158 protein-coding genes, 5 pseudogenes and 1 riboswitch are annotated in these 182,092 nt (G+C 71.1%); of the genes and pseudogenes, 89 read left to right on the top strand and 74 right to left on the bottom strand.

Annotation, left to right across the window (positions count from 1 at the left end):
- Positions 1-310: 310 nt before the first annotated feature.
- Entirely contained in the window at positions 311-877 is a 567-nt protein-coding gene (locus ACWC09_RS07755; RefSeq protein ID WP_450849576.1) for a DUF6055 domain-containing protein, read from the top strand.
- Positions 878-953: 76 nt separating this feature from the next.
- Here ACWC09_RS07755 and ACWC09_RS07760 read toward each other — a convergent pair whose 3' ends face one another.
- Positions 954-1,745 carry a maleylpyruvate isomerase family mycothiol-dependent enzyme gene (locus ACWC09_RS07760; protein WP_450849578.1) on the bottom strand — a complete coding sequence of 264 codons (792 nt, stop codon included), beginning with the start codon at positions 1,743-1,745 and terminating at the stop codon, positions 954-956.
- A 133-nt stretch (positions 1,746-1,878) separates the two neighbouring features.
- On the opposite strand from ACWC09_RS07760, the gene ACWC09_RS07765 reads away from it, so the two are divergent.
- Together ACWC09_RS07765 and ACWC09_RS07770 are read left to right on the top strand one after the other, a co-directional pair.
- Positions 1,879-2,226, top strand: coding sequence for a lipoprotein (locus tag ACWC09_RS07765; protein ID WP_450849580.1), 348 nt, complete (start codon positions 1,879-1,881; stop codon positions 2,224-2,226).
- Between the two features lie 139 nt (positions 2,227-2,365).
- Positions 2,366-4,096, top strand: a complete 1,731-nt coding sequence (locus ACWC09_RS07770) for a dolichyl-phosphate-mannose--protein mannosyltransferase (protein ID WP_450849582.1) — start codon at positions 2,366-2,368, stop codon at positions 4,094-4,096.
- A 12-nt stretch (positions 4,097-4,108) separates the two neighbouring features.
- Here the strand turns inward: ACWC09_RS07770 and ACWC09_RS07775 are convergent, their stop codons facing one another.
- The 3 genes and pseudogenes from ACWC09_RS07775 to ACWC09_RS07785 form a co-directional block, all read right to left on the bottom strand.
- A complete protein-coding gene (locus ACWC09_RS07775) occupies positions 4,109-4,741 on the bottom strand; it encodes a GNAT family N-acetyltransferase (RefSeq protein ID WP_450849583.1) in 633 nt (210 codons plus the stop codon).
- A 149-nt stretch (positions 4,742-4,890) separates the two neighbouring features.
- Complete coding sequence (locus ACWC09_RS07780; RefSeq protein WP_450849585.1) at positions 4,891-5,013, bottom strand: hypothetical protein; 123 nt, start codon at positions 5,011-5,013, stop codon at positions 4,891-4,893.
- Positions 4,992-5,331 (bottom strand): annotated as a pseudogene (locus tag ACWC09_RS07785) (alkaline phosphatase family protein); the annotation flags it as partial. The pseudogene ACWC09_RS07785 and the gene ACWC09_RS07780, both read right to left, overlap by 22 nt.
- A 317-nt stretch (positions 5,332-5,648) precedes the next feature.
- Between ACWC09_RS07785 and ACWC09_RS07790 the strand changes: the two are divergent.
- The 11 genes from ACWC09_RS07790 (at position 5,649) to tgmB (ending at position 20,218) form a co-directional block, all read left to right on the top strand.
- Entirely contained in the window at positions 5,649-8,192 is a 2,544-nt protein-coding gene (locus ACWC09_RS07790) for a SpoIIE family protein phosphatase (RefSeq protein ID WP_450849587.1), read from the top strand.
- Positions 8,193-8,359: 167 nt separating this feature from the next.
- A complete protein-coding gene (locus ACWC09_RS07795; RefSeq protein WP_450849589.1) occupies positions 8,360-11,149 on the top strand; it encodes a SpoIIE family protein phosphatase in 2,790 nt (929 codons plus the stop codon).
- Positions 11,150-11,283: 134 nt separating this feature from the next.
- The gene (locus ACWC09_RS07800; protein WP_450849591.1) at positions 11,284-12,126 is read left to right on the top strand and encodes a chitosanase; all 843 of its coding nucleotides are present in this window, start codon (positions 11,284-11,286) and stop codon (positions 12,124-12,126) included.
- Between the two features lie 158 nt (positions 12,127-12,284).
- Positions 12,285-13,649, top strand: a complete 1,365-nt coding sequence (locus ACWC09_RS07805; protein WP_450849593.1) for an FAD-dependent oxidoreductase — start codon at positions 12,285-12,287, stop codon at positions 13,647-13,649.
- Between the two features lie 182 nt (positions 13,650-13,831).
- A complete protein-coding gene (locus ACWC09_RS07810; protein ID WP_450849595.1) occupies positions 13,832-15,031 on the top strand; it encodes an FAD-dependent oxidoreductase in 1,200 nt (399 codons plus the stop codon).
- Positions 15,032-15,059: 28 nt separating this feature from the next.
- Positions 15,060-16,025: a DUF1152 domain-containing protein gene (locus ACWC09_RS07815; RefSeq protein ID WP_450849597.1), complete on the top strand. Its 966-nt coding sequence runs from the start codon at positions 15,060-15,062 to the stop codon at positions 16,023-16,025.
- A gap of 113 nt (positions 16,026-16,138) precedes the next feature.
- Positions 16,139-16,633 (top strand): lamin tail domain-containing protein, encoded by a 495-nt coding sequence (locus tag ACWC09_RS07820; protein ID WP_450849599.1) that lies wholly within the window; start codon positions 16,139-16,141, stop codon positions 16,631-16,633.
- Positions 16,634-17,065: 432 nt separating this feature from the next.
- Positions 17,066-18,238 carry a hypothetical protein gene (locus ACWC09_RS07825; RefSeq protein WP_450849601.1) on the top strand — a complete coding sequence of 391 codons (1,173 nt, stop codon included), beginning with the start codon at positions 17,066-17,068 and terminating at the stop codon, positions 18,236-18,238.
- Between the two features lie 366 nt (positions 18,239-18,604).
- Entirely contained in the window at positions 18,605-18,940 is a 336-nt protein-coding gene (locus ACWC09_RS07830) for a YkvA family protein (protein ID WP_450849603.1), read from the top strand.
- A gap of 85 nt (positions 18,941-19,025) precedes the next feature.
- Positions 19,026-19,217 carry a putative ATP-grasp-modified RiPP gene (gene tgmA / locus ACWC09_RS07835; RefSeq protein ID WP_450849605.1) on the top strand — a complete coding sequence of 64 codons (192 nt, stop codon included), beginning with the start codon at positions 19,026-19,028 and terminating at the stop codon, positions 19,215-19,217.
- A gap of 17 nt (positions 19,218-19,234) precedes the next feature.
- A complete protein-coding gene (tgmB, locus tag ACWC09_RS07840) occupies positions 19,235-20,218 on the top strand; it encodes an ATP-grasp ribosomal peptide maturase (protein ID WP_450849607.1) in 984 nt (327 codons plus the stop codon).
- A gap of 6 nt (positions 20,219-20,224) precedes the next feature.
- Here the strand turns inward: tgmB and ACWC09_RS07845 are convergent, their stop codons facing one another.
- Together ACWC09_RS07845 and ACWC09_RS07850 are read right to left on the bottom strand one after the other, a co-directional pair.
- Entirely contained in the window at positions 20,225-20,440 is a 216-nt protein-coding gene (locus ACWC09_RS07845) for a hypothetical protein (protein WP_450849609.1), read from the bottom strand.
- Between the two features lie 127 nt (positions 20,441-20,567).
- On the bottom strand, positions 20,568-21,023 hold the full coding sequence (locus ACWC09_RS07850; protein WP_450849611.1) for a hypothetical protein: 456 nt from the start codon (positions 21,021-21,023) through the stop codon (positions 20,568-20,570).
- A gap of 175 nt (positions 21,024-21,198) precedes the next feature.
- Here ACWC09_RS07850 and ACWC09_RS07855 point away from each other — a divergent pair, with 175 nt between their 5' ends.
- Positions 21,199-22,194: a GlxA family transcriptional regulator gene (locus tag ACWC09_RS07855; RefSeq protein WP_450849613.1), complete on the top strand. Its 996-nt coding sequence runs from the start codon at positions 21,199-21,201 to the stop codon at positions 22,192-22,194.
- Here the strand turns inward: ACWC09_RS07855 and ACWC09_RS07860 are convergent.
- Positions 22,180-22,431: a DUF5133 domain-containing protein gene (locus ACWC09_RS07860; RefSeq protein ID WP_450849615.1), complete on the bottom strand. Its 252-nt coding sequence runs from the start codon at positions 22,429-22,431 to the stop codon at positions 22,180-22,182. The genes ACWC09_RS07855 and ACWC09_RS07860 overlap by 15 nt on opposite strands.
- A 171-nt stretch (positions 22,432-22,602) precedes the next feature.
- Between ACWC09_RS07860 and ACWC09_RS07865 the strand changes: the two genes are divergently transcribed.
- The gene (locus ACWC09_RS07865; protein WP_450849617.1) at positions 22,603-22,938 is read left to right on the top strand and encodes a hypothetical protein; all 336 of its coding nucleotides are present in this window, start codon (positions 22,603-22,605) and stop codon (positions 22,936-22,938) included.
- A 1-nt stretch (position 22,939) separates the two neighbouring features.
- Here the strand turns inward: ACWC09_RS07865 and ACWC09_RS07870 are convergent, their stop codons facing one another.
- Positions 22,940-24,706 carry an ABC transporter ATP-binding protein gene (locus ACWC09_RS07870; protein WP_450849619.1) on the bottom strand — a complete coding sequence of 589 codons (1,767 nt, stop codon included), beginning with the start codon at positions 24,704-24,706 and terminating at the stop codon, positions 22,940-22,942.
- A gap of 31 nt (positions 24,707-24,737) precedes the next feature.
- A complete protein-coding gene (locus tag ACWC09_RS07875) occupies positions 24,738-25,595 on the bottom strand; it encodes an aldo/keto reductase (RefSeq protein ID WP_450849621.1) in 858 nt (285 codons plus the stop codon).
- Positions 25,596-25,853: 258 nt separating this feature from the next.
- Between ACWC09_RS07875 and ACWC09_RS07880 the strand changes: the two genes are divergently transcribed.
- Positions 25,854-26,747 (top strand): Gfo/Idh/MocA family protein, encoded by an 894-nt coding sequence (locus ACWC09_RS07880; protein ID WP_450849623.1) that lies wholly within the window; start codon positions 25,854-25,856, stop codon positions 26,745-26,747.
- A 7-nt stretch (positions 26,748-26,754) separates the two neighbouring features.
- Here ACWC09_RS07880 and ACWC09_RS07885 read toward each other — a convergent pair whose 3' ends face one another.
- Together ACWC09_RS07885 and ACWC09_RS07890 are read right to left on the bottom strand one after the other, a co-directional pair.
- A complete protein-coding gene (locus tag ACWC09_RS07885) occupies positions 26,755-27,108 on the bottom strand; it encodes a hypothetical protein (RefSeq protein ID WP_450849625.1) in 354 nt (117 codons plus the stop codon).
- A 100-nt stretch (positions 27,109-27,208) separates the two neighbouring features.
- Positions 27,209-29,473 (bottom strand): MMPL family transporter, encoded by a 2,265-nt coding sequence (locus ACWC09_RS07890; RefSeq protein ID WP_450849627.1) that lies wholly within the window; start codon positions 29,471-29,473, stop codon positions 27,209-27,211.
- 179 nt (positions 29,474-29,652) lie between these two features.
- Here ACWC09_RS07890 and ACWC09_RS07895 point away from each other — a divergent pair, with 179 nt between their 5' ends.
- Positions 29,653-29,859, top strand: coding sequence for a hypothetical protein (locus tag ACWC09_RS07895; RefSeq protein ID WP_450849629.1), 207 nt, complete (start codon positions 29,653-29,655; stop codon positions 29,857-29,859).
- 119 nt (positions 29,860-29,978) lie between these two features.
- On the opposite strand, the gene ACWC09_RS07900 is transcribed toward ACWC09_RS07895, so the two are convergent.
- Complete coding sequence (locus ACWC09_RS07900) at positions 29,979-31,127, bottom strand: sulfite oxidase (RefSeq protein WP_450849631.1); 1,149 nt, start codon at positions 31,125-31,127, stop codon at positions 29,979-29,981.
- 163 nt (positions 31,128-31,290) lie between these two features.
- Here ACWC09_RS07900 and sthA point away from each other — a divergent pair, with 163 nt between their 5' ends.
- The 3 genes from sthA (at position 31,291) to ACWC09_RS07915 (ending at position 35,460) form a co-directional block, all read left to right on the top strand.
- The gene (sthA, locus tag ACWC09_RS07905; RefSeq protein ID WP_450849633.1) at positions 31,291-32,694 is read left to right on the top strand and encodes a Si-specific NAD(P)(+) transhydrogenase; all 1,404 of its coding nucleotides are present in this window, start codon (positions 31,291-31,293) and stop codon (positions 32,692-32,694) included.
- 322 nt (positions 32,695-33,016) lie between these two features.
- Positions 33,017-34,489, top strand: a complete 1,473-nt coding sequence (locus ACWC09_RS07910; protein ID WP_450849635.1) for an APC family permease — start codon at positions 33,017-33,019, stop codon at positions 34,487-34,489.
- 11 nt (positions 34,490-34,500) lie between these two features.
- Positions 34,501-35,460, top strand: a complete 960-nt coding sequence (locus ACWC09_RS07915; protein ID WP_450849637.1) for a hypothetical protein — start codon at positions 34,501-34,503, stop codon at positions 35,458-35,460.
- A 12-nt stretch (positions 35,461-35,472) separates the two neighbouring features.
- On the opposite strand, the gene ACWC09_RS07920 is transcribed toward ACWC09_RS07915, so the two are convergent.
- The 5 genes from ACWC09_RS07920 to ACWC09_RS07940 form a co-directional block, all read right to left on the bottom strand.
- Complete coding sequence (locus ACWC09_RS07920) at positions 35,473-36,549, bottom strand: HoxN/HupN/NixA family nickel/cobalt transporter (protein WP_450849815.1); 1,077 nt, start codon at positions 36,547-36,549, stop codon at positions 35,473-35,475.
- A gap of 167 nt (positions 36,550-36,716) precedes the next feature.
- Positions 36,717-37,571, bottom strand: coding sequence for a proteasome subunit beta (gene prcB, locus ACWC09_RS07925; protein WP_450849639.1), 855 nt, complete (start codon positions 37,569-37,571; stop codon positions 36,717-36,719).
- Between the two features lie 73 nt (positions 37,572-37,644).
- Complete coding sequence (locus tag ACWC09_RS07930) at positions 37,645-38,577, bottom strand: lysylphosphatidylglycerol synthase domain-containing protein (RefSeq protein WP_450849641.1); 933 nt, start codon at positions 38,575-38,577, stop codon at positions 37,645-37,647.
- A gap of 108 nt (positions 38,578-38,685) precedes the next feature.
- Positions 38,686-41,043 (bottom strand): glycoside hydrolase family 65 protein, encoded by a 2,358-nt coding sequence (locus ACWC09_RS07935; protein WP_450849643.1) that lies wholly within the window; start codon positions 41,041-41,043, stop codon positions 38,686-38,688.
- On the bottom strand, positions 41,040-41,780 hold the full coding sequence (locus ACWC09_RS07940; protein WP_450849645.1) for an HAD family hydrolase: 741 nt from the start codon (positions 41,778-41,780) through the stop codon (positions 41,040-41,042). The genes ACWC09_RS07935 and ACWC09_RS07940 overlap by 4 nt, the downstream gene beginning before the upstream one ends.
- Positions 41,781-41,944: 164 nt before the next feature.
- Here ACWC09_RS07940 and ACWC09_RS07945 point away from each other — a divergent pair, with 164 nt between their 5' ends.
- Entirely contained in the window at positions 41,945-42,616 is a 672-nt protein-coding gene (locus ACWC09_RS07945) for a nucleoside/nucleotide kinase family protein (RefSeq protein ID WP_450849647.1), read from the top strand.
- Here the strand turns inward: ACWC09_RS07945 and ACWC09_RS07950 are convergent.
- The 5 genes from ACWC09_RS07950 to ACWC09_RS07970 form a co-directional block, all read right to left on the bottom strand.
- Positions 42,606-44,438 (bottom strand): hypothetical protein, encoded by a 1,833-nt coding sequence (locus ACWC09_RS07950; RefSeq protein ID WP_450849649.1) that lies wholly within the window; start codon positions 44,436-44,438, stop codon positions 42,606-42,608. The genes ACWC09_RS07945 and ACWC09_RS07950 overlap by 11 nt on opposite strands.
- A 15-nt stretch (positions 44,439-44,453) precedes the next feature.
- Entirely contained in the window at positions 44,454-46,169 is a 1,716-nt protein-coding gene (locus ACWC09_RS07955; RefSeq protein ID WP_450849651.1) for a hypothetical protein, read from the bottom strand.
- A 2-nt stretch (positions 46,170-46,171) separates the two neighbouring features.
- The gene (locus ACWC09_RS07960) at positions 46,172-47,074 is read right to left on the bottom strand and encodes a carbohydrate ABC transporter permease (protein WP_450849653.1); all 903 of its coding nucleotides are present in this window, start codon (positions 47,072-47,074) and stop codon (positions 46,172-46,174) included.
- The gene (locus ACWC09_RS07965; RefSeq protein WP_450849655.1) at positions 47,071-47,982 is read right to left on the bottom strand and encodes a carbohydrate ABC transporter permease; all 912 of its coding nucleotides are present in this window, start codon (positions 47,980-47,982) and stop codon (positions 47,071-47,073) included. Before ACWC09_RS07965 ends, ACWC09_RS07960 begins: the two co-directional genes overlap by 4 nt.
- Before the next feature lie 118 nt (positions 47,983-48,100).
- A complete protein-coding gene (locus ACWC09_RS07970) occupies positions 48,101-49,429 on the bottom strand; it encodes an ABC transporter substrate-binding protein (RefSeq protein WP_450849657.1) in 1,329 nt (442 codons plus the stop codon).
- A gap of 235 nt (positions 49,430-49,664) precedes the next feature.
- On the opposite strand from ACWC09_RS07970, the gene ACWC09_RS07975 reads away from it, so the two are divergent.
- The 8 genes from ACWC09_RS07975 to ACWC09_RS08010 all read left to right on the top strand — a co-directional run bounded on the left by ACWC09_RS07975 (position 49,665) and on the right by ACWC09_RS08010 (position 60,789).
- Positions 49,665-50,843, top strand: a complete 1,179-nt coding sequence (locus ACWC09_RS07975) for an ROK family protein (RefSeq protein ID WP_450849659.1) — start codon at positions 49,665-49,667, stop codon at positions 50,841-50,843.
- A gap of 59 nt (positions 50,844-50,902) precedes the next feature.
- Entirely contained in the window at positions 50,903-52,009 is a 1,107-nt protein-coding gene (locus tag ACWC09_RS07980; protein ID WP_450849661.1) for a Gfo/Idh/MocA family protein, read from the top strand.
- A 190-nt stretch (positions 52,010-52,199) separates the two neighbouring features.
- The gene (locus tag ACWC09_RS07985; RefSeq protein WP_450849663.1) at positions 52,200-54,128 is read left to right on the top strand and encodes a phosphatase PAP2 family protein; all 1,929 of its coding nucleotides are present in this window, start codon (positions 52,200-52,202) and stop codon (positions 54,126-54,128) included.
- Positions 54,129-54,169: 41 nt separating this feature from the next.
- Positions 54,170-55,915, top strand: a complete 1,746-nt coding sequence (locus ACWC09_RS07990; RefSeq protein ID WP_450849665.1) for an ArnT family glycosyltransferase — start codon at positions 54,170-54,172, stop codon at positions 55,913-55,915.
- A 123-nt stretch (positions 55,916-56,038) separates the two neighbouring features.
- Positions 56,039-56,962: a MurR/RpiR family transcriptional regulator gene (locus tag ACWC09_RS07995; protein WP_450849667.1), complete on the top strand. Its 924-nt coding sequence runs from the start codon at positions 56,039-56,041 to the stop codon at positions 56,960-56,962.
- A gap of 298 nt (positions 56,963-57,260) precedes the next feature.
- A complete protein-coding gene (locus ACWC09_RS08000) occupies positions 57,261-57,629 on the top strand; it encodes a hypothetical protein (RefSeq protein ID WP_450849816.1) in 369 nt (122 codons plus the stop codon).
- A gap of 56 nt (positions 57,630-57,685) precedes the next feature.
- Positions 57,686-58,252 (top strand): antibiotic biosynthesis monooxygenase, encoded by a 567-nt coding sequence (locus ACWC09_RS08005; RefSeq protein WP_450849669.1) that lies wholly within the window; start codon positions 57,686-57,688, stop codon positions 58,250-58,252.
- A gap of 203 nt (positions 58,253-58,455) precedes the next feature.
- Positions 58,456-60,789: a SpoIIE family protein phosphatase gene (locus tag ACWC09_RS08010; protein ID WP_450849817.1), complete on the top strand. Its 2,334-nt coding sequence runs from the start codon at positions 58,456-58,458 to the stop codon at positions 60,787-60,789.
- Between the two features lie 76 nt (positions 60,790-60,865).
- Here ACWC09_RS08010 and ACWC09_RS08015 read toward each other — a convergent pair whose 3' ends face one another.
- Positions 60,866-61,531, bottom strand: coding sequence for a peptidoglycan-binding domain-containing protein (locus ACWC09_RS08015; RefSeq protein ID WP_450849671.1), 666 nt, complete (start codon positions 61,529-61,531; stop codon positions 60,866-60,868).
- A 236-nt stretch (positions 61,532-61,767) separates the two neighbouring features.
- On the opposite strand from ACWC09_RS08015, the gene ACWC09_RS08020 reads away from it, so the two are divergent.
- Both ACWC09_RS08020 and ACWC09_RS08025 read left to right on the top strand, forming a co-directional pair.
- Complete coding sequence (locus ACWC09_RS08020) at positions 61,768-62,433, top strand: TetR family transcriptional regulator (RefSeq protein WP_450849818.1); 666 nt, start codon at positions 61,768-61,770, stop codon at positions 62,431-62,433.
- 133 nt (positions 62,434-62,566) lie between these two features.
- Positions 62,567-62,980, top strand: a complete 414-nt coding sequence (locus ACWC09_RS08025) for a Zn-ribbon domain-containing OB-fold protein (protein ID WP_450849819.1) — start codon at positions 62,567-62,569, stop codon at positions 62,978-62,980.
- A gap of 7 nt (positions 62,981-62,987) precedes the next feature.
- Here ACWC09_RS08025 and ACWC09_RS08030 read toward each other — a convergent pair whose 3' ends face one another.
- On the bottom strand, positions 62,988-63,362 hold the full coding sequence (locus tag ACWC09_RS08030) for a hotdog fold thioesterase (RefSeq protein WP_450849673.1): 375 nt from the start codon (positions 63,360-63,362) through the stop codon (positions 62,988-62,990).
- Complete coding sequence (locus tag ACWC09_RS08035; protein WP_450849675.1) at positions 63,359-64,705, bottom strand: Gfo/Idh/MocA family protein; 1,347 nt, start codon at positions 64,703-64,705, stop codon at positions 63,359-63,361. The genes ACWC09_RS08030 and ACWC09_RS08035 overlap by 4 nt, the downstream gene beginning before the upstream one ends.
- 188 nt (positions 64,706-64,893) lie before the next feature.
- Here ACWC09_RS08035 and ACWC09_RS08040 point away from each other — a divergent pair, with 188 nt between their 5' ends.
- A complete protein-coding gene (locus ACWC09_RS08040) occupies positions 64,894-67,674 on the top strand; it encodes an alpha/beta hydrolase family protein (RefSeq protein ID WP_450849677.1) in 2,781 nt (926 codons plus the stop codon).
- A gap of 72 nt (positions 67,675-67,746) precedes the next feature.
- On the opposite strand, the gene ACWC09_RS08045 is transcribed toward ACWC09_RS08040, so the two are convergent.
- From ACWC09_RS08045 to ACWC09_RS08055, 3 genes are read right to left on the bottom strand one after another with little or no spacing between them, the layout of a single operon-like run.
- Positions 67,747-68,133, bottom strand: a complete 387-nt coding sequence (locus ACWC09_RS08045; protein ID WP_450849679.1) for a PPOX class F420-dependent oxidoreductase — start codon at positions 68,131-68,133, stop codon at positions 67,747-67,749.
- Between the two features lie 9 nt (positions 68,134-68,142).
- Entirely contained in the window at positions 68,143-68,901 is a 759-nt protein-coding gene (locus ACWC09_RS08050; protein WP_450849681.1) for a type 1 glutamine amidotransferase domain-containing protein, read from the bottom strand.
- A 43-nt stretch (positions 68,902-68,944) separates the two neighbouring features.
- A complete protein-coding gene (locus tag ACWC09_RS08055) occupies positions 68,945-70,123 on the bottom strand; it encodes a MalY/PatB family protein (RefSeq protein ID WP_450849683.1) in 1,179 nt (392 codons plus the stop codon).
- Between the two features lie 210 nt (positions 70,124-70,333).
- Between ACWC09_RS08055 and ACWC09_RS08060 the strand changes: the two genes are divergently transcribed.
- Positions 70,334-71,167 (top strand): SAM-dependent methyltransferase, encoded by an 834-nt coding sequence (locus ACWC09_RS08060; RefSeq protein ID WP_450849684.1) that lies wholly within the window; start codon positions 70,334-70,336, stop codon positions 71,165-71,167.
- A gap of 115 nt (positions 71,168-71,282) precedes the next feature.
- Positions 71,283-72,665, top strand: a complete 1,383-nt coding sequence (locus ACWC09_RS08065) for a S1 family peptidase (RefSeq protein ID WP_450849686.1) — start codon at positions 71,283-71,285, stop codon at positions 72,663-72,665.
- A gap of 65 nt (positions 72,666-72,730) precedes the next feature.
- Here the strand turns inward: ACWC09_RS08065 and ACWC09_RS08070 are convergent, their stop codons facing one another.
- The 4 genes from ACWC09_RS08070 to ACWC09_RS08085 all read right to left on the bottom strand — a co-directional run bounded on the left by ACWC09_RS08070 (position 72,731) and on the right by ACWC09_RS08085 (position 75,004).
- Complete coding sequence (locus ACWC09_RS08070; RefSeq protein ID WP_450849688.1) at positions 72,731-72,880, bottom strand: hypothetical protein; 150 nt, start codon at positions 72,878-72,880, stop codon at positions 72,731-72,733.
- A gap of 45 nt (positions 72,881-72,925) precedes the next feature.
- Positions 72,926-73,498: an EamA family transporter gene (locus ACWC09_RS08075; RefSeq protein WP_450849690.1), complete on the bottom strand. Its 573-nt coding sequence runs from the start codon at positions 73,496-73,498 to the stop codon at positions 72,926-72,928.
- A gap of 59 nt (positions 73,499-73,557) precedes the next feature.
- Positions 73,558-73,743, bottom strand: coding sequence for a hypothetical protein (locus tag ACWC09_RS08080; protein ID WP_450849692.1), 186 nt, complete (start codon positions 73,741-73,743; stop codon positions 73,558-73,560).
- Positions 73,744-73,843: 100 nt separating this feature from the next.
- The gene (locus tag ACWC09_RS08085; protein ID WP_450849694.1) at positions 73,844-75,004 is read right to left on the bottom strand and encodes an ROK family transcriptional regulator; all 1,161 of its coding nucleotides are present in this window, start codon (positions 75,002-75,004) and stop codon (positions 73,844-73,846) included.
- A 167-nt stretch (positions 75,005-75,171) separates the two neighbouring features.
- Here ACWC09_RS08085 and ACWC09_RS08090 point away from each other — a divergent pair, with 167 nt between their 5' ends.
- From ACWC09_RS08090 to ACWC09_RS08105, 4 genes are read left to right on the top strand one after another with little or no spacing between them, the layout of a single operon-like run.
- Positions 75,172-76,137 carry a carbohydrate ABC transporter permease gene (locus ACWC09_RS08090; protein ID WP_450849696.1) on the top strand — a complete coding sequence of 322 codons (966 nt, stop codon included), beginning with the start codon at positions 75,172-75,174 and terminating at the stop codon, positions 76,135-76,137.
- A gap of 18 nt (positions 76,138-76,155) precedes the next feature.
- Positions 76,156-77,073, top strand: coding sequence for a carbohydrate ABC transporter permease (locus ACWC09_RS08095; protein ID WP_450849698.1), 918 nt, complete (start codon positions 76,156-76,158; stop codon positions 77,071-77,073).
- A 10-nt stretch (positions 77,074-77,083) separates the two neighbouring features.
- Complete coding sequence (locus ACWC09_RS08100; RefSeq protein WP_450849700.1) at positions 77,084-78,433, top strand: ABC transporter substrate-binding protein; 1,350 nt, start codon at positions 77,084-77,086, stop codon at positions 78,431-78,433.
- Between the two features lie 14 nt (positions 78,434-78,447).
- Entirely contained in the window at positions 78,448-79,650 is a 1,203-nt protein-coding gene (locus tag ACWC09_RS08105) for a Gfo/Idh/MocA family protein (protein WP_450849820.1), read from the top strand.
- Between the two features lie 29 nt (positions 79,651-79,679).
- Here ACWC09_RS08105 and ACWC09_RS08110 read toward each other — a convergent pair whose 3' ends face one another.
- Positions 79,680-80,378, bottom strand: coding sequence for a L,D-transpeptidase family protein (locus ACWC09_RS08110; RefSeq protein WP_450849702.1), 699 nt, complete (start codon positions 80,376-80,378; stop codon positions 79,680-79,682).
- Positions 80,379-80,569: 191 nt separating this feature from the next.
- Positions 80,570-81,367, bottom strand: a complete 798-nt coding sequence (locus ACWC09_RS08115) for an SDR family NAD(P)-dependent oxidoreductase (protein ID WP_450849704.1) — start codon at positions 81,365-81,367, stop codon at positions 80,570-80,572.
- A 49-nt stretch (positions 81,368-81,416) separates the two neighbouring features.
- Here ACWC09_RS08115 and ACWC09_RS08120 point away from each other — a divergent pair, with 49 nt between their 5' ends.
- The gene (locus ACWC09_RS08120; RefSeq protein WP_450849705.1) at positions 81,417-81,950 is read left to right on the top strand and encodes a hypothetical protein; all 534 of its coding nucleotides are present in this window, start codon (positions 81,417-81,419) and stop codon (positions 81,948-81,950) included.
- A gap of 2 nt (positions 81,951-81,952) precedes the next feature.
- Here ACWC09_RS08120 and ACWC09_RS08125 read toward each other — a convergent pair whose 3' ends face one another.
- From ACWC09_RS08125 to ACWC09_RS08140, 4 genes are all read right to left on the bottom strand, one after another.
- Positions 81,953-82,867, bottom strand: coding sequence for an SDR family oxidoreductase (locus tag ACWC09_RS08125; protein WP_450849706.1), 915 nt, complete (start codon positions 82,865-82,867; stop codon positions 81,953-81,955).
- A 79-nt stretch (positions 82,868-82,946) separates the two neighbouring features.
- On the bottom strand, positions 82,947-83,321 hold the full coding sequence (locus ACWC09_RS08130) for a DUF4180 domain-containing protein (RefSeq protein ID WP_450849707.1): 375 nt from the start codon (positions 83,319-83,321) through the stop codon (positions 82,947-82,949).
- On the bottom strand, positions 83,311-83,940 hold the full coding sequence (locus ACWC09_RS08135; RefSeq protein WP_450849708.1) for an MBL fold metallo-hydrolase: 630 nt from the start codon (positions 83,938-83,940) through the stop codon (positions 83,311-83,313). Before ACWC09_RS08135 ends, ACWC09_RS08130 begins: the two co-directional genes overlap by 11 nt.
- The gene (locus ACWC09_RS08140; RefSeq protein ID WP_450849709.1) at positions 83,940-85,025 is read right to left on the bottom strand and encodes an S-(hydroxymethyl)mycothiol dehydrogenase; all 1,086 of its coding nucleotides are present in this window, start codon (positions 85,023-85,025) and stop codon (positions 83,940-83,942) included. The genes ACWC09_RS08135 and ACWC09_RS08140 overlap by 1 nt, the downstream gene beginning before the upstream one ends.
- A gap of 144 nt (positions 85,026-85,169) precedes the next feature.
- Here ACWC09_RS08140 and ACWC09_RS08145 point away from each other — a divergent pair, with 144 nt between their 5' ends.
- The 3 genes from ACWC09_RS08145 to ACWC09_RS08155 all read left to right on the top strand — a co-directional run bounded on the left by ACWC09_RS08145 (position 85,170) and on the right by ACWC09_RS08155 (position 88,041).
- On the top strand, positions 85,170-85,379 hold the full coding sequence (locus ACWC09_RS08145) for a hypothetical protein (protein WP_450849710.1): 210 nt from the start codon (positions 85,170-85,172) through the stop codon (positions 85,377-85,379).
- 28 nt (positions 85,380-85,407) lie between these two features.
- Complete coding sequence (locus ACWC09_RS08150; RefSeq protein WP_450849711.1) at positions 85,408-87,162, top strand: ABC transporter ATP-binding protein; 1,755 nt, start codon at positions 85,408-85,410, stop codon at positions 87,160-87,162.
- Positions 87,163-87,675: 513 nt separating this feature from the next.
- Positions 87,676-88,041 (top strand): nuclear transport factor 2 family protein, encoded by a 366-nt coding sequence (locus tag ACWC09_RS08155; RefSeq protein ID WP_450849712.1) that lies wholly within the window; start codon positions 87,676-87,678, stop codon positions 88,039-88,041.
- Positions 88,042-88,065: 24 nt separating this feature from the next.
- Here ACWC09_RS08155 and ACWC09_RS08160 read toward each other — a convergent pair whose 3' ends face one another.
- Positions 88,066-88,593, bottom strand: a complete 528-nt coding sequence (locus ACWC09_RS08160) for a MarR family winged helix-turn-helix transcriptional regulator (protein WP_450849713.1) — start codon at positions 88,591-88,593, stop codon at positions 88,066-88,068.
- A gap of 61 nt (positions 88,594-88,654) precedes the next feature.
- On the opposite strand from ACWC09_RS08160, the gene ACWC09_RS08165 reads away from it, so the two are divergent.
- Complete coding sequence (locus ACWC09_RS08165; RefSeq protein ID WP_450849714.1) at positions 88,655-89,479, top strand: hypothetical protein; 825 nt, start codon at positions 88,655-88,657, stop codon at positions 89,477-89,479.
- A 25-nt stretch (positions 89,480-89,504) separates the two neighbouring features.
- A riboswitch (ZMP/ZTP riboswitch) is annotated at positions 89,505-89,588 on the top strand.
- A 23-nt stretch (positions 89,589-89,611) separates the two neighbouring features.
- Entirely contained in the window at positions 89,612-90,460 is an 849-nt protein-coding gene (locus ACWC09_RS08170) for a bifunctional 5,10-methylenetetrahydrofolate dehydrogenase/5,10-methenyltetrahydrofolate cyclohydrolase (RefSeq protein WP_450849715.1), read from the top strand.
- Positions 90,461-90,531: 71 nt separating this feature from the next.
- On the opposite strand, the gene ACWC09_RS08175 is transcribed toward ACWC09_RS08170, so the two are convergent.
- Entirely contained in the window at positions 90,532-92,490 is a 1,959-nt protein-coding gene (locus ACWC09_RS08175; RefSeq protein ID WP_450849716.1) for a ricin-type beta-trefoil lectin domain protein, read from the bottom strand.
- A 185-nt stretch (positions 92,491-92,675) separates the two neighbouring features.
- Here ACWC09_RS08175 and ACWC09_RS08180 point away from each other — a divergent pair.
- Positions 92,676-92,883 (top strand): annotated as a pseudogene (locus tag ACWC09_RS08180) (glycosyltransferase); the annotation flags it as partial.
- 139 nt (positions 92,884-93,022) lie between these two features.
- Here ACWC09_RS08180 and ACWC09_RS08185 read toward each other — a convergent pair.
- Positions 93,023-93,685 (bottom strand): TetR/AcrR family transcriptional regulator, encoded by a 663-nt coding sequence (locus ACWC09_RS08185; protein WP_450849717.1) that lies wholly within the window; start codon positions 93,683-93,685, stop codon positions 93,023-93,025.
- 196 nt (positions 93,686-93,881) lie between these two features.
- Between ACWC09_RS08185 and ACWC09_RS08190 the strand changes: the two genes are divergently transcribed.
- A complete protein-coding gene (locus ACWC09_RS08190; RefSeq protein ID WP_450849718.1) occupies positions 93,882-95,129 on the top strand; it encodes a YncE family protein in 1,248 nt (415 codons plus the stop codon).
- 163 nt (positions 95,130-95,292) lie between these two features.
- Here ACWC09_RS08190 and ACWC09_RS08195 read toward each other — a convergent pair whose 3' ends face one another.
- Together ACWC09_RS08195 and ACWC09_RS08200 are read right to left on the bottom strand one after the other, a co-directional pair.
- Positions 95,293-97,149 (bottom strand): cellulase family glycosylhydrolase, encoded by a 1,857-nt coding sequence (locus tag ACWC09_RS08195; protein ID WP_450849719.1) that lies wholly within the window; start codon positions 97,147-97,149, stop codon positions 95,293-95,295.
- Between the two features lie 93 nt (positions 97,150-97,242).
- Positions 97,243-98,345 (bottom strand): annotated as a pseudogene (locus ACWC09_RS08200) (GTP-binding protein).
- 267 nt (positions 98,346-98,612) lie between these two features.
- Here ACWC09_RS08200 and ACWC09_RS08205 point away from each other — a divergent pair.
- The 7 genes from ACWC09_RS08205 to ACWC09_RS08235 are packed head-to-tail and all read left to right on the top strand — an operon-like array spanning position 98,613 to position 106,189.
- On the top strand, positions 98,613-99,083 hold the full coding sequence (locus ACWC09_RS08205) for a (2Fe-2S)-binding protein (protein ID WP_450849720.1): 471 nt from the start codon (positions 98,613-98,615) through the stop codon (positions 99,081-99,083).
- Positions 99,080-101,449: a xanthine dehydrogenase family protein molybdopterin-binding subunit gene (locus ACWC09_RS08210; RefSeq protein ID WP_450849721.1), complete on the top strand. Its 2,370-nt coding sequence runs from the start codon at positions 99,080-99,082 to the stop codon at positions 101,447-101,449. The genes ACWC09_RS08205 and ACWC09_RS08210 overlap by 4 nt, the downstream gene beginning before the upstream one ends.
- Positions 101,446-102,300, top strand: a complete 855-nt coding sequence (locus tag ACWC09_RS08215) for an FAD binding domain-containing protein (RefSeq protein ID WP_450849722.1) — start codon at positions 101,446-101,448, stop codon at positions 102,298-102,300. Before ACWC09_RS08210 ends, ACWC09_RS08215 begins: the two co-directional genes overlap by 4 nt.
- A gap of 6 nt (positions 102,301-102,306) precedes the next feature.
- The gene (locus tag ACWC09_RS08220) at positions 102,307-103,200 is read left to right on the top strand and encodes an AAA family ATPase (protein WP_450849821.1); all 894 of its coding nucleotides are present in this window, start codon (positions 102,307-102,309) and stop codon (positions 103,198-103,200) included.
- 5 nt (positions 103,201-103,205) lie between these two features.
- Positions 103,206-104,471, top strand: a complete 1,266-nt coding sequence (locus ACWC09_RS08225) for a vWA domain-containing protein (RefSeq protein WP_450849723.1) — start codon at positions 103,206-103,208, stop codon at positions 104,469-104,471.
- Entirely contained in the window at positions 104,464-105,564 is a 1,101-nt protein-coding gene (locus ACWC09_RS08230; protein WP_450849724.1) for an XdhC family protein, read from the top strand. The genes ACWC09_RS08225 and ACWC09_RS08230 overlap by 8 nt, the downstream gene beginning before the upstream one ends.
- Positions 105,565-105,580: 16 nt before the next feature.
- Positions 105,581-106,189 (top strand): SRPBCC family protein, encoded by a 609-nt coding sequence (locus ACWC09_RS08235; protein WP_450849725.1) that lies wholly within the window; start codon positions 105,581-105,583, stop codon positions 106,187-106,189.
- Positions 106,190-106,666: 477 nt separating this feature from the next.
- Here ACWC09_RS08235 and ACWC09_RS08240 read toward each other — a convergent pair whose 3' ends face one another.
- A complete protein-coding gene (locus ACWC09_RS08240) occupies positions 106,667-107,167 on the bottom strand; it encodes a metallophosphoesterase family protein (protein WP_450849726.1) in 501 nt (166 codons plus the stop codon).
- 138 nt (positions 107,168-107,305) lie between these two features.
- Here ACWC09_RS08240 and ACWC09_RS08245 point away from each other — a divergent pair, with 138 nt between their 5' ends.
- The 6 genes from ACWC09_RS08245 (at position 107,306) to rfbC (ending at position 111,607) form a co-directional block, all read left to right on the top strand.
- Positions 107,306-107,767, top strand: a complete 462-nt coding sequence (locus tag ACWC09_RS08245; RefSeq protein ID WP_450849727.1) for a MarR family winged helix-turn-helix transcriptional regulator — start codon at positions 107,306-107,308, stop codon at positions 107,765-107,767.
- A gap of 102 nt (positions 107,768-107,869) precedes the next feature.
- A complete protein-coding gene (locus ACWC09_RS08250; RefSeq protein ID WP_450849728.1) occupies positions 107,870-108,061 on the top strand; it encodes a hypothetical protein in 192 nt (63 codons plus the stop codon).
- Positions 108,058-108,336: a hypothetical protein gene (locus tag ACWC09_RS08255; RefSeq protein WP_450849729.1), complete on the top strand. Its 279-nt coding sequence runs from the start codon at positions 108,058-108,060 to the stop codon at positions 108,334-108,336. The genes ACWC09_RS08250 and ACWC09_RS08255 overlap by 4 nt, the downstream gene beginning before the upstream one ends.
- A 3-nt stretch (positions 108,337-108,339) precedes the next feature.
- Positions 108,340-108,924: a hydrolase gene (locus ACWC09_RS08260; RefSeq protein ID WP_450849730.1), complete on the top strand. Its 585-nt coding sequence runs from the start codon at positions 108,340-108,342 to the stop codon at positions 108,922-108,924.
- A gap of 120 nt (positions 108,925-109,044) precedes the next feature.
- Positions 109,045-111,000, top strand: a complete 1,956-nt coding sequence (locus ACWC09_RS08265; RefSeq protein WP_450849731.1) for a glycosyltransferase family 2 protein — start codon at positions 109,045-109,047, stop codon at positions 110,998-111,000.
- A 4-nt stretch (positions 111,001-111,004) separates the two neighbouring features.
- Positions 111,005-111,607: a dTDP-4-dehydrorhamnose 3,5-epimerase gene (gene rfbC / locus ACWC09_RS08270; protein ID WP_450849732.1), complete on the top strand. Its 603-nt coding sequence runs from the start codon at positions 111,005-111,007 to the stop codon at positions 111,605-111,607.
- Here rfbC and ACWC09_RS08275 read toward each other — a convergent pair.
- The 7 genes and pseudogenes from ACWC09_RS08275 to ACWC09_RS08305 all read right to left on the bottom strand — a co-directional run bounded on the left by ACWC09_RS08275 (position 111,597) and on the right by ACWC09_RS08305 (position 118,499).
- Positions 111,597-112,400, bottom strand: coding sequence for a class I SAM-dependent methyltransferase (locus tag ACWC09_RS08275; protein ID WP_450849733.1), 804 nt, complete (start codon positions 112,398-112,400; stop codon positions 111,597-111,599). The genes rfbC and ACWC09_RS08275 overlap by 11 nt on opposite strands.
- Positions 112,397-113,269, bottom strand: coding sequence for a dTDP-4-dehydrorhamnose reductase (gene rfbD, locus ACWC09_RS08280; protein ID WP_450849734.1), 873 nt, complete (start codon positions 113,267-113,269; stop codon positions 112,397-112,399). The genes ACWC09_RS08275 and rfbD overlap by 4 nt, the downstream gene beginning before the upstream one ends.
- Positions 113,266-114,234, bottom strand: coding sequence for a dTDP-glucose 4,6-dehydratase (gene rfbB / locus ACWC09_RS08285; protein ID WP_450849735.1), 969 nt, complete (start codon positions 114,232-114,234; stop codon positions 113,266-113,268). The genes rfbD and rfbB overlap by 4 nt, the downstream gene beginning before the upstream one ends.
- Positions 114,231-115,298: a glucose-1-phosphate thymidylyltransferase gene (locus ACWC09_RS08290; protein ID WP_450849736.1), complete on the bottom strand. Its 1,068-nt coding sequence runs from the start codon at positions 115,296-115,298 to the stop codon at positions 114,231-114,233. Before ACWC09_RS08290 ends, rfbB begins: the two co-directional genes overlap by 4 nt.
- A gap of 107 nt (positions 115,299-115,405) precedes the next feature.
- Positions 115,406-115,585 (bottom strand): hypothetical protein, encoded by a 180-nt coding sequence (locus tag ACWC09_RS08295; RefSeq protein WP_450849737.1) that lies wholly within the window; start codon positions 115,583-115,585, stop codon positions 115,406-115,408.
- 139 nt (positions 115,586-115,724) lie between these two features.
- Positions 115,725-115,974: pseudogene (locus ACWC09_RS08300) on the bottom strand (CBS domain-containing protein); the annotation flags it as partial.
- A gap of 74 nt (positions 115,975-116,048) precedes the next feature.
- Positions 116,049-118,499: a SpoIIE family protein phosphatase gene (locus ACWC09_RS08305; protein ID WP_450849738.1), complete on the bottom strand. Its 2,451-nt coding sequence runs from the start codon at positions 118,497-118,499 to the stop codon at positions 116,049-116,051.
- Positions 118,500-118,695: 196 nt separating this feature from the next.
- On the opposite strand from ACWC09_RS08305, the gene lanKC reads away from it, so the two are divergent.
- The 4 genes from lanKC to ACWC09_RS08325 all read left to right on the top strand — a co-directional run bounded on the left by lanKC (position 118,696) and on the right by ACWC09_RS08325 (position 125,207).
- Positions 118,696-121,299 (top strand): class III lanthionine synthetase LanKC, encoded by a 2,604-nt coding sequence (gene lanKC, locus ACWC09_RS08310; RefSeq protein ID WP_450849739.1) that lies wholly within the window; start codon positions 118,696-118,698, stop codon positions 121,297-121,299.
- Positions 121,300-121,345: 46 nt separating this feature from the next.
- Positions 121,346-121,465, top strand: coding sequence for a SapB/AmfS family lanthipeptide (locus ACWC09_RS08315; RefSeq protein ID WP_450849740.1), 120 nt, complete (start codon positions 121,346-121,348; stop codon positions 121,463-121,465).
- Between the two features lie 132 nt (positions 121,466-121,597).
- Complete coding sequence (locus tag ACWC09_RS08320) at positions 121,598-123,292, top strand: ABC transporter ATP-binding protein (RefSeq protein ID WP_450849741.1); 1,695 nt, start codon at positions 121,598-121,600, stop codon at positions 123,290-123,292.
- Complete coding sequence (locus ACWC09_RS08325; RefSeq protein ID WP_450849742.1) at positions 123,285-125,207, top strand: ATP-binding cassette domain-containing protein; 1,923 nt, start codon at positions 123,285-123,287, stop codon at positions 125,205-125,207. Before ACWC09_RS08320 ends, ACWC09_RS08325 begins: the two co-directional genes overlap by 8 nt.
- On the opposite strand, the pseudogene ACWC09_RS08330 reads toward ACWC09_RS08325, so the two are convergent.
- Positions 125,121-125,645: pseudogene (locus ACWC09_RS08330) on the bottom strand (LuxR C-terminal-related transcriptional regulator); the annotation flags it as partial. The gene ACWC09_RS08325 and the pseudogene ACWC09_RS08330 overlap by 87 nt on opposite strands.
- A 325-nt stretch (positions 125,646-125,970) precedes the next feature.
- Between ACWC09_RS08330 and ACWC09_RS08335 the strand changes: the two are divergent.
- The gene (locus ACWC09_RS08335; protein WP_450849822.1) at positions 125,971-128,124 is read left to right on the top strand and encodes a SpoIIE family protein phosphatase; all 2,154 of its coding nucleotides are present in this window, start codon (positions 125,971-125,973) and stop codon (positions 128,122-128,124) included.
- A 677-nt stretch (positions 128,125-128,801) separates the two neighbouring features.
- On the opposite strand, the gene ACWC09_RS08340 is transcribed toward ACWC09_RS08335, so the two are convergent.
- Positions 128,802-130,205, bottom strand: coding sequence for a S1 family peptidase (locus ACWC09_RS08340; protein WP_450849743.1), 1,404 nt, complete (start codon positions 130,203-130,205; stop codon positions 128,802-128,804).
- Positions 130,206-130,398: 193 nt separating this feature from the next.
- Here ACWC09_RS08340 and ACWC09_RS08345 point away from each other — a divergent pair, with 193 nt between their 5' ends.
- The 5 genes from ACWC09_RS08345 to ACWC09_RS08365 all read left to right on the top strand — a co-directional run bounded on the left by ACWC09_RS08345 (position 130,399) and on the right by ACWC09_RS08365 (position 137,456).
- The gene (locus ACWC09_RS08345) at positions 130,399-130,812 is read left to right on the top strand and encodes a PaaI family thioesterase (RefSeq protein ID WP_450849744.1); all 414 of its coding nucleotides are present in this window, start codon (positions 130,399-130,401) and stop codon (positions 130,810-130,812) included.
- A gap of 443 nt (positions 130,813-131,255) precedes the next feature.
- A complete protein-coding gene (locus tag ACWC09_RS08350; protein ID WP_058921350.1) occupies positions 131,256-131,471 on the top strand; it encodes a hypothetical protein in 216 nt (71 codons plus the stop codon).
- A 141-nt stretch (positions 131,472-131,612) separates the two neighbouring features.
- Positions 131,613-132,419 carry an HlyD family efflux transporter periplasmic adaptor subunit gene (locus ACWC09_RS08355; RefSeq protein WP_450849745.1) on the top strand — a complete coding sequence of 269 codons (807 nt, stop codon included), beginning with the start codon at positions 131,613-131,615 and terminating at the stop codon, positions 132,417-132,419.
- Positions 132,416-134,638, top strand: coding sequence for an NHLP family bacteriocin export ABC transporter peptidase/permease/ATPase subunit (locus ACWC09_RS08360; protein ID WP_450849746.1), 2,223 nt, complete (start codon positions 132,416-132,418; stop codon positions 134,636-134,638). Before ACWC09_RS08355 ends, ACWC09_RS08360 begins: the two co-directional genes overlap by 4 nt.
- 1 nt (position 134,639) lies before the next feature.
- Positions 134,640-137,456, top strand: coding sequence for an NHLP bacteriocin export ABC transporter permease/ATPase subunit (locus ACWC09_RS08365; RefSeq protein WP_450849747.1), 2,817 nt, complete (start codon positions 134,640-134,642; stop codon positions 137,454-137,456).
- Positions 137,457-137,460: 4 nt separating this feature from the next.
- On the opposite strand, the gene ACWC09_RS08370 is transcribed toward ACWC09_RS08365, so the two are convergent.
- Both ACWC09_RS08370 and ACWC09_RS08375 read right to left on the bottom strand, forming a co-directional pair.
- Positions 137,461-137,988, bottom strand: a complete 528-nt coding sequence (locus ACWC09_RS08370; protein ID WP_450849748.1) for an SRPBCC family protein — start codon at positions 137,986-137,988, stop codon at positions 137,461-137,463.
- A gap of 6 nt (positions 137,989-137,994) precedes the next feature.
- The gene (locus ACWC09_RS08375; protein ID WP_450849749.1) at positions 137,995-138,339 is read right to left on the bottom strand and encodes an ArsR/SmtB family transcription factor; all 345 of its coding nucleotides are present in this window, start codon (positions 138,337-138,339) and stop codon (positions 137,995-137,997) included.
- Between the two features lie 176 nt (positions 138,340-138,515).
- Here ACWC09_RS08375 and ACWC09_RS08380 point away from each other — a divergent pair, with 176 nt between their 5' ends.
- The 4 genes from ACWC09_RS08380 (at position 138,516) to ACWC09_RS08395 (ending at position 142,259) form a co-directional block, all read left to right on the top strand.
- A complete protein-coding gene (locus ACWC09_RS08380; protein ID WP_450849750.1) occupies positions 138,516-140,018 on the top strand; it encodes an MFS transporter in 1,503 nt (500 codons plus the stop codon).
- Positions 140,019-140,115: 97 nt separating this feature from the next.
- Positions 140,116-140,610, top strand: coding sequence for a methyltransferase family protein (locus ACWC09_RS08385; protein WP_450849751.1), 495 nt, complete (start codon positions 140,116-140,118; stop codon positions 140,608-140,610).
- Positions 140,611-140,649: 39 nt separating this feature from the next.
- On the top strand, positions 140,650-141,663 hold the full coding sequence (locus tag ACWC09_RS08390) for a Ppx/GppA phosphatase family protein (protein WP_450849752.1): 1,014 nt from the start codon (positions 140,650-140,652) through the stop codon (positions 141,661-141,663).
- Positions 141,664-141,881: 218 nt separating this feature from the next.
- Complete coding sequence (locus ACWC09_RS08395) at positions 141,882-142,259, top strand: STAS domain-containing protein (RefSeq protein WP_450849753.1); 378 nt, start codon at positions 141,882-141,884, stop codon at positions 142,257-142,259.
- Between the two features lie 137 nt (positions 142,260-142,396).
- On the opposite strand, the gene ACWC09_RS08400 is transcribed toward ACWC09_RS08395, so the two are convergent.
- Entirely contained in the window at positions 142,397-142,816 is a 420-nt protein-coding gene (locus ACWC09_RS08400) for a subtilase-type protease inhibitor (RefSeq protein WP_450849754.1), read from the bottom strand.
- A 324-nt stretch (positions 142,817-143,140) separates the two neighbouring features.
- Here ACWC09_RS08400 and ACWC09_RS08405 point away from each other — a divergent pair, with 324 nt between their 5' ends.
- The 3 genes from ACWC09_RS08405 to ACWC09_RS08415 all read left to right on the top strand — a co-directional run bounded on the left by ACWC09_RS08405 (position 143,141) and on the right by ACWC09_RS08415 (position 146,107).
- Positions 143,141-143,692, top strand: coding sequence for a hypothetical protein (locus ACWC09_RS08405; RefSeq protein WP_450849755.1), 552 nt, complete (start codon positions 143,141-143,143; stop codon positions 143,690-143,692).
- A 271-nt stretch (positions 143,693-143,963) separates the two neighbouring features.
- On the top strand, positions 143,964-145,133 hold the full coding sequence (locus ACWC09_RS08410) for a lactate 2-monooxygenase (protein WP_450849756.1): 1,170 nt from the start codon (positions 143,964-143,966) through the stop codon (positions 145,131-145,133).
- A complete protein-coding gene (locus ACWC09_RS08415; protein ID WP_450849757.1) occupies positions 145,130-146,107 on the top strand; it encodes a 2-hydroxyacid dehydrogenase in 978 nt (325 codons plus the stop codon). The genes ACWC09_RS08410 and ACWC09_RS08415 overlap by 4 nt, the downstream gene beginning before the upstream one ends.
- Before the next feature lie 60 nt (positions 146,108-146,167).
- Here ACWC09_RS08415 and ACWC09_RS08420 read toward each other — a convergent pair whose 3' ends face one another.
- From ACWC09_RS08420 to ACWC09_RS08430, 3 genes are all read right to left on the bottom strand, one after another.
- Positions 146,168-147,757, bottom strand: coding sequence for an RICIN domain-containing protein (locus ACWC09_RS08420; protein ID WP_450849758.1), 1,590 nt, complete (start codon positions 147,755-147,757; stop codon positions 146,168-146,170).
- A gap of 505 nt (positions 147,758-148,262) precedes the next feature.
- On the bottom strand, positions 148,263-148,640 hold the full coding sequence (locus tag ACWC09_RS08425; RefSeq protein WP_030937712.1) for a hypothetical protein: 378 nt from the start codon (positions 148,638-148,640) through the stop codon (positions 148,263-148,265).
- 3 nt (positions 148,641-148,643) lie between these two features.
- Complete coding sequence (locus ACWC09_RS08430) at positions 148,644-148,889, bottom strand: hypothetical protein (protein ID WP_450849759.1); 246 nt, start codon at positions 148,887-148,889, stop codon at positions 148,644-148,646.
- 146 nt (positions 148,890-149,035) lie between these two features.
- Here ACWC09_RS08430 and ACWC09_RS08435 point away from each other — a divergent pair, with 146 nt between their 5' ends.
- Positions 149,036-149,527, top strand: a complete 492-nt coding sequence (locus ACWC09_RS08435; protein WP_450849760.1) for a methylated-DNA--[protein]-cysteine S-methyltransferase — start codon at positions 149,036-149,038, stop codon at positions 149,525-149,527.
- 14 nt (positions 149,528-149,541) lie between these two features.
- On the top strand, positions 149,542-150,264 hold the full coding sequence (locus ACWC09_RS08440; protein ID WP_450849761.1) for a 2OG-Fe(II) oxygenase: 723 nt from the start codon (positions 149,542-149,544) through the stop codon (positions 150,262-150,264).
- On the opposite strand, the gene ACWC09_RS08445 is transcribed toward ACWC09_RS08440, so the two are convergent.
- Positions 150,261-150,893: a hemerythrin domain-containing protein gene (locus ACWC09_RS08445; protein WP_450849762.1), complete on the bottom strand. Its 633-nt coding sequence runs from the start codon at positions 150,891-150,893 to the stop codon at positions 150,261-150,263. The two genes, ACWC09_RS08440 and ACWC09_RS08445, sit on opposite strands and share 4 nt — an antisense overlap.
- Complete coding sequence (locus ACWC09_RS08450; RefSeq protein WP_450849763.1) at positions 150,890-152,506, bottom strand: DHA2 family efflux MFS transporter permease subunit; 1,617 nt, start codon at positions 152,504-152,506, stop codon at positions 150,890-150,892. The genes ACWC09_RS08445 and ACWC09_RS08450 overlap by 4 nt, the downstream gene beginning before the upstream one ends.
- Before the next feature lie 168 nt (positions 152,507-152,674).
- Between ACWC09_RS08450 and sigJ the strand changes: the two genes are divergently transcribed.
- From sigJ to ACWC09_RS08465, 3 genes are read left to right on the top strand one after another with little or no spacing between them, the layout of a single operon-like run.
- The gene (sigJ, locus tag ACWC09_RS08455; RefSeq protein WP_450849764.1) at positions 152,675-153,592 is read left to right on the top strand and encodes an RNA polymerase sigma factor SigJ; all 918 of its coding nucleotides are present in this window, start codon (positions 152,675-152,677) and stop codon (positions 153,590-153,592) included.
- Entirely contained in the window at positions 153,589-155,058 is a 1,470-nt protein-coding gene (gene qcrB / locus ACWC09_RS08460; RefSeq protein WP_450849765.1) for a cytochrome bc1 complex cytochrome b subunit, read from the top strand. Before sigJ ends, qcrB begins: the two co-directional genes overlap by 4 nt.
- A gap of 58 nt (positions 155,059-155,116) precedes the next feature.
- Positions 155,117-155,632: a hypothetical protein gene (locus tag ACWC09_RS08465; RefSeq protein WP_450849766.1), complete on the top strand. Its 516-nt coding sequence runs from the start codon at positions 155,117-155,119 to the stop codon at positions 155,630-155,632.
- A gap of 7 nt (positions 155,633-155,639) precedes the next feature.
- On the opposite strand, the gene ACWC09_RS08470 is transcribed toward ACWC09_RS08465, so the two are convergent.
- The 5 genes from ACWC09_RS08470 to ACWC09_RS08490 form a co-directional block, all read right to left on the bottom strand.
- Positions 155,640-157,883 carry a glycoside hydrolase family 9 protein gene (locus tag ACWC09_RS08470; protein ID WP_450849767.1) on the bottom strand — a complete coding sequence of 748 codons (2,244 nt, stop codon included), beginning with the start codon at positions 157,881-157,883 and terminating at the stop codon, positions 155,640-155,642.
- Between the two features lie 178 nt (positions 157,884-158,061).
- Complete coding sequence (locus ACWC09_RS08475; protein ID WP_450849768.1) at positions 158,062-160,818, bottom strand: bifunctional YncE family protein/alkaline phosphatase family protein; 2,757 nt, start codon at positions 160,816-160,818, stop codon at positions 158,062-158,064.
- A gap of 4 nt (positions 160,819-160,822) precedes the next feature.
- Entirely contained in the window at positions 160,823-162,193 is a 1,371-nt protein-coding gene (locus tag ACWC09_RS08480; protein WP_450849769.1) for an ABC transporter permease, read from the bottom strand.
- The gene (locus ACWC09_RS08485; RefSeq protein WP_450849770.1) at positions 162,190-163,131 is read right to left on the bottom strand and encodes an ABC transporter ATP-binding protein; all 942 of its coding nucleotides are present in this window, start codon (positions 163,129-163,131) and stop codon (positions 162,190-162,192) included. The genes ACWC09_RS08480 and ACWC09_RS08485 overlap by 4 nt, the downstream gene beginning before the upstream one ends.
- 150 nt (positions 163,132-163,281) lie before the next feature.
- Positions 163,282-166,380, bottom strand: a complete 3,099-nt coding sequence (locus ACWC09_RS08490) for a glycoside hydrolase family 2 TIM barrel-domain containing protein (RefSeq protein WP_450849771.1) — start codon at positions 166,378-166,380, stop codon at positions 163,282-163,284.
- Positions 166,381-166,634: 254 nt separating this feature from the next.
- Here ACWC09_RS08490 and ACWC09_RS08495 point away from each other — a divergent pair, with 254 nt between their 5' ends.
- Positions 166,635-169,010, top strand: coding sequence for a SpoIIE family protein phosphatase (locus ACWC09_RS08495; protein ID WP_450849772.1), 2,376 nt, complete (start codon positions 166,635-166,637; stop codon positions 169,008-169,010).
- Positions 169,011-169,033: 23 nt separating this feature from the next.
- On the opposite strand, the gene ACWC09_RS08500 is transcribed toward ACWC09_RS08495, so the two are convergent.
- Positions 169,034-169,603, bottom strand: a complete 570-nt coding sequence (locus ACWC09_RS08500) for an RNA polymerase sigma factor (RefSeq protein WP_450849773.1) — start codon at positions 169,601-169,603, stop codon at positions 169,034-169,036.
- Positions 169,604-169,622: 19 nt separating this feature from the next.
- Between ACWC09_RS08500 and ACWC09_RS08505 the strand changes: the two genes are divergently transcribed.
- The 3 genes from ACWC09_RS08505 to ACWC09_RS08515 all read left to right on the top strand — a co-directional run bounded on the left by ACWC09_RS08505 (position 169,623) and on the right by ACWC09_RS08515 (position 173,122).
- Entirely contained in the window at positions 169,623-170,978 is a 1,356-nt protein-coding gene (locus tag ACWC09_RS08505) for a serine/threonine-protein kinase (RefSeq protein WP_450849774.1), read from the top strand.
- A gap of 118 nt (positions 170,979-171,096) precedes the next feature.
- Entirely contained in the window at positions 171,097-171,786 is a 690-nt protein-coding gene (locus tag ACWC09_RS08510) for a DUF4232 domain-containing protein (protein ID WP_450849775.1), read from the top strand.
- Positions 171,787-171,868: 82 nt separating this feature from the next.
- Positions 171,869-173,122, top strand: a complete 1,254-nt coding sequence (locus ACWC09_RS08515) for an arsenic transporter (RefSeq protein WP_450849823.1) — start codon at positions 171,869-171,871, stop codon at positions 173,120-173,122.
- A gap of 9 nt (positions 173,123-173,131) precedes the next feature.
- On the opposite strand, the gene ACWC09_RS08520 is transcribed toward ACWC09_RS08515, so the two are convergent.
- Both ACWC09_RS08520 and ACWC09_RS08525 read right to left on the bottom strand, forming a co-directional pair.
- A complete protein-coding gene (locus tag ACWC09_RS08520) occupies positions 173,132-174,982 on the bottom strand; it encodes a ricin-type beta-trefoil lectin domain protein (protein WP_450849776.1) in 1,851 nt (616 codons plus the stop codon).
- A gap of 393 nt (positions 174,983-175,375) precedes the next feature.
- Positions 175,376-176,281, bottom strand: coding sequence for a helix-turn-helix domain-containing protein (locus ACWC09_RS08525; protein WP_450849777.1), 906 nt, complete (start codon positions 176,279-176,281; stop codon positions 175,376-175,378).
- Between the two features lie 64 nt (positions 176,282-176,345).
- Between ACWC09_RS08525 and ACWC09_RS08530 the strand changes: the two genes are divergently transcribed.
- Positions 176,346-177,164 (top strand): phytanoyl-CoA dioxygenase family protein, encoded by an 819-nt coding sequence (locus tag ACWC09_RS08530; protein WP_450849778.1) that lies wholly within the window; start codon positions 176,346-176,348, stop codon positions 177,162-177,164.
- Here ACWC09_RS08530 and ACWC09_RS08535 read toward each other — a convergent pair whose 3' ends face one another.
- Genes ACWC09_RS08535 through ACWC09_RS08545 form a run of 3 tightly spaced genes read right to left on the bottom strand, consistent with a single transcriptional unit; the run spans position 177,165 to position 179,204 of the window.
- The gene (locus tag ACWC09_RS08535; protein WP_450849779.1) at positions 177,165-178,136 is read right to left on the bottom strand and encodes an aldo/keto reductase; all 972 of its coding nucleotides are present in this window, start codon (positions 178,134-178,136) and stop codon (positions 177,165-177,167) included.
- A 42-nt stretch (positions 178,137-178,178) separates the two neighbouring features.
- Positions 178,179-178,736 (bottom strand): flavoprotein, encoded by a 558-nt coding sequence (locus ACWC09_RS08540; RefSeq protein ID WP_450849780.1) that lies wholly within the window; start codon positions 178,734-178,736, stop codon positions 178,179-178,181.
- 9 nt (positions 178,737-178,745) lie between these two features.
- Positions 178,746-179,204, bottom strand: coding sequence for a nuclear transport factor 2 family protein (locus ACWC09_RS08545; protein WP_450849781.1), 459 nt, complete (start codon positions 179,202-179,204; stop codon positions 178,746-178,748).
- A 118-nt stretch (positions 179,205-179,322) separates the two neighbouring features.
- Between ACWC09_RS08545 and ACWC09_RS08550 the strand changes: the two genes are divergently transcribed.
- On the top strand, positions 179,323-179,874 hold the full coding sequence (locus ACWC09_RS08550) for a TetR/AcrR family transcriptional regulator (protein WP_450849824.1): 552 nt from the start codon (positions 179,323-179,325) through the stop codon (positions 179,872-179,874).
- Positions 179,875-179,877: 3 nt separating this feature from the next.
- On the opposite strand, the gene ACWC09_RS08555 is transcribed toward ACWC09_RS08550, so the two are convergent.
- Entirely contained in the window at positions 179,878-180,072 is a 195-nt protein-coding gene (locus ACWC09_RS08555; protein ID WP_450849782.1) for a ferredoxin, read from the bottom strand.
- A gap of 13 nt (positions 180,073-180,085) precedes the next feature.
- A complete protein-coding gene (locus ACWC09_RS08560; RefSeq protein WP_450849783.1) occupies positions 180,086-181,285 on the bottom strand; it encodes a cytochrome P450 in 1,200 nt (399 codons plus the stop codon).
- 217 nt (positions 181,286-181,502) lie between these two features.
- Between ACWC09_RS08560 and ACWC09_RS08565 the strand changes: the two genes are divergently transcribed.
- On the top strand, positions 181,503-181,955 hold the full coding sequence (locus tag ACWC09_RS08565) for a nitroreductase family deazaflavin-dependent oxidoreductase (protein WP_450849784.1): 453 nt from the start codon (positions 181,503-181,505) through the stop codon (positions 181,953-181,955).
- Positions 181,956-182,092 lie beyond the last annotated feature (137 nt).

Genomic DNA, 182,092 nt, shown 5'->3' on the forward strand with positions numbered 1-182,092 from the left:
TTCCGTCCGGCGCACCAACTCGACACGCTCAGCCTCGGACAACGTGATCGCCACAGCAGACGGTCCCGAATGCGACATGACAACAGGGTACTTACTAACCCTCAGGATTTCTGGCGCAGCACACTAGAGAACTGACCCGTGGTGTCAACAGTGCCGAACGGGACGGTTGTTGTCTGGAAATGGGAGCGCTCCCATGCCACCATGGCGCAGCTCCGTCAGGGACCCGGAGTCGAATCCTTCGTCGAACGGAGGCCCCCACCTGCAGGTCACCGCATCCTTACTGCTGAGATGCGCACGTCGGACAGCCGTCGTGCTCGCCCTCTGGGCGCTGGCCGCGGCACTCGGCGTCGCCCCCGCACACCCGGCGGCACCCTCTGTCGCGCCGACCGCGGCAGCGGCCAAGAGCGTCTACATTCCGCCCAGTTGGGCCGCGACCGGCGAGGTTCCCTGGGCCCAGAACCGCACCAGGGAATCCGCGAACTTCATCCTTCTGTGGGGCGAGAAGTCGGGCACGGACCCGAAGTCCGCGCCGGCGGACTACCGGTTCGACCCCGACGACATCCTCGCCCAGCTGGAGAGCCTGTACGCCTACTACGTGAACACGATGAAGTTCACCCCGGAGGCCGGGCTGCTGGCCCAGTACAAGATCGACGTGATCATCACGCGGACCTGGAACCGCACCGAGCTGGACGCCTGGGCGACGGGCGGCTCGGCCGACGACAAGGTCGGCGTCATCAACATCGCGCCCGGCGCCGCGTTGCCCGGTTCCTGGGGTCTGGCCCATGAACTCGGGTCGAGCCGTCAGAAAAAGTGCATTCTCACGATAATTCGGACTCTACAGGTAATCCACATAACAGGCTTTCCCCCCATCCAGTAAAGCAACGGCATCGCGTCCAGAGGCTCGTCCAGGGGCGGGGCCGCCTGTCCCGGTCACGAGGGCGAAGCCCGCGCCGCTAGGCCTCCAGCCAGAAGCCGGTGCGGGTCAGCCACAGGTCGAGCAGGGCCGTGTCGCCCCGGGTCACCACGGCGGTTGTCGGGCGGCGGTAGAGGAAGAGGAGGAGGTCCGTCACCGGTCCGCACACGGTCACGGCGGCCTCCTCCTCACCTCCGGTGCGCCAGACGGGCCGTTCGCCGCGGAGATCGACGAACCACCGCCCGGCCCCGGCCGAGTCGAACCGGAGTGTGCGACCGGGGCCGAGCAGGCCGGATGCGTCCGGCCCGGGCTCGTACGCCTCGGGGACCGTCGCGAATTCCAGCCACTCCTCGACCGCGTCGACCGCGAGGGTGTCGTCGAGCGTGAACCGCCCGCCGGTCGCCAGTACCGCGTCGGCGCGGTGGACGACCGTCTCGTGCGTCATCCTCCGGGCCCAGAACAGCGTGGTCTGTTCGATCGACTCGGCGTCGCTGGGCGTCCACACCCGCAGATCGGGCCCGGCCTCGCGCAGGGCGGCGGCGAGGGCCGTGGCGCCCTCACCGAGCCAGGGGCCGAGCGCGTCGCCGTCCAACTGGGCGTAGAAGTCCGGGTCGTCGACCGAGTCGTCGGAAGTGGGTTCGGTGGCTCGTGTCCGTACGATCTCCTCCGCCCACCGGTGGTCCCCGCCCACGTGCCGCAGCAGTCGGCCGAGGTCCCAGCCCGGGCAGGTGGGCACCGGCGTGGACGTGTCCGCGCCCTTGGTCCGGCGGATGAGCAGGTCGGCCTGGGTGACGATTGCGCGACAGTAGTGGTCGAAGGCCGCCGAAGTCATCCGCTCATCATGCGCCACCGGCGCGGCCGTCGCACTCGGATACCGTGTCCGGCCTGATCGACGGGAGACCCGGAGATGCCGGTCCGAGCGAGGAACACACGACGGGGCTGGTAGCACGCGGCTTTGCTGGGGGGTGCTGACGGGCTGCGCGGAGGCGTCGGAGGAGACGACGCCGGCGAGCGCCGCGGCGGCGGCAGACCCGTCCGGGGGCGGCACCCAGGTCGCCGAGAGGGGCGGGACGATCGGGGCTGCGGGCTCGGCCTGTGAACTCCCTGTCACGTTCGCCATCGCCGAGGTCTGGACGGCGGAAGCCGTCGAGAAGAGCTCGGGCGGGGCGACGTACCGCACTTCACCACGAACGGGCCAAGGGCGTCGAGATCACCACGGCCCTCGCCGTGAACGGTGGGCAGGGTGCGCAGACTCAGCTCGTCCTGAGGGCCCGGCACGCATTCCGGGGTCGCGTGGACCATGCCCTCCTTGATCTCGTCCCGTTCCGGGCCGGCCGCTGACGACGATCAGGGTGGGGCGTGAGATCACGCGCCCGCTGAACCAGAAGGTGCTCGACAGGTCCGTCTCGAAAGATCGCCGCGGCTCGTACGGGCGTTCCCTACGATGAGCCGGTGACGAGTAACACCTCCACCCGGCACGGCGTCGACGAGGACGCGCGGTCGACCGCGGTGCCCGACCCCTCCTCCTGGGCCGGCCGGCTGCAGCGCTTCGGTCATGTCGCGCGTCCGCGTACCGACACCCGCGAGCGTCTGGTCCCGCCCTTCCCGCAACCGGCGCCCCGCCTGCTGGCGTTGATGGGCAGAGGGCCTTGGCCGGCGGACCGGGTGGCCGGGGCGATGGGCTGGCTGGGGCCGATCCTCGTCGCCGTGTTCGCCGGGGCGCTGCGGTTCTGGCGGCTGGGCAGTCCGCGGGCGGTCGTCTTCGACGAGACGTACTACGCCAAGGACGCCTGGTCGATGCTGCGGCTCGGCTACGAGGGCACCTGGCCGGACCGCAAGATCGCCGACCCGCAGATCCTCGCCCACCCCCAGGTGATCTCGCTCTCCGACCCCGGCGCCTTCGTCGCGCATCCGCCGATGGGCAAGTGGGTGATCGCCGTCGGGGAGGCGATGTTCGGCCTCGACCCGTTCGGCTGGCGGTTCATGACGGCGACGCTCGGCACGCTGTCGGTTCTGATGCTGTGCCGAATAGGGCGCCGGCTCTTCCGCTCGACGGCGCTCGGCTGTCTGGCCGGGACGCTGCTGGCCGTCGACGGTCTGCACTATGTGATGAGCCGCACCGCCCTGCTCGACCTGGTCGTCATGTTCTTCACCCTGGCGGCGTTCGGCTGTCTCCTCGTCGACCGCGACCGGGCACGGGCCCGCCTCGCGGCCGCCCTCCCCGTCGACGCAGACGGCTTCGCCCGGCCCGACCACGACGCCGGCACCCGTACGGGCATGGGTCCGCGCCCCTGGCGGATCGCGGCCGGCGTCTGCCTGGGCCTGGCCGCGGCGAGCAAGTGGAACGGCCTGTACTTCCTGGTCTTCTTCACCGCCCTGACCGTCCTGTGGGACGTGGGCTCTCGTCGGGTGGCCGGGGCGTGGTTCCCGTACCGGGCGGTGCTGCGCAGGGACCTGGGCTGGTCGGTGCTGTCCCTGGTGCCGGTCGCCCTGCTGACGTATCTGGCGACGTGGACGGGATGGTTCCTGTCCGACAAGGGGTACGCCCGTCACTGGGCGGACGGCCGCGGCGGCACCTGGGCGTGGATTCCGGCCCCGCTGCGCGGCCTGTGGCACTACGAGCACGCCGTCTACCAGTTCAACGTGGGTCTGCACACCCCGCACCGCTACCAGTCCAATCCATGGAGCTGGCTGGTCCTCGGCCGACCCGTGTCGTTCTACTACCAGTCCCCCAAACCAGGCCGGCAGGGCTGTCACAGCGCCACCCCGTGCTCGCAGGAGATCCTCGCGCTGGGCACTCCGCTGCTGTGGTGGACGGCGTGCGCCGCCCTCGTCTATCTGCTCTTCCGGTGGGCGCTGCGCCGCGACTGGCGGGCGGGGGCGGTGCTGTGCGCGGTGGCGGCCGGCTATCTCCCGTGGTTCAACTACCAGGACCGGACGATCTTCTCCTTCTACGCCGTCGCGTTCGTCCCCTACCTGTGCCTGGCCGTCGCGATGCTGCTCGGCGCTCTGCTCGGACCGCCGGGGGCGAGCGAGGCGCGCCGGGTGCGGGGCGCGGTGGCCGCGGGGGCGCTGGTGCTGCTCATCGCCTGGAACTTCATCTACTTCTTCCCCCTGTACACGGGCCAGGTGATCCCGTACTCGGACTGGCACGCCCGGATGTGGCTGGACACCTGGATCTGAGGCCGGGGCAGCTCACAACGCCTCCGAGTCCCCTGTCGTACGCCCGAGATAGGTGACCGGTCCCGGGTCCGGCACCTCGATCTCATGGAAGCCGAGACGGTCGTAGAAGGCCCTGGCCGGCGTGTTGGCGGTGACCATGGAGAGGTGGACCGCCGGAACGCCCCGGTCGTGGAGGGCTTGCAGGAAGGCGCGCATCAGAGCACGGCCGTGGCCGTGGCCCTGCCAGTCGGGGAGCAGGTCGATGTGCAGGTGGGCGGGGTAGGCGGCGACCTCGGGGACGAGCATCCGCTCGGGATGGTGCAGCAGGGGGATCATCGCCTCGTCCGGAGTCCGTGGCGGCCCGGCGGGCTCCGGGTGGCGGTCGGCGACCAGGGGCAGCCACTTGGTGCGGAACTCCGCGACGAAACGCGGGGTGTCGGCAGTGCCGAGGATGTACCCGACCGCATGACCGAGGCCGTCGTCGAGGACGAACGCCAGCTCCGGTTCCAGATGGACGTAGGGGGCCGCGAAGGTCGCCGGGAAGATCGAGGGGTCCGCGTAGACCGGTCGGCTGTCCTCGCCGTTGTGCGCGGTGCGGACGCAGATGTCGTCGAGGGCCTCGCGGTCCTCGGGGCGGTAGGGGCGGATGGCGGGAGTCGAGGTCACCGCAGCATCCTGCCGACTTGGGAGCGCTCCCACAAGCCGGCGGGGTGGGCTGGGGCTTGGGCAACGTTGCCACCTCTTCCTTCGCCTTCTCCGGCTGCTCCGCCGTGTTCAAAAGCCTCGGAGGCGACCCAGACGCCCACCGTCCAGGGCTAGACGATGATGGCGGACACCCGGATGTCACCGCCGTTGGGGAGTCCCTGGACGTACTCGTCGGGCGTGCTTGGCAGGGTGGACGCGCTCGCCTCGATCTTGGGCTGTTCTGGCGCGTGCAATAGCCCCTCACGTACGGGCCGTTGACGCCGGTCGGCCTTGCGGTCGGCGGGCAGCCACTGGTCCGTCTTGCCGCCGTTCCAGGTCCGGTGCCGCACGGACCAGGCGTGGCTGGTGGACGGGTTCACGGCGTCCGGCTGGTGGAAGACGGACCGCCCGTCGTCGAGCCGCAGCGCGTGCGGGTCACCGAAGCCTCGGACACCCGAGAGGGCGCCGAAGCAGTGGTCGAACGACTGGTTCTCCTGCATCAGCATGACGACGTGTTCGATGTGCCGACAGCGCACGGGCCACGGATCACTCTCCGCTCGAGGCGATGGGGGGCGTCAGGGGTGGGCGACGATCAAGTGACCAACGTGCGGCAAGGGGTTGGTCAAGTCGTCGCCGGGGGCGAGGGGTTGGAACGGCGAGGGCGCCGACGGCGCCGACTCGCGGAGCCGGGATCACCGCCGTACTCGATCACCCGTGGCCGGTCGGCACGCCCGACCCGAGAGCGCGGCGGCTCACCCGCAGGGCGCCGGCCGAGCCGTCCTTCCCGCGGTTCCCGAGATCCGCACCGTCCTCCCGGGTGCGCCGGAGGCCCCTGGTGGCGCATTCTTGCTGTGTCACCCGCTGGGCGGGCACGGACGAGGTAAGGCCGATGACTGGGAGCGTGGAGGACACACACCGGACGCCCGGGCAGCTGGCCACGCTGCTGATCGACGCCTCGACAGAGGCGATCGGCGCGGCGAGGGGCCACGCGGGAGGGGTCTATCTGCGCTCCGGCACGCCCGGACTGCTGCGGCTCGCGGTGCTCGCAGGGCTGCCCGGCCCGCTGTTCAAGGCCTGGTGGCGGATGCATGTGGACCGGCCGTTCCCGGTGGCCGACGCCTATCGGCTGGGCGTCCAGGTGGTGCTGCCGAACGCCACCGAGACGATGCGCCGCTATCCCCAGTTCGCGGCCGGGCTGCCGTTCCAGTTCGGATCGCTGTACGTGCCGGTGGTGGGCGGCACGACGACCTTCGGGGTGCTGACCGTGCTGCGTCCCTCCGCCGCGGACGCCGCCGAGCTGATGCAGTGCCGCGATCGCATGGTGCGGTTGGCCGAGGACCTGGGCGCGGCCCTGCTGCGGCTGGAGGACGGCCGCGCCGGGCCGTCGGTCGCGTGGGACGGCGAGCCCGTGTGCGTACGGCCGCCCGGTACGCGCCCGCCGGCCGGGCGGGCCGGTGGCTTCGCCTGGGATCCGGTGACGGACGTGGTGACCGCGGACGAGCGGCTGCCCGTCCTGCTCGGCATGCCGGCCGCGGGGCTGGGCTCCGGGGTGCGGGAGCTCGCCGAGGCCGTGTCCCCGGCCGACCCGCAGCGGGTGCTGGCCGCGCTGCGGGAGACGGCCGCGGGCAGACCGCCGCCCCTGCCGCTGTATGTGCGGGCCGAGGACGACGCGCTGCGGCTGGTGGAGCTGTGGAGCCCGTACGCCTCCCCCGCCCCACCCGGCACTCCCTCGGGCACACATCCCGTCAGGGGATTCGTCGTCGATCCGGGGCCCGGCGCGGCGGCCGACGCGGCGGCCGATCTACTGCCCGAGGGCGTGCTCTGCCTGGACCGGCTGGGCATGATCCTCTACGCGAACCCGCGCGCCAGACAGCTGCTGCACCGCTCCCGGGCCGAGCTGCTCGGCCGCGCGCTGTGGGAGGGCGTGCCCTGGCTGAACCAGCCGACCTGCGAGGACCATCTGCGCAGCGCCCTGCTCTCACCCGACCCGGTGCGCTTCCACGTGGGGTTGCCGGCCGGGGAGGCGGACGAGCCGCCGTACGAGAGCGCCTGGCTGGATGTGTGTGTCTATCCGGGGCCTGATGTGCTGACCTGTACCTTCCGGCCGGCGAACCGGGTCGCGGCCGCCGCCGACCTCGCCCCGCCGCTCGAGGCCGACGAGCAGGTCGCCGCGGTCCCGGCCGGGGCCGCGTCCATGGCGCCGCTGTACCGGCCCATCGTCCTCGCCATCGCCCTGACGGAGGCGGTCACGGCACGCCAGGTCGCGGCCGTGGTGATGCGGGAGCTGCTGCCCGCCTTCGGCGGCGGGCGTCTCGCCATCTACCTGCTGCAGGACCGGCATCTGTACCTCTCCTGGGAATCCGGCTTCCCCAAGGGGTTCCTGGCCCCCTTCGAGGGGGTCGGCCTGGACGCCCATCTCCCGGGCGTGGAGACGCTCACCAGCGGACGGCCGCTGTTCTTCGACTCGATGCAGCAGCTGACGGCCGCCTATCCGGGCATCGCGCTGGACGCCGCGCAGGGCGCCCGCGCCTTCCTGCCGCTGATCGCCTCGGGGCGCCCGGTCGGCTCCTGCATCCTGGGCTTCGACCGGCCCCGCACCTTCAGCAGCGAGGAACGGGCCGTGCTCACCGCGCTCGCCGGACTCATCGCCCACGCCATAGAGAAGGCACAGCGCTACGAGAACGAGGCCGCCCTCGCCCGGGGCCTGCAGCAGGCCCTTCTCCCCCGGCGGCTGTCCGTCCATCCGCAGGTGGAGACGGCCGGACGCTATCTGCCCGGCACCCAGGGCATGGAGGTCGGCGGCGACTGGTACGACGTCGTGGAGGCCGGGGACGGTCTGGCGCTGGTGATCGGCGACGTGCAGGGACACGGAGTGCAGGCGGCGGCCACGATGGGGCAACTGCGGAGCGCGGTAAGGGCGTTCGCGCTCGGCGACCGCTCGCCCGACGAGGTGCTGAGCGGCACCAACCATCTGCTCATCGACCTCGATCCCGGCCAGTTCGCGAGCTGCTGCTACATCCGGCTGGATCCGGCCTCGGGTCTGGCGCGGGCCGCCAACGCGGGACATCCGCCGCCGCTGCTGCGCCGCCCGGACGGTCACACGGAGCTCGTGGACCTGCCCGGCGGAGTGGTCCTCGGGGTCGATCCGCAGGCGCGCTACCCGGTCACGGAGCTGCTGATCGAGCCGGGCGCCGTGCTGGCTCTGTACACGGACGGACTCGTGGAGCGGCCCGGCGTGGACATCGACGAGGGCATCACGGCCCTGCGGGTGGCCCTCGCGAAGGCGGGCTCCCCGGCCGCCCGTCCCGGCCGCCGGCCGCTCGCGGGCATCGCCGACCGACTCACCGCGACGGCCCGGCACACGGCCGACCGGCCGGACGACATCGCCCTGCTGCTGGCGACACGGCGTGTCGCACAGAACAACGGGCGGTGAGGCGACACCCCCCTTGGGCCGTCGACCAGTTGACGGAGCATGAGGTGACGGCCGCGCTGCCGTGAACCCCCGGGTGACGCGTCACCTCGTACCGCGGCCACGGCACGTCCCGTCACCCTCTGTGACGCCTCTCGCCTCCTGCGGCTCGGCAGTGTAGACATGGGCACATGGTCCGACTTCCGGACCGTTCCGGGACCCGGTCCACCCGCCGTCCCGGCGGTCTCCGTGCCCGGCGCGCGCCCGACGGTGCCCGTCACGTGCACAGACGGCGCACGGCGTGGCCGCAGGCACGCGACGCGGACACGGGCCCTCCGGAGCAGGGGCGGACCTCGGGACTGCGCTCCGCACTCGCCGGACGCAGCATCGCCAGGCAGGTGTTCGTCCTGCAGGTGGTGATCGTGCTCCTGCTGGTGGTCGCCGCCGTGGTGGCGCTGTACCTCCAGGTACGGCACGACAGCACCCACGAGGCCCGCAACCGGTCGGTCGCGGTCGCCGAGTCCTTCGCCAACGCGCCGGGCACCCGCGAGGCACTGAGCAGCCAGAACCCCACGGCGATCCTGCAGCCGCGGGCGGAGGCGGCCCGCAAGGCGACCGGCGTGGACTTCATCGTCGTCATGAACACCGACGGCATCCGCTACACCCACCCCAAGCCGGACCGGATCGGCAAGAAGTTCGTCGGCACCATCGCGCCCGCGCTGGCCGGGCAGACCGTGATCGAGGAGGTCAACGGCACGATCGGGCGGCTGGTGCAGGCGGTCGTGCCGATCAGGGCGCCGGACGGCAAGGTCGTCGGCCTGGTCTCGGCGGGCATCACCACCAAGAACCTCACCGGCGCGGCCAACCGGCAGCTACCGCTCGTCCTGATGGCCGCGGCCGTCGGACTCGCCCTGGCCACCGGCGGCACCGCGCTGGTCGGCAGGCGTCTGCTGCGCCAGACGCACGGCCTCGGCCCGCACGAGATGACCCGTATGTACGAGCACCACGACGCCGTCCTGCACGCCGTGCGCGAAGGCGTGCTCATCGCCTCGGGCGAGGGCCGGCTGCTGCTCGCCAACGACGAGGCACACCGTCTGCTCGACCTGCCCGAGGACGCGGAGGGCCGGCACGTCCTCGACCTGGGTCTGCCCGCCGACACCGGCGAGCTGCTGGCCTCCGGCCGCGAGGCCACCGACGAGGTGCACCTGGTCAAGGACCGGCTGCTGGCGGTCAACCAGCGCCCCACCGACGTCCAGGGCGGCCCGCCGGGCAGCGTCGCCACCCTCCGTGACTCGACCGAGCTGCGCGCCCTCTCCGGCCGAGCCGAGGAAGCACGCGAACGGCTCAACATGCTCTACGACGCCGGAGTGGGCATCGGCACCAGCCTGGACGTCACCCGCACCGCCGAGGAGCTGGCGGAGCTCGCCGTGCCCCGGTTCGCCGACTTCGCGACCGTGGACCTGTTCGACGCGGTGCTCGGCGGCGGCCAGCCGGGGACGGTGTCCCCGTTGCGCCGTACCGCGTGGAGCGGGATCCGCACGGACGCCCCGCTCTACACAGTGGGCCGGCAGATCAAGTTCGTCGACTCCTCGCCGCAGGCCCGCAGTCTGCGCTCCGGACAGGCCGTGCTCGAACCGGACCTGGACCTGGCGCCCGGCTGGCACGCGCAGGACCTGGAGCGGACCGCGCAGGTGGTGGCGTACGGCATCCACTCGCTCATCACCGTGCCGCTGCGGGCCGGCTCGCTGGTGCTGGGCGTGGTCAGCTTCTGGCGGTCCGAGAAGCCCGACCCCTTCGACGCGGACGAACTGGCCCTCGCCGAGGAGCTGGTGGCCCGGGCCGCGGTCTCCATCGACAATGCCCGCCGCTACACGCGCGAGCACAGCATGGCCGTCACCCTGCAGCGCAGTCTGCTGCCGCGCACGCTGCCCGAGCAGTCCGCGCTGGACATCGCGTACCGGTATCTGCCCGCGCAGGCCGGGGTCGGCGGGGACTGGTTCGACGTGCTGCCGCTGTCCGGGGCCCGGGTCGCGCTCGTGGTGGGCGATGTCGTCGGGCACGGGCTGTACGCCGCGGCCACCATGGGCCGGCTGCGTACGGCGGTGCACAACTTCTCCTCCCTCGACCTGCCGCCCGACGAACTCGTGGCCCTCCTGGACGAGTTGGTCGGCCGTATCGACCAGGACGAGGCCGGCGAGGACGGCAGCGTCCCGGTCACCGGCGCCACCTGTCTCTACGCGATCTACGACCCGGTCGCCCGGACCTGTACCGTCGCCCGCGCGGGCCATCCGCCGCCGGCCCTCATCAAGCCCGACGGCAGCGTCACCTTCCCCGACGTGCCCGCAGGTCCCCCGCTCGGCCTCGGCGGCCTGCCGTTCGAGACGGCCGAGCTCCACCTGGAGGAGGGCAGCCGGCTCGTCCTGTACACCGACGGTCTGGTCGAGGACCGGGACCGGGACATCGACGAAGGGCTTGAGCTGCTGCGCGGGGCGCTGGAGCGGGCCGGCGAGTCGCCGGAGGACACCTGCCGGGCCGTGCTCGACTCGCAGCTCCCGGCGAAACCCAGCGACGACGTCGCCCTGCTGGTCGCTCGCACCCGGGCGCTGCACGCCGACCGCGTGGCCGAGTGGCAGGTGCCGTCCGACCCGGCGGCCGTCGCCCGGGCGCGCGCCTCCGTCAGCCGGCAGCTGGCTGAATGGGGCCTGGACGAGCTGACGTTCACCACGGAACTGATCCTGAGCGAGCTCGTCACCAACGCGATCCGCTACGGCGCCGATCCCATCCGCATGCGTGTGCTGTTCGACCGCACCCTGATCTGCGAGGTCTTCGACAGCAGCAGCACCTCGCCGCATCTGCGGTACGCGACGATGACGGACGAGGGCGGCCGGGGTCTGTTCCTGGTGGCGCAGGTCGCCGAGCGCTGGGGCACCCGCTACACGCCCGAGGGCAAGGTCATCTGGGCCGAGCAGCCGCTGCCCTGAGCGACCGTCTTTCGTCGTTCCCTACGAACTTCTGCCGCACCGGGTGTTCGACACGTCGAACTTCTGATAGGAAACCTTCCTATCAGAGTGACGCACGGCCAACTCCCCACCCCCCACTCCCTCTTGGAGCATCCGTGAGGAACCTTTCCAGTCCTCCCGCACACCCCGTCCTGACCTCCCGCCGCACTCTCCTGGCCCTGATCGGGGCATCACTCGCAACAGCACCGCTCCTCCGCCCCGCGCACGCCTCCGCCGCGGCCTCGAGCTGCACGGGCCTCGACACGGCGGCGAAGAAGGAGATCGCCATGAAGCTGGTGTCGAGCGCGGAGAACTCCTCGCTCGACTGGAAGGCGCAGTACAAGTACATCGAGGACATCGGCGACGGGCGCGGCTACACCGCCGGCATCATCGGCTTCTGCTCGGGCACCGGTGACATGCTCGACCTGGTCCAGCTCTACACGGACCGCAAGCCGGGCAACGTTCTGGCCAAGTACCTCCCGGCCCTGCGCGCGGTGAACGGCACCGACTCGCACGACGGCCTCGACCCGAACTTCCCCAAGGACTGGCGCAAGGCCGCCCAGGACACCGCCTTCCAGCAGGCGCAGAACGACGAGCGCGACCGCGTGTACTTCAACCCGGCCGTGAAGCAGGGCAAGGCGGACGGGCTCGGCACACTCGGCCAGTTCACGTATTACGACGCCATCGTGATGCACGGCGACGGCGACGACCCGACCAGCTTCCGCAACATACGCAAGCGGGCCCTCAACAAGGCGAAGCCGCCGGCGCAGGGCGGCAACGAGACGACGTACCTCAACGCCTTCCTGGACGCGCGCGTGTGGGCGATGAAGCAGGAGGAGGCCCACAGCGACACCACCCGGGTCGACACCGAGCAGCGGGTCTTCCTGCGCAACGGCAACCTCTGCCTCGACACGCCGCTCAACTGGAAGGTGTACGGCGACAGTTACCACATCAGCTGACCCTGACGCGGGTCCGCGTCCGTGAGGTCGTAGCCTTGAACCCAGGTCATAGAGTCGATCTATGAGCTCATAGACCGGACCCGCGTACCGACTTAGGCTTGCCTTAGTTTAGGCTTCCCGTTCGAGTCGATCCATCGCCGCTCGAAGGGAACCTGATCATGCCCCGCCCCCTGCGGGTAGCCATCGTCGGAGCCGGCCCCGCCGGGATCTACGCCGCCGACGCGTTGCTCAAGTCCGACGTGGCCGCCGAACCCGGTGTGTCCATCGACCTCTTCGAGCGCATGCCCGCGCCGTTCGGACTGATCCGCTACGGCGTCGCCCCCGACCACCCCCGCATCAAGGGCATCATCACGGCCCTGCACCAGGTGCTCGACAAGCCCCAGATCCGTCTCTTCGGCAACGTCGACTACCCGAACGACCTCAGCCTGGACGACCTGCGCGCCTTCTACGACGCGGTGATCTTCTCGACGGGCGCGACGGCCGACCGCGAGCTGCGCATACCCGGCATCGAGCTGGACGGCTCGTACGGCGCCGCCGACTTCGTGTCCTGGTACGACGGCCACCCGGACGTGCCGCGCACCTGGCCGCTGGAGGCGGAGAAGGTCGCCGTGCTGGGCGTCGGCAACGTCGCGCTCGACGTGGCCCGTGTCCTCGCCAAGACGGCGGACGAGCTGCTGCCGACGGAGATCCCGCCGAACGTCTACGACGGCCTGAAGGCCAACAAGGCGCTGGAGATCCACGTCTTCGGCCGACGCGGCCCGGCGCAGGCGAAGTTCTCCCCGATGGAGCTGCGCGAGCTGGACCACTCCCCCAACATCGAGGTCATCGTCGACCCCGAGGACATCGACTACGACGCGGGCTCGATCGAGACCAGGCGCGGCAACAAGCAGGCCGACATGGTCGCCAAGACGCTGGAGAACTGGGCGATCCGCGACGTCGGAGACCGCCCGCACAAGCTGTTCCTGCACTTCTTCGAGTCGCCCACCGAGATCCTCGGCGAGGACGGCAAGGTCGTCGGCCTGCGCACCGAGCGCACCGCCCTCGACGGCACCGGCAACGTCAAGGGCACCGGCGAGTTCAAGGACTGGGACGTCACCGCGATCTACCGCGCGGTCGGCTACCTGTCGGACAAGCTCCCCAAGCTGCCCTGGGACATCGACTCGGGCACCGTCCCGGACAAGGGCGGCCGGGTCGTCCAGGAGTCCGGCGAGCACCTCCGGTCGACGTACGTCACCGGCTGGATCCGGCGCGGCCCCGTCGGCCTCATCGGCCACACCAAGGGCGACGCGAACGAGACGGTCGCGAACCTCCTGGACGACTACGCGAACGACCGCCTCCAGAGCCCCGCCTCGCCCGAGCCGGAGGCCGTGGACACGTTCCTCGCCGAGCGGAACGTCCGCTTCACCACCTGGGAGGGCTGGTACAAGCTGGACGCCGCCGAGAAGGCGCTGGGCGAGCCACAGGGCCGCGAGCGCGTGAAGCTCGTCGAGCGCGAGGACATGCTCCGGGCGAGCGGCGCCTGACGAGACCGACAACCGAACGCCGGCCGTGCCACAGGGGCACGGCCGGCGTTTTCATGCGGACGCTCACCGGCAGCTACGAACGAGCGCCGAGCTCGTCCCATGGGAACCCCGGCCGCCGGTCGGGCGTTCTCACAGGTACGCGTACGTCCACGGGGGCCGTACCGACACAGGCGAGGTGGGGCGTGGTGCGGGTCCTGGTGATCGGCGGGGGGATCGCCGGGGCGGCTACGGCGCTGGCCCTGCACAAGGCGGGGCTGGACGTCGACGTGTACGAGGCGCACCCCGACGCGGCCGAGGACCTGGGCGCGTTCCTCACCCTGGCGAGCAACGGCATGCGTGCCGTGGCTGAGCTCGACGCCTCCGCCGCCGTCACCGCGCTCGGCTTTCCACTGACCTCGATGCAGGTCCTGGACGGTGCGGGCACCGAGCTGGCGCTGGTGCCACTCGGCGAGGCCGGCGACCCGCTCCTCCGGTACCGGTGCCTGCGCCGCGGCGACCTGGGCTCCGGACTGCAGTCGGAGGCCGTGCGCCGCGGCATCGCCGTCCACCACGGCGCCCGGCTCACCACCGTCCAGGAGGACCCCGTCGGCGTCACGGCACACTTCGCCGACGGCAGCACGGCGAGGGGCGACCTGCTGATCGGCGCCGACGGCCTGAACTCCAGCGTCCGCGGGGCGATCGGCCCGGCCGCAGGGCCGCTCTACGCCGGCCAGCGCGTCTTCTACGGCTACACGGACGCCGCGTCCCCGCCTGCCGGCGAGGCGCGCATCACGATGATCCGCGGCAGCGCCGCCGCCTTCGGCTACGCCGTGTCACCCGGCGGCGAGACGTACTGGTTCGCGCGCGTGTCGGGCGAGCCGCTCCCCGCCGAGGAGATCGCCCACGGCACGCCCGCCGAATGGCGCGAGCTGCTCCTTCCGTCGCTGCGCGAGGACGCCACCCCTGCCGCGGACATCGTCGCGGCCACCGCCGACGACGTCCTCGTCACCAACGCCACCGAGATTCCCATCGGCACACCATGGCGCTCCGGCCGCATCCTGCTCATCGGCGACGCGGCCCACGCGGCCTCCCCGGCGACCGGCCAGGGCGCCTCGATGGCCCTGGAGGACGCCGTGATCCTCGCGAAGTGCCTGCGCGACGCGCCGGACACGGCCTCGGCCCTCGCCCTCCACGAGGAACTGCGCCGCCCGCGCGTGGAACACAACATCACCGTCAGCGGCACCATCTCGCGAGGCGCACCCACCCCGTCCCCCGCCCGCCGGGGTGCACCGCCCTCGCGGCCGGGAGACGACGAGCTGGTCCGTCTGCTGGCGTGGGAGTCCGACGTGTGGGCGGCGGCGCGAGGGGTGGAGCAGGAGCAGCAGGAAAAGGCCCACCCCTGACACCCCCTCAGCCTGTTAGCGTCCCCCGGTGTTCTCCCTCATAGAGCCCCCTTTCTTCACCCGCCTGCACGACGCACGGCGCGTCCTCGTCGCCGGCGCGGGCGGTGGATTCGACGTGTACGCGGGTCTTCCGCTGGCGCTCGCGCTGCGGTCGGCGGGGAAGGAGGTGCATCTGGCCAACCTCTCCTTCGCCGATCTGTACGGGCTGGACCTGGATGTGTGGCTGGAGGCGGATGTCGCCGCGATCCGGCCGGACACCTCGGCGCGTGGGGACTACTTCCCGGAGCGGACGCTCGCCCGGTGGCTGGAATCGCAGGGGCTGCCGGCCACGGTGTACGCGTTTCCGCAGACGGGGGTCCGGCCGTTGCGTGCGGCGTACCGCGCGCTCGTCGAGCATCTGGGCGGGGTGGACGCCGTGGTGCTGGTGGACGGTGGCACCGACATCCTCATGCGGGGCGACGAGCACGGGCTGGGCACACCCGAGGAGGACATGGCCAGCCTCGCCGCAGTGACCGGGCTCGACGAGGTACCCCAACGGCTCGTGGCCTGCCTGGGGTTCGGGGTCGACGCCCACCACGGGGTCAGCCACTCGCTGGTGCTGGAGAACCTGGCCGCGCTCGACCGCGCGGGTGCCTACCTGGGCACGTTCTCGCTGCCGCGCGAGAGCCGGGAAGGCGCCCTCTACCTCGACGCGGTGGCTCACGCGCACCGCGGCACACCCGACCACCCGAGCATCGTCAACGGCTCCGTCGCGGCGGCCGTACGCGGCGACTTCGGCGACGTCAGGTTCACGGAACGGACCAAGGACAGCGAACTGTTCATCAACCCGCTGATGTCCCTGTACTTCTGCGTGGACGCCGTCGGCCTCGCCCGCCGCAACCTCTACCTCGAACGGATCGAGAACACCGCGCTCATGCGCCAGATCAGTTCCGCGATCCAGGACTTCCGTGACGGACTGGCCCACCAGCGGCCGCCGCGCGCGTATCCGCACTGACTACGGCCGGGCAACCGGACGGCACCATTTCGGTGAACTCGCCTCCCGAATCCGCCCAGTTGTATACGCTCCAGATTCTTCACGAAACATCCATACAGGGGGGGCAGATCTCCATGCGTATACGCCTTGTCGCCGCGACCGCCACCGCCGCGGGCGCGCTCGCCGTTCTGGCGGCCGTCCCGGCCCACGCCACCGAGTACTCGTCGGCGCTGAAGATCAAGGGCATCCAGTACGACGCCCCCGGCAGAGACTCCAACAACTGCACCACCGGGAACACGAAGGACGAGTACCTGACGATCAAGAACTACTCGTCCGGCACGACGGTGAACCTCAAGGGGTACGTGGTCAAGGACAAGGCCGGCAACAAGTTCACCTTCACCAAGAACCACTACCTGCAGCCCGGCGACTACGTGAAGCTCCGCGGGGGCCACGGCACCGACTCGGACAGCAAGAACGTCGTCTACCGCAACAACTGCAACTTCATGTGGAACAACGACAAGGACACGATCTACGTGTACAAGCCGTCCGGCAGCGGCGCCGACTCGCACTCCTACACCAAGAGCGGCAGCGACCCCGACGGCAACGGGTACATCACGTTCCACGGCTGACGGCCGAGGAGCGGGCGAGCAGCAGACCGAGCGCGGCCGGAGCCACGGCGCCGCAGTCCGCGCTTCGGTCCGGGCGGCGGGGGCCCGGGCCGAGTCGGCCATGGCGGGGAGCAGGACAAGGGACGCGCCCCTCACCACGCAGCAGAGCGCACAGGCCATGTGCCGAGGGGCAGGGCGGCGTGTCAGGGCGATGACCCGGAGGGGATGGAACAGGACCCGCCCCAAAGCGGATGGTGGGCGGGCCCTGTTCGCGGGCGCCATTGTGGCGGGGCCGGGTACCCGAAGGGGATGTGTGAACCGTCCCGGTCTGAAGTGGATCGCTCGCGCCCCGAGTGCGCCGCGCACATCCCGTGTGCCGCACCCCGCCCGATCTCCGAGAAAGGGCAACGACGATACTGGTACACGCACGTTCCCCCGCTCCCAGATGGACCCATGCGCATCTCCCCCAGCGTCCGCCCGACCCCTTCGACCACCCTGTGGCTGGCCCGCGGCCGGCACACCGGGTCCGACGCGGCTGCCGCCGTACGGCGCACCCTGCACCGCCTCACAGTCGGCGAGGTCCTCGACGACCATCTCGAGATCCCGGATGCCGAGAGCGGCTCGCGGAAGATCTTCGAGGCGCGCTGGAGGGTCGCCGGGACGGTGACCGTGCGCGCCCGGCTGACACTCGAACCCGTCTCCGAGGACGGGCAGGAGTGGGTGCTGGCGGCGGAGGCGGAACGCGCGTGGGACCAGGAGTGGCCGTCCCCCGCCACCATGTTCTGGCCCGACGAGCCGGACACCGCCTGGGACCACGAGCCCGCCACGGGGCTGCGCCTGCGCGCCGCCAACCACCTCCCGACGGAGGACAAGGAGATTCGGCGGCTCCTCAGGAGCTCGGTGCGCGACGGCTGGAGCATCGACCTGGTCGTGCACGAGGCGATGACACCCGACGCGCGCGGACAGCGGCCGCTGGGAGAGCTGCTGCCGCCCGGGCTGCGCCACCGGATGCTGGAGCACCGCGCCGCTCCGGAGCAACTGCGCATCGTGAACCGCGCGTTGCGCGAGTTCGGCGTGCAGGTCCCGCGCGGCGGCGCCGTCCTCGTACCCCCGGACCCGGCTCCGGCCGGCTTCGCCCCGGACGACTTCGCCGTACGTACCGTCTTCCTCGACGGCTCGCACCCCACTGAGCTCGTCGACGCCCTCACCCGCTACGCCGCTCTCGCCCTGCCGCTGCCGGACGGCGCCGAAGAGGCCGTCACCGCGCTGCGGGACGAGTGGCAGCTGATGACCCTGGAGGAGCAACTCGTCCGCGAGCGTGGGCTGGTCGCCATGTACGCCGAGGCGCTCGAGGCGATGACCAAGTCCCGGGACCTGTACCGCGAGGCCGCCGAGCGGGCCCACGAGGCACTGGCCGCCTTTCGCGAGTCCGGTACGGCAGCCGCGGCGCCGACACCGCAGCCGCCCGCCGCGCCCGCCGGGTCGCCGTTCCAGCAGCTGACGCGGACCCTGGAACGCCTCAAGGACACGGCCAAGGCACTGCGGCCCACGCCCACCGCCGACGGCGCGACCAAGGAGCCCGACAGGGACGGGACGGCCGAACGGCCCCAGTCCACCGGCGACTGAGCCCCTGGGACGGAAGCGTCGGCGGCCAGTCCGTGCGGCGCCGTGCTGCTGCCGGCGGTCGTGCGGGGGTGTACCCGACGCGGGTGCCTGTGCGGCCTGCGGGAGGGCGGCGGCCGTGAGCAGGGCTGGCCTCGGGGCAGGGCGCCGAAGCCGCTGTCGACGGTCGCCCCGCTTCGTCCGGGGACTGCGGTCAGGTGACGTCCTCCACGGACCCAGCCATGACCAGCGGCCACCACCGCGCCGCGCCGCTCGGGTGAGCCGGGGCATGAGCCACGCCTCTCTTCTGAGGTGAGGTACGTACGAACGTCCGATGCGGGAATCCGAGAAGAGGGGCGCGCGTCCGGCACGCCGTACGGAGGGAGATCCGTGGATACGACCACAACGGTGATCGTCGTCGCAGCGATCATCGCGGCACTCCTGCTCGCGGCCGCCGTCGCCGTACTCGTCCGGCTGGTGCGGGCCCGGCGCGATCTGCGCAGGGCCGGGCTGCCGACCGGACCGCGCTGGGTCTTCTGGGGTGCCGTCCTCTACTTCGTGTTGCCCGTCGACCTGCTTCCCGACCCCGTCTACCTGGACGACATCGGCGTCCTTCTGCTCGCGCTGCACACTCTGCGCGCTCCACTTCGTGGGGCTTATGGTCACAAATCCCCCTTGACTACGCAGAGTAAGGAAACCAATCACTCGTTCGATTCGTATAAGTGACTGGAAGGGCAAGGCAGTCGGCGCACCGGGCGGCTCCCCAGGGCGGGGACCGCGTGGACGGCGCAGCACTGACGAGGGAGAGACCATGCAACCGTTCGCGCTCAACTACGCACGTCCGGCGGTGGAGTTGGAGGCCACGACTCCGTACGTCTACGACTGTGGGCAGCAGTTGAACGTACTCATGGACGGCCGGATCGCCGCCGGTGACCTCGCACTGCTGAGAGAGCTGGGGACCACGACGTCCACCGCCGGCTCGAAGACTCACTTCGACGACTGAACGCGGAACCGCCGACCATGACCGTGCTGATCCTGACCTGTGAAGAGGATGTGACCGCAGACATGGTGGTCGTGCACCTCAACGCGTCCGGGGTCCCGGTGGTGCGCCTCGACCCCGCCGACCTCCCGGGCGGTGTCGCCCTGTCCGGCGAGTACGTGCACGGCGCCTTCCGCGGCCACCTCCAGTCCGCGGGCCGTCTGGTGAGCATCACCGGCCTGCGCTCGATATGGGTGCGCAGGCCGGGCGCCCCGGGCACGCGGGCGCCCAATGCCTCCGACTGGCTGGCCGAGGAGTCCGCCCAGGCGTTCTACGGCATGCTCCGGGGCAGCGGCGCCCGCTGGATGAACCACCCCGACGCGGCCCGCCGGGCCCGCCACAAGCCCTGGCAACTGCGGCTCGCCCAGGACTGCGGGCTGCCCGTGCCGGCCACGCTGATCACGACGTTCCCGCAGGCCGCCCGCGAGTTCGCGGAGCGTTACCCGGACCTGGTGGTCAAGCCGGTCTCGGGAGCGCATCCGCAGGATCCGCCGCGTGCGGTGCCGACCAGCAGGGTCGCGCCGGACGCGGACTTCTCCGCCGTGGCGTTCGGGCCGACGCTGCTGCAGCGGCGGGTCGCCAAACGGGCCGATATCCGGCTGACCGCGGTGGGCGAGCGGATGCTGGCCGCCCGCAAGGCGACCGCCGAGGGCGCCGATCCGGACGACGTGGACGTGCGCTTCGCCCCGGGGGACGTGCCGTGGCGGGCCGTCGACGTACCGCCACGGATGGCCGACGCCGTCCGCTCGTATCTGCGCCGGGCCGAACTGGCCTACGGCGCCTTCGACTTCGCCGAGGACGCCGACGGGACCTGGTGGTTCCTCGAGTGCAACCAGTCCGGGCAGTTCGGGTTCGTCGAGGTGGAGACGGGTCAGCCGATCGCCCGGGCCGTCGCGGAGTGGCTCGCTCTTCCGCGTGCCGAGCCGCAGCGGCACGTCAACGGCTCCAACGCCACAGTGTGTTGAGAACGGTCAGAGGGGCAGCGGGCCGGACGGCAGCGCCGTCCGCTGCCATCCGGCACCCGGGGAGGCGGGGCGCTCGGGAGCGGAGAAGGCGCTGAAGGACTGCAGTGGACGCATGGCGTACTCCAGTTCGCGCCGCACGCGCTCGGCCTCCCTACGAGCCTGAAGGGGGATGTCGCCGCGCTCGGCGACAAGTCGGTCGTAGATGGGGGAATCCTGGAACACCCGTCAACGCGCCTTTCGTATGGCGGCCCATAGGTATGGGCACAGTTGTCGAGTGTAAGCGGCACGGCACACCGTGGCGTGAATTCCCCCGCAGCACTTGACGTCCGCACGACGGGCCGTTGGTCGTTCAGGCACCCGTGGTGGAGCCCGGGCGCACGATCATCAGGACCGTGACGGTGGCCCACAGCAGGTTGAAGACGCCGGTGAACATGGCGAGTTGCACGGTGCCGGACCGCTCGACGGACCGCCGCGCGTCCAGTTGGCCGAGGAGTTCGTCCTGGCGGGGCAGGACGAAGGCGATCAGGATGGCCGCGGCGATCGCGGTCAGTGTGATGGACGCGACCAACCAGCCGCTGGCCAGGACGCCCATCGCGCCCGCCGTGGCGAGTCCGAGCGCGGGTACGGCGATCCCGATGCCCGAGTAGACACGGCAGATGCGGTGCAGCACCCGGACCGTGCTCAGCGCCGACGCCTCGGTACCGGCCTGGCGCACCGCCGGCGGGAACATGCTCGCCGCGACGGTCACCGGGCCGACGGCCACGATCGCGGCCAGGACGTGGAGGGTCAGCAGAACCTTGGTCATCAGGCGCCTTCCGGGGTTCGATCACTGGTGCCCGGCTCACGCTAGGGATCTTCGAGGCGACCGCACAGAGGCTGAAATGACAGCTTCCAACGAGTTCTCGCCAAGCTGCTCTGAAGCGCCTCCGGGGGCTTTGCCAGGTCATCATGTTGGCGGGAATCCGCCTATCGTGACGTTCATGCACTCCGTGGCGATCCTCGCGCTGGAACATGTCGTGCCGTTCGATCTGGCGGCACCGCTCCAGGTGTTCGACTGGGCACGGCTGCCGGACGGTCGCAGGCCGTACCGCGTGCGGGTGTGCGCCGAGAAGCCGGAGGTACGCGGGGACGGTCTCGCGCTGCGCGTCGACCGGGGCCTCGAGGCCCTGGCGGACGCCGACACCGTCATCGTGCCGGGCTGCGCCCCGGAGGCGGGCCCGACGCCGGAGCCCGTGCTGGCGGCCCTGCGGGAGGCGGCCGCGGGCGGCACCCGGATCGCATCCGTGTGCGTGGGCGCGTTCGTCCTGGCGGAGGCGGGTCTGCTGGACGGTCTGCGCGCCACCACGCACTGGGTCGCGGCCGGCGATCTGGCACGCCGCTTTCCGCACGTCGAGGTGGAGCCGGACGTGCTGTACGTCGACAACGGCCAGATCCTGACCTCGGCCGGTGCGGCGGCCGCGCTGGACATGTGCCTGCACATGATCCGCCGGGACCTGGGCTCGGCGGTGGCCGCCGACGCGGCCCGGATGTGCGTCATGCCCCTCGAACGGGAGGGCGGGCAGGCCCAGTTCATCGTGCACGAGCAGCCGCCCGTACCGCGCGGGTCGACTCTCGAACCGGTCCTGGAGTGGATCGAGGACAACCTGGCCGACGAGATCACCCTGGGCGCGATGGCGGCGCGGTCGGGGCTGAGCGAGCGGACCTTCAGCCGACGGTTCCGCGAGCAGACGGGGTCGACGCCGCTGCAGTGGCTGCTGCGGGCGCGGGTACGGCGGGCCCAGTATCTGCTGGAGAACAGCGACCGTCCGATCGAGCGGATCGCCCGGCAGGCGGGGTTCGGCTCTCCGACGGCGTTCCGCGAGCGGTTCCGCCGGGTGGTCGGGACCACTCCGCGGGCGTACCGGACCGCGTTCCACGGGCGTACGGCCGCCCCGGCGGGCGGCTCCCGAGGCGCCTCGGCGTCAGGCGGCCGGTGACAGGCAGTCGTCCCCGCACCGGTGCCCGGCCGTCATCCGCCGGGAGGCACGCAACAACGCATCCGCTCGCACGATCGCGTCCTGCACGTCCGTGGCCCCCATCGTGGCGCACAGCCTGCGGCTGACCTCCGTCAACTCCCGTGCCGTCCGGGGCGTGTCGCCCTCCGCCTGGGCGATGCGCAGTGACGCGTATCTGGTGAGCAGGGTTCTGACGGCCTTCGGGTCCGCAACGAGCACGAAAACGCCCCTCTCTCGGTTTTCGCCTCGTGTTCCCGGGGCACCCCCGGGTCAACCCCATCTTCCGCACCCCGTACCACAATTGACGCAATACCACCGCTCGACCCGATTCCCCGGGCTCCGCGAGACGTTGAGCAGAGAGTAACGACCCCCGCACGAACGGTTACCGTCATGACCCGCTCCGGCCGTCTCCTCTGCGCCCTCTACCTCGCCACCAGCGGCGGGCTCGCCTGGACCACGGTCCTCGAGTTCCGCGGCGGCCCGCTGTGGGCCGCGTTCCTGTGCGCCGCCGCGAGTCTGGTGCCCGTCATCGCCGTCGTACGGGAGACGCTCATCCGCGACCTGCGCGCCGCGGCGCCCCGGTCGCGCCGTCCCGTCCGTTCGGCCGCCGAGGAGATCGTCCGCGAGGAACTGGACGCGGCGTGCTGCGAGCGCTGGTGGACGAGCCTGGGCACCGACCACGACGTGACCTGCCCGCACCGGGTGCCGCGCAGCAGCGCAGCCTGAATCAGGCGACCTGGCCGGCGTGCAGTCGCGTGTACGCCCCGCCCCGGTGCAGGAGTTCCTCGTGCGTCCCGGTCTCCAGGATGCGGCCGGCGCCCATGACCACGATCCGGTCGGCGCCCCGCACGGTGGACAGCCGGTGTGCCACGACGAACGTGGTCCGGCCGCGCAGCAGCCGGGCCAGCGCCTGCTGGACGAGCGCCTCCGAGCGGGTGTCCAGGGCGGACGTCGCCTCGTCCAGGATCAGCACCCTGGGGTCGCGGATCAGAGCGCGGGCGATGGCGAGGCGCTGGCGCTGTCCGCCGGAGAGCCGGGCGCCGCGCTCGCCGACGACCGTGTCGAGACCCTGCGGCAGCCGGTCGACGAACTCCAGCGCGTTGGCGTCGCGCAGCGCCGCCCGTACGGTCTCCTCCTCGGCCTCGTCCATGCCGTAGGCGACGTTCTCCCGGATCGTGCCGTCGAAGAGGATCGACTCCTGCGGCACGACCGACACGAAACGCCGGTACGTGCGCAGGTCGAGGGCGTTCATGTCGGTGCCGTCGAGCAACAGCCGGCCGGAGGTCGGCCGGATGAAGCCGATGACGAGGTTGAGCACGGTGGACTTGCCCGCCCCGGACGCGCCGACCAGGGCGATGGTCTCGCCGGGGGTCACGGCGAGGGTGAAGTCCCGTACGGCGGGTCGGCCGCTGTCGTACGCGTGGCCGACCTGCTCGAACGTCACGGCGCCTCGCACCGAGGTGACCTCCGCCTTCCCCTCGTTGTCCTCGAGTTCGGGCGCCTGGAGCACCTCGCCGACCGAACGGACCGATTCGAGGCCCTTGGTGATGACGGGGGCCAGGCTCGCCAGTGTGGTCGTGGAGTTGGTGAGCGTGGTCAGGAAGGCGCTGAGCATGACGACATCGCCCGGGGTGACGCCCCAGACGCGGTAGTACGAGACCAGGGCGGCGCCGGCCAGGACGAGCACGCCGACCACGTTGAGGACGACCCAGGCCAGCGAGCCGAAGCGGCCGTTGACCAGGTCGAGGCGCATGCCGGAAGTGAGGAGGCGACGCAGGGTGCCGTCCATGCGGCGCAGCGCCTTGCCCTCCAGGCCGTGCGCGCGGGTGACCGGGATGAGACGGGTCATCTCGGAGACGCGGGAGGAGAGGGTCTCGACCTCGTGGCGGAAGTGCTCGTTGTGGCTGCGCAGTCGGGCCCTCAGGCGGGCCACGACCAGCGCGGCGGCGGGGACGACGACCAGGAAGACGGGCACGAACTCCGGTGTGCGGACGGCGATGATGACGAGCCCGCCGACGAGCACGGTGATCGCCCCGAGCCCGCTCTCGGCGGTCTGCTGCACCATCTGCTCGACCGTCTCGACGTCCCGGACCACCTTGGCCTGCAGGACTCCGGCGCTGACGCGGGAGTGGTAGCCGATGGACAGCTGCTGCATACGGGTGCACAGCCCGGAGCGCAGGGCGGTCCCCATACGGCGGACGCTGCCGTACAGGAGGCGGACGTACAGCACGTGCAGCGGGTAGTTGACCAGCAGGATGAACAGGATGATCCCGGTGCTGAGCCAGAGCCTGCCGATCGGCCCGTGCTGGACCACGGTGTCGATGATGGACGCGGTGATGAGCGGGAGCAGCCAGACCGGGCTGTGTTTGACGGTGAACACGCCGACCGCCGCGATCAGGTGGCGGCGGTCGGCGCGGAACAGGTATCCGAGCGTGCGGATCGGGTGTTCGTCGCGGTAGCGGTGGTCGAGGGGTCTTTCCGACGACGACGCCATCGGCGGGGTCCTCCGTGGTGACCTCGGGGTGTCAGATGCCGTCGAGCTCGGCGAGTTCCTCGGCGCTGAGGTCGAGCTCGGTGGCGGCGAGGGAGTCGAGGATGGTCTCGGGGCGGCTGGCGCCCGGGATGGGCACGACCACCGGCGACTTGGCGAGCATCCAGGACAGGCACACGCGCTGCGGGCTCACACCGTGGGCCCCGGCGATCCGGGCGAACGGCGCGTAGCCGGCGCCCAGTTCACGGGCGCGAGAGATACCGCCGAGCGGGCTCCAGGGCAGGAAGGCGATGCCGAGCTCGTCGCACAGCTCCAACTCCGGCTCGCTGGAGCGGAAAGCCGGGGAGAACTGGTTCTGTACGGAGACCAGGCGCCCGCCGAGGATCTCGTTGGCCTCCATGATCTGGTCCGGGTCGGCGTTGGAGATGCCGGCCAGCCGGATCTTGCCCTCGTCGAGCAGGTCCCGCACCGCGCCGACGGACTCGGCGTACGGCACCCTCGGGTCGGGACGGTGGAACTGGTACAGCCCGATGGCTTCCACGCCGAGCCGGCGCAGGGACGCCTCGCAGGCCTCCCTGAGGTGGCGGGGGCTGCCGTCGAGGGTCCAACTGCCGTCCCCGGGGCGCAGATGGCCGCCCTTGGTGGCGACCAGGACGTCCTTGCCCCGGTCGTGGGAGGCGAGAGCCTTGGCGATCAACGTCTCGTTGTGGCCGACGTCGTGGGCGTCCCGGTGGTAGGCGTCCGCGGTGTCGATCAGGGTCACACCGGCGTCGAGGGCGGCGTGGATGGTGGCCAGGGAGCGGGCCTCGTCGGGCCGGCCCTCGATCGACATGGGCATACCGCCCAGCCCGATCGCGCTGACGTCGACGTCCCCGATGCGGCGGGTCTGCATGTGCTCGTGACCTCTTTCGGCTGTCGCGCGGAACCGAACGGCGTCCGCCCGCCGGACAGGGAGCGAGGCGGCACCGGAACACCGTCCAGCCTGACCCGCCCGTGGGCCGGAGGTCCAATAGAGGAAAGAGAACGCATTCAGCAGCCGGACCACTGAATCGCGAGGCCCCCCACTCGGTTTGCACGCCCGGCCGGTCGGTGTGCGACGCTCACTGCCGAGCAGCCGCCACGACGGGCGGCGTGACGGAGAGGCGGCGGCATGCGCATAGGACTGCTCGGTACCGGCCCCTGGGCCGGGATGGCTCACGCTCCCGCCCTGAGCGAGCATGCCGGACTGGACTTCGCCGGGGTGTGGGGCCGCCGTCCGGAGGCCGCGAAGGAACTCGCCGACCGGTTCGGCACGCGCGCCTACGACGACGCCGACGCGCTGTTCGCCGACGTGGACGCGGTCGCCGTGGCACTGCCGCCGTCCGTGCAGGCGGATCTCGCGGTGCGCGCGGCGCGGGCCGGATGCCATCTGCTGCTGGACAAGCCCGTCGCGACGACGGTGGAGCAGGGGCGGGCCGTGGTGGCCGCCGTGCGGGAGGCCGGGGTCGCCTCGGTGGTCTTCTTCACCACCCGCTTCCAGACCGAACCCGCGGCGTGGATCGCCGAACGGGCGGGGGTGGACGACTGGTTCACGGCGCACGCGCAGTGGCTCGGAGCACTGTTCGGCCAGGAGAGCGGCAGCCCGTTCGCCGACTCGCCGTGGCGGCAGGAGAAGGGCGCGCTGTGGGACGTGGGGCCCCACGCGCTGTCGGTGCTGCTGCCGGTCCTCGGCGACGCCCGGCGGGTGACGGCCGCGGCGCCCGGGCCCCGCGACACGGTCCATCTGGTCCTCGACCACGTCGGCGGCGCGTCCAGCACGCTCACCCTCAGCCTGTCGGCCCCGCCGGCGGCGGCGGGCGCCTGCGTCGAACTGCGCGGCGCGGCAGGGGTGGCGCTGCTCCCCGAGAGCTCCGAGGGGGCGGTCACGGCCCTCGTCCACGCCGCCGACGCACTGCTCGCCGCCGTGGAGACCGGTGAACCGCACCCGTGCGACGCGGCCTTCGGGCTGCGGGTCACGGAGATCCTGGCGGAGGCCGAGGCCCGCCTGGAGGATGCCACAAGCTGACGTACCGTCACAGTCCGGCCGTCTCCGCCTCGTCACCGGGACGCTCCTCGAACGGCTCGTCGCTCCAACGGAACCAGGCCCGGTCGCCCTCGATGTGCAGCAGGAACTCGGGGACCGGGCCCTGCGGCGAGGAGAGGGCGACACGCCGTCTGACCTCGTCGTAGGCCTTCTCCCACGCCTCCTCGTCCTCGTCCCGCTCCGCCAGGGCGAGTTCGCGAGCGAACAGCTCCCGAACGGCCTCGAAGCCCGGACCGGCGGCGAATCTCCCCGACAGCCACGGAAAGTCGGCTTCGTCGATCAGGATCTCCCCGACCGCCTCCGCGTCGCCGTGCACCCGCCAGACCTCGCCATCGAACCCCACTGCGCCTCCCACGCCCGCCGCCGACGATCACGCCACCGACCAGCTTGCCACCCGGCACGGACAGTGGGTCCGCCTGCCGCGAGCGAGCGGCACCCCGATCTCACGTCCGCGTCACGGGGCGCTCGCCGGCGTCCTGCGGGGCCGCGGCCTGCTCCTGGTCCCCCTCGGCGTCGATGTGCGGCAGGATCCGGTCCAGCCAACGCGGAATCCACCAGGCGTGGCTGCCGAGCAGGGTCATCACGGCCGGCACCATCAGCAGCCGTACGACGGTCGCGTCGATCAACACGCTCACGGCCAGGCCCAGTCCGAGCATCTTGACCACGATGTTGTCGCTGACGATGAAGGCGGCGAAGACGCTCACCATGATCAGCGCCGCGCAGGTGATCACGCGCGCGGTGATCTCGAGCGCATGGGCGACGGAGGCCTTGGCGTCTCCCGTGCGCAGCCAGGACTCGTGGACGCGGGAGAGCAGGAAGATCTCGTAGTCCATGCTCAGTCCGAAGATGATCGCGAACATCATCATCGGCACATAGCTCTCGATGGGCACCTTGCCGTTGACGCCCAGCGCGGGTCCGCCCCACCCCCACTGGAAGACGGCCACGACGACGCCGTACGAGGCCCCGATGGACAGGACGTTGAGGACGGCCGCCTTGACCGCGACGAGCAGGCCGCGGAAGACGGCCAGGATGATCAGGAACGCCAGCGCGACCACGACGCCGATGATCAGGGCCAGTCGGCTCGCGACGATGTCGCGGAAATCGACCTGTGCCGCCGTCGTGCCGGTGACATAGCCCTTGGCCTTCGTGCCGGAGACCGCGTCCGGGAGGGTGTGGTCGACCAGACGGTTCGTCAGGTCCGTGGTGGAGGCGCTCTGCGGGGACTGCTTCGAGTAGACGGTGCCGATCAGCACGTCCCCGTCCTTGGTCGGCGTCAGCTGGGTGACCGTGGAGGCCCCGGCGACGGCGTTCAGGGTCTTCTGGGCCTGCGAGGAGAGGGCGGAGCGCTGCGACGACGGCACGGTCGTCTGGTCGATGACGACCGTGAGCGGGCCGTTGGAGCCGGGGCCGAACGCGTCGGTCATCAGGTCGTAGGCCCTGCGGTCGGTGAAGGACGTGGGATCGGCGCCGTCGCCGATGTGCCCGAGCTGGATGGAGAAGACCGGGATGGCGAGGACCACGACGGTCACGACGCCGGCGGCCAGGAACTGCCAGGGCCTGCGTTCCACGCGCTGGGCATAGCGGTGCCAGGTGCCCTGGGGCTCGGCGCCCGCGGCCGCGTCGGTCTCGGCGACGGGACGGCGGACGTGGTAGCGGTCGATGCGTCTGCCGATCAGACCCAACAGCGCCGGAACGAGGGTCAGTGCGCCGATGACCGCCGAGACGACCGTCGTCGCGGCGGCGAGACCCAGTTTGCCGATGAAGCTCACGCCGGACGCGTACAGTCCGGCGAGGGCGATGATCACCGTGCAGCCGGAGACGAGCACGGCTCGTCCGCTGGTGGCGGTGGCATGGCCCGCCGAGTGCACCGGGTCGGCGCCGTCCATGAGGTTCTGCCGGTGACGGGTGACCAGGAACAGGGCGTAGTCGATGCCGACGCCGAGGCCGATCATCGTGGCCAGGGTCGGCGAGACGGTGGCGAAGGTGAAGGCCGCCGCCAGCAGCCCGAGGCAGGCGAGTCCGCCGACGGCACTGACCAGCGCGGTCAGCAGGGGCATGCCGGCGGCGATCACACTGCCGAAGCCGACCAGCAGGACGACGATCGCGACGCCGAAGCCGATCAGTTCGCTCACGCGGTCGTCCGGCTGGGGCCGGGCCAGTTCGCCGAGCGGGCCGCCGTACTCGACCTGTGCGCCGGCCGAGCGCAGCGGCTGCACGGCCTTGTCGACGCCGGACAGATAGCCGTCGCCCAGCGTGGAGGGCTGCACGTCGAAGCGGACCGTGACGTACGCCGTCTTCCCGTCGGAGGAGAGGGGACCGACCTTCGACGTGGGGGTGGAGAGGGGGTTCTGGGCCGACAGGACGTGCGGCAGCTTCTGCAGGTCGGCGACCGTCGTGGACATCTGCGAGCCGAGCGCGGTGAGCGACTTCTGTCCGTCGTGCAGGACGATCTGGCTGCTGTATCCGCCGGCCGCGGGGTCGTGCTGTTTCAGGACGTCGAGGCCCTGCTGGGACTGGACTCCGGGCAGCGAGAAGTTGTCGGAGTACTCACCGCCGAACGACCGGTTGAGGATCTGCAGCGCCACGATGGCCACCAGCCACGCCACGATGACGATCACGAAGTGCCGGGCGCACCACTCGCCCAGCCGTCGCAGTACCCCTCCGGTGGCAGTCCCCGTTCCCCCGGCGCTGGTGTGGCTCGGTGACATGGCCCTCGTCTTCCCTGTCGTCGGCCAGACGCTCGTATCCTCATGAGACACCCGCCCGATCACTCTGGCATCTCGGGACCCTTCCGGATGCACGCGGGGCCCGGGCGTTGAATGGTGATATCGGGACCGGGTACAGCACCGGGACCGACCACACGATCCGGACCCGAGGAGCAGAGATCATGCCGATGTCACAGCCCGACGCGTCCGGGTCGTCCGAGGACCGCGTCACCCCGGACGACCTGCTCCACACCCGTACCGGCACCGAGGTCTCGCCCGAGGACCTGGTCCTCGCCTCGGGCAAGGACGTCACGCCGCGCAGTCTGGAATGGGCCCGCCACAAGCTGGAGACCGAGGGCCCCGCCGCCGTGGAGAAGCTGCTGCCGTAGGCAGGTTCCGCGGAGAAGCTGCTGCCGTAGGCAGGTTCCGCGGAGAAGCCGCTGCCGTAGGCAGGTTCCGCGGAGAAGCCGCTGCCGTGCGCACGCTCCGCATACGCCTCGGCGCCGCGTCAGTCCGCGGCGCCGGGGCCGCCCGGGCCGTCGGGCTCCAGGCACAGCACCGGGACCCGCTGGACGAGGTTGTTGGCGAAGCCGCCGCGGTTCCAGGGCTGCCGCAGCGGCTGGGTGTGCCCTTCCGCGTCGGTGGCCCGTGCGCTGAGCTCGTGCTCGCCCGGGGTCGCCGTCCAGTCGTAGTGCCACCGGCGCCATGCCCACCGCAGGCCGCCGTCCGGCTCCAGGTCGGCCTCGTGCCAGGTGTGCCCCGCGTCCGTGCTGACCTCGACCCGGGTCACCGGTGCCCGCCCGGACCAGGCGCGTCCCTCCAACTCGACCGGGCCCGGCCGCACCACCCTGGCCCGGGACATGAAGTCCGGGAAGCCGGGCGGGACGAGCAGGGCGCGCGGCACGATCCGGGTGACCGGCTCGCCCTCCTCGCCGGACTCCTGCCGCAGCCGGTAGGCCACGGTCTGCTGGAAACCCGTGAACGGGGCGTCGGCGACGGTGACTTCGCGCAACCACTTCACATGCGCCATCCCGTACCAGCCCGGCACGACCAGCCGCAGCGGCCACCCGTGCTGCGGGGGCAGCGGGGCGCCGTTCATCGCGTACGCGACCAGCACCTCGGGCTCGGTGCCGGTGGCCACGTCGACCGGCAGGGCCCGCTGGTAGTCCTGCTCGACCCCGCGCTCGACCCCGTGGTCGGCACCGGTGAAGACCACGTCGACGGCATCGGCCTCCACGCCCGCCTCGGCGAGCAGCAGCCGTAGCGGTACGCCCGTCCACTCGGCGGTGCCGACCGCCTCCACGAGCCAGGGCTGGCTGACCGGACGGGGGGTCAGCAGGGCCCGACCGTTGCCCGCGCACTCCAGCGTCACGCGTGTCGTGACCTGCGGGAACGCCCGCAGGTCGGCCAGGTCCAACTGCAGCGGACGGCGCACCCGGCCTGCCAAGGTCAGCCGCCAGGGCGTGTCCTCGGGGACGTACGGAATGTCGTAGTGGGTCAGCACATAGTGCAGGCCCGGCGGGGTCACGTCGTAGCGGAGCGCCTCCAGGGGGAGGCCGTGGTTGCGGGTGGCCAGCGCCAGTTCGTCCCGGCCGATGCCCTCGTCGGGGGCGGCCAGCCGGGCGGGTGTGCTCGTGTCGGCGAGTCGATGGCCCATGGCGGCATTATCGCGCTTTGTGGCGGAATGCGGGCGGGCTGTGGAAAACCCGACGCATTCCGGGTCGGCGGGAGTCAACCAGCCGATGATCACGGAGGGTTCGGGCCTACCGTTGTCCGTTCACCCTTTCGAAGAGGGGCTTCGGGCTGACAGACTCCGGAGGGTGCCCGACTTCGACATGCTTGTCATCGGATCCGGCCCGGGCGGCCAGAAGGCCGCCATCGCCGCGGCCAAGCTCGGCCGCCGGGTCGCCGTCGTCGACCGCCCCGACATGGTCGGCGGGGTCTCCATCCACACCGGGACCATCCCGTCCAAGACGCTGCGCGAGGCGGTGCTGTACCTGACCGGTCTCACCCAGCGCGATCTGTACGGGCAGAGCTACCGGCTCAAGGAGGACATCACCGTCGCCGATCTGACCGCGCGCACCCAGCACGTGGTCAGCCGCGAGGTCGACGTCATCCGCAGCCAGCTCTCCCGCAACCACGTCTCCCTCTTCGCCGGCACCGGCCGGTTCGTCGACCCGCACACCATCGCGCTGCGTGAGGTGACCGGTCACGAACGGATGCTGAGCGCCGAGAACATCATCATCGCGACCGGCACCCGCCCGGCCCGGCCGGACAGCGTCGAGTTCGACGGCCGTACGATCATGGACTCCGACAACGTCCTCGAACTCGAACGCGTCCCGCGCTCCATGGTCATCGTCGGCGCCGGGGTGATCGGCATGGAGTACGCCTCCATGTTCGCCGCGCTCGGCAGCAAGGTGACGGTGGTCGAGAAGCGGGCCGGGATGCTCGACATGTGCGACGTCGAGGTCATCGAGTCGCTCAAGTACCACCTGCGGGACCTCGCCGTGACCTTCCGGTTCGGGGAGACCGTCGCCGCGGTCGAGCGGCATCCGCGGGGCACGCTCACCATCCTGGAGAGCGGCAAGAAGATCCCCGCCGAGTCCGTCATGTACTCGGCGGGCCGACAGGGTCTGACCGATGAACTCGACCTCGACAAGGCGGGGCTGACCGCGGACCGGCGCGGGCGGATCACGGTGGACGAGCACTATCGCACCGAGGTCCCGCACATCTACGCGGTCGGCGACGTCATCGGCTTCCCCGCACTCGCGGCGACGTCGATGGAGCAGGGGCGGGCTGCCGCGTACCACGCCTGCGGCGAACCGGTCGGGCACATGGACGACCTCCAGCCCATCGGCATCTACACCATCCCGGAGATCAGCTTCGTCGGCCGGACCGAGGACCAGCTCACCGAGGACTGCGTGCCGTTCGAGGTCGGCATCTCCCGCTATCGCGAACTGGCCCGCGGCCAGATCATCGGCGACTCGCACGGCATGCTGAAGCTGCTGGTCTCCCCCGACGACCGCAAACTGCTGGGCGTGCACTGCTTCGGCACCGGTGCCACCGAGCTGATCCACATCGGGCAGTCCGTGATGGGCTGCGGCGGCACCGTCGACTATCTGGTCGACGCGGTGTTCAACTACCCGACGCTCGCGGAGTCCTACAAGGTCGCCGCCCTGGACGCCACCAACAAGCTCCGGCAGATCGACCACATCGGCGACTGACGTCCCCGTCCGGCGTCGCCGATCATCGGTTCACAGCGCGTGCGTTCGCCGCCCGTGGACGTCTCCCCAGGCGTCCCGGGCGGCGCGTGAGGTTACCCCCTGGTCAATCTTGAAAGGTCAAAGAGTGGGGCTATCATCACTCGCACACACGCTGTGACTGCCCGGCGACGCACCGGGCGAGCGCGATCCACCACGCCTTCCCCCACCCCTGACGCGAGGCCAACCCCCGCCGGTCCGGGGCGGGTTCACCACCCCCCACTCCCCCAACGCCGTCGGGGCCGGGTCGGCCTGACGTCGTGCACGAACGGAAAGCAGCGCAACCATGAGCATCAACAGGGGAAGAGGGCTACAGGCCAACGCCCTCGGAACGTTCGACACGGTGGTGATGGCCATCGCGGGCAGCGCCCCCGCGTACTCCATCGGCGCCACCACGGCGGTCCTCGTCGGCGCGGTCGGGCTCGCCAGCCCGGCCGCTCTTCTGTACTGCGCGATACCCATGCTGGGCATCGCCCTCGCCTTCAGCTACCTCGGCCGCATCGACGTGAACGCGGGCGCCAGTTACTCCTGGGTGGGCCGCACGCTCCATCCGTTCCTCGGGTTCATCAGCGGCTGGGCGCTGGTGATCTCGGCGACCATCTTCATGGTCGCGGGCTCGCTGCCGGCCGGTTCGATGACGCTCGCCCTGTTCGACTCGCATCTCGCCGACAACACGGCGCTGTCGACGGTGGTCGGCGCGGCCTGGTTCGTGGTCATGCTGCTCGTGGTGCTGGGGGGCGCCCGGCTCACCGTCCGCGCCCAGCTCGTCATGTCCGGCATCGAACTCGCCGTCCTCGCGCTGTTCGCGGTACTCGCCTTCTTCCACAGCGACAACGCCCGGGCCTTCGACTGGTCCTGGCTCGGCTTCTCGCACTTCGACGGGGTCGCGGGCTTCGCCTCGGGCGCGCTGGTCGCCGCCTTCTACTACTGGGGCTGGGACGTCACCAGCAACCTGAGCGAGGAGACCCGCAACAGCCGTCGTACGACCGGACTCGCGGGCCTGATCGGGGTGGGCATCGTCTTCCTGCTCTTCGAGGTGTTCACCATCGCCGTGAACGTCATCCTGACCTCCCGGCAGATCGACGACAACGACGCGAACGTGCTGGGTGTGCTCGGCGAGGAGATCTGGCCGGGCCTGGGCGGCAAGCTGCTGATCGTGGCGGTGATGCTGTCGACCATCGCCACGCTGGAGACGACCCTCATCCAGGTCACGCGCTCCCTGTTCGCGATGGGCCGCGACCGCACGATGCCCTCCGCCCTGGGCCGGGCGCACCGCACCTGGAACACGCCGCATGTGGCGATCGCCGTGGTCGGCGGGGTGGCGCTGGCGATGTTCATCGCCTCCAACGCGCTGGGTTCGGTGGGCGACATCCTCGCCGACGCGATCGCGGCGATCGGTCTGCAGATCGCCGTCTACTACGGCCTCGCGGGCCTCGCGGCGGTCGTCGCGTACCGCAAGATGCTGCTGAAGTCGCCGGCCAACTTCCTCTTCGGCGGCTTGTGGCCGCTGTTCGGCTCCCTGTTCATGTTCTGGATCTTCGTCGAGTCGCTGAGCGAGCTCTCCACCGCCGCGATCGCGATCGGGATCGGCGGGCTGGCCGTCGGGCTCGTGCCGATGTTCTGGTACTGGAGGCAGGGCAGCGACTACTACCGGCCGGCCCGACTGGACGCCAGCCGCACGGTGGAGGCAGAGTACGTCCCCGACGATCTGACGGCCACGAACTCCCGTGCCTATGAGGGTCTCCCCACCGACTTCTGAGGAAGGCCCCGATGGCGCGAGACCGTTTCGCTCCGGACTTCGACCCCGACTGCGGGGACGCCGGCCTCACCGACGCCTCGCAGGACATCGTCATCGGCCGCTGGCAGGGTCTCAGGGACCTGCTGCGGACCACCGGCCCCGACTGGCTCGCACGCGGCCACCGGGTCCGCCTGCTCGCGCAGGCGTGCGCGAGCAGTTCGACCGCGGAGACCTGGCTGGCCGCCGAACCCCACAGCGCCGACGCGATGGTGCTGCGGGCGGCGACCGAGACGGCCCGCGCGTTCAACGTGGCCATCGCGGCGGGCCGGGGCATACCGATCGACCAGCACCGCATCGACACCGCGGTGACGGCTTGCCTGCAGGCGGCCCAGTCGTACCTGGACGACCCGACGCCGTGGATCTCGCTGATCTCCGTGGCACGGCTGTATCCGCAGGGGGTGCGGCGGCAGGAACTGGCGCGCTGGTGGGACGAGTTGCACCAGCGCGACCCGTACAGCGTGGAGGGCCATCTGCAGGTCCTGCACTACTACTCGGCGCGCTGGCACGGCAGTCACGGCCTGATGTACGACTTCGCCCGCGACGCCGCCGGTGTGGCACCCCCGGGATGTGCGCTGCCGGTGCTGGTGCAGTACGCGCGCGTGGAGGAGTACCGCCACGCCGTCGACTCCGGCCAGGGCAGCCGGACCTCTGTGGGTCTCGGGCAGCACTGGAACAACGACGGCGCCGTCAGTGACCTGCGCCGCACCTGGCAGCGCTGGATCATGGGCCGGACGGACGGCACCATCGCGCCCGGGGAGCTGCGCGACGTCAACTACCTGACGCACGCCGCCTGTCTGGCGGGCGACAGGGAGGTCGCCGCCGCCCTGCTGCGGATGCTGGGCCGCCGGGCCACCCGGACTCCGTGGTCGTACACGGGAGATCCGGAACATCAGCTCGCCAAGTGGCGCAAGGAGCTGAAGCTGCGCGGCTGAGCAGGGCCGGGCCTACTCGGCGGGCTGCTCGGCCGGCCGGGCCAGGCCCGCCGTCCACTTCTCCTCGATGCGGCCGAACTTCCACACCAGCAGGGCCACGATCCAGGTGGCGAAGAACAGGCCGACGATGACGAAGCCGACGATGTTCAGGTCGAGGCCGGCCACCCAGTCCCAGAAGGGACCGTTCAGGTCGAGCTTCTGGGCGAGCAGGCCGAGAAGTTCGACCGTGCCGATGAGGAGGGCGACGGCGACCGAGAGGCCGGTGATGGTGAGGTTGTAGTAGACCTTGCGGACCGGCTTGGAGAAGGCCCAGCCGTAGGCGAAGTTCATGAACGAGCCGTCGATGGTGTCGAGCAGCGACATTCCGGCGGCGAAGAGGACGGGCAGGCACAGGATCGCGTACCAGGGCAGCCCCGAGGCGGCGCCCGAGCCGGCCAGCACGAGCAGCGCGATCTCGGTGGCGGTGTCGAAGCCGAGGCCGAAGAGGAGGCCGAGCGGGTACATCTGCCAGGACTTGGTGATCGACTTCATGACGCGGCCCAGAAGCCGGTTCATGAAGCCGCGGTTGTTGAGCTGTTCGTCCAGGGCCGCCTCGTCGAAGTGGCCGTGCCGCATCCGGCGGAAGACCTTCCAGATACCGGCCAGGATGACGAGGTTGATCGCGGCGATGACGTACAGGAAGGTCCCGGAGACGGTCGTGCCGATCAGACCGGTGACGTCGTGGAGTCGGGAGTTGTCGTCGCGGACGGGCCCGGCGACCGCCTTCACCCCGAACGACAGCAGCAGCGCCAGCACGAAGACGACGCTGGAGTGCCCGAGCGAGAACCAGAACCCGACCGACAGGGGCCGCTTGCCCTCGCCCATCAGCTTGCGGGTGGTGTTGTCGATCGCGGCGATGTGGTCGGCGTCGAAGGCGTGCCGCATGCCCAGCGTGTAGGCGGTCACGCCGATGCCGATGCCGAAGGACTTCTCACCGATGCTGTAGTGCTCTGGTGCGACGATCCCGACGAGCGTGAACCACCCGATGACGTGCAGGGCGATGACGAACGCCGCCATCCCGCCGACTCTGGTCCACTCCTCCCGCGTCATGGAGGTGCGGACGCGGTGCCAGGTGGAGCCGGCGGCGGGAGCGGGCGGAGCGATGTCTTGGGTGGCCGTCACACACGCCATGTTCTCGTACTTGCAAATCATGTGCAGTAAAGGCCGCGATCGCTCTCCGTCATGAAAAGGTAAAGGCGCGGTCGGCAGCCCGCCGGTCAGGGGGCTGCGTTCGGCCCGTCCGGACGGCTGCGGCGCTGCTCCACCATCTCCCGGCTGAGCTGCTCGGTCTCCTGCTCGGGCAGCCGCTCGAAGCCCTCCTCGGTGATGACCGACACGATGGGGAAGATCCGCCGGTTGATGTCCGGCCCGCCGGTCGCGGAGTCGTCGTCGGCCGCGTCCCACAGCGCCTGAAGGGCGGCCAGGGCCGCCTCGCGCCGGTCCATGCCGGGGCGGAAGAGCTTCTTCAGGGCGCCTCGGGCGTACGGCGATCCGGAGCCGTCGGCGTGGAAGTCGGACTTCTCGTAGAGGCCGCCTGCGACGTCGAAGCTGAAGATGCGGCCCTTGCGGCCCTCGGCGGCCGCGGGGTCGTAGCCCGCGAGGAGCGGGACCACGGCGAGGCCCTGCATGGCCTGGCCGAGGTTCTGCCGGATCATGCCGGCGAGGCGGTTCGCCTTCGCGCCGAGGGTCATGGGGATGCCCTCGATCTTCTCGAAGTGGGTCAGCTCGACCTGGTACAGCTTCACCATGTCCAGGGCGAGTCCGACGGAGCCGGCGAAGGCGACGGCGGTGTGGTCGTCCGCCGGGTGCACCTTCTCCAGGTCGCGCTGGGCGATCAGGTTGCCCATCGTGGCCCGCCGGTCGCCGGCGATCATCACGCCGTCGCGATAGGTGAGGGCCAGCACGGTGGTGCCGTGCGGGAACCGGTCGGGCGCGGCCCGGACACCGTCGGGGAACGGGCGGCGGGTGGGCAGCAGTTCGGGGCGGTGCTCGGCCAGGAACGCGGTGAAGGACGCGGTCCCGGGAGTGAAGAACTCCTCCCTCAGCCGCCCTCCGGTGTCACTCGCCGCCATGCCACTCCCCCTCCTCGTCGTGCCGACAAACGACTCCTACCTGAAGCAGGGCACCGGGAAACGCCGTCGTCGCTCACAACGCCTTGCGCCGGACGAGTGCGCCGAGCACCGCCAGGCCCGGCAGCAGCGGCAGCCACACCGTCAGGAGCCGGTACCCGAGCACGACGGAGGCGGCCGCGACACCGGGCGCCCCGGCGGTCGTGAGCGCGAAGGCGAGGGCCGCGTCGAGGGAGCCGAGGCCGCCCGGCGTGGGCAGCAGGGCGGCCGCGCTGCTCGCGGCGAGGTAGAGGAGGGCCACCCGCGCCGGGGCGAGCGACAGGGCGACGGCGCGGGTGACGGCGATGAGGACGAGGGAGTGGAGCGCGACGAACGCGAACGAGCCGCCCCACAGTGCCGTCGCCCGCGCCGGGCGGGCATGGAGAACTCTGATGTCCGCCGCTACGGCCGTCAGGGCCGGGCGGCAGCGGCGCCACAGCGGGATGCCCAGCAGGAGCAGCGCGGCGGCGACCGCGGCGGCCACGACTCCCCCAGAGACCCGCGGCACCCGCAGGACACCTGGGCAGACCGCGGCGAGTACGGCGATCAGGGCGCCGCGGACGACGGCGCCGGCCGCGGCCTTGACCGCGAGGGCAGCGGCCGCGCGGCCGACGGGCAGCCCGCGGCGCATGAGGAAGCGCAGGTTGACCGCGCCCGCGCCGACGCCCGCGGGCAGCAGTTGGTTGGCGGCGGTGGCGGCGAACTGCGCGGCGAGCAGCCGACCCGGAGGCAACCGCCGTAGCACCGCGCCCTGCTGGGCGAGCGCCGCGCACACCCAGGTCCCTCCCGCGGCCACCGCACCCAGCAACAGCCAGCCCTGGTCGGCGACGGCCAGCCGGACGGCACCCGTGTGCAGCACGGGCCAGTGCCGGTGGGCGAAATAGCCGGAACCCAGCAGGACGGCGAGGGTGAGGGCCGTCTGCCAGTAGGCCTGGCGGCGGGGGGCGAGGGCGACCTGCTCGGACGTCATCCGGGGACACCCTTTCCGCGCCGCCTGAAAAAACGTTGCGAACAGGCACAAAATAACCCGCGGACGGCATCGGTGCCCTGCGGGGTACGGCCGGCTGCCTGACGTCCCTCACCCGAGGCCGGTCGGTCGGGAGTGAGGGCTGCGGTGCGGTGGCTGTTCCGGGGCGGGGCGTACCGACGGCTGCGGGACGGCGCCGACGGCGGGGGCGTCCGCGTGCACCGTCAGCGGCGTTCCATGGTGGCGGATGGTCAGGGGCGGGCCGGACAGCAGGGTGTACGTGGCCTTGTCGGGACCGATCTCCACGCGCAGGCGGCGGCCGAGGAGTTGCAGGTGGAAGGCCAGCCGGCTGAGCCGCTCCGGCAGACTCGGTGCGAAGCGCAGGGAGTCGCCGTCCCGGCGCAGACCGCCGAATCCGGCGACCAGGGCCGTCCAGGTACCGGCGAGCGACGCTATGTGCAGCCCGTCGCGCGTGTTGTGCTCCAGGTCCTCCAGGTCCATGAGCGCGGCCTCGGCCGTGTAGTCGTAGGCGAGCCGCAGATGGCCCGCCTGGGCGGCGATGACGGCCTGGACGCACGCCGACAGCGAGGAGTCCCGGACGGTCAGGGGTTCGTAGTAGGCGAAGTTGCGGGCGATGTGCTCCTCGTCGAACCAGCTGCCGCACGTGTACATGGCCAGCACCAGGTCGGCCTGTTTGACGACCTGTTTGCGGTAGAGGTCGAAGTACGGGAAGTGCAGCATCAGCGGGTACCGGTCCGGGCCGGTGGCGGCGAAGTCCCAGCGCTGGTAGCGGGTGAACCCGGCGTGCTGTTCGTGCACGCCGAGTTCGCTGTTGTACGGGATGTGCATCGCCTCGGCCGCGTCCCGCCAGGCCGCGCTCTCCTCGTCGTCGACGGCGAGGCGCTCCGCCGAGTCCGGATGGCGTTCGCAGGCGTCGGCGGCGGCCAACAGGTTCACGCGTGCCATGAGGTTGGTGTACGTGTTGTCGTCCGCGATCGCGCTGTACTCGTCCGGGCCGGTGACGCCGTCGATGTGGAAGGCACCCTGGTGGTCGTGGTGGCCGAGTGAGCGCCACAGGCGGGCCGTCTCCACCAGGAGTTCGACGCCGGCCTCACGCTCGAAGCGTTCGTCCCCGGTGGCCGCCGTGTAGCGCACGACGGCGTCGGCGACGGCGGCGTTCACATGGAAGGCCGCGGTGCCGGCCGGCCAGTACGCCGAGCCTTCCGAGCCCTCGATGGTGCGCCAGGGGAACGCGGCGCCGTCCAGGCCGAGTTGGACCGCGCGTTCCCGGGCGGCGTCCAGGGTGCTGTGCCGCCAGCGCAGCGCCTCGGCCACGGCCTCGGGCGCGGTGTAGGTGAGCAGCGGCAGAACGAAGGTCTCGGTGTCCCAGAAGGCGTGGCCGTCGTATCCGGAGCCGGTCAGGCCCTTCGCGGGGATGGCGCGCTGCTCGGCGCGTGCCCCGGCCTGCAGTACATGGAAGAGGGCGAAGCGGACGGCCTGCTGGATCTCCTCGTCGCCCTCGACCTCGACGTCCGCGCGCGCCCAGAAGTCGTCGAGGTAGGTCCGCTGGTCCTCCAGCAGGCCCTGCCAGCCGCTGTGTCCGGCCGCCGCCAGCGCCGCCTCGACCTGGTCGCTCATCGCGGGCCGCGAGCGGGCTGCGGACCAGCCGTGGGCGACCAGCTTCTCCACCCGCAGGCGTTCGCCGGGCTCCAGCACCGAGGTGATCGTCAGCCGGGCCACATCCACGTTGCTCTCGCTCGCGGCCGTGGTCCGCTCCGGGCCGGTGACCTCGTGGTCGGCGGCCACCGCCACCCGCAGCCCGCTGCGCCTGGTGCGGTGCACCAGGCGCAGTCGGTGGCCGACTGCGACGTCCTCCTCGGCCTCCAACGGCGATTTCAGCGCCTGGGAGGCCCGCGGGTCGCCGTTCGGGCCGGGCAGGCTCTCGTTGGCGACCAGCTCCGACTGGATCACCACACGGCAACGGCTGTCGACGGCCTCCACCTCGTAGGCGACCGCGGCGACGGCCCGCTGGGTGAGCGAGACCATGCGGGTGGAGCGCACCCGGACGGTGGACCCGGCGGGCGAGGTCCACTCGCAGGTCCGCTCCAGCACGCCCCGCCGCAGGTCGAGCACCCTCTCGTGGGAGACGAGACGGCCGTAGCGCAGGTCGAAGGGCTCGTCGTCGACGAGGAGCCTGAGGACCTTGCCGTTGGTGACGTTGATGACGGTCTGGCCGGACTCCGGGTAGCCGTATCCGGCCTCCGCGTACGGCAGCGGGTGCAGTTCGTGCACCCCGCCGAGGTAGGAGCCGGGCAGGCCGTGCGGTTCGCCCTCGTCGAGGTTGCCGCGCCAGCCGACATGACCGTTGGACAGCGCGAAGACCGACTCGCTCTGCGCGAGGACGTCCAGGTCGAGGCGCGTCTCGCGCACATTCCACGGTTCGACGGTGTACGCCCTGTTGGTGATCACGCCCTGCCTCCCAGTTCGGCGAGATCCTTGACGACCCGGTCCGCTCCGTGCGTGTACAGGGCGTCGGTCTGTCCCACGCGGTCGACGCCGACGACGTATCCGAAGTGGCCGGAGCGGCCGGCGTCCATACCGGCGAGGGCGTCCTCGAAGACGGCGGCCTGCGACGGCTCGACCCCCAGGTCGCGAGCGGCCGCGAGGAAGGTGTCGGGGTGCGGTTTGCCCGGCAGCCCGCGCTCGGCGGCCACGACGCCGTCGATCCTCACGTCGAAGAGGTGCTCCGCCTTGATCGAGCGCAGCACGTCGCGGGTGTTGGCGCTGGAGGAGACGATCGCGGTGCGCAGGCCCTGCGCGCGCACGGCGTCGATGTAGCGCAGGGTGCCGTCGTACGCCTCGACGCCCTCGGTGCGGATCTTCTCCAGGACCAGGGCGTTCTTGCGGTTGCCGATGCCGTTCACGGTCGGCGCGTCAGGAGGATCGTCCGGCCGGCCTTCGGGCAGTTCGATGTCCCGGGAGGCGAGGAAGGTTCGGACGCCGTCGGCGCGTGGGCGTCCGTCGACGTACTCGTCGTAGTCGGCCCCCGCGTCGAAGGGCCGGAAGTCGTCGCCCTCGCGTTCGCGCAGGAACGCGTCGAACGTCTCCTTCCAGGCGGCCGCGTGCACCACGGCTGTCCGGGTCACGACCCCGTCGAGGTCGAAGAGGCAGGCCTGGATGTTTTCGGGGAGACCGAGCTGTGTCATACCCGTTCGGTTCCCCGTGCGGGGGCATCCACATCGTGGCGCACACCACATGAGTCAGCCGTGCGGCAACGAGTGGCGTTCGTGGGCCACCACACGACTGCCCGCCTTCTCGCGCAGTCCGAGCGTCAACCGCAGACGCGGCGCCGGGTGACACACTCTGCGGTGTGCCGCTGACCTTCGAAGACCTCCTCACCCGTGCCCGAGCCCTCGGCCGCCCCGGCAGGCGCGCGATCCTCGGTATCGCCGGCAGCCCCGGCTCGGGCAAGACGACCCTCGCCGAGCACCTGGTGCGGGAGCTGAACGGGACCGGCGAGCCCTGGGTCGGGCACGTCCCCATGGACGGCTTCCACCTCGCCGACGTCGAGCTGGAGCGGCTCGGCCTGCGGGACCGCAAGGGTGCGCCTCCCACGTTCGACGCGGCCGGGTACGCGGCCCTGCTGCGGCGGCTGCGCGAGGAGGAGTACGGCGAGGTGGTGTACGCGCCCGGGTTCGAACGCGTACTGGAGCAGCCGATCGCGGGCGCGGTGCCGGTGCTGCCGACGGCCCGGCTGGTGGTGACGGAGGGCAACTACCTGCTGTTGGACAGCGGCGCGTGGCCCCGGGTGCGGCGGCAGCTGGACGAGGTGTGGTTCTGCGAGCTCGACGAGGAGGAGCGCCTGCGGCGGCTCGTCGCCCGGCACGAGGAGTTCGGCAAGGGGCATGAGGAGGCGGTGGCATGGGTGCTGCGCAGCGACCAGCCCAACGCCGAGCTGGTCGCGGCCACTCGGGACCGGGCGGACCTGGTGGTGCCGGTGGCCGCACTGGAACGCCCGTCCCGCACGGGTCTCAGCGGCTGACCGCGCGCAACGTCAGCTCCGGCTCGCCCTGCTCGTCGTCCGGCCCGATCACCGCGGTGAAGGCGTCCGTCCGGATGGTCAGCCCTTCCTCGGTCCAGGCGGCCGACACGGTGATCGGCTGCTCGGAGCCGTACCGGACGGCGAACACGTGCAGGTCCTCCGGCGCGTCGGGGATCGGGTCCGCCTCCAGCGCCGTCGAGCTCACCAGGTGCCGCCAGCCCTCGTCCGGGTTGCCGTAGCCGCGCGGGTCGGCGGCGAGGGCGAACGCGGCCTGCTCCTGGGTGAGTTCGGTACGGGCGTCGAAGTGCTCCGCGCCCCGTTCCTGCGGGTGGGTCAGGCGCAGGGGGCCCGCCGAGGAGGCCGTCGCCGCGGCGGTGCGGCGCACCCGGTCACCGTCGTCCTCGGCATACGGCAGTCCGGCCAGCAGGTAAGGCGTCCCGTCGAAGCGCTCGACGGCCACCGTCGTCCACAGGGTCGTGCCGTCGGTGACGTACAGGGACCGCACGTGCCGCAGGACGTGGTCGCGGCCGACGACCGGCTTGGTGACCAGCTTGGCGGTGAGGTCGCCGGCGCGCAGGTCCCGTACCCGGACCTCGCCCATGGGGCGGCAGAACACGAAGCCGTCGAGCACCGGACCGAAGCCGTGCTGGCGGCCCACGGCGGCGGGCAGGTAGTAGGTGCCCGCCGCCTCGACGACCGCAGGGGTCATACGGTCGTCGAAGGCCACCGAGACCGTGCCCGCGCGGAGTTGATGCCGGGCGGGCTCTGTCGACGGCTCGCGGTGCCAGCGCGTGGCGTCCTGGATCTGCCAGACGAGCATCCAGGCGAAGTGCCCGTCGACCCCGCCGTCCGGCTTGCACGCGTGCCGCGCCCAGCGGCTGTCGCCCCGGTAACGGCCCAGGTCGGAGCCGATACGGGCGCCGAAGTACCGCAGCCCCAGGACCGATTCGAAGGCGGAGTGCTGCTCGCTGTAGCGCGGACCGCCGTTGTCGAACCCGCCGTTGGTCAGGCGGGCGTCGATGTACCGGGCCAGCGCCTCGCCGTCCTCGGCGAAGACCTGCTCGCCGCTGATCCGGTGGGCCTGGGCGAGGAAGGAGAGGGAGATCGGCCCGTAGTTGTTGTCGTAGGCGCCGCCGTGCTCGGGGGGCAGGAGGGCGCCCCGGTCGCTCACACGGTGGGCGCGGATCTCGTCGTGGTACAGGCTCAGGGCGCGCTCACGGACGGCCTTCCCCTCGTCGCCGTGGAGTTGGCGGGCCAGCATCAGGCCGCCGACCACACAGCCGATGGCCTGGTTGCCGGCCTCCTGCGGGTTGAAGAAGGTCGCCTCGGTGAGCCAGCGCCAATAGCCGTGCGCCAACTCGACCATTTCGTGTCGGAGTTCGTCATGGATGATCCGGTCGCCCACCTCGACGACGTTGACCAGTTGCAGCAGCGCCCACACCGTGCTCGGCCAGTCGCCGATGGGATGCGCCCCGGCCTCCAGCACGTAACGGGCGTACGGGAGACCGGAGTTGCGCACCTTCAGGTTCGGGTAGCCAGGGTTGTCCTCTGTGAACACCCGCTCGCGGAGGTGGAAGTGCAGGCTGCGCAGGACCGCCTCCGGAAGACGCGGGTCCTGGGTGCGCTGGTTGGCCAGGGCCAGCAGCGAGGTGATGCCGAGGGAGGTGTCGCCGATGTCGTCGACGCAGTCCGGGTGTTCGAGGTTGCCCTCCGGTGTGAGCCGGGCCAGGGCCTGCTCGACGACGTCGGCGAGGACGGTGTCGTACGCCTCCGAAGTGTCCGGGAGGTCGTGCAGCGGGCCGCGCTGGTGGAGGAGGTGCACGGGTGGATCAGCCCTTCATGCCGGAGGTGCGGGCCGGTGGGCGCGCAGTGTGAGGGTCAGTGTCTGCGGTCCGTGCCCACCGAGGTAGACGTGGTTTCCGGTCGTCGCGTCGGTGCCGCCGGCCACGGTGTAGTCCTGTCCGGGGTCGTAGCGCAGTATGTCGCTCCGGTCCGGTCCGACGAGCGGTTCGCCCGTCTCGACGGCGGCCTCGACCCGGATCGCGTCGTCGCCGACGCGGTAGGTCAACGGCTCGGTCGTCAGACACCAGCGTCCGTCACCGAGCGGTACGGCGCCCTGCGGCTCGCCGCCCGGCCGGAAGGTCAGTTCGAGGGACCAGGGCACCGGCGGGCCGCTGATGTCGATCCGCAGGTCGGCCCCGTCCTCCCGCAGGTCGACCTCGACTCGGGTGGTGTGGGAGATCTCGTCCTGGGGGCGGTCGGGGAAGGCCATCGCCGCGGAGAAGCGGCCCTCATCCACCAGACGGTAGGCGCCGTCGTCGCGCCTGCGGTCCTTCGGGAGCGGCTGGTAGTAGGCGGTGGTGAGGGTTCCGGTGAGCCGGTACCGGTGGTCGGCGAGCTGTTCCATGTCGGCGGCGCGGAACGGGCCCAGGTCGAAGAACCCTCGCGAGAGGCGGACCGCGTCGAGGACGGCCTCGCCGGCGAACAGGCGCAGGAAGGTGGGGTTGCAGGCGAGGCCCGAGCGGATGCGCCGGTGCTCGGGCAGGTCGGAGCCGCCGTACACCACGGTGTGCGCGGTGGCCGAGGCGTGTGCGGCGAGGCGTGCGGTGGGGAGGTACCGGTGGCGCGGGAGCTTCTCCGCGTCCGGAGCCGGCAGGACGCGGCACAGATCCGGGGTGAGGAGGGTCTGGGCGAGCAGGTCGGGGTCGTCGATGCCGTCGATGGCCGCCAGGCGGGCCGCGCGGGCGAAGTCGCCCCGGCCGGTGCGGATCGCGAGCAGCCGGTAGTGCGGCAGGTAGGGCCACAGCGGGAACGACAGCCTCTGGTCCTGGCGGCGCGAGTGGACGGTCTCCACCGTGCCGTCCGGCCGGATGAGGTCCAGGGTCGTTGCGAGGTTGTGTTCGACGGCGTCCCGCAGGTCGGGGCGGTCGAGGACGTCGGCGAGCAGGAGCAGCGACGGGTTGGTCACGAGGGACGCGTAGACGGCACTGCGTTCCGAGTACAGGCCCTCCGTGTCGATGTCGACGCCCTCGGCGAGCCACTGCTCGACGCGGTCGAGGAGGCGGTCGTCGGGGAACGACCGGTGCAGACGGGCGAGCGCCGCGCTCAGCTCCCAGCGGTGGTTCGGGGTGTGCACCCCACCGGTCAGGAGAGGGCCGGTGGCGGCGCCCGCGATGTCGGCGAGCGCCGCCGTGACGTCAGCCAGTTCCGGCCCCGCGCCCTCGGCGAGGACGTGCGCGTCGCACACGTCGTTGACGGTGAACGCGGAGTCCGGCGGGGACTGCACGTTGTCGCCGCCCGCGAAGAGGCCGGAGGCCGTCTGCAGGGACCGCAGGGCACGGAGGTCGGTCAGCGCGGCGGCGACGGCCCGCTCGCTGCCGTGCAGGACCGACTCCGGCGAGCGGTACGCCGCGACCAGGGTCTTCACCCGCCGGGCCAGGGCGCGGTGCGGCCCGATGAATTCCGCCGCCGGGTCGGTCCCGAGCGAGGCGGCCGACCCGTCGGCGGCGAGCGCCGCCGCGCGGACGAACTCGTGGTCGAACGCAGCGGGCAAGGTCAGTCCTTCAGACCGGCGTTGATGTCGGCGCCCATGACATAGCGCTGGAAGACCAGGAAGATCACGATCAGCGGGATCATGGAGATGACCGACGCGCCGAGCAGGACCGACCAGTTGATGTTCTGCGCGCCGACGATGCTCTGGATGCCGATCTGCACCGTGAACTTGTTGGGGTCGTTGAGCATCAGCAGCGGCCAGATGTAGTCGTTCCACCGCCACTGGAAGGACAGGATGGCGAGCGTCAGCATGATGGGCCGGGACAGCGGCACCATGATCCGCAGGAAGATCGACAGTTCGCGGGCGCCGTCGATGCGCGCCGCTTCCACGAGCTCGTCGGGAACCGTCAGGAAGAACTGGCGGAACATGAAGCATCCGGTCGCGGTGAGCACGGCCGGGAGGATGATGCCGGCGAACGAGTTGTAGAGGCCGAGGTTGCGGACCACCAGGAACTCGGGGGCGAGCATGACCTCGCCGGGCAGCATCGTGGTGGCCAGGATGCAGAGGAAGAACGCCTTGAGCCACTTGTTGTCGTACTTGGCCAGCGCGTAGCCGGTGCAGCAGCTGACGCCCACCGTGAGGATCGTGGTGATCACGCACACGAGGGCGGTGTTGATGAAGTACTGGGAGAAGTTGGCGCTGTCCCAGGCCGCCTTGAAACCCGTCAGCGTGGGATTGCGCGGAACCAGTGTCAGCGGATAGGAGAACAGGTCGCTGGCCGGCTTGAAGGAGCTGAGGATGAACCACAGCACCGGAAACCCGTAGAGGCAGGCCATGATCCACAGCAGTGTCGTCGCGGACACCGCCTGCCGCAGACCGCCGGTGGCCGGGCCGCGGGACTTCTTCTTGGAGACGGCCCGTCCGGGGCCCTTGTCGACCGGGCGTGGGATGTCTGTGGTTGTCATCGGTTCTCCACCCGCCGGTTGACGATCAGCTGGATGATCGCGACGGCCATCAGGATGAGCATGAGCACGAACGACGCGGCGCTCGCGTAGCCGATCTGGCCCCGCTTGAAGCCGGTGTCATAGATGTACTGGACCAGGAGGTTGTTCGACGTTCCGGGGCCGCCGTTGTTGAGGGCGACGAACACCGGGTACTCCTTCATCGCGTTGATCGTGTTCAGCAGGATGACGATGAACGAGGTGGGCGCGATGCTCGGCAGGGTGATGCTGAAGAACTGGCGCCAGGGGCCGGCGCCGTCGAGCGAGGCCGCCTCGTAGTACGACACCGGCACGTTCTTGATCGCCGCGATGAACAGCAGCATCGTGAAGCCCGTCCAGGACCAGGCTGCCGCCATCACCACCACGAGCAGCGAGAGGTCCGCGTTCGACTGCCACGGAACGGCGCTTCCGCCGAACTTCTCGATGACGTAGTTGACCAGTCCGAAGTTCTCACCGAACATCCAGCGCCACAGGACACCCACGACGATGGGCGACAGAAGCCATGGGATGAAGAAGATGACGCGGGCGACCGACGAGCCCTTGGCGTGCTTGCTGACCACCAGGTTGGCGGCGAGCAGCGAGACCGCGAAGTTCAGCGGTACGAAGAGCACGGTGTACAGCAGCGTCCGGCTCAGGGCGTCGTAGAACGTGGAGTCCCCGAACAGGTTGTGGTAGTTCTCCAGTCCGATGAACTGGAACGCCCCCACACCCGTGTAGTTCGTGAACGAGTAGATGAGCCCGATCACCGCCGGCCACACGAAGAACAGCCCGAAGAGCACGACATTGGCCGCGATGAGGACGAGCGGCGCAAGGGTGTACTTACTGCGTCTCCTGGGCGGGCTCACGGCCACGGCCGAGGCGCGTTTTGTCATCTTCCTGACTCCGTGCTGATGGAATGGATTCCTGTGGGCTCACGCCCTGAGCCCGACATCACGTGGGCGCGCGTGAGGCCGGGCGGCGGAGTCCCTTCCCGCCGCCCGGCCCACTGGCCTACGAGCCCCCGCCGACCTGCTGGTTGTAGCCGGCCACGATGTTCTCCAAGGCCTTGTCGGACGACTGCTGGCCGTTGACCGCCTTGCCGAGCTCCGTCTTGGTCGGGTCCTCGGTCAGGCTCTTGCCCTTCAGCACCCACGCCGTCTGCGCGCCGTTGAAGTAGCCCGAGATCGGGGCGTAGAGCGGGATCTCCTGGTTGTACAGCTTGAACGCCGCCTGCGCCGCCGGGGAGGTGAAGGGGTACTTCGGGTTCAGACCGCTCTCGACCGGAAGGAACCCGGAGGACTCCACGAGCTCGGTGTACTGCTTCGGCTCGTACACCCAGGACATGAACTTCTTCGCGGCGGTGGCCGCGGCGGCGTTGTTGTTGAAGCCGACCATCATGCCGCCGCTGTTGACGTCACTGGCCTGCACGGGCTGGGCGGGAGTCGGGACGCTCGCCCAGTCGAACTTCTTGATGCTGTCCGCGAAGGAGGCAACCTGCCAGACTCCGGACCAGTAGGCGACCACGTCACCGCTCTGGAACATGGCGGACGGGTCGGCGCCGCTGGTCCACACCGACTTCGGCATGACCTTGTCGTCGTTCCATCCGACGAAGGTCTTCACGGCCTTCTTCGTCGCGTCGTCCACCGAGAACTTGCCGGAGGAGTCGGCGTGGACGTACTGGCCGCCCATCTCGTACACCATGGCGCGCAGCCGGGAGGGCGACTGGTCGAACGCCAGGGAGTACTTGGCGCCGGTCTTCTCGCGGACCTTGTTGGCCGCCGCGATGAAGTCGGTCCACGTCCAGGTCTTGTCCGGCGAGGTCGGGAAGGAGACGTTCGCCTTCTTGAACAGCGACTCGTTGATGAACAGGCCGGACGCGGTGACGTCCGAGGGGATGGACAGCACCTTCCCGGACGAGTCCTTGGCGAGGAAGTTGGCGTTGATGTTGTTGCTCTTGTTGTTGGCGATGGAGCTGAGGTCGAGCAGCTTGTTCGACCAGATCGGGTCCAGCGCGGGCACGTCCGCCACGTCGGGCAGGGAGTTCGCCTGCGCGGCGTTGTGCAGCTTCGTCGGGTAGCCGTCGTAGGGGATGTTGACGAGCTTGACCTTGACGCCGGTTTCCTTCTTGTACTGCGCGACCAGCTTCTTCCAGCCCGCATCCTGCCCCGGGACCGTGGAAATCCAGAAAGTCAGCGACTTGGCGTTCCCGCCCGAGCCGGACCCCGACCCACAGGCGGAGAGCAGCAGGGCTCCTGCCGTGGCCACGGCAGCGAGGGGAACCAGGCGGCGTATACCGCCGCGGCCGAGTCGGCGGGAGCGCCGCACACCCACACGGGTCATCTTTGATCCCTTTTCGTCGGAGCGGACGGAGCACGGCGCCGGCCGCTGGTAGTAGCAGGTCCCCGTTTCCTATCACTGCGATTGAATACCCACAAGGGTTAACGCACCTCGTTGCAGATCTGGGATTCTCCGGCAACCTTGGCAACCGGCTGGAGACTGGTAATCTCCGAGACAGTCAGGGAAGACGCATGCGGACGAGACTTATCCTCAGTCCGATGGATTATGGGGGAGGGTTGTGAACCGACCGGCGCCACGTACGGCGACAACTCGGCATGTCACCGAGATCAACCGGACCGCGATACTAGACGTTCTCCGGGAGCACGGACCACTGTCCCGACGTGACATCCAGCAGCGCACCGGGCTCGGCTCGGCCACCATCGAGCGGCTGTGCTCGGCCCTCCTGGAGGAGGGCGCGGTCGAACCCGCGGGCCAGGTGCGCCAGTCGGTCGGCAGGCCCACGACGCTGCTGCGATTCGCGTCGTCGGCCCGCGCCATCATGGCCGTCGACGTCACCGAATACACGGCCAGAGGACGCCTGGTCGACCTGGGCGGAACCACCCTCTACGAGGAGAGCCACACCTTCGCTCTCGAGGGCCAGGACGCGGGTGCCGCGCGCATCGACGGACTGCTGCAGCTCGTCGACCGGCTGACCTCGGCCCGGACGGGCGTGACCGCGCCGATCGTCGCCGTCGGCATCACCGTTCCCGGCATCGTGCACGACGGGGTGGTGTCCAAGGCCGTCGAGCTCGACTGGCAGGAGGTGCCGCTGGCCGACATCGTCTCGGCCCGGAGCGGGCTGCCGATCCTGGTGGAGAACGACGCCAACGCGACGGCCTACGGCGAGTGGACCAGCGGCGCCCTCGCGGGCGCGCACAGCGCCGTCGCGCTCGTCCTCGGCGCCAGGCTCGGCGCGGGCATCATCAACGAGGCGCGGCTGCACCGGGGCCACCGGTCGGCCGCGGGCGAGATCGGTTTCCTGCTGACCTCCAGCGCGTCCTTCTCCCGCTACTTCACGGAACAGGGCGATGTCGATTCGACCCTGGCGGCGCAGGTGCAGCCGTTCGCCGCGCGGGAGGGTCTGCACGGCAAGCGCGTCGGTCCCGCGTTCCGCGCGATGATGGCCAGCTGCCGGGCGGGCGACAGCGACGCCGAGCGGGCCCGCGACGAGTTCTTCGACTCCATCGCCCTCGCCCTCGTCGCCACCTCGGTCGTGCTCTCCCCCCAGGTCATCGCGCTCGCCGGCGCGTTCGCCCAGTACAGCGAGGAGTCGGCCGAGCAGCTGACCAGACGCCTTGTCGGCCGGATCCCCTGGGTGCCGCGCATCGCGGTGAGCGAGCTGGGCTTCGACGCGGCGATCACCGGGGTGAGCGCGCTGACGATCGAGCACGCCCGTTCCGCGACCTACCTCGCATGATTCCCCGGGCCGGGAACCGCCCCACCTGCCCCCCACCAGCTGAACCAGATGGAGCACGAGTGAAGGACGAAGAGATACGGATTGCGGTCGTGGGCACCGGCGACGTCGCCATGGACCATGCGGCCGCGCTCACCGCCCAGGGCCCGGTCCCCGCGAGGATCGTGGCCGCGGCGGACACCGACCGCACTCGGCTGGACGCCTTCCTGGCCAAGCACGGGGCACCGCCCGGCTACGACGACCTCGACGTGCTGCTGGAGCGGTCCCGCCCCGACCTGGTGTACCTGTGCACGCCTCCCGGTCTCCACCGCGACCAGGCACTGGCATGCCTGCGCTCCGGGGCCAGCGTGCTGGTGGAGAAGCCGCCGGCGCTGTCGCTCAGGGAGTTCGACGAGATCGCGGGCGCGGCGAGCGGGCCGCCGTGGTTCGCCACCGTGTTCCAGCACCGGTTCGGCCGGGGCCAGGCCGTGCTCAAGTCGCTGGCCTCCGCGGGCGTGCTGGGCCGCCCGCTGCTGGCGGTCTGCCACACCACGTGGTTCCGCGACCAGTCGTACTTCGACGTGCCCTGGCGCGGCCGGTGGGACACCGAGGGCGGCGGCCCCACCATGGGCCTGGGCATCCACCAGATGGACATGATGCTGGATCTGCTCGGCGACTGGACCGAGGTGCAGGCCATCACCAGGACACAGGCGCGCCGCACCGAGACCGAGGACGTCTCGATGGCGCATGTGTCGTTCGCGAACGGCGCCGTGGCCTCCGTGGTGAACAGCTCCCTCTCCCCACGGCAGGAGTCGTACCTGCGCTACGACTTCGAGTACGCCACCGTCGAGGTCACCCATCTGTACGGCTACCGGGACGAGGACTGGCGGGTGACCCCGGCCCCCGGGCACGACCATGTGCTCACCGAGTGGGAGGCGGCCATGGCCGGCGCGCGGGACACCGCGGCGGCGGTGGACTCCCGCAGCGGACACCGGGAGCAGTTCACGAAGGTGCTCTCCAGCCTGCGCGACGGCACCCCGCCGCCCGTGCAGCTGGCCGAGTCCCGGCGCACCCTCTCCCTGGTGGCCGCCCTCTACGCCTCCGGCGCCGCGGGACATCCGGTCAAGCCCTCGGACGTCTCTCCCGGCACCCCGTTCTACGACAGCATGGGCGGCCAGCGCCCCGGCTGACAGCGCGTTCACCCGCACGACAGTTCCTTGTCGCACGACCCACACCACCGGGACACAACCCGGCCGTAGATCTTCGCACTACGCATCGGTCGACTCGGACGGCTCCACGAGCCGTCCACGGGTCCCCCTCAGCGCACGTCACGTCACCCCCTACGGCCGCAGGGCCGACGAACTGAAGAGAGGCATTCGCATGCCGTCACCCGCCGGGCACCGCTCCCCCTCGACGGACGGCCGTCTCGCCGTCGGCAGACGGGGTTTCCTCAAGACCTCCCTGGGCGCCACGGCCGGTGTGCTGGCCGCGCCCACCTTCGCCTCCTGGCTGGGCGCCGCCGATGCCAAGGCCGCCACCGACGCCGCCGCGTTCGTCGACGACTACAAGACCAACCTCCTGACGAACCTCACGCCCGAGACCAACGCGGTGGTCCGCGTCCTCGGCGGCTTCGCGCAGATCTGGAAGACGGGCGGTGCCTGGAACACCGGCGCCCCACTGCTGCCCGACCTGCTGCGCGCCAACGTGCGCTACAGCGTCCGGATCACCGGTGCGCGTACGGACGCCCAGGCGAAGGAGGCGTTCCTCTACGACCGCCAGCACCAGAGCTACGCGATGATCGCGGGCCTGGGACCGCTGGCCGACCGGTACAGGTCCGGCGCCCAGGCGGTCACCTCCATCACCAGCGCGCCCGACTCGACGCCCGCGACCACGATCAACGACGCCGTGCCCGCCGGCGCCCCGGCCGGCTCCACGCTCGGCGCGGGCTCGCACACCTCGGCGCTCGGCAAGGTGGCCGAGCTCGTCGACACGCTGCGCGGCAACTGGGCGTCGGGCAACCCGTCGAAGTACGCCTACCAGTACCCGCGTCCCTGGCGCATGAACGAGGACAGCGAGGTCGTCGACACCGGGAAGACCGACGCGTTCGGCTACCCCGTCTACGACTCGAAGGTGATCGTCGCGCCCCAGCTGCTGCGCCAGCGCAGCACCTCACCGACGGACGACGGCGGCTTCCCCAGCGGCCACACCAACGCCTTCCACCTGGCCGGCCTGGCCTACGCGTACGCCGTGCCGGAGCGCTTCCAGGAGCTGGTGACGCGCGCCTTCGAGCTGAGCCACACCCGGATCATGGCGGGCATGCACTCCACTGTCGACGTGATCGGCGGCCGCATCATGGCCACCGCCCTCGCCGCCGCCACCCTGGCCGACCCGGCCAACGCCGACCTCAAGGCCGCCGCCCGCGCGCAGGCCCTGGCGTACTTCACCCAGCAGACGGGCACCACGGCCGACACTCTGTTCGCCTACGCCCACTCCGACGCGGGCGACGCCTACGCCGACCGGGACGCCAACGCCTGCGCGGTCGAGCCCCGGCTGACCTACGTCCTCACCCGCAAGGGCCGCAGCGAGCCGCTGACCGTGCCGAAGGGCGCGGAGGTGCTGCTGGAGACCCGGCTGCCCTACCTGGACGCGGCCCAGCGCCGCGAGGTGCTGCGGACCACCGCCCTGCCCTCCGGGTATGTGCTGCTGGACGGCTTCGAGCAGTGGGGCCGGCTCAACCTGTTCGCCGCGGCGGACGGTTACGGCGCCTTCGACTCCGACGTGACCGTGACGCTGGACGCGTCCGCGGGCGGCTTCGGCGCGGCCGACAGCTGGCGCAACGACATCGACGGCGACGGCGGGCTGACCAAGCGGGGCACCGGCACGCTCACCCTCACCGGCCACAACACGTACACGGGCGGCACCGTGGTGAAGGACGGCACGCTGGTCGCCGCCTCCTCGCATGCGCTGGGCCACGGTGACGTGCGGGTGTCCGGCGGCACGCTGCGCGTGCCGCAGCCCGTGCAGGCGCACGGCGTGTACTCCCAGGAGTCCGGCACGCTGGAGCTGACGCTGCGCTCGGGCCATGAACCCGCCCTTGAGGTCACCCGGCGGGCGCTGCTGGGCTCGGGCAGCGTACTGTCCCTCCAGCTGGACGTCGACAAGCCGCCGGCGGCGGGCAGCACCGTGCGCGTGCTGTCGGCTCCGCAGCTCCGCGGCCGTTTCGACAGCGTGGAGCTGAACTCCGACGGGCTGCGGGCCGTACCCGTCTACACGACGGAAGGTCTGTCGGTACGACTCCTGAAGCGGTGACGCCCGGAGGGCGGGAGCTGATGCGAAAGTAGGTTCATGGGATGGGCCCGGATCGCTCCCGCCCCCTCGCGGTCGGTGTCACCGCGGGGCGGATGATGGCGCACGAACAGCACTCGGTCCTGGAGCCGGGCACACACGACGACGAGGAACACCCGCCACCACGGGCGACGGCCACCGGGCGGTCACGGCGCCCCCACAGGCGCTGGCTGGTCCCCCTGCTGGTGTTCGTGCTGCTCGCCCAGATGGCCGCGGCCATGGTCACCACGGCCGTGCAGCAGACACCGACGATCGACGAGCCGATCTACGTCGCCACGGCCGCCGACTATCTGCACGAGCATCGCGTCCGCTTCAACCCCGAGCACCCGCCCCTCGGCAAGCTGGTGATCGCGGTCGGGGTGGCGATCGCCGACCCGCACGTCGACACGGCGTACAAGGGCGACCAGAGCCGCTTCGGGGCGCATCTGCTGTACACGTCCGGCAACGACCCGTGGCGGCTGATGTTCTGGGCCCGGCTGCCGATGATCGTGCTGACCCTGCTCTTCGGGTTCGTGGTGTTCGCCTTCACCCGTGAACTCGCGGGCACCAAGGCCGGGTTGGCGGCCCTGGCCCTGTACGCCTTCTCCCCCGACGTCATCACGCACGGCTCGCTGGCCACCCTGGACGTGCCGGCCGCAGGCTTCGTGCTGACGTCGGCCTGGCTGCTGTGGCGGGCGCGCCGACGGCCCCGGCTGTATGTGCCGCTGGGCGGACTGGCGCTCGGGGCGGGGCTGGCCACCAAGATGAGTGTGCTGCCGGCGGTTCCGGTGCTCGTGGCGCTGGGCGCCTGGTCGGTGTGGCGGGCCGGCGCCGAGGACCGGCAAAGGGCGCTGCTGCGGTCCGCGGCGGGGGCGGCCGTGGTGGCGGTGGGCGCCGTGGCCGTCGTATGGCTGTCGTATCTGGTGGTCGATCCGCGGCTGCGGTGGACGCCCGATCAGCCCGTACCCGCCGTGCACGGACTGAAGGGGCTGCTGGTGCGGCTGCTGCCGTTGCCTGCCTCGTACCGGGACGGGATGCGCATCCAGTTCGGCCTGGAGAACTACCCGTGGCAGGGCTTCCTGTTCGGGCATCTGTACACCGGGTCCCGCTGGTACTACCTGCCGGCCGCGCTGCTGGTGAAGACGCCGCTGGGCATGCTCGCGCTGTGGATCGCCGGGGCCGTGGTGATGGTGGCGGTACGGCGGCTGCGGCCGGCGGCCCCCTATGTGCTGCTGCCCGCCGCCGTGCTGCTGGGCGCCGCCATGACCGGGTCGCGGGACTTCGGGACGCGGTACGCGATCTTCGTGCCCATGTTCCTGGCCGTGGCCGCGGGCTGTGTCCTCGTGGTGCGGTGGCGGTGGGCTCCCTTCGTGACGGGAGCGCTGGTGCTGTTCGTCGCGGTCAGCTCGGTGCGGACGTACCCCTACTATCTGCCGTACTCCAACGAGGCGTTCGGCGGTCCGGCCAAGACCCATCTGCGGCTGCACGACTCCAACGTGGACTGGGGCCAGGACCTGGGGCGGCTCGCCGACCGGCTGCGCGAGCGGTACCGGGGTGAGCGGATCTGGCTGGTGTACAAGGGCAGCGGGGTGCCCTCGTACTACGGCATCGACGCGTCCGACCCGCGCAAGGTGCCTCCGCGTCAGGTGCACGGGCTGCTGGTCGTGTCGGACTCGGCGGTGGCCAAGGCGCGCGGCAGGCTGGCCGAATTGATCGACAGCAGTCGTGAGATCGACGAGGTCGGTCATTCGATCACCCTCTACCGCCGCTGACACAAGCCTCCGGTGAGCGATCCGGGCATCCGTCCGCCGGACCGCTCTTACCTCGTACAAGCCCTGGTCACGAGGGCTCGTGAGCTATGTTGAAGCACTGTGGGAGACAAAGGAGGCGCACCGGTGCCATCGCCGCAGCAGGCACGCGCACAGGCATCCGCGATCACCTCGGGCAGGACCGCACCGGAAGCCGAGGCCGCCCCGGCGTCCCAGCTCAGAACACTCTTCGACCGGCCCCGGCTCTCCCCCGGCCAGCGGCGCATCGCCCAGTACCTGATCGAGCACATCACCGAGGCGGCGTTCCTCTCGATCACCGATCTCGCCGAACGGGTCGGCGTCAGCCAGCCGTCGGTGACCCGCTTCGCGGCCGCGGTCGGCTTCAGCGGCTACCCCGCGCTGCGCGAGAAGCTCCAGTCGATCGCCCTCGGCACTCTCGCCGGCGGCCCCGGCGCGACCGAGGAGAACGGCAGCAACGAACTGCAGGCGGCCGTCGACGCCGAGATCGAGAACCTGGAGAACCTGCGCCGCGACTTCGCCGACCCCGACCAGCTCATCGACATCGGGCGCAAGCTGGCGTCGTCCACTCCGCTGACGGTCCTCGGGCTGCGCATCTCGGTCTCCCTCGCCGAGTACTTCGCCTACGCCGCACGCCGCATCCACCCCGATGTGCGTCTGGTGATCCGGGGCGGCAGCGTCGCCTACGACGCGCTGCTGCAGTCGCGCGAGGCGGGCGGCACCTGGGTGCTGGCGTTCTCGATGCCCCGGCACGCCCAGGAGACGCTGACCGCCGTACAGGTCGCGCGCAGCGCGGGTCTCAAGGTCGCCCTGGTGACGGACCTGGCGCTCGGTCCGGTGGCCGACGAGGCCGACGTCGTCTTCGCGACCGGCACCGGCTCCCGGCTCGTCTTCGACTCCTACGCCGCGCCCGGTGTGATCGCCGCCGCGCTGCTGCAGGCCATGACCGACGCCGATCCGGAGCGCACCCAGGCCCGGCTCGAGGAGTACGAGCAGATCTCCGACCAGCACCAGTTCTTCCTGCGCGACTGACGCGCGGCGCTCGCCGCAACACTCCCCGCTCCCGTTTCGCTCATTACAAAGGGACCTTTCACAACATTTCGCGCATGAATGTTTTCATACGCCTTGCAAAGCAGACGGCATATATAAATACTTCTCACGCGTCACCCGGACACCCGAAGGCCGCCGTCTCCTACCCGCGTCGGCGCCGAAGGCGTCCGGGCGGACCTCGCCCCTGCGAGGCCCGTGGCGGCCCCGGTCATCCCCTAGGCCGGGGCCGCCCGCACCCGTCGGATCACCCTGACGACGCCGCACACCGGAAGCGATGCCCATGCAACTGACGACCACGCGCCTCAGCCCGGACTGGCCGTGCCAGGTCAAGCAGCCCGGCTCCTACGACTGGGAGCGCTCGGCGACCAAGTGGCTGCGCGAGCTGGTGCCGGCGCGCTACGCCAGCTACCCGGCGTTCATCCGCCACCCCGTGCTGCTCGCCCGCCATGCGCAGATCCAGGTCCAGCACGAGATCCGGGTCGCCCGCACCGCTCTGCAGACCGCCCGCGCCGACCTGCCCCGCATCGGTCTGCCCGAGTCGGTGATCGAGCACACGATCAAGCTGTACGCGGCGGAGGTGCTGCAGCTCCAGCACATCGCGCGCAGCGTCCGCGCGGTCACCCAGGCGCTGGTGGACTCGGGGCGCTGACCCCGGTCACGGCGCGGGGCGCATGATCCGCGCCAGGCGTGGCACACGTGGTGACCATGAGCACCACCCAGCTGCGCAGGGGCGAACCGGTCACCACCGTGCTCACCTGGCGGGTACGACCCGGCCGGGAGCGGGAGTTCGAGGAGTGGACCCACGGGATCACCCGCTGTGCCCGCCGGTTCCCCGGCAATGAGGGCGTCTCCTGGCTGCACCCCGAGGACGGTCACCGGTATCACGCGGTACTGCGCTGGTCCGATCCGCACCGGCTCACCCGGTGGCTGGAGTCCGAGGAGCGGGCTCGGTGGCACGCCCGCATCGAGGACGTCGCCTCCGAGGTGGGCAGCGAGCGGCAGTCGACCACGGGCATGGAGACCTGGTTCGGGCTTCCCGGCACGACCGTGAAGCCCCCGCCGCGCTGGAAGATGGTGCTGACCACGTTCCTCGGCGTCTATCCGATCACGCTCCTCATCCAGTCGCTGGTGACACCTCGCACCGCCGGCTGGCCCCTGCCGCTGCGGGCGGCGGTCTTCCCGGTGATGCTGGTGCCGGTGCTGACCTATCTCGTCATGCCGCTGCTGAGCCGGCTGTTCCGGTTGTGGCTGTACCGGCCACACGAGGACTGATCGCCGTGTGCGTGCCGGTGTGTCCACTCCAGCCGCCCGGCCGTTCCCTTTCGGGTGAAGCCCGCGCGGGCAAGACCACGATCGAACCGGGGCTTGTGTGCAATGCTCGTCGCGTGACGAGTGAGCCCGCCACGCCGCCGGAGTCCCGTGCCGCACCGGACACGGTCGCGCTGGCCAAGGTCGTCGCCAGGCAGCGTGCCGAGATGGACCGGTTGCGGAACCTGGCGGCGATGTCGGCCGTCCTGGAGCGTGCCAGGGGCGCGGTGATGGCGCTGACGGGCTGTTCCCCGGACGCGGCCGAGGAGGACCTGCGGCGGCGCGCCGAGACCGGCGGTCGCACGCTCCTGGAGGAGTGCTGGATCACGCTCGGCAGTCTGGCGCCGGCGCCCGGTGTCCCCGAGCCGGATCCGGTGGCCTCCCCCGAGTCCGCCGTCCCGTCCTCGCGCGACGCCGGCGCCGACGCCGACGACGAGGGTTCCGCCGCACTCGCCACCCTGGGCCGGGCACTCGTCCACGTCGCCACCCCGCAGGAGCTCGCCCAGTGCCTGCGGGAGCAGCTGGCACCGGAGGTGGAGGCCGACGCGATCATGATCTACGCGCGCCTGCCCGCCGGAGGACTGGAGCTGGTCGGGCACGCGGGCATCGACGACACGCTGGCCACCGCGTGGCACCACATCCCGCCGCTGAGCGGGGTCGCGGCACTCGACGCCCTGCGCGCGGGCGAGCCACGCTGGCTGGAGGACCCGGAGACGGACCGCAAGCGGTACCTGCTGATAGGAGACCCGCCCGACCACTGGCAGTCCCGCGCCTGGCTGCCCGTGCCCGTCCCCGAGTCCACGGCCGTGCACAAGGGCGTCTTCGGCGCCTCGACCGATGTGTGCGTCGGCGTACTGCGCACGCTCCGCGGACCGTTCACCCCCGGCGCGCGCCGACATCTGCAGGAGGTCGTCCGGCTCTGTGCCGGTCGGCTGCGCGCGTTCGACACCCGCCCCGAGGGGGTCGCCGACGCCGCCGCGGAGGCCGTGCAGGCGGTGTTCGACGCGCTGCCGGGTGCCGCCATGCTGCTCACGCCGCTGCCCTCCGTACCGTCCGGGATCGAGGACTACCGCGTCGACGCCGCGACCGCCGGGGCCGGCGACGTCGTCGGCCGCGCCGGGCGCGAGCTGGTGGGGCGGGGCTTCCGGGACTGCTGCCCGGCTCTGGCGGCCGAGCCGACACTGCGCGAGGGCCTGCGGCGGACGCTCACGACCGGGGAGCCGTACGAGAGCGAGCCGTTCGCGCACCAGGAGGTCGTGGACGGCGTCGCCGAGCTGTCCACCTACTCGGTGCGGGCGGCGCGGCTGGTCGACGGACTGGTCCTCACCTGGGTGCGGCACGGCTCCTCGGACCGGCAGGAGCAGCGCCTCGCGGACCTGCAGCGGCTGGGCAACCTGGGCTGGGCCAGCTGGAACCTGCTCACGCACGAGGTGACCTGGTCCTCCCACGTCTACGCCCTCTTGGGCCGGGACCCCGAGCGCGGCCCGGTCGGCCTCACCGAGCTGCCCGACCTGGCGCTGCCCGAGGACGTGGCCACGCTGTCCCACGCCATCGCGCAACTGCTGCACGACGGGCGGATGTTCGACGTGCCGTTCCGTATCCGGACAGCGGGCGGGCTGCGGCATCTGCGGGCCGTCGCCGAGACCGTCCCGGACTCCCACGGCACACCCGTCGAGGTGCACGCGGTCATCCAGGACCTCACCGCCCAGCGCAGCGCGGAGCTCGCCCTGGTCGAGAGCGAGCGGGCCATCCTGACCCAGCACGACGTGCTGCTCGCCGAACGGACCCTGGCCGGCCGCCTGCAGCACGCACTGCTGCCGCTGCCGACCCGGCCCGTGCGACTGGCCGGGCTGCGGGTCGAGGTCGCCTATCTCCCCGCCCAGTCGGGCATCCACGTGGGCGGCGACTGGTTCAGCGCCATCGAACTGCCCGAGGGACAGGCCCTGTTCGTGGTCGGCGACGTCGCCGGGCACGGCATCGACGCGGTCGCCACCATGGCCCAGCTGCGCTTCACCGCCAAGGGCATGGTCATCACGGGCTCCTCGCTGACCGGCGCGCTCGCCCGGCTCAACACGCTGCTGCTGCATTCCAGCGACTCCCACGGCACCGCGACCATGGTCCTCGCCCGCTACTACCCCACCGAACGCCGGCTGGCCTGGGCGCAGGCCGGCCATCCGCCGCCGCTGCTGCTGCGGGACGGACAGGTCCGCTACCTGGACCGCCCCCGCGGCATGCTGCTCGGGGCGAGCAGCGCACCGAAGTTCGAGGAGGCCGAGTGCCACCTCCAGCCGGGCGACCGCGTCATCCTCTACACCGACGGCCTGGTCGAACGGCCCGGGGAGGCCCTCGACCGGGGGCTGAAGCGCCTCGCCGAGGCCGTCCTGGCCCACCCCACCGACGAGCCCCGCTCACTGGGCCCGCTGCTGGTGGGGATGCTGGAGAGTGAGCGGCGGGACGATGTCTGCGTGCTGGACCTCAGGGTGCCGGTGGAGCCGGAGTAGGGGCGGGTCCGCCGACGTCGGGCCGCGATTCGTTCGCCTGGGCGACGCCGTGGGAACCGGACGGCGCCGGCCGGTGTCAGCCCGTGTCGGAAGCCGTCCGCGATTCCAGTGCCTGTCGGGTGTCGTTGCCGTAGACACCGGTCTCGTCGCCCCGGATGCCGTACCAGAGCTGGAAGCGGGCGACCGCGGCCTTGAGGGTGGCGTTGTAGGTGCCGTCGGTGGCGCCGCCCGCGTAGACGTCCGGGATGCGCAGCAGGCGTTTCTGCAGGTCGGTGACTGCGGGACCACTGTCGCCCTCGCGGAGGGTGCCTGCGCCGTCGGGATCGTCGGCGGCCGGTGCGGAGGCGGTCGACGTGGGCTCGGCGGAGGCCGTGGGAGGGGGCGCCTCGGCGGCGGCCTCATCGTTCCGGCCGGCCAGCAGGAGGGCACCGCCGAAGCCGACGAGGGCGGCCGCGGCGACGGCGATCGTGACGGCGGCGCGGCGCAGTCCGGGTCCGAAGCCGAACCGGCCGACGTCACGCGGCGGGGCGCCGTTGTCGGTGCGCACGGGCGGGAGTTCCTGGGTCTCGCCCTCGTCCCAGGAGTGGGGGTCGGGCACGGCGACGGCCTTGAGACCGGCGCTGCCCTGCTCCATCTCCTTGAACAGCTCGGCCAGGGCGTCGGTGCGGCGCGGGCGCAGGACGACGATGGGTTCCAGCGGCGGTCGGTCCTGCGATGACCCGGATGCCGGCGGCGTGGGCACAGTGCTCTCCTTCCGTCCCATGGCGGGTCTCTCCGCCGTTCCCCGAGAAGTGATACGCGGCCGCGCGCCCCGGAGTTCAGCCCATTCCCGGTCTCCTGCCAACGGGTCGTCGTCACCGCTCCCCAAGTGGCGTACAGCACTGAGTTCCCTATCAGCGGCGCACTGAGTGCCATGCGTATGCCCCGGGTGCTACGTTCCCGTCCATGAAGACGGAGCCGGCGGCCGTGAAGCCGACCATGCGCGAAGCCCTGGTGGCGGCGGCGTTCCAGCTGTTCCTGGAGCGCGGTTACGAGCAGACGACCGTCGACGACATCGTGGCGCTGGCCGGCGTGGGACGGCGGTCGTTCTTCCGGTACTTCCCGTCCAAGGAGGACGTGGTCTTCCCCGACCACGAGCGCTGTCTGGCCGACATGACGGCGTTCCTCGGGGAGAGCAGCGACGACGAACCGGTGCAGCGGGTGTGCGACGCGGTGCGGATCGTGCTGCGGATGTACACCGAGAACCCCACCTTCTCGGTGCAGCGCTATCGCCTGACCAAGAAGGTGCCCGGGCTGCGCGCCTACGAGCTCTCGGTGGTGTGGCGCTACGAGCGCGCCTTCGCCGACTATCTGCGCGGCCGCCTCGCGGGCCGTGAGGACGGGACACTGCGGGCCGATGTGATCGCGGCGGCCGTGGCGGCGGCCCACAACAACGCACTGCGCTCGTGGCTGCGCTCCGACGGACAGGGCGACGCGAGCGACGCGCTGGACCACGCCCTGGGGTACGTGCAGCAGGCCTTCGCCAGACCCCCCGCGCCGCACGACGACGAGGAGCCCGAGGACGTGGTGGTGATCGTCTCCCGGCGGGGCGCACCGTTGTGGCGGGTGGTCCAGGAGATCGAGGGCGCTCTCGACGGGGACTGACCCGACGCCGGACACATGTGAGGGTACGCAGTACCTTTACGGATGACACTCAGTGCCATACATTGAGTTCGTGCACGGTGGCACGGCGAACCGCGCACGTGGGATTCCGGCCGAGCGCAGGGAGTTGACCAGCGTGTACCACCACTCAGGAAGCGTCGTTCGTCAGGCAGGCGGCTCCGCGGCGGGCGTGCTCGAGCCCACGGCCAGGGACTCGGACGCCATCCTCTTCCAGCGCTGCACATGGTGCGGCACCGCCATGTACCACCGACTGCTGTGTCCGGTCTGCCAGGGCAGCGACCTGAGGACGGAGCGCAGCGAGGGCACGGGCACGGTCCGCCACTCGACGACGGTGCACCGCAACACCCCGGCCGCGCGCAATGTGTCGATGGTCGAGATGGCCGAGGGGTTCGTGGTCCGCGGCCGGGTGATGGGTCCGCCGATCGGCATCCACAGCGGCGACCGGGTGCGGCTGTCCATGGTCAAGGATCCGGTCCGCGGCGAGCCCGTGTTCCAACTGGTCGACGAGCCCTTCCGCGCCTGGACCTGACCGACGGTCACTCCGGCCCGGATCGCCGGGTCCCGACCGGTCCCGGCGTACGGCTACGGCTACGGCTACGGCTACGGCTACGGCTACGGCTACGGCTACGGCTACGGCTACGGCTACGGCTACGGCCGCGGAACTCGGCGATCACCTCGCCGGACACGGCCGTGAGGACGTCCCCTTCGTGCGCGGGGTGCAACGAGTCGATGTCGGCGGCGGCCGCGACGGTGACAGGACCACGGCTGTTGCGGGCACAGGCGAACGCCGTGTCGGCGAGCACGAACACGTAGCCGCCGTGGGCGAGGCCGTGCCCGTTGACCATGTCCGTGGTCACCGTCATCCGCACCGCCGCGCGGCCCTCGCCGGCCTCCATCAGTCGCTCCGTCATCGCTCCCACAGTCCAGGGATCAGGTCCCCGACGGCCACGGGCCGCCCCGTCTCGAAGCACCGGTTGGCCGCGAGCCCCACGGCCAGGGCGAGAGCGCCGTCGCGTTCGGTGGCCGTGGGATGCCCGGCGCCTTCCGGGTCCACCGACCCACGACCGTCCACCGGCCCGAAGAGCGCGTCGAGCATCCGCGGGTCTCCCCCGCCGTGCGCCTCGTGCGCCGCGTCGAGCGGGATGTCGACGGGCGGGCGCCACAGCGGGCGCAGGGTGAGCCGGGCGCCTCCCGCGTGCTCGGCGGCCGTGTCCCCGTGCAGGGCGCCGCTGTTCGACGTGACCCTGGTGACGGGCGCCTGCCAGCGGCTCTCCTCGACCTCCAGCTCAAGGCGTCCCGCACTGCCGTTGAACATCACCCGATAACCCTCCCACGGGGAGTAGGCGGTGAGGTGGTACGTCATCGTCGCGCCGCGTGAGAAGCGGACCAGGACGGCCATGTCGTCCTCGATGGTGACCGGCCCGCCGAAGACGTTGCGGTCGCGGAGGTATCCGTCGTCCTGCTCGGCGTCGAGGTAGAGGGCGCGCAGGGTGTCGTTGGCGGCGAGATCCAGGGCGAAGGGGTCGTCGGCGGCCGCACCGGCGCCGTGGGCGCGGTCGTAGTCCCGCCGCAGTCCATGGCGTTCGCCCGCGTCACGGCCGTAGAAGCCGAGCCGTCCGTAGCCGAAGGCCTCCTGCGGCTCGTCGGCGAGCCACCAGTTGACGAGGTCGAAGTGGTGGCTCGACTTGTGCACCATCAGTCCGCCGCTGTTGGCCTTCTCGCGGTGCCAGCGGCGGAAGTAGTCGGCGCCGTGGCGGGTGTCGAGGAGCCATTCGAAGTGGACGGAGAGGATCTCGCCGATCGCGCCGTCGGCGAGCAGGGCGCGCACCTTCTCGTGCACCGGGTTGAAGCGGTAGTTGAAGGCGACGGTGAGCGAGGTGCCGGTGGCCCGCACCGTGTCGAGGATGCGGGCGCACCGGTCCGCGTCGACGGTCATCGGTTTCTCGGTGACGACCCGGCAGCCCGCCTGCAGCGCGGGGACGATGTACTGGTCGTGGGCCGCGTCGACGGTGGTGACGACGACCTCGTCGATGTCCTCCTTGACGAGGAGGTCGGCGAAGCGGTCGGGTTCCCATGGGGTGGCGGCCGGTTCGCCGTCGGCCGTGAGCAGTCTGTTGTGGAAGGCCATCCGGGTCGGGTTCGGGTCGCACAATGCGGCGACGCGATGGCCGGGGCGTGCGGCGAGGCCCCGGGTGAAGGTCTGGGCGCGGTGGCCGGTGCCGACGATCGCGGCGCGCAACGGGGTTCGGCTCATTGAGGGGTCCTGTCCCGAAGGGCGGGTGCCCATGCGCGTCGTGGCGCCCTGACCTGAGCGCACCACTGGATGTCGATCACCTCACTGGCCACAGGCAACCCACAGCGTCATCATCCCGTCCTCTCAGTCGTGAGGGGCCCCTGCCTGACCAACAGGGCGCCCGCAATCGGTACTTGAGGAGGGGAACCTTGTTCCGTGCCCGGCGAATATGGGTGACCGCTGCGGCGGTACTGGCGGTGGCGGGGGGATCGCCGGGGCTGGCACAGGCGGCGCAGCCGCCAGGTGCCGATCCGCACGCGGCGGTGGCGGACGGCGACGGCTCTCTCCCGCCGGGCTGGCGGATCGCCGGCGAAGGTGCGGCGCGTCAGCTGGTCTGGCGCTCGACCGCTCCCGTGCCCATGGGGGACGCGCGCGTCGACTTCTACGCCGGCGACCGGCTGCTCGGCCATCCGACCCCCGGCAAGGACGGGCGCACGTTCCGTCTGGGCCTCGAACAGGGCCAGGCCGCAAAGGGGTTGAAATTCCTCGAAGTCCGCGCCGGTGGCAGGAAGTTGGACCGAGCGGGCCGTACGCAGGCCCCGCTCACCCGGCGTGACACGGCGGCGGTGCGACCGCCCGCCCAGCTTCCCGCGAACTCCGTCGATCCCGGCAGACCGGGCCAGTACAGCACCACCACCGGCGAGTACGACCTGAACCCGGTGAAGCTGCCCGACTTCCCGCAGCCCGTCGAGATGAAGGCCGTGGTGGTCGCGCCGAAGGGCGCCACCGGCACTCGGCCGCTCGCCCTGTTCCTGCACGGCCGCCACACCACCTGCTACAAGGGCGACGACGCCAGCGGCGACTGGCCCTGCCCGACCGGCACCAAGCCGATCCCGAGCTACCGCGGCTATCTGCGCGACCAGCAACTCCTCGCCTCCCAGGGCTATGTGACCGTCTCCATCTCCGCCAACGGCATCAACGGCCAGGACTGGGCGGCCGAGGACGGCGGCGCCCAGGCCCGCTCCTCCCTGATCCGGCAGCACCTGGCCCGCTGGGCCGACTGGGCCGCCCACCCGGCCTCGGCCCCCGCGGTCGTCCGCGACGCGCCCAAGGCGGACCTCTCCCGCGTCCTGCTCGTCGGCCACTCGCGCGGCGGCGAGGGCGTGAACCGTGCCGCCATGGACAGCCTCTACCCGCCGCCCGCCGCGCAGGACGGCTACCACGGCCCCGTTCGCTGGCACATCCGCGGCACCGTCCTGATCGGACCGACGATCTTCGGCCAGAACCCGGTCGCCGACGTCCCGTCGGCGACGATCCTGCCGGGCTGCGACGGCGACGTCTCCGACCTCCAGGGCGAGGTGTACGTCGACGGCACCCGCGCGGTCAGCCGCGGCAACGCCCTGCACAGTGCCGTCTACGTGGTCGGCGCCGACCACAACTTCTTCAACACCGAGTGGACGCCCGGCAAGTCCGAGGCGCCCTCGGAGGACGACTTCTACAACGACCCGGACCAGCGCGACCCGGTGTGTTCGCCGGGCACCGCGACCCGGCTGACCGCCGACCAGCAGCACAACGCGGGCAGTGTGTACATCGCGGCGGCGGCCCGGCTGTTCGTCGCCGGGGACGACCGGGTGCGGCCGCTGCTCGACGGCTCGGGCAGGCGGGCGCCGTCGGCCGACCCCGCGCGCGTGCTCACCCACGCCGTCGGCGCGAACCGCTCCGGCGGTTTCCTGCCGGACGGCAAGCTGTCGGTGACCGGCGGACGGCTGTGCTCGGCGGTGGACCCGGACACGCACGTGGCCTGCCTCGGACAGGACGCCAAGGGAGTCTCGCCGCACTTCGCGCAGTGGGAGACCGAGCGCGAGGTCGGCCGTCGTGCGATCGCACTGAGCTGGACGGCGGCCGGCACGGCGGTGCAGGTGCGCCCCGGCACGACGGTCGGGCTCTCCGGCTCCAAGGGCCTCGCCCTCCGGCTGTTCGTGCCGCCGAACTCCACCGGCACCCGCCTCGACGTGTCCCTCACCGACGCACACGGCAAGCGGGCGAAGCTCGGCCGCGTCCAGGTGGACGGTCTGCCGGGCACCGACCGGACGGCCTCCTACTGGGCGCGCGAGGTCCGTGTCCCGCTGACCGCCGCGACCCGCGCCGGTCTCGACCTGGGGCACGTCAAGTCCCTTGAGCTGACGCCGCGTTCGACCAAGGGGAAGGCCTGGCTGATGGACGCCTGGGGCTGGCGTCCCGGCACCCCGGTGGTGCGGGAGGCCGCGCTGCCGCGCGTCGACATCGGCCGGACGACCGTCAAGGAGGGCGACTCGGGCGTCCGCACGTACCGGGTTCCGGTCCGGGTGTCCGGGCGGGGCAGTGGCCAGGTGCGGGTGTACGTCTCCGACCCGGTCACCGGGAAGACGAAGGAGCGCCTGGTGACGGTGCATCCGGGCGGGCACGACATCGATGTGTCGGTCCAGGTGAAGGGCGACAAGCGCTTCGCCTACGACGTCGACAACAACGTGCTGGTCAAGGCCGTACGGGGCGCCGTCATCGGCTCGTACCGGGGCGGGGTCACCGTGCAGAACGACGACCCGATGCCGACGGTCACCGTGACGCCGGTCGCGGACCGGGTGACCGAGGGACAGTCCCTGAAGTGGAAGGTGTCCCTGTCGGCGGCGGCCGATGTGGACCTCTGGTCGTACTTCGTGGTCACGCCCGTCACCAGCGGCCCGGAGCTGTCCACGAAGGACGTGGACCCGCAGTGGCTCGCGGACAACTCCGGCGAGGAGCCCGACCCGGAGCGGCCGCTGTCCTCGGTGACGTACCTGGCCCTCGGGGCGGGCGTGCCGGCCGGGCAGCTGAGCGCCGAGGTGGAGCTGCCGACCGTGCAGGACCAGGTGGCGGAGCCCGCCGAGTCGGTGCGCTTCCAGCTGGGGCAGGAGGACGGCTCCCCGCAGCCGGGAGGGGCCGTGCTGAGCGGGACGGTGCTCGACGCCTCGTAGCACGGGACACGCCGGTCATGACGGCCGCGCGGTCCTCCCATCGCAAGGGAGGGCCGCGCGGCCGTACACGTCTCAGGGTTCGAGCGTCACGCGGATGCCGACGGTCCCCTTCAGGCCCCGGCGCAGTCGGCTCCCGAGGAGCGTGAGATGACCGGCGATGCCGTACTTGCGGCCGATCAGCGTCCGGTAGCGGGCGACGGTCGCCTCGTCGGTGATCTCGGCGGTGGCCGGGAGCTGGGCGCCGGTCGGGTTGCCGCGCAGGTCACAGGGGCCGACGAGGACATCGCCACGGGCCCGGATCCGTTTCACCTTCCAGGAGTCGGCGACGGTCCACACGCCGAGCGTGTCCCCGTCGCGCACCACCCACACCGGGGTCGCGACCGCGGTGCCGTTCTTCCGGTAGCTGGTGACCAGCAGATACTTGCCCGTGCCGAGTCTCTCCAGCGCCGTTTCGTCCATGACAGAAGTCTAGGCATCCCTCGGCGCCCGGAGGAGGTCGAGGTAGCGGCGGGCGAAGAGATACGCGTCCCCGGGCCAGCGCGCCGACAGATAGCCGCCGTCCTGGACGACGAAGGCGGGCGTGTCGTCGACCGCCGTGCCGCGCCGGGTGAGGACGCGGGGACCGCGCTCGAACTGGGCGGACGGTTCGGCGAGGGCGGCGCGCACCTCGTCCTCGACGTAGGCCGGATAGGTGCGGTAGTAGCGGCCGAGGCGCCAGGCGGTGGTCACGTAGGCGGTGCGCTCCATGTACTTGGGCAGACAGGTCGTCCGGCGGTCCGTCAGGACACTGTGGCCGGTGGCCTCGTCCCTGGCGCGGGCCAGGACCAGCACGCCGTGGCAGATCGCGCCGACGGGCCGGCCGAGCGCCCAGAAGCGGGCGACCTGCCGTTGCAGGGTCACCGAACCCAGGTACTGACGCATGCCGGGCGCGTGTCCGCCCGGCAGCAGCAGTCCGTCGTACGTCGTCACGTCCACGTCGGCCCAGGCGGCCGGCGCGCCGAACTCCGGGGCCGCGGTGAGCTGTTCGTAGAACCGCCTGGGTTCGTCCTCCGCGCCGAGCTGTCCGAAGAGCACGCCGGTCAGCAGGCGTGGGTCGGCCGCGGGCCGGGTGCCGGCGTGTTCGGTGGCGAAGACGACCTCGTGTCCGGCGTCGGTGAGCAGCCGCCAGGGGACGGCGACCTCGGTGACGTCGAAGTCGTGGTCGGGGAGCGGCATCAGGACGCGCATGAACTCATCATGGCGGACCGTCACCTGTCCATGACCGTGACCTTCACCGCAGCGCCGCCACCATCCGCCGTACGCCCTCCTCGATCACCTCGGGTGACGTCGCCAGATTCAGGCGTACGTGCCCCGCCCCACCGGTCCCGAACGGGATGCCGGAGTTCAGCGCCACCCTTCCCCGCTCCAGGAAGACGGACGCCGGGTCGTCACCGAGGCCCAGCCCGCGGCAGTCGAGCCAGGCCAGATAGGTGGCCTCGCTCGGGCGGTAGGTGATCGCGGGGAGGTGTGCGGCGAGCAGGTCGGCCAGCAGGCGTCGATTGTCGTCGAGGCCGGTGAGCAGGGCGTCCAGCCAGGCGGTGCCGTCGCGGAGGGCGGCGGTGTGGGCGATGACGCCGACGTGGCTCGGCCCGTGGCTGACCTCTTCGGGCAGCCGGGCGAGGTCGGCGGCGGCCTCGGGGCCCGCTACAGCCAGGGCGGCCTTGAGGCCGGCCAGGTTCCAGGCCTTCGACGCGGACATCAGCGACAGGCCGCTCTCCGCGCCGGGGACGCTCGGATAGGGCACGAAGTCGACGCCCGTGGCCGTCAGCGGCGCGTGGATCTCGTCGGCGACCACGCGCACGCCGTGGCGGTCGGCCAGGGCGGCCACCGCGGTCAGTTCCTCGGCGGTGTGCACGGTGCCGGTCGGGTTGTGCGGGCTGCACAGCAGGTAGGCGGCGCGGCGGCCGCCGGCCACGGCCCGTCGGAAGGCTGCCTCCAGGGTGCCGAAGTCGATGCGGTGGTCCGCGCCGAGCGGTGCCTCGACGATCTGCCGGTCCATGTGCTCGACGAACTGGAAGAACGGCGGATACACGGGCGAGTTGACGACCACGGGATCCTCGTGGCCGGTGACCAGCTTGAGTATCTCGACGATGCCGAGCATGACGTCGGGCACGATCGCCGTGCGCTCGACCGCGAGCCCGTGCCATCCCCACCTCTTCTCCGCGAAGCCCGCGAGCGCCTCTGCGTAGGCGCTGCCCGCCGGGTAGCCGGTGTCGCCGAGCGCGAGGGCCTCGGTGACCGCACGCACGACGGGCTCGGCGAGGGGTACGTCCATCTCGGCCACCCACAGCGGCAGCACGTCGGCGGGGTAGGTGCGCCATTTCATGCTCGTACGGCATCGGAGCCGGTCGAGGGAGAGTGTGCGCAGGGGATTCGGCTCACCGGACGTGTCGTGCGGGATCCTGTTCATGGGGCACAAGATAGGGGGCGGTGCTGTGACCTGGAACGACCCACCGGGCCGAGATCCTGGACGGTCCACCGCCGCGGTTCCCGGCACTCGACCCGCCGCTCGGGGGCGACAATCCTTCCTCCATACCCTCGGCAGACATCAACTTCGACGTCTAGATTGCCTGTTGACACCGCCCTCGATGCACCACCAGGCACTCCAGGAGCTGAGCCCGTGACGGAGAACCCGGCAGCCACCGAAGATCCCGGCGCGGCGCTGCGCAGACGCATCGAGACACTGCGCCCGCACACGGCCCGGATCTGGAACTACTGGCTGGGCGGCGGGGACTACTACGAGGTCGACCGGGTGGCCGGCGACCGTATCCGCGAACTCCACCCGGGCATCGGCGAGTACGCCCGCGCCGACCGCCTCTTCCTCGGCCGCGCCGTGCGTCACCTGGTCGTCGACGCCGGGATCCGGCAGTTCCTCGACATAGGCACCGGGCTGCCCACCGCCGACAACACACACGAGGTCGCCCAGCGGCTGGCCCCCGAGTCCCGCGTCGTCTACGTCGACAACGACCCGCTCGTCCTGGCCCACGCCCGCGCCCTGCTGACCAGTACGCCCGAGGGCCGTACGGACCACCTGGACGAGGACCTGCGCAACGTCGACGCGATCCTGGAGCGGGCCGCCGGCACCCTGGACTTCAGTCGGCCGGTCGCCCTGCTGCTGCTGGGGGTGGTCATCTTCATCGGCGACGACGAGGACCCGTACGGGATCGTACGGCGGCTGATGGACGCCCTGCCGGCCGGCAGCCACCTGGTCCTGTCGCACACCATCACGAGCCCCGCGCTGCCCGAGGTGGACGCGGCGGTGCGGTTCTGGAACGAGCACGGGACCCCACGGCTGACCCAGCGCTCCCCCGAGGACGTGGTCCGCTTCTTCGACGGGCTGGAGCTGCTGGAGCCGGGGGTCGTGTCGTGCTCGCGCTGGCGGCCCGACCACTCCGACGACACCGCCGACGCCGACGAGGTGGCCATTCACGGCGGGGTGGGCCGCAAGCGGTAGAAGATCGTCCGCGCGCTGAACGCGGACCGCTCCCGCCACGTATGGAACGAGGGCGCTCAACGACCGGAGGGCCCCGCGGTGTTGGACACCGCGCGTTCGGGTTCGGGAGCCATGCATGAGGCACGCACGACGACGGATCGTCCGGCGAGTGACGCGACTGGCGGCCGTCGGCGGACTGCTCCTTGGGGGTGCCATGGTGACGCAGGCCGCCATGGCGAGCGAGCCGTCCGGCACGTCGGCCGTACCGTTCAGCTCCACGGAGGGCACTCCCGGCACGGGGGCCTCCCTCGTCTCGGAGCTCGGCACCTCCCGTACGGCGGGCACCTGGCTCAACTCCGAGGGGCGTACGGTCGTCGCGGTCACCGACGAGCAGGCAGCGGCCCAGGTGAAGGCGGCGGGCGCCGAGCCGAAGATGGTCGGCCACAGCATGAACGAGCTGAAGGCCGCCACGAAGACGCTGCGTGCGGCGCCCCGGGTGGCCGGGACCGCCTGGGTGATGGACTACACGACGAACCAGGTGGTGGTGCAGGCCGACAGCACCGTGTCCGCCTCCGACTGGTCGAGCATGACCAAGGTCGCGTCCGGCATCGGCAGCTACGTACGCATGCAGCGCACCCAGGGCACCTTCACGACCCGCCTCAACGGTGCGCAGCCCATCCTGTCGACCGGCGGGCGCTGTTCGGCGGGCTTCAACGTGACCAACGGGCAGACCGACTTCATCCTCACCGCCGGGCACTGCGGGCCCACCGGATCGACCTGGTTCGCCGACAACCAGGGCAACCAGCAGCTCGGCAAGACGGTGCAGTCGAACTTCCCCGGCAACGACTTCTCCCTGGTCCAGTACGCGAGCGGTTCGGCGGGAGACGGCGCGGACATCGTGGCCATCGGCAACGGCAACGGGGTGCGGATCACGGGCGTGGGCGATCCGGCCGTCGGGGAACGGGTGTTCCGCAGCGGCAGCACCAGCGGGTTGCACGACGGCGAGGTGAAGGGGCTCGACGCGACGGTCAACTACCCCGAGGGCACGGTGACGGGGCTGATCGAGACCAACGTGTGCGCCGAACCCGGCGACAGCGGCGGCCCGATGTTCTCCGAGGGCATCGCGCTGGGCGTGACCTCGGGCGGCAGCGGTGACTGCACGTCGGGCGGTACGACGTTCTTCCAGCCGGTGACCAAGGCGATGCAGGCGCTCGGCGTCCAGCTGATCGTGTCGAAGCAGGCGGCCGCCCAGCAGGGCGCCTCGCCATCGGCGGCACCGTCCGCGTCGGCCACGCACAGCGCGATCGCTCCCGGCTCCACCTCCCCCGGTTCCTCGGCCCCCTCGACGGGCGTCGCGAGCGGCGAGACCCTGCTGGCCCGGCTGACCAACCCGAGGAACATCGGGCCCGGGATGCTGGTCATCGGCGGCAGCCTGATCGCGCTGGTGGCGACCCGCTACTTCCGGGCGGAGAAGGACCGCAATGAGTACCGGCGGTACTACTCGGCGACCTGGGGGTGACATGTCGGACGGCAGGGCCCGTCGGGGCTGACACGTCGACCGACGTGCCGGTTCACGCCAAGGCCTCAGCCGAGCGTCAGAAGGACCGTGGCCGCCGCCGCGCCGAGCAGACCGGCCGTCTGCCGCCGGGTGATCCGCTCGTGCAGCAGGGCCAGGCCCAGGATGACGGGAAGCGTCGGGTAGAGCGAGGCCAGGACCACGGCGACCGCCGGCAACTGGCGTTGGACGGCGAGGGTGCCGAGGATCAGGGCGAGGGCGGCTCACGGCCCCGACGAGCGGCGCCTGGCCGTGAGCCGCGATGGCGGGCGCGGTGGTCGGAGCCGTAGGGCGGTCGGCAGCAGCAGCACGGCGGCGACGCGGCCGACGGCCACGGGCCACAGCCCGGCGCCGGGGCGCGCCAGACCGAGGGCGACGTACTGCACGGCGACCCCGGCGCCGGCCGGCAGACCGTCTCCGGCTCCCCGCGTCCCGTCCGCAGACCCGCCGGACACGAGCCAGAGCGCGGGCACCGTCACGCCGCTCCCCACCCATGCCCATGTGTCCGGACGGTCTCCGAGGGCGAGCACCCCGCACAGCACGGACAGGGCGACGCCGGTCACGGCGCTGACGGGCACGACCACGCTCATGGCTCCGCGGCTCAGACCCCGGTTGAGGAAGGTCATGGCGATGCCGCTGCCGACACCGGACAGGGCGCCCCACAGCGGCTCGGCGCGGCCGCCGAGCCGGCCGAGGAAGGTGACAGCGGTGTAGGGAGCCCGGCGGGAGAGGATTCCGCCGGTGAAGTCGACGATGCCGTAGCAGACGGCCGAGGCCAGTGCGAGGAGGGGGCCCATCGGACCGGGGCGCCCCGGTCCTGCGCCACGATGCGCGGCGGACCTCGGTCAGACGCGGATCAGGCCGCGCGTGCCGGCTGTGGGGCCGCGGCGGCCCACTCCAGGACGAGGCGCTGGTACTCCTCGCGCTGCTCGCCGCTCAGTGTCCCGCCCGACCGGAGCCACAGGGCCCGGATCTCCTCGTTGACCTCGGCTGCCGAACGTTCGGAGACGGGTTCAACAGTGGTGGACATGGTGTGAAGCATACGGCTCCGGAGGTGAAGGCCACGTGAGCAATCAGGAGAGAAACGGGCATATCGGACCGTGTTACTGATCACGTCCATCTGTCAAGATCCGCCGGAGAGTTCAGCTTTCCGCGGCCCCCAGGACCAGCACCTGGATCGCCAACACCGCGGCGCCACGGGCCCAGTCGTGGAAGTCGGAGACCTTGGTCTCGAGGTCCACCGGGGTGGCCATCGGATGCCGTTGCGCGGTGACCGTCCGCCGCACTGTGTCGCCGGCCACGTCCATCAGCCCGACGCCCTCACCGGCGAGCAGGATCTTCTGCGGCATCGCGAAGTTGGAGATCTGGGCGATCAGGATGCCCAGGGCGCGCGCGGCCTCGCCGATCACTCGGGCGGGCATGGGCTCACCGGCGGCGGCGAGGGCGAGGATCTCCTCGTACGTCCAGTCGCGGCCGGTGGCGGCCCGGATCTGGTAGCGGATGCTGGAGACGGTCAGCAGGGAGACGGCGCTGCCGCGCTCGCCGTCGGGGGTGAGCGGGCCGTTGGGGTCGATGATCCAGTGGCGGCCGAAGCCGCGGTCCTCCTCGGCGCAGGCGATCCGCTTGCCGCCCAGGACCAGGCCGTAGCCGACACCGGCACCGATGGTGAGGACGACGAAGCGGTCCAGGCCGCGGCCGGCCCCGAACCAGGTCTCGGCCTCGACGAGGGCGGCGACGTCGTTCTCGACGACCACCGGCAGCCCGGTGCGCTCCTCCACGAGGCCCGCGAGGGGCACGTCCCGCCACTTCAGAAAGGGCGACTCCCCCACCACGGCACGTTCCTCGACGAGCCCGCCGACGCCGATGCCGATGCCGGCCAGGCGCGGGTGAGCGCGGGCCAGCTCTGTCGTCATCTCGGCGAGCAGGTCGGCGACCCGGGCGGGATCGCGGCTGGCGAGCGGGCGGTCGTAGCGGGCGACGATATCGCTGCGGAGGGTGGTGACGACGCCGTAGACCATCTCCTCGGTGATCTTGAACCCGATGAAGGAGCGGGACTCGGCGACGACGTCGAGCGGCTGGGAGGGGCGCCCCTGGCGCACCTCTGCCGGGGTGCCCGCCTCGGGGACCTCGACGAGCAGGCCCGACTCGATGAGCGGTTTGGTCAGCCGGGTGAGGCTGCCCGCGGAGAGGTCGAGCCGGCGGGCGAGTTCGGTGCGCGACAGCGGGCCGTGGACGAGCACCTCGATCGCCACCGAGCGCTCACCGGGGCTCAGGGGAAGCCAGCTGGCCGCAACTGTGGTCATGGAGGTCAGACTCCCACATGATTTTTTTCGGCATGAAATCAACAGGTCCACTCTAAGGCTTCACGGAAGCCGGGGGAAAGATATCTGCAGGGACCTTGACGGGTCGATTCTTTCGCTACAAAAGTAAGTGGGCGAGGACGAGCCGCCGTAGACGAGGGAGTCTCCCGATGACCATCGCCTCCAGCAGCCCTCCGTCGCGTCTGCCACTGGGCAGTGTCGAGAGGGCCGCGAACAAGCAGAGGACCGGACGGGCCAGGGCCCGTGAGAACGGGGGCGACGGACGGCTCGCCGCGGTGTTCATCGCACCGGCGCTGCTGGGCTTCACGGTCTTCCTGCTCTGGCCGACACTGCGGGGCATCTACCTGAGCTTCACCCGCTTCAACCTGCTCACCCCGGCCGAGTGGGTGGGCCTGGACAACTATGTGCGGATGGTCCACGACCCCATCTTCTGGGACTCGTTGAAGGTCACCGTCGAGTACGTGGTCATCAACATCGGTGTCCAGACGGTGGCGGCGCTCGCCATCGCCGTACTCCTGCAGCGGCTGACGCAGTCGGCGGTGCTGCGCGGGATCGTGCTGACGCCGTATCTGATGTCGAACGTCGTGGCGGGCGTCGTCTGGCTCTGGATCCTGGACACCCAGCTCGGTATCGGCAACCAGATCATCGGGGCGCTCGGTTTCGACCACATCCCGTTCCTCGCCGACGAGAACTGGGCGATCCCCACGATCGCCCTGATCAACGTGTGGCGGCACGTCGGTTACACCGCGCTGCTGCTGTTCGCCGGGCTCATGGCCATCCCCGGCGACATGTACGAGGCGGCCAGGGTGGACGGCGCGAGCGAGTGGCGGATGTTCTGGCGGATCACCCTGCCGCTGCTGCGGCCGGTGCTGGCGGTCGTTCTGATCATGACGGTGATCGGTTCGTTCCAGGTGTTCGACACGGTCGCCGTGACGACCATGGGCGGTCCCGCGAACGCCACCAACGTGCTCCAGTACTACATCTACGGCGCCGCCTTCGGCCGCTTCCAGTTCGGCTACGCCTCGGCCATGTCGGTCGCCCTGCTCGTCGTACTGAGCGCGATCACGTTCCTGCAGTACCGGCTCACCCGGGCCGGCCAGAGCGACCTCGGCTGACGGAAGGAAGTGACCCACATGGCTGCCGTGGCAACCACGACGACCGTACGGCCCACCAGGCGCCGAGTCCCCCTCGGCCGGATCGTCGCCTGGGCGGTGATGACCGCGATCCTGCTGATCACGCTGCTGCCGTTCTACTGGATCCTGCGCACCGCGCTGTCCGCCAACACCGCACTCGCCGCCCACCCCGGCGACCCGCTGCCGGTGGACCTCACGACGGGCGGCTTCGAGCGGGCGCTGGGTCTGCAGTCGGCCAAGGAGGCGATCGCCCAGGGCGGTGCGGGCGGCGGGCTGAAGTTCTGGCGCTATCTGCTCAACTCGGTGATCGTCTCGACCCTGATCACCGTCTGCCAGATCTTCTTCTCCGCCATGGCCGCATACGCCTTCGCGCGGCTCAGGTGGCGCGGCCGGGACAAGGTGTTCGGGCTGTTCCTCGCCGGACTGATGGTCCCCGCGATCTTCACCCTGCTGCCGAACTTCGTGCTCATCAAGCAACTCCACCTGGTGGACACCCTGTTGGGCATCGCCCTGCCGACGATGTTCATGACGCCCTTCGCGGTGTTCTTCCTGCGGCAGTTCTTCATGAACGTCCCGCTCGAGGTCGAGGAGGCCGCCCTGCTGGACGGGGCCGGGAAGGTGCGGATCTTCTTCCGGGTGCTGCTGCCGATGGCGTCGACGCCCATCCTCACGCTGGGCGTGCTGACGTACATCACCTCGTGGAACGACTACTTCTGGCCGCTGATGGTGTCCTACAGCGACAGCTCGCGCGTGCTGACCGTTGCGCTGGCCATCTTCCGGGCACAGACCCCGCAGACCGGCTACGACTGGTCCGGCCTGATGGCCGCGACGCTCATCGCCGCGCTTCCGATGCTCGTGCTCTTCGGGTTCTTCGCGCGCCGCATCGTCAGCACCATCAGCTTCACCGGCATCAAGTAAGGGGACAGGCATGCGAGTTCGGATGCGGAGCGTGATCGCGCTGACCGGCGCGCTGGCGCTGTCCCTCGTCGCCGGGTGCGCGAAGGGCGTCGGCGCGGGAGGGGGCGCGAACACGGTGACGTACTGGCTGTGGGACTCCAACCAACTGCCCGCCTACCAGGCCTGTGCGCAGGGGTTCGAGAAGGAGAATCCCGGTCTGACCGTGAAGATCAGCCAGATGGGCTGGGACGACTACTGGACCAAGCTCACCGCGAGCTTCATCGCGGGCACCCAGCCGGACGTCTTCACCGACCACATCCAGAAGTTCGGCCAGTTCGCCGACCTGAAGGTCCTCGAACCGTTGGACAACCTGGGAATCAAGCCCTCGGACTACCAGTCGGGGCTGGCCGACAACTGGATCGCCCAGGACGGCCACCGCTACGGCGCCCCCAAGGACTGGGACACGGTCGCCCTCTTCTACAACAAGAAGATGGCACAGTCGGCCGGGATCACCGAGCAGCAGCTCAACAGTCTGGCCTGGAACCCGAAGGACGGCGGCACCTTCGAGAAGACCATCGCCCACCTCACGGTCGACGTCCACGGCAGGCACGGCGACGAACCCGGCTTCGACAGGCACCACGTCAAGGTGTACGGCCTCGCGACCGGCGGTGGCGGCGACGGCGACGGACAGACCCAGTGGAGCAACTTCGCCGCCTCCGCGGGCTGGAGCTATGCCGACAAGAAGCGGTGGGGCACCAAGTACCGGTACGACAGCAGGACCTTCCAGTCCGTGGTCAAGTGGTACTTCGGCCTGGCGAAGAAGGGCTATCTGGCGCCCCTCGCGGACTACAGCGCGGGCGCCGATCCGGCCAACGCACAGGTCGCGGCGGGCAAGGCGGCCACGGCGTTCGACGGTGCCTGGATGATCTCCACGTATGCCGCGATGAAGGGCATCAAGGTCGGCACCGCCTTCACGCCGGCCGGTCCGACCGGCAAGCGGGCCACCATGATGAACGGCCTCGCCGACTCCATCACCAAGAACGCCCACAACAAGCAGGGCGCCAAGAAGTGGGTGCGATACCTGTCGTCCGACGCGTGCCAGCGGATCGTCGGCGGTTACGGCATCGTCTTCCCGGCCACTCCGGGCGGCACGAAGGCGGCGGTGGCCGCCTACGCGAAGAAGGGCATCGACGTCACGGCCTTCACCAAGCCGGTCACCGACCAGAAGGACTTCAGGACCTTCACCTTCCCGATCACCAACAACGCGGCGGATGTGTTCGCCCTCATGCACCCTGCCATGCAGGGCATCTACGGCGGCGGCAAGTCCGTCGGCAGCCTCGACCAGACCAACGACCAGATCAATCTCATCCTCTCCCAGTGAAGGACACGCCTTACATGACGTTCTCGCTCGGCATCGTCGGCGCAGGCCAGTTCTCCGGCCAGTTCGCCACGTTGTTCCAGGCCCACCCCGGCGTCAGCGACGTCTACGTCACCGACCTCCTGCCTGAAAGGGCGGAACAACTCGCCGCCGCCCAGGGGCTGGCGGGCACCTTCCCCTCGTACGAGGCGATGCTGGAGTCCCCGGCCGTCGACGCGGTCGCGGTCTTCACACAGCGCTGGACGCACGGACCGCTGGTCCTGCAGGGCCTGAACGCGGGCAAACACGTGTACTCCGCCGTGCCCATGGCGATCACCACGGACGAGATCTCCGCCATCATCGACGCGGTCAAGGCGACCGGACTGACGTACATGATGGGTGAGACCAGCCAGTACAACCCGGCGACCGTGCACGCCCGCAACCAGATCGCCGAGGGCGCCTTCGGGCGGATCTTCTACGCCGAGGGCGACTACGTCCACGACATGGATCTCGGCTTCTACGAGGCGTACCAGTACAGCGGCGGCGAGAACTGGAAGCGGACCGCCAGCTATCCCCCGCTGCTCTATCCCACGCACTCGGTGGGCGGGGTGCTCGGCGCCTGGCAGACGCACGCCGTGAGTGTGTCGGCGATCGGTGTGGTCGACGAGCGGGGAGACGGCGTCTTCGACAAGGACGTCAGCCAGTTCGGCAACGACATCTCCAACGCGACCGCGCTGTTCGAGGTGGCGGGCGGGGGCTCGTTCCGTACGAACGAGTTCCGGCGGGTCGGCTACCCGTCCCACATACGGGAGTCGCGTTTCCGGTTCTTCGGGACCGACGCGAGCATGGAGCAGCTCGCGACGGTCGCGCTGTGGCAGGACAAGAAGGGGGTGCAGGACATCAGCGAGCTGCTGGAGCCCAAGCCCACCATGTCTCCTGACGATCCGTCACTTCAGCACATCGCGCCGGAACTCCGGGCCGCCTTCACCTCCGGTTCGGCACCGGTGCACGACCGGGCGCGGCTGCCGCGGGAGTTCGACAACCTGCACAACGGGCACGAGGGCAGCCACCACTTCCTCGTCGACGACTTCGTGACGGCCGTGAACACGCGGTCGCTGCCGTCGGTGAACGCGTGGGTGGCGGCCCGCTACACCCTGCCGGGCATCGTCGCCCACGAGTCGGCGCGGCAGGGTGGGGTGCGGCTGGAGATCCCGGACTTCGGGGACGCTCCCCAGGCGTGAACCGGTGCGAGCCGGGTGCCTGTGCTGCGTCAGGTGCCCGGCTTGCGGCCGTAGACGAAGACGTCGTCGCCCGTCTTCAGCAGCGACCAGTACTTCTTGGCCGTGGTCGTGGTCATGTTGACGCAGCCGTGGGAGCCCGGCGGGTTCCACATGCTGAGGTTCACCGAGTGGAAGGCCTGGCCACCGTCGAAGAACTGGCTGTAGGGCATGGGCACGTTGTAGATGTTCGAGACGTGGTTCTTGTCCCGCCAGTAGATCTTCTTCAGGCCGGTGCGGGTGACGTATCCCTTGCGGCCGGTGCGGACCGGGACGGGGCCGTAGACGAGCCGGCTGCCGTCCTGGATCCAGCTGAGCTGGAGGGTGAGGTTGACGCAGGCGATGCGGCCCTTGTTGGTCGGGCACGTGCCGTCCTTGTTGGGGTTGTTCCCGACGGCCTTCTGCTTGTTCATGAGGTCCATCACGCCCCAGGTGACGGACCCGGCGTAGCCGATGTTCGGCGTGATGCCGTGCTTGGTCTGGAAGGCCTTGATGGCCTTGCAGTCACTGGCGGACTGCTTGCCGTCGACCGTCAGGCCGAGGAACTTCTCCACCTGCTTCTGGTAGGGCCCGGTACTCGTCGTACAGCTCGTGGACGCCTGGGCGGACCCGGCGCCCAGTGCGAGTGTGAGCGGCGCCACCAGTCCGGTGATCCCCAGTACGACGGCTCCCCGTCTGCGTATGTCCCCCATGTCCGACCTTGCCTTTCGCGCTCGATGCCCGTCTGTTCTGCGATCTCTGCCAGCTAGACAGGTGTCCGGCGCGATCGGTTGTAGGCCACAGGACGTTACGACCAAACGGTGACATTCGCAGTGCGGCAGGTCACAGGGCGGCCGGTCAGAGGGCGGCAGGTCACAGTGCGACGGGTCACAGTGGGGCGCGCTCAGGTGGTGCCGCGCAGTCCGGTCACCGCGTTGAAGCCGGTGTGGACCGCGGTCAGCCCGCCGTCGACGGTGAGCGCCGTGCCGGTGATCCAGGCCGCGTCGCGGGATGCAAGGAACGCGACCGCGGCGGCTACGTCCTCGGGCTCACCGACCCGGCCCAGGGGGTACAGCGGGCGCAGCGCCTCGAGATCGGCCTCTCGTCCTTCCCACGCCGAGGTGCGGACCGTGCCCGGCACGACGAGGTTCACGCGGACTCCGCGCGCGGCAGCGTGACCGGCGAGGGTGCGGGTGAGGGAGACGAGGCCGGCCTTGGCGGCGCTGTAGGCCTGGTTGCCGAAGTCATGGAGGCCGTTGACCGAGCCGATGCTGACGATGGCACCTCTGCCGGAGGCGACCAGGTGCGGGAGGGCGGCCCGGCAGCAGCGGTAGGTTCCGGTGAGGGTGATGTCGAGGTCGCGGGCCCAGGCCTCGTCCGGGCCGTCCTCGAAGAGCGGGGTGTCGGGGGTGCAGCTCGCGGCGCAGTTGACCAGCACGTCGAGCGCACCGAAGGCGTCGACGGCGTGGGCGACGGCCGCCTCGACCGCGGCCCGGTCGGCCACGTCGCAGGCCAATGCCTCGGCGGTGAGGCCCTGTTCACGCAGTGCGGTCGCCGTCTTCACGACCTCGCGCGGGTCGGCGTCGGTGAGCAGGACCCGCGCGCCCTCTTCGGCGAGCCGCCGGGCGACGGCGGCGCCGATGCCGCGGGCCGCGCCGGTGACGAGAACTCCGTACGCCTCGAAGCGCTTTGTGTCAGCCATGGGCCGAAGCTACTCCCCCGAAGATCCACGGGGCAGGTAGCGTGCGCCCATGTCCGCGTTTCTGCAGCAACTCCCCGCGCTGATAGGTGTCGTGATCGGTGCGCTCGGTTCTTATCTGGCGGTGGTGCGGGGTGATCAGGCGCGGTTTCGGCGGGAGCGGGCGGCGCGGTGGGAGGAGCGGCGGCTCGCGGCCTACGTCGACTACGCGCAGACGCTCAAGAGATCCGTGGCGCTGACGTACCGGATCGCTTCCCACCTCGGCAATGATCCGCATCCGCATCCGCTGTCCCTGGAGGAGGCAGAGCCACTGCTGGCCGAGGCGATGGCCGCCCGGGATCCAGCCTGGGAGACCCTGCTGCTTCTGGGCAGCCCCGAGGTGGTCGAGAAGGGCAGGACCTGGGTGCTGACGCTCATCGACATGGAGCAGTTCGTACGCCGCGACGTGCACGAGACGGCGGATTGGCACGCTCTGTTGGAACAGCAGCGGGCCACACGCGACGGGTACTACACGGCCGTGCGCAACGACCTGGCTCTGCCGCCGGGCCACTCGGCGCTGTGGTCCCCGCCCATGCTCGGCAGCTGACCTCACCGGTACCCGGTCGCATCCGCGGGTTTCCCGGCGTCCTGGACCTCCACCAGATAGCGCCACGCATCCGGTCGGCTGCCGTCCAGGTCGGTGAAGCCGTAGAGCTGGGCGAGACCGCCGCTGGACAGGGACTGGCCGTTCCAGCGGGAGACGTCCGGATCGGCGGACAGCGCGGCGACGGCGCGGCCGACGTAGCGGGGTGTCTCGGAGATGGCGAAGTGGGGGACGCGGGTGAGGGCGTCACGCCAGTTGTCCTCGCGGACGCCGAACTGGTCGAGCATGATCTCCGAGCGCAGCCAGCCCGGGGTGAGGGCGACTGCGGTCGCCCCGCGCGGGCCCAGTTCGTGGGCCAGCGCGAAGGCCATGCGGAGGACGGATGCCTTGGCGAGGTCGTAGAAGAAGGAGACCCGGTAGGTGTCACGGTTGTAGTCGGCGGTGCCGTCGGAGACCTCGATCGCCAGGCCGCCGGGGTGGCGCAGCAGCAGGGGCAGGGCGTGGTGGCTGGTGATCGCGTGTGTCTCGACGGCGAGGCGGAGCAGTCTGAGGCCGTTGTCGAGGTCGTGCTCCCAGACCGGGGTGTCCCAGGCGAAGAGGTGTTCGCCGCCCCAGATGTCGTTGACGAGGAGGTCGAGGCGGCCCTGTTCGTCGGCGATGCGGTCGACCAGGGTGCGGACCTGGGTGGGATCGAGGTGATCGGTCGGTACGGCGATGCCATGGCCACCGGCCTCGGTGACCAGGTCGGCGGTGTCCTCGATGGTCTCGGGGCGGTCGTACTCCGAGCGCTGGGCGCGGGTGCTGCGCCCGGTGACGTAGACCGTGGCGCCGGCCGCGCCGAGCTCCACCGCGATCCCCCGTCCCGCTCCGCGGGTCGCCCCGGCGACCAGCGCGACCTTGCCTTCCAGCGGCTGTGGCATGTCCGACCTCCCGTTGTGCCCGATGTCGCTTCGAGCATGACGGCGAAGCCGGACAACCTCTGACGTGTTTTCCGCCCGCTCAGCCGACGCCGCCCAGTTTTTCGTCCAGGGCGTCGAAGTCGGCCAGGAACCAGACATGGCCCTGCCTGTTCGTCTCGTGAACGAAGTCGCGCAGGGCCGTGCTCTCGGTGACGTGCCGCGAGATGTCCCCGAGTACGGCGAGCCGCATCCTGTAGTTGACGAACTTCTGCATGATGGCGCCCGCGACTCCCGAGCCGAGCCGGAAGAACTCCTCCCCGACCCGCTCGGCGGGCACGGCGACCAGGTGTGCGTCGCGTCCCATCGCGTCGCCGATGAGGTCGAGCGCCGCGCGCTCACCGTCCAGGGCCGGCCCGTCCGGAGCGCAGTGCAGCACGTTCACGCCCCGCAGGGCCACGACGGTGTCAGTGGCCACGGGCGATCCATTCCTCCAGGTGCGGGGCCTCCGCGCCGATCGTCGTCGGGTCGCCGTGGCCGGTGAGGACCTTGGTCTCGGGCGGCAGGGTGAGCAGGCGATCACGGATGGAGTCGATGATCGTCGGGAAGTGGGAGTACGACCGTCCGGTGGCGCCGGGGCCGCCCTGGAAGAGGGTGTCGCCGGTGAAGACGGTGCCGAGACCGGGGTCGTGGAGGCAGACGGCGCCCGGTGCGTGGCCCGGGGTGTGGAGCACGGTGAGGTCGGCACCCGCGGCCTCGATGACCTGGCCGTCGGCCAGATGGGCGTCGGGGTCGCGGTCGGGGTGGGTCTGCTTCCACAGCGGCAGGTCGTCGGGGTGCAGCCAGATGGTGGCGCCGGTGCGGTCGGCGAGTTCGGGCGCGGCGTCGATGTGGTCGTTGTGGGCGTGGGTGCAGATGATGGCCGTGAGGCGCCGGTCGCCCACCGCCTGCACGATGGCCTCCGCGTCATGGGCGGCGTCGATGACGATCACCTCGTGGTCGTCGCCGACGAGCCACACGTTGTTGTCGACGTCCCAAGTGCCGCCGTCGAGGCTGAACTGGCCCGAGGTGACCAGGCGTTCGATGCGGGCGGCCATCAGAGCACCACCACCGAGCGCAGAACGTCGCCGTGGTGCATCCGCTCGAAGGCCTTCTCCACATCGGTCAGTTCGATGGTCTCGGTGACGAACGCGCCCAGGTCCAGGCGGCCTTGCAGATGCAGGTCGATCAGCATCGGGAAGTCGCGGGAGGGCAGGCAGTCGCCGTACCAGGAGGACTTGAGCGCGCCACCGCGGCCGAAGACGTCCAGCAGGGGGAGTTCGAGCTTCATCTCCGGAGTGGGGACACCGACCAGAACCACGGTCCCGGCCAGGTCACGGCCGTAGAACGCCTGCTTGTACGTCTCCGGGCGGCCGACCGCCTCGATGACCACGTCGGCGCCGAAGCCGCCGGTCAGCTCCTGGATGGCCTCGACCGGGTCGTTCTCCCGCGAGTTGACCGTGTGCGTGGCGCCCATCGAGCGGGCGGTCTCCAGCTTGCGGTCGTCGATGTCCACGGCGATGATCTTCGCCGCGCCGGCCAGGCGCGAACCGGCGATCGCCGCGTCGCCGACACCACCGCAGCCGATGACGGCGACCGTGTCACCACGGCCGACGTTCCCGGTGTTGATGGCAGCGCCGATACCCGCCATCACACCGCAGCCGAGGAGCCCGGCGACCTGGGGTGCCACGGCCGGGTCGACCTTCGTGCACTGGCCCGCCGCGACAAGGGTCTTCTCGGCGAAGGCCCCGATGCCCAGCGCGGGCGACAGCTCGGTGCCGTCGGTCAGGGTCATCTTCTGCTCGGCGTTGTGGGTGTTGAAGCAGTACCAGGGGCGTCCGCGCAGGCAGGCGCGGCAATTGCCGCACACCGCACGCCAGTTGAGGATGACGAAGTCACCGGGGGCCACGTCCGTGACGCCCGCACCCACCGACTCCACGATGCCCGCGGCCTCATGGCCCAGCAGGAAGGGGAAGTCGTCGTTGATGCCGCCCTGCTTGTAGTGGAGGTCGGTGTGGCAGACGCCGCAGGCCTGGATGGTCACCACCGCTTCTCCGGGTCCCGGGTCGGGCACGACGATCGTCTCCACCCGGACCGGCTCGCCCTTGCCCGGTGCGATCACGCCGCGTACTTCCTGCGCCATGGTGCTGAACCCTTTCTTCGGCCCGTGTTCGTCCCCTCGACCCTACGGGTGACTGATCGGTAACGGCACGGTGACCTGCCGCACCGCTCACCCGGAGGAACTCCCGCACGGCCGGGCGAGGGCCTGCTCCTCGGCCGGCAGCCGATGCTGCACGTGCACCGGGGTCTCGGCGACCTGGCGGGCCGAGACGCCGATCGCGACCCCGGCCGTCTGCGCACGGTGGACGAACTCGGGTGCGGGCTGGCCGAGTCGGGGCTGCGGCTGGTCTACGGCGGTGCCCGCACCGGACTCATGGGCGCGTTCTCGCCGGCTCCGGACCGGCAGGTTCTGCGGGAGGAGGCCGACGTAGCCTGAATGCTCCGCACGTCTCCCGAGGAGCGCCGTGAGCATCGTAGACATCGAGACCGGACCGCCCGCCTGGCGGCTGCTCCTCGGCTACGTACGACCGCACCGCTGGGCCCTGCTGACGGGAGCGCTGCTGTCGCTGGTCACGGGGGCCACCGGACTGCTGCTGCCGCTGGTGGCAAGGGGGTTGATCGACGACCTGTCCCACGACCGTGCCATCACCGGCGCGTTGCTCGCCATGTCGGCGCTGGTGATCGCCAACGCGGCGCTGGGCGCGCTCGGTTCGTACGTGCTGCGGCGCACCGCGGAGTCCGTGGTGCTCGGGGCACGGCGCGCGCTGTCGTCGTATCTGCTGAGGCTGCGCATCACCGCGGTCGACCGCAGCGAGCCCGGCGATCTGATGGCTCGGATCACCTCGGACACCACTCTGCTGCGCGAGGTCACCACGGACTCGCTGGTCGGCCTGGGCACGGGCGGGCTCACACTGCTCGCGACCATCGTGATGATGGGGCTGGTGGACCCGGTGCTGCTGGGGGTCACCCTGGCCGTGATCCTCGGCGCCGGCACGGTGCTCGGGGTGATCGTGCCGCGTATCAACCGCGCCAGCCGGCGGGCGCAGGACGCGGTCGGTCTGATGGGTGCCTCGCTGGAGCGGATCCTCGGCGCGCTGCGCACGGTGAAGGCGTCCGGTGCCGAGCACCGGGAGGAGCGGACACTGCACGAGGCCGCCGAGGAGTCGTGGCGGCAGAGCGTGCGGGCCGCCAAGTGGTCGGCTGCGGCGGGCAATACGGCCGGCCTCGCGATGCAGATCGCGTTCATCACGGTGCTCGCGGTGGGCGGTGCGCGGGTCGCTACCGGGGCCATCGAGGTGGGCACGCTGGTGGCGTTCCTGCTGTACGTGTTCTATCTGATGTCCCCGATCCAGCAGGTGGTCGGCGCGATCACGCAGTACCAGACCGGTGCCGCCGCCCTGGCCCGCATCCAGGAGGCGCTGAGCCTGCCCTCCGAACCCCAGGCCCCGCCCGCCCCGCTGCCGACTCCGGGCGCGGAACCGGCCGCGCTCGTCTTCGACGAGGTCCGTTTCCGGTACGCCGACGATCTGCCGTACGTCCACCACGGGGTGACGTTCGCCGTGCCGGCGCGGGGCATGACGGCGTTCGTCGGCCCGTCCGGCGCGGGCAAGACGACCGTCTTCTCGCTCATCGAGCGGTTCTACGACCCCGAGTCGGGGACGATCGCCCTGGACGGCCGCGATCTCACCGACTGGGCACTTCCCCAGCTCCGGTCGGCGATCGGCTATGCGGAGCAGGACGCGCCGGTCCTGTCGGGTTCGCTACGAGGCAACCTCCTGCTCGGGAACCCGGACGCGGACGAGGCCGCGATCACGCGGGTGCTGAAGACGACCCGCCTCGACGGCCTGGTCGCCCGGCTGCCCCGGGGACTGGAGACTCTGGTGGGCCACCGCGGTACCAAACTCTCCGGCGGCGAACGCCAACGCGTCGCCATCGCCCGCGCGTTGCTGCGCCGACCCCGCCTGCTGCTGCTCGACGAGGCCACCTCGCAGCTCGACGCGGTGAACGAGGCGGCGTTGCGCGACACCGTCGCGGATGTCGCCCGTACGACGACTGTGCTGGTCGTGGCGCACCGGCTGTCCACGGTGACGATGGCGGACCGGATCGTCGTCATGGACGCGGGCCGGGTGCGCGCCGTGGGCACCCACCGCGAACTCGTCGCCGCCGACCCGCTCTACGCGGAGCTGGCGGCCACGCAGTTCCTGGCGAAGGCCGGGTGAGGGCGGGCGCGGTCGCTCCATTCCTTGATCGCCCTCCCACCCTGGGCGGGCGCCTACGCGTGGAACATCTCGCACCACGACTTCCTGATGCACCCCCGGCCCGGCTTCCACTTCGTGAATACCGCCGGGTGAAGTTCCCTTCACAAATGTGCGAGCGCAGTGGCATGGCCCACTTGAAGGCTCCGAGCAGCGGGGACACGGGCACGCCGATGTCGGTGCCCCGGAGCAGCTGGTTCAGGTCGTTCACCCGGTTCAGCCGGTTCAGCTGCTGCAGCTGAGCGGACGGCCCACGGTGGCTGTGTTCGCCATCGGCGCGGCGAGGCCGGTGAGGCTCGCGGCGAGACCAACGGCGGTGGTGATACGTCGTGTTGAGATCAGGCTTTCAGCAACGCCACCGGGCACCCGCCGGACACCGGCGCACCGCCCCGCTCACCTGTCAGGCTCATCACCCCGGCTGCGCTTGCCGAGCCTGCCGGGTCGGAGGAGTCTCGAAGGGAGACGAAGGAGGTCACCATGGGCACTGCGGCACGCCCCGCCTTCGACACCGACACACTGCGCCGGGGCATCGAAGGACAAACTGCGGAGACACTGCTGTCTCTCTACGCGGACGACGCGGAGATACGTCTCGTCAACCGCAACGCCACGCCCAGCCACCCCAAGGTCCTGCACGGCCGTGACCAGATCGGCGAGATGCTCACCGACGTCTACAGCCGTGACATGACGCACAAGCTGGAGGGATGCGTGGTCCAGGGCGACAACGCGGCCTACAGCGAGTCCTGCCAGTACCCGGACGGGATGCGTGTCCTGTCCGAGTCGATGCTCACGTTGCGCGACGGCAAGATCTCCGAGCAGATCATCATCGAGGCATGGGACGAGTAGGAGGCGGAACCGCGAGGGTTCAGGTCACCTCTCGGTTGACCTGGACCTTCTCGGCCCGGCTTGGTCGGACTCGACAGCCACGACCAGCTTCCGCAGCAGATCGGCGAGTGTCCGTCGCTCTTCTTCGGTCAGCACTGAGAGCAGTGCGGTCTCGTCCGCTTCCTCCGACTCGGTCTGCTGTTCGAAGGCGGCGTGCCCTGCGTCGGTGAGGCGCACCAGGACGCGCCGGCGGTCGGCGCGCTCGTGCGTCCGGCTGATCAGTCCCGCCTCCTCCAGCGGACCCAGCCGTGCCGACAGCGCACCCCGGGTCAGCCCGAGATGATCGGCCAGGCGTGAGGGACTCGCGGTGTACGGCGGGCCGAGCCTGCGCAGGGTCAGCAGCACCTTGTACTGCCAGTTCCGCAGCCCGTCGGAGTCGAGCGTGGCGCGCCGGGCCTGGGACGCATGCCGGGCCAGGATGTGCAGCCGCGCGAAGATCGCCTCCTTCACCGGGTCCATCCACTCGAGCTCCTTCGACCACACCGCGACATGCCGGTCGACCGAGTCCTCCATTGTCTGCCTCCCGCAGTGATTTTCTTGTGGATGGTTTTTTGCCTGACTACTTTCCCCTGTCATGACGAACACCACGAGCACAACCGTCGAAGTCGACGAACTCCTCGCCGCTGCCCGCGAGTTGTCCCTCGCCGGCCGATGGGACCGGGCACTCCGCCTGCTGGACGCGACCACCTGCACCGCACCCGGGGACCGCGCCCGCCTCGCCCTCGCGGCGGCCGAAGTCGCCCTCCAGAGCGACTGGTTCGGCGGCACGGAGCTCACGGCCGTCCGTGCCGAGCGGGCGGAGAAGGAGTCCCCGGGAGCCGACTGGGACCTGGACTTCGTACGACTGCGGCACGGCTATCTCCAACTGCTGCACGTCGAGGGCACGTTCCGGCCGGGACCCGAGGGCAAGGATCCCGAGGCACTCACCGGCATCAGGCGCAGCGCCCATGACCTCCGCGAAGGCGCCCCCGACGAGGTGCGCCGGGGCTGGGCCTCGATGTACCTCGGGCTGATCGCCGACAACCTCCTCGCCGAGCCCGTTGCGGCGCCCGCCCACTACGAGGCGGCCCTCCGGGCGGGCGAGGCCGGCGGTGACGACCTGCTGGTCCGCGAGGCGCTGCGCCACCTCGGCGCCCACCACCACGCGACCGGCGACCACCGCCGGGCGCTGGAGCGGTGGCAGCGGGCCACGGTTCTGGGGGCGCGGGCGGGCATGGTCCCCGGCATGCTCACGCAGCAACTGCTGCTGGCGGTCATCGCCAGGGACACGGGCGACGAGGCCGGGGCGAGGGCGCTGGTGACGGAGATCGCCCGTTGGGCCGAGGCGATCGGCGCCCGGCACATCCACGCCCAGGCGGTCGGCTTCCTCACCGCGCCCCGGCAGGTCAGCGGGTCCTGACCGTCATAGCGCCTCGGTTAGGCTGATGGCGGGCCGTGACTGGCGCTGAGGTGGAGTACCACCGGGGAGCGGCCTCGCAGAGTCGATGCCGTGCGCCTGGGCGATCCGGTCACACCAGCCCAGGAGTGGATCATGACCCAGGCCCGGCTCATGGACGGCACCGTGCTCGCCCGCCGTATCGTCGAGGAGACCGCACAGCGCGCCGCCGACCTCACCGAGCGCACCGGCAGCGCGCCCTGTCTCGCGACGGTGCTGGTCGGCGAGGACCCCGCCTCCGTCACCTACGTCCGGATGAAGCAGAACCGCTGCCGCAAGGCCGGACTCCAGTCCCGGCACGTGGCCCTGCCCGCCGCCACGACCACCGAGGAACTCGTCGGCACCCTGCGCGAGTTGTCGCAGGACCCGGCCGTGCACGGGATTCTCCTCCAGCACCCGATGGGCGAACACATCGACGAGCGGGCCGCGTTCGAGGCGATCGCGCCCGAGAAGGATGTCGACGGCGTCACCTTCGCCTCGTTCGCGACGATGAGCTTCGGTCTGCCGGGCTTCGTGTCGTGCACGCCCGGCGGGATCCTGCGGCTGCTCGACGAGTACGACGTCGACCCCTCCGGCAAGCGGGCCGTGGTCGTGGGCCGCAGCGCCATCCTCGGCAAGCCGGTGGGCATGCTGCTGCTCGGCCGGGACGCGACGGTGACGTACTGCCACTCGCGCACCCGGGACCTGTCGTCGGTGGTGCGCGAGGCGGACATCGTGGTCGCCGCGGTGGGGCGGCCACGCCTGATCCGGGGTGAGGACATCAAGCCCGGCGCCGTGGTGATCGACGCCGGGTACAACCCGGGCAATGTCGGCGACGTCGACTTCGGCTCCGCCGCACAGCGGGCCTCGCTCATCACGCCGGTGCCGGGCGGCGTCGGTCCGATGACGATCGCCACGCTCCTGGAGCAGACCGTCGACGCCGCCGCCCGGCAGCTCGGGGTGTGATCAGCGCGTCCAGGCGCTGTACGACATCACACCCCCTGCCTTGACGCTGATCATGTGCCGCTAGGACGGCGCTAGTTCAGCGTCCACTTCTGGTTGTCACCGCCGTTGCAGCTCCACAGCACGAGGTTGCTGCCGTTGGCGGTGCCGCCGTTGTAGGCATCCAGGCAGAGGCCCGCGTTGACATTGGTGATCGTTCCGTCGCTGTTGACGTTCCACTGCTGGTTGGCCTGGCCGTTGCAGTCCCAGATCACGACCTTCGTGCCGTTGGTCGTGCCGAGGTTGTAGGCGTCCAGGCACTTGTTGCCGTAGACCACGAGCTCCTTGCGGGAGGTGTACGTCCAGGCCTGGTTCTGGCCGCCGTTGCAGTCCCACAGTTCGGACTGGGTGCCGTTGGTGATGGTGTTGTTGTAGATGTCGACGCAGCGGCCGGACTGTTTGCCGACGACCTGGTTGCCGTTGGCGCCGGGCAGGGGTCTGACGGTCAGCGAGTCGAGGGTCGGGGCACCCGAGAAGGTGAGCGAGTTGGTCGAGCCCTTGGCGAGGCCGACCTCCAGCGAGATCGTGCCCGCGCTGGAGCCGGTGGGCGGGAAGGCGACCGCGGTGGTGCCCTGGCCGTTGACCTTGACCGTGCCGACGCGGGTGCTCGACGTGTTGTTGGTGTACGACACGTCGACGACCTTGACGCCGGTGCTGCCGGCGACGACGCCGCTGAAGCTGGACGTACCGGTGTAGGTGCTGCTCGACGCCTCCGTGCCGCCGGTGACAGTGAGCATCACCGAGCCGCCCGCCGGGACGCTGGTGGTGTAACTCGTGCCGTATGTACCGACGTTGGCCCGCGCCCACAGGTCACGCACCGTCGCCGACGCGTTGGTCAGACCGAGGTCGGACCAGCGGACGGTGATGTTCTGCGCGGAGGAGGTGCGGTTGAGCAGGACGACGGCGCGGTTGCCGGTGCCGGCCAGGACCTTGCCGTAGACCTGCAGTCCGGTGGTGTCCTCGGCGACCTTGACGCCCTGGAGGCCGCGCGCGTCCTGGTCGACGGCGACGACCTCGGGGTTCTTGAGGATGCCGGCGGTCTCCGTCGTCATGGTGGCGAGGTTGTTGCCGGCGAGAAGGGGTGCGCCGGAGATGGCCCAGAGGTTCATATGGGTGCGGTTCTGGGCGGCGGTGAAGCCGTCCATGCCGACCATCAGCATGTCCGGGTCGTTGTAGTAGCCGGTGTGCTGGGCGGTGGGGTGCAGGGTCTGGTCGAAGTTGGACAGCAGGTTCGTCATCGACGGCGAGTTGCCGTAGTAGATGATGTCGGTGCTGGTCCGCCACATCGGGGCCTGGCCCGGAGCCCAGTTCCAGGGGTTCTGCTTGCCCCAGTTGCAGATGGACAGGGTGAGCGGACGGCCCGTGGTGGCCGCGGCCTTCGCGACCGCGTCGCTGATCGACTGGTAGGTCGTCGCCGCGTCGAGCCCCTCGGCGTCGCCGCCGCACCAGTCGACCTTGACGAAGTCGAAGCCCCACTGGGAGAACTGCAGCATGTCCTGGTCGTAGTGGCCCTCGCTGCCGCTGCCCGGGGCGGCGGGGCGGCCGGTCGGGTAGTAGTAGCCGCAGCCGTCCTTGCCGGCGTCGGTGTAGATGCCGGCCTTGAGGCCCTTGCTGTGGATGTAGTCCGCGATGGCGCTCATGCCGCCGGGCCACTCGCTGGTGTCGACAGTGATGTTGCCGGCGCTGTCGCGGGTGCCCTGCCACCAGCCCTCGTCGATGTTGATGTACTTGTACCCGGCCGCCGGCAGGCCCGCGGCGACGAAGGCGTCCACCTGCTGCTTGATGACGCTGTAGTCGATCTTGGCGGCAAAGCTGTTCCAGGACGCCCAGCCCATGGGCGCGGTGGGGACGGATATCTGACGGGTCGTCGCCGCCTGGGCCGGAGCGGGCGCCGCGAAGAGAAGGGCGGCGGTCGCCGTCAGGGCGAGGGCGAGGAGGCGTACGGCGGCGGTTCTGAGGCGTCGCACCAGGGTCGTACATGGCGGGGGGTACATGCGGCTCCTGATATTCGAAATGTCGAACACAGATCGGTAATCCGAACGTATTGCGCGCCGAAAGTAGAGCCACAGACGAAGGGAAGTCAACGGATGTGACAGGCGTGAAGTGGCCTTTCCGCACGGGTCGTTGTCGCCGAGCGGGGCACCCCGGCGCCATACTGGCCGTCGCGCGTGTAGCGATCATGACAGCGGGCTCGCGGGGCGACGTGGCCCCCTACACCGGACTCGGACACGGGCTCTTCCGCGCCGGGCACGAGGTCACCCTGGTCACGCATGCCCGGTTCGAGCCGCTGGCGGCGGGGGCGGGGGTGCGGTTCCATCCGCTCCCGGTGGACCCCCGGGCCGAGTTGGAGTCCTCACGCGGGCGCGTCGCCCATCGCACCGACACCCACGCCACGAGGCAACGCCGACAACGGCAAACCCCCGCAGCCGGTAGCAGGCGGCGGGCATCCGGGCAGGCCTCGACGGACGCCGCAGTCGTCCTTCGCCCGGCACCCCGTGCCCCCGGTCACCCACGGCTCGCGCAGCGTCAGTCGCCCGTCGTCCCCCAGCCCGGCGGTCGCAGGATTCCCAGCAACTGCCGGACCAGCTCGTCCACCACCTCGTCCAGCGTCGCGTCCACCCAGCCGGCGCTCCAGTCATGGAGGAGCCCGTTCACGCTGCCGATGAAGGCCGCCGCGGCGAGGCGGTAGTCGCGCGGGGCCGCCTCCCCGCGGGCAGCCGCCTCCCCGGCCTCCGCGCAGATGAGGTCGACCCAGCGGGCACGGCGGGCCAGGCGCTGCTCCTCCAGGCGTGGGCTCACGCCGATGATCTCGACGAAGGTGATCCGAATCCGGCGCGGATCGCTGGTGACGTTGCCGGCGTAGGCGCGGAAGATCGCGGTCACACGCTCGTCCAGCGGGCGGCCCTGCCCCTCGGCGAACGCGGCCAGCACCGCCTCCTCGGCCCAGTCGTTGACCTGGAGATGGAGGGCCGCCAGTACGTCCTCGAGGGTGCGGAACTCCTCGTAGAACTGCCTGGTCGACAGGCCCGCGGCCTCGCTCAGCGCCGAGACGGTCGTCGCCCGGTAGCCGGGCTCGCCGCCGAACAGCTCCAGCGCGGCGTCCAGGAATCTCCTGCGTCGATCGGCCTGCCGCTCGGCAGCGGTTTTGCCGCCGTATCGCCCGGTCGGCGCCTTGAGCCTGCCCGCCACTGACCCTCCCTCGTCGCCTGATCCGCCAATTTTGTCGTGTACGCAGTCTTGTGGAGAAGGGCGCCTCTCCTTACTTTCCAGTAAGTAAGACTCTGAACGCGCTTGTTTTCAGATTCTGCCGAACCGATTCCTTTGGCATGCCCTCATTACATCTCAGCCATCAGACACGCCCCAGCCATCAGAGGAGAGAGCACCCATGCCTGCCTTCAGAACCAGGCACCTATGCTCCGTGGCCGCCGCCCTCGTCCTGACCATCGCCGCTCCGGCCACCGCCGCCACCGCGGACTCGTCCGCGGCACTGCGCGAGGTGCTGTTCGTCGGCAACAACTGGGACGGCACCGCCACCGTCCTGAAGTCCTCCGGGGACTTCGCCAAGGTCGGCGAGCTCAACGTCGTCCCCGACAAGGCGGCACGGATCGCGGAGATCAACGCCGACCCGATCAAGTGGATCTACTACACGGCGATCCACAACGAGGTCGGACAGGGCCACGACCAGTACGTCGACGACATGTACTCCACGCCGGACGGCAAGTCCGTGGTCGTCTCCCGCCCGAGCTTCGCCGACGTCGTCTCCATCGACCTGGCCACCGACAAGATCAACTGGCGTTTCCCGGTGGCCGGCTACCGCGCCGACCACATGGCGGTCTCCCCCGACGGCACCAAGGTCGCGGTCTCGGCCTCCACCGCCAACAAGGTCCAGGTGCTGGACATCAACACCGGCAAGGAACTGGGCGAGTTCGACACCGGTGACAAGCCGCACGAGAACGTCTTCACCAACGGCGGCAAGTACATCTGGAACATGGCGATCGGCGAGGTCACCACCTCCCTCGACGACCCGTCGCTGGACTGGACGAAGGGCGACCGCCACATCACGGTCGTCGACGCCACCACGTACAAGACGGTCAAGACCATCGACATGCGGGACCGACTGGACGCGATCGGCCTCACGAACTTCTCCGACGCTGTACGGCCCGCCGCGTTCACGCCCGACTGGTCGAAGATGTACTTCCAGGTGTCGTTCTTCAACGGCTTCCTGGAGTACGACATCGCCACCGACAAGATCACTCGGGTGAAGACGCTGCCGCAGAACCCCGCGACCAGCACCGACCGCACCACCTGGCTGCTCGACTCGCGCCACCACGGCATCTCGATGAGCCCGGACGGCACCAAGCTGTGCGTCGCCGGCACGATGGACAACTACGCCACCGTCGTCGACCGCGCCACCCTCCAGGAAGGGCCGCTCGTCACGGCGTCCACGCCCTACTGGGCCACCGTCAGCGGCGACGGCAAGGACTGCGTCATCTCCGAGAGCGGTGCCGACCAGGTCACCGCGATCGACTTCGCGACCGGGCTGAAGGTCACGTCCGTGCCCGTGGGAGACCATCCTCAGCGGGTACGGCTCGGCCATGTGCCGGCCGACTGGACCGGTGCGTCGACGAGTTGACGGCTCGTCAAGGAAGTGGTGGGGGCGGCGAGTTGTCCGCCCCCACCGTCCTACTGCCGGATGCGCAACGCCGACCGCGAGTCCGGCACGGAAGCCCGGGCGGACGTGACGGAGAAGGTCCTCGGCTGAGGGTTCCTCCGCGCCGCCCGCCCGAGCCGTCCGGTCAGAAGTGCGCCGCCGCCCAGGCCGCCAGCTCGGACCTGGCCGCGCTGAGCAGGCTCGCCGACGGTGCGGTCGCCCCGTTGGTCACCAGCGCGTAGTGCAGCACGCCGGAGTCAGAGTCGGTGAGCAGCAACCGACGGCTGCCCGTGCCGCCGGGTTCGAGGGCCGCGCCGATCGGAGTGGAGGACGTGTACGCGGGCGGTCCGTAGACCGTGCCGAGGTCGGAGACGACCGTGGTCGTGGCCGTCGGGAACGAGGCGGGCAGGTGCAGTTCGGTGGGTGCCGAGCCGCTGCCCGACCTCCACAGGAGCAGCCCGTACTGACCGGAGCCGACCAGCTGCGACACGTTCGGCAGTGAACTGGGGACCGGGTTCCAGGTCAGGGTCGTCGAGCCGTCGCGGGAGCGGTCCTCGTAGGTGAAGGCGAGGGTCGTGCCGGCGGTGGCGCTCGGGTAGACGCGGTCGAGGAGACGGGCGTCCTGACGGAGCGTCACCGTGCCGGAGTCGTTCATGTTCACGGCGGACAGGTCCTCGTCGTTCCAGGCGTCGCCGGAGGTCTGCACCTTGTCGGCGTTGTCGTTCATCAGCTCGTGGTGACGGCCGTTGTAGATGTCCCACTGCCACTGGTTGCCGGAGAGCACCGGGCCGGACGCGGACGGGTTGGACCACCAACTGGAGCCCGGCAGGCGGGAGTCGAGGGCCTGGTACATCGCCTTGTCGACCGTCGGGGCCTTGCCCGACACCGACCCGGACAGCGGATGGCCGAACTCACTGACCACGGCGGCCGTTCCGGCGGCCGACGCCCGGTCGCGGATCGTCCCGAAGTCGGTCGAGTACTGCCCGTCCGAGGCGTTGCCCCACATCAGGATCCCGGAGATGGCCTTCTGGTCGTAGAAGTGGGTGTTGAACACATACCGCGGGCCGAGCGTGCCCGCGTCCAGCAGGCCGCCCTCCTGCTTCTGGGAGTCGATGTTGGCGTTCCAGAAGAGGTTCGGCTCGACGAAGGCGGGCTTGTTCTGCCAGCCGGCCGCGTCCATCCGGGCCCGGAACTTCTGGTAGAAGGGCCACAGCAGGTTCTGCTCCCAGGTGCGGCTGGTCTGACCCGAGTCGTAGCTGCCGGCATACGGCTCGTTGTACGGGTCGAAGCCGACGATGCCCGCGAACTCCGCGTCGCTCAGGTGCTGTTCGAGGTACGCCATGGTCTTCTGGGCGGTGTCGAGGAACGAGTCCTGCAGGCCGTAGTTGTTGTGCCAGAAGTCGTACTGCGCCTTGGTCACGGCCTGGTTCTGGGTGATGTTCTGCCCCCAGAAGAGGCAGATGCCACACGACTCCTGCGGGTAACTCCCCAGCGTCACCGCCCACTTGGGCGCGCCGTCACCCGTGTACCAGCTGCCGGAGTTGAAGAGGTAGCGCGAGTAGAGGTCCTGATGGAAGTCGGGGTAGACACGGATGCCCGCGTCGAGGAACGCCTGTACCTGGGCGGTGACCGCGGACAGATACGTGGTGTCGACCGTGCCGCGGGTCGGCTCGGCGTGGGCCCAGGACAGCAGGAAGCGGACCGAGTTGCCGCCGCCCAGGGCACGCAGCGCGGTCGCCGACTTCTTGGCGTCGGCGACCGAGGCGAAGGGCAGACCGCTGTTCTCCTCCAGCTTGGTCTCGCCGGAGACGTTGTAGCCGCGCAGGACGACCTCGCGGCCGTTGCCGTCGACGAATCTGCCGTTCTGCACGGTCAGCGGTGACTCGTCGAACCAGAGGGAGTCGGAGAGAGTCGCGGCGGAGGCGGACGGAGCGCCCGCCACCGTCAGGGATCCGAAGAGGACAACCAGGACAAGGAGCAGACGTGCCCGGATGTTCGGCATGTCCACTACAGTCCGGCCGTTTCCGGACACCGTCAATACTTCTGACTCTTGAGTAAGTTTCAGGATTTCCCCGCATGTTCTCTCCCGGGCGGCTCAACTCCCCACTCGGCGAGTCACGTTCAACAGGTACCCGTTGCGGTTGAGGGGGTTGGGATCAGTGCGCGGACGTTCGGGGACCGTTCCGTAGGTGATCGGTGCGTAGTGGTCGAAGGCGCTCTCCCACTCCCCCTCGCCACGCGTGAGTCCGGGCAGCCGACGGCTCAGCCCATGCACCTCACCGGCCGGCACAGCACCCTCCAGGACGCAGGCCGCGCCTCGCGTCACCGTCGTCTCCGGTACGGCCCGCAGCGCGGCCAGTACCGGCAGCAGGGCGCCCAGGGTGTCGGCCGGGGCCTCCACACGGAAGCGGTGCATCGGCTCGTACACCTGCGTGCCCGCCCGGCTCAGCGCCTCCATCAGGACGAGCGGGGTCAGGCCGCGGAAGTCGGCGCCGGTGCTGGACATGCTCTTGTCGAAGCCCTGGTGGGCGTGGCTCTGCCGGGCCCATTGACGTGCTCCCTGGCCTAAAGTCCAGGCGTTCCGGCCTGGGTCGTCTGACCCTTCCGGGGGCTTCCTGCGACATAGGCCGCAAGCAGCTCATCATCATGATCGGCAAGCACCTCGACCGCCGTCTCCGCGATCCCAGGAACAAACCGCGCACCCCCAGCACCCAGCCCCTCGACCACCCCCATCGGCACGATCGCCGACGTGAGCCGCTCGGAGATGGCGCGCAGCACACCCTCGTACCGCGCCCCACGGCGGTCGATCTTGTTGACGAAGATCAGCGTCGGAATGCGCAGCCGTTGAAGCGTCCGCATCAGGACGCGTGTCTGCGCCTGGACCCCCTCCACGGCCGAGACCACCAGCACGGCGCCGTCGAGGACGCCGAGCACGCGCTCCACCTCGGCGATGAAGTCCGGGTGGCCGGGGGTGTCGATGAGGTTGACCGTGACGTCGTCGTCGATCGGGAACGAGACGACGGCGGACTTGATGGTGATGCCGCGCTGCCGCTCCAGCGCGAGGGTGTCGGTCCGGGTGCTGCCGTGATCGACGCTGCCGATCTCGTCGATGACCCCGGCCGTGTGCAGCAGCCTCTCGGTGAGGCTGGTCTTACCTGCGTCGACGTGCGCGAGAATTCCGAGGTTGAGCAGATGCACCGAGTGTCATGTCCTTTGGGATGGGAGGGATTCCTTCCTGGGTGGACATGAACGCAGTGCGCATGAGTGCTCCTCGCTGAGTGACGGGACGACGGGTCTCCAGGAGTCCAGCAGAGCCGGTCCGCCACGGGCAATCGATTAACGCTCAACGAACCACGCCGTGGCACTCGCAGCCTCACGTGCGCGGTCATAGAGTGACGTACATCACGATCGGACGTTGTTTCCCCTTGATCCCCTCACTCCGCCCGCTCAGTCTCTGGAGGGCACATGACCCACATCTCGGTGAAGGTGGACGGCACGACGTACGAGGACGACGTGGAACCCCGCCTCCTCCTGGTCCACTACCTGCGCGATCGCCTCGGCCTGACCGGCACCCCCATCGGCTGCGACACCTCGAACTGCGGGGCGTGCACAGTCGAGTTGGACGGCGTCAGCGTCAAGAGCTGCTCCGTCCTCGCCGTCCAGGCGGACGGAGGTGAGGTGACGACGGTCGAAGGGCTGGCCCGCGACGGAGAACTCACTTCCCTGCAGCAGGCCTTCCACGAGAAGCACGCCCTCCAGTGCGGCTACTGCACTCCGGGGATGCTGATGGCCGCCCGTGACCTGCTGCGCGAGCACCCGCATCCCACCACGGAGGAGATCCGGCACGCCCTCGAGGGCAATCTGTGCCGCTGCACCGGCTACCAGAACATCGTGCGGGCCGTGCAGGCCGCCTCCGAACAGGAGGTTCCGGCATGAGTGAGACGGTGGAACACGAGGTCGGGCGCGCCCGGCCCCGCAAGGAGGACGCCCGGCTGATCACCGGCCAGACCAACTGGACCGACAACATCAGCGTCAACGGCCTGCTGCACCTGGCCATCCTGCGCAGTCCGATGGCCCACGCCCGCATCGAGCGGGTCGACGTCTCCCCCGCGCTCGAACGCCCGGGTGTCATCGCCGCGTTCAGCGGCGCCGACCTCGCGGAGGGACTCGGCTCCCTGCCGTGCGCCTGGCCGGTGACCGAGGACATCGTGCTGCCCGACCACCCGCCGATCGCCGTCGACGAGGTGCGCCACGCGGGCGACCCGGTGGCCGTGGTGGTGGCCCGCGACCGGTACGCGGCGGCCGACGCCCTGGAGGCGATCGAGGTCGACTACGAGCCGCTGCCCCCGGTCCTGGACCTGGAGGCGGCCCTCGCCGACGACTCCCCGCTGGTCCACTCCGACAAGGGCACCAACCGCTGCTACGTCTGGCCCCTCAAGACGGGCGAGGACTACGACTCCGTGCGGCAGCGCGCCGAGGTGACCCTCAAGCGCCGCTACCACCACCAGCGGCTCATCCCGAACGCCATGGAGCCGCGCGCGGTCGTGGTCACCCCGCTTGCCGCGTCCGGTGAGTACACGCTGTACTCGTCCACCCAGATCCCGCACGTCCTGCGGGTCATGATGGCCGTGGTCACGGGCATCCCCGAGCACAAGATCCGGGTGATCGCCCCCGATGTGGGCGGCGGCTTCGGCTCCAAGCTCCAGGTGTACGGCGAGGAGGCCCTCGCCCTGGCGGTCGCCCGCCGCATCGGCCGGCCGGTGAAGTGGACGGAATCCCGCTCCGAGGGCTACCTGGCCACCCACCACGGCCGCGGCATGATCCAGGACATCGAGATCGCCGCGAACCGGGACGGCAAGCTGCTCGGCCTCAAGGTCGACCTGCTCACCGACATGGGCGCGTACCTGATGCTGGTGACACCCGGCATCCCGATCCTGGGCGCCTTCATGTACCCGGCGATCTACAAGATGGACTCCTACGACTTCACCTGCACCGGCGTCTTCACCACCCGCACGCCGACCGACGCCTACCGGGGCGCCGGGCGCCCGGAGGCGACGTACGCCATCGAACGGATCATGGACGAGCTCGCCGTCGAACTCGGCCTGGATCCGGTGGAGTTGCGGCGCCGGAACTGGATCGGGCACGAGGAGTTCCCGTACACGTCGATCGCGGGACTGACCTACGACAGCGGCAACTACGAGGCCGCCACCGACAAGGCGCTCGCCCTCTTCGACTACGACAAGCTGCGCGCCGAGCAGGCGGACCGCAATCACCGGGGTGACTCCGTGCGGCTCGGCATCGGTGTGTCGACGTACACCGAGATGTGCGGGCTCGCACCGAGCCGGGTGCTGCGCGATCTGCGGTACGCGGCGGGCGGCTGGGAGGCGGCGAGCATCCGGATGCTGCCGACCGGCAAGGTCGAGGTGGTCACCGGCACCAGCCCGCACGGCCAGGGCCATGTGACCAGCTGGAGCCAGATCGCCGCCGATGTGCTGGGCGTGCCGTTCGAGGACGTCGAGGTCGTGCACGGCGACACCAAGGCGGCTCCGCAGGGCATGGACACCTACGGGTCCCGGTCGCTGGTGGTGGGCGGATCGGCGGTGCACCACGCGGCGGAGAAGGTGGTCGAGAAGGCGCGGAGGATCGCCGCGCATCTGCTCGAAGCGAGCGAGCAGGACCTGGAGTTCACGAACGGCGTGTTCTCCGTGAAGGGCTCGCCGGACGCCCGCAAGACGATCCAGGAGGTCGCCTTCGAGACGTTCACCTCGCACGACCTGCCCGACGGCATGGAGCCGTCGATCAACGCCGAGCACCTGGTCGACCCGGACAACTTCTCCTACCCGCACGGCACCCATCTGTGCGCGGTCGAGGTCGACACCGAGACCGGGCAGACGCGGATTCGGTCGTACGTGAGTGTCGACGACGTCGGCAGGGTGATCAACCCGATGATCGTCGAGGGGCAGGTGCACGGCGGCATCGCGCAGGGCATCGCCCAGGCGCTGTACGAGGAGGCCGTGTACGACGACGAGGGCAACCTGGTCACCGGCACGATGGCCGACTATCTCGTGCCGTCGGCGGCGGACCTGCCCGACTTCGTGACCGAGCGGACGGAGACCCCGGCCACCTCGAATCCCTTGGGGGTCAAGGGAGTCGGTGAGGCGGGCACGATCGCTTCGACGCCCGCCGTGGTCAACGCCGTCGTGGACGCGCTGCGGCCCTTCGGTGTCCACGACATCCGGATGCCCTGCACACCCGAGCGGGTGTGGCGGGCGGTTCGGTCCGGGAAGGAGGCTCAGTCATGATTCCTCCGGCATTCGAGTACGTCCGTCCGACGAGTGTCGACGACGCGGTGAGCGCGCTCGCGGACATCGGCGAGGACGCGAAGGTGCTGGCCGGTGGTCAGAGCCTGCTGCCGCTGCTGCGGCTGCGGCTGGCCTTCCCCGAGCTGGTCGTGGACGTCGGCCGTGTCCCCGAACTGCGTGGGGTGCGCGAGGACGGCTCCACGCTGGTCATCGGCGCGATGACCACCCACCACGACGTCATCCACGACCCCCTGGTCCGCCGCCACGCGGGCCTGCTGGCGGCCGCCACGGCGACGGTCGCGGATCCCGCCGTACGGCACCGGGGCACCCTCGGCGGCTCGCTCGCGCACGCCGATCCGGCCGGTGACCTGCCCGCGGTGGTGCTGGCGCTGGACGGCGAGCTGGTGGCCCAGGGGCCGCGCGGGCGGCGCACGATCGCGGCCGGCGACTTCTTCGTCGACTACCTCCAGTCGGCGCTCGAACCCGACGAGCTCCTGGTCGAGGTGCGGGTGCCGAAGGCGGACGGCTGGGGCTTCCACTACGAGAAGTTCCACCGGGTGGCCCAGTCCTGGGCGACGGTCGGCGTGGCCGCGCTGGTGCGGCGCGACGACGGCCATATCTCCGAGGCGCGGATCGGCCTCACCAACATGGCCTCGACCCCGCTGCGGGCCTCGGCGGCCGAGCAGGCACTGACCGGAGCCGGTGACGCGGACGCCGTGGCGCGGGCCGCGGAGTCCGCGGCGGAGGGCACCCGCCCGTCGCAGGACACATCGGCCTCGCCCGAGTACCGGGAGCATCTGGCACGGGTGCTGACCCGGCGGGCGGTGCTGGCGGCCTCCGGATTGGGGTGAGGACCGATCACGGACAGGCACGGCATCGACGGCCCGGAACAGGTGCGGGCCCGTCTGGAGGAGACGGGGTATCTCGTCGACGACGGGCTGGCCATCGCCTGTTTCCTGGCCCTGCGACTGCACCGGCCGATCTTCTGCGAGGGCGACGCGGGCGTCGGCAAGACCGCGCTCGCGTCGGCCCTGGCCGAGGCGCTGGGTGCGCCGCTGATCCGGCTGCAGTGCCACGAGGGCATCGACGCCTCGCAGGCCCTGTACGACTGGGACTTCCCGCGTCAGCTGCTGCATCTGCGGGCCGCCGAGGCAGCGGGGGTGAAGGACGCCGACCGGCTGGAGGGCGAGCTGTACGACCGGCGTTTCCTGGTCGCCCGGCCGCTGCTCAAGGCACTGGAGACACAGCCGTCGGTGCTCCTGGTGGACGAGATCGACCGGGCCGACGACGAGTTTGAGGCGTTCCTGCTGGAGCTGCTGTCGGAGTTCTCGGTGACCATCCCGGAGCTGGGCACGCTGCGGGCCGAGGTACCGCCCGTGGTCGTGCTCACCTCGAACCGCACACGGGAGGTGCACGACGCGCTGAAGCGGCGGTGCCTGTACCACTGGTTCGACCACCCGGGCTTCGCTCGCGAACTGGCCATCGTACGGCGGCGGTTGCCGGGTGTCTCGGCCCGGCTGGCGGAGCAGGTGACCACGCTGGTGCAGGCGCTGCGCGCCCAGGACCTGCTCAAGCCGCCGGGTGTGGCGGAGACGATCGACTGGGCCGAGGCCCTGGACGCGCTCGGCGCGAGCGAGGTCGACGCGGAGCTGGCGGTGGCGACGCTGGGGTCGGTGCTGAAGTACCGGGAGGACGCGGACCGGGCGCGGGGGCTGGACCTGGCCGCGGTGCTTGCGGCGCGAGGGGCTTGAGCGGCGTGGACGGTGGACGGCGGGCGGAGAGCCGGAGCGGGGGACCGGTCGGTGGCTGGGCCGACGCGGCCCTCCGGGCGGGCCCACGACTCGACCCACGCGAACCCGGCGCCCGTGCCGACGCCGTCCTCCTCGGCTTCGCCCGCGCCCTGCGAGCGGCCGGGGTCGACGCGAGCGCCGAACGCCTGCACACCTTCGTCCGGGCGGTGGACCAGCTGCGGCCCGGGATGCGGGCGGACCTGTACTGGGCGGGGCGGCTGACGCTCTGCGGCGGGCATGACGACCTGGAGCGCTACGAGCGGGTGTTCGCCGCCTACTTCGGCGAGGGTCCGTCCACCGCGCGGACGGTGGCCGCCGCTCCCCCGCCTCGGCTGCGGCTGGTCGTGGGGGACGGTCCAGTGCCTCGTACGACCGCCCGGGACCCGAGGGACGAGGCTCCACCCGCGGCCGCCCTCGCGAGTTCCACCGAGGTACTGCGCCACCGCGACGTCGCCGAACTCGGTGCCGCCGAGCGGGAGCAACTACGGCGTCTGCTGGCCGCGTTCACCCTGCGCGGCGAGACGCGTCGCAGTGCGCGGCGACGGCCCGCCCGGCGCGGGCCGGTCGATCCGCACCGGACCGTGCGGGAGCTGCTGCGCGGTGGCGGGGAGCCGGCGCAGCTCCGTCACCGCGCCCGGACCGCCCGGCCGCGTCGGGTCGTGCTGCTCGTGGACGTCAGCGGCTCGATGGCACCGTACGCGGATGTGCTGCTGCGCTTCGCCCACGCCGCCGCCCTGCTCCGGTTCGCGCCCGCTTCCGGCCGCGGCGCCCGTACCGAGGTCTTCACGATCGGCACCCGGCTGACCCGGGTGACCCGCGAACTCTCGCACCGCGACCCGGACTTGGCGATGGCCGCGCTCGGTGCGGCGGTGCCCGACTGGCGCGGTGGCACCCGGCTCGGTGAGCTGCTGCGCGAGTTCCTGGACCGTTGGGGGCAGCGGGGCATGGCGCGCGGGGCGGTCGTGGTGGTGCTGTCGGACGGGTGGGAGCGTGGCGATCCGGAGCTGCTCGGTGCCCAGATGCGACGCCTGCACCGGCTGGCGCACCGGGTGATCTGGGCCAATCCGCGCAAGGCGCGGCCCGGTTACGCTCCCTTGGCGGCCGGGATGGCGGCGGCGCTGCCGAGCGTGGACGCCTTCGTGGAGGGGCACAGCCTGGCGGCGCTGGAGCGGCTGGCGGCGGTGGTACGCGGGGCCGAACCGGCCCCGGTGGAAGGAGCGGAACGTGCGTGACATTCTTCCGGCGCTGAGCGACTGGTATGCGGCCGGCCGTCCGTTCGGGCTGGCGACGGTCGTGGCCGTCAGCCGCAGCGCGCCGCGCGATCCCGGTGCGGCGATGGCGGTGGGGCCCGGTGACGAGGCCGTGGGGAGCGTGTCCGGGGGCTGTGTGGAGGGCGCGGTGTTCGAGCTCGCCAAGGAGGTCGTGGAGAGCGGGGAGGCCCGGCTGGAGACCTTCGGGTACAGCGACGAGGACGCGTTCGCGGTGGGGCTGACCTGCGGGGGCGAGATCACCCTGCTGGTCCGGCCCGTCACGCACGAGACCGACCCCGGCTTCACGGCCGTCGCGGAGTCCGTCGCCGCGGGCCGCCCGGTGACCGTGGCGACGGTGACGGACGGCCCGGCGCGCATCGGGGCCACCCTCGCCGTCTGGCCGGAGGAGGTGTCCGGCACACTGGGCTCGACCGGCCTCGACGTGGCCGTCACCGCCGACGCCCGGGGTGAACTCGCCCTCGGCGCCACGGGGTTGCGGCACTACGGCCCGCACGGCGAGCGCCGCGAGGACGCGGTCACGGTCTTCCTGCACTCCTTCGCCCCGCCCCCGCGCATGCTGGTCTTCGGCGCCATCGACTACGCGGCCGCGGTCGCCCGCATCGGCAGCTTCCTCGGCTATCGGGTCACCGTCTGCGACGCCCGCCCGGTCTTCGCCACGCCGAAGCGCTTCCCGGGCGCCGTCGAGGTGGTCGTCGACTGGCCGCACCGCTATCTCCAGAGCACCGAGACCGACGAGCGCACTGTCGTCTGCGTGCTCACCCACGATCCCAAGTTCGACGTGCCGCTGCTGGAGGAGGCACTGCGCCGACCGGCCGCCTACATCGGTGCGATGGGCAGTCGCCGCACCCACGACGACCGCCTCAAGCGCCTGGTCGACGCCGGGCTCACCGAGGCCGAGCTGTCCCGACTGCGCTCCCCGGTCGGCCTCGACCTGGGCGCCCGTACGCCCGAGGAGGTCGCCGTCTCCGTCGCCGCCGAGATCGTGGCGCTGCGCTGGGGTGGCAGCGGCGCCCCGCTGACGGCCACCGCGGGGACGATCCACTCGTCGCCGTAACCCACTGGAGGAAGTCATGGAACTGCACCACGAGTTCACCGTGCCGGTCCCGGTCGACGACGCCTGGCGGACGCTCCTCGACATCGAGCGGGTCGCGCCCTGCATGCCCGGGGCGAGCGTCGAGGAGTACGACGGCAAGACGGTGGCCGGCTCGGTGAAGGTCAAGGTGGGCCCGATCACCGTGACCTACAAGGGCACCGCCGTCTTCGAGGAGCAGGACGAGACCGCGCACCGCATGGTGCTGATCGCCAGCGGCCGGGAGACCCGCGGCCAGGGCACCGCGCGGGCCACGGTGACCGGCACCCTGGCCGAACACGACGGCGGTACGGCCGTGTCGGTGCGTACCGACCTCACGGTGACCGGACGTCCGGCGCAGTTCGGGCGCGGGGTGATGGCGGAGGTGGGCGACCGGCTCGTCGGCCAGTTCGCCGAGTGCCTGTCCCAGCGGCTGGGCGAACCCGAGCAGGCCCCGGCCGAGGCCGAGGAGGAGCCGACGGAGGCCGAGCCGCTCGACCTGCTGCGCACGGCCGGGGTGCCGGTGGCCAAGCGTGCGGCCGTGGGGGTCGCGGCGGTCGTGGTGGTGGCGCTGGTCGTCGCGCGTGTGCGGCGCCGGCGGCGGAGGTGATCCTTCCGGGGGAGCCGTCCGTCCTCCGGCGCAGGTCGGGTGACGGCCCGGGAAAATCACCGGATGCGGATGTGTGGGGCGGCCCGAAAGGGGTAGCCACCGCACAACGAGGCATCATGCCTCCGCACAGCACCTCTGCGGGAAGGAGGTCCGTGACAGCGCACACTCGCAGCGCCCGGGCCGCTTGCCCACCTGTGCGGCGGCCCGGCCTTCGTGCGTCGCGCCGATCGGGTCACCTCTCGCCGCCCGGGAACAGCACACCGGGCAACAGGACCAGTGCCGGCACCGCGGCGGCCGCACAGAGGCCGGCGGCGCCGAGCGCGACGGCGTGGAAGCCCCGGACGAAACGTGCCCCGTCACCGGGCTGCCCGGCGACCGCGCCCGCCTCTTTGGTACAGCCGGGTCTGACAGTCCCTCGGACGGGACCGGATCGTCGACCGTGCCGGGTGCCCCGGGCAGCCGCTCCGAAACCGGGCCCTACCGCGGCGGCAGGCGGTGCAACTCCACCTCCGTGAGCCGCCCGTCGCCGACCGTGGCGGTCATGTACGTGCAGTGGGGCTGACGTCGGCGGTCGGTCGGCGATCCGGGGTTGAGCAGGCGCAACCCGCCGGGAGCGGTGGTGTCCCACGGGATGTGGCTGTGCCCGAAGACCAGCACGTCCAGCTCCGGGTACCGGGCCGCACAGCGCGCCTCACGGCCCTGCGCCGCTCCCGTCTCGTGCACGACGCCGAAGCGCAGGCCGCCGATCTCGGTGTACGCCACCTCGGGCAGCCGGGCCCGCAGGTCCGGCCCGTCGTTGTTGCCGTACACGCCGACGAGTCCGCGGCAGCGGCTCTCCAGCAGGTCGAGGGTGGCGGTGTCCACCCAGTCCCCGGCGTGGAACACGACGTCGGCGCGCGGGAGTTCGGCGAGGAGCCGCGCGGGCAGTTCCCTTGCCCGCTTCGGGAGGTGGGTGTCGGACATGAGCAGCAGGCGCACGCGGCCAGCCTAAGGTCCCAGCGCGCTCGGGGCGCGGGCCGAGCCGCGCGGGCCGATGGTCGATCAGTGATTCGATCTACAGACTGAACTGTTCAGTTCAGACTGGACAGTTTCAGCTGACGGCCCTACGGTGAGGGCATGGACCCAACGGCCACCGATCCTCCCGAGAGCATCACCGGCTCCGCAGCGCGTGCCGCGCGTGATCTGCGCGTTGTGTTCAGTCGGCTGCGCCGCCGGATCAGGGAGGTCGCGGAGGACGACGAACTCACCCCGTCGCAGGTCTCCGCACTCACCCTGGTCGCCAAGCACGGCGCCGCGACGGCGAGTGCGCTGGCCACCGCGGAGGGCGTACGACCGCAGTCGATGGCCACCACACTCGGCGCCCTGGACCGCCAGGGGCTGATCCGGCGCCGCCCCGACCCGGACGACGGCCGCCGCCAGCTCGTGACGCTGACCGACGCCGGCCGGCAGCGTGTGGAGGGCGACCGGCTGGCGCGCGAGGAGTGGCTGGCCCGGGCCGTGCAGGACCGGTTCACCGAGGACGAGCGGCACACGCTCCTGGCGGGGCTGGCACTGCTGGAACGGCTCACGAAGCCGTGATACCGAGCACCGAACGAAGGCCGGCTCCTCCCTCCAACGGCTTCGACCGGCGGCTCGTCGCGCCGATGCCCCTCGGGTCCGTGCCCAACCCGGTCGACTTCGATGATCGCCGTCGCACTGGTGCCCATAGGTGTCGCCTCCGGCGCGCCGTCCGCCCAAACGGCGTGGCTGGTCCCGGGGCTGTACCTGACCACCGCCGTCGGTCAGCCGGTGGCCGGGCGGCTCATGGACATGTACGGGCCTCGCCGCCCGCATCTCGTCGGCACCGGCCCGTCGGGTACCGCTCGGCGGTGATGGGCCTGCCTCGGGGCCTGATCGGGCTCGCGACCCAGAACTACCGGCAGGCCGAGCCGGAGCGCAGCGCCCCGGCCGCCGGTCTGCCGCGCACCGTCTCGTACCTCGGCGCGCTGGGGTCCTGCGCCGCCACCGCGGCCTTCTTCACCCACCGCACCGACACGCCCGGGCTGCACGAGTTGGCCCTGTTCATGCTCGCCGGGTCGGCGCTGCTCCTGGCGACCGCCCTGCCCGACCGTTCCCTCCGCACACGCGCACGCTCAGGAAAGGCCTGACCCATGACCGTCACCGCTCTCGACCCGCGCACCGCCCTCGTCGTGATCGACCTCCAGGCCGGCATCGCCGCCGCCCCCGTCCAGCCGTATACCGGCGCCGAGGTCGTCACCCGTTCGGCGCAGCTCGCCGACGCCTTCCGCGCCCAGGGGCTGCCCGTGGTGCTGGTCCGGGTCTCCTTCGCCGCCGACGGCGGGGACATGGTCCCCGGCCGCACCGAGGCGGCCGGCCGCGGCGGGACCCGTCCGGAGGGCTGGGACGTGATCGTCGCTGAACTGGCCGGGCACGCCGGCGACATCACCGTCACCAAGCGCAACTGGGGTGCCTTCCACGGCACCGGCCTCGACGTCCAGCTGCGCCGCCGCGGTGTCACACAGATCGTGCTGACGGGCATCGCCACCAGCATCGGCGTGGAGTCCACCGCGCGGGCCGCGTACGAGCACGGCTATCACGTCACTCTGGCCACCGACGCGATGAGCGACATGAGCCCCGAGGCCCATCTCAACAGCGTGGAGCGGATCTTCCCGCGGCTGGGCGAGACCGGCACCACGGCCGAGATCCTGGAGCTGCTCGCCAAGACGCACGGCTGATCCGACCACGAACGGGCGTTCGAGGGAGGGGCGGAGTGGGGCCGGGGTCCCCGGCCGGGTTAGCATCTGGCCACCGCACCATCACGCACGGCAAGCGAACCGAGGGGGCTCGGAAGCCCGATGCCGGTCAAGGTCAGCGTCATCGTCCCGGTCTACAACCCGGGGCCCTACATCGAGGACTGCATCACCTCGTTGCTGGAGCAGTCCCTGCCTCCCGACGAGTACGAGGCGATCTTCGTCGACGACGGCTCCACCGATGCCACGCCGGCCCGGCTCGACGAACTCGCGGCCAAGGAGCCGCGGGTCCGGGTGATCCACCAGGAGCCCTCGGGCTGGTCGGGCAAGCCGCGCAACGTCGGCATCGAGGCCGCCCGCGGCGAGTACGTGATGTTCGTCGACAACGACGACAGCCTCGGCACCGAGGCCCTGGAGCGGATGTACGGCTACGGGGTGGCCAACGGCGCCGATGTGATCGTCGGCAAGATGGCCGGCAAGGGCCGTCAGGTGCCGGTGGAGCTGTTCCGCAAGAACCGGCCGCGCGCCTCCGTCGAGAACGCCCCGCTGATCGACAGCCTCACCCCGCACAAGATGTTCCGCAAGGCGTTCCTCGACGAGACCGGTCTGCGCTTCCCGGAGGGCCGGCGGCGGCTGGAGGACCACGTCTTCGTGGTGGAGGCGTATCTGCGCGCCGCGAACGTCTCCGTGATCGGCGACTACGTCTGCTATTACCACATCCGGCGCGACGACGAGGCGAACGCCGGCATCCAACAGTTCGATCCCGTCGGCTACTTCAAGAACCTGCGCGAGGCCCTCGACGTCGTCGAGGAGTACACCGAGCCGGGGCCGGTGCGCGACTCCCTGCACCGGCGGTGGCTGCGGGTGGAAATGGTGGAGCGACTGCGCGGCAAACGCTTCCTCAAGATGCCGGAGGACTACCGTCGCAAGCTGTTCGAGGAGATCCACCACATCGCCGGCGAGCGGTTCGGTCCCGGTGTCGCGGCCGGTCTGCAGGCGACCCAGCAGGTCGTCGCCGCGCTGATCGCCGCCGACCGCTACGACGACGTGGTGGCGTTCGCCGAGTGGGAGGCCGGGCTCACCCTCAAGCCCGCGCCCGGGAAGCTGGAGTGGCGGGACGGCAAACTACGGATCGACGTGGCCGCCGAATTCACGGCGGGCGGCGCCGCGTTGGCGTTCCCCGGCGGCGGGGTCCGCGCCCCGCTGGACGGGCCGCCGCGTGACGTCGCCGAGGCCAAGATCTGGGTCTGCGCGGACACCGTCGACCGGTTCGGCAAGGCCACCCTGGACCTGCTGGTGCGCGAACGGTCCACCGCCGCCCAGTACTTCCAGCCCATCGAGGTCACCCGGGAGATCGTGCCGGTCGAGGACAGCGGGAACGTCCGGCTGGTCCTGCGGGCCACGGCCACCGTCGATCCGGCCGCCGTGGTGGACGGCGGCCCGCTGCGCGTCGGGTTGTGGGACACCTACGCCCGGGTCAGGCTGGGCGGCTGGAGCAAGGAGGCGCGGATCGGACCGGGGCCGGGCAGGGCCCGTGCCGCCGCGCCCGCCGCCGTCGTGGGCGGGCATGTGGTGCTGCCGTACTGGACCGACCCGCACGACAACCTCTCCCTGGACGTGGACCGCGCGAACAAGCGCCTCGGCCTGGAGCGGCTCGACCTCGAGACCGTCAGCGTCTCCGGGGCCCGGCTCCGCGCTCCCCTGCCGCTGCACGTCCACGAGGAGACCTCCGTACTGCTGCGGCTGACCTCGTCGGGCCGCTCCGTGGACACGACCGGCACACTGTCCCCGTCCGGGGAGGGGGCGCTGCTCGAAGTGGCCCTGCCCGTCGGCGAGTTGAGCGGCGCGACCTGGCGGACCGCGTTCTCCGCGGCGCCCGACGCCGCCGAACCGCGCTTCCTCCCGCTGCCGCTCGCCCTGCGTGCGGACACCGACTCGGTCAAGGTGGTACCGAACCCCGGACCGTCGGCTCTGAGCCGACTGGCCCGCAAGGCACGGCGAGTGCTCGCCGCGGTCCTCGGGCGGCGTACGGCATCCGGTTCCAAGGCTCGAAAGGCGTGACAGCGTGCGATCACTAGGGATAGCGGGCGCCTGGGCGCTTGAACCGAAGGTCTTCCCGGACGAGCGGGGCAGCTTCCACGAGTGGTATCGCGGGGAGGAGTTCCGCGAGGCCACCGGGTACGACCTCTCCCTCAAGCAGGCCAACTGCTCGGTCTCCCGCTGGGGCGTGGTGCGCGGCGTGCACTTCGCGGACGTGCCGCCCGGGCAGGCCAAGTACGTCAGCTGCGTGCGCGGCGCGATCCTGGACGTCGTGGTCGACCTGCGTGTCGGCTCACCCACGTTCGCGCAGTGGGAGGCGGTGCGCCTCGACGACGACACCCGGCACGCCCTGTTCATCGCGGAGGGGCTCGGGCACGCCTTCATGGCCCTGACCGACGACGCGACCGTGGTGTACCTGACGTCGGAGGGCTACGCGCCCGAGCGCGAGCACGCCGTGCACGCCCTGGACCCGGACCTGGGCATCACCTGGCCCGAGGGCATCACTCCGCGGCTGTCGCCGAAGGACGAGGAGGCCCCGTCGCTGGCCGAGGCCCGGGAGGCCGGGCTGTTGCCGTCGTACGAGGCCTGCACCGCCTACTACGAGACGCTCCGGGGCGTCAGCGGCTGACGGCGTACGGCTCCAGGGCCGTACGCAGCGCGTCCCAGCCGCGGCCACGCTTCAGGCCCCGGTTGCGGGCGCGCACCAGCGGCCGCCAGAAGTCGGCCTCCAGCAGGGTCTCCGGCTTGACCGCCTTCACGCGCTCCAGAACCGCCTCGGGCACCTTCTGCGGGTCGGGCACCTCGAACTCGGCGATGATCTCGTCGTACTTGTCCTTGAGGACGGTGCTGGTGTGGTCGGCGCCGAAGACCACCAGCTGGCCGGTGGGCTGGGTGTCGACCAGGACCGTCACCAGGTCGGGGCGGTAGCGGTTCAGGATCTCGATGACCTTGTAGACATCACCGGTCCAGGCGTCGGTGTGCCGGTCACGGGCGGCCTCGTCGATGCTGCGCGGCAGCATGTCGTCGAAGACGATCACGCTGGACCAGTCGGCGTGCTTCTCGATGTTGATGAAGTCCCGCAGCGCGTACTCGAACAGGTGCATGCCGTCGATGAAGGACAGGTCGAGGGTGGTGCGCCGCCAGTACCCGAGCGGGCTGCGGCCCCGGCGCAGGTTGCGCACCGGGTGGCGGCCGCCCTTGAGGTGGGCGAGGGGGTTGTCGCGGGCGAAGAAGTCGTCGCTGGTGGCCTTCACCAGGTGGACGTCGCACTTGATCTCCGTGACCACCTTGAAGGCGGGGTCGATCGCGATGCTGGGCACCCTCGACAGCTTGAGGCTGCGTCCGTCGTTGACTCCGATCTCCAGGTAGTTGCGGTTGGCGGTGGCCTTGTGCAGGCCCCGCAGGAATTCGTGACGCTTCACGAAGGGGACTCCTTGCGGATCAGGGGAAGGGCTTCGTGCAGGGCGGCGCGCCAGTCGCGCAGCGGCGGCAGACCGAGCTCCCGCCAGCGGCCGTGGGCGAGGACGCTGTACGCGGGCCTGGGCGCCGGGCGGGGGAAGGCCTCGCTGCCGACCGGCCGCACCCGGTCGGGGTCGGCGCCGAGGCCGCGGAAGACCTCGCGGGCCAGCTCGCACCAGGTGGCCTCGCCGGAGCTGGTGGCGTGCAGGACACGGCTCGCGCCCCGGCCCACGTGGGGGCCGAGGTCGGCGACGCGTGCGGCGACGTCGGCGCTCCAGGTGGGCTGACCGCGCTGGTCGTCGACGACGTCGAGGGTGTCGCGACGGGACTCCAGGTCGATCATCGTGCGGACGAAACTACGCCCGTGGACCCCGTAGAGCCAAGCGGTTCGCACGATTGCGCTCGATGAGGGGAGCTCCTCGGCCACGGCCAGCTCTCCGGCCAGCTTGGTACGGCCGTAGGCGGTGCGCGGGGCCGTGGGGTGGTTCTCCGGGTACGGGGTGTCGGCGTCGCCCGCGAAGACGTAGTCGGTGGAGACGTGGATCAGACGGGCGCCGAGGGCCGCGCAGGCGCGGGCGAGGTGGCGGGGTCCGTCGCCGTTGATCCGCAGGGCCTGCTGCTCGTCGGTCTCGGCGTCGTCGACGGCCGTGTACGCGGCGCAGTTGACGACGAGGTCGGGGCGCCGGTCGGCGAGCACCGCCTCGACCGCGTCCTGCCGGGTGATGTCCAGGGCAGCGTGGTCGAGGCCCGTGACGTCCTCGCCGCGCCGGGTCAGTTCGTCGACCGTGTCCCGGCCGAGCATGCCGCCGGCCCCCGTGACCAGCCACCTCATGCCGACCGCCGCTTCAGGGGCTCCCACCAGGCGCGGTTGTCGCGGTACCAGGCGATCGTGTCGGCGAGGCCGGTGGCGAAGTCGTGGCGCGGGCGGTAGCCGAGTTCGTCCCGGGCCTTGCTCCAGTCGACCGAGTAGCGCAGGTCGTGGCCCTTGCGGTCCTCGACGTACTCGACCATGTCCCAGTCGGCCCCGCAGGCCTCCAGCAGCAGCCCGGTGAGCTCCTTGTTGCTGAGTTCGGTGCCGCCGCCGATGTTGTACACCTCCCCCGGGCGCCCCTTCGTGCGCACCAGTTCGACGCCCTGGCAGTGGTCCTCGACGTGCAGCCAGTCGCGGACGTTGAGGCCCTCGCCGTACAGCGGGACCTTCTTGCCGTCCAGGAGGTTGGTGACGAACAGCGGGATGACCTTCTCGGGGTACTGGTGGGGGCCGTAGTTGTTGGAGCAGCGGGTGACGCGGACGTCCAGGCCGTGGGTGCGGTGGTAGGCGAGGGCGAGGAGGTCCGAGGAGGCCTTGGAGGCGGAGTACGGGGAGTTGGGCTGCAGCGGGTGGGTCTCGGGCCAGGAGCCCTCCCCGATGGAACCGTAGACCTCGTCGGTGGAGATGTGCACGAAGGGGCCGACCCGGTGGCGCAGGGCCGCGTCCAGCAGGGTCTGGGTGCCGACCACGTTGGTCAGGACGAAGTCGGTCGCGCCGCTGATCGAGCGGTCCACGTGGGACTCGGCGGCGAAGTGCACCACCTGGTCGGCCTCGGCGACGAGCTTGTCGACCAGTTCGGCGTCGCGGATGTCGCCCTGGACGAACTCCAGCCGGGGATGGTCGAGTTCGAGGTTGTCGAGGTTGCCGGCGTAGGTGAGCTTGTCCAGCACGGTGATCGTCGGCGCGTCGGGCACCGCGGAGGCGAGCAGGGTGCGGACGTAGCAGGAGCCGATGAAACCGGCGGCACCGGTGACGAGAAGGTTCATGTATGGATCTGCACCTTGCTGTGGTCGCCGAGGACGAGACGGTGGGCGCTGGGGACACTGGGGGCCGGGGTCACCTCGACGTGCCGGCCGATGAGGGAGTTCTCGATCCGGCCGACCCCGAGGATCGAGGAGTCGCGCAGCACGATGGAGAACTCCAGCTCGCTGTCGGTGATCCGGCAGTTCTCCGCGACGGAGGTGAAGGGGCCGACGTAGGAGTCCTGCACGACGGTCCCGGCGCCGATCACGACCGGGCCGACGATCCGTGAGCGCTCGACCCGCGCGCCCTCCTCCACCACGACCCGCCCGATCGTCTCGGACTCCTCGTCCACCTCGCCGTCGATACGGCGGTCCATGGCCTCCAGGACGGTCCGGTTGACCTCGAGCATGTCGACGACGTTCCCGGTGTCCTTCCAGTACCCCTTGATGACCGTGCAGCGCACGTCGGCTCGGTCGTCGATGAGGTGCTGGATGGCGTGGGTGATCTCCAGTTCACCCCGCCAGGAGGGGCGGATGGCGCGGACGGCCTCGTGGATGAGGGGCGTGAACAGGTACACGCCGACGAGGGCGAAGTCGCTCTTGGGGTGCTCGGGTTTCTCCTCCAGGCCGATGACCTGGCCGGAGCCGTCGAGTTCGGCGACGCCGAAGGAGCGGGGGTCGGCCACCTGGGTGAGCAGGATCTGGGCGTCGGGCCGGTTTCTGCGGAACTCGTCGACGAGGGCGGTGATGCCCCCGACGATGAAGTTGTCACCCAGATACATCACGAAGTCGTCGTCGCCGAGCCAGTCCCGCGCGATCAGTACCGCGTGGGCCAGCCCGAGGGGCCGCTCCTGGGGAATGTAGGTGATCTCCAGACCGAACTTGGATCCGTCACCGACCGCTTCCTGGATCTCCTCGGCGGTGTCACCGACGATGACACCGACCTCGGTGATACCGGCGGCGGCGATGGACTCCAGTCCGTAGAAGAGAACAGCCTTGTTGGCCACGGGCACGAGCTGCTTGGCCGACGTATGCGTGATCGGCCTCAATCGAGTACCGGCACCGCCGGACAGCACAAGAGCCTTCATCTGCTTCACCATAGCGTCGATCGCCGTAAAGCGTCCGTTTCGTCGGACGGCCTGCTGCTACGACCGTGCTGTGCCGGCGGCTGAGGGGCGGGCGGCGCGGGAGCCGGTCAGTCCTCGCCCCGCACGATGTTCCCGTCCGTGCCCGAGAGGGCCGTTCGGGTGGTGGCCTCGTCGACGACGGCCGGCAGACAGGTCCGCAGGACACCCTTGCCCCGCAGACGCCGGGCCTTCGACCAGCCGGTCTCCGGTCGACGGACGACGGGCTTCTCACTGGCGTGCGCGGTCACGACGGTTCATCTTCCTTCTGCGTCAGAGTCTGCCGACCGAGTCCCCGGCGGCTCCCCGGCCAAACACCACGCCGACGGCCCGCACCGAGGGAGCCGCGGCAAACACCCGCCCGTGGGCCCCGTTCGAGTGCTCGGGTGGGGGCCGGGCAACACTGATACCGCCGAGGGCCGACTCCGGGTCGCGCTCCATCGCCAGGTCGCCCGGGGAGACCATGCCGACGGGGCGGCCAGGGGTCGACGACCGGGACACGGCGCACGGCGTGCTCGCGCATGAGGCGGATCGCGCTGTCCAGGTCGTCCTCGGCGGCCACGGTGACCAGGTCATCGCCGAGTGCGAAGGCCACGGTGGTCTGTTCGGGGTCACCGACCTCGGTGAGCAGCCGCACCACCCTGCTCAGGCGGTCCCGAGCGCCCGAACAGGACGCCCTGGCCAAGCAGTTGCTGCGGCTGATCACGGCCAACGTCACGGACGGCTGAGCCCGATCTCGGCCCACACCTGCTTGCCGCCGCTGACCGGAACGGACCCCCACGTCTCCGACATGGCCTCGACGAGGAGGATGCCGCGACCGCCGGTGGCCTCCCAGCCGATGTTGGTCGGCTGGGCGGGAGTGCGGGGCGAGGTGTCGGCGACCGAGACGCGCAGCAGGTTGTCGAGAAGGGTGAGGTCCAGACGGACCTGGCCGCCGGTGTGCACGAGGGCGTTGGTGGTCAGCTCGGACACGACGAGCAGGATGGTGTCCTGGTCGTCCTGGGCCACGCCCCAGGAGCGCAGGGTGCGCCGGGTGAAGCGGCGGGCGTGTCCGACGGCCTGGGGGACGCGCCACACCGTCCAGCTCTCGCGCAGCGGACGCAGTGCCATGCCGTCGTAGCGCAGCAGGAGCAGGGCGACGTCGTCGCTGCGGTGGGCGTTGCCGAGCAGGGCGTCGGCGACCAGGCCGAGGTGGGCCGGGTCGGACACGGAGAGTTCGTGGGCGAGGCGGTCGAGACCGGTGTCGATGTCCGTCTCCGCGGACTCCACGAGGCCGTCGGTGGTCAGGGCGACCAGGGTGCCGGGGCGCAGCCGGAGCACGCTCAGCGGGAAGTCGGCCTGGGCCATGACGCCGAGGGGCGGTCCACCGTCCGTCTCCGGGATCTCCGTGGAGCCGTCCGGGTGACGCAGCACCGGCGGCAGGTGGCCTGCGCGGACGTACCAGGCGGAGCCCTCCTCCATGTCGACGTCGACATAGCAGCAGGTGGCGAAGAGGTCGGTCTCGATGTCCAGCAGCAGGCGGTTGGCGTGGGAGACGACCACGTCCGGCGGGTGCCCCTCGACGGCGTAGGCGCGCAGGGCGGTGCGCATCTGGCCCATGAGGGTGGCGGCGGCCGTGCTGTGGCCCTGGACGTCGCCGATGACGAGGGCGACGTGGTTGCCGGGCAGCGGGATCACGTCGTACCAGTCGCCGCCGACCTCCAGTCCCGCGGTCGCGGGCAGATAGCGGGCGACGGCGACCGCGCCGGGCAGCTTGGGCAGACGGCGCGGGAGCAGCTGGCGCTGGAGCATGCCGACGAGTTCGTGCTCGGCGTCGAAGGCGTGGGCGCGCATCAGGGCCTGACCCGCCAGGCCGGCGGAGGCGGTGAGCAGGGCGCGCTCGTCGGGGCCGAAGTCGTGCGGGGTGTCCCAGCCGATGACGCAGGCGCCGGCCATGCGGTTGCCGGCCGGGAGCGGCAGGACGGCAAGGCCGCCGGGGCCGACGTCGGCGAGCGCGTCCTCCAGGGCGGTGCCGGCCGGCCAGATCTGGGCGCGGCCCTCGCGCAACGCGGCGGCCAGGGTCGGCATGGCGCGCACCGGCGCGTCGGGCCACTCGGAGCGCCACTCCAGGCGCCACAGCTCGGGCCACGACTCCGGCTCGGGCGGGTCGAGGACGGTGACGACGAGCCGGTCGCCCTCCAGCTCGGCGAGCGCGATACGGTCGGCCCGCAGCGGCTTGCGCAGGGCGGCCACCACGGCCTGGCTGACGTCGCGGACGGTGCCGGCGGTGGCGAGGGCGGCGGCCAGGCGCTGGACGCGGGCCACGTCGGTGACGTCGGAGCGCAGCGAGGAGGCGTCGGCGACCGTTCCCACGAGCCGCGCGGGCCGGCCCTCGCCGCCGGGCACCAGACGCCCGCGCAGTCGCAGCCATTTCGGCGGTCCGGACGGCTGCAGCACCCGGAACTCCAGCTCGCGCTCGCCGATCGACATGTGGTCGGCCTCGACGACGGACATCAGTGAGGGCAGGTCCTCCGGCACGGTCAGGCCCAGCAGGGTCTCCACCTTGCCGTCGAACCCGTCCCGGGTGAGGGCGAACAGCCCCAGGATGTCGTCGCCGACCTCGACCCGGCCGGTGTCCATCGCCAGGCTGAAGGCGCCCGCGGGCAGTTCGCCGCCCTCCGTGCCGCGGGACGGGGCGGGGCTGCCGACCATGTCGGCGATCAGCTCCAGACACTTGCGGTCGTCGGTGTCGAAGCCGTCGGGGCGCTCACTGATGGCCAGGAGCCAGCCTCCGCCGTCGTCCCCGTGCGCGGGCAGCACCGCCATATGGAAGTCCCGCGAGGGCGTGCGCCGGGCCTCCGCGCCCTCGGCGAGCTCCTTGGGCCCGAGCCAGACCGCGCCGCCCGAGCGGTGGGCGTCGGCCACCGCGGAGTGTCCGGAGCGGGGGTAGCTGTCGCGCAGCCCGAACAGCGTGCGCGGCACACCCGCCGACTCGACCAGGCACAGCAGCTCGCCGTCCTGGCTCGGCGAGTACACGGCGGCGCAGGCCGCACCGGCGTAGACGAGCGTCTGTTCCAGCACACGACGGACCCGTTCGGGCGAGGCCGGACCGCTCGTGAACGCTTTCAGGGCAGCCTCGGCACGCAGGATTCTCGTTCTGCGTCCCTCCGCGCCCTCAGTGACCACGTCCGCAATTACAGCGCGTATGTGGCGCGTGCGCAGCCCCTGTGAGCATTCCGTGGAGGTCAGTGGGCGTGTCCGGTCGAAACGCACCGAACATGACTTGACGCATGCGTACCGCACGGTGATCTCGTGACAGACGTGACTGTCCCGGGCCGTCCGATGGCTGGAAGTGTCGATGCCGGGCCACGGAGGGGGTTCGATGGACAAGCGGTACGAGGTGTACGCACTGGCGGACAGACACTTCTACGAGACGCCGGACCGGCTCTCGGCGGCCGGTGAGCAGTCCGCGCCCGAGTTCGACACGGCCCGCCGTGAGGTGCCCGAGGGCTGGGCGGCGGCGCGGATCGGCGACTGGCTGACGCTGACGCCGCTGGACGCGGACGGGAACCCGGTGGAGGGGCCGTCCCAGGGCTGGAAGATCCACGCCTCGGCCACCCGGGAGAACGCCGAGCGGATCGCCGCGATCGTGTGGGACCACTGCGTACCGCGTCGCATCCCGTTCAAGTTCGTGCCGGGACCGCATCTGCTGCATCTGCGCAACACCAAGTACGCGGGCCGTGACACCAGCGGCAAGTTCGTCACGATCTACCCGGCCGACGAGGAACAGCTGCACCTCGTACTGCGCGAGCTGGGCAGCCTGCTGGAGGGCTTCGAGGGGCCGTACATCCTCACCGATCTCCGCTGGTACGAGGGTCCGCTCTACGTCCGTTACGGCGCCTTCGCGCGCACCTTCACCGTCGACGAGCGGGGCTCGCTCGTGCCGGCGGTGCGGGACGGCGAGGGCCGGCTGGTGCCGGACCGCAGGGCACCGTCCTTCGACGTACCCACGTGGGTGACGCTGCCGGAGTTCCTCCAGCCGCATCTGGCGGCGCGCAACAACACGACGGTGGGCGAGCTGCCGTACCGGATCGAGAAGGCGATGCACTTCTCCAACGGCGGCGGGGTGTACGCGGGCACCGACACCCGTGACGGGCGCAAGGTGGTCCTCAAGGAGGGGCGGCCGCACGCGGGGCTGGCCTCGGACGGGGCGGACGCGATCGCGCGGCTGGAGCGGGAGAAGGCCGCGCTGGAGCAGGTGGCGGGTACCGGTGTGGTGCCCGAGGTGCGGGACTGGTTCACGCTGGGCGACCACCGGTTCCTGGTCATGGACTTCGTCGAGGGGCGTCCGCTCAACTCGTTCTTCGCCGAGCGCCATCCGTTGCTGACGCCGGACCCGGACCCGGATGCCGTGCGGGCCTACGCCGAGTGGGCGGTGCACATCCACGGGGCCGTCGAGCGCGCGGTGGAGGCGGTGCACGCGCGCGGGATCGTCTTCAACGACCTGCACGTCTTCAACATCATGGTCGCGCCGGACGAGGAGTCGGTCTTCCTCATCGACTTCGAGGCGGCGGCCCCGGTGACGGAGAACGGCCGCCAGGTGGTCGCCCACCCCGGCTTCTTCGCCCCGCCCGACCGCACCGGCACCGATGTCGACCGGTATGCGCTGGCCTGCTTACGGCTCGCGCTGTTCCTGCCCGTGACCACGCTGTTCGTGGTCGACCGGGGCAAGGCGGCCCATCTCGCCGAGGTGGTCGCCGAGCAGTTCCCGGACGTGCCGAGGGAGTTCCTGGACGAGGCGGTCGCCGAGATCACGCGGGGCGGGGGCGTGGCGGCACCGGCGTTCGTCCGCCCCGAGGACCGGCCGCACAGCCATGACTCCATGGTCAAGGCGATCCTCGCCTCGGCCACCCCGGAGCGCGACGACCGGCTCTTCCCGGGCGACATCGCCCAGTTCTCCGACGGCGGCGGCCTCGGACTCGCCCACGGCGCGGCCGGCGTGCTGTACACGCTCGCCGAGGCGGGCGCCGAGCGCTACGAGGAGGGCGAGCGCTGGCTCCTCGCCCACACGGACCCGGCGCCGGCGGGCACGCCGCTCGGCCTCTACGACGGTCTCGCCGGCGTCGCCCACGTCCTCGCCCGGCTCGGCCACCGCCGGCGGGCCCTGGACCTGGTCGAGGGCATCGTCGCCGAGAAGTGGCGGCACCTCTCCTCCGACCTCGACGGCGGCCTGGCCGGCCTCGGCCTGGTCCTCGGCGAACTGGCGCGCACCACGGGCGAGTCGGAGCTGCGGGAGCGTGCCGCCGAGGTCGCGGACCTTCTCGTACGACGTCTCGCGGAACCGCTGCCCGAGACGGGGGTGCGGCGCCGGCGGGCCGGGTTGCTGCGAGGGGCGAGCGGGCCCGCGCTGTTCCTGCTGCGGCAGTACGAGCGGACCGGCGACGAACGGCTGCTGGAGGCTGCCGGAGTGGCGCTGCGCCGGGATCTGGACAGCTGTGTCGTGCAGAAGAGCGGTGGCGGCCTCGAGGTCGACGAGGGCTGGCGGACCCTGCCGTATCTCGGGGACGGCAGCGCAGGGATCGGGATGGTCCTCGACGACTATCTCGCGCACACCGCCGACGCGGAGTTCGAGAAGGCGCGTGCCGGTATCCTCACCGCCGCGACCTCCCGCTTCTACGCGCAGCCCGGTCTCTTCCAGGGCCGTGCCGGGATGATCCTGCACCTCGGCCGCACCACACAGCCGGAGGCGACCCAGCGGCAGTTGACCGAACAGATCGCCGCACTGGGCTGGTACGCGATGGCGTACGAGGGCCAACTGGCCTTCCCCGGGCACCAGATGATGCGGCTCTCCATGGACCTCGCGACCGGAACGGCAGGGTGTCTGCTCGCGCTCGACGCGGCCTCCCGAGGCTCCGCTCACCTGCCGTTCCTCCCGCCGCTGCGGCGGCCCACGAAGACGCGGCTCCGCGACCTGACGGAGTCGTGACGCAACCCCGTCCCCACGGGTGACAGAGAAGAAGGAAGGACAAGAAATGGCACTGCTCGACCTGCAGACCATGGAATCCGACGAGCACACGGACGGTGGCGGCGGCGCCTCCACGGCCAGCCTGCTCTCCTGCATCAGCGCCGCGAGCGTTCTGCTCTGTCTGTGACGTTCTGACGAGCACCGTGCGCACACAGCTCCGGGCGGTCCGCTCCCGCGAGGGAGGGGCCGCCCGGGGTTCTGCGGTATCCCTTTCGACTTGCGGTATCCCTTTCGACCCTGGATGCGAGGCCGCGGCCGTATGACGACTCGTGCCGACGCCGTTCCCCTGACAAGGCTCGCCGCCCGGCACAGCGGGGCGCACTGTGTGGCCCTGTGCCTGGTGAGCACGGCCTCGACCGGGGCGGGCCTGCTGCTTCCGGCCGCGCTCGGCCGCACCCTCGACCTGCTGCTCGCCCACGCTCCCGCGACCCGTTGGGTGCTGTACTGCGCCGGGCTGGTCCTCCTGATGGCCCTCCTCGACGCCTGCGACACGCTCCTCTCGGGCACGGTCGGCGCCCGCACGACGGCATGGCTGCGACGCCGGCTGACCGGGCATGTACTGGGCCTGGGCCCCCCGGTCACCGCGCGCTTCGGCTCCGGTGACCTCGTCGCCCGTCTCGTCGGCAACGCCTCCCAGGCCGGGACGGCTCCAGCGGCCCGCGCCGCCCTGCTGTCCGCGCTCGCGGCCCCCGTCGGGGGCATGGTGGCGCTCGGCCTCATCGACCCGTGGCTCGCCGTGGTCTTCCTCGCCGGTGCGCCCGTACTGACGCTGCTGCTGCGGACGTTCGCCCGGGACACCACCCGGTGCGTGGCGGAGTACCAGCAGGTGCAGGGGCGTATCGCGAGTGCGCTGGCGGAGGCGGTGGACGGTCGCCGCACCGTTCGCGCGGCGGGTACGGCCGAGAAGGAGACGGCGCGGATACTGCGCCCGCTGCCCGGGCTGGCCCGCGCGGGTCACCGCATGTGGCGCGTGCAAGGGCGGGCCGCGGGCCAGGCCTCGGCCGTCGCGCCGCTTCTGCAACTCGGCGTCGTCGCGGTCGCCGGAGTGCTGCTCACCCGGCACCGCCTGACGGTCGGCGAGGTGCTGGCGGCCTCTCGGTACGCGGTCCTCGCGACCGGAATCGGCGTGCTGGTGGGCCAGTTCGCGGCGCTGGCCCGGGCCCGCGCCGCCACGGACCGCCTCGACGAGGTTCTGACGGAGCGCGCGCCGACCTACGGCGTACGCCAACTGCCGCCCGGCGTCGGCCGGTTGGAACTTCGGGGCGTGACCGCCCGCCGCGGCGACCGCACCGTGCTCGACGGCGTCGATCTCCTTGTCCCCGGCGGCACGACGCTCGCCGTGGTCGGTCGCTCCGGCACCGGAAAATCCCTGCTGGCCGCGCTCGCGGGCCGCCTGGCCGACCCCGACACCGGCGAGATCCTCCTCGACGGCGTCCCCCTGCGCGACCTGCCCCACGACGAACTGCGCCGGGCCGTCGGCTATGCCTTCGAACGCCCCGCCCTGCTCGGCACGACCATCGAGGACACGATCGCCCTGGGCCTCTCCGCACCCTCCCCCACCCGCGTCCGCGAGGCGGCCCGCACGGCCCACGCGGACGATTTCGTCCGCCGTCTCCCCCAGGGGTACGACACGCTCTGCGCCGACGCCCCGCACTCGGGCGGCGAATCCCAACGCCTCGGTCTGGCAAGGGCGTTCGCCCACGACGGCCGCCTGCTGATCCTCGACGACGCCCTCTCCAGCCTCGACACGGTGACGGAGTCCCGTATCGCCGAGGCCCTGCTGTCCCACCGCTCGGGCGGCACGCGGCTCCTGATCGCCCACCGAGCGGCGACGGCGGCCCGGGCGGACGCGGTGGCGTGGCTGGAGGGGGGTCGGGTGCGGGCGGTGGGGACGCATGCGGAGTTGTGGAGGGACTCGGGGTATCGGGGCGTGTTCGGGGACGGAGATGACTGACGTGCGGGACAGCGGTGGGGTCCTGCCGCGCGGGCTCCGCTTCCTGTGGACCCGCCGGCGGGTCGTCGTACGGCTCGGTGGCTGGTCCGTGCTGGAGACCGGGCAGACCTTTCTCATCGGGTACGCCCCGGCACGCGCCCTCGACGAGGGGTTTCTCGTCGGACGGGGTGGCATCGGGCTGGTCTGGCTCGCGGTGGCCGGGGTCGGCGTGGTTCTCGGGGCCTACGGGACGGCCCGCGTGTACAGCGCGGTCGCCGCGCTGGTCGAACCCCTGCGGGACCTGCTCGTGGAGCGGGTGGTCCGGCGTGGGGTGCGGGAGGCCGACAGCGGGGCGCTCTCGGGGCTCACCCAGCAGGTGGAGATCGCGCGGGACACCTTCGCCGGGCTGGTCATGGTGTCGAGGTCGTTCGTGTTCACCGCGGTCGGCGCGCTGGTCGGGCTGTTCTCGCTGGCCCCGCTCCTGCTGCTGGTGGTCGGTCCACCGCTCCTGGCCGGGGTCGCCCTGTTCGCGGCGACGCTGCGGCCGCTGGCCCGCCGGCAGGAGGCGTTCCTCGTGGCCGACGAGGCGCTGGCGAACCGGCTGGGTGCCGTCTGTCCGGGTCTCAGGGACATCACCGCGACCGGGGCGGAGGAACGGATCGCCGCCGACACCGGGCGCCTGGTCGACGCCGAGTTCCGCGCGGCCCGCTCCCTCGCCCGCTGGGGCGTCCTGCGCGTCGCCGCGCTCGCCGTCGGTGGACAGCTCCCGATCGTGCTGCTGCTCGTCGCCGCCCCCTGGCTCCTCGCCCACGACGTCACCACGGGCGCCCTGGTCGGCGCCCTCGCCTACGTCACCCAGTCCCTCCTCCCGGCCCTCCGCAACCTCGTCCACGGCCTGGGCGCGAGCGGGTCGCGGCTGACGGTGGTACTGAGGCGACTGGCGCCCGCCACCGCAGGCGAGCGGCTCGACGGGGCAACGCCCCCGCCCGACCGCGAGCACATACGTTTGATGGCACCCCTGCACTCGCCGGTGACGAACGACGAAACCCCCGCCCTGGCCCTCTCCTCCGTCACCTTCGCCTACGGCCCCACCGCCGCCCCCGTCATCGAGGACCTCCACCTCACCCTCCCGCCCGGCGCCCACCTGGCCGTCGTCGGCCCCAGCGGCATCGGCAAGTCCACGCTGACCGCCCTGGTCGCGGGGCTCCTCACACCCCGGCATGGCAGCATCCGGGTCGGCGGGGAGCCGGTGCCCTCGCCGGCGGCCGGGGCCCTGCGGGTGCTCATCCCGCAGGAGGCGTACGTGTTCACCGGTACCGTCGCCGAGAACCTGGGCCACTTCCGGCCGGACCCCGTGCCCGCGGCGGAGTTGCTCGCGGCGGCCGAGGCGGTCGGGCTCGGGCCGTTGCTGGAGAGGCTCGGCGGGCCGGACGCCGCGGTCGATCCGGGGGCCCTGTCGGCCGGGGAACGGCAGCTGATCGCGCTGACCCGGGCCTATCTGTCGTACGCCCCGCTCGCCCTCCTCGACGAGGCGACCTGTCACCTCGATCCGCAGGCCGAGGAGCGCGCCGAACGTGCCTTCGCGCAACGGCCGGGCGGCACGCTGGTCGTCGTCGCGCATCGCATCAGCTCGGCACGGCGGGCGGGCCGGGTGCTCGTGATGGACGGGACGGGGACGGCGTACGGGACGCACGACGAGCTGCTGCGCGTCTCGCCGCTGTACCGGGATCTGGTCGGCAGCTGGACGCCCGTGGCACCGCGGCGGTCACAGCCAGCCCTCCCCCTGCGAGATGCGGATGGCGTCGATGCGGTTGCGGGCGCCGGTCTTGCGGGTGATGGCCGCCATGTAGTTGCGCACGGTCCCGTGCGACAGGTGCAGGCTCCCCGCGATCTCCGCGACGGAGGCACCCTCGGCGGCCAAGGTCAAGACGCTTAACTCCCGCCGTGTCAGCGGCATTTCGGCGGCCTTGAGGAAACCGAAGCCCAGCGAGTCGTCGACGAAACGTTCCCCCTCGGCGACGCTCCGGATTCCGCGGACGAGGTGTTCCGGCGAGCCCTCCTTGTCGACATAGCCGAGCGCCCCCGCCTCGATGGCGCGTTTGAGCAGCCCCGGCCTGTTCGCGGCGGCAAGCACGAGAAGCCTCGGCGGGGGCTGGGCCGGACTCCTCGGGCAGAGTTCTCCGAGCGGTGGGATGCCATAGGCGTCGGAGCACTCCAGGTCCGCCGCGCAGACGTCGGGCCGCAGGGCACGCACGCGGCCGGGCGCGCTGCGCCACGGCGTGTCCTCCACCCGCAGGTCGGACTCCCCGCGGAGCCACTCCGCAAGGACCGATCGCATCAGACTCTCGTCATGCACCAGAACTACCCGGATCACTCCGCCGCCCCCTCAGCTCGCGTTCGCCGGTTCCATGGTGTTGAGCGCGTGCCCATTGTTGGCGTCCCTCATCGTTCATGGGCGCGAAGAACCGGCCATCAGGGTGCGCGGGGGCGCACGCGGGGCGCCCGTACGCCGCTACGCACATCGATTGGGGTGGCATGGTCCGGGGGCGAGAGGGTACTCGGGCCCTCTTCAGCGGGGGCCGGGCTGCGTGTGCCCGTTTACAGCAGGGAAGGGGCCGCGTCGCCGCGCTCGCCGTGCGCGTCCGGCCGCCAAGGGGCAGATTTGGTCCTTGGAACCCGTCGCCCGGCCGTGCAAGGAGGTGGTCGGCGTGTCCGACGGGCATATGTCGGCACGGGCACCGGCGGCCGCGAGGACGCGGGTGGGGCGCCCGCTGCTGTCGTTGGCGCTGGCCTCGATGATGGAGGAGGTGCACGCGCACTCCGGTGCGGTGTATCTGCTGACGCCCGAAGAGTCCGTGCTGGAGATGGCCGTGATGGCGGGGCTGCCGCGGGCGTTCGCGGCGCCGTGGGAGCGGGTGGGGCTGAGCGCCCCGATCCCGGTCGCCGAGGCGGTACGGGACCGGCGGCTGGTGTGGGTGGGCGGCGAGGAGGACATGGCGCGCAACTATCCGCGCATCGCCGTGGTGCTGCCGTATCCCTTCGCGCTGGCCGCGCTGCCGGTGGCGACCGCGTCCACGGCGTACGGCGCGGTCTTCGTGACCTGGCCCGGTTCGCATCCGCCGGAGCTGTCGGACCGGGAGCGCGACCATCTGACGGCGGCCTGCGACCGGCTCGCGCTGCGGCTGGAGCGCGCCAAGGAGGACAGCCGTCCGCTGCCGCACGAACCGGATCTGCTGGCGGCACCGCTGGTGGGCGGGCCGGCCGGCACGCTCGGCACGGTGGAGGCGGCGCGGATGGTGGCGCGGCTGCCGTACGGGCTGTGCTCGCTGGATCTGAACGGACGGGTCACCTTCGCCAACGCGGCGGCGGCCGAGCTGATCGGCGTCCAGGTCAGCAAGCTGCTCGGGACCCAGCTGTGGGCGTCGGTGCCGTGGCTCAACGATCCGGTGTACGAGGACCGTTACCGGGCGGCGCTGATCAGTCAGCACACGACGTCGTTCGTGGCGCTGCGGCCGCCCGGGGACTGGCTGTCGTTCCGGCTGTATCCGAGCACGACCGGGCTCAGCGTGCGGGTGACCAGGGCGCGGGCGGTGGCGGAGCTGAACCGGGCGGGGCCGCAACCCGGTGACGCCCCGTCCCGGCTGGTGACCATCTCGCAGGTGCTGACCCTGTCCGGCGCGCTCACCGAGGCGGTGGGCGTGCAGGACGTGGTGCAGCTCGTCGCCGACGAGATCGCCCCGGCCGTGGGCGGCCAGGCGCTGGTGATGCTCGGTTCGCGGGCGGGGCGGCTGCACGTGCTCGGGCATCGCGGGTATCCGGACGCGCAGGTCGTGGAGCGCTTCGACGGGCTGCCGCTGGCCGAGCCGACGCCGGGCACGCACGCGTTGAACACCGGCGTGCCCGCGTTCTTCGAGTCACGGCAGCAGCTGGAGCGGCTGTACCCGTCCCGGCACGTGACCCCCGACGCCTTCGCGGCTTGGGCGTATCTGCCGCTGATCGCCTCGGGGCGGCCGGTGGGCACCTGTGTGCTCGCCTACGCCGAGCCGCACCCCTTCCCCGCGGACGAGCGGGCGGTGCTGACGAGTCTGGGCGGGCTGATCGCACAGGCCCTGGAGCGGGCTCTGCTCTACGACGTCAAGCACCAGCTGGCCCACGGTCTGCAGGCGGCCCTGCTGCCCGCCTCACTGGCGCAGCTGCCCGGCATCGAAGCGGCCTCGCGCTATCTGCCGGCCACCCAGGGCATGGAGATCGGCGGGGATTTCTACGACCTGGTGCCGACGGCGGGCGGGGCGGCGGCGGTGATCGGGGACGTGCAGGGCCACAACGTGACGGCGGCCGGGCTGATGGGGCAGATCCGTACCGCGGTACGCGCGTACACGGCCGTCGGGCAGCCGCCCGAGGAGGTCATGCGCAGCACCAACCGGCTGCTGATCGACCTCGGCACCGACCTGTTCGCGAGTTGTCTGTATCTGCGGCTCGATCCGGCGCGCGGGCGGGCCGTGATGGCCCGGGCGGGTCATCCGCCGCCGTTGCTGCGACGGCCCGACGGGAAGGTGCGGGTCCTGGACCTGGCCGGAGGTCCGCTGCTCGGCATCGACGGGGAAGCCGTGTATCCGACGACCGAGGTGGAGCTCGGGCCCGGCGCGGTGCTCGCGCTGTACACCGACGGACTCATCGAGTCACCCGGCGTCGACATCGAGGACGCACTCGCGGAACTCGGCGAACGGCTCGCCCAGGACGCGGAGTTGCCCCTCGACGAGCTGGCGGACCGGCTGGTCCGCAACAGCGCGGCCACCCGGGAGCGGATCGACGACGTGGCGCTACTGCTGCTCAGGGCCCGGCAGGGCGGGTGAGCAGAGGGAGGCGACGGCGCGCGGGCGGACACGGAGTGGCTCGGCCTCCCGGCGGGGCCGGGCGGACGCAAGACGCCCCGGCCGAGCGCATCCGGCAGGGCGGCTGAGCCGCGGGGCACCACGCAGTACGGCAGAGCGGCAAGGCGCGGGCGGACACCATGCGGCCGGCAGAGCGACTCCGACCGCCGGACGCAACGCGGGACGACAGAGCGGCACGGCGCCGGCGGACACCATGCGGCCGCCAGAGCGACTCCGACCGCCGGACGCAACGCGGGACGGCAGAGCGACTCCGACCGCCGGACGCAACGCGGGACGACAGAGCGGCACGGCGCGGGCGGACACCATGCGGCCGCCAGAGCGACTCCGACCGCCGGACGCAACGCGGGACGACAGAGCGGCACGGCGCCGGCGGACACCATGCGGCCGCCAGAGCGACTTCGACCGCCGGACGCAACGCGGGACGACAGAGCGGCACGGCGCCGGCGGACACGGAGTGGCTCGGCCTCCCGGCAGGACCGGACGGACGCAAGACGCCCCGGCCGAGCGGCTCCGGCCGGACGCAATCGGCCCGGCGGCCCGGCCCTGCGGGTGCCGGGCGCGACGCGGCCCGGCCCTCCCGCCGGAGGGCCGGGCCGTCCACCGTCGACCGGAACCGCTGGTGAGGCCGATCAGTGGGGCTACTGGGAGACCGACGAGCCGTCGTTCGCGGACTGGTCACCGGTGCCGGACTGGTCGGCCGCACCGGCGCCCGACTGGTCGCCCACGCCCGCGCCGGACTGATCGCCCGTGCCGTCGGTCGCCGTGGCCGACGGGTCGGCGCTGCCGCCCACCGCGTCGCCGCCGCCCGCCTGGTCGCCTGCGCCCGCGCTGTCGCTCGCGGTGGCGGACGGGTCGGCCGAGGCGCTCTGGTCACCCGCGCCCGCACCCGCGGCGCCGTCGCCCAGCGTCGCGCCCGTGGCCTGCAGGGCCGTGGTCACCGGCTGGAAGAAGGTCTCACCGCCGGCGGTGCAGTCGCCGCTGCCGCCGGAGGTCATGCCGACCGCGCTGCCGTCCTGCGTGAACAGGGAGCCACCGCTGTCGCCGGCCTCGGCACAGACGTTGGTCTGGATGAGACCGGTGACGGTGTCGACGCCGTTCGGGTCCGTCTCGCTCTGGAAGTTGACCGTGGCGTCGAGACCGGTGACCTGGCCGTCGTGCAGACCGGTGGTGCTGCCCATCCGGAAGACCTGCTCGCCGACGGTCGCGTCCGCGGCCCCGGTGATCTGGACGGTCTGGCCGCCGCCGACGTTGACCTCGCTCGGCGCCTGGGTGGTGGCGTCGTCGTACTTCACGAGAGAGAAGTCGCCGTCGCCGGGGAAGGTGGCCTGGTCGACGGTGGCGATGGGCTGCCCCGTCTCGGAGTCCGACCACTCCTTGGCGGCCACACCGCAGTGACCCGCGGTCAGGAAGGCCGGGGAGCCGTCGCTGGCGGTCACGTTGAAGCCGAGGGAGCAGCGGACCGTACCGCCGTCCGCCTGGGCGAAGATGGCGTCGCCGCCCGACACGAGGGTCTTGAAGGTGCCGGAGGACCGCTTCACCGTCGCCATGTCGGCGCCGAGGCTCTTGACCGTCGACGTCAGTCTGTTCCAGTTGGCGCCGGTGACCGTGGAGTCCGCGCTGACGGCGAGCTTGTTGGTCTTCGGGTCGATCGCCCAGGCCGTGCCCGGGATGGTCGCCTTGGCCGCCAGGGTCTTCGCGCCCGCCTTCAGCGCGGCGAGGCTGTTCTTCACCTCGCGGACCTTGGCGCCCGCCTTCTCGGCCTGCACGACCACGTTGTTGTTGTCGCCGGATATGACGTTGACGACGAGCTGCTGGGTGCCCGAGTCGTAGTAGGAACCGGCGAAGGACTGCCCGAGCAGGTCCTGAAGCTGCGCGGCGAGATCCGAGGCATCGGTCGCCTTCAGGGTCTTGGGGGCGGCGTTGGTCGTGGAGCCGTCCTGGGACGCGTTGGCGTGTGGCAGCAGGATTGCGGCCGCGCCGAGCGCCACGACGCTGCCCGCCGCAATCGCGGCCTTGCGCTTCGGAATTCGCTTGTGACTCAAACTACTCGACCTCCTGGGGGACCGGAGTCTGTGTGCCGCCGTTCGGCAGCTGCTGTCGTTCTGGGCGCCTGGATGGCTGTTGGTACGCAGGGGCCGCGTGGTGCGTTCAATTCCGTTTCCCAACTCGCTTTGCGCAACGCCGAATCGGCCACGACCCGCGTCTTCCGGAGCGGCCCGGGGAACAATCGCCCATATGACGATGACCACCGCCGAAGCCGACAAGATCCTCTCCGCCAACTTCGCCCCTTGGGTCCTTGAGTTGGGGCTGCGCGTGGAGGACGTGGGCGACGACCGCGCGCTTCTGCGTCTTCCCTGGTCGGACCGGCTGTCCCGGGAGGGCGGAGGGCTGTCGGGGCAGGCGCTGATGGCAGCCGCGGACACCGCCACCGTGATCGCGGTGTCGGCGGCGCGCGGGGCGTACGGACCCATGACGACGGTTCAGCAGTCCACGTCGTTCCAGCGCGCGGTGACCGGTGCGGATGTCCTGATCGAGGCGGTGCTCACGAAGCTGGGCCGCCGTATGGCGTTCGCGGACATCACGCTGACCGACGAGAGGTCGGGAGATATCGCGGCACGGGCGAGCACCGTCTATGCCCTTCTGGGCTGACACGGTCCGCAGTCGGTCGACAGCGGTCTGTTCTCAACACCGCCTCGAATCCTGACTTCAGAGAATCTGCACATTGAATACTCAACGAAGTCACCGCGCACGGCACTTCTGCACAAGTCCGCAGGGGCCGCCACGCCATTGGGGCGGGAGTGTCGCATTCGCCACGCGATCAGCAAGGGCTGGCACGAGCCGATGCCGTGACGCGTGTGAAGAACCTGCCACCGAGGCGTGCACAGGCCTGCACGGATCGGTGCCGTTGGGGCTCAAGTTGCCTGGTGAGACGGTTGGTTGATTGGAAGGGCGGACCCGCAGCGTGCTTTGATCCATCGCACCGCGGGCCTCGAGAGGTTCCCGGAAACGGGCGCCCGGCGCCCGCGGTCGCGGCCGTCTCCAGAGGGGGCCGCTCCCCCCTTGTGAATATCCATATGAAGGGAAGTTCCACCATGAACTCCACCCCCCAGGTTGAGACCGTCGAGATCTCCGACGCCGAGCTCGACAACGTCTCCGGCGGCCTGGCCGTGAACGCCCTCGGCACCGTCACCGGCCTGGTGGACGGCGTCGCCCCGGTTTCCGGCCTGGTCGACACGGCCGTCGGCACGGTCGAGGGTGTGACCGGCCTGAACACCGCTCCGGTCACCAACCTGGTCGCCGGTCTCTGATCGCAGCCTCGTTGATCTGATCGCAGCTTTTGTGATCGTCGAGTCCCGGAGCCATTTCCCGGCTCCGGGGCCTTCGGTTGTCGTGCATCAGCCGGCTCACGCGAGCCGGTCCTTCCTCGTTTTCAGGTGAGGGAAAGTTCCGTGCAGTTCCGCCAACAGGCCCTCGCCAAGCTCCAGTCGCCGGAGGAGCTCGACCTTCCGGTGCGCTTCGCCCGCCCGCAGGGCTGGCTCGTGCTGTCCGTGACGGTGGTCGCGGTCGCCGCCGCGTCCGTGTGGGCGGTGACCGGTTCGGTGGCCTCCACGGTCAGCGCACCCGCCATCCTCACGCACGGGGAGGGCAGTTACATCCTGCAGAGCCCGGTCGCGGGCCAGGTCACCGCGGTCCTCGCCCAGCAGGGCGAACGGCTGCCGGCCAACTCCCCCGTCCTGAAGGTCCGTACGTCCCAGGGCGACTCCGTCGTCCGCACGGTCGCCGCGGGCCGGATCACCGGACTCGCCGCCACCATCGGCCAGATCATCCAGACCGGCGCCAACGTCGCCGCCGTCGAGAAGGTCGCCAAGGCCTCGGACCCGCTGTACGCGACGGTGTACGTGCCCGCCGAGAACGCGGCCTCCATCCCGGCGGACGCCAAGGTCGACCTGACCGTCTCCTCGGTCCCCACCCAGCAGTACGGCGTCCTGCGCGGCCGGGTGAAGTCGGTGGACCGCTCCGCCGAGTCGGCCCAGCAGATCTCCGCGTTCCTCGGGGACAGCCAGCTGGGCGAGCAGTTCACCAAGAAGGGCCGCCCGGTGGCCGTACTGGTGAAGCTGGACACGTCGTCGGCCACGAAGAGCGGGTACACGTGGTCGTCGAAGGACGGGCCGCCGTTCGCCCTCACCTCCATGACGACGGCTTCGGGTTCGATCCGGCTGGCCGACCAGCGTCCCGTCGATTGGCTGCTGCCGTGAGCACCGCACAGGAGACGCGGAGCCGGCGCCGTTCCGCTCCGCCCAAGCGCCCCGTCCCCACGGGCAGGTCGAAGACCGTCCGGACGCCGACCGTCCTCCAGATGGAGGCCGTGGAGTGCGGCGCCGCCTCCCTCGCGATGGTCCTCGGCCACTACGGCAAGCACGTCCCGCTGGAGGAGCTGCGCATCGCCTGCGGTGTCTCCCGCGACGGCTCACGCGCCAGCAACCTCCTGAAGGCGGCGCGCGGTTACGGCCTCACGGCCAAGGGCATGCAGATGGACACGGCCGCCCTCGCCGAGGTGAAGACGCCGGCCGTGCTGTTCTGGGAGTTCAACCACTACGTCGTCTACGACGGCATGGGCCGCCGCTTCGGCCGCCGCGGGGTGTACATCAACGACCCCGGCAAGGGCCGTCGTTTCGTGCCGATGGAGGACTTCGACGGCAGCTTCACCGGTGTCGTGCTGGTGATGGAGCCCGGCGAGGGCTTCACCAAGGGCGGTCGCAAGCCAGGCATCCTGGGCGCGATGCCGGCCCGGCTGCGCGGCACCGCGGGCACGATGCCGGCCGCGGTGCTGGCGAGCCTGCTGCTGGTGCTGGTCGGCGCGGCGGTGCCCGCGCTCAGCCGCACCTATATCGACATGTTCCTGATCGGCGGCCAGACCTCGCTGCTGGGCGTGCTGTTCGCGTCGATGGGCGCGTGCGTCGCGCTCACGGTCGTGCTGACCTGGCTGCAGCAGGCGAACCTGCTGCGCGGCCGCATCATCTCCTCCACGCTCTCCAGCGCCGGCTTCCTGCGCCATCTGCTGCGGCTGCCGGTGACGTTCTTCGCCCAGCGCAGCCCGGCCGACCTGGTCCAGCGCCTCCAGTCCAACGACCAGGTGGCCGAGACCCTGGCCCGCGACCTCGCGGCGGCGGGCGTGGACGCGGTGGTCGTCGTCCTGTACGCGATCCTGCTCTACACCTACGACCCGCAGCTGACCTTCGTCGGCATCGGCGTCGCGCTCCTCAACATCGTCGCCATGCGGATCGTCATCCGCCTGCGCGCCACCCGCACCGCCAAGCTCCGCGCCGACAGCGCCCGCCTCACCAACACGGCCTACACCGGCCTCCAGTTGATCGAGACGATGAAGGCGACCGGCGGCGAGGACGGCTACTTCCGCAAGTGGGCCGGGCAGCACGCCACCACGCTGGAGGAACAGCAGCGGCTCGGCGTCCCGAGCGCCTGGCTGGGCGTGGTCGCACCGACACTCGCCTCGCTGAACAGCGCGGTCATCCTGTGGGTCGGCGGTATGCGCGCGGTCGAGGGCGGTATCTCGGTGGGCCTGCTGGTCGCCTTCCAGTCCCTGGTCACCCGCTTCACCGCGCCGATCACCCGCCTCAACGGCGTCGCCGGCCGCATCCAGGACTTCGCCGCCGACGTGGCCCGCCTGAAGGACGTCGAGAACTTCCAGGCCGACCCGCTCTACGGCCGCCCCGGCGCCGGCGACTCCACGCGCCGCCTGCACGGCCATGTCGAACTGCAGAACATCACCTTCGGCTACAACCCGCTCGACAAGCCCCTGCTCACCGGCTTCGACCTGACCGTCGGCCCCGGCCAGCAGGTGGCGTTGGTCGGCGGCTCCGGTAGCGGCAAGTCGACCGTCTCCCGCCTGATCTCGGGCCTGTACACGCCCTGGGAGGGCGTGATCCGCATCGACGACCAGCGCCTGGACGACATCCCGCGCGGCGCCCTCGCCGCCTCGGTCTCCTTCGTGGACCAGGAGGTCTTCCTCTTCGAGGGCTCGGTCCGCGACAACGTGGCGCTGTGGGACCCCTCGATCCCGGACGACGCAGTGGTGGACGCGCTGCGGGACGCGGCGCTCTACGACGTCGTGATGCGCCGCCCCGGCGGCATCCACAGCAAGGTCGAGCAGGACGGCCGCAACTTCTCCGGCGGGCAGCGCCAACGCCTGGAGATCGCAAGGGCGTTGGTCCGCCGTCCCAGCATCCTGGTCCTCGACGAGGTGACCAGCGCGCTGGACGCGGAGACCGAGCAGGTCGTGATGGACAACCTGCGCCGGCGCGGCTGTGCCTGCGTGGTGATCGCACACCGGCTGAGCACCGTGCGCGACAGCGACGAGATCGTCGTACTGCAGCACGGCACGATCGTGGAACGCGGGCGGCACGAGGACCTGGTGACACGCGGCGGCGCGTACGCGGCGCTGGTCAGGGAGCGATGAGATGACGACCGCACACGAAGGCGACCTCGTTCTCGGCGCCCTCGGCTCCATGGGCACCTATGTCGACTGCTCGGGCCTGACCCGGCTCGACCTGGAGGGCCCTCAGGTGCTGTGGCTGGTCGCGGCCGGCAGCCTCGACCTGTTCGCGGTGGACGCCGTGCAGCAGGGCCATTGGCACCACCTCGGCCGCCTGGAGGCGGGCTCGCTGATCCTCGGCCCGGTCCCGGGACCCCAACACACCCTGGTCGCACGCCCGTTGAGGGACTGCGTCGTCCACCGGATCGGCCTGCGCGAGCTGTACCAGACGGCCGACACCCAGACCTGGTCCTACGACGAGTACGGCAACCCCCAGTACGTCCCGCCCACGACCAGCCCTCTGGAATACGCCCTCGCCCTCGGCGTCGGCCGCAGCCTCTCCATCCTCTTCCAGGCGCCCATGGCGACCGAGCGGGCCGCCGAGATCACCGACGACGACGTCTTCTGGATGCAGGTGCCGCCGGGCAGCGTGCAGTACGGCTCGCTCTACGGCGCCGAGGCGGCCGCCGACCTGCTGATGGACCCCGCGGTGTGGCAGTCCATGGTCGACCAGCAGTACCGGCTGCTGACCACGCTGGACCGCTGGATCGAACAGCTGGAGCGCACCCACGAGACCCGAACCGCCGCCGGCATCAAGGCCGGTGAGGCGGTCCGTGCCCAGGCCGACCGGACGCTGCTCGCCTCCATCGGCAAGTCCTCGGCCAAGCGCACGACGGCCGCCGACGCGGATGCCACCTATGCGGCCTGCAAGTTGGTCGCGGAGACGGCCGGGATCCAGCTTGCCGAGCGGGCGCAGAGCGGCACGGAGAGCGACCGTATCGACCCGGTGGAGCGGGTGGCCGTCGCCTCCCGGGTGCGCACCAGGGCCGTACGCCTGGACGGGAGTTGGTGGCGGGACAACGTGGGACCGCTGGTCGGTCACCGGGCTCTGTCGGGCGCGCCGGTCGCGCTGCTGTGGCGGCGCGGTGGCTATGTGGCCGTGCAGCCGGCGACGGGGCGCGAGACGCCGATCGAGAAGGCCAACGCGGAGGAGTTCGAGCCGCGCGCGGTGATGTTCTACCGGCCGCTGCCCGAACGGACGTTGAGCCCCCTGCGCCTGCTGCGGTTCAGCATGCAGGGCACCGGCAGCGATCTCACCAACCTGCTGATGAGCGGTCTGGTGACGGTGGCCATCGGCGCGCTGGTGCCGATCGCGACCGGCAAGGTGCTGGGCGAGTTCGTGCCGAGGGCGCAGACGAACCTGATCGTGCAGGTCTGTCTGGCCGTCATGCTCACCAGCGTGGTGGCGGCGGCGTTCATGCTGCTGGAGAACCTCACCATCCTCCGGCTGGAGGGCCGGATCGAGGCCACGCTTCAACCGGCCGTCTGGGACCGCCTGTTGCGGCTCCCGACGAAGTTCTTCACCGAGCGCTCGACCGGTGAACTGGCCAGCGCGGCGATGGGCATCAGCGCCATGCGCCGCATGATGGCGGGGATCGGGCCCGTGGTCGCCCAGTCGGTGACCGTCGGCGCGATGAACCTGGGGCTGCTGTTCTGGTACAGCGCCTCCATGGCGCTGGCGGCGATCGGCATGCTCGTCGTCATCGCGGGCGCGTTCCTGGGGCTCGGCCTGTGGCAGGTGCGCTGGCAGCGCAAGCTGGTCGTGCTCAACAACAAGCTGAACAACCAGGCGTTCCAGACCCTGCGCGGTCTGCCGAAACTGCGGGTCGCCGCGGCCGAGAACTACGCCTACGCGGCCTGGGCCTCCGAGTTCGCGCGCAGCCGTGAACTCCAGCAGAAGGTCGGCCGCATCAAGAACCTCACCACGGTGATGGGCGCGGTCTATCTGCCCGTGTGCACTCTGCTGATGTTCATGCTGCTGGCGGGCCCGGCACGGGGGGTGATGTCGGCGGCCGCGTTCCTCACCTTCAACACCTCGGTGACGATGCTGCTGACCTCGGTCACCCAGCTGACCGGCGCGTTCGTGTCGGCGGTGGCGGCACTGCCGCTGTTCGAGGAGATCAGGCCGGTCCTGGAGGCGACACCGGAGGTACGCACGGCGAGCACCCGGCCCGGCCCGCTCACGGGCGCGATCGAAGCCCGCCGCCTCTCCTTCCGCTACGCCGACGACGGTCCCCTCGTCCTGGACGACGTGTCCTTCGACGTCCGCCCGGGCGAGTTCGTGGCGATCGTCGGCCCCAGCGGCTGCGGCAAGTCGACCCTGCTGAGGCTCCTGATCGGCTTCGACAAGCCGGTCTCGGGCAGCGTCCTCTACGACGGCCAGGACCTGGGCGCTCTCGACCAGTCGGCCGTCCGCCGCCAGTGCGGTGTGGTGCTCCAGCACGCGCAGCCCTTCACCGGCTCCATCCTGGACGTCATCTGCGGCACGGAGCCCTACACGCCGGAGGAGGCGATGGCGGCGGCCGAGATGGCGGGGCTGGCCGAGGACATCAGGCGGATGCCGATGGGCCTGCACACGATCGTCTCGGGCAGCGGCCAGGTCTCCGGCGGCCAGCGTCAACGGCTCATGATCGCCCAGGCGTTGATCCGTCGGCCGCGCATCCTGTTCTTCGACGAGGCGACCAGCGCCCTCGACAACGAGACCCAGCGCACGGTCATCGAGTCGACCAAGGCCCTCAACGCCACCCGGATCGTCATCGCCCACCGCCTCTCCACGGTTCTCGACGCGGATCGCGTCATCGTCATGGAGGACGGCAAGGTGGCCCAACAGGGCCCGCCCGCGCAGCTCCTCGCGGACACGAGCGGGCGGCTGCACGAGCTGGTGCGCCGGCAGATGGCGTGAGGGGTCAGTCCAGGCCGGGGACGGGGGCTCCGGAGGGAACGCCGGCCTCGATGTACCCCGCGTAGAAGTCCTTCCAGGGCGCGCTCGCCCCGGCGTGCGGCGCCTCGGACCGTTCCTCCCGCGCCCTCGCGTCCAGGGCGGCCAGGCACACCTCCCAGCCGGCGCCGTTTCGGGCGGCTGTGTCGGCGGCCTGGAGGACGTTGGTGAGGGTGAAGCGGGTGCGCTTCTCGTCCAGGGCCTCCAGGTCGAAGTGGAGTTCGTCGCCGCCCCACTCGAAGGCAAGGCGGCGCGGCTCGTCGAGCGCGATCACCCGGCCCGTGCTCTCCGGCATGTTCGGGTCGCCGCTGAACCTGATCACACCGCCGGCCCGCAGCTCGATGTCGGCGCGGGAGGGGAACCACTGGGCCAGTTCGCCGGCGTCGGTCACGAACTGCCAGACGCGCTCGATCGGATGGTCGTAGGTACGGCTGAAACGGACGGCCGGGCGGCCGTCGTCCAGGGTCACATAGGTGCCGGTGAGGTCTGCGGCCATGGTGGATCAGTCCTTCGGGACGGGTTCCTCGGGAGCGTCCGACGCGGTCTCGTCGAGGCGACGGCCCAGCACGTCCAGGCTGCGGTTCCACAGCGCCCGGTACGGGGCGAGCCACGCGTCGAGCTCGGCGATCGGGTCCGGGTCGAGGGCGTAGACGCGGCGCTGCGCGTCCTGCCGGACCCGGACGAGACCGGCCTCCCGGAGCACCTTCAGGTGCTTCGAGGTGCTCGGCTGGCTCAGACCGCATGCCTCCACGATCTCGCCGACGGGCCGCGGGCGCTCCAGGAGCAGCGCGACGATGGCCCGCCGGTTCGGGTCGGCGAGGGCGGTCCAGAGCGAGGCGTCGGACATGACTTCAATATGCCTCGGTGGTTATATTCCAGTCAAGGAATAAGAGAGCCACACCACATCTAGCGAAACGTTGCCGTTTCGCTCGGCGAGGTCTAGAGTTCCTGGTGTACGAAACCGTTTCGTTCTAGGTTTCGTCGTGACGCAACCCCGAACGACTTCCCTGGAGTGGTTCCCCCATGTCCCAGAAGACCCTCACCGACAGCACCTCCAAGGGTGCCGTCGAGGCGAGCCCCGAGCCCTCGGCCAAGCGATGGTGGATTCTCGCCGTCGTCGCCCTCGCCCAGCTGATGGTGGTGCTGGACGCCACCATCGTGAACATCGCCCTGCCCTCGGCCCAGGCCGACCTCGGGTTCTCCGACGGCAACCGGCAGTGGATCGTCACCGCGTACGCGCTGGCCTTCGCCTCACTGCTGCTGCTCGGCGGCCGGATAGCCGACCTCTTCGGCCGCAAGACGGCCTTCCTCGTCGGCGTGGTCGGCTTCGCCGCCGTCTCCGCCCTGGGCGGTGCCGCGAACGGATTCGGCATGCTGGTCACCGCGCGTGCTCTGCAGGGTGCCTTCGGCGCGCTGCTCGCGCCGGCCGCGCTCTCCCTGCTCAACACCACGTTCACCGACGCCAAGGAGCGCGCCAAGGCGTTCAGCGTCTACGGCGCCATCGCCGGTGCCGGTGGCGCGGTGGGCCTGCTGCTCGGCGGAGTGCTGACCGACGCGTTCGACTGGCGCTGGACGCTGTACGTGAACGTACTGATCGCGGTCGTCGCCTTCGTGGGCGGCTGGATCCTGCTGACCAACCATCGTGACGACGGCACCGGCAAGCTGGACGTGCCGGGCACGGTGCTGGTCGCCGCCGGTCTGTTCTCGATGGTCTACGGCTTCTCCAACGCCGAGACCCACGACTGGAGTTCCGGACTGACCTGGGGCTTCCTGATCGCGGGCGGTGTGCTGCTGGCCGCCTTCGCCTGGTGGCAGACCCGCGCCGAACACCCGCTGCTGCCGCTGCGCATCCTGCTCGACCGCAACCGCGCGGCCTCCTTCCTCACCGTGCTGATCTCCGGCGCCGGCATGTTCGGCGTGTTCCTCTTCCTCACCTACTACCTGCAGCTGAACCTCGGCTTCAGCCCCACCAAGACCGGTGTGGCGTTCCTGCCGATGGTCGGCGCGCTGATGGTGGCGGCACAGCTCGGCACCACGGTCCTGGTGCCCCGGATCGGCCCCAAGGCGGTCGTCCCGCTGGGCTTCGCGGTCGCCGCGGTCGGCATGGCCTGGCTGACCGGGATCGGTGTCGGGTCGAGCTACGCCAGTGCGGTGCTGCCGCAGCTGATCGTGACCGGTGTCGGTCTCGGCCTGGTGATGCCGGCGGCCATGCAACTGGCCACCGGCGGGGTGGCGGCCGAGGACGCGGGTGTCGCCTCCGCGACGGTCAACGCCATGCAGCAGGTGGGCGGTTCGATCGGTACGGCGCTGCTGAACACCCTGGCCGCGAGCGCCGCGACGGACTACCTGGCCGGCAAGGACGCGACCAGCAAGCTGGTGCAGGCCCAGGCGACGATCGAGAGCTACACGACCGCGTTCTGGTGGTCGGCCGGCATGTTCGTCGCAGGTGCGCTGATCGCCTTCCTGCTCTTCCGCCGCGGGGTGCCGGAGCAGGACCCGGACGCCGCACCGGTCGTCCACATGTGATCGCCTCGACGCGATCCACGAGGGCCTGAGCCGCCCCGGTCCCAAGGGCCGCCGTCAGCAGGGAGACGGCGGCCCCTCCGCGTGCCATGGTGACCGTATGCGCAGGGCGGTCGCGGCAATCGGGAGCCTGGTCTTCCTCTTCCTCGCGCCGGGCACGGTGGTGGTCCTGCTGCCGTGGTGGCTGACCGGCTGGCGGTCCGGCGACTGGTGGCCGCCCCTCCGCGCGCTCGGCCTCGTCCCGGCGGCGGCGGGTGCGGCGGTCCTGCCGGCGGCGTTCGTGCGGTTCGTGGTCGAGGGCCTGGGCACCCCGTCGCCGGTGGCGCCGCCGGAGCAGCTGGTGGTGGGCGGCCTCTACCGGTACGTGCGCAATCCGATGTACGTCGCGGTCCTCGCGGCGATCGCCGGCCAGGGCCTGCTGCTCGCCCGGCCGGTCCTGTTCGGCTACGGCGCCTGCGCCGGCGTACTCATGTGGGCGTTCGTCAGGTGGTACGAGGAGCCGGCACTGGTCCACCGGTTCGGCGACGAGTACGAGCGCTACCGGCGCGCGGTGCCGGGCTGGTTGCCTCGGCCGACACCCTGGCGCGGCGGCTGACGCGCGTCGAACAGCCCGGAATTGGGTACCCACCGGCCCATGCGAATCAGTGTGGTGGACGTGGGGTCGAACACGGTACGGCTGGTTGTGGCGGACGCCGAGGGTGGGGTGCCGCTGCCGGTCCACACCGCCAAGTGGCGGCTGAGGCTGTCCGAGCATGTGCGGCCCGGGACCGACATCCCGGAGGAGGACGTCGAGCGACTCGTCCAGGCGGTCGTCGAGGCGAGCCGGACCGCGGCCGAGTGGGGGGCGACCGGTCCGCTGGCGTTCGCGACGGCCGTGGTGCGCAGCGCCCCGAACCGCCACGCGGTCCTGCGCACCGTCCGCTCCCGGACCGGGGTCGACCTCTGCACGCTGCCGGGCGAGGTCGAGGCCGAGCTGACGTTCCTCGGTGCGCGGCGCTGGATGGGCTGGCAGTCCGGGCCGCTCGCGCTGCTGGACATCGGGGGCGGTTCCCTCGAAGTGGCCTTCGGGCGGGGGCGGTTGCCGGACTTCGTGGCCTCGCTGCCGCTCGGGGCGGGGCGGCTGACGCACGAGTTCTTCCCGGACGACGATCCGCCGCAGTGGGAGCAGGTGCGGGCGCTGCGCCGCAAGGTCCGCCACCAGCTGCGGGACGTGGCGACACGGATCCGCTGGGAGGGACCGCGCTCCGCCGTGGTCACCTCCCGCACCTTCCAGCAGCTGGGACGACTGTGCGGGGCGGTGCCCGGACGCCACGGGCCGTTCGTGGAGCGGCAGTTGCACCGCGCGGACCTGCGGGCGGCCGTCGACCGGCTGGCCGCACTGCCGGCCGTCGAACGCGCCCGGCTGCCCGGCATCTCCGCGCCGCGGGCCCACCAGAGTCTGGCCGGAGCGGTGGTCGGACACACCGCGATGAAGCTGACCGGGCTCAAGACCGTCACGATCTGTCCCTGGGCGATCCGTGAGGGGGTGCTGCTGCGCCACATCGAGGAGGGTGCGTCCTGGTGGGCGGAGATCAATCGGCTCGACGAGGCGGTGGCTTCGCCGGAGGCGGTGCCGGTGCCGCTGCGGATCGCCGCGGCGACGAGCTGACGGTCCCGCGGGGTGCCGTTCGGGGACCGGCTCCTGTCCGCTGCGCCCCACCCTGCATCGCAATTGCGCACAGTCACCGATCCGGAAAGTCAAGCGCTTCCGCCCCAATTCACCAGGTCGAGTGAACCCGCTCTTGCGGGCCGCACTCCAGGGATGTTCGCCATCGCGTCGGGGTAACTACCGAGACCGAATGCGCCCCTTGCCGAGGTGGAGCGGCCATGACCCGGTTTGCGGACGACGGCGCCTACGAAGCGCCCGCGGCGAACGCCCATGCCCGCACCCGGGCCCAGGGAGGGTTCACCGTGGTCGAGGCCCTCGGCGAGATCGACCTGGCGACGGCGGGGTTCCTCGCGGAGCATCTGGACACGGCGACCGCGGGCCCGCAGCCGGACGTGCTGGTCGACCTGCGGTACGTGGAGTTCTTCGACTGCTCCGGGCTGCGCGTGCTGTGCCGGGCCGAGGCTCGGGCCAGAGAGCGCGGCGGCCGGCTGCGCGTGGTCGCCGATCAGCCGCGCATCCGCCGGCTGTTGATCGGCGCAGGCCTGTGGAGACGGTTTCCGCCCCTCTCCGGGGTTCCCGAAGAGGGGCAGGGGTGATCCCGGAGGTCGACGGGCGGCCCCACTCCGCCCGCCGACCTCCGGTACGAGATCGCCGGTGACCCCGCGACAGGGGCTCGCACTCCCCATCCGCGGGCCGCTTCAGTTGCTCACGGGGCCCACGCGATCCCGGTCCATCAGAACGCGAAGACGCTGCTCCCGTAGGAGTCCTTCACGCACGCGTTGCCGAAGGTGCGCTCATAGGAGACACGCTTGCCCTGCCACACGCCGTCGACGGTGACGACGACGGGGTCGTACTCCTTGGTGCACCGGGCGTCGGATCTGGGCGCGAGCCCGTCGAGGCCGCCCGCCGCGCGCAGATCGGCACAGGCCTGGGCGGCGGCCGGGTGGGTGCCGGAGGCCGTGGGGGCGCAGTTCAGGGTGACCGCGCGCTGCGGGGTCGCGACGGCGGCGCTCTCGCCGTGGCCGATGGTGAGTACCAGGGCCGAGGGGGCGTAGAGCGAGGCGGGGGCGGCGAGGGCGGTCCCGGTCAGAGGTGCGCCGACGGCGGTGGCGGTCAGGGCGAGGGTGGCTGCCCAGCGTGCGGTGGTCCGCATTGTGTGCATCCTTCCGCTGGATTCGAGGGTGTACCGGTCCGTTCATGGGTGGTGCCGGACCGGCGAGCGCGAGTCTGCCGAGTCCACGGCGGAAACACACCTCGACCCCATGCGTTTCAGTAACCTTGCGTGTTGAATCAGTGGCGTGAAGTCACGGAATTCGCATGCGTGGCCCCCGGAACTGAGCGGTTCTTGATCGCCCGAAGCAGCCAAGTGGCTGGTTTCCACCGCTTCGTTAATAGGCCTGAAACATTCCGGTTGAGCTGTCGGCGGACTCCTCCACACCCCCTTGTGTTCATGAGCCGTCCGAGTAATCGTCATTACATGATTACGACAGAGCAGCATGAGAAGCTCCGCGGCTGGCTCACCGGCCGCCTGCCCGAGGACCTCTTCGAGGAACTGGCCGAGATCACGGTCGACCGCGAGGAGATCACCGTGATCGGCCGCATCCCCGCACCCCGGCTCGCCGAGGACGCCTCGGCCGCCGAGCGGGAGGCCGCGATACAGGGCCGGGTCCAGGAGTTCCGGGAGCGCACACGGGAGGCCCGGATCGAGGTGGCGCGCGAGGCCGAGCACCGGTTCCGCCGGAAGGTCTCCTGGGGCGTGGAGTGCGACGGCGAGCGCGCCCTGTTCACCCATGTCGCCGCGCCCGTGATGACCCGGCTGCGGCAGCCCGAGCGGCAGGTCCTGGACACCCTCATCGCCGGCGGGGTCGCCCGCAGCCGCAGCGACGCCCTCGCCTGGTGCGTCCGCCTGGTCCAGCGGCACACCGACGACTGGCTCACCGAGCTGCGGGAGTCCCTGGAACACGTCCAGCGGGTGCGGGCCCAGGGCCCGGACGCGGAGCCGGAGGACGCCCCGACGGACGACGCCTGATCGAGGATTCGCACACGCGCAGCGCGACCGATGGACGAACCGTCCTTTGGCGGAGGTTGCCTGCGCCCGTAAGGTCGGCCGGCCCGGACCGTCGAGACGCCGGCGCCGCCGATCACGGGCCCGGGTGCCACGTCCGAGGACGACGCCTCTCCCGAGCCGGCCCGCTGAAGGAGCCGATGCGCGGGTCCACCCCGGTGGACGGACCTGCGATTACTCGCAAGTATCGTCGGGGTGCGGCGCGTTCTCACCGACGAGAGGCGGGACCTTCCTCATGGCCAAGCACTGGGCGGACTTCCAGTACGAGATCTATCTGGGTGGGATGAACGGAACCGTGCCGCGTCTGCCCACCGATCTGACCCGGCTGGAGGAGCTGGCCGAGCACCGGCTGGGCCCCGGCCCAGTCGGCTACGTGGCGGGCAGCGCGGGCAACGGCAGCACGGCCCGCGCGAACCGGGCCGCCCTGGAACGCCGCAGGATCGTGCCGCGCATGCTGCGCGACGTGCACGAGCGGGACCTGTCGGTGGAGGTCCTCGGCCGCGCTCTCCCGGCCCCGCTCGCCCTGGCCCCGGTCGGCGTCCTGTCGATCATGCACCCGGACGCCGAATCCGCGGCCGCCCAGGCAGCCGCCGCCCAGGGCGTGCCGTACATCCTCTCCTCCGCGTCCAGCACGCCGATGGAGCAGGTCGCCGAGGCGATGGGCGACGCCGAGCGCTGGTTCCAGCTGTACTGGCCCAAGGACATCGAGGTGGCCCGCAGCTTCCTGAACCGGGCCAGGGCGGCCGGCTTCACGGCGCTGGTCGTCACGCTGGACACCCCTCTCCTGGCCTGGCGCCCCCGCGACCTCGACCAGGCGTACCTCCCCTTCCTGCACGGCGTCGGCACCGCCAACTACTTCTCCGACCCGGCCTTCCAGGCGGCCCTCGCCAAGCCGGTGCAGGAGGACCCGAACGCGGCCGTGCTGCACTTCGTCGGGATGTTCGCGGACCCCGCCAAGACCTGGCCGGACCTGGCGTTCCTGCGGGAGAACTGGGACGGTCCGATCGTCCTCAAGGGCGTCCTGCACCCGGACGACGCCCGCATGGCCGCCGACGCGGGCATGGACGGCGTGGTCGTCTCCAACCACGGCGGCCGTCAGGTGGCCGGTTCCGTCGCGGCCGCCGACGCACTCCCCCGGGTCGCCGAGGCGGTCGGCGACCGGCTGACCGTCCTCTTCGACAGCGGCATCCGCACCGGCGACGACATCTTCAAGGCACTCGCCCTCGGCGCGCAGGCGGTCCTCGTCGGACGCCCCTACGCGTACGGCCTCGGCCTGGACGGCCAGGCGGGTGTCGAGCACGTGATCCGCTGTCTGCTGGCCGAGCTGGACCTCACCCTCGCGCTCACCGGGCACGCCACCCCCACCACGATCGGCCCCGCCGACCTCATCGAGGAATCCGTATGAGCACCGCCCCCAAGAACGTCCTCGCCGTCATCGCCCCGCACGTGGGCGGCCGCACCGCCGGCGCCGGACTCGCCACGCTCCTCCCCGGCGACGCCAACGTCACCGTCGTGGAAGCAACTGACGAGAATCCGGCGGCGCTTCACGAGGCGCACGTCATCATCACGGCCCTGGCCCCGGTGACCGCCGAACACCTCACCGCCGCCCGGGAGTTGAGGCTGGTGCAGTGCGCGAGCCACGGCTTCGAGTACGTCGATGTCGAGGCGGCGCGCGGCCGGGGCGTCCAGGTCGCCACCATCGGCTCCAGCGACGCCGAGTCCCAGAACGTCGCCGAGCAGACCTTCGCCCTCATGCTCGCCCTGGCCAAGCAGCTGATCCCGGCCCACACCGCGCTCGTCGAGGCCGACTGGGCGCTGCCCCGCCTCCAGAGCTCCCTCACGGAACTGTCCGGCAAGACACTCGGCATCGTGGGCCTCGGCACCATCGGTCAGGAAGTGGCCCGGCGGGCGCTCGCGTTCGACATGAACATCGTCTACACCGGCCGCAACCGACTCCCGGAGGAGACGGAGGCCCGCCACGAAGCCCGCCACGTCCCCCTCGACGACCTCCTCCGCACCGCCGACTACGTCTCTCTGCACGCCCCTCTCACCGACGACACCCGCAATCTGCTGAACGCCGAACGCCTGGCGCTGCTCAAGCCGACGGCCTTCGTGATCAACACGGCGAGGGGCGCCCTCATCGACCAGGACGCCCTCGCGGACGCTCTGGAGAAGGGCGCCCTGGCCGGAGCGGGCATCGACGTCTTCGACCCCGAACCTCCCACTCCGGCCCTGCGCCTCCTCAGGGCCCCGAACGTGGTCCTGTCCCCGCATGTCGGCGGAGTCACGCGCGAGACCCTGATCCGCATCGCCCTGGCCGCCGTACAGAACGTGACCAGGTTCCTGACGGGCGGCCGGCCGGGCGATGTCGTGAACTAGCGGGTGGGCACGGCGCGCGTCCTGTGCCGGACAAGGGGCCCGGCACAGGACGCGGAGGTCTCAGGCGTCACGCACTCCCGGCCGCTCCGTCCCGGTGATCGACAGCGACCCCGGACTGGCCGATGCCACCGGATCGGTCAGCCATCGCTGGTCGTCCGACCCGTCCCGCACCTTGACGACGATGTCGGCATCCGCGCTCTCGGTCGTCACGGCCAGAGCCAGCTGCTCGTCCCACCGGGGCAACAACTCCCCCTGCACGGTCAGGTCGTAGCGCACGTCGTTGCGCCGCACGCCCTTGTCCCCCGCACACCTGCCGAGCACGACGACCCCGGCATCCACATGCGAGTCCAGACACAGGTCGGGGTCCGCCGCACTGCGCAGCAGCCCGTCGCTCTCGTACGACCACTCCTGCGTGGGCGCGCTCGAACACACCGCCAGCTCGGTCCCGGCCCCGATCCTGGCCGACCCCTTGATGTCGAGGCACAGGTCGGCCCCGGCGTTCCGCAGTCTCGACGTCCCCGGCGCGGTGGGGAGTTGGGCGGTACCCGGTGTCGACGCGGACCCGGGCGACGTACCGTCCGTCGCGCTCTTGGACGCGGTGGGATCGACCCCGTCGTCATGGGACCACAACCCGGCGACCAGGAAGGTGGCGATCAACCCGGCAGAGGCGACCCCCACCCCTGTCAGCACGGCCCGCGAGTTCCGCGGCACTCCCGGAGCGCGCCGACCGGGCAGCGGAATGCGCGGCAGGATCCGCGGCCGCCCTCCGCCGTGCCGGGCGGAACTCCGCGTACTCGGCGGCCGGCCCGCACCCCCGGCGCGTCCCGGGCGCGACTCCAGATACCGGCGTGCGCCCCACCCGAGCACCGCCTCGGCGAGAAGCACCCCCAACCCGCCCTCGAAATGACTCAGTTGTTCGGCGGCGAAACGGCAGTAGCGGCACTCGGCCAGATGCTGCTGCACATCGGGCAGCAGAGCACCACCCCGCCGAATCGGAACATCGAGGAGACGGTTGTAGAAGCGGCAATCCTTCGTCGGTGCGAGTTCCCGATGGGCATGTACACAACCCTCTCGGAATTTTTCACGCGCCTGTTCGAGCGCGGCCGACGCGGTGTCGGTATCCATGCCCAGCAGAGCGGCGGGTACGGTTATCGGCTCCGCCTCGACCTCGGTGTGCCAGAGCAAACACCGGGCGAGTCCGGGAAGGGCCTGGAATGACCGGTCGGCGAGCTTGCGGTTTTCGGGCGTCATGGACTTCGCGGAACGCATACCGCGGCCGCCGGAGGGTTTCTGCAACTCCGGCAGAACGGCGGATATCCGCTCCTCCGAAGACCAGACCCGGACCGTGTCGCGCACGGCAACCAGGAGCCGTGGGCGCAGGGCGACGGCGGGTTCGCCGAGCGCCAGCCGGTCGAGTACCTGGTGGAAGGCGGCCGAGGTCACCATGGAGGCGAGTTCGGCCGGCGAGGAGAGGCAGATGCCCGCGTAGTCGCGGGCCGGCTCCCAGTGCCGCGCCATGAGGAGCGCGACGGAATGGGAGACCTCGCCGTCGGTCCGGCCCCGGAGCCGGGCGGCGACGTTCTCGTCGGATTCTCCGGGCACCCCGTCGGCGGGCGGGTAAGGCGGACGAGGGGGGTGGGGGGTGGGCACTGAGCGGATTCCTTCCCACGCGCATAGGACACACAGGAGTGACGGCCGCCGAAAAGGCCCCCTGGTTGGTGCACACCTCTTGGACGGCAGGCGCGAGGAGCATGAATTCAGGTACGTCCATCCGCCCCGGCTCCCCCTGGATTGGGTGAACGAGACCCGGCCATTCCCCCGCACGGCTGGTTCACCCTTGCACAACACACTCATGACCAACAAGGCACTTGAGCAACATCCGCCTCTTTGAAAGAAAGTCAGATACGGCGGCAACTCGCCTCACCGGCATGAGCTTTCCTCATTCCATGCGCCCCGTGTGAAACAGGCGCACGCGCCGGAGCACCGCGCACGCTCCCGGCGCGCACCACCCCGTAGTGGACTGTGTACCGGCCCTTCTCGGAGGCCCCGCGCAGGACGGCGGCTCTCCTGCGCCGAACGGGCCGCCGACCTTGATCCTCCCGCCCTCGGTCGGCGGCCCAGAGGGCGGGTCGGCTTCCGTCCGGCTCGCCGGCCCTCAGATCTGCCAGGAGCGCAGGCGGTCGGCCGCGCCGTACACGTCGGCCTTGCCGGAGATCAGGTCGCGTGCGAGGTCGACCAGCGCGCCGTAGGGCGGGTCGATGCCGACGCCGCTGACGAACATGTAGGCCACGGCGGTCGCGCAGGCGAAGCGGGCGTTGGCCGCGGGCAGGGGCTTGAGCAGTGCGAGGGTGTGCAGCAGGGCCGCGGCCCGCCAGGCCGGGTCGGAGTCGACACCGAGGCGCGGCGGGTCGACGCGGTGGCGGGCGACTGCGGCGACCAGCGCCGAGAAGTCGTTGACGGTGGGCTGGTCCGGCAGAACCTCTTCGTGGCGCTGGAGCAGCCAGGGCACGTCGATGTGGATGACAGGTGCCATCGGTCAGGCGACCCGCCCTTCGCTCGCGCCCGCTGGTTCGTCGTCGGGGAAGGCCGCCGCGAACTCGTCGGCGTGGGCGGCGAAGAAGCGGCGGAACGCCTCTGCGCCTTCCTGCAGGGCCCGGTGCCGGGCTATGTCGGCGGCGGCGGCCTCGCGCACGAGCGCCTTCATCGACGTACCGCGTTCCTTGGCGATCTGCCGCAGGTCCTCGAGTTCGCGGTCGCTGAACTCCACATTCAGAGCTGGCATGCCTTCACGGTACCGCCGAGGTACTTACTCGTAAATACTCCCAGCTCACAGCGGATTTCAAGTGGTACCTGACAGGGTGTCCCGGCGTCGAGCTCCCTGTCCGATTCCCGCCGGTGCGAAGCCACGCCGGACACCAGACTGGAGCCATGACCCACTACACGAAGACCGGCAGCCCACTGGGCGAACTGCTTCTGGTCGGCGAGGGAGACGCCCTCGTCTCGCTGTCCCTGCCGGGGCAGCGCACCGCACCCACCGTCCGCCCGGACTGGGTGCGCGACGACGAGGCGTTCACCGAGGCCACCCGGCAGCTCTCGGCGTACTTCGCGGGCCGCCTCACCCACTTCGAGCTGAACCTCGCGCCGGACGGCACGGAGTTCCAGCAGCGGGTGTGGCGGACCCTGGACGACATCCCGTACGGCTCCACGACGACGTACGGGGAGCTCGCCGCGCGACTGGACGTGCCGCGCGCGGAGATCCGGGCCGTGGGTGCCGCGATCGGCGCCAATCCGCTGCTGATCGTGCGCCCGTGCCACCGGGTGATCGGCGCCGACGGCTCGATGCGCGGCTACGCGGGCGGCGTCGAGCGCAAGGTGCGGCTGCTCACGTACGAGGGTGCCCTGCAGCAGATGCTGGTGTGAAGGGAGGAGACGGTATGACGCTCACCCGGGCCCAGGCGCACAGGCGCGTCGACGGGACGGACTGGTCGGCGCTGACGGCCGCGTTGGATGTCCACGGCAGCGCGCCGACCGAGCGGCTGCTGACGCCCGCCGAGTGCCGTGACCTGGCCGCGCTGTACGAGAAGCCGGAGCTGTTCCGGACCACGGTCGACATGGCACGGCACCGGTTCGGCTCCGGCGAGTACCGGTACTTCACCCACGATCCGCCGGCCCCGGTGGCCGCCCTGCGCGCCGCCCTCTATCCGCGACTGCTGCCCGTCGCCCGGGACTGGGCGGCCCGACTCGGCCGCCCGGCGCCCTGGCCGGACTCCCTGGAGGAGTGGCTGGAGCGCTGTCACGCGGCCGGGCAGGACCGCTCGGCGCAGATCCTGCTGCGCTACACCGAGGGCGACTGGAACGCCCTGCACCGGGACGTCTTCGGCGAGATGCTCTTCCCGCTCCAGGTGGTGGTCGGCCTCGACGAGTACGGCACCGACTACACCGGCGGCGAGTTCCTGATGGTCGAGCAGCGGCCCAGGGCCCAGTCCCGGGGCACGGCGACCGCGCTCCGGCAGGGCCACGGGCTCGTGTTCACCACCCGGGACCGGCCGGTGCGCACCCAGCGCGGCTGGTCGGCCGGAGCGATGCGGCACGGTGTGAGCACCGTGCGCTCCGGACACCGGCACACGCTGGGCCTCGTCTTCCACGACGCGTCCTAGGCACCTGGCCGCGTGTCGGCGCCGGCCCACCACCCCTTGCGGCGGTAACTCGCCTCCCAGAACAGTCGGTTGAGCATCCGAACCGGCGGCGGCATGGCCCCCAGGAAGGCCGCGCGGTCCGCCGCCGGGGCGCCGTCGACGATCCACGGCACGAACACCGAGGCGCCGCGCAGACCTTGGGTCTCGCGGATGCGGCCGGTGAAGGCGGCCCAGTCCGCGGCCGTGAGGACCTGTTGCATCAACGGCAGCGCGCTGTCCTCCTCGTGCTTGAGATGGTCGTCGAGGGTCGCCGTCAACGCCCGTACGAGGTCGGGGAGTTCGGGCGCCCGGTCGGCCAAGGCTGTGTCCACGGCATCGAGCAGCGGGTCGATCCGGGAGTGCTCGGCCTCCATGTCGTCGAGCAGGGCGAGGTCGCGGGGGCGCCCGGCCGCCCGGTCCCTGACCCGCGGCCACAGGCCGCTGTCCTCGGCGGTGTGGTGGATGTGCAGTTGGCGCTTGAAGTTCTCCCAGCCGGCCCGGACACCGGGGGTGTCCGCGCGGCCGTCGGCCACGGCCTGGGCGAGGCGCTCCAGGTCGCGCCGGAAGGCGTCGTGCGAGGCGTACATGGCGGTGAAGTCGATGCCGCTCATCGGGTCGCTTCCTCCAGTTCGGTCCCCGTGACGGGCAGGGCGTGCGGAGGGGCGGTCGGGCCGCGATGACCGCGGACGGCGAGACAGGCGAGCGCTCCGGCCAGCAGCGCTGCGGCGGAGACGTACACGGCGGGGCCCATGGCGTCGACGAAGCCGTGCCCGAAGACCTGGCCACCGAGGACGCGCATGCGCTCGGCGACGTCCTGGGGCACTCCGTGGGGCGCAGCACCACCCTGCTGTCGGGCGCCGACGTCGGACTCCGCCCGGGAGAAGGCGGCGACGAAGGAGTCCCGGTACGCGGTGGGCAGCCGACCGGCGCTCTCGCGCGCCCGGTCCGTCAGCGCGGAGGCCAGCTGGTTCTGCAGCACCGCGCCCACAACGGCGCCCGCGAGCACCGATCCGACCTGCCGGAGCGCGTTGGTGACGCCGGACGCCGCTCCGGCCAGCGGGGCCGGGACCGAGCGCATGACCTCGGTGGCCATGGGGGCGAAGGTGCAGCCGACCCCGAGGCCGGTGAGCAGGAGCGGGAAGGCGATGCTCGGCCACCCCGATCCGACGTCCGCGACACTCACCACCCAGATCAGCCCGCCCGCCCAGGCGAGCAGCCCGCTCATCAGGATGTACCTGCCGCCGATGCGGTCGGCGAGCGTTCCGGCGGGCCCCGCCGTCACGAAGGAGCCGATCGCCACCGGCAGCAGCACCAGGCCGGACTTCAGGGCGCTGAACCCGAGCACGGACTGCAGATAGATCGTGAGCGGCAGGAACATCCCCACGACACCGAAGGCCACCGTGACGCCGACGAGGTTGACGAGGGTGAAGTTGCGGTCCCGGAAGAGCGAGAACGGCACCAGGGGCTCATCGTTCTGCTGTCCGCGCTCATGCAGCAGGAAGCCGGCGAACAGGACGGCGGCCAGGGTGAACAGGCTCCAGATCCAGCGGTTCCAGTCGTAGCGCCGGCCCTCGGTCAGGGCAAAGGCCAGGCAGAACAGGGCAGTCGAGGCGAGCAGCACGCCGAAGGTGTCGAAGCGGTGCCGTACGGTGCGCCGGGCGCCGGGGATGATCGCGAAGGTCATCACCAGGACGACCGCCCCGATCGGCAGGTTGACGTAGAAGATCCACCGCCAGCTCAGATGGGTGATCAGCGCCCCGCCGAGGATCGGGCCGAGTGCGCCGGACACGCCCGCGACGGTGCCCCAGATACCCATCGCGACACCGCGCCGGTCGGCCGGGAACACCTCGGTGATGATCGACAGGGTCTGCGGCATGAGCAGCGCCGCGCCCATGCCCTGCACCGCCCGGAAGGCGATGAGCTGGGCCGGGTCCCGGGCGAGGCCGCAGGCGAGGCTCGCGAGGGTGAAGAGGGCGACTCCGGCGGCGAAGAGGTTGCGTTTGCCGCGCAGATCGCCGAGGCGTCCGCCGGTGATCAGCAGGACGGCCAGCGCCAGGGTGTAGGCGTTGACGACCCAGAGGATCTCGTCGAGGGACGCGTTCAGGTCCTCGCCCAGGTTGGGGATCGCGATGTTCACGATCGTCAGGTCGAGGAGGGTCATGAAGAACCCGAGGGAGAGGGTGATCAGGATCGCCCACGGGTTGCCGTGCCATTTCTTGAACACGATGTCGGTCTCCTTGCGTCGGACTCGCGTTCAAGAGGGACGGGCGGGCACGGAGTGTGACGCGACCGGGAATTGCTGAGACCTACGTCACAAATCGACCGTGCTATGTCACATTCCACTGCCTCCCAGGGCTCGAAGTAGAGAGCACGCCCACGGGGAGGCCCACACATGCCGGAAAGCTCGACAAGCCCTGTCACCGACGAGGCGACCGATGTCTTCTTGAACCATCGGGAGCTGCTGTTCGGCCTCGTCTACAACATGCTCGGCACCGTCGCCGACACCGAGGACGTGCTCCAGGATTCCTGGCTGTCCTGGACCGGCCGGGGCCCGGACGGGATCGCCAACCCGCGCGCCTACCTGGTCCGCATCGCCGTCAACCACGCGCTCCAACGGCAGGCCTCGATCACCCGCCGTCGCGAGACATACGTGGGCCCGTGGCTGCCCGAACCCCTGGTCGCCGACGACACGGGCGCCGAGGACCCGGCGCTGCGCACCGAGTCCGTGTCGCTGGCGATGCTGGTGGTCCTGGAGTCGCTGACCCCGCTGGAACGCGCGGTGTTCGTGCTCAACGAGGTGTTCGGGTACGCCCACACCGAGATCGCGGACATCATCGACCGCACCCCGGCGGCCGTACGACAGCTCGCCCACCGCGCGCGGGCCCATGTGCACGCACGCCGACCGCTGTACCGGGCGCATCCCCGGGTCCGCAGGGAGGCGACCGAGCGGTTCGTGCGGGCCGCGCTCGGCGGGGACATCGCGGCGCTGATGCAGATCCTCGCGCCGGACGTCACGGTGTGGGCGGACGGCGGCGGCAAGCGCAAGCCCGCGGGGCTCAGGCCGGTGCACGGCCGGGACAACGCGGCCCGCGTCATCAGCTTCTACGCGGCCCGGCGCGGCGCACAGCAGATGGACCTGCACTACCGGCGCGTCAACGGCGACGAGGCGGCGGTGCTGTTCCAGGGCGACACCGCGTTCGCGGTCATGGTCATGGACCTCACGCCGGAGGGCGACCGCATCAACGGGGTCTACATCGTCAGCAACCCCGACAAGCTCACGCACGTGCACAAGGACGAGGAGGAGGAGTGACCGCCACTCGGACCCCGGGCAGGGGCGAGCGGGTCGCCGACTGGCTCGACGGCCGGCTCGGCATCCACACGCTCGGCCGGAAGTACCTGCGCAAGGTCTTCCCGGACCACTGGTCTTTCCTGCTGGGCGAGATCTGCCTGTACAGCTTCGTCGTCCTGATCCTGACCGGCGTCTACCTCACCCTCTTCTTCCATCCGTCGATGAACGAGGTGACATACCACGGCAGTTACGTCCCCCTCAACGGCGTCCGCATGTCCGAGGCGTACGCCTCCACGCTCCACATCAGCTTCGACGTACGCGGCGGGCTGCTGATCCGACAGCTGCACCACTGGGCGGCGTTGGTCTTCGTGGCCGCCATGCTCACGCACATGATGCGGCACTTCTTCACGGGCTCGTTCCGCAAACCCCGTGAGATCAACTGGGTGTTCGGCTGGTTGCTGCTGTTCCTGGGCCTGTTCGAGGGGCTGTTCGGCTACTCACTCCCCGACGACCTGCTGTCGGGCACGGGCCTGCGCTTCGTCAACGGCGCGCTGCTGTCGGTCCCGATCGTCGGAACGTATCTCTCGATGTTCCTCTTCGGCGGCCAGTTCCCCGGCCACGACATCGTGTCCCGCTTCTACTCTCTGCACGTCCTGCTCATCCCCGGTGTCATGGCCGCGCTCGTCGTCGCGCACCTCATCCTGGTCGTCCACCACAAGCACACCCAGTTCGCGGGGCCCGGGCGGACCGAACGCAACGTCATAGGCACCCCGTTCATGCCGGTGTACCTGGCGAAGGCGGGCGGTTTCTTCTTCCTGGTCTTCGGCATGCTCTCCCTCGTCGCGGCGGTGGCGACCATCAACCCCGTCTGGGTGTACGGCCCCTTCCGCCCCGACCAGGTGTCGACGGGCGCCCAGCCCGACTGGTACCTGGGCTTCGCGGAGGGGCTGGTGCGGGTGATGCCGGGGTGGGAGATCGACCTCTGGGGCCACACCCTGGTGCTGGGCGTGCTGATCCCGGTCGTGGTCTTCCCGCTGCTCCTCGTCTTCATCGGGGTCTACCCGTTCCTGGAGGCGCGGGTGACGGGCGACAAACGCGAACACCACCTCCTCGACCGTCCCCGCAACCGCCCGGTCCGCACGGCGATCGGCGCGGCCTGGATCAGCCTCTACCTGATCCTGCTGGCGGGCGGCGGCAACGACATCGTGGCGACCCGCCTCCACTTGTCCATCAACACCGTCACCTGGACGGTCCGCGTAGCCGTCTTCGTCCTGCCGACGGTCGTGTTCGTCGTCACCCGCCGTATCTGCCTCGGCCTCCAACTCCGGGACAGGGAGCTGGTGTTGCACGGCCGGGAGACCGGCGTGATCAAGCGAATGCCGCACGGTGAGTACGTCGAGGTGCACCAGCCGCTCAGCCAGGCCGAGTTGCACACGCTGACCGCGCACCGGCGACCCCGGGAACTCGTGGAGCACGAGCAGCAGTGACGCGGCAGGGCGACGCAACCGCGATGCCCGGCCGGGCTGTCTCCCCCACCAACACAACGTGGGGGAGGCACCGATGGCCATGGTCGGGCTGTTCTGGTTCACCGAGGACTGTGTGTACGTGGGGGCCGAGGCCGTCGGTGCCGCGCCGGGGGTCAGGCTGACGGAGGCCGGCGTCGAGACCCTCGGCGTCGACCACGGCTCGTCCTGGGGCTGGGAGAAGGTGCGGCGCGTCGAGGCCGCCGACGTCGCCGTGCGCTCCGCCGGACGGCGGCTGGCTTCCCTGGCCCTGGACTCGGTGGTCGTCCTGGTGAGCGGTGACGGCATACTCCCGCCGGCCTTCACGGTGCGGGTGGACACCACCGACGGAACGGAGGAGGTGAGCGTCTTCTCCCCCGCCGTCGGCGGCATCTACACGCCGGTCGAGTACGACCTCTCCCGCGCCGTCCTGGAGCGGCTCACCGACGGCGGCTCGACCGTCGGTGAGCTGCTCGCCTGGGGCCGCCGGCACGCCGCGGACGGCACCCCGCGCCGCGAGGAGCGCGAGGTGCTGCTGCGCCGATGGGCCTACTCCTGAGCGGTGTTCAGCCCTGGTCCGCCACGAAGGACGCCATCCTGGCCAGGGCCGCGTTCCAGTTGATCGCGGTCTCGTTCGTGGACCAGGACTGAATGTCGTCGATGTAGCAGAACTGGCCGACACAGCCCTGGAGTTTGCTCTGTGCGTAGGGGTCCTGGATGGATGAGTTCGGTCCGCCCGAGAGGGTTCCGTGCGGCGGGGCGGGCAGGTTGGGGTCGAGTTCGTGGGCGTACCAACGGCTGTGCTGGTTGTGGGAGTTGACCGCGCCGTATCCGGTGACGTACGAGATGTTCAGGGCGTTGCGGCCGAGGATGTAGTCCATGCCCTGGACCGCGCCGTCCCGGTACTTGGAGGCGCCGGTGATGTCGTACGCCGTCGCCAGGACGACCCCGTTGTTGAGGATCTGGTGGTTGGAGCCCCAGTCGTAGACGTTGTCGACGGGCGCGTACGGCATGCCGTACGGCTGTGAGGTCAGCGTGGCCAGGTAGCGGTCGGCGCCCTTGACGACGGACTGGCGGATCGTGTCGCGGCCGGGGAGTCTGCTGGGCACGGTCGCGAGATCGAGCCGGCCCGCCGCTGCCGTCCGCCCCCAGTCGAAGCCGAGGGGGCCGAAGATGTCGGCCGTGTTCACCGGGGAACCCAGGACGTAGTCCGCGAACTGCTTCTCCCCCGTGGTGAGATACAGCTCCGCCGCCGCCCAGTAGAACTCGTCGGTCGCGTTGGTGTCGTCGTAGGTGCCCCCTCCGGTGCCGTCGGCGGACGAGGCGTACAGGGTGGGATGGGCGAGCGCCGCGGACCAGGCCTTGCGGGCGGCCGTGAGGGCCTTGGCGGCGAAGGCGTGGTCGTAGGGGCGGTAGAGACGGGCCGCCTGGGCCGCCGTCGCGGCCAGGTTGAGGGTGGCCTGGGTGGACGGCGGGTGCAGTTCGCGCTTCTGCGGGTCGTCGCTGGGCAGCAGCGGCAGGCCGGTCCACTGGGCGTCGTGGATCTTGTGATGGGCCATGCCGGCCAGCGGCTGCCCGTCGGGCACCTGCATCTTCAGCAGGAACTCCAGCTCCCAGCGGGCCTCGTCGAGGATGTCGGGCACCTTGTTGCCGCTCTCCGGGATGGCCAGCGTGCCGTCGCGCAGCTTCTCCGACTCCCCCGTACGGGCGAGCAGTTCGCGCTCGTAGGTGCTCAGCAGCTCCCACGTGGCGATGCCCCCGTTGACGACGTACTTGCCGTGGTCTCCCGCGTCGTACCAGCCGCCGGTGACGTCGAGGCTGTAGTCGCAGACGCCCGGCTGGCACGGGACGTCGCCATCGCCCTGGTTCGGGGCCACGTCGAGATGTCCGGCGGCGCGGCCGTACCCAGGACGCAGGTCGTCGCGGATCGCGATGCCGCTGCGCTGCGTGTAGTAGTACTTGAGCGAGTCGAGCCGCAGCTGCTCGTAGTCTCCCGTGCCGATGTCGAACGGGCGGCTGGTCTCCCCGTCGGCCACCAGCGTGAAGCCCTTGCCCGGCCTGCGATAGCCGCCGAAGTCGATCGAGTGGACGTTCTGCCCGGAGGAGACGTCGACCCCACGCGGCACGGTCCAGCCGTGAGCCACCGTCGTGCCGTCCGAATTCCGCAGCTGCCAGGGCACCTTGGTGGTGGCGTCGGTGACCAGAGTGGCGTTCTTCGGGCCGGAGGGCAGATAGGCGACCTGGTTCACGCGCACCCGTGGGCCGGTGTCCGGCTCGTAGACCTCGGGCGGCACACCGCCCAGCAGCGAGGCGTCGTCCATGCAGAACTTCCAGGCGTCCGCGCTCCCACCGGCCTGGAAGGCGACCTGGCCCTGGGTGGTGTCGACGGGCGAGGTGAAGGTGTACGAGTAGGTGTCCCCGGAGACGCTGAGCTGCGGGCTCACCTCGAAGTAGGTGTCGTACGGCGAGACTTGGAGCCCGACGACCGCCCGCACCACATGTCCCTCGGGCGAACCGGACGCCTTGAAGCTGAACCTGTACGACTCCCCCTTCACCAGGGTGACGTCGTTCTGGCCGACGGCCGCGTCCCACCGGTTGGTGGTGCCGCCCGGCACCTCCGCGCAGAGCTGTCCGTCCGTCAGGCCCGCGGTGACGTTGCTGGTCGTCCACCAGGGGGCGGTGGTGGTGTCGAAGGTGCCGTTCCTGAGCTGCTCGACCTCGTCGGCGGCGGCCGAACCCGCGGGCAGCGCGGTGAGGCCGGCCGACAGGAGGGCCAGCAGGGCGAGCAGGGTGGTTCTGCGTCGGTTCACGTCTGGGCTCCTCTAGGAGGTGGGGGCGCACGACAGTGTGGCGCTTGCGATGGGAGCGCTCCCAGATGCGGACGCAGGCCATGCTGTTCGAGACATGACATTCCGTCAACGGTTCGCACAGAAAGGGCCCCCGGCGGGCAGCGACGCCGACCGGGGACCCTTGTGCGATCAGGTCAGGTCAGCCGTCGGAGTCCGGCGACGGGAGGTAGGCGCCGGGTACGTCGCCCGGCGCGTACACCTTCTTGTCGCCGGGGTACGGCTTGGTGAAGTTGTGCGTCTGGTACCAGGTGTAGCGGTTCATCTGCTCGGGGTTGGCGTAGTCGGGCACCGCGTGCGGGCCCGTGAGCCGCTGGTGCGAGGCCCAGGCCTTCCACTCCGCCGCGAGGTCCTGCTGGGCCTCCGGGACCGCGGTGGACGTCGGCGCCGCCGCTGCCTTCTTGTCCTGCGGCGCCGGGGTGTCCGAGCCGCAGGAGGGCTGCGGGCTCACGCCGAGGGTCAGCGAGGTGCGGTTGGGCTGCGCCGTGAACGGTGCGTCGTCCGGCTTCAGGGAGAACGCCCCGTACATCGGCGTGGCCGCGCTGTCGAGCTGGTTCATCGGGTGGACCCCGAGGATCTGCTCGATGGTGCGGACCATCGTGATCTGCGAGTAGTAGTGGTTGTCCACGGTGCCGTGCTGGGCGTACGGGCTGATGATCTGGACCGGGGCACGGTGGCCGTCGATGTGGTCGAGGCCGTTCTGGGAGTCGTCCTCGACGACGAAGATCGCCGAGTCCTTCCAGTACTTGCTGTGCGAGATCTCGTCGACCATCCGGCCGACCGCGAGGTCGTTGTCGGCGACCTCGGCGGCCGCGTTCGCCGGGCCGCCGGTGTGGTCGTTGGAGAACCAGAACATGTTCAGGTTCGCCGGGCCGTTCTTCTCGAAGTCCTGCTGCCAGATCTGTTCCTTGTAGATGTCCGGCACATCGAGGTCGAACATCGGGAAGCCCTGCACCGACACCTTGTTGAGCGAGGGGATCGCCGAGCCGGTCTGGATGGGGTACTGGGTCTGCGCCCCGGTCGCGGCCATGTTCTTGCTGTCGCAGTACAGGTTCTGCCAGGTCGCGCCGGCCGGCTTGCTCTCGAAGGACTGGAACTCGCCGAAGTCCTTGACCGACTTGCCGGCTGCCTGTGCTCCGGTCCAGATGAAGCCCGTCTTCTGGTGGCCGAGCACGTCGTTCTCGGTGTCGTAGCTGCGCTGGTACTCACCGGCCGAGGACTCGGTGTACTCCGGGTTGTCGGACTGCATCAGCCAGTTGTGGCCCTCGGCGGAGTTCGTGCCGACGTCGTAGAAGTTGTCGTAGAGCCCGAACTGCTCGGCCAGCGCGTGCTGGTTGGGTGTCACGTTCTCGCCGAAGGTGGTGACCGACGGGTCGCCGTCGCCCTGGGGCAGATCGCCGTAGACCTGGTCGTAGGTGCGGTTCTCCTTGACGAGCAGGAAGACGTGCTTGATCGTCGACGGGTCGCCGAGCCGCAGCGGGACCGGCAGCGCCGGCGCGTGGCCCTTGGCCTTGGCCGTGGTGACCGAGCCGGGCGTCCAGCCGTTCTGCTGGAAGACCTTGGCCGTCTGGGACCTGATGACGCCGTCGTCAGGCAGCGTGAACTGCGTCAGGCTCGACGTCGTGTCGTGGGTGTTGTGGCCGGCTGCGGTGGTGGGGCGGCGGGCGTCGATGCCACGGGTGTTGGAGACGACCACGTTCTTGCCGACGGTCGTGATCTGTGAGGGGAAGTAGTCCGTGGGGAGCATGCCGATGTAGCGGGCCGGCTGCTGCGGGGAGGTGTAGCGGTAGACGGCGACGGCGTTGGCGCGGCCGAGCGTCACCAGCAGGCGGTTGTCGTCGGTAAGCGTCACCGCGTCGGGCTCGTAGCCGACCGAGGCCTCGGGCCACGGCTGGGTGGCGATGGTCTGGACGACCTTGTCGTGGGCGGTGCTGATGACCGACACGGTGTTGTCGGCGGTGTTGGTGACGAACACCGCGCCCTTCTTGGCGTACACGGCGGTCGGGTGCAGGCCGACGTCGATGCTGCCGACGGCGGCCGAGGGGTCCGCCGTGTCGATGACGCTGACCGTGCCGCTGGTGGCGGCGCCGGTGTCCGGGTCGGCCGGGACGTCGGTGCCGTAGGAGTTCATGGTGGTGTCGCCGGCCTTGGCCGGGCGGCCGCCCTCGTTGCTGACGTACAGCTTGTCGCCGACCAGGGCGATGCCCCGGGGGGCGGTGCCGACCACCCAGCTCCGCTGGACGGTTCCGGTCGCCGCGTCGATGGCGACCACCCGGTTCTGGCCGTTGACCGCGGAGTACACGGTGGAGCCGTCGGCCGAGAACACCGCAGCACCCACGAGCGCGTGCTTGGTGCCGTCGGCCGGGAGGGAGACGGTCACCGGGTTGGACAGGGTGCCGTCCGCGCCCACGGTGAACTTGGTGTAGCCGTCGGTCTGGCCGAGCCACAGTTGCGTGCCGTCGGGCGAGTACGTCGGGCCCTCCTGGCCGACGGAGGCGCTCTTGATGCGCAGGTCGTCCGCCGCGTTGGTGCCGACCTTCTGCTTCACCTGTCCGGTCGCGAGGTCCATGATCACCAGCGCCGCGTCGCCGTCGGCGGCCGAGGCCGCGAGGTGGCTGCCGTCCGGGCTGACCGTCGAGGACATGATCTTGCCGTCGTTGATCACGGTCCGGCTGCCGTACGGCTTGATGTACTGGTCGCTGGGGAGGACCTGCCCACGGGCGGTCTCCTGGGCGACCTGCTGGGTGCCGAACTGCCAGGTCGAGGCGACCGCGGTGCCCGTGACGCCGAGGGCGACCGCGATGCCCGCCGTGACCAGCAGGGCGCGGCGGCCGACGCGTCTGCCGAAAAGGTTGACCTGCTCCTTCTCGTTCACCCGGCGCTGCCGTATTACCTGCATGGAGCTATCCCTTCGAGGTGGTGTCGAGCAGCTCGACGTTGCCGTCGAACTGCCACAGGGGGTTCGGGGCGTCCCCGGTCGAAGTCCGCACCAGGAAGTAGCCGTTGACTTCCTTCGGTCCGTCGCCGTCGGCCACGAACCGCCCGTCCGAGCCGACGTCGAGCTGATAGATGGCCTGCCCGGCCACCGCGATGCCGGGCAGATGCCAGGTGACGACGCACCGCCAGTCGTTGCCCGCCCCCTCCTGGGCGCCCTGGCCGTCGCTCTTGCTGCACGCCGCCGTGGTCCGCAGCTGTGCCTCGGTGACCGCGGGGCGGTGGAGTTGCCGGGTCTGCAGGCGGTAGAGGTGGGCGAAGGCCGTGGCCAGGGAGTGCTGGACCTTGTCCTGCTTGATGCCGGAGCCCATGGACGGAGTCGCGACGGCGATCACCGCGACGGTGAGGGCGGCCAGCGCGGCCAACGGCAGCGCTCCGACGGTGATCGCGCGGCGCCCGGAACCGTCGTAGGCCGGGTTCGTGAAGTCCCGTCGTACGAACAGCAGATAGGCCAACGCGGTGGCGAGCACGGCCCACACCAGGCTGACCGCGATGCCGATCAGGAGCGGGCCGAGCTGCCCCGGGCTGGTGAACAGGCCGTTCCAGGCGATGAAGGCGTAGCCGGGCAGGGCCAGGCGTACGGCGACGGGCAGCGGCAGCATCTGGGCGACCTGCATGCCGAGCGCGACGAGCGGGGGCAGCAGCAGGCCCATCGAGGACCGGCCCAACGCGACGGACCCGAGCAGTCCGATGGCGGCGAGGGCCAGGGTCGGGGCGAGGGCACAGATCCAGGCGAGCAGGACCCGGCCGGCAGCGTCACCGGGCGCCAGCAGACGGCCGTCCAGGCCGACGAGCGGCTGGTTGCCGACCGACGCGAGGCCGCCGACGGCGCTGGAGCAGGCCAGCCCGGCCACGAGCACCAGGATGACGGTGAGGCTGGCCAGCGACTTCGCCACGAAGATCCGGCGGGGCGAGCGGACCGCCACCAGCAGATGGCGCCAGGTGCCGAGCCGGTCCTCGGCGGCGAAGACGTCACCGGCGACCAGCGAGGTCAGCAGCGGGAGGGCCCAGGTGCCCGCGAAACCGAGCATCACCAGCGGTCCGGCCCACCCGGTGGCGTGCATCCAGCGGCCGAAGAGGGTGTCACTCGGAAGCGTGCTCTGCCGGCTCACCGCGGCCACGAAGAGCGCCGGCGCGATCCAGCAGGCCAGGACCAGCAGCCGGATCCTCCACTGGGACACCAGCTTGACCAGCTCGAAGCGGTAGCCGCGCACGAGAGGGGCCCGGCGGGCGACGGCGGCGACGGTCACTTCCCGCTGCCCGGTGTCGGTCGCGGTCATCGGCCGGCCTCCTGCTGGTCGGTGAGGGCGAGGAAGGCCGCCTCCAACGGCGACACCACGGGGGCGAGTTCGCGCACCGCGACGCCCGACCGCACGATCCCGGCCACGAGTTCGTCGAGGGCCGGTACCAGCGCGCGTACGACGAGCACCTCTGCGTCCTGCCGTGTTCCGGCGTCGTCGACGAGCCGGATGCCGGTCGTGTCGGCGGCCAGCCGACGCGCGGCGACCGGGTCGGACGTGCGCACCCGGTAGTCGAGTTCGCGGTTCTCGGCGGCCAGCTTGGTGAGCGGACCGGAGAAGACGACCCGTCCGGTGGCGAGGATGGTGACCTCGGAGCACAGCGCCTCGACGTCGTCCATACGGTGGCTGGAGACCACGACGCTCGTGCCGTCCGCGGCGAGCCGGTGCAGGACCCCGTGCACATGCCTCTTGCCCGCCGGGTCGAGTCCGTTGGACGGTTCGTCGAGCACGAGCAGCCGGGGCTTGACCAGCAGGGCCGCGGCGAGTCCGAGCCGTTGGCGCATGCCGAGGGAGAAGCCGCGGGCCCGGTCGTCGGCGACGTCGGTGAGTCCGACCTGGTCGAGCACCTCGTCGATCCCCGCCGTGCGCGCGTCGTGGCCGCGCAGTCGGGCCAGCGCGGCGAGGTTCTGACGGGCGGTGAGCGAGGGATAGAGCCCGGGTCCGTCCACGAATCCGGCGACGCCGTCGGGTACGGCGAGCACCCGCTCGACCGGCCGCCCGAGGATCTCGAGTCGGCCGCCGTCGGCGACGGCGAGGCCCAGCAGGAGCCCGAGCAGCGTCGTCTTGCCGGCACCGTTCGGTCCGACCAGGCCGTGGATCTGACCCTGCGTCACGTCGAGGTCGACGCCGTCGAGTGCCACGACCTCGCTAAAGGACTTGGTGATCCCGCGAGCCCGCACCGCGTGGAGTGCGTCCATGTGTCCCTTCTTCCGAAACCCCAAGGGACCCTAGGGACGACACACATCCCAGACACGGACGGCTGACTGAACGCTCATGGAACGAATCGTCAAGTCATCGACAAGTTCTGGGCATGGGCAACCGGCCCGAGTCCCACAGGTCCATGCCTGTCAGCCGGCCGGTACCTCCAGCTTGCTGATCCGCACCGCGCCGACCGCCTGGCCGGGATGGCTGCTGGTCAGCGTGAGCCGCAGCTTCGAGCCACTCACCGCGTCGAAGGTGACGACGGTCGGCGCGTCGGAGGCGGTCGCCCAGTCGACCACGACGCCCGTGGCCGGTACATACTCGTGCCCGTCCCACACCGCCACCTCGACCGACGCCGGCAGGCTGTGCGTCGCGTCCACGGTGAAGGAGACCTCCGCCCGGCCGAAGCTCCGGGACCTCCCGAAGTCCACGGAGACCCAGTCCTTCTCGCGGGCCCCGCTGAAGGCGGGCAGCAGGGCCGTGGCCGATTTGGAGAACGCGTTGGACCAGCCGGTGGTCGCGTCGCCGTCGAGCATCGCGGCGGGGAGGGTGTCGGAGCGGCCCGAGTAACCGGCGTCCGCGTAGGGGTGGTTCGGGGCGGCCGGGTAGTCGGGCTCGAAGTCGGCAGCCGGAGTCGCCGCGGCCGCGCGGGCGGGCGTGGCGCGCACCGTCGCCGCACCCGTCCGCAGCCCTTCCGCGCGTGCGGTCACCTTCAGGTTGCCCGCCTTGGTGCCGGAGCGGACGATCGCGAGCGCTTTGCCGTGGAAGGCGGTCCGGGTGCTGGCCTGGTAGCGCTCGGCGCTCTCCTCGCGGCCGTTGTCGAGTCCGGCGAGAGAGCCGCCCTTCACGTCGAAGGTGATCAGGTCCTCGGCGTCGGGCACGACCACGCCGTGCGCGTCGACGACCTCGGCGGTCACGAAGACCAGTGAACGCCCGTCCGCGGCAAGGGACTTGCGGTCGGCGGAGAGCCGTACGGCATGCGCCTCACCCGCGGTCCGCAGCACGTCGGTGGCGACCGCCTTGCCGTCCTTCCTGGCCACGGCCTTCAACTCGCCCGGCACGTACGGCACTTTCCAGATCAGGTGGAGTTTGCCCGCACTGCCGTTGGGGCTGGTGTAACTGCCCGGGTAGGGGCCGTCGGTGAAGGTCTTGTCGTCGCCGGTCGCCTCGGTGGTCTCCAGGTAGCCGCGGCCGTCGGTGGTCTTCTTGGTGTCGAAAGAGCGGGTGCCGAGGGACTTTCCGTTGAGGAGGAGTTCGACGGTCTCCACATTGGAGTAGGCCCAGACCTCGACGGTGTCCCCGTCCTGATGGTTCCAGCTCATGGGCAGCAGATGGACCATGGGTTCGCTCACCCACTGGCTGCGGAACAGGTGGTACATGTCCTTCGGGAAGCCGGCCGTGTCGACCGCGCCGAAGAAGGACGCCTTGACCGGGAAGACGTTGTACGGGGTCGGCTCCCCGATGTAGTCGATGCCGGACCACAGGAACTGTCCCGCGAACCACTTCCGGTCCCGGTCCTTCTTGTGGCCGTACTCGCCGCTCATGGTCCAGGAGGAGAGGTTGTTGTCGTAGGAGGAGACCTCTCGCCTGCCGGGCGTGTGGTTCTCGCCCGTGTTGAGGTGCTCGGGCTCCTGGTAGTAGCCGCGCGTCGAGGTCTCCGACGAGGACTCGGATTCGAAGAGGAACAGCTTGGGGTACTTCGCGTGCAGTGCGTCGACCGACTTGGCGGTGTTGTAGTTGAGGCCGAGGCCGTCCAGCTTGGCCAGCATCAGGTCGGCCGGGGAACCGGTGGCGGGCACGCCGTGGTACTTGTTCGAGCCGATCACGACCGGCCGGGTGTCGTCCGCGGCCCTGATGGCGCCGATGATCCGGTCGGCCATGGCGAGACCGGCGGTCGTGGTGGAGTCGGTGATCTCGTTGCCGATGGACCACAGCACCACGGCGGGCGAGTTGCGGGCGGCGAGGACCATCTCGGTGGCGTCCTTCTCGCACCACTCGTCGAAGAAGCGCCCGTAGTCGTACTTCGTCTTGCCGGTCCTCCAGCAGTCGAAGGCCTCCACCATCATCACGATGCCCAGCTCCTCGCAGACCTCGATCATCTGCGGCGAGGGCGGGTTGTGGGAGGTGCGGAAGGCGTTGACGCCCATCGACTTCATGATGGTCATCTGTCTGCGGACCGCGTCGATGTTGATCGCCGAGCCGAGGGCGCCCTGGTCGTGGTGGAGGTCGACACCCTTGATCTTGTGGTGGGTGCCGCTGAGGGAGAAGCCCTCGTCGGGGTCGAACCGGTAGGTGCGGATGCCGAAGGGGGTGCGGTGGGTGTCGACGGTCCTGCCGCCGACCCGGAGTTCGGTCTCCAGGGTGTAGCGGTGGTCCGGGGTCTCGAACCCCCACAACCTGGGCTCGGATACGGTGAGTTCGTGGGTCTCGGCCGTGGTGTCGGTGACGGTGACCGTGGTGGCCGCGCGGGCCACCGGACGGCCGTCCGGGTCCCTGACCTTCGACCGGACCTCGACCTCGCTCACGGCACCCGACTCGTTCACCACGGAGGTCCGCACGCGTACGACGGCCCGCTTCGTGGTGATGTCCGGGGTGGTGACGTACGTACCCCAGCGCTCCACGTGCACCGGCTCGGTGATCACCAGACGGGCCTCGCGGTAGATGCCGCTGCCCGAGTACCAGCGGCTGCTCGGGAGCTGGTTCTGGACCTTGACCGCGATCACGTTCCCGGTCGTGCCGTCGGTGTGCACGAGGTCGGTCAGGTCGAAGGCGAAGCCGGTGTAGCCGTAGGGGTGATGGCCGACCTCGGTGCCGTTGCAGTAGACGTACGAGTCCATGTAGACGCCGTCGAACTCCACCGAGATCCGCTTCCCGGCGAGGTCCGGCGGCAGGGTGAAGGCAAGGCGGTACCAGCCGAGGCCGCCGGGGAAGAAGCCGGTGCCGCTGGTGGTGCCGTTCTCGGTGGTGGGGGTCTGCTCGATGCTCCAGTCGTGCGGGACCGCGACCTCGCGCCAGGCCGAGTCGTCGTAGCCGGGGTCGGGGGCGTTCGCGTACGCGCCGGTCGGATCGGTGATCCCGCCCGGGTTGACCAGCGCGAAGCGCCAGCCGTCCCGCAGGGCCACCGTGCGGCGGCCGGACGTGCTCCCGGCGGCCTCGGCGGCCCATGCCGCCGGGGTGGCGAGGAGCGCCCCGGCCGCAGGCGCGGCGGTGGACGCGATCAAAACCGATCTGCGAGTGACCGTCATGGCGGCTCTCCCTCATCAGGGCCCAGAAGTACTCACAACTGATCGCTAACACACAGATTCTGACGGTGAGCCACACAAGCCCGTCAAGGGTGCGGGGGCGCCGTTCTGCCCCACGGGTCACAACGGCCGGAAATCCCCCTTGACCCTCCCGTCCCCTGCCCGAGGGGTTCCCGTCCGCGCGGAAGGACGACGGACTAGTCTGGAACGGAAGTGACCCACAGTTCACTCTGAGTGTTCGCGATGGAGTGGCGCCGATGAGCCCGGAGTATCCGTTCGACGATGCCGAGACGGCTCGGGCCGTCGTCGACGACTCCGGCACACTGGTCGACTGGAACGCGGGCGCGGAGCGGCTGCTGGGCTGGCCGGCCGCAGAGGTCCTGGGCACCCCGGCCCGCAACCTGCTGGTCGACCGGGAGGTCCTCGCGCCCGTCGGGCCCCGCTGGGACGGCACCCTTGCGCTGCGTCACCGCGAGGGCCGCGAGATGTCCGTCTGGCTGCTCGCCCATCACCAGCCGGCACAAGACGCCGGCGCCGCCCGGTGGCTCCTGTTCAGCCCGCTGGACGGCAGCGCCCCGCACTCCCCCGACGACCCGCTGGTCACGGCGGTGCTCGCCCAGTCTCCCTGTGCCATCGCCGTGTACGACGAACGGCTGCGGCTGAGACGGGTCAACGACGCCATGGCGAAGGTGATCGGGCTGCCCGAGGAGCACCTGCGGGGGCTGCGCCTGTCCGAGATCGGCGGGAAGCCGCAGAGCGAGGAGCTCGAGGCGCACATGGTGCGGGTGCTCACCTCGGGGCGCCCGCTGGACGTCCAGACGTACATGCGCACCGGCGGCGAGGACAACGCGCACGCGTGGCTGGCCCGGATGGCACCGGTCACCGACGCCGAGGGGCGGGTGCGGGGCGTGTGTCTGGCCGCGCACGACTTCGCCGACAACTACCTCGCCCGGGAGCGGCTGCAGCTGGTCAACGAGGCGAGCGTGCGCATCGGCTCCACCCTCGACGTCACCCGTACGGCGCAGGAGCTCGCGGACGTCTTCGTGCCCGCGCTGGCCGACCTGGTCAGCGTCGACCTGCTGGACCTCCAGGAGCACGGCGGCGAGCCCCCGCTGCGGCTGACCGCCCCGATCGGCCTGCGCCGCGCCGCGCACCTCTCCGTCAATCCGGGCACGCCCGAGGCCGTCCTCAAGCCCGGGCAGCTGGAGGAGTACCCCTCGGGCTCGCCCCAGGCCGACTCCCTGCTGGCGGGCCGCACGATCGTCGCGTCGATCTCCTCGGGCGCCCTCGACCAGTGGCTGAGCTGGCACAAGGCGCGTGCCGAGCGGGTCAAGGAGTACGGCATCCACTCCACGATGTCCGTGCCGATCCAGGCCCGCGGGCTGACCCTGGGGGTCGCGGTCCTGACCCGGTTCCGGCGGCCGGACCCGTTCTCGCCGGACGACGTGCTGCTGGCCGAGGAGGTCACCGCCCGGGCCGCCGTCTGCATCGACAACGCCCGCCGCTTCTCCCGCGAGCGCGAGACCGCCCTGGCTCTGCAGCGCAGCCTGCTCCCCCGCTCGCTGCCGCGCACCGCCGCCGTGGACGCCGCCTCGCGCTATCTGCCGGCGGCGCGCGCCGGGGTGGGCGGCGACTGGTTCGATGTGATCCCGCTGTCGGGGATGCGGGTCGCGATGGTCGTCGGGGACGTGGTCGGCCACGGCATCCAGGCCTCGGCCACCATGGGCCGGCTGCGCACCGCCGTACGCACCCTCGCCGACATAGACCTGGCCCCGGACGAGCTCCTCACCCACCTGGACGACCTGGTGGTACGGCTGTCGGCGGAGGCCGGCAACGACGGCAGACCCGGCGAGGTCGGCGCGACCTGCCTGTACGCGGTGTACGACCCGGTGTCGCGGCGCTGCACGCTGGCCCGCGCCGGGCATCCGCCGCCGGTGGTGGTCCCGCCCGGAGGCGCGCCCCAGCAGGTGGAGCTGCCCGCCGGTCCCCCGCTGGGGCTGGGCGGGCTACCGTTCGAGTCGGCCGAGCTGGAGCTGCGCGAGGGCAGCGTGCTGTCGTTCTACACGGACGGCCTGATCGAGACCCGAGAGCGGGACGTGGACGCCAGTCACGAGCTGCTGTGCGAGGCGCTCGCGACGTACTCCGACTCACTGGACGAGACCTGTGACCGCGTCCTGCACGCCCTGCTGCCGCCGGGCGGTGCCCTGGACGACGTGGCGCTGCTGCTGGCCCGCACCCGCGGCCTGCCCGCCTCGCGGGTCGCGACCTGGCACATCCCGGCCGATCCGGCGCTGGTCGCGCCGATCCGCAAGCAGGTCGTCGCCCAGCTGGACGCCTGGAGGCTGCTGGAGGCCGCGTTCACCGCCGAGCTGGTGGTGAGCGAGCTGGTCACCAACGCGATCCGGTACGGCGCCCACCCGATCCGGCTGCGGCTGATCCACGACGCGGCCACACTGATCTGCGAGGTCTCCGACACCAGCCATACGGCACCGCATCTGCGCCGCGCCAAGACCTGGGACGAGGGCGGCCGGGGACTGCTCCTGGTCGCGCAGCTCACCCAGCGCTGGGGCAGTCGGCACACGGCGGACGGCAAGACCATCTGGGCGGAGATCGACCTGCTCGGCGAGGACTGAGCGGGGAACGGCGGACCGACTGCTCAGGACCTGTCCGCGAGCCAGGGCCTGACCTGGCGGCGCGCCTCGTGCAGCCGTGACTTGAAGGTGCCCAGCGCAATCCCGGCCCGTTCGGCGGCCTCCGCGTACTCCAGTTGGCAGATGTCGCGATACACCAACGGCTCTACCAGCTGGGGATGTTCGCGCTCCAGCCGGTCCAGGGCCTCCAGCAGGTCGAGCCGGGAGCCTGCGATGACGCTGGTGGTGCGCGGGTCGGCCCGGTGGTCGTCGTCGATCGGGGCGGGCTGCTCGGCGGCCCGGCGTCTGAGCTCGCGGTACTTCTGCCGGCAGCAGTTGGCGACGACGGTGTGCAGCCAGGTGCTGAAGCGGCTGCGCCCCTCGAACGTGCCGATCTTCCGGGCGAGTTGGAGCAGGACGTCCTGGGCCGCCTCCTCGGCGTCCTCCCGGCAGGGCAGGAACCGTCCGCAGCGCCGGACGACCTCGGGTCCGATCGCTCGGAGCAGCTCCTCCAGCGCCGCCCGGTCCCCCGCCGCCGCGCTGCGGGCGAGGTCCTCGGTGGGCGCGACCAGGTGCTCTGCTCGGGATCGATCCACGGCCAGGCATGATAGTCGTATGCACTCCGTCGAGCGGATCGGGCGCTACCGCCTGGAACGGCGCCTGGGCTCGGGCGCGTTCGGCACGGTCTGGCTCGCACACGACGACGAGCTGGCGGCGCCGGTCGCGGTCAAGGTCCTCGCCGACAACTGGTCCCACCGGCTCGACGTCCGCGAGCGCTTCCTGGCCGAGGCGCGGATGCTGCGCCGGGCCGGTTCGCAGCGGGTGGTACAGGTCTTCGACATCGGTGAACTGCCGGACGGGAGACCGTACTTCGTGATGGAGTACGCCGACGGGGGCACCCTCGCGGACCTGCTCGCCGCCGGTCCGCTGCCCGTGCCCGAGGCGCTTCGGCTGACGGTGTCGGCGGCCCGGGGCGCGGCCGCGCTGCACGAGGCGGGGATCGTGCACCGGGACATCAAGCCGACCAATGTGCTGCTGTGCTCCTCCCCCGGCGGCGGCTCCCGCGTGCTGCTGGCCGACCTGGGGCTGGCCAAGAGCCTGGCGCAGGCGTCCGGGCTCACCCAGGCCGCGGGATCGGCGGGCTACCGGCCGCCGGAGCAGGCCGAGGCCGGGGCGGGGATCGACGCGCGGGCCGACGTGTACAGCCTGGGGGCGGTCGGCTATCACCTGGTCACCGGTGCGGTGCCGGGCGAGCCCGGCAGGGTGGTACGGCCCGACCGGCTGCGTCCTGGGCTGGACCCGGCGGTCCGGCAGGCCCTGATGCGAGCCCTGGAACCGGACCGCAGGCGGCGCTGGCCCAGCGCACAGTCCCTCGCCGAGGAACTGGAGCGCCTCGCCGCGCCCGGCTACCGGCGCCGACCGCACCGAAAGGCCCTCGTCCTGTCGGCCGCCCTCGCGGTGATCGCGGCCGTGACCGTGCCCCTGGCGCTGACGGACCGCTCCGCACCGCCCCCCGACGTGCGGGTCGCGGACACCACAGGCCGGATCACGGCCGAGGTCCCCCGCGCCTGGGACCGCCAGCTGCGCGACTCGGGCTGGGATCCGGGGGCGCTGGGCCTGCCCGCCGGGCGCCGGCCGGGCTTCGTCGTCGCGGACGACCTGGCGAAGTGGCAGGACCTGACGGCGGACGTGAACGGGGTCTTCGTGGGCCGGACCGAGCAGGGCGACCTCACGGCCGCGCTGAACACGCTGAGCCACCCCGGCTGCCGCTACGACGGCAGCCGCGCCTACACCGGCACGGTCTGGCACGGCAGAATCCGCACCTGGAGCGACTGCCCGGGCGGTTCCGTCACCGAGGCCGCGCTCACGCCCGCGAAGGGCGCCGGGAAGCCACGGGTGTACGTGCAGATCCGGGAACACGGCGCGTCCTCGGCCGACCGTGTCCTCGCCTCCGTACGCCTCGGAAACTGACCCGAAGCACTTCCGAACTTTTTGGTGCTCACGTGCATCGGACATCCATGACGGGGCACAGAGCGCCGTACGCACGCGCCATGGCGGGTGCGTGGAAACTCCGGGAGTGTTGAGAAACATGGCGAACAAGTCCCCCTCCGTCCACCGCGCGGTCCTGCTCGCGAGCTCGGTCGCGGTGCTGGGTCTGCTGACCGCGTGCGGGAGCAGCGGCGGCTCCGCGAGCTCTCCGTCGACCCTGTCGGGCACGGCCGCGCCCGCCACGGACGGCGGTACGAGCGACTCGGCGTCGGCGTCGGCTCCCGCGTCCACCTCCGCCTCGGGCGGCACTTCGGGCGGGGGTACGGGCAGCAGCCCGTCCTCGGGCGGCTCGTCGGCCGCCGGTGGGTCGAGCCGGTGTCACACCTCCGAGCTGCGGGCGACCGTCGGGCGCAACAACCCCGGAGCCGGGCAGGAGAACTTCCCGATCGTGCTGACCAACGCGTCGTCGCGTACCTGCACGGTGCGCGGCTACCCCGGTGCCGCGTTCGTGGACGCGTCGGGCAAGCAGCTGGGGCCGGATCCCAGGCGCGAGTCGGGCAGCACGGCGACGACGGTGACGCTGGCGCCGGGCAAGAGCGCCTGGGCGGGGCTGACGTTCTCGAACCCGGCGGTCAGCGGAGCCCACCCGGCCACCCCGGCGGCGCTCCTCGTGACCCCGCCGGACGAGCGGGACTCCCTCAAGGTGTCGTGGACGGGCGGTCAGGTACCCGTGTCCGGGAACGCCTCCTCGGCGTTCCTGACGGTGTTCAGCCCCGGCACCGGCGCCTGAGCGGCAGGGCCCCGACGGGCTGCTTGCCCCGGCCTGTTTTCATTGAGCGATCCCGCGCCGCTCCGCCCCGAAGGACCCCGCCCTGAACACCCCGCTCGCCGAGTCGCTGTCCGCCGTCCTGCTCGTCGCCGTCCTCGCCTTCGCGGTACTGCGCCCGAAGGGCCTGCCGGAGGCGGTACTGGCCGTCCCGGCCGCGGGGATCGTGATCGCCACCGGGGCGATCTCACTGGACCACGCCCGAGAGGAGGCGGCGCGGCTCGGGCCGGTCGTGGGGTTTCTCGCGGCCGTGCTGGTGCTGGCCCACTTCTGCGACGTCGACGGGCTCTTCCAGGCATGCGGGGCGTGGATGGCGCGCCGGGCGGCGGGGTCGCCGGTGCGGCTGCTCACAGCGGTCTTCGTACTGGCCTCGGCGATCACGGCCGTGCTCAGCCTGGATGCCACGGTGGTACTGCTGACGCCGGTGGTGTTCGCCACCGCCGCCCGCGCGGGCGTCCGCGCCAGGCCGCAGCTCTATGCCTGCGCCCATCTGTCGAACACGGCCTCGCTGCTGCTGCCCGTCTCCAACCTGACGAACCTGCTGGCGTTCGAGACCAGCGGGCTGAGCTTCACCCGGTTCGCGGCGCTGATGACCCTGCCGTGGCTCGTGGCGATCGGCGCCGAGTATCTGGTCTTCCGGCGCTTCTTCAGGAACGACCTGAGCACGACCGCCGACTCCCCCGAACCCGGTGACACACCCGAGCTGCCCCTGTTCGCGCTGGTCACCGTCGGCTGCACGCTCGCCGGGTTCGCCGTGGCCTCCGCGGTCGGCGTGGAGCCGGTGTGGGTGGCCACGGCGGGGGCGCTGGTGCTGGCCGGCCGCGCGCTCGTACGGCGGAGGGCGACCCCGCTGTCGGTGGTGCGGGCCTCCGCGCCGGCGTTCCTGGCGTTCGTGCTGGCGCTCGGAATCGTGGTGCGGGCGGTCGTCGACAACGGCCTCGCCGACGCCCTCGACCATGTCCTGCCCTCCGGCTCGGGCCCGCTCGCGCTGCTCGGCATCGCCGCGCTCGCCGCCGTACTGGCGAACCTGATCAACAACCTGCCCGCGGTCCTGGTCCTGCTGCCGCTGACCGCCAGGGCCGGGCCGGGTGCGGTGCTGGCGGTGCTGCTCGGGGTGAACATCGGCCCGAACCTGACCTACGCCGGGTCGCTGGCCACGCTGCTGTGGCGGCGGATCGTGCACCGGCACGAACACGACGTGGACCTCGGGGAGTTCACCCGGCTCGGCCTGCTCGCCACCCCGGCCGCGCTGGTGTCGGCCGTGGCGGCGCTGTGGCTGTCGCTGCAGGTGATCGGCTGAGCCGGGCGGTCAGTGCCGTCCGCCGCCGTAACCGCCGTAACCACCGCCCCAGCCCCCGCCGCCCCAGCCGCAGTAGGACGGGTTGTAGTAGCAGTAGGCGTTCGACGGGTATGAGGTGCTCGGCGTGGGGGCCTGGGTCGTCGGCTTCGCCGACGGGGTCGGTGTGGCGGTCGGCTTCTTCGAGGCCTTGGGCGTGGCCTTGGGCGTGGGGGTCGGGACGGGGGTGGTCTCGGCGTCCCAGTTGACGACCTGCATCTGGAGGTCGGCCTTCGAGGTGTCGAACGCCCAGCGCTGGACGGTGCTGTCGTCGCGGGTCTTGACCACCAGCGCGCCCGAGCCGTCGGTCGCGGCGGGGGTCAGGCCCAGGTCCTGGTCCCAGCGCGGCACCAGGGTGCCCTGAAGCGTGAAGTCGTAGCGGATGTTCTTCTGGTCGGTGCTCGCGCACGGGGCGAGGACCACCGAGTAGCCGAGGTGGGAGTCGAGGCAGAGGTCGGGGTCCGCGACGCTGCGCAGCCGGCCGTCGGTCTCGTACCGCCACTGCTGGGTGTTGTCCGAGGAGCAGGAGGCGAGGTCGGTCTCGGCGCCCTTCACGGCCTTCTTGCCCACGACAGCGATACAGAGCCCGGAGTCGAGGTTGTGGAGCCTGCCCTGGACGTCGCCCTGCGCGGCCTCGCCGGCGCTGATGAAGGACGGGTTGCCGGTCGCGGTGGCCTTGCCCGGGCTGGGGGTCTCGGAAGGGTGGCCGCCGTCGGCCGTGGTGGCGTTGTCGCCGGAGCCGAGGACGGACCACAGGACCAGCGGGAGGACGACCAGTCCGCTCACCGTGAGGACGGCCGCGGCGAGGTTGCGTCTGCGGGCCGCGGCGCGTCTGGCGGCCTTGCGGTCGGAGAGACGGGAGGTGGTACGGCCGCCGGGTGCGGGGGCCGCCTGCGCCGCGGCGAAGGACTCGCCGGCCGGAGCGAAGAAGGGCTCGCCCGGCATCACCCTGGGCCGCACTTCTGGGGGCAGGGGGGTGCCGCCCTGGACGGGACCGGCGATCCGGGACTCCACGTAGGGTTGCGCGCCCCAGCCCAGGACCGCCTCGGCCAGAGCGAGGCCGAGTCCGTGGTTGAACTGGGCGAGTTGGTCGGCGGTGTGGCTGCAGTGCTTGCAGCGGGCGAGGTGCGCGGCGAGGTCGGGGTCGACATCGAGGCCGCCGCGCCGGTAGGTGACGTCGAGCATGCGCAGGTAGCGGCGGCACTCCTGCTCGGGCGCGAGTTCGCGGTGGACCTGGAGGCATTCTTCACGCAGCCGGTCGCGGGCCCGCCCGAGTTCGACACGGGCGTCCTCGGCGTTCAGGCCGAGGAGCCCACCGGGTATCTCGATCGGCTCGGCCTCGACCTCCACGTGCCACAGCAGGCAGCGGGCGGACTGGGGCAGCCGCTGGAACGCGCCGGAGAGCAGACGCCGGTCGGACGGCGGCAGCAGCCGGGCCGCGATGCGGTCCCCGCCGTCGGCCCCGGAGCGCAGCTCGGGGTGGAGGTGTTCACGTCGGCGGTCGTTGTCCCACTCCGCGGCGATACGCCGCACGGTGACCAGGAGTTGGGGCCGCCAGGCGGACGTGGGGCCGTTCTGCCGCAGGGTCTCGCCGAAGAGCCGGGTGAACGCGGCGGTCGTCAGCATTCCCGCGGAAGGTGCGCCGTCGGTGCACAGCCGGGCGTACGCGAACCCCGCTTCCCAGTGCCGGTCGAGAAGTTCACCGACGGGCTGCAGCGCGGGCGTCGTTCCCGTCCACTTCTTGAGTTCGGAGCTCAGCTGCTCGTCCGTCACCTCGAACCGGCGGTCGGGCGTGGGGGAATTCGACAGGCCGACGTCTTTCACGGCTGCATTCCTTCCGGGGCCATGCGGCATAAAGTCCATACCATGCGGTATGGGGACCCGCCGTCAGAGCGACGAGGCCCACTCGTACAGGATTCGGCGTCCCGAACGCGCGCCTGGGACGGCTCTTTTGGAGCTCGGGGACGAACGGGGGACGCCTCGCGCGCACAGGAGGAAAATGTATTGTCTGTGCACCGACGGTGCACACCTTTGCACAGGTCAGGGAGGCCTAACAAGAGATCTCGCGGTTTTGTGCATGGCGCGCCCGGCACGGAGTTTTGACGTAAAGTCAGCCGTCCGGGAATACGAATCCCCGAGAACCACACCGTCTCGTCGCGAAACCATTGCACGACCTCCTCCCTCTCGCCTTCGGCCGCGCCCGCCGGGCACTCTGGTTCACTCCTCAACCATTGGTCCACCGGCCCGGTATGTGCCGGGCGGCACACCATACCGGGCGCGGAAGACCCGGTTGAAGTGGAAGGGGCTGGCGAAGCCGGAGGCCGCGGCCACCCGGTCGACGGAGAGGTCACTGCCCTCCAGCAGCCGGGCGGCGTGCCGCAGCCGCGCCTCGCGCAGCGCCCGCATCGGGGACTGGCCGAGCTGCTGGGTGTACAGGTGGGCGAGGCGGGAGGGCGACAGGGAGACACTCGCGGCGAGCGAGCGGACGGTGTGCGGGGCGCCCGGATCGGCGGCGATGAGCGCCTCGGCCCGCCCCACCCGGTCGTCGACACCGTGCTGTCGCACCGGGGGCCGCGCGGTGGCGGCGCCGAGCAGGACCACCTCCTCCAGTGAGGACAGGGCGAGTTCACGCGCGGCGGCACCGTGCGCGACGGCGACGCGGCCGTCCGGGGGTGCGGCCGCGGGCGGCGGTTCGGTACCGGTCCAGCGGGCGTCGGCGAGCATCCGCCGGAAGGCCCCCTCGACCCGGCCGTGCAGGGCGGCCGGCGTCGGGGTGACGGCGTACAGCCCGTCGCCGGTCGCGTACGGGCGCAGCCAGGGCGTCCAGGAGGACCGCGCCTGACAGTGGACCCACCAGAACCGCCAGGCGGGGGCGCCCGGTTCGACGGCGTAGTGGTGCGGCTTGCCGGGCGCGAGCACGACGAGGTCCCCGGCGCCCGCGCTTGCCTCCGTCGTCCCCTGGCGCACTCGGCCACGACCGCCCGTCGTCCACAGGAAGAGCCAACTCTCGGCTCCGCGCGGGCGGTTGATCGCGTAACCGTGAGGCTGTTCGTAGTGGCCGATCACCACCAGGCCGAGTGGCGGCGCAGCAGTCTCGGGCAATGCGTCAGCATCCACGGGCATCCTCCTTGCGGGTACGGCGGCCTAGCGTTTGCGGGCAGATGACACCTTGTCGAGGAGGGGACGGATGACAGCCACGGACATCTACACCACCGACGATTCCATCCTGACGCAGGACGGCCTGCGGCAGTTCCGGGAGGACGGCTTCACCGTCGTGCGCGACCTGTTCGGGTACGACGAGATCGACCGGTTGTGCGGGGAGTTCGCGGCGCTGCACGCGGCGGGGCGGGTGCCGGGGCACTTCGAGCCGCGGGCGGGCGGGGACCCGCTGGCCGGGTATCCGCGGGTGATGCATCCGCACGAGATCAACGCGGTCGCGCGGGGTGTGCTGTTGGACGCGCGGCTGCGGAGCGTGCTGGAGGTGCTGCTCGGGGAGGAGGTGCTGGCCGCGCAGAGCATGTTCTACTTCAAGCCGCCGGGGGCGCGGGGGCAGGCGCTGCACCAGGACAACTTCTATCTGCGGGTGGAGCCGGGGACCTGTGTGGCGGCGTGGGTGGCGTGCGAGGTGATCGACCGGGACAACGGAGGGCTGGAGGTCGTGCCGGGGACGCACCTGATGGACCTGTTCTGTCCCGAGGAGGCGGACGCGGAGGTGTCGTTCGCGCGGGAGTACGTGGCGCCGCCCGAGGGGTTGGCCTCCGTACCGGTCGACATGGCACCCGGGGATGTCCTGTTCTTCAACGGCAGCCTGGTGCACGGGTCGCAGCCGAACCGGACGGCGGATCGCTTCCGACGGTCGTTCATCGGGCACTACGTGGGGCGCTCCACCGAACGCATCGGGCACCACTACCGCACGCTGACGATGAACGGGGCGCGAGTGGTGCTGCCGGAGAGTGAGGGAGCGGGTCCGTGCGGCACGGAGTTCGCACCGCACGGACCCCACTGATCAGCTGTGTCCGACGATCGGGTGCGGGGCGTACGGCTGCTCCAGCTCCTCGATCTCCTTGTCGCTCAGTTCCAGTTCCACGGCGGCCACCGCGTCCTCGATGTGCCGCGGCCTGGCGGCTCCCACGATCGGGGCCGCCACCGTGTCCTGGTGGAGGAGCCAGGCCAGGGCCACCTGGGCGCGGGGGACGCCACGGTCCGCGGCGATGCGGGTGACCGCCTCGACGATGGTGCGGTCGCTGTCCGGGTAGAGGCGGCTGCCGAAGTTGTCGCCCGCGCTGCGTTCGGTGACCGTGCCCCAGTCGCGGGTGAGGCGGCCTCGGGCGAGCGGACTCCAGGGCAGGGCGCTGACGCCCTGGTCGGCGCAGAGGGGCAGCATCTCGCGCTCCTCCTCGCGGTAGAGGAGGTTGTAGTGGTTCTGCATCGACACGAACCTGGTCCAGCCGTGCCGCTCGGCGACGTACTGCATCTTGGAGAACTGCCAGGCGTACATCGAACTCGCCCCGATGTAGCGGACCTTGCCCGCCTTCACCAGGTCGTGCAGGGCCTCCATGGTCTCCTCGACCGGGGTGTGCGGGTCGAAGCGGTGGATCTGGTAGAGGTCGACGTAGTCGGTGCCGAGGCGGCTCAGGCTGTGGTCGATCTCGGTCATGATGGCCTTGCGGGAGAGGCCCGCCCCGTTGGGCCCGGGCCGCGTCCGGCCGTGCACCTTGGTCGCCAGCACGACCTCGTCGCGGTTGGCGAAGTCCCTGAGCGCCTTGCCGACGATCTCCTCGCTGGTGCCGTCGGAGTACACGTTGGCCGTGTCGAGGAAGTTGATGCCGGCCTCCAGCGCCTGCCGGATCAACGGCCGCGACGCCTCCTCGTCGAGCGTCCACTCGTGCACACCTCGGTCGGGCAGGCCGTAGGTCATGCAGCCCAGACTGATCCGTGACACGTCCAGGCCCGTCGAACCGAGCTTCACATACTGCATCGTTGCTGCTCCTGCCTTCGGGATGGGGTACCAGTGGGGAGGCTACGACGTTCCTTCCCGTCCGCCTCCGGTTTCACCGATCAGGTCCAGTGCCCGCTCCCACCCGAACTCCGGCCGTACGCCGTCCTCCCCCGCCTCGCCGGAGTACGGCTCGCCGATCCGGACGCCCATCCCGCGCAGCCGTGTCAGGCTGTCCCGATACGCGGGGTGGGCGGCCAACGCGTCGGCCACGCAAGGGAGTACGGCGACCGGGACGCCGAGACCGTACGTCTCGCACAGGGTGGCCACGGCGAGGGTGTCGGCGAGGCCCGCCGCCCACTTGTTGACCGTGTTGAACGTGGCGGGCGCGACCACGACCGCGTCCGGCGGCGGGAAGGGGCGCGGATCGCCCGGGGTGCGCCAGGCGGAGCGTATGGGGCGGCCGGTCTGTGCCCGCACCGCCTCGCTGTCGAAGAAGCCGTTCATGGCGACGGGCGTCGCGATGACGCCGACCTCCCAGTCCCGCTCCTGCGCGGCGGTGATGAGCTCACCGACCTCCGCGGCGATACCGGCGGCGCAGACGACGACGTAGAGGAAGGGTTTCCCGGCCTGTTCGGTCACCCCGGAACCCTATGCGAGCGGGAAGGTCTCGCCTCGCTCGGATTCCGGTCGCGGCCCGTGGATACGGCGCTCCTGCTCCTCGATCGGTACGTCGTTGATGCTGGCCTCGCGCCGGGTCATCAGGCCGTGCTCGTCGAACTCCCACAGCTCGTTGCCATAGGAGCGCCACCACTGGCCGTCGGCGTCCCGGGACTCGTACTGGAAGCGGACGGCGATGCGGTTGCCGTCGAAGGCCCACAGGTCCTTGCGCAGGGCGTAGTCCTGCTCACGCTCCCACTTGCGGGTCAGGAACCCGGCGATCTCGGCGCGGCCGGTGACGAAGGTGCCGCGGTTGCGCCACACCGAGTCCTCGGAGTAGGCGAGCGCCACCTTCTGCGGATCACGGGTGTTCCAGGCGTCCTCGGCGGCCTGCACCTTCTGCGCGGCGGTCTCACGGGTGAAGGGCGGCAGGGGCGGGCGGTCGGGCATGGTTCCTCCTCGGCGACGGGTGGACGGACGGTGAGAACGATCGTTCTCCATTCGGCTGCTACCGTAGGAGAACGCTCGTTCTCGCGTCAAGGGAGAGGTGGTTCACCGCATGGCCGTCTTGGACAGCGCAGCCGCCCGGGAGCAGGCGCTGGACGCCGCCGAGGAGTTGTTCTACGGGCGGGGCATCCAGTCGGTCGGCATGGACGACATCCGGGGCGCGTCGGGGGTCTCGCTCAAACGGCTCTACCAGCTCTTCCCGGCGAAGGAGCAGCTGGTGGAGGCGTATCTGGAGCGGCGGGACGCACGCTGGCGCGGACGGCTGGCCGAGTTCGTGGCGCGGCGGGAGGAGCCCGAGGAGCGGATCCTGGCGGTCTTCGAGTGGCTGGAGGAGTGGTTCGGCGAGGACGGGTTCCGCGGGTGCGCGTGGATAAATTCCTACGGTGAGCTGGGCGCCACGTCGGAGCGTGTGGTGGCCCAAGTGCGGGCGCACAAGCGGGCGTTCAGGGAGTATCTCGGCGGGCTGGTGGCCGAGGCGGGACTGCCCGGCGCGTTGGCCGGGCAGCTGTTCCTGCTGGCGGAGGGCGCGATGGTCACCGCGGGTGTCTCGGGAAGTGCCGAGCCCGCACGGGAGGCGCGCGAGGCGGCTCGACAGCTGCTGCGGGTCCGCTGAGTCTCAGCCGTCGGTCACGGTGATGGCGCCGACCGGGCAGGCGCGAGCGGCCTCCCGGACCATCGGGTCGTCGCCGCCGTCCTCGCGGCCCGGCAGCAACGCGCTGAAGCCGTCGTCGTCCTGGGTGAACACGTTCGGGGCGGACAGGGCGCACTGGCCGGCGCCGATACAGACGTCCTTGTCGATGTCGATGTGCATGGCGTCGAGCCTCTTACCAGGTCACGGGGAGTTCCAGCATCCCCTGGATGGTGTCGCCGGGCTTGAAGGGGATCTCGTCGGACGGAGCGGCGAGACGGAGGCCTGGCAGACGGTCGAAGAGGGTGCGCAGGGCGATGTCGAGTTCGGCGCGGGCCAGGTTCTGGCCGAGGCACTGGTGGATGCCGAAGCCGAAGGCGACATGGTGGCGGGCCGGCCGGTGCCAGTCGAGGGTGTCGGCGTCGGCGTAGACCTCCTCGTCGCGGTTGATGACCGACGTGGAGAAGACCACTCCGTCGCCCGCGCGGATGGTCGTGCCGTTCGTCTCGATGTCCTCGGTCGCCCTGCGCAGCAGCCCGTCCGCGATGGACAGCATGCGCATCAGCTCCTCGACCGCGGACGGCATCAGCTCCGGGTCGGCACGCAACTCGGCGAGTTTCTCCGGGTGTTGGAGCAGGGTGAAGGTGCCCAGCGAGATCATGTTGGCGGTCGTCTCGTGGCCGGCGACCAGCAGGATGGTCGCGAAGGAGATGGCCTCGGTCCGGTCCAGTACCCCCTCGCGCAGCTGGTGGTGGACGAGTTCGTCGAGCACGCCGTCGCCGGGCTCGGCCTGCCCCAGCTTGCGGTCGATCAACTCCTCGAAGTAGGCGTCCAGTTGGTTGCGCGCGTCCTGTACGTCCTCGACCTTGGGACCGCGCAGCAGACGGCGCGACTGCCCCTCGAAGAAGTCGTGGTCCGCGTAGGGGACGCCGAGCAGCGCGCAGATCACCATCGACGGCACGGGCAGTGCGAAGGCGCCCACCAGCTCGGCCGGCGGCCCCTTCTCGATCATCGCGTCGAGCAGTCCGTCCACGATCCGCTGGATCCGCGGGCGGAGTTCGACGGCGCGGCGCAGGGTGAAGCTGGGGACCATCATCCGCCGCTGGACGCGGTGCTTGGGGTCGTCGACGCCGAGCAGCGCGACCCTCCGGTTCTTCACCGCGGCGAACCGCTCGGTGGGTGCCGGGAAGTCGGGGTGGCCCCGGTCGGTGGACAGGCGCTGGTCGGCGAGGAGTTCGCGGGCGAGGGCATGACCGGTCACCAGCCAGGCCGTACGGCCGTCGTAGAGGGTGATCCGGGTCAGCGGGCGGTCGGCGCGCAGGGGGTCGTAGGCGGTCGGCGGGTGGTAGGGACAGGTCCGGTCCTGGGGGAAGGCGACCGGTTCCGTTTCCGTCATGGCAGACCTCGCAGACGAAGAGTGCGTCGTGCAGATCTTCATTAGATGCCCCGGGCATCTATGGGGCGACGAGAAGTTCGGCCAGATCGGTGGTGCGGGCATTCTGGCCGGAGTTGGTCGCTCACGATGCGAGAACCGGTCATGGATGATTCCGGAACGCGACGGTGTTGAGTGACGGTGTCAGCAAGCCGTACGACCCGACGATGGGACGGATGCCATGCCTCTTGAGGGCGAGTACGAACCCAGCCCGACGCAGTGGGTGCGCGATCAGGTGGAGCTCTACGAGAGCTCCGGCGGCACGAAGGGGACGACGCTGCTGGACACCGGTATGCCCGTCATCGTGCTCACGACCCGCGGTGCCAAGAGCGGCAAGATCCGCAAGACACCGCTGATGCGGGTCGAGCACGAGGGCCGGTACGCCGTCGTCGCCTCGCAGGGTGGCGCGCCCACGCACCCGGTCTGGTACCACAACATCAAGGGCGACCCGCGGGTGGAGCTCCAGGACGGCCCGGTCAAGCAGGATCTGACCGCCCGCGAGGTCACCGGCGCGGAGAAGGCCGAATGGTGGGAGCGGGCGGTCGCGGCATATCCGCCGTACGCCGACTACCAGAAGAAGACGGACCGGCAGATCCCGGTGTTCGTGCTGGAACCGGCCGCCGGGAACAGCTGATCCCGGCCCCGCCGAAGAGCTGTGTTCCGGGCTCGGATGCAGGGCTCGGATGCAGGGCTCGGATGCAGGGCTCGGATGCAGGGCTCGGATGCAGGGCTCGGATGCAGGGCTCGGATGCAGGGCTCGGATGCAGGGCT

It is taken from the genome of Streptomyces sp. NPDC001617, assembly GCF_053596855.1.

Excerpts from the sequence above, each read along its gene's own strand:
- ACWC09_RS08395 (WP_450849753.1), top strand. The coding sequence starts at position 141,882 with ATGACCCGGTTTGCGGACGACGGCGCCTACGAAGCGCCCGCGGCGAAC.
- ACWC09_RS08065 (WP_450849686.1), top strand. The coding sequence starts at position 71,283 with ATGAGGCACGCACGACGACGGATCGTCCGGCGAGTGACGCGACTGGCG.
- ACWC09_RS08350 (WP_058921350.1), top strand. The coding sequence starts at position 131,256 with ATGAACTCCACCCCCCAGGTTGAGACCGTCGAGATCTCCGACGCCGAG.
- ACWC09_RS08380 (WP_450849750.1), top strand. The coding sequence starts at position 138,516 with ATGTCCCAGAAGACCCTCACCGACAGCACCTCCAAGGGTGCCGTCGAG.
- ACWC09_RS08535 (WP_450849779.1), bottom strand. The coding sequence starts at position 178,136 with ATGCAGTATGTGAAGCTCGGTTCGACGGGCCTGGACGTGTCACGGATC.
- ACWC09_RS08265 (WP_450849731.1), top strand. The coding sequence starts at position 109,045 with ATGCCGGTCAAGGTCAGCGTCATCGTCCCGGTCTACAACCCGGGGCCC.
- ACWC09_RS07875 (WP_450849621.1), bottom strand. The coding sequence starts at position 25,595 with ATGCAGACCCGCCGCATCGGGGACGTCGACGTCAGCGCGATCGGGCTG.
- ACWC09_RS08410 (WP_450849756.1), top strand. The coding sequence starts at position 143,964 with ATGGCCAAGCACTGGGCGGACTTCCAGTACGAGATCTATCTGGGTGGG.
- ACWC09_RS08145 (WP_450849710.1), top strand. The coding sequence starts at position 85,170 with ATGCTGCACGTGCACCGGGGTCTCGGCGACCTGGCGGGCCGAGACGCC.
- ACWC09_RS08530 (WP_450849778.1), top strand. The coding sequence starts at position 176,346 with ATGACAGCCACGGACATCTACACCACCGACGATTCCATCCTGACGCAG.
- ACWC09_RS08485 (WP_450849770.1), bottom strand. The coding sequence starts at position 163,131 with ATGGACGCACTCCACGCGGTGCGGGCTCGCGGGATCACCAAGTCCTTT.
- ACWC09_RS07850 (WP_450849611.1), bottom strand. The coding sequence starts at position 21,023 with ATGACCAAGGTTCTGCTGACCCTCCACGTCCTGGCCGCGATCGTGGCC.
- ACWC09_RS08385 (WP_450849751.1), top strand. The coding sequence starts at position 140,116 with ATGCGCAGGGCGGTCGCGGCAATCGGGAGCCTGGTCTTCCTCTTCCTC.
- ACWC09_RS07825 (WP_450849601.1), top strand. The coding sequence starts at position 17,066 with ATGCGCATCTCCCCCAGCGTCCGCCCGACCCCTTCGACCACCCTGTGG.
- ACWC09_RS08010 (WP_450849817.1), top strand. The coding sequence starts at position 58,456 with ATGGACCGGTTGCGGAACCTGGCGGCGATGTCGGCCGTCCTGGAGCGT.
- ACWC09_RS08050 (WP_450849681.1), bottom strand. The coding sequence starts at position 68,901 with ATGCGCGTCCTGATGCCGCTCCCCGACCACGACTTCGACGTCACCGAG.
- ACWC09_RS08235 (WP_450849725.1), top strand. The coding sequence starts at position 105,581 with ATGGAACTGCACCACGAGTTCACCGTGCCGGTCCCGGTCGACGACGCC.
- rfbB (WP_450849735.1), bottom strand. The coding sequence starts at position 114,234 with ATGAACCTTCTCGTCACCGGTGCCGCCGGTTTCATCGGCTCCTGCTAC.
- tgmB (WP_450849607.1), top strand. The coding sequence starts at position 19,235 with ATGACCGTGCTGATCCTGACCTGTGAAGAGGATGTGACCGCAGACATG.
- ACWC09_RS07865 (WP_450849617.1), top strand. The coding sequence starts at position 22,603 with ATGACCCGCTCCGGCCGTCTCCTCTGCGCCCTCTACCTCGCCACCAGC.
- ACWC09_RS08005 (WP_450849669.1), top strand. The coding sequence starts at position 57,686 with ATGAGCACCACCCAGCTGCGCAGGGGCGAACCGGTCACCACCGTGCTC.
- ACWC09_RS08430 (WP_450849759.1), bottom strand. The coding sequence starts at position 148,889 with ATGCCAGCTCTGAATGTGGAGTTCAGCGACCGCGAACTCGAGGACCTG.
- ACWC09_RS08260 (WP_450849730.1), top strand. The coding sequence starts at position 108,340 with ATGACCGTCACCGCTCTCGACCCGCGCACCGCCCTCGTCGTGATCGAC.
- ACWC09_RS08440 (WP_450849761.1), top strand. The coding sequence starts at position 149,542 with ATGACGCTCACCCGGGCCCAGGCGCACAGGCGCGTCGACGGGACGGAC.
- ACWC09_RS07985 (WP_450849663.1), top strand. The coding sequence starts at position 52,200 with ATGCCGTCACCCGCCGGGCACCGCTCCCCCTCGACGGACGGCCGTCTC.
- ACWC09_RS07965 (WP_450849655.1), bottom strand. The coding sequence starts at position 47,982 with ATGACAAAACGCGCCTCGGCCGTGGCCGTGAGCCCGCCCAGGAGACGC.
- ACWC09_RS07910 (WP_450849635.1), top strand. The coding sequence starts at position 33,017 with ATGAGCATCAACAGGGGAAGAGGGCTACAGGCCAACGCCCTCGGAACG.
- ACWC09_RS08105 (WP_450849820.1), top strand. The coding sequence starts at position 78,448 with ATGACGTTCTCGCTCGGCATCGTCGGCGCAGGCCAGTTCTCCGGCCAG.
- ACWC09_RS08210 (WP_450849721.1), top strand. The coding sequence starts at position 99,080 with ATGAGTGAGACGGTGGAACACGAGGTCGGGCGCGCCCGGCCCCGCAAG.
- ACWC09_RS08415 (WP_450849757.1), top strand. The coding sequence starts at position 145,130 with ATGAGCACCGCCCCCAAGAACGTCCTCGCCGTCATCGCCCCGCACGTG.
- sigJ (WP_450849764.1), top strand. The coding sequence starts at position 152,675 with ATGCCGGAAAGCTCGACAAGCCCTGTCACCGACGAGGCGACCGATGTC.
- ACWC09_RS08030 (WP_450849673.1), bottom strand. The coding sequence starts at position 63,362 with ATGACGGAGCGACTGATGGAGGCCGGCGAGGGCCGCGCGGCGGTGCGG.
- ACWC09_RS08400 (WP_450849754.1), bottom strand. The coding sequence starts at position 142,816 with ATGCGGACCACCGCACGCTGGGCAGCCACCCTCGCCCTGACCGCCACC.
- ACWC09_RS08080 (WP_450849692.1), bottom strand. The coding sequence starts at position 73,743 with ATGCTTCACACCATGTCCACCACTGTTGAACCCGTCTCCGAACGTTCG.
- ACWC09_RS08445 (WP_450849762.1), bottom strand. The coding sequence starts at position 150,893 with ATGAGCGGCATCGACTTCACCGCCATGTACGCCTCGCACGACGCCTTC.
- ACWC09_RS08315 (WP_450849740.1), top strand. The coding sequence starts at position 121,346 with ATGGCACTGCTCGACCTGCAGACCATGGAATCCGACGAGCACACGGAC.
- ACWC09_RS07900 (WP_450849631.1), bottom strand. The coding sequence starts at position 31,127 with ATGGGCCATCGACTCGCCGACACGAGCACACCCGCCCGGCTGGCCGCC.
- ACWC09_RS08085 (WP_450849694.1), bottom strand. The coding sequence starts at position 75,004 with ATGACCACAGTTGCGGCCAGCTGGCTTCCCCTGAGCCCCGGTGAGCGC.
- ACWC09_RS08480 (WP_450849769.1), bottom strand. The coding sequence starts at position 162,193 with ATGACCGCGACCGACACCGGGCAGCGGGAAGTGACCGTCGCCGCCGTC.
- ACWC09_RS08075 (WP_450849690.1), bottom strand. The coding sequence starts at position 73,498 with ATGGGCCCCCTCCTCGCACTGGCCTCGGCCGTCTGCTACGGCATCGTC.
- ACWC09_RS08510 (WP_450849775.1), top strand. The coding sequence starts at position 171,097 with ATGGCGAACAAGTCCCCCTCCGTCCACCGCGCGGTCCTGCTCGCGAGC.
- ACWC09_RS07870 (WP_450849619.1), bottom strand. The coding sequence starts at position 24,706 with ATGGCGTCGTCGTCGGAAAGACCCCTCGACCACCGCTACCGCGACGAA.
- ACWC09_RS07855 (WP_450849613.1), top strand. The coding sequence starts at position 21,199 with ATGCACTCCGTGGCGATCCTCGCGCTGGAACATGTCGTGCCGTTCGAT.
- ACWC09_RS08195 (WP_450849719.1), bottom strand. The coding sequence starts at position 97,149 with ATGCCGAACATCCGGGCACGTCTGCTCCTTGTCCTGGTTGTCCTCTTC.
- ACWC09_RS08110 (WP_450849702.1), bottom strand. The coding sequence starts at position 80,378 with ATGGGGGACATACGCAGACGGGGAGCCGTCGTACTGGGGATCACCGGA.
- ACWC09_RS08090 (WP_450849696.1), top strand. The coding sequence starts at position 75,172 with ATGACCATCGCCTCCAGCAGCCCTCCGTCGCGTCTGCCACTGGGCAGT.
- ACWC09_RS07790 (WP_450849587.1), top strand. The coding sequence starts at position 5,649 with ATGACTGGGAGCGTGGAGGACACACACCGGACGCCCGGGCAGCTGGCC.
- ACWC09_RS08505 (WP_450849774.1), top strand. The coding sequence starts at position 169,623 with ATGCACTCCGTCGAGCGGATCGGGCGCTACCGCCTGGAACGGCGCCTG.
- rfbD (WP_450849734.1), bottom strand. The coding sequence starts at position 113,269 with ATGAGGTGGCTGGTCACGGGGGCCGGCGGCATGCTCGGCCGGGACACG.
- ACWC09_RS08165 (WP_450849714.1), top strand. The coding sequence starts at position 88,655 with ATGACGAACACCACGAGCACAACCGTCGAAGTCGACGAACTCCTCGCC.
- ACWC09_RS08135 (WP_450849708.1), bottom strand. The coding sequence starts at position 83,940 with ATGGCCGCCCGCATCGAACGCCTGGTCACCTCGGGCCAGTTCAGCCTC.
- ACWC09_RS08345 (WP_450849744.1), top strand. The coding sequence starts at position 130,399 with ATGACGATGACCACCGCCGAAGCCGACAAGATCCTCTCCGCCAACTTC.
- ACWC09_RS08190 (WP_450849718.1), top strand. The coding sequence starts at position 93,882 with ATGCCTGCCTTCAGAACCAGGCACCTATGCTCCGTGGCCGCCGCCCTC.
- ACWC09_RS08055 (WP_450849683.1), bottom strand. The coding sequence starts at position 70,123 with ATGAACAGGATCCCGCACGACACGTCCGGTGAGCCGAATCCCCTGCGC.
- ACWC09_RS08435 (WP_450849760.1), top strand. The coding sequence starts at position 149,036 with ATGACCCACTACACGAAGACCGGCAGCCCACTGGGCGAACTGCTTCTG.
- ACWC09_RS08320 (WP_450849741.1), top strand. The coding sequence starts at position 121,598 with ATGACGACTCGTGCCGACGCCGTTCCCCTGACAAGGCTCGCCGCCCGG.
- ACWC09_RS08370 (WP_450849748.1), bottom strand. The coding sequence starts at position 137,988 with ATGGCCGCAGACCTCACCGGCACCTATGTGACCCTGGACGACGGCCGC.
- ACWC09_RS07915 (WP_450849637.1), top strand. The coding sequence starts at position 34,501 with ATGGCGCGAGACCGTTTCGCTCCGGACTTCGACCCCGACTGCGGGGAC.
- ACWC09_RS08525 (WP_450849777.1), bottom strand. The coding sequence starts at position 176,281 with ATGCCCGTGGATGCTGACGCATTGCCCGAGACTGCTGCGCCGCCACTC.
- ACWC09_RS08175 (WP_450849716.1), bottom strand. The coding sequence starts at position 92,490 with ATGTACCCCCCGCCATGTACGACCCTGGTGCGACGCCTCAGAACCGCC.
- ACWC09_RS08405 (WP_450849755.1), top strand. The coding sequence starts at position 143,141 with ATGATTACGACAGAGCAGCATGAGAAGCTCCGCGGCTGGCTCACCGGC.
- lanKC (WP_450849739.1), top strand. The coding sequence starts at position 118,696 with ATGGACAAGCGGTACGAGGTGTACGCACTGGCGGACAGACACTTCTAC.
- tgmA (WP_450849605.1), top strand. The coding sequence starts at position 19,026 with ATGCAACCGTTCGCGCTCAACTACGCACGTCCGGCGGTGGAGTTGGAG.
- ACWC09_RS07940 (WP_450849645.1), bottom strand. The coding sequence starts at position 41,780 with ATGACACAGCTCGGTCTCCCCGAAAACATCCAGGCCTGCCTCTTCGAC.
- ACWC09_RS07795 (WP_450849589.1), top strand. The coding sequence starts at position 8,360 with ATGGTCCGACTTCCGGACCGTTCCGGGACCCGGTCCACCCGCCGTCCC.
- ACWC09_RS08490 (WP_450849771.1), bottom strand. The coding sequence starts at position 166,380 with ATGACGGTCACTCGCAGATCGGTTTTGATCGCGTCCACCGCCGCGCCT.
- ACWC09_RS08095 (WP_450849698.1), top strand. The coding sequence starts at position 76,156 with ATGGCTGCCGTGGCAACCACGACGACCGTACGGCCCACCAGGCGCCGA.
- ACWC09_RS08205 (WP_450849720.1), top strand. The coding sequence starts at position 98,613 with ATGACCCACATCTCGGTGAAGGTGGACGGCACGACGTACGAGGACGAC.
- ACWC09_RS08425 (WP_030937712.1), bottom strand. The coding sequence starts at position 148,640 with ATGGCACCTGTCATCCACATCGACGTGCCCTGGCTGCTCCAGCGCCAC.
- ACWC09_RS08140 (WP_450849709.1), bottom strand. The coding sequence starts at position 85,025 with ATGGCGCAGGAAGTACGCGGCGTGATCGCACCGGGCAAGGGCGAGCCG.
- ACWC09_RS08120 (WP_450849705.1), top strand. The coding sequence starts at position 81,417 with ATGTCCGCGTTTCTGCAGCAACTCCCCGCGCTGATAGGTGTCGTGATC.
- ACWC09_RS07930 (WP_450849641.1), bottom strand. The coding sequence starts at position 38,577 with ATGACGTCCGAGCAGGTCGCCCTCGCCCCCCGCCGCCAGGCCTACTGG.
- ACWC09_RS08115 (WP_450849704.1), bottom strand. The coding sequence starts at position 81,367 with ATGGCTGACACAAAGCGCTTCGAGGCGTACGGAGTTCTCGTCACCGGC.
- ACWC09_RS08495 (WP_450849772.1), top strand. The coding sequence starts at position 166,635 with ATGAGCCCGGAGTATCCGTTCGACGATGCCGAGACGGCTCGGGCCGTC.
- ACWC09_RS07760 (WP_450849578.1), bottom strand. The coding sequence starts at position 1,745 with ATGACTTCGGCGGCCTTCGACCACTACTGTCGCGCAATCGTCACCCAG.
- ACWC09_RS08565 (WP_450849784.1), top strand. The coding sequence starts at position 181,503 with ATGCCTCTTGAGGGCGAGTACGAACCCAGCCCGACGCAGTGGGTGCGC.
- ACWC09_RS07960 (WP_450849653.1), bottom strand. The coding sequence starts at position 47,074 with ATGACAACCACAGACATCCCACGCCCGGTCGACAAGGGCCCCGGACGG.
- ACWC09_RS08290 (WP_450849736.1), bottom strand. The coding sequence starts at position 115,298 with ATGAAGGCTCTTGTGCTGTCCGGCGGTGCCGGTACTCGATTGAGGCCG.
- ACWC09_RS08545 (WP_450849781.1), bottom strand. The coding sequence starts at position 179,204 with ATGCCCGACCGCCCGCCCCTGCCGCCCTTCACCCGTGAGACCGCCGCG.
- ACWC09_RS08215 (WP_450849722.1), top strand. The coding sequence starts at position 101,446 with ATGATTCCTCCGGCATTCGAGTACGTCCGTCCGACGAGTGTCGACGAC.
- ACWC09_RS08045 (WP_450849679.1), bottom strand. The coding sequence starts at position 68,133 with ATGGACGAAACGGCGCTGGAGAGACTCGGCACGGGCAAGTATCTGCTG.
- ACWC09_RS08325 (WP_450849742.1), top strand. The coding sequence starts at position 123,285 with ATGACTGACGTGCGGGACAGCGGTGGGGTCCTGCCGCGCGGGCTCCGC.
- ACWC09_RS08160 (WP_450849713.1), bottom strand. The coding sequence starts at position 88,593 with ATGGAGGACTCGGTCGACCGGCATGTCGCGGTGTGGTCGAAGGAGCTC.
- ACWC09_RS07895 (WP_450849629.1), top strand. The coding sequence starts at position 29,653 with ATGCCGATGTCACAGCCCGACGCGTCCGGGTCGTCCGAGGACCGCGTC.
- ACWC09_RS08560 (WP_450849783.1), bottom strand. The coding sequence starts at position 181,285 with ATGACGGAAACGGAACCGGTCGCCTTCCCCCAGGACCGGACCTGTCCC.
- ACWC09_RS07890 (WP_450849627.1), bottom strand. The coding sequence starts at position 29,473 with ATGTCACCGAGCCACACCAGCGCCGGGGGAACGGGGACTGCCACCGGA.
- ACWC09_RS07920 (WP_450849815.1), bottom strand. The coding sequence starts at position 36,549 with ATGACGCGGGAGGAGTGGACCAGAGTCGGCGGGATGGCGGCGTTCGTC.
- ACWC09_RS08390 (WP_450849752.1), top strand. The coding sequence starts at position 140,650 with ATGCGAATCAGTGTGGTGGACGTGGGGTCGAACACGGTACGGCTGGTT.
- ACWC09_RS08020 (WP_450849818.1), top strand. The coding sequence starts at position 61,768 with ATGCGCGAAGCCCTGGTGGCGGCGGCGTTCCAGCTGTTCCTGGAGCGC.
- ACWC09_RS08100 (WP_450849700.1), top strand. The coding sequence starts at position 77,084 with ATGCGAGTTCGGATGCGGAGCGTGATCGCGCTGACCGGCGCGCTGGCG.
- ACWC09_RS07990 (WP_450849665.1), top strand. The coding sequence starts at position 54,170 with ATGGGCCCGGATCGCTCCCGCCCCCTCGCGGTCGGTGTCACCGCGGGG.
- ACWC09_RS08245 (WP_450849727.1), top strand. The coding sequence starts at position 107,306 with ATGGACCCAACGGCCACCGATCCTCCCGAGAGCATCACCGGCTCCGCA.
- ACWC09_RS08555 (WP_450849782.1), bottom strand. The coding sequence starts at position 180,072 with ATGCACATCGACATCGACAAGGACGTCTGTATCGGCGCCGGCCAGTGC.
- prcB (WP_450849639.1), bottom strand. The coding sequence starts at position 37,571 with ATGGCGGCGAGTGACACCGGAGGGCGGCTGAGGGAGGAGTTCTTCACT.
- ACWC09_RS08155 (WP_450849712.1), top strand. The coding sequence starts at position 87,676 with ATGGGCACTGCGGCACGCCCCGCCTTCGACACCGACACACTGCGCCGG.
- ACWC09_RS08475 (WP_450849768.1), bottom strand. The coding sequence starts at position 160,818 with ATGCAGGTAATACGGCAGCGCCGGGTGAACGAGAAGGAGCAGGTCAAC.
- ACWC09_RS08375 (WP_450849749.1), bottom strand. The coding sequence starts at position 138,339 with ATGTCCGACGCCTCGCTCTGGACCGCCCTCGCCGACCCGAACCGGCGG.
- ACWC09_RS07880 (WP_450849623.1), top strand. The coding sequence starts at position 25,854 with ATGCGCATAGGACTGCTCGGTACCGGCCCCTGGGCCGGGATGGCTCAC.
- ACWC09_RS08365 (WP_450849747.1), top strand. The coding sequence starts at position 134,640 with ATGACGACCGCACACGAAGGCGACCTCGTTCTCGGCGCCCTCGGCTCC.
- ACWC09_RS08125 (WP_450849706.1), bottom strand. The coding sequence starts at position 82,867 with ATGCCACAGCCGCTGGAAGGCAAGGTCGCGCTGGTCGCCGGGGCGACC.
- ACWC09_RS08035 (WP_450849675.1), bottom strand. The coding sequence starts at position 64,705 with ATGAGCCGAACCCCGTTGCGCGCCGCGATCGTCGGCACCGGCCACCGC.
- ACWC09_RS07970 (WP_450849657.1), bottom strand. The coding sequence starts at position 49,429 with ATGACCCGTGTGGGTGTGCGGCGCTCCCGCCGACTCGGCCGCGGCGGT.
- ACWC09_RS07805 (WP_450849593.1), top strand. The coding sequence starts at position 12,285 with ATGCCCCGCCCCCTGCGGGTAGCCATCGTCGGAGCCGGCCCCGCCGGG.
- ACWC09_RS08250 (WP_450849728.1), top strand. The coding sequence starts at position 107,870 with ATGATCGCCGTCGCACTGGTGCCCATAGGTGTCGCCTCCGGCGCGCCG.
- ACWC09_RS08170 (WP_450849715.1), top strand. The coding sequence starts at position 89,612 with ATGACCCAGGCCCGGCTCATGGACGGCACCGTGCTCGCCCGCCGTATC.
- ACWC09_RS08000 (WP_450849816.1), top strand. The coding sequence starts at position 57,261 with ATGCAACTGACGACCACGCGCCTCAGCCCGGACTGGCCGTGCCAGGTC.
- ACWC09_RS07820 (WP_450849599.1), top strand. The coding sequence starts at position 16,139 with ATGCGTATACGCCTTGTCGCCGCGACCGCCACCGCCGCGGGCGCGCTC.